The organism is Viridibacillus arenosi (assembly GCF_001955655.1).
Classification (GTDB): domain Bacteria; phylum Bacillota; class Bacilli; order Bacillales_A; family Planococcaceae; genus Viridibacillus; species Viridibacillus arenosi.
Map to the genome: position 1 here is coordinate 1 of NZ_MSPW01000008.1, position 174,715 is coordinate 174,715.

The 174,715-nt window shown below is 33.8% G+C and carries 194 protein-coding genes and 4 pseudogenes; 136 read left to right on the forward strand and 62 right to left on the reverse strand.

The window, feature by feature from the left end:
• The 3 genes from BK137_RS14375 to BK137_RS14385 form a co-directional block, all read left to right on the forward strand.
• The coding region (locus tag BK137_RS14375; protein ID WP_076066858.1) for an anti sigma factor C-terminal domain-containing protein at positions 1-984 on the forward strand (984 nt) is incomplete at its 5' end.
• A gap of 284 nt (positions 985-1,268) precedes the next feature.
• Positions 1,269-2,129 (forward strand): alpha/beta fold hydrolase, encoded by an 861-nt coding sequence (locus BK137_RS14380; protein WP_038185727.1) that lies wholly within the window; start codon positions 1,269-1,271, stop codon positions 2,127-2,129.
• A 229-nt stretch (positions 2,130-2,358) separates the two neighbouring features.
• On the forward strand, positions 2,359-2,973 hold the full coding sequence (locus tag BK137_RS14385) for a hypothetical protein (protein WP_038185724.1): 615 nt from the start codon (positions 2,359-2,361) through the stop codon (positions 2,971-2,973).
• Between the two features lie 276 nt (positions 2,974-3,249).
• Here BK137_RS14385 and BK137_RS14390 read toward each other — a convergent pair whose 3' ends face one another.
• The 3 genes from BK137_RS14390 to BK137_RS22325 all read right to left on the reverse strand — a co-directional run bounded on the left by BK137_RS14390 (position 3,250) and on the right by BK137_RS22325 (position 4,014).
• On the reverse strand, positions 3,250-3,516 hold the full coding sequence (locus BK137_RS14390; protein ID WP_179078277.1) for a hypothetical protein: 267 nt from the start codon (positions 3,514-3,516) through the stop codon (positions 3,250-3,252).
• Between the two features lie 77 nt (positions 3,517-3,593).
• Positions 3,594-3,725: a hypothetical protein gene (locus BK137_RS22825; RefSeq protein WP_268746466.1), complete on the reverse strand. Its 132-nt coding sequence runs from the start codon at positions 3,723-3,725 to the stop codon at positions 3,594-3,596.
• A gap of 34 nt (positions 3,726-3,759) precedes the next feature.
• Positions 3,760-4,014: a hypothetical protein gene (locus tag BK137_RS22325; protein WP_179078278.1), complete on the reverse strand. Its 255-nt coding sequence runs from the start codon at positions 4,012-4,014 to the stop codon at positions 3,760-3,762.
• Positions 4,015-4,307: 293 nt separating this feature from the next.
• Between BK137_RS22325 and BK137_RS14395 the strand changes: the two genes are divergently transcribed.
• Both BK137_RS14395 and BK137_RS14400 read left to right on the forward strand, forming a co-directional pair.
• Positions 4,308-5,012 carry an ABC transporter ATP-binding protein gene (locus tag BK137_RS14395; protein ID WP_038185721.1) on the forward strand — a complete coding sequence of 235 codons (705 nt, stop codon included), beginning with the start codon at positions 4,308-4,310 and terminating at the stop codon, positions 5,010-5,012.
• On the forward strand, positions 4,981-7,422 hold the full coding sequence (locus tag BK137_RS14400) for an ABC transporter permease family protein (RefSeq protein ID WP_038185719.1): 2,442 nt from the start codon (positions 4,981-4,983) through the stop codon (positions 7,420-7,422). The genes BK137_RS14395 and BK137_RS14400 overlap by 32 nt, the downstream gene beginning before the upstream one ends.
• Before the next feature lie 350 nt (positions 7,423-7,772).
• Here BK137_RS14400 and BK137_RS14405 read toward each other — a convergent pair whose 3' ends face one another.
• Positions 7,773-8,174, reverse strand: coding sequence for a hypothetical protein (locus tag BK137_RS14405; RefSeq protein ID WP_038185716.1), 402 nt, complete (start codon positions 8,172-8,174; stop codon positions 7,773-7,775).
• 908 nt (positions 8,175-9,082) lie between these two features.
• On the opposite strand from BK137_RS14405, the gene BK137_RS14410 reads away from it, so the two are divergent.
• Positions 9,083-9,706 (forward strand): hypothetical protein, encoded by a 624-nt coding sequence (locus BK137_RS14410; RefSeq protein ID WP_051448732.1) that lies wholly within the window; start codon positions 9,083-9,085, stop codon positions 9,704-9,706.
• 254 nt (positions 9,707-9,960) lie between these two features.
• Positions 9,961-10,848 carry a hypothetical protein gene (locus tag BK137_RS14415; protein WP_038185714.1) on the forward strand — a complete coding sequence of 296 codons (888 nt, stop codon included), beginning with the start codon at positions 9,961-9,963 and terminating at the stop codon, positions 10,846-10,848.
• Positions 10,849-11,305: 457 nt separating this feature from the next.
• On the opposite strand, the gene BK137_RS14420 is transcribed toward BK137_RS14415, so the two are convergent.
• Complete coding sequence (locus tag BK137_RS14420) at positions 11,306-12,766, reverse strand: serine hydrolase domain-containing protein (protein WP_038185711.1); 1,461 nt, start codon at positions 12,764-12,766, stop codon at positions 11,306-11,308.
• 456 nt (positions 12,767-13,222) lie between these two features.
• Here BK137_RS14420 and BK137_RS14425 point away from each other — a divergent pair, with 456 nt between their 5' ends.
• A complete protein-coding gene (locus tag BK137_RS14425; RefSeq protein WP_038185708.1) occupies positions 13,223-14,200 on the forward strand; it encodes an ABC transporter substrate-binding protein in 978 nt (325 codons plus the stop codon).
• A 114-nt stretch (positions 14,201-14,314) separates the two neighbouring features.
• A complete protein-coding gene (locus tag BK137_RS14430) occupies positions 14,315-15,922 on the forward strand; it encodes an AraC family transcriptional regulator (RefSeq protein WP_162148715.1) in 1,608 nt (535 codons plus the stop codon).
• An 832-nt stretch (positions 15,923-16,754) separates the two neighbouring features.
• Here BK137_RS14430 and BK137_RS14435 read toward each other — a convergent pair.
• Entirely contained in the window at positions 16,755-17,513 is a 759-nt protein-coding gene (locus BK137_RS14435; RefSeq protein WP_002014092.1) for an NAD-dependent epimerase/dehydratase family protein, read from the reverse strand.
• Positions 17,514-17,655: 142 nt separating this feature from the next.
• Between BK137_RS14435 and BK137_RS14440 the strand changes: the two genes are divergently transcribed.
• Entirely contained in the window at positions 17,656-18,543 is an 888-nt protein-coding gene (locus BK137_RS14440) for a LysR family transcriptional regulator (protein WP_038185693.1), read from the forward strand.
• 185 nt (positions 18,544-18,728) lie between these two features.
• A complete protein-coding gene (locus BK137_RS14445) occupies positions 18,729-19,628 on the forward strand; it encodes a LysR family transcriptional regulator (protein ID WP_038185818.1) in 900 nt (299 codons plus the stop codon).
• A 121-nt stretch (positions 19,629-19,749) separates the two neighbouring features.
• On the opposite strand, the gene BK137_RS14450 is transcribed toward BK137_RS14445, so the two are convergent.
• Positions 19,750-20,739 (reverse strand): aldo/keto reductase family protein, encoded by a 990-nt coding sequence (locus BK137_RS14450; protein WP_038185691.1) that lies wholly within the window; start codon positions 20,737-20,739, stop codon positions 19,750-19,752.
• A gap of 505 nt (positions 20,740-21,244) precedes the next feature.
• Between BK137_RS14450 and BK137_RS14455 the strand changes: the two genes are divergently transcribed.
• Entirely contained in the window at positions 21,245-22,249 is a 1,005-nt protein-coding gene (locus tag BK137_RS14455) for a phosphotransferase enzyme family protein (RefSeq protein ID WP_038185688.1), read from the forward strand.
• 311 nt (positions 22,250-22,560) lie between these two features.
• Here BK137_RS14455 and BK137_RS14460 read toward each other — a convergent pair.
• A pseudogene (locus BK137_RS14460) lies at positions 22,561-22,806 on the reverse strand (MBL fold metallo-hydrolase); the annotation flags it as partial.
• Positions 22,807-23,156: 350 nt separating this feature from the next.
• Between BK137_RS14460 and BK137_RS14465 the strand changes: the two are divergent.
• Together BK137_RS14465 and BK137_RS14470 are read left to right on the forward strand one after the other, a co-directional pair.
• Entirely contained in the window at positions 23,157-23,645 is a 489-nt protein-coding gene (locus BK137_RS14465; protein WP_038185684.1) for a VOC family protein, read from the forward strand.
• A 490-nt stretch (positions 23,646-24,135) separates the two neighbouring features.
• A complete protein-coding gene (locus BK137_RS14470) occupies positions 24,136-24,690 on the forward strand; it encodes a hypothetical protein (protein WP_038185680.1) in 555 nt (184 codons plus the stop codon).
• A gap of 166 nt (positions 24,691-24,856) precedes the next feature.
• On the opposite strand, the gene BK137_RS14475 is transcribed toward BK137_RS14470, so the two are convergent.
• Complete coding sequence (locus tag BK137_RS14475) at positions 24,857-25,285, reverse strand: hypothetical protein (protein WP_038185677.1); 429 nt, start codon at positions 25,283-25,285, stop codon at positions 24,857-24,859.
• Positions 25,286-26,230: 945 nt separating this feature from the next.
• On the opposite strand from BK137_RS14475, the gene BK137_RS14480 reads away from it, so the two are divergent.
• The 8 genes from BK137_RS14480 to BK137_RS14515 all read left to right on the forward strand — a co-directional run bounded on the left by BK137_RS14480 (position 26,231) and on the right by BK137_RS14515 (position 33,796).
• Positions 26,231-27,544, forward strand: a complete 1,314-nt coding sequence (locus BK137_RS14480) for a hemolysin family protein (RefSeq protein WP_038185670.1) — start codon at positions 26,231-26,233, stop codon at positions 27,542-27,544.
• A gap of 419 nt (positions 27,545-27,963) precedes the next feature.
• The gene (locus BK137_RS14485; protein WP_038185666.1) at positions 27,964-28,542 is read left to right on the forward strand and encodes a YitT family protein; all 579 of its coding nucleotides are present in this window, start codon (positions 27,964-27,966) and stop codon (positions 28,540-28,542) included.
• Positions 28,543-28,848: 306 nt separating this feature from the next.
• Positions 28,849-29,550, forward strand: coding sequence for a response regulator transcription factor (locus tag BK137_RS14490; RefSeq protein WP_038185651.1), 702 nt, complete (start codon positions 28,849-28,851; stop codon positions 29,548-29,550).
• Complete coding sequence (locus BK137_RS14495) at positions 29,547-31,028, forward strand: HAMP domain-containing sensor histidine kinase (RefSeq protein ID WP_038185650.1); 1,482 nt, start codon at positions 29,547-29,549, stop codon at positions 31,026-31,028. The genes BK137_RS14490 and BK137_RS14495 overlap by 4 nt, the downstream gene beginning before the upstream one ends.
• Complete coding sequence (locus tag BK137_RS14500) at positions 31,003-32,076, forward strand: LolA family protein (RefSeq protein ID WP_038185647.1); 1,074 nt, start codon at positions 31,003-31,005, stop codon at positions 32,074-32,076. Before BK137_RS14495 ends, BK137_RS14500 begins: the two co-directional genes overlap by 26 nt.
• Positions 32,077-32,135: 59 nt before the next feature.
• The gene (locus BK137_RS14505) at positions 32,136-32,426 is read left to right on the forward strand and encodes a hypothetical protein (protein WP_051448730.1); all 291 of its coding nucleotides are present in this window, start codon (positions 32,136-32,138) and stop codon (positions 32,424-32,426) included.
• Between the two features lie 591 nt (positions 32,427-33,017).
• The gene (locus BK137_RS22520; protein ID WP_200866439.1) at positions 33,018-33,263 is read left to right on the forward strand and encodes an RNHCP domain-containing protein; all 246 of its coding nucleotides are present in this window, start codon (positions 33,018-33,020) and stop codon (positions 33,261-33,263) included.
• Between the two features lie 110 nt (positions 33,264-33,373).
• Positions 33,374-33,796: an NUDIX hydrolase gene (locus tag BK137_RS14515; RefSeq protein WP_038185644.1), complete on the forward strand. Its 423-nt coding sequence runs from the start codon at positions 33,374-33,376 to the stop codon at positions 33,794-33,796.
• 26 nt (positions 33,797-33,822) lie between these two features.
• Here BK137_RS14515 and BK137_RS14520 read toward each other — a convergent pair whose 3' ends face one another.
• Both BK137_RS14520 and BK137_RS14525 read right to left on the reverse strand, forming a co-directional pair.
• Complete coding sequence (locus BK137_RS14520) at positions 33,823-34,182, reverse strand: MATE family efflux transporter (RefSeq protein ID WP_038185641.1); 360 nt, start codon at positions 34,180-34,182, stop codon at positions 33,823-33,825.
• Positions 34,183-34,400: 218 nt separating this feature from the next.
• A complete protein-coding gene (locus BK137_RS14525; protein WP_051448729.1) occupies positions 34,401-34,784 on the reverse strand; it encodes a MarR family winged helix-turn-helix transcriptional regulator in 384 nt (127 codons plus the stop codon).
• 614 nt (positions 34,785-35,398) lie between these two features.
• Here BK137_RS14525 and BK137_RS14530 point away from each other — a divergent pair.
• Positions 35,399-35,863: an SMI1/KNR4 family protein gene (locus tag BK137_RS14530; protein ID WP_038185623.1), complete on the forward strand. Its 465-nt coding sequence runs from the start codon at positions 35,399-35,401 to the stop codon at positions 35,861-35,863.
• A 146-nt stretch (positions 35,864-36,009) separates the two neighbouring features.
• Here the strand turns inward: BK137_RS14530 and BK137_RS14535 are convergent, their stop codons facing one another.
• Entirely contained in the window at positions 36,010-37,032 is a 1,023-nt protein-coding gene (locus BK137_RS14535) for a DUF2332 domain-containing protein (protein WP_038185621.1), read from the reverse strand.
• A 125-nt stretch (positions 37,033-37,157) separates the two neighbouring features.
• Between BK137_RS14535 and BK137_RS14540 the strand changes: the two genes are divergently transcribed.
• The 6 genes from BK137_RS14540 to BK137_RS14565 all read left to right on the forward strand — a co-directional run bounded on the left by BK137_RS14540 (position 37,158) and on the right by BK137_RS14565 (position 40,635).
• Positions 37,158-37,955, forward strand: coding sequence for a GNAT family N-acetyltransferase (locus BK137_RS14540; protein WP_038185619.1), 798 nt, complete (start codon positions 37,158-37,160; stop codon positions 37,953-37,955).
• A 23-nt stretch (positions 37,956-37,978) separates the two neighbouring features.
• Positions 37,979-38,194 carry a hypothetical protein gene (locus BK137_RS14545; protein ID WP_038185617.1) on the forward strand — a complete coding sequence of 72 codons (216 nt, stop codon included), beginning with the start codon at positions 37,979-37,981 and terminating at the stop codon, positions 38,192-38,194.
• Between the two features lie 53 nt (positions 38,195-38,247).
• Positions 38,248-38,910, forward strand: a complete 663-nt coding sequence (locus BK137_RS14550) for an HAD family hydrolase (protein ID WP_038185615.1) — start codon at positions 38,248-38,250, stop codon at positions 38,908-38,910.
• 39 nt (positions 38,911-38,949) lie between these two features.
• Positions 38,950-39,480 carry a membrane protein gene (locus BK137_RS14555; RefSeq protein ID WP_038185614.1) on the forward strand — a complete coding sequence of 177 codons (531 nt, stop codon included), beginning with the start codon at positions 38,950-38,952 and terminating at the stop codon, positions 39,478-39,480.
• 44 nt (positions 39,481-39,524) lie between these two features.
• Positions 39,525-39,989 carry an NUDIX hydrolase gene (locus tag BK137_RS14560; RefSeq protein WP_038185611.1) on the forward strand — a complete coding sequence of 155 codons (465 nt, stop codon included), beginning with the start codon at positions 39,525-39,527 and terminating at the stop codon, positions 39,987-39,989.
• A gap of 103 nt (positions 39,990-40,092) precedes the next feature.
• Complete coding sequence (locus BK137_RS14565) at positions 40,093-40,635, forward strand: ribonuclease FAU-1 family protein (RefSeq protein WP_038185608.1); 543 nt, start codon at positions 40,093-40,095, stop codon at positions 40,633-40,635.
• A gap of 212 nt (positions 40,636-40,847) precedes the next feature.
• Here BK137_RS14565 and BK137_RS14570 read toward each other — a convergent pair whose 3' ends face one another.
• The 3 genes from BK137_RS14570 to BK137_RS14580 are packed head-to-tail and all read right to left on the reverse strand — an operon-like array spanning position 40,848 to position 44,117.
• Positions 40,848-42,134 (reverse strand): ABC-2 family transporter permease, encoded by a 1,287-nt coding sequence (locus BK137_RS14570; RefSeq protein ID WP_038185605.1) that lies wholly within the window; start codon positions 42,132-42,134, stop codon positions 40,848-40,850.
• Between the two features lies 1 nt (position 42,135).
• The gene (locus BK137_RS14575) at positions 42,136-43,239 is read right to left on the reverse strand and encodes an ABC transporter permease subunit (RefSeq protein WP_143691061.1); all 1,104 of its coding nucleotides are present in this window, start codon (positions 43,237-43,239) and stop codon (positions 42,136-42,138) included.
• A 5-nt stretch (positions 43,240-43,244) separates the two neighbouring features.
• On the reverse strand, positions 43,245-44,117 hold the full coding sequence (locus BK137_RS14580; RefSeq protein WP_038185600.1) for an ABC transporter ATP-binding protein: 873 nt from the start codon (positions 44,115-44,117) through the stop codon (positions 43,245-43,247).
• A 405-nt stretch (positions 44,118-44,522) separates the two neighbouring features.
• On the opposite strand from BK137_RS14580, the gene BK137_RS14585 reads away from it, so the two are divergent.
• From BK137_RS14585 to BK137_RS22330, 5 genes are all read left to right on the forward strand, one after another.
• Positions 44,523-45,053 carry a GNAT family N-acetyltransferase gene (locus tag BK137_RS14585; protein WP_038185598.1) on the forward strand — a complete coding sequence of 177 codons (531 nt, stop codon included), beginning with the start codon at positions 44,523-44,525 and terminating at the stop codon, positions 45,051-45,053.
• Positions 45,054-45,293: 240 nt separating this feature from the next.
• Positions 45,294-46,010 (forward strand): DoxX-like family protein, encoded by a 717-nt coding sequence (locus BK137_RS14590; RefSeq protein ID WP_235175739.1) that lies wholly within the window; start codon positions 45,294-45,296, stop codon positions 46,008-46,010.
• Between the two features lies 1 nt (position 46,011).
• Positions 46,012-46,623, forward strand: a complete 612-nt coding sequence (locus BK137_RS14595) for a DUF4166 domain-containing protein (RefSeq protein ID WP_038185596.1) — start codon at positions 46,012-46,014, stop codon at positions 46,621-46,623.
• Entirely contained in the window at positions 46,598-48,148 is a 1,551-nt protein-coding gene (locus BK137_RS14600) for a YndJ family protein (RefSeq protein ID WP_038185594.1), read from the forward strand. The genes BK137_RS14595 and BK137_RS14600 overlap by 26 nt, the downstream gene beginning before the upstream one ends.
• A 373-nt stretch (positions 48,149-48,521) precedes the next feature.
• Positions 48,522-48,659: a hypothetical protein gene (locus tag BK137_RS22330; protein ID WP_164491932.1), complete on the forward strand. Its 138-nt coding sequence runs from the start codon at positions 48,522-48,524 to the stop codon at positions 48,657-48,659.
• 253 nt (positions 48,660-48,912) lie between these two features.
• Here BK137_RS22330 and BK137_RS14605 read toward each other — a convergent pair whose 3' ends face one another.
• Together BK137_RS14605 and BK137_RS14610 are read right to left on the reverse strand one after the other, a co-directional pair.
• Positions 48,913-50,145 carry an MFS transporter gene (locus BK137_RS14605; RefSeq protein WP_162148714.1) on the reverse strand — a complete coding sequence of 411 codons (1,233 nt, stop codon included), beginning with the start codon at positions 50,143-50,145 and terminating at the stop codon, positions 48,913-48,915.
• Positions 50,146-50,419: 274 nt separating this feature from the next.
• Complete coding sequence (locus BK137_RS14610; protein ID WP_038185590.1) at positions 50,420-51,040, reverse strand: YdcF family protein; 621 nt, start codon at positions 51,038-51,040, stop codon at positions 50,420-50,422.
• Positions 51,041-51,574: 534 nt separating this feature from the next.
• Here BK137_RS14610 and BK137_RS14615 point away from each other — a divergent pair.
• Both BK137_RS14615 and BK137_RS14620 read left to right on the forward strand, forming a co-directional pair.
• Positions 51,575-52,060, forward strand: coding sequence for a GNAT family N-acetyltransferase (locus BK137_RS14615; RefSeq protein WP_038185587.1), 486 nt, complete (start codon positions 51,575-51,577; stop codon positions 52,058-52,060).
• Positions 52,061-52,243: 183 nt separating this feature from the next.
• On the forward strand, positions 52,244-52,882 hold the full coding sequence (locus BK137_RS14620; RefSeq protein ID WP_038185586.1) for a LysE family transporter: 639 nt from the start codon (positions 52,244-52,246) through the stop codon (positions 52,880-52,882).
• Between the two features lie 101 nt (positions 52,883-52,983).
• Here the strand turns inward: BK137_RS14620 and BK137_RS14625 are convergent, their stop codons facing one another.
• From BK137_RS14625 to BK137_RS14635, 3 genes are all read right to left on the reverse strand, one after another.
• Positions 52,984-53,418, reverse strand: a complete 435-nt coding sequence (locus tag BK137_RS14625; RefSeq protein WP_038185583.1) for a hypothetical protein — start codon at positions 53,416-53,418, stop codon at positions 52,984-52,986.
• Positions 53,419-54,070: 652 nt separating this feature from the next.
• Positions 54,071-54,271, reverse strand: a complete 201-nt coding sequence (locus tag BK137_RS14630; protein ID WP_038185580.1) for a hypothetical protein — start codon at positions 54,269-54,271, stop codon at positions 54,071-54,073.
• Positions 54,272-54,276: 5 nt separating this feature from the next.
• A complete protein-coding gene (locus BK137_RS14635) occupies positions 54,277-55,458 on the reverse strand; it encodes a DUF418 domain-containing protein (protein ID WP_038185578.1) in 1,182 nt (393 codons plus the stop codon).
• Positions 55,459-55,565: 107 nt separating this feature from the next.
• On the opposite strand from BK137_RS14635, the gene BK137_RS14640 reads away from it, so the two are divergent.
• Both BK137_RS14640 and BK137_RS14645 read left to right on the forward strand, forming a co-directional pair.
• The gene (locus BK137_RS14640) at positions 55,566-56,264 is read left to right on the forward strand and encodes a response regulator transcription factor (protein ID WP_038185576.1); all 699 of its coding nucleotides are present in this window, start codon (positions 55,566-55,568) and stop codon (positions 56,262-56,264) included.
• A 3-nt stretch (positions 56,265-56,267) separates the two neighbouring features.
• Positions 56,268-57,929: an ATP-binding response regulator gene (locus BK137_RS14645; protein WP_038185565.1), complete on the forward strand. Its 1,662-nt coding sequence runs from the start codon at positions 56,268-56,270 to the stop codon at positions 57,927-57,929.
• Between the two features lie 204 nt (positions 57,930-58,133).
• On the opposite strand, the gene BK137_RS14650 is transcribed toward BK137_RS14645, so the two are convergent.
• Complete coding sequence (locus BK137_RS14650) at positions 58,134-58,328, reverse strand: hypothetical protein (protein WP_076034619.1); 195 nt, start codon at positions 58,326-58,328, stop codon at positions 58,134-58,136.
• Between the two features lie 76 nt (positions 58,329-58,404).
• Entirely contained in the window at positions 58,405-59,547 is a 1,143-nt protein-coding gene (locus tag BK137_RS14655; protein ID WP_038185564.1) for an IscS subfamily cysteine desulfurase, read from the reverse strand.
• Between the two features lie 118 nt (positions 59,548-59,665).
• On the opposite strand from BK137_RS14655, the gene nadB reads away from it, so the two are divergent.
• The 6 genes from nadB (at position 59,666) to BK137_RS14685 (ending at position 65,971) form a co-directional block, all read left to right on the forward strand.
• The gene (gene nadB, locus BK137_RS14660) at positions 59,666-61,252 is read left to right on the forward strand and encodes an L-aspartate oxidase (protein ID WP_081730097.1); all 1,587 of its coding nucleotides are present in this window, start codon (positions 59,666-59,668) and stop codon (positions 61,250-61,252) included.
• Positions 61,221-62,063, forward strand: a complete 843-nt coding sequence (nadC, locus tag BK137_RS14665) for a carboxylating nicotinate-nucleotide diphosphorylase (protein ID WP_038185559.1) — start codon at positions 61,221-61,223, stop codon at positions 62,061-62,063. The genes nadB and nadC overlap by 32 nt, the downstream gene beginning before the upstream one ends.
• Positions 62,064-62,076: 13 nt before the next feature.
• Complete coding sequence (nadA, locus tag BK137_RS14670; protein ID WP_038185557.1) at positions 62,077-63,186, forward strand: quinolinate synthase NadA; 1,110 nt, start codon at positions 62,077-62,079, stop codon at positions 63,184-63,186.
• 169 nt (positions 63,187-63,355) lie between these two features.
• Positions 63,356-63,889 (forward strand): PadR family transcriptional regulator, encoded by a 534-nt coding sequence (locus BK137_RS14675; RefSeq protein WP_038185554.1) that lies wholly within the window; start codon positions 63,356-63,358, stop codon positions 63,887-63,889.
• 112 nt (positions 63,890-64,001) lie between these two features.
• Complete coding sequence (locus tag BK137_RS14680; RefSeq protein ID WP_038185551.1) at positions 64,002-64,751, forward strand: hypothetical protein; 750 nt, start codon at positions 64,002-64,004, stop codon at positions 64,749-64,751.
• Positions 64,752-65,047: 296 nt separating this feature from the next.
• A complete protein-coding gene (locus BK137_RS14685; protein ID WP_038185548.1) occupies positions 65,048-65,971 on the forward strand; it encodes a DUF4030 domain-containing protein in 924 nt (307 codons plus the stop codon).
• 68 nt (positions 65,972-66,039) lie between these two features.
• On the opposite strand, the gene BK137_RS22335 is transcribed toward BK137_RS14685, so the two are convergent.
• The 3 genes from BK137_RS22335 to BK137_RS14695 all read right to left on the reverse strand — a co-directional run bounded on the left by BK137_RS22335 (position 66,040) and on the right by BK137_RS14695 (position 68,396).
• Positions 66,040-66,216, reverse strand: a complete 177-nt coding sequence (locus BK137_RS22335) for a hypothetical protein (RefSeq protein ID WP_155981191.1) — start codon at positions 66,214-66,216, stop codon at positions 66,040-66,042.
• Positions 66,200-67,621, reverse strand: coding sequence for a recombinase family protein (locus tag BK137_RS14690; RefSeq protein WP_038185545.1), 1,422 nt, complete (start codon positions 67,619-67,621; stop codon positions 66,200-66,202). The genes BK137_RS22335 and BK137_RS14690 overlap by 17 nt, the downstream gene beginning before the upstream one ends.
• Positions 67,622-67,706: 85 nt before the next feature.
• Positions 67,707-68,396, reverse strand: a complete 690-nt coding sequence (locus BK137_RS14695; protein WP_038185542.1) for a LexA family protein — start codon at positions 68,394-68,396, stop codon at positions 67,707-67,709.
• A gap of 146 nt (positions 68,397-68,542) precedes the next feature.
• On the opposite strand from BK137_RS14695, the gene BK137_RS14700 reads away from it, so the two are divergent.
• The 25 genes and pseudogenes from BK137_RS14700 to BK137_RS14805 all read left to right on the forward strand — a co-directional run bounded on the left by BK137_RS14700 (position 68,543) and on the right by BK137_RS14805 (position 81,615).
• Positions 68,543-68,764, forward strand: coding sequence for a helix-turn-helix transcriptional regulator (locus BK137_RS14700; RefSeq protein WP_038185539.1), 222 nt, complete (start codon positions 68,543-68,545; stop codon positions 68,762-68,764).
• Positions 68,765-68,841: 77 nt separating this feature from the next.
• A complete protein-coding gene (locus BK137_RS14705) occupies positions 68,842-69,030 on the forward strand; it encodes a hypothetical protein (RefSeq protein WP_038185537.1) in 189 nt (62 codons plus the stop codon).
• Between the two features lie 36 nt (positions 69,031-69,066).
• The gene (locus BK137_RS14710) at positions 69,067-69,966 is read left to right on the forward strand and encodes a hypothetical protein (RefSeq protein WP_051448727.1); all 900 of its coding nucleotides are present in this window, start codon (positions 69,067-69,069) and stop codon (positions 69,964-69,966) included.
• Positions 69,935-70,162: a hypothetical protein gene (locus BK137_RS21940; protein ID WP_155981190.1), complete on the forward strand. Its 228-nt coding sequence runs from the start codon at positions 69,935-69,937 to the stop codon at positions 70,160-70,162. Before BK137_RS14710 ends, BK137_RS21940 begins: the two co-directional genes overlap by 32 nt.
• Positions 70,163-70,270: 108 nt before the next feature.
• Positions 70,271-70,615 carry a hypothetical protein gene (locus BK137_RS14715; protein ID WP_038185534.1) on the forward strand — a complete coding sequence of 115 codons (345 nt, stop codon included), beginning with the start codon at positions 70,271-70,273 and terminating at the stop codon, positions 70,613-70,615.
• A pseudogene (locus BK137_RS22670) lies at positions 70,612-70,761 on the forward strand (AbrB/MazE/SpoVT family DNA-binding domain-containing protein); the annotation flags it as partial. The gene BK137_RS14715 and the pseudogene BK137_RS22670, both read left to right, overlap by 4 nt.
• Before the next feature lie 119 nt (positions 70,762-70,880).
• On the forward strand, positions 70,881-71,234 hold the full coding sequence (locus tag BK137_RS14725; RefSeq protein WP_038185518.1) for a hypothetical protein: 354 nt from the start codon (positions 70,881-70,883) through the stop codon (positions 71,232-71,234).
• Between the two features lies 1 nt (position 71,235).
• Positions 71,236-71,391: a DUF6906 family protein gene (locus BK137_RS22340; RefSeq protein WP_164491931.1), complete on the forward strand. Its 156-nt coding sequence runs from the start codon at positions 71,236-71,238 to the stop codon at positions 71,389-71,391.
• Between the two features lie 13 nt (positions 71,392-71,404).
• Complete coding sequence (locus BK137_RS14730; RefSeq protein ID WP_038185516.1) at positions 71,405-71,668, forward strand: hypothetical protein; 264 nt, start codon at positions 71,405-71,407, stop codon at positions 71,666-71,668.
• 60 nt (positions 71,669-71,728) lie between these two features.
• The gene (locus tag BK137_RS14735) at positions 71,729-72,205 is read left to right on the forward strand and encodes a siphovirus Gp157 family protein (RefSeq protein WP_038185512.1); all 477 of its coding nucleotides are present in this window, start codon (positions 71,729-71,731) and stop codon (positions 72,203-72,205) included.
• Positions 72,206-72,216: 11 nt separating this feature from the next.
• Complete coding sequence (locus BK137_RS14740) at positions 72,217-72,405, forward strand: hypothetical protein (protein ID WP_038185511.1); 189 nt, start codon at positions 72,217-72,219, stop codon at positions 72,403-72,405.
• A 12-nt stretch (positions 72,406-72,417) separates the two neighbouring features.
• Positions 72,418-73,140 carry an AAA family ATPase gene (locus tag BK137_RS14745; protein ID WP_038185509.1) on the forward strand — a complete coding sequence of 241 codons (723 nt, stop codon included), beginning with the start codon at positions 72,418-72,420 and terminating at the stop codon, positions 73,138-73,140.
• Positions 73,140-73,595 carry a DUF669 domain-containing protein gene (locus tag BK137_RS14750; RefSeq protein ID WP_038185507.1) on the forward strand — a complete coding sequence of 152 codons (456 nt, stop codon included), beginning with the start codon at positions 73,140-73,142 and terminating at the stop codon, positions 73,593-73,595. Before BK137_RS14745 ends, BK137_RS14750 begins: the two co-directional genes overlap by 1 nt.
• A gap of 269 nt (positions 73,596-73,864) precedes the next feature.
• A complete protein-coding gene (locus BK137_RS14755; protein ID WP_038185504.1) occupies positions 73,865-76,201 on the forward strand; it encodes a phage/plasmid primase, P4 family in 2,337 nt (778 codons plus the stop codon).
• 276 nt (positions 76,202-76,477) lie between these two features.
• The gene (locus BK137_RS14760; RefSeq protein ID WP_038185502.1) at positions 76,478-76,900 is read left to right on the forward strand and encodes a hypothetical protein; all 423 of its coding nucleotides are present in this window, start codon (positions 76,478-76,480) and stop codon (positions 76,898-76,900) included.
• A 4-nt stretch (positions 76,901-76,904) separates the two neighbouring features.
• On the forward strand, positions 76,905-77,444 hold the full coding sequence (locus tag BK137_RS14765; RefSeq protein ID WP_038185500.1) for an ERCC4 domain-containing protein: 540 nt from the start codon (positions 76,905-76,907) through the stop codon (positions 77,442-77,444).
• 1 nt (position 77,445) lies between these two features.
• The gene (locus BK137_RS14770) at positions 77,446-78,021 is read left to right on the forward strand and encodes a hypothetical protein (protein WP_051448726.1); all 576 of its coding nucleotides are present in this window, start codon (positions 77,446-77,448) and stop codon (positions 78,019-78,021) included.
• A 27-nt stretch (positions 78,022-78,048) separates the two neighbouring features.
• On the forward strand, positions 78,049-78,222 hold the full coding sequence (locus BK137_RS22345; RefSeq protein WP_155981189.1) for a hypothetical protein: 174 nt from the start codon (positions 78,049-78,051) through the stop codon (positions 78,220-78,222).
• Positions 78,219-78,455, forward strand: coding sequence for a hypothetical protein (locus tag BK137_RS14775; protein ID WP_038185496.1), 237 nt, complete (start codon positions 78,219-78,221; stop codon positions 78,453-78,455). The genes BK137_RS22345 and BK137_RS14775 overlap by 4 nt, the downstream gene beginning before the upstream one ends.
• The gene (locus tag BK137_RS14780) at positions 78,455-78,709 is read left to right on the forward strand and encodes a hypothetical protein (RefSeq protein WP_038185493.1); all 255 of its coding nucleotides are present in this window, start codon (positions 78,455-78,457) and stop codon (positions 78,707-78,709) included. The genes BK137_RS14775 and BK137_RS14780 overlap by 1 nt, the downstream gene beginning before the upstream one ends.
• A complete protein-coding gene (locus BK137_RS14785) occupies positions 78,706-79,080 on the forward strand; it encodes a hypothetical protein (RefSeq protein WP_051448725.1) in 375 nt (124 codons plus the stop codon). The genes BK137_RS14780 and BK137_RS14785 overlap by 4 nt, the downstream gene beginning before the upstream one ends.
• Positions 79,067-79,636, forward strand: a complete 570-nt coding sequence (locus BK137_RS14790; protein WP_038185491.1) for a dUTP diphosphatase — start codon at positions 79,067-79,069, stop codon at positions 79,634-79,636. Before BK137_RS14785 ends, BK137_RS14790 begins: the two co-directional genes overlap by 14 nt.
• Positions 79,637-79,820: 184 nt before the next feature.
• The gene (locus BK137_RS14795) at positions 79,821-80,261 is read left to right on the forward strand and encodes a sigma factor-like helix-turn-helix DNA-binding protein (RefSeq protein WP_051448724.1); all 441 of its coding nucleotides are present in this window, start codon (positions 79,821-79,823) and stop codon (positions 80,259-80,261) included.
• A gap of 170 nt (positions 80,262-80,431) precedes the next feature.
• Positions 80,432-81,298 (forward strand): DUF5677 domain-containing protein, encoded by an 867-nt coding sequence (locus tag BK137_RS14800; RefSeq protein WP_051448723.1) that lies wholly within the window; start codon positions 80,432-80,434, stop codon positions 81,296-81,298.
• Between the two features lie 110 nt (positions 81,299-81,408).
• Positions 81,409-81,615 carry a hypothetical protein gene (locus BK137_RS14805; protein ID WP_155981188.1) on the forward strand — a complete coding sequence of 69 codons (207 nt, stop codon included), beginning with the start codon at positions 81,409-81,411 and terminating at the stop codon, positions 81,613-81,615.
• Between the two features lie 167 nt (positions 81,616-81,782).
• On the opposite strand, the gene BK137_RS14810 is transcribed toward BK137_RS14805, so the two are convergent.
• Entirely contained in the window at positions 81,783-82,166 is a 384-nt protein-coding gene (locus BK137_RS14810; RefSeq protein ID WP_038185486.1) for a membrane lipoprotein lipid attachment site-containing protein, read from the reverse strand.
• A 255-nt stretch (positions 82,167-82,421) separates the two neighbouring features.
• On the opposite strand from BK137_RS14810, the gene BK137_RS14815 reads away from it, so the two are divergent.
• The 20 genes from BK137_RS14815 to BK137_RS14915 all read left to right on the forward strand — a co-directional run bounded on the left by BK137_RS14815 (position 82,422) and on the right by BK137_RS14915 (position 100,288).
• Positions 82,422-83,159, forward strand: coding sequence for a hypothetical protein (locus BK137_RS14815; protein WP_038185484.1), 738 nt, complete (start codon positions 82,422-82,424; stop codon positions 83,157-83,159).
• 170 nt (positions 83,160-83,329) lie between these two features.
• Positions 83,330-83,713 (forward strand): hypothetical protein, encoded by a 384-nt coding sequence (locus BK137_RS14820; protein WP_038185472.1) that lies wholly within the window; start codon positions 83,330-83,332, stop codon positions 83,711-83,713.
• Between the two features lie 193 nt (positions 83,714-83,906).
• Positions 83,907-84,068 carry an HNH endonuclease signature motif containing protein gene (locus tag BK137_RS22675; RefSeq protein WP_235175742.1) on the forward strand — a complete coding sequence of 54 codons (162 nt, stop codon included), beginning with the start codon at positions 83,907-83,909 and terminating at the stop codon, positions 84,066-84,068.
• Between the two features lie 171 nt (positions 84,069-84,239).
• On the forward strand, positions 84,240-84,761 hold the full coding sequence (locus tag BK137_RS14830) for a phage terminase small subunit P27 family (RefSeq protein WP_038185466.1): 522 nt from the start codon (positions 84,240-84,242) through the stop codon (positions 84,759-84,761).
• Positions 84,758-86,443 carry a terminase large subunit gene (locus tag BK137_RS14835; protein WP_038185463.1) on the forward strand — a complete coding sequence of 562 codons (1,686 nt, stop codon included), beginning with the start codon at positions 84,758-84,760 and terminating at the stop codon, positions 86,441-86,443. Before BK137_RS14830 ends, BK137_RS14835 begins: the two co-directional genes overlap by 4 nt.
• Before the next feature lie 56 nt (positions 86,444-86,499).
• On the forward strand, positions 86,500-86,733 hold the full coding sequence (locus BK137_RS14840; protein WP_051448735.1) for an Acb2/Tad1 domain-containing protein: 234 nt from the start codon (positions 86,500-86,502) through the stop codon (positions 86,731-86,733).
• A 219-nt stretch (positions 86,734-86,952) separates the two neighbouring features.
• Complete coding sequence (locus BK137_RS14845; RefSeq protein WP_038185461.1) at positions 86,953-88,182, forward strand: phage portal protein; 1,230 nt, start codon at positions 86,953-86,955, stop codon at positions 88,180-88,182.
• Positions 88,160-88,900, forward strand: a complete 741-nt coding sequence (locus BK137_RS14850) for a head maturation protease, ClpP-related (RefSeq protein WP_038185460.1) — start codon at positions 88,160-88,162, stop codon at positions 88,898-88,900. Before BK137_RS14845 ends, BK137_RS14850 begins: the two co-directional genes overlap by 23 nt.
• Positions 88,901-88,919: 19 nt before the next feature.
• A complete protein-coding gene (locus tag BK137_RS14855) occupies positions 88,920-90,122 on the forward strand; it encodes a phage major capsid protein (protein WP_051448722.1) in 1,203 nt (400 codons plus the stop codon).
• A 68-nt stretch (positions 90,123-90,190) separates the two neighbouring features.
• Positions 90,191-90,436 (forward strand): hypothetical protein, encoded by a 246-nt coding sequence (locus BK137_RS22350; RefSeq protein WP_038185774.1) that lies wholly within the window; start codon positions 90,191-90,193, stop codon positions 90,434-90,436.
• A gap of 16 nt (positions 90,437-90,452) precedes the next feature.
• Positions 90,453-90,770 (forward strand): head-tail connector protein, encoded by a 318-nt coding sequence (locus BK137_RS14865; protein ID WP_051448721.1) that lies wholly within the window; start codon positions 90,453-90,455, stop codon positions 90,768-90,770.
• Positions 90,767-91,126: a phage head closure protein gene (locus BK137_RS14870; protein WP_038185458.1), complete on the forward strand. Its 360-nt coding sequence runs from the start codon at positions 90,767-90,769 to the stop codon at positions 91,124-91,126. The genes BK137_RS14865 and BK137_RS14870 overlap by 4 nt, the downstream gene beginning before the upstream one ends.
• A complete protein-coding gene (locus BK137_RS14875; RefSeq protein WP_038185455.1) occupies positions 91,116-91,496 on the forward strand; it encodes an HK97-gp10 family putative phage morphogenesis protein in 381 nt (126 codons plus the stop codon). Before BK137_RS14870 ends, BK137_RS14875 begins: the two co-directional genes overlap by 11 nt.
• Positions 91,493-91,834: a hypothetical protein gene (locus BK137_RS14880; RefSeq protein WP_038185452.1), complete on the forward strand. Its 342-nt coding sequence runs from the start codon at positions 91,493-91,495 to the stop codon at positions 91,832-91,834. The genes BK137_RS14875 and BK137_RS14880 overlap by 4 nt, the downstream gene beginning before the upstream one ends.
• Positions 91,835-91,851: 17 nt before the next feature.
• Positions 91,852-92,442, forward strand: coding sequence for a major tail protein (locus BK137_RS14885; protein ID WP_038185449.1), 591 nt, complete (start codon positions 91,852-91,854; stop codon positions 92,440-92,442).
• 121 nt (positions 92,443-92,563) lie between these two features.
• The gene (locus tag BK137_RS14890; protein ID WP_051448720.1) at positions 92,564-92,941 is read left to right on the forward strand and encodes a hypothetical protein; all 378 of its coding nucleotides are present in this window, start codon (positions 92,564-92,566) and stop codon (positions 92,939-92,941) included.
• A gap of 271 nt (positions 92,942-93,212) precedes the next feature.
• Positions 93,213-97,571, forward strand: a complete 4,359-nt coding sequence (locus tag BK137_RS14900) for a phage tail tape measure protein (protein ID WP_162148713.1) — start codon at positions 93,213-93,215, stop codon at positions 97,569-97,571.
• Positions 97,572-98,432 carry a phage tail family protein gene (locus BK137_RS14905; RefSeq protein WP_038185443.1) on the forward strand — a complete coding sequence of 287 codons (861 nt, stop codon included), beginning with the start codon at positions 97,572-97,574 and terminating at the stop codon, positions 98,430-98,432.
• A 12-nt stretch (positions 98,433-98,444) separates the two neighbouring features.
• A complete protein-coding gene (locus BK137_RS22680; RefSeq protein WP_051448718.1) occupies positions 98,445-100,061 on the forward strand; it encodes a pyocin knob domain-containing protein in 1,617 nt (538 codons plus the stop codon).
• Positions 100,058-100,288 carry a hypothetical protein gene (locus BK137_RS14915; protein ID WP_038185430.1) on the forward strand — a complete coding sequence of 77 codons (231 nt, stop codon included), beginning with the start codon at positions 100,058-100,060 and terminating at the stop codon, positions 100,286-100,288. Before BK137_RS22680 ends, BK137_RS14915 begins: the two co-directional genes overlap by 4 nt.
• A 62-nt stretch (positions 100,289-100,350) precedes the next feature.
• Here BK137_RS14915 and BK137_RS14920 read toward each other — a convergent pair whose 3' ends face one another.
• The gene (locus tag BK137_RS14920; RefSeq protein WP_038185427.1) at positions 100,351-100,983 is read right to left on the reverse strand and encodes a DUF1643 domain-containing protein; all 633 of its coding nucleotides are present in this window, start codon (positions 100,981-100,983) and stop codon (positions 100,351-100,353) included.
• A 97-nt stretch (positions 100,984-101,080) separates the two neighbouring features.
• Here BK137_RS14920 and BK137_RS14925 point away from each other — a divergent pair, with 97 nt between their 5' ends.
• The 7 genes from BK137_RS14925 (at position 101,081) to BK137_RS14955 (ending at position 105,582) form a co-directional block, all read left to right on the forward strand.
• Positions 101,081-102,262 (forward strand): siphovirus ReqiPepy6 Gp37-like family protein, encoded by a 1,182-nt coding sequence (locus BK137_RS14925; RefSeq protein WP_038185424.1) that lies wholly within the window; start codon positions 101,081-101,083, stop codon positions 102,260-102,262.
• 470 nt (positions 102,263-102,732) lie between these two features.
• Entirely contained in the window at positions 102,733-102,981 is a 249-nt protein-coding gene (locus BK137_RS14930; protein ID WP_038185421.1) for a hypothetical protein, read from the forward strand.
• 100 nt (positions 102,982-103,081) lie between these two features.
• Positions 103,082-103,348 (forward strand): hemolysin XhlA family protein, encoded by a 267-nt coding sequence (locus BK137_RS14935; RefSeq protein WP_038185419.1) that lies wholly within the window; start codon positions 103,082-103,084, stop codon positions 103,346-103,348.
• A gap of 12 nt (positions 103,349-103,360) precedes the next feature.
• Positions 103,361-103,612, forward strand: a complete 252-nt coding sequence (locus tag BK137_RS14940; protein WP_038185414.1) for a phage holin — start codon at positions 103,361-103,363, stop codon at positions 103,610-103,612.
• 1 nt (position 103,613) lies between these two features.
• Positions 103,614-104,429 carry an N-acetylmuramoyl-L-alanine amidase gene (locus tag BK137_RS14945; RefSeq protein WP_051448717.1) on the forward strand — a complete coding sequence of 272 codons (816 nt, stop codon included), beginning with the start codon at positions 103,614-103,616 and terminating at the stop codon, positions 104,427-104,429.
• 354 nt (positions 104,430-104,783) lie between these two features.
• A complete protein-coding gene (locus BK137_RS14950) occupies positions 104,784-104,963 on the forward strand; it encodes a hypothetical protein (protein ID WP_038185412.1) in 180 nt (59 codons plus the stop codon).
• 7 nt (positions 104,964-104,970) lie between these two features.
• Positions 104,971-105,582: a hypothetical protein gene (locus BK137_RS14955; RefSeq protein WP_038185408.1), complete on the forward strand. Its 612-nt coding sequence runs from the start codon at positions 104,971-104,973 to the stop codon at positions 105,580-105,582.
• A 75-nt stretch (positions 105,583-105,657) separates the two neighbouring features.
• Here BK137_RS14955 and BK137_RS14960 read toward each other — a convergent pair whose 3' ends face one another.
• On the reverse strand, positions 105,658-105,891 hold the full coding sequence (locus BK137_RS14960; protein ID WP_051448716.1) for a helix-turn-helix domain-containing protein: 234 nt from the start codon (positions 105,889-105,891) through the stop codon (positions 105,658-105,660).
• 175 nt (positions 105,892-106,066) lie between these two features.
• Positions 106,067-106,204: a hypothetical protein gene (locus BK137_RS22355; protein WP_164491930.1), complete on the reverse strand. Its 138-nt coding sequence runs from the start codon at positions 106,202-106,204 to the stop codon at positions 106,067-106,069.
• Positions 106,205-106,360: 156 nt separating this feature from the next.
• On the opposite strand from BK137_RS22355, the gene BK137_RS14965 reads away from it, so the two are divergent.
• Together BK137_RS14965 and BK137_RS14970 are read left to right on the forward strand one after the other, a co-directional pair.
• The gene (locus BK137_RS14965; RefSeq protein ID WP_038185405.1) at positions 106,361-106,549 is read left to right on the forward strand and encodes a hypothetical protein; all 189 of its coding nucleotides are present in this window, start codon (positions 106,361-106,363) and stop codon (positions 106,547-106,549) included.
• Between the two features lie 56 nt (positions 106,550-106,605).
• On the forward strand, positions 106,606-106,941 hold the full coding sequence (locus BK137_RS14970) for a hypothetical protein (RefSeq protein ID WP_038185404.1): 336 nt from the start codon (positions 106,606-106,608) through the stop codon (positions 106,939-106,941).
• A gap of 156 nt (positions 106,942-107,097) precedes the next feature.
• Here BK137_RS14970 and BK137_RS14975 read toward each other — a convergent pair whose 3' ends face one another.
• Positions 107,098-107,583 (reverse strand): hypothetical protein, encoded by a 486-nt coding sequence (locus tag BK137_RS14975; protein WP_038185403.1) that lies wholly within the window; start codon positions 107,581-107,583, stop codon positions 107,098-107,100.
• A gap of 469 nt (positions 107,584-108,052) precedes the next feature.
• Between BK137_RS14975 and BK137_RS14980 the strand changes: the two genes are divergently transcribed.
• Together BK137_RS14980 and BK137_RS14985 are read left to right on the forward strand one after the other, a co-directional pair.
• A complete protein-coding gene (locus BK137_RS14980) occupies positions 108,053-108,274 on the forward strand; it encodes a transcriptional regulator (protein ID WP_038185395.1) in 222 nt (73 codons plus the stop codon).
• Positions 108,271-108,672, forward strand: coding sequence for a YolD-like family protein (locus BK137_RS14985; RefSeq protein WP_038185388.1), 402 nt, complete (start codon positions 108,271-108,273; stop codon positions 108,670-108,672). Before BK137_RS14980 ends, BK137_RS14985 begins: the two co-directional genes overlap by 4 nt.
• 106 nt (positions 108,673-108,778) lie before the next feature.
• On the opposite strand, the gene BK137_RS14990 is transcribed toward BK137_RS14985, so the two are convergent.
• From BK137_RS14990 to BK137_RS15015, 5 genes and pseudogenes are all read right to left on the reverse strand, one after another.
• Entirely contained in the window at positions 108,779-109,492 is a 714-nt protein-coding gene (locus tag BK137_RS14990; RefSeq protein WP_038185385.1) for a hypothetical protein, read from the reverse strand.
• Positions 109,493-110,015: 523 nt separating this feature from the next.
• On the reverse strand, positions 110,016-110,585 hold the full coding sequence (locus BK137_RS15000) for a DUF5067 domain-containing protein (protein WP_235175737.1): 570 nt from the start codon (positions 110,583-110,585) through the stop codon (positions 110,016-110,018).
• Between the two features lie 219 nt (positions 110,586-110,804).
• Entirely contained in the window at positions 110,805-111,803 is a 999-nt protein-coding gene (locus BK137_RS15005) for a DUF2971 domain-containing protein (RefSeq protein ID WP_038185368.1), read from the reverse strand.
• A 138-nt stretch (positions 111,804-111,941) separates the two neighbouring features.
• Positions 111,942-112,799, reverse strand: a pseudogene (locus BK137_RS15010) (hypothetical protein); the annotation flags it as partial.
• Positions 112,800-112,845: 46 nt separating this feature from the next.
• A complete protein-coding gene (locus BK137_RS15015; protein ID WP_038185366.1) occupies positions 112,846-114,294 on the reverse strand; it encodes a recombinase family protein in 1,449 nt (482 codons plus the stop codon).
• 167 nt (positions 114,295-114,461) lie between these two features.
• On the opposite strand from BK137_RS15015, the gene BK137_RS22360 reads away from it, so the two are divergent.
• Entirely contained in the window at positions 114,462-114,614 is a 153-nt protein-coding gene (locus BK137_RS22360; protein WP_155981187.1) for a hypothetical protein, read from the forward strand.
• 431 nt (positions 114,615-115,045) lie between these two features.
• Here the strand turns inward: BK137_RS22360 and BK137_RS15020 are convergent, their stop codons facing one another.
• The 5 genes from BK137_RS15020 to BK137_RS15045 form a co-directional block, all read right to left on the reverse strand.
• Entirely contained in the window at positions 115,046-115,303 is a 258-nt protein-coding gene (locus BK137_RS15020) for a DUF4183 domain-containing protein (protein WP_081730092.1), read from the reverse strand.
• Positions 115,304-115,347: 44 nt separating this feature from the next.
• On the reverse strand, positions 115,348-115,758 hold the full coding sequence (locus BK137_RS15025) for a DUF4183 domain-containing protein (RefSeq protein WP_038185360.1): 411 nt from the start codon (positions 115,756-115,758) through the stop codon (positions 115,348-115,350).
• 1,021 nt (positions 115,759-116,779) lie between these two features.
• Positions 116,780-117,325 (reverse strand): BclA C-terminal domain-containing protein, encoded by a 546-nt coding sequence (locus BK137_RS15035; protein ID WP_038185359.1) that lies wholly within the window; start codon positions 117,323-117,325, stop codon positions 116,780-116,782.
• Between the two features lie 811 nt (positions 117,326-118,136).
• A complete protein-coding gene (locus BK137_RS15040; RefSeq protein WP_038185358.1) occupies positions 118,137-118,739 on the reverse strand; it encodes an exosporium glycoprotein BclB-related protein in 603 nt (200 codons plus the stop codon).
• Positions 118,740-118,821: 82 nt separating this feature from the next.
• Entirely contained in the window at positions 118,822-119,985 is a 1,164-nt protein-coding gene (locus BK137_RS15045; protein WP_076066861.1) for a hypothetical protein, read from the reverse strand.
• Between the two features lie 244 nt (positions 119,986-120,229).
• Between BK137_RS15045 and BK137_RS15050 the strand changes: the two genes are divergently transcribed.
• The 4 genes from BK137_RS15050 (at position 120,230) to BK137_RS15065 (ending at position 122,699) form a co-directional block, all read left to right on the forward strand.
• Entirely contained in the window at positions 120,230-120,874 is a 645-nt protein-coding gene (locus BK137_RS15050; RefSeq protein WP_038185346.1) for a BMQ_0737 family morphogenetic spore coat protein, read from the forward strand.
• 142 nt (positions 120,875-121,016) lie between these two features.
• A complete protein-coding gene (locus tag BK137_RS15055; protein ID WP_038185336.1) occupies positions 121,017-121,592 on the forward strand; it encodes a hypothetical protein in 576 nt (191 codons plus the stop codon).
• Positions 121,585-121,881 (forward strand): hypothetical protein, encoded by a 297-nt coding sequence (locus tag BK137_RS15060; protein ID WP_038185334.1) that lies wholly within the window; start codon positions 121,585-121,587, stop codon positions 121,879-121,881. The genes BK137_RS15055 and BK137_RS15060 overlap by 8 nt, the downstream gene beginning before the upstream one ends.
• A gap of 14 nt (positions 121,882-121,895) precedes the next feature.
• Positions 121,896-122,699, forward strand: coding sequence for a hypothetical protein (locus BK137_RS15065; protein ID WP_038185331.1), 804 nt, complete (start codon positions 121,896-121,898; stop codon positions 122,697-122,699).
• A 581-nt stretch (positions 122,700-123,280) separates the two neighbouring features.
• On the opposite strand, the gene BK137_RS15070 is transcribed toward BK137_RS15065, so the two are convergent.
• Both BK137_RS15070 and BK137_RS15075 read right to left on the reverse strand, forming a co-directional pair.
• Positions 123,281-124,051, reverse strand: a complete 771-nt coding sequence (locus BK137_RS15070; protein ID WP_412104689.1) for a beta-propeller fold lactonase family protein — start codon at positions 124,049-124,051, stop codon at positions 123,281-123,283.
• 367 nt (positions 124,052-124,418) lie between these two features.
• Positions 124,419-124,922: pseudogene (locus tag BK137_RS15075) on the reverse strand (hypothetical protein); the annotation flags it as partial.
• Between the two features lie 464 nt (positions 124,923-125,386).
• On the opposite strand from BK137_RS15075, the gene BK137_RS15080 reads away from it, so the two are divergent.
• Entirely contained in the window at positions 125,387-125,959 is a 573-nt protein-coding gene (locus tag BK137_RS15080; protein WP_235175736.1) for a protein kinase family protein, read from the forward strand.
• A gap of 63 nt (positions 125,960-126,022) precedes the next feature.
• Here the strand turns inward: BK137_RS15080 and BK137_RS15085 are convergent, their stop codons facing one another.
• The 4 genes from BK137_RS15085 to BK137_RS15100 all read right to left on the reverse strand — a co-directional run bounded on the left by BK137_RS15085 (position 126,023) and on the right by BK137_RS15100 (position 130,325).
• Positions 126,023-126,496, reverse strand: a complete 474-nt coding sequence (locus tag BK137_RS15085; protein ID WP_038185318.1) for a hypothetical protein — start codon at positions 126,494-126,496, stop codon at positions 126,023-126,025.
• Positions 126,497-126,601: 105 nt separating this feature from the next.
• Positions 126,602-127,384 (reverse strand): class I SAM-dependent methyltransferase, encoded by a 783-nt coding sequence (locus BK137_RS15090; RefSeq protein WP_038185316.1) that lies wholly within the window; start codon positions 127,382-127,384, stop codon positions 126,602-126,604.
• Between the two features lie 316 nt (positions 127,385-127,700).
• Positions 127,701-128,606, reverse strand: a complete 906-nt coding sequence (locus BK137_RS15095; protein ID WP_038185314.1) for a cation diffusion facilitator family transporter — start codon at positions 128,604-128,606, stop codon at positions 127,701-127,703.
• A 360-nt stretch (positions 128,607-128,966) separates the two neighbouring features.
• A complete protein-coding gene (locus BK137_RS15100; protein ID WP_038185312.1) occupies positions 128,967-130,325 on the reverse strand; it encodes a D-serine ammonia-lyase in 1,359 nt (452 codons plus the stop codon).
• A 150-nt stretch (positions 130,326-130,475) separates the two neighbouring features.
• Between BK137_RS15100 and BK137_RS15105 the strand changes: the two genes are divergently transcribed.
• Positions 130,476-131,021 (forward strand): helix-turn-helix domain-containing protein, encoded by a 546-nt coding sequence (locus BK137_RS15105; protein ID WP_038185309.1) that lies wholly within the window; start codon positions 130,476-130,478, stop codon positions 131,019-131,021.
• A 284-nt stretch (positions 131,022-131,305) separates the two neighbouring features.
• On the opposite strand, the gene rsiV is transcribed toward BK137_RS15105, so the two are convergent.
• From rsiV to BK137_RS22365, 3 genes are all read right to left on the reverse strand, one after another.
• On the reverse strand, positions 131,306-132,172 hold the full coding sequence (gene rsiV, locus BK137_RS15110) for an anti-sigma-V factor RsiV (RefSeq protein ID WP_038185308.1): 867 nt from the start codon (positions 132,170-132,172) through the stop codon (positions 131,306-131,308).
• A 19-nt stretch (positions 132,173-132,191) separates the two neighbouring features.
• A complete protein-coding gene (locus tag BK137_RS15115; protein ID WP_038185307.1) occupies positions 132,192-132,680 on the reverse strand; it encodes an RNA polymerase sigma factor SigV in 489 nt (162 codons plus the stop codon).
• A 783-nt stretch (positions 132,681-133,463) separates the two neighbouring features.
• Positions 133,464-133,640: a hypothetical protein gene (locus BK137_RS22365; RefSeq protein WP_164491929.1), complete on the reverse strand. Its 177-nt coding sequence runs from the start codon at positions 133,638-133,640 to the stop codon at positions 133,464-133,466.
• Positions 133,641-133,839: 199 nt separating this feature from the next.
• On the opposite strand from BK137_RS22365, the gene BK137_RS15120 reads away from it, so the two are divergent.
• From BK137_RS15120 to BK137_RS15130, 3 genes are all read left to right on the forward strand, one after another.
• Positions 133,840-134,982, forward strand: a complete 1,143-nt coding sequence (locus tag BK137_RS15120; RefSeq protein WP_051448715.1) for an oxidoreductase family protein — start codon at positions 133,840-133,842, stop codon at positions 134,980-134,982.
• 159 nt (positions 134,983-135,141) lie between these two features.
• Entirely contained in the window at positions 135,142-135,672 is a 531-nt protein-coding gene (locus BK137_RS15125) for a GrpB family protein (RefSeq protein ID WP_038185306.1), read from the forward strand.
• 4 nt (positions 135,673-135,676) lie between these two features.
• Positions 135,677-136,270: a tetratricopeptide repeat protein gene (locus BK137_RS15130; RefSeq protein WP_162148712.1), complete on the forward strand. Its 594-nt coding sequence runs from the start codon at positions 135,677-135,679 to the stop codon at positions 136,268-136,270.
• A 122-nt stretch (positions 136,271-136,392) separates the two neighbouring features.
• On the opposite strand, the gene BK137_RS15135 is transcribed toward BK137_RS15130, so the two are convergent.
• The gene (locus BK137_RS15135; RefSeq protein WP_038185300.1) at positions 136,393-136,719 is read right to left on the reverse strand and encodes a four-helix bundle copper-binding protein; all 327 of its coding nucleotides are present in this window, start codon (positions 136,717-136,719) and stop codon (positions 136,393-136,395) included.
• 242 nt (positions 136,720-136,961) lie between these two features.
• Between BK137_RS15135 and BK137_RS15140 the strand changes: the two genes are divergently transcribed.
• From BK137_RS15140 to BK137_RS15150, 3 genes are all read left to right on the forward strand, one after another.
• Positions 136,962-137,498 (forward strand): peroxiredoxin family protein, encoded by a 537-nt coding sequence (locus tag BK137_RS15140; protein ID WP_038185295.1) that lies wholly within the window; start codon positions 136,962-136,964, stop codon positions 137,496-137,498.
• Between the two features lie 88 nt (positions 137,499-137,586).
• Positions 137,587-138,165 (forward strand): GNAT family N-acetyltransferase, encoded by a 579-nt coding sequence (locus tag BK137_RS15145; protein WP_038185292.1) that lies wholly within the window; start codon positions 137,587-137,589, stop codon positions 138,163-138,165.
• 303 nt (positions 138,166-138,468) lie between these two features.
• Positions 138,469-139,755 (forward strand): histidine--tRNA ligase, encoded by a 1,287-nt coding sequence (locus BK137_RS15150; RefSeq protein ID WP_038185289.1) that lies wholly within the window; start codon positions 138,469-138,471, stop codon positions 139,753-139,755.
• Between the two features lie 121 nt (positions 139,756-139,876).
• Here BK137_RS15150 and BK137_RS15155 read toward each other — a convergent pair whose 3' ends face one another.
• Positions 139,877-140,086 carry a DUF6366 family protein gene (locus BK137_RS15155; protein WP_038185288.1) on the reverse strand — a complete coding sequence of 70 codons (210 nt, stop codon included), beginning with the start codon at positions 140,084-140,086 and terminating at the stop codon, positions 139,877-139,879.
• 242 nt (positions 140,087-140,328) lie between these two features.
• Between BK137_RS15155 and BK137_RS15160 the strand changes: the two genes are divergently transcribed.
• The 7 genes from BK137_RS15160 to BK137_RS15190 all read left to right on the forward strand — a co-directional run bounded on the left by BK137_RS15160 (position 140,329) and on the right by BK137_RS15190 (position 146,198).
• Positions 140,329-140,730: an Rrf2 family transcriptional regulator gene (locus tag BK137_RS15160; RefSeq protein ID WP_038185282.1), complete on the forward strand. Its 402-nt coding sequence runs from the start codon at positions 140,329-140,331 to the stop codon at positions 140,728-140,730.
• Positions 140,731-140,814: 84 nt separating this feature from the next.
• A complete protein-coding gene (locus BK137_RS15165; protein WP_038185279.1) occupies positions 140,815-141,720 on the forward strand; it encodes an NAD(P)/FAD-dependent oxidoreductase in 906 nt (301 codons plus the stop codon).
• 156 nt (positions 141,721-141,876) lie between these two features.
• Positions 141,877-143,343, forward strand: a complete 1,467-nt coding sequence (locus BK137_RS15170) for an amidase family protein (RefSeq protein WP_038185277.1) — start codon at positions 141,877-141,879, stop codon at positions 143,341-143,343.
• A gap of 49 nt (positions 143,344-143,392) precedes the next feature.
• A complete protein-coding gene (locus BK137_RS15175; protein WP_038185275.1) occupies positions 143,393-143,869 on the forward strand; it encodes a DinB family protein in 477 nt (158 codons plus the stop codon).
• Positions 143,870-143,916: 47 nt separating this feature from the next.
• Positions 143,917-144,792 carry a hypothetical protein gene (locus BK137_RS15180; RefSeq protein ID WP_038185274.1) on the forward strand — a complete coding sequence of 292 codons (876 nt, stop codon included), beginning with the start codon at positions 143,917-143,919 and terminating at the stop codon, positions 144,790-144,792.
• A 65-nt stretch (positions 144,793-144,857) separates the two neighbouring features.
• Positions 144,858-145,322, forward strand: coding sequence for a hypothetical protein (locus BK137_RS15185; protein ID WP_038185270.1), 465 nt, complete (start codon positions 144,858-144,860; stop codon positions 145,320-145,322).
• Between the two features lie 126 nt (positions 145,323-145,448).
• Positions 145,449-146,198, forward strand: a complete 750-nt coding sequence (locus BK137_RS15190) for an aminoglycoside phosphotransferase family protein (RefSeq protein ID WP_038185267.1) — start codon at positions 145,449-145,451, stop codon at positions 146,196-146,198.
• Positions 146,199-146,426: 228 nt separating this feature from the next.
• Here BK137_RS15190 and BK137_RS15195 read toward each other — a convergent pair whose 3' ends face one another.
• On the reverse strand, positions 146,427-147,851 hold the full coding sequence (locus tag BK137_RS15195) for a VanZ family protein (protein ID WP_038185264.1): 1,425 nt from the start codon (positions 147,849-147,851) through the stop codon (positions 146,427-146,429).
• Between the two features lie 647 nt (positions 147,852-148,498).
• Here BK137_RS15195 and BK137_RS15200 point away from each other — a divergent pair.
• The gene (locus BK137_RS15200) at positions 148,499-149,656 is read left to right on the forward strand and encodes a WD40 repeat domain-containing protein (RefSeq protein ID WP_038185253.1); all 1,158 of its coding nucleotides are present in this window, start codon (positions 148,499-148,501) and stop codon (positions 149,654-149,656) included.
• Between the two features lie 195 nt (positions 149,657-149,851).
• Here BK137_RS15200 and BK137_RS15205 read toward each other — a convergent pair whose 3' ends face one another.
• Complete coding sequence (locus BK137_RS15205) at positions 149,852-150,208, reverse strand: hypothetical protein (RefSeq protein ID WP_038185250.1); 357 nt, start codon at positions 150,206-150,208, stop codon at positions 149,852-149,854.
• Between the two features lie 416 nt (positions 150,209-150,624).
• Between BK137_RS15205 and BK137_RS15210 the strand changes: the two genes are divergently transcribed.
• The 7 genes from BK137_RS15210 to ccsB all read left to right on the forward strand — a co-directional run bounded on the left by BK137_RS15210 (position 150,625) and on the right by ccsB (position 156,841).
• Positions 150,625-151,266, forward strand: coding sequence for an NIF family HAD-type phosphatase (locus BK137_RS15210; RefSeq protein WP_038185247.1), 642 nt, complete (start codon positions 150,625-150,627; stop codon positions 151,264-151,266).
• Positions 151,267-151,629: 363 nt separating this feature from the next.
• Complete coding sequence (locus tag BK137_RS15215) at positions 151,630-152,064, forward strand: hypothetical protein (RefSeq protein WP_038185244.1); 435 nt, start codon at positions 151,630-151,632, stop codon at positions 152,062-152,064.
• A gap of 260 nt (positions 152,065-152,324) precedes the next feature.
• Positions 152,325-152,987 carry a Dph6-related ATP pyrophosphatase gene (locus BK137_RS15220; RefSeq protein ID WP_038185241.1) on the forward strand — a complete coding sequence of 221 codons (663 nt, stop codon included), beginning with the start codon at positions 152,325-152,327 and terminating at the stop codon, positions 152,985-152,987.
• A gap of 197 nt (positions 152,988-153,184) precedes the next feature.
• A complete protein-coding gene (locus BK137_RS15225) occupies positions 153,185-154,159 on the forward strand; it encodes a helix-turn-helix transcriptional regulator (protein ID WP_038185238.1) in 975 nt (324 codons plus the stop codon).
• Positions 154,160-154,229: 70 nt separating this feature from the next.
• Entirely contained in the window at positions 154,230-154,688 is a 459-nt protein-coding gene (locus BK137_RS15230) for an SRPBCC domain-containing protein (RefSeq protein ID WP_038185235.1), read from the forward strand.
• Between the two features lie 286 nt (positions 154,689-154,974).
• Entirely contained in the window at positions 154,975-155,286 is a 312-nt protein-coding gene (locus BK137_RS22370) for a hypothetical protein (RefSeq protein WP_038185233.1), read from the forward strand.
• A gap of 355 nt (positions 155,287-155,641) precedes the next feature.
• Positions 155,642-156,841 carry a c-type cytochrome biogenesis protein CcsB gene (gene ccsB / locus BK137_RS15240; protein ID WP_038185231.1) on the forward strand — a complete coding sequence of 400 codons (1,200 nt, stop codon included), beginning with the start codon at positions 155,642-155,644 and terminating at the stop codon, positions 156,839-156,841.
• Positions 156,842-157,308: 467 nt separating this feature from the next.
• Here the strand turns inward: ccsB and BK137_RS15245 are convergent, their stop codons facing one another.
• From BK137_RS15245 to BK137_RS15260, 4 genes are all read right to left on the reverse strand, one after another.
• Positions 157,309-157,749 carry a cell wall hydrolase gene (locus BK137_RS15245; protein ID WP_038185229.1) on the reverse strand — a complete coding sequence of 147 codons (441 nt, stop codon included), beginning with the start codon at positions 157,747-157,749 and terminating at the stop codon, positions 157,309-157,311.
• Positions 157,750-158,054: 305 nt separating this feature from the next.
• A complete protein-coding gene (gene nagE, locus BK137_RS15250; RefSeq protein ID WP_038185227.1) occupies positions 158,055-159,500 on the reverse strand; it encodes an N-acetylglucosamine-specific PTS transporter subunit IIBC in 1,446 nt (481 codons plus the stop codon).
• A 68-nt stretch (positions 159,501-159,568) separates the two neighbouring features.
• On the reverse strand, positions 159,569-160,387 hold the full coding sequence (locus BK137_RS15255; protein ID WP_038185225.1) for a PRD domain-containing protein: 819 nt from the start codon (positions 160,385-160,387) through the stop codon (positions 159,569-159,571).
• A 42-nt stretch (positions 160,388-160,429) separates the two neighbouring features.
• Complete coding sequence (locus tag BK137_RS15260; protein WP_038185219.1) at positions 160,430-160,912, reverse strand: PTS sugar transporter subunit IIA; 483 nt, start codon at positions 160,910-160,912, stop codon at positions 160,430-160,432.
• A 460-nt stretch (positions 160,913-161,372) separates the two neighbouring features.
• Here BK137_RS15260 and BK137_RS15265 point away from each other — a divergent pair, with 460 nt between their 5' ends.
• The 6 genes from BK137_RS15265 to BK137_RS15290 all read left to right on the forward strand — a co-directional run bounded on the left by BK137_RS15265 (position 161,373) and on the right by BK137_RS15290 (position 165,433).
• Positions 161,373-161,678 carry an ArsR/SmtB family transcription factor gene (locus BK137_RS15265; protein ID WP_038185741.1) on the forward strand — a complete coding sequence of 102 codons (306 nt, stop codon included), beginning with the start codon at positions 161,373-161,375 and terminating at the stop codon, positions 161,676-161,678.
• A gap of 2 nt (positions 161,679-161,680) precedes the next feature.
• Complete coding sequence (gene arsB / locus BK137_RS15270; RefSeq protein WP_038185208.1) at positions 161,681-162,733, forward strand: ACR3 family arsenite efflux transporter; 1,053 nt, start codon at positions 161,681-161,683, stop codon at positions 162,731-162,733.
• A 100-nt stretch (positions 162,734-162,833) separates the two neighbouring features.
• Entirely contained in the window at positions 162,834-163,637 is an 804-nt protein-coding gene (locus BK137_RS15275) for an arsenite methyltransferase (RefSeq protein ID WP_038185195.1), read from the forward strand.
• Positions 163,638-163,954: 317 nt separating this feature from the next.
• Entirely contained in the window at positions 163,955-164,536 is a 582-nt protein-coding gene (locus BK137_RS15280; RefSeq protein ID WP_038185192.1) for an LOG family protein, read from the forward strand.
• A gap of 63 nt (positions 164,537-164,599) precedes the next feature.
• Entirely contained in the window at positions 164,600-164,818 is a 219-nt protein-coding gene (locus BK137_RS15285; protein ID WP_143691065.1) for a hypothetical protein, read from the forward strand.
• A gap of 123 nt (positions 164,819-164,941) precedes the next feature.
• Positions 164,942-165,433 (forward strand): GNAT family N-acetyltransferase, encoded by a 492-nt coding sequence (locus BK137_RS15290; RefSeq protein ID WP_143691066.1) that lies wholly within the window; start codon positions 164,942-164,944, stop codon positions 165,431-165,433.
• 161 nt (positions 165,434-165,594) lie between these two features.
• Here the strand turns inward: BK137_RS15290 and BK137_RS15295 are convergent, their stop codons facing one another.
• From BK137_RS15295 to BK137_RS15315, 5 genes are all read right to left on the reverse strand, one after another.
• Positions 165,595-166,245 carry a hypothetical protein gene (locus BK137_RS15295; RefSeq protein WP_051448714.1) on the reverse strand — a complete coding sequence of 217 codons (651 nt, stop codon included), beginning with the start codon at positions 166,243-166,245 and terminating at the stop codon, positions 165,595-165,597.
• A gap of 318 nt (positions 166,246-166,563) precedes the next feature.
• Positions 166,564-167,190 (reverse strand): response regulator transcription factor, encoded by a 627-nt coding sequence (locus BK137_RS15300; RefSeq protein ID WP_038185188.1) that lies wholly within the window; start codon positions 167,188-167,190, stop codon positions 166,564-166,566.
• Positions 167,191-167,197: 7 nt separating this feature from the next.
• Complete coding sequence (locus tag BK137_RS15305) at positions 167,198-169,348, reverse strand: sensor histidine kinase (protein ID WP_051448713.1); 2,151 nt, start codon at positions 169,346-169,348, stop codon at positions 167,198-167,200.
• Between the two features lie 120 nt (positions 169,349-169,468).
• Positions 169,469-169,633, reverse strand: a complete 165-nt coding sequence (gene comX / locus BK137_RS15310) for a competence pheromone ComX (protein ID WP_038185187.1) — start codon at positions 169,631-169,633, stop codon at positions 169,469-169,471.
• An 11-nt stretch (positions 169,634-169,644) separates the two neighbouring features.
• Complete coding sequence (locus tag BK137_RS15315; RefSeq protein ID WP_038185174.1) at positions 169,645-170,541, reverse strand: polyprenyl synthetase family protein; 897 nt, start codon at positions 170,539-170,541, stop codon at positions 169,645-169,647.
• A 578-nt stretch (positions 170,542-171,119) separates the two neighbouring features.
• On the opposite strand from BK137_RS15315, the gene BK137_RS15320 reads away from it, so the two are divergent.
• A complete protein-coding gene (locus tag BK137_RS15320; protein WP_051448712.1) occupies positions 171,120-174,131 on the forward strand; it encodes an efflux RND transporter permease subunit in 3,012 nt (1,003 codons plus the stop codon).
• Positions 174,132-174,241: 110 nt separating this feature from the next.
• Positions 174,242-174,643 (forward strand): holo-ACP synthase, encoded by a 402-nt coding sequence (locus tag BK137_RS15325; protein WP_076066864.1) that lies wholly within the window; start codon positions 174,242-174,244, stop codon positions 174,641-174,643.
• The last annotated feature ends 72 nt before the right edge of the window (positions 174,644-174,715 follow it).

Below are 174,715 nucleotides of genomic sequence, written 5' to 3' on the forward strand. Positions count from 1 at the left end.
CAGGAATTAAATGATTTTTTTGATGGAAAGTCAACAAGTACTATTTCAAAGGTTGTAAAAAAAGCAAAGAGAATAACGATTCTCCGAAATATAGGTATCTCTTTATTTGTCATAGTTTTCTTGTTAATTACTTTAAGTTTGTCTTGGCTTTTTATAATAAGGGGAAGTCAAGAAAAGGCGATGCGTGATATCGAATTATTTAGCAGAATCACTAATCCCAATATTGAGTTATTAAGAAGCCAGAACGAATCAAATGGTGTATTTGAAGGGATTTTAACGTTTAATCGATATAAAGAGATTGAAGGGATTCCAGTAGATTGGAGTAATGATGTTGTTAGGTATAGTCTGTTTGGTGGGATGAGTCGTTTCACAGGTCATTCATTAATACAGATTGAAGATAAAGAAGATGGACTTGATAGGTATTATGACAGTGAGACAAAGCAAAGAATGATGAGCTTTTATCATCCAGAGGTATTGTACAGCGAAATGCGTAATGACCTAAATACCTTAAATAAATTTACAGATGATACTTTGATCGAATTAGGGGTTTCATTTAACCAAAATTATACACCGGAAGAAGTTCGAGAACTAATTCCAGAGAATATTACACTTAAATGGTACTGGGTAGATACCTATTCACGTGAAGACATTAAATCATTAAACACACACATAACCAAGTATAAACCTGCGTTCCCTGAATTAGCTACTGAAATTTACGGGTTTAGTGAAGACCCTACCGATTCCTCTATGAGTGAGAAGCGTTTTATTGATGATGTACAAACGGGCTTAAATGAAGATGGAAAATACTTTGGGGAATTCAATCGTATATATAACAATTTAAAAGGTGATTCTGCACAACTAGCTCCTAAAAATATTGAGGTAATAGGTGCCGTGGTAACAGGAAAACCGAAAGAATTAGCTGAATTAAATGATATGGATATGATTCGGGGAACTGTACTAGGCGTTACGGTAAAACCATATTGAAAATAGATTGTTATAACCATAGTATGTGAAGAATTGTACTTAAACTAACGGGTGCTTTACTTGAAGATCATTGAGTTGCATATGCAGCTCTTTTTTTCTTTCTTGAACTAACGAAGCAGTTTAGTGGAAGAAGGTTTTCAGTGCAGCCGTATAGACGGCTTTTTTAAGCTATTAATGAGCTAGATTAAGTAAGATAGTATAATCTTCAATTCATACAATATCCATGAATGTGATAACATACAAATAGGACTTGGTAGGAAAATATGGATATAAGAGAGGTCTATATGAGTATATACAAAACACAATATGGAAGAGAAATGTCATTAAAGCTTTATGATGCTCAATTAAAAAAATTGGATTATTCATGTAAGGATGTTTACGTTCATACTAGTTTTGGAAGAACACATATCATTGAAACTGGCAATCTATCTGGTGAACCGTTGTTAGTTTTTCATGGTGGGAATAGTACGACTGCCTATAATTTACTAATGTACAGATTCCTGCTTAAAGATTTTCATATTTATGCGGTTGATATAATTGGTCATCCTGGAAAAAGTGATGAAGTTAATCTCTCTTCTAACAATTATGATTATGGAAAGTGGGCAAGTGACGTTATTTCAGGGCTTGGATTTGATAAAATAGCTTGTTTTGGGGTTTCTTATGGTGGCGGAGTTTTGGCAAAACTGATGTGTATCGCACCGGAAAAAGTAGAAAAATCCGTATTAATTGTGCCATCAGGTATTAATAATGCCTTTCCAATCAGTACTGTAAAAATGATGATACCTCTACTAAAATATAAACTAACAAAGAAAGAAAAATATATAAAAGAAACAGCTTTATTTATGGCTATTAAAGAAGAAATTCTTGATAAAGATACTTTGGATATGGTAAAAGATAGTTTTGATCATGTGAAAACAAAAGTAGGGATGCCATCTAATGTTAGTGAACAATTAATGCAACAGTGTAACGCACCGTCACTTATTATGGCAGGTGAAAAAGATTGTTTATTTCCGGCGAGAAAAGTATTACCAAGAGCAAAAAAAATCATACCAAATGGTACGGTTCATATGCTAAAAGGATGCGGACACATGCATGTGATGCCAGAGCGTGAAAAGAAAATGATCGTTGATTTCTTAAGTGTTTAGTAACTTTAAAGTTCTTAAAATAATAAAGTTATTGAACTAACGGGGTGCTTTACTTGAAAATCATTGAGTTGCATATGCAGCTCTTTTTTCATTATTGAACTAACGGGGCAGGTTAGTTGAATAATGTTGTTTAATTTTTGTTCAATAAACGTGCTAATTAATAAAGTAATTCATTGTGAACATAGGAGTAATATGAAATAATCCTGACAAATTGATTGGAGGAGTAAAAATGCAAGGCTTTAAGCGCTACTGCTCGTTTGTAATTCTTATCTTGTTGTTAACAGGGTGTGCGGGGGTGGAAAAAGATAAAACATCCTCAAATGCGAAAATAACTGTTGAGCCATATAACCTGAGTGAAAAAGAAAGTCTGCTTATTAGCAAATCGGGAGTAGGGCATATTAAATTTTTTAAACTAAATGGCACTTTAGCTGAAGATGATGATTTGGAAATCTCAGTGGAAGTATTTGAAAAAGGTAAGTTTAAAGAAGAATTGCTAAAAACCTGGGATGACCCTGAAAAAAATTATAATGATACCCTCATTTCATTTGGAATAAGTGACTTTAACGATGAAGTTCGTCCTTTAAAATTGATATCTGGCATACCTTCTGGGTATGTTACAACGAATTATTCAAATAAAATGACGTCTTCTTCTTTCAATAATTTAGTTGGCGGAAAAGTTACTTTAAAGAAAAACAAACCTGTTTATTTAGCGGCATGGCTAAGCACTACAAAAAAAGAGCTGCGGTCTGTAGAAAGCGAAAATGGCGAAATACCTGCCAGCATTGCAGAAACTGAGCTCGCATTTTTATACAAAGTTTTATGGACTTATAAGGAAAAGAATTAACATTAGCAGTGTAATCGGAATAAGGAGATACAGGACCTGGTATTATATATTGGGTAATTCAATTAACGGGTGCAATTGTTTAATAAGCGTCTCGGTTCTTATTAAACTAACGGGTGCTTTAGTAAAAGAAGAAAGGGTTCTACATATTAGTCATATCTAATATGTAGAACCATTTAATTTTTCTATTTTTTAAAAAATTAGGTCTTTATAAAATTTATCCCCCTCTTCTTTTTGTTTTACTAAATAACCTATTTCTTTAGTTGAATCTGTTTATACTTATTGAAGTTCAGAACGAATCGGTTCTTCAGGATAGTATAAATCTTTACGTAAGCAGACATTTCTATGGATGAGTGTTTCACCTTTAAAACGAATCCAAATTTCATCATCTGCCATGACTCCATGTGTTTTTCGTAAAATGCCCCAGCGAATATTAGATTGCATATCCAGTGAAGCCAGTAATTCTTTTGCGTTGACCCGAGTAGGAGGGAAGGTACGCCATTTTAGCCAATGTTCTATTTCTTCTAAGCTAATATGCCCTTCCATATTCGGTGAAAATTGTTTGTTAAAATCATCAATAGGCTAAGTCCGTTATCAAAAATCGGTGCCAACTCCCATGTTTTTTATTTTGGGTCATATAAGAATAAAATGTTATTCGTGTGCCGATCTTCATTTAGAATAAGTGCATCGAAAGCATGTTTTGTTACTTGTAATAGAATCAGTAGAGCTGAAATTTGCTTCAAATAAGCGCTCAATTGTAACTTCCTGTTTTGTACCACGAAAATCGAGTTAATAGCAGCCGTCAAATTGTTCACCGTCAGCTAATTGAATGATACATGGGTAATAGACGACAAATTTAGAGGGGGTAAGAGTTGAGCATTCAAGTACGAGTGAAGTCAATACTTCTGCTTGTCCCTCATAACCTCGCGCATTTTGTTTGACCCACTTGTTTCCGATACGCCATTTCGATTGATCGATCGCCCTTACTAGAAGTACTAATAATACGTTCAGCGTCGATAGGAATATGAATTGTTTCCATTTCATCACATCCAATTTAATATGAGTTTATTTTATTATATAGTGCATAAACGTTTACCGCACGGAAAGTTGTTCATAGTGTTGCTTCTAAAATTATTGTCTGTTCTTTAAAGTATCAAGATATGTTTTTGGAATAATAGAGGCTACCAAAAAACTGAATATTCATTTATAATTAACAATATGAAAATATTGTAAAATTATACAATATTTTATTTAAGGGTACCTATTAGAAAAATGTATTAAATACTGATTGGGATTTAATAATTTAAGAAACAAAAAGAAATTGGAGGGGAACTACCATGATAGAAATCAGAGACTTAAGCAAAACATATACCCACCTTTCGGATAAAGTGAAAATACTTAATAACATATCATTAAGTATTGATAAAGGTCAGTGGTATACGATAATTGGTCCTTCCGGCACCGGAAAATCGACATTTTTAAATTGTGTCGCGGGGCTCTTACAACCCGATGAAGGTGAAATTATTTACGAAGGAGTAAATATTTATAGTCTAAAGGATAAAGTGAAAAGTGAGTATAGGAGACTTAATATTGGGTTTATATTTCAAGATTTTAAACTATTACCACATTACTCAGTATTGGATAATGTAGCATTACCGTTAATTTATGATGAGCCAAAAAAATCCCTATACACTAAAGCAAAGAGTCAATTAGAAATGGTAGGAATTAAAGAACAAATGTTTAATAGATTACCCGAAGCCTTATCTGGAGGTGAAAAGCAAAGAATTGCGATAGCACGGGCGCTAATTGCCAATCCTAAAGTGCTCATTTGTGATGAACCAACAGGGAATTTAGATATTAATAATCGTAATATAATTCTAGACTTATTAAGTGAATTTAAAAATTCTGGAAAGACAATCATAATGGTGACGCATGATGAAGAGGTGGCAAATCGAGGAGATATAATCTACAAGTTATCTAATGGGATATTGGAAGAGAGGATGAAAAAAAATGATGCGTTTAGTTTGGAATCGAATAATTAGTAGAAAGTTGGTTTCCTTTACAATCATTTTAGCTCTTTTTGGAATTTTTCTACTGATACCAATAGGTTTTCAAAATACTAATGAAACAAAATTAGCTGTTGATAATTCAATTGCAGAACAAGGTAGAGGCACTTATGATATTTTAGTAAGACCAAATCATTCAAGAACAAAAGTAGAAAAAGAAGTTGGTATGGTAGAAGAAAATTACATAGGGGATAGCCAAGGTGGTATATCCATTCAGGAATGGGAAAAAATCAAACAGAACCCCGCCATTGAAGTTGCAGCACCTGTCGCATCAATCGGATATTTTAGTGGTAAAAAAACATCAGTCGAACTACCACAATTAGATGAATCCACTAGATTTACATGGGAATTCTATACTTCAGATGGACAAAAAGAATATTCACTTAGCGAACCTCAAAGCTTAGTATACTTCAAAGAATCGGAACCTGGGAATACTCAGTATTTAAAGGTTCTTCATAATGAAACTGCGTCTGGCGCTACGCTGGATGTTATGCTTCCACAAACTTATCATTTATTAGCAGCCATAGATATTGAAAGTGAGCAGAATCTAACGAATGTTGACTACTCAGAATTGAAAAATGAGTTTGATTCATTTTCACTTGATGTAATAATTAAAACCTTTGGAAATATTCCTGTTATTAAAGTCATTCAAAGGGAAGATATTAATATTCCAATTAAGATGAAATTAAAAGCAGATACAATCGAGCTTGATATTTCTGACTACCGTAAAAAGCTTTCATTAACAGAAGAAGATTGGCTTATGTCAGCTGAGAGAAATAAAATTAAACAGGTAATTGGAGAATTAAATAAGAAAAAAACCGCCTCTACTTCTGAACATGAAATAGATCTTACTTCTTTTCAAAAACCATTTGATGGAACTGCTGTTAAAATAAATAATCAATTTAAAGTAGATTTGGCTTCTGACTTTGCTTCAGATAGAGGAGAAACTACTGTTTATTATACGGCTGAAAAACTGGATTATAATAGTGAAAATGATATTTTAAACATAAAAATAATTGAAAATGGGCAACCTCCATCCTATAAAAAGATAGTGAAAAAAGGAGAAAGTTTATACAATGGGGTGAAACCTAAATTCCTTATTGAGCAAGTAGGGACATTTTCACCAAAAGTTGATAAAGAAAGTAAACTCTCATCAAGCCCTATGGGAATTTATGCAACTTCTGAAATAAAGACGGAGAAAGGACAAGTACTAAAACCTACTACTGTACCTGGAAGCTTCATTCCTCAACCTGCTGGTGGTTTGATTACGCTTAAATCGGCGGAGATTCTTAAAGGGTCAAAGCCTATAGACGCAATAAGAGTACGAGTCGCAGGTATTTCTAAATATAATAAACAAGCACAGCAAAAAATAGAAAAGATAGCAACTGAACTACTCCAAGATGGTTATGAAGTAGATATTGTTGCGGGCTCTTCTTTTAAAAATGCGACATTAGATGTTGAAGGAATAGGAAAGGTAGTAGCTCCGTGGACTACTTTAGGAGTTGCCCAAGAATTAGAAGAGAATTGGAATGGTTTAATACTATTAACTACAATATTATTTGTTACTTTTGTTCTTGTATGGTTTGTATCCCGTCTTCTATTTGAAAAGAATTCTTTGGAAAAAGAAGATGAATTATTAACTATAATAGGTTGGCCACGTGAAAAAATTATCCGAAGAAATTACCTTGAACAATATTTTTTACTTTTCATAGCATATATGTTAAGTGTTTCATTTATGGCAATAATAAAGTTAGAAGTAAGTGCATATTTCATTTCTTCAGGTATCTTAATTATAGCTTTTCTGCTGATAAATATTATATTTACAATTAAGAAAAACAGAATGAAACGTTTGGAAGCTTATAAACATTCACCATCTCTTTTCTATTATAGGGATATTATTATGCCTACTATGGTAATTCTATTTATTTCTACAATGTTAATAGTAGTTCAAATAGCGAGTTTTGGAAGTACAATAAATAAATCGCAAGAATCTACATTAGGGCAATTTACTGTTGATGGTATTTTTGGATTCCAACTATTAGTTTTAATTTCTGCCTTTATTCTATCTATTTTAGGATTAAGTGAATGCTTAAATACTTTATTTTATACACGAAAATCAGAATTTAACATGTATCATATTATTGGGTGGTCTGAGAGGAGAATACTACTTCATTTATCAAAAGAAACCTTAGTGTGGACGAGCTTCTCTATATGTTTAGGCTTAATCACTAGCTGTATTATCTTATTTAACACTGAGGCTACGATAGGCTGGATTGTAGTAGGGATATTATCCTCTTCAGTAATATTGATTTTTGTAATTTTCATTGTTCTAATTTCTAAAAATTTCATTATTATTCCTAAGGGTGAAAAAAATATTAACGTCTAACATATTGACGATTGCCTAAGTTTTTTGACCTTGAATAAGTATATTATTAGATATTTTTTCTTTACAATTATCGACAACTGAAGCGGAAATTTAAAATTATATTTAGACAGTGCTGTGGGCCCGAGTCCGTTTTTCCATACTCGGGCCTATTAATTTAGCTTTAATTAGTTTTTGATCTCAGTATTTATATTGTTGAATATCTTGTTAGAAATATCCCATAATTTTAAAGATGGCTAAGGAGAATCATCATTTCTTATTCTATTATCTATAACTGTAAATTACCTAAAAAAACAACAATACCCAGTCTATATAATTAATAGAGACTGGGTATTGTGTATTCTTAATTTATATTATCTAGTTAAAATGACGCTAGCAGATGCCGTAGCAGAAGAGCCATTGGTAACTCTTAGATAGTTATTCCATGTATACGTACTGTAAGGTCCTAAATCATATTGTGCTGTTGCTGAAGTACTGTAGTAGTTTGCAGTGAAACTACGTGACGTGATTCCGTCTTCATAATAAGCGTTATAATATGGAGTAGTTCCGCCCCCCCAAGATAGGTTTTTAGTAACGGATTTAGAAGAAACACCTTTAAAATTGTCGCGAAGCGGACTAATGCTTGCATCAACGGGAACAGCAAAAGGTGTAATTCCTTCAGAGCTCTCAGCTGCTTCAGCTGAAGTACTTGTGTAACCAACCCCTAATATAAAGGTACTTGCAAGTGCACTTACTAATAGTTTCTTCATTTTCATAAAATATACCTCCCTAATGTTTTTGGTAATCCAATTATTGCTAAATATAGTTATAATTACCAATTACTATTATATCCAATATATAGAAAATTGTAAACTATTAAACTATTTTGTTTGTGATTAATTAACATATATCTCTAAAATGTAATAAAAAATTACAGAAAAATCTGGAATTATAGCTTTTTCTAACGTTTCTGGAGTTGGGTATCTATTTACAAGAATGGATTATTTATATAAAAATCTGTCTTAAGGAATGGAGAAAACCTTATTTATATACGATTTCATTCCTATTATCATTGCATGTTTTTACGCTTTAGTTCCATCTTGTCCAAAACTTTTTGACTATCTGTATTTGCCATGTTGGTATAAAGAGAAGTTGTTTTAATATCATTATGGCCGAGTTGATCAACAAGAAGAATATTAACTTGATATTTTCAATTGAAGATAATGCGCTTAAACTCATGTATATCAAGGGTTTAGACGCTTTTTGTTTTTTTGTAATGACACTGAACGTGTTATTAACGAAACTACAATCACATTTACAGGGGTTGCTCTTGGCAAAATTAGATATGTAAGTAATTCACGATAAAGATTGTGAAAAAATGTACTTAAACTAACGGGGCAGTTTAGTTGAAGATACGGAATTCGTAATAATGAGAACGTGAACTCAGTTTCTAATAGAAATGCTTAGCTTTAAGTTATATAGAGTTACAAAAGAATTATAAATAAATCGCTTTAAATAATACATAATGCAATTTAATGGTGTTAGTCGTTTAAATACGTCATAATGTTCACCCTCGAATAATTGTTTGATTTCACCGTATCGAAGAAATCGACCTACTTTCTTTGTTTGCAAGTCTACAATTTGTTGTTTATACTTTACTTTAATTGGAAAAGGAGGGATGTAAATGAAATTGAAATTTTTACTTGCCTCAACAATTGTTGTTATTATCATTGCAATTTTCGGGGTTCGTGAATTCGTTGATTTCACACATGTAAGCTACGGCGATAAATCAATAAACGATAACATTACTGAAGTCGTTGGGGAAGCAAGCGAACCCGAATTTTATGACGCAGAATTTGGAGAATGGGCTTCGAAAATGAACGCAATGCTTTCCGAACCGATGGACAACCCAAAATTGAAGGAAGCCAACAACGATGAAGGATTCGAATATTACTTGAAGGCACAAGAAGTCATTAGGAAATTTCCGAAACAATTGATTAAAGAAGGCAATGAAATCGAAAAGGAACATTCGAATTTGTTCCTTCTATCAAGTTACATTTCACATATTCAATTCGTTCGCTCGGCACATATTGGACCTAATGGTGAAGCCAAGGAATCAACAGAACTTGCTGACAAATGGAAACCGACCGATGAAAACATGCGTCAAGCATTCGAATATATGAAGCAAATTGTGAATGATATTGACGTTGCGGTCAACCATAACGAAGAAGGCGAAATATATGGTGTTTCGTATCTATTGAACGGCGAAAAAGTTTCCGAAGTTGAAAAATTTATCAATGGGATGTAATAGCTAAGACGACGAAAACTATTAGTCGTCTTTTTTTAAGGCTGTTTTCGTAAAGATTGTTGCTATTCAACTAACGGGGCAGATTAGTTGAATAGCGTTGTTTAACTTTTGTTCAACAATCGGGCCAGATTATGGAGTGACTTTATTAATTGTTTCGTTAAGATTGTGAAGAAGTGTACTTATGCCAACGTGGCAGTTTAGTTGAATGAAAAATGTTATAATATTATTAAAATTCAAAAAATGGAGTTTGGAAAATGAAGAGTATTAAAAGATTGATTCAAGTCATCTTAGCAAGTACATCAATCCTAATTCTTAGTGGATGTTTCTCTAAAGATGATCTGAATCAACCAATACAAGAATATTTAGAAACAAACTATGGAATACAAGGTGAGTTTTCTGTTATTCAGACAAGTAATAATTGGTTTGAAGGGATTGACCATCAAACTTATATAGAAATGAAAAAGCCATATCGTGCTTATCCGTACCTAATGATTGATAGAGATACTTTGAAGATTTTAGAAAAAGAAAGTCGTGACGATATTTACCTTTCACAATTCAAGGGTGCATATATTGAGCAACATCCAAAGGTAGTTCAAGTAGTTGAACAGATAATAACAAAATATGGTTTAGTGAAATACCCTAATGAATATGCACCAGTAAGAAATGCCCCAGTTTCAATATTTCCCTACGACAATATTGAGATAGGTGTAGCTAATTATCAAGAGCTACTTGACGATTTTAAAACGACACAAAAGATAGATACTGCTAAACTTTTACCTACACTGATACCAAGTGACCCAAGAAATAATATTCCTGATGGTGAGCATGTCAGGTTTGCAACGGAACTAGGAGTGGTGAATTTTTATTTTGAATTTGACATAAACGAAAATAAACACCCTATTCCAAACGCCAAAGAATTAATTGAGGACTTCCAAAAAAGTGAAGTATTAGCAAAGGGAATATACAGTATCTATATGCTCGTAGATGACTCAAAACATTATGTGGGAGGGGAACATAATAGTGTAGTTTTGTTTGAAGTTGACGAAAATCGGGGATATACAATAATTGCCACTCCTAAATATGGTGATTTTTGGGACACTTACTTTTATGGTGATTACGCAGCTAAAAAAAATATAGAATAGAATTTTAGGTTGAATTACTTAATTGGAATTGACTAAAAATACACATGGTGCTACCCCTATTAGTAATATTTTGTAATTAGGATTAGCGCTTGTTTTCATTAAAGGGGAAGATTAATTTAATATAAAACTGAGTATGAAAACTGCGCTTATATTCGTTATGGAGAACTGTATGTAATTAAATGTCGAGTCTATATGGTACCAAGATTTAATATTCGTTATTCAACAATCGGGCGCGATTGTTGTACAAGCATCTCTGTTCTTATTCAACTAACGGGGTGCTTTAGCAAAAGATTATTGAGCTGTTCATACAGCTCATTTTTTCTTGTTCGACTAAACGGGCAGGTTAATGGAAGAAATAGCAAGTGGGTTTAACTAGGAGAAGTGTCGATGACATTAAAGAAGACACCGAGGTGTCTTCTGTTTTTTAAATTAAGAATATTGATAAATTGAAATTTAATTACTTAACATTATACTTATTTTCGGAGCGAGGCATCTTATCGGTGAGTATATACCAAGTAATGCTTGCTGTTAATAATGTTGACGAAATCAAAGCTGTAAGAACACTATATGTTTGCCAAATAAGTATCGTTGACCAATCGAAGGCAAAAAACATTATACACTGGGCAATCGTAGCGATTAGGAAAATAATTGTTACGATTGTTCTCTTTTTTGTCATTGGCTGCTGCTCATTCGTTTTCCTTTTTCTTAATCCTAAGAGAAGTAACAGAACGGCCAATAGGCAAAGAATAATTGTGGTAGACGACAAAATGATGTCCAAAAGCTGTGTGCTGCTTATCTCATATGACTGAGTTAGATTGCCGTTTAATATATTTTTAACTTTTAGTACCAGGTTTATATTGGTATTTGCGCCGTTGCTCAGTAAGCAGATGGCTGTTCGTTCATTTGGCAGTATGGCTACTTCGGTTCTAAAATTCGGATTACCCCCAGTGTGTTCTATAAACGTTTGTTCGGCGTTTACCGACCAACCTGCCGCATAATACATATCGTTGACAGCCGAAACAGACATATCACCCCTATGTGATTTTTCGATAACCCTGTGAAATATTTCGGGTATGTCCTGCACGATACCCATCTGTATGCCCATCCAACGCGCCATATCTTTTGTATTAGAAATGATATAGCCGGCAGGTTTATTCCCAGCATAATCAGGAGCGTTAAATGGAGTTGTTATGAAAAAGGAAGAACGGTAGCCCTGCGCTAACTGTCCAGTGGCTTGAGCATCTTCTTTATAAACATACGTCTGGTGAAGACCTAAGGGTAGAAATACCTGTTCCCTCATAAAGTCTTCATAGCTTTGTCGTGATACAATCTCAATAACCAAACCCAATACGTCATAATTAACGGTTCCATAGTTATATTGTTCACCGGGAGAGAACGCCAATTCAGCATCTACCAGCGTTTCCACAGTCTTTTGCAACATATCAGGCGTATTGCCTTGTGGAATATTTTGAGTATGTCTAATATTTGTTAGGCCGCTGGTATGGTGAAGGAAGTTATTTAGTGTAAGGCTTTGCATATCAACAGGTTTACCTTGATACTTTAACGTAAACCAAGGTAAATATTTTTGGATAGGGTCAGTCATTGATAGCAGCCCTTGCTCTTCCAATAGCAGAATCCCCATACCAGTAAAAGCTTTACTCACCGAGGCCAACTCATAGAGTGTATTTTCACTTGCAGACAACCCCTTTTCAAGATCTGCATACCCAGAAGAAAAGTAGAACACTTCATCATTAGCAAGTATTGAGATTGACATTCCAGGCACACCTGATGTACGAGAGGCATCATCTAGCAACGCTTGTATTGCCACAGATTTCGAATCTGACAACGCATAACTTTGTGTTGCGAATCCTGAGAATAATATAAGTATCGTTAATACAAAAACAATAGTCTTTTTCATAAACTCTCCTTTTTGAAGAATTATAAGAGTATAAAAAACTTATTTTTATAACTATAAACTAAATTCTAATTTATATTTATATTTCTACTTACCTATATAATATCAAGTAATTGTGAAGAGTTACACTTAAACTAACGAGTGCTTTACTTCAATAAGGAGTAGAGCCTTTTTGGTGCTTTACTTGAAGATCATTGAGTTGCATATGTAGCTCTTTTTTTCTTTATTGAACTAACGGGGCAGGTTAGTTTAATAAGAGATAATACTTAGATTTTATAATTAAATATCACTTCACAACTTATATTGAGGAGAATGTATGAAAATATTCTTGATTAGTATTTGTGCAAAATAGATTCAGATATGTGCATTGAGGCGGTTCTGTGTAAGGAATATAATGAAAAGTGATAATGATTATCATTTAGTGGCTACTAATATTAAATAAAGGAGTGAGCATTTAATATGGCGATGCGAAAAATAGGAAACATTCGTTGGTTGATCGTCCTACTGATTATTATAGTAAGTTTAACAGGCTGTAACGGTGAAAAGGAAACATTGACGAATGATGAAGACAATAAGCAAATAAGCACTAAGGAAGAGGGTAATGATACAAGGAAGGTTAAAGATGCTTTTGGCGAAGTAGAAATTCCTGTCAAGCCGAAGAGAGTAGCAGGGATTTATTTAGAGGATTATATGTTGGCGCTAGGAGTGGAACCGATTGTGCAATGGTATCATCCAAGCTGGGGTAAACAAGAGTATTTAGGACTGACAGATGTTCCATTATTCGATATAACAGGAAGTTTGGAAGCTATGCTAGAAAAAAAACCTGACTTAATAATATTGCCCGGGGCAATGGATGAATCTTATCAATTGTATTCTAAAATCGCGCCTACATATCGCGTGCCTGATGAAGTGCTTGGGGATGCAGAAGAAACTCTCAAAATAGTTGCTGATTTATTAGGTATTCCAGAAAAGGCTACTAGTGTACTAACAGATTACAAACAGAAGATTGCCGACACCAAAGTGAAGTTGGAAGAGGTTATTGGCCGCGAGACGGTTGCTGTCGTACGTCTCGATGTCGGGGACAAGCCAGAGTTGCGTTTATTCGGTCTGAATAATGCATATACGGGCATGATTTACAAAGACCTTGGTTTGGAGCCGTTCAAGTGGGTGAAAAACATTAAGGCACATGATGTTATCTCACAAGAAAAAATCCCAGAGTTTACCGCCGATCATATTATCATCTTCCCATCTAATGGTACGTGGGACTCCGAGTCCAATGAGAAGGCGGTTGCCCTGCTTGACGATCCGTTATGGAAAGGTATTCCCGCTGTCAAAAACGGACATGTTTATCAACTGGAACGATCTCATTGGCAATCAGGGGCGATTACAGCGAATTCTATGAAAATGGAAGATTTGCTAAATTTGATAGTGAAGTAATAGCTTTAGTAATAGGGTATCGAGAAACAAATGAGAAAGCTCTTTCGGTTTCATTGAAGAGCTTTCTTTTTAAGATTATAATAAAGATTATCATAATCGAAAGGGCGATGTATGATGTATAGTGGAGTGGTGCCTCCTTGTTATCCGTCAGTCTTTTATATTATGGTTGGTATCAGGTATATCAATTTGAATATGTTGAGCAGTGAAGAATTTAGCGATGCTGAAGAACACATGCTATTTGCAATAACGGACGGCGAGGCAAACATGGATATTGGATATGGTGCTCAAAGAATTGGAAGAGGGAGTCTAGCTATAGTGAAACCAAATCAAGCCGTTCACATCGATCCTTTTAAAAATAGTATTTCTTTTTATGTTATTACATTCAAAGAGATTCTAATTCCAAATTCGAATACTTCTAATCATAAGCGCAAATCTTCAATTTTCCCAGACACTGGTCTGTGGAATTGTGTTCCATTTTCAAAATGCATTGATTTGTTAGCGGATATTGAACGGCATAGTCATGAGAAAGACGAATTGATGCAATTTTACAATCATGTACGATTCGAGGAATTACTTAGTTTAGTGCTTCAGCAAAGTGTAAGTTTTGCCCCCGCACCAGATTTACGGAGTGCTGTTAAAGGCTCGATTGATTATTTAAAAGACAATTTTGCTGAGCAAGTGACAGTGGCTAAGCTTGCAGAAGAAGTGAACATGTTTCCATGGCAATACTCGCAAATATTCAAAGAGCTTACTGGACAAATCCCACTTAGTTTTGTAAATAATCTGAGAATCAATCAAGCGAAGCATTTACTACTAAAAACAGAGGATCGTATACATGAGATAGCCCATCATGTTGGTTTCAACAATGAGTTTTATTTTAATAGGCGCTTTAGTAAGGCGGTAGGTGTAGCTCCGGGACAGTATCGTAAACAAAACAGAAGTACGATTCGTGTTGTTTCTTTATTTATGGAGGATTTACTAGTAACATTAGGCATTACGCCCGTTGTTCAGTGGTTTCACCCAGCATGGGGGCAGCAAGATTATCTTGGACTAATGCATGTTCCGACATTTAATGTTTTGCAAGAAAGCTACGAATCACTTTCTAAATATGAGCCCGATTTAATTATTGCACGTGGAAGTGATTACGAGTACCGTACCAACCAATATGAGCAATGTAAGCAATTTGCAAATACCGATATTATCACACAAGATGGCGCAGACTGGCGTTTAACATTACGAACTCTAGCTGAGCGATTGGGACGGGTCGATCAGGCCGAGAAAGCCATTCAGCAATATGAAGATAAATTAACCAGTGCTAGGAATTTGTTGATCCATTCAAAGAAAAACCAAACGTATGCCTTCATAAGATTTAAGGTCGATTGCATCGTTATCGATCAACAATATACTAAGCCATTTCTTTCAGAGGATTTAGGTATTACTCTTCATCCGATGGCTCAGAAGCTAACTCTTGAGGAGAGTAGAGCAGGCGTATCATGGGAATGGTTAAAATCGCTAGATGCAGATTATATTTTCTTCGTGTTTGATAAATGGCATGAGGAAGAAATAGGGGCAGAAAGACTTCAGATTAATCATCCGTATTGGCAAGAAATCCCTGCTGTTAGAAATTGCTGTGCATTTGAAGTCGACTTTATGACATGGATGAACCATGGACATCTAGCCAGTAGTAAAAAACTAGATGATGTACTGAAAATGTTAATTTAATATTGAAATAATGCCATAGAACACTTGTAGGAAGGTCTATAGCCCCTGCAATTGATATGTTCAGAGAAGGTATTGTGTTGGACAAGATGGTTTCAAAATAATTTTATATACATCATTTTAATAAAAGACGCTATCTCTAAATATGGACTGAACACTATTTGAATAATATAAATAATACCGATGATATATTTGTTGGAACGATGATGACTAGCAATGAATCTAATCCCGAAATACAATGGTCAACTATCAAAGAGACCGTTGGTTTTTAATCTTTTTAATCCTAACTAGTTATATAGAAACTTGTTTTTTTTCAACTACTGAAGTGTTATTTTCAATAGTTCAACATAAAGGATCTCCCGTAAAAGGAAGCTTTAATGGAAGAAAGAAGCGTCCTGATCTGCAATATCGGGCCATTTTATTGAAGATCAAAAGAAATTAAAAGGATGATAATTATGAAAGAGGTTCATTCGGAAAGCCACTTTCAAGAGAGCTGTTCAGACAGCTCTTTTTTTATTGAACTAAAGGGGCAGGATAGGGCTGTCATTCGTGCAGCCTACTCTTATTGATCTAACGGGGGCTTTAGCAGAACAGGGCTTGGTTTTAACCCTTTAGATAAGATTGTCTAAAGGGGTGTTTATTATGTTGAAAAGGAAAAGAACATCTGTGGAACTAGTGGTGACAATAGAGTTGTTCCACAAATGAGACAGATGAATAGTGTGCTTTATCTGGGAAAATCAGAATATTTTTTGATTATAGAAACTGTAGCTATTGAAAATGGAACAAATAAAGGCTAAATAACAATAATATAATCTCTTTTCTAGATATGCCTTTTTCAAGAATCAAAGAACTTAATACCACTTAGTACAAAAGCATCAGAACTTGGGCTATAACCAACTAACTTTCTTGTTCCTTCAATATCAATTCTTTTAAACCTGTTGTTAGATACACCATGTAAAATTGAAAATGGAGGTAAGTTCTTTGCCGTCATCGACTTTAAGAGAAGGTCCATAAAATCTTCTGGGCTTAAGTATGCACTCATATCTCTAGCTGTTAGTGGTTTACCATATGGATTATAATCATCATATGCACCTATACGAATAGCAAGACTTTGTAACCCTTCTTCATAAGCAAAATAAGAAGCAACAGCCTCTGCAAAACACTTACTTACCCCGTACATATTTTTGGGTCTCGTGGGTGAATAAGCATGTGGTTGATAATCCAAAGGATAGCCTTCAATTGTTTGAGCACTTGAAGCAACTATCACTTTGGATACATTATTATCACTAGCAGCTCTAAAAATATTATAGGTTCCCTTTATATGATTTTCTAATAAGGAGCCATAAAAATCAGCATTTGGTGAAGGATTACCTGCCAAGTGTATAACTATATCTATACCTTTCGTAAATTCTTGACAAGCAGCTAAATCAGAAACATCTAAATATATGATTTCATGATTTGTATCTTTAAAAGTTTCTAAAGCAGATAAGTTAATATCTGCTAGCCGTAACTGGTAATTCCCTTGCTTATCTAGGAACCTTGTAACATCTTGGCCAATCTTACCTGCAGCACCTGTAACTAAAATTTTTTGCATTTCACTTCATCCTTCCATGAAAAATACATCCTTTGTCAAGGGTCATATAATAGAGCATGCACTTATTATAAGTTGGTTATGGCATTAAATAAAACGAAGAAATATAATGGAAACATGAATAAAATTCATAAGGAGGACCATAGTGACTTTAACAAAATATGAAATATTTAACAAAGTGGCAGAACTCAATAGTTTTACAAAAGCTGCAGAAGTGTTAGGTTTCACCCAATCTGCTGTAAGTCATGCAATTAGCAGTTTGGAAAAAGAGTTTTCCTTTCCTTTATTTATTCGCAATCACTCTACTTTAACATTGACCAAAAATGCAGAGGAGCTTTTAATTACCGTCCGGAAAATTTTATACTATAACAACATGCTGAAGCAGGAAGTAGCGGCTATCAATGGGTTCCAAAAAGGAATAGTAAGAGTGGGGGTTTTTTCGAGTATTTCTAAAAACTGGATTCCTGGTATTCTTAAAAAAATGGAGGAAAAGTTTCCAAATATTGAAATCGAATTACTGGAAGGAAACTATGCTGAGGTTGAGAATTGGTTACAAAACGGGAGATTAGATTGTGGGTTTATTAATAATGATACTTACTTTGAATCATTTGAAAAATCCTTTGAAATTGTACGATTGAAGAGGGATCGACTTTTGTGTGTTGTATCTAACCAATCCCCATTATGTAAGGAAAACCAAGTATCAATGCAACAAATAGAAAATGTACCTTTTATTATGCCAACATATCAGTGTTATGATGATATTCAAAAAATATTTAGGGAGAATAAAGTTAGCCCCAATATTCGATTCGAAAATATGAATGAATACTCGGTGATCTCCATGGTGGAGAATAATCTAGGAATTAGTATATTGCCAGAAATGATTATACCGAAATCAAAAATTTCTTTTACAGCCATTCCACTTGAAAGTGATAGCTATCGAACTATTGGATTAGCTATAAGAAAACCAACCTCACCCGCGACTAAGAAATTTTCTGAGATTACTAAAAGGTGGGTTTCATTTGAATCAATTTAATTTTGCCAAAATATGAGCTATTTATATTGATATGGTTCTTCTTGAACTAACGGGAACTAAAGGGGCAGGTTAGTTTAAGAAGAAAGACAATTAATCTACCTTTTTTCTTGATTTGGAAAATGGTATTTTATATTAAATCGAGTTTGTGTAATTACTTATTGGTTTTTTAGAAGGGGTGCATGAAAATAGATATTAGGAAAATTCGATATTTCATAATGGTGGCAGAAGAATTGAATTTTAGTCGTGCAGCAGAACGTCTTAGGATGGCACAACCTCCTCTAAGCCAAGAAATTCGTAAATTAGAAGAAGAATTGGGAGTTCAACTTTTTCATCGAACAAAAAGAATGGTTGAACTTACAGATGCTGGGAAGATATTTTTGGAAGGATCTCAACAAACACTGTTTCAATTAGAAAGAGCCATAAAAGAAACACAACTTGCAGCTGAAGGCAAAATAGGGAACTTAATAATCGGTTTTGTCGATTCCACAGAAATCGTTATAGAAGTTCTTAATAAATTTCGAGAACGCTTTCCTAAAATCCATCTTATATTACTTGAAATGACAACGGAGCAGCAACTAAAAGCACTCTATGAGAAACAAATTCATATTGGATTTATTCGTTCTAAACAGAACAACCAGATACTATCTTCTGAAGTTTGTTCTGAAGAATCTTTAAGATTGGTTTTACATCAAGATCACCCTTTCGCCTCATTGTCCGAAATTCCACTCCAATTGTTAATTGATGAACCATTTATTTTGTTTCCGCGTCATATGGGTTCAAATTTTTATGATTTAATTATTAGCTACTTTTGGGATCATGGTGTAAGTTTAAATGTTGTTCAAGAAGCTATTCAAATGCATACTATTGTTAATTTAGTTGCAGCAGGAATGGGAGTTTCTGTCGTTCCATCGTCGGTGGAAAGGTATAAACGTCCTGGAGTTATCTACAAAAAAATCCAAGAGTCTACACCAAAAGTAAATCTATATGTTGGATGGAGGAAAGATGAAAAATCTTCAGTAGTAGATCATTTCTTAACAGTTGTTAGAGAGGTGTATTCTATTTTACAACTTGATCATCAAGAATAAAAGCCCATCCTGATGGGATGGGTAGTAAAATATCACAAAGGAAGAATTCTAATTAACTTAAGCGTTAAAGTAAGACTACAAAGATTTTGTATATATTTATGGTTAAGTCACGTGCAAAAACTTAACCTGTTTTACTCGGATCGTACTCAACTAAACCATCTAGTACTTTGTCAATCTGCTGCATTATTTCAGGCTCTATTTTGACACCAGAAGCGAACGCATTCTCTCTTACCTGTTCCGGGCTCGAGGCCCCGATAATTGCTGAGGAAACATTCTGGTTTTGTAGTACCCAAGCTACTGCGAGTTGAGCGAGGGTAAGATCAATCTCTTGTGCGAGGGGTTTTAGCTTCTGTATAGCAGTGAGAACATTGTCGTTCATCCAACGTTGTGCAAGTTTATGAAAAAATGGTTTGCCAGCAGGAGAATTAGCACGAGATTGAGTTGGTACGGGTTTTTGGGGTAGATATTTTCCAGTGAGAACACCTTGTGCTACAGGCGACCATACTACTTGTCCGAGGCCCTCACGTTGACAGGTTGGTATCACATCGGTTTCGATAACTCTCCACAACATTGAATACTGGGGTTGGCTAGCGATGAGCGGAATATTCAATTCCCGTGAAAGTGCTGCACCACGGGTGATTTGTTCTGCTGTCCACTCACTTACACCGATATAAAGCACTTTACCTTGTCTTACAAGATCTGCGAAAGCTAACATCGTCTCTTCAAGAGGAGTAGTTGGATCAAACCTGTGTGCATAATAGACATCAATATAGTCGGTCTGTAACCTACGCAATGATGCATTACAATTTTCTAGAATATGCTTTCGTGATAAACCTTTATCGTTTTGCCCATTCCCAGTCGGGTGGCACACCTTTGTACATAGTTCAATGCTCTCCCGTCGTATACCTTGTAAAGACCGGCCGAGTATTTCTTCAGCTATAGTGTCTGAATAAACATCAGCAGTATCGAATGTTGTTATACCAACATCTAGTGCTGCTTTAACACACTCATTTGCAGTATCTTCATCTACTTTACCCCCATGATTTATCCAGTTTCCGTATGCAATCTTGCTTATTGTTAATCCACTATTGCCAAGTTTATTAAACTCCATTTTAGTTCCTCCTTTAAAAGTGATATCTTCATTATAAAGACCAGATTTTAATATGGATAATATAATATTAATAATGAATTAATATAAAATATATATAAGTCGTAGTTTATAAAAAATAACCCCTTTTGTTTGACTAACCTGCCCCTTTAGTAGAATAAGAAAATAGAGTTGTGACGTATAAAATATACATTGAAACGATGTAGGATTTATATTTAATAATTTTTAAACAACCGGTGCAAGAGTTGCTGAACAAACATGGTTTGGAAGCTTTTTATCTTATTGTAGTAAGTCTTATTGACCTATCAGGGCAGAAATTACAAAAGAGGTATTTGCGATTTTATGTATAATTAGTATATATATAGGGCTATTTAGTTTTTATAGCCGAAACTTAAGGAAGGGGTGACATATTGAAAATGATAGAATTTCAAAATAGCATGCTAATGAGAGGGATTACTTCTTAACTAAGGTTTAATCCTCTCAAAGGTAATGGGAGGAAAAATAAAAGATGATGAATTTAGGAAACATGGTAAGAGGAGTGGCTTCTGATGCAGTCGCTCAGAGTCTCGTTCAATTCTGGGAATATGACGAGGGAACTTTGGAGTTGTGGCGTGCAAGTTCAAACTTTGTGTATGCTTTTGAACGTAATCAAGTTCAATATTTTTTGAGATTTAGTTTTGAGCAGGATAAATCTATTGAACAAATAAAAGCTGAGTTAGAGTTTATACATTATTTACAATTAAATGGATTTCCATCGGTAACACCAATTCAATCAATAAGTGGAGAACTAATTGAAACACTAAAAACACCAGAAGGAACGTATAATGCCGTTGTCTTTAGTGCAGCAAACGGAATCAATTTGGATGCCGATACAATTACTGCAAAACAGATGGAGGAATGGGGTAGATCACTTGCCTCACTTCATTTTTTGTCAAAAACTTTTGAGCCAGTGTCTGAAAGAAGAAAGAGTTGGCTGGACACAGTACAATTCATGGAAAGTGTATTTAAAAAGCATCCAGGAGAACAAATAGCCCTTCAAGAGCTAAGTAGGGTGACGAATTGGCTTAAATCGTTACCTACTAACAAAGATGTGTTCGGATTGATACACTATGATTTTCAATTGGATAATATCTTTTTTGAAGAGGATAAGGACCATAGTTTCAATATAATCGACTTTGATGATACAATATATCACTGGTATGCACTTGATATTGTAACAGCACTTGGTGATTTTATTGACGATGACAATCCTCATTCAAAATTACTGATTCAATCTTTTTTGAACGGATATCGTTCCAAAATGGATTTAGAAAATGATGCAGTGGCTCAATTTCCGCAGTTTCAAAGATATGCAAACTTATATAAGTTCTCCAAAATATTAAAGTCTTTGGATTATGGTGAAATAACTGAAACGCCATCTTGGTTTGTTGGATTGAGGGGTAAATTAGTTCGTGTTGCAGATGAATTAAGACAAAGCTTTCAAAAACCATGGCAAAAGGATAACATGAAATAAATAAATAAATAAATAAATAAATAAATAAATAAATAAATAAATAAATATATAAGCCATTCCAAACTTTTGGAGTGGCTTTTACTTTTATCTTATAAATAACTGTACAGCTAGAAAAATAGGAATTGAGTCCTCTTAATAAAATGAATTATAAAGTAGAATTATTTTATTTAGATAATTATGTTAATTTTATTATAGGGATTGTGAAAAGATGTACTTAAACTAACAGGGCAGATTAGTTGAATAAGAGCTTCAACTGTCATGGTTATTTCTCCTTTTATTTATTAATAACTACATTGGTTGTTTGTTTTATTTTAAAATGTGTAAGATTCGCCGTCATCTGGCACTAAAACATTAGAACTGATTCCTTTTTCTTCAATAAAGCTTTTTAATTCTTCTCTGGATAATCCCCAATGGTTTACAGCTTCCATGTGAACAGCAATAATTTTTGCGTCTGGAGCAACCTTAACTACCTCATAGACATCATCTTTCCCCATGATGAGAGAACCGCCCTCAAAGAATTGATTATCTCCAGCATTTACCACGATGATTTCTGGTTTAATTATCAATTGTTATTAATAAGTATTAATGCTAGATTTATGAAGAAATATACTTCAACTAATGGGTGCTTTAGTAGAATATCTTGGAGCTGTAGGTTTGAAATAAAGTCGAGACGTTTGTAAAAAAGTTGCGATGTTTTTCCCCTTTGGATATGGTTATCTAAAGGGGATTTTTATAATGAAGGGAAAGAACATCTGAATTAAAAGGGGGATTAATGAATTGTTAATTGAAAATAAATTGTTCCGTTAAAGGGACAGTTTGTTGAATAAAGAGGAAAAGCTATTTAGCAATCGAGAAGAAATCTTTAGGAGACATATGTGATGAAATTAGGGAAAAGGTGGTATGAGATATGAAAATCCATAGAATAGATCATGTAGGTATAATCGTCAATGATCTTCCTGCCGCGAAAGCGTTTTTTCTTGACTTTGGCCTTGAAATGCTGGGTGAAGGAAAAGTGGAAGGCGAGTGGGTGGAGCGGATGGAGCGATTAATAGGGCTTCAAGACGTTAAAGAGGAAGTTACAACGTTGCGAACGTCAGAAGGTGACGCAAATATAGAACTAGTAGTGTTGCGAACGCCAGAAGGTGACGCAAATATAGAACTAGTAAAATTTCACACACCATCAGATGAAAATGGCATACAGCGTCCTTTAGCAAATACTCTGGGTATCCGGCATATTGCCTTTGCTGTTGAAGATATTGAAGCCCTTGTTACCAAATTGACAAAGATAGGCGCAGAACTTATTGGTGAGATACAAAACTATGAAAACGCTTATAAATTATGCTACGTTCGTGGGCCAGAAGGAATTATTTTGGAGCTGGCTGAGGAAATCAAATAAAACATCCAATCTTTTTTATCAAAACAGCAATTATACCGTTTTAAAAAAAAGTTGAATGTTTATTCAGCCGACTATTCAAACCGTTTTTTGAGGGACTTCTATGAGTTTTACTCAAACTTATTATAAAAACACAATCTGCATTTACAAATGAAGAATCCATTTTGATCAATCTTTTATCAAAATGGATTGGATTCAAGGAACATTTTTGAACAAATTTTATTTCTTCGCTACAGGAGCTGTTCAGACAGCTCTTTTTTTATTCAACTAACGGGGCAGTTTAGTTGAAGAAGGAACTTTCCATTCATTAAAGAATTTTTTCTTGCTACCGATAATGATGCGTTATGTAAACCTGACATTTATGGAATATACACCTATATTTATGACAAATCACTTCTTTCAAATGATAGGAATTTTATATCTATTATTTATAATTTACGTTATGGTACAATATGTTAATTAATTACAATGCTTTCTAAAAGGAGGATATATAATGAAAGCAACGAAACTCGTATCATTAGCAATACCTATTCTATTATTAGTAGGTTGTGCGGTAGAAAATAAAGAGTCTACTCCTAAGACTGAGCAGTTAAGCAAATCAACAATGAAAACAGTAATATCAGAGAAACAGTATCCCTATTATATTTGTGAACAATTAGTAGAGTTTCAATACATGAAGGATTTATTCATAGTAAACTCGATGAAAGCTATGGAAGACAAAGAAAAAGAAAAAGATATTTTAAAAACAGCAAACAAGATGGATAAGATTTTAGACAATATGGAATATATAAAAGTTCCTGATAAATACAAAGACATTCACAAAGACATACAAGTAGGGGTAACAGATGCAAGAAAAGCAACAAAGCTTATTAAAGACACTAGTAAAGAGGATAAACCGAATATGCAAGAAGCTGTACTAAAAAGTACTCCACATTTGTCAGGTGTAGATGGAGAAAATTGGAGAAGTGCACTTTATGAGTTAAGTAAGGAAAACAAAGATGCTTATGGTAAAGCACTTGATAAATTAATGAAAGAACATGCGGAATAATATAGTACCATACAACAATTATAAGGGAGTTATGCGTAAAATTAGTTTTTCAACTAACGGGGTGCTTTACTACAATAAGGAGTAGGACCATTAATGTGTTCCCATCCTAATGGAGAAATATGTTTCAATAATTTTTCATTAGGATGGGAATTAAATAACTATAAAACTAATCTTTTTTAACTGTATATCTAACTTGTTTAAAGGTAACTATGTCGCCATCTTCAGTATCATCTATAGTTTGCAAAAGTTGAACTTTTGGCTTGTAGTCAGTCTTATGAGCATCTTTGATACCATTAATGTCAAGTTTGTAGGATTCATCATTTTTTATTTTTTGTTCAAATACTTTTTTATTGGCAACAAAAATAAAAGTCACTTTATTTTCATCAATTCCCTCAGTCATAAATTCTAATTGATTATCTTCTGTTGTAATCGTGGGTGTTAATAATTCAATACTTCCGTTTCCAGTTTCTCGTTTAGTAGCAATTTCAATAGCGGCTCTATCACTTGAATCTAAAGAATCTTCTATTATATCTGAACATCCGGATAATATGATTCCAGCAAATAGAATAAAACTTAATCCAATTATCTTTTTCATAAGAACATCCTCCCCCAAAAAAATAGTTTTTGTCAGTCGTCAGTAAGGGAATGAATTGTCATACCCAACACGTTAACATAGATAATAAAATGTAAACTTCTAACAATTATATCATAATTAGGGGTATCTTATTTTTGCATTCTGACGGGCCCCTATATAGATAATTCTTATGATCAAATTATAAAAAAATGTACTTAAAACAAGGATGGAGAATTATATCATAAGTAAATACGATTCTTTAGTAAGATTTTCTTTTCTTCTTCAACTAGCGGGGGCTTAATTGGAAGATAGTTAAGCTGTTCAGAAGGCTCATTTTTCTTCTTCAACTAAAGAAGCAGGATAGTAAGGAGTTACGTTTATTATAAATAAAATTTAAACAATAGTAATTTGTACGTCTATTGTGCTAATAATTTTGGGGTGCATTAGTGGAATAAGGAGATATAAAATAATCAATCTTTTTTATGCTGTAGATTTATACAAAACTAAAAATGTTCATGATAATGTTACAATATTTTGAAAAATATTAAATAGTATTTTATAAAATTGAAGGCATATTAATAGTTAGACAATTCTCCAATGTGATAGAATAAATCATACTTTGAAAGAGGTGAGACTATTGGGAAGGCGATATTTAATATTATCCACGTTGCTAAACTAAAAAAACTGTCCCTGAATACGATGGATTACAACGCTCGCTTTCTTTATATTGTCTATATTCTAAGTATACATTTAAAAACATGTAAACTATTAGGTAAAAAACAATACTCTATAATATAAAGAATAAGTAATATAAAAAAAGCATAAAGTAGCCTTAATACTTGAAACGACAATTCAAAATCAGAAATGTAGTTTTACTTAGTATTGGCTATTAGTTAGTGTCCATTGTTCAAAATTATCTTAGTCATATATCATCACGGAGGTGAATCCCTTTTTAAAGGGAAATAATTGGACATAACAATCATTACGAATTTAATATTTATAACCATCTTAATCATACTAACGGCTTTCTTTGTAGCTTCAGAGTTTGCTGTTATTAAAGTACGAATGTCAAGAATTGATCAGCTAATTGAAGAAGGAAATAAAAAAGCAATCGCTGCTAAAAAAATAGTTTCAGATTTAGATTATTATTTATCGGCCTGTCAGCTTGGTATAACTGTAACAGCTTTAGGGTTAGGTACTCTCGGAGAGCCTACAGTAGAGAAACTTCTGCATCCAGTCTTTGATTACTTCGGGATACCAGCAGCTATGTCAACTGTAGCTTCTTACGCTCTTGCGCTAATGATTATGACGTTACTTCATGTTGTATTAGGGGAGCTTGCTCCAAAAACATTGGCGATTCAGTATGCTGAACGTTTGACGTTACTACTAGCGCCAGCATTAGTAGCTTTTGGTAAAATATTCTTCCCACTTATCTGGTTCATGAATGGAACATCTCGTGCGTTACTTCGCTTAGTCGGTGTTAAACCTGCAAGTCATGAACAGGCCCATTCTGAAGAAGAACTGCAGATTATTATGACGCAGAGCTTCCAGAGTGGAGAAATCAATCAAACTGAACTAACATACTTGCAGAACATTTTTGCATTTGATGAGCGCGTAGCAAAAGATATCATGATTCCTCGTACTCAGATGGTTGTTTTAGATAGTGTAATGGAAAAAGAAGAAATTCTACAAATAATTGATGAGCATCACTTTACGAGATACCCTATAACAGAAAATGGGGATAAAGATAAAATTATTGGCGTAGTAAATACAAAAGAAATGGTAACGAAATATGCACTTGGTAAGGAAACAACATTACAAGAGCATATTCATAAAATACCGTTTATTCTTGAAACCGCGCGATTACAAGATGTACTATTGAAAATGAAGAAGGATCAAATTCATATAGTAATAGTTATTGATGAGTTTGGCGGAACTTCGGGTATTATTTCAATGGAAGATATTCTAGAGGAAATCGTTGGTGAAATCCGCGATGAATTTGATGATGATGAAATTCCAGATATTATCGAAAATAGCAGAAATGAATATTTAATTAATGGCCGCGTCCTGTTGGATGAATTAGAGAATCGATTTAATATCACATTTGAAAATACGTTTAATGTTGATACAATCGGTGGATGGATACAAGCAGAAATGTTGCAAGCAGACGGTAAGCAAGTACCAATACATCGAGAAAATCAGCAATGGAAAATCGCAAAAAGCGATAATCATCAGATATTGCAAGTATCTTTAAAATTACAAAGTGAAGTTACTACTTAATGAATATAATAAACAGTAGTTGTTAAACTAGCTCTTAGAATTTTATATTGAAGAGTAGAACAATCAATACCATTAGAAAAACTGAATACAAATATTAAGAAAAAAGAATCCATTTTGGTCACTAGTTTATGCCAAAATGGATTCTTTTTATTTGTAGCCGAATATTAGAAGAAAAAAATCTAAAGATAGTCATTTTATTTAATATGAAGTTTTAAAACCAAATTTTATAATCAATTGCTGCAAAAAACACTGTTAAAAGTATAGGTAATATTATTGTAATTTTGAAAGTTTTGGTAGTGTAATGGGCCCTAACCATTGTCATAATCATATTTACAAAAAATGATCTATTCCTCTAGATTTACATTTTTAGTTAGATTTTCGCATAAAGTATTTACATGTTCAATTTTTGGGGGAATTCTATGTATTTTATAAAAAAAAGTATTGTTATAGTTGTTGGGAGTATTTTAGTATCCTTAGGAATTAATCTATTCTTAGCTCCATATGAGGTATTAGATGGTGGAATTATTGGAATAGGTTTAATATCTAATTATTTATGGGGACTACAAACTGGATTCATCATAATACTTTTAAGTATTCCAATATTTATTATTGCATGGATTTACTATAGAGATTACTTTTATAATAGTTTGCATGGTCTGCTTGTTTCCTCCTTTTTTATAGATATTTTAGAGCCCTTTGATTATCTTGTACATATTGATCCCATTTACAGTTCGATAATAGGGGGAGTTTTTATAGGTCTTGGTATTGGTCTAATGTTAAGGTATAAGACAAGTACAGGTGGTACAGATTTAATAGCTCAGTTTTTAAGTGATAAAACGGGAGTCAATGTTGGGATACTAATATTCATCATTGATTCATTCGTTATCTTAATGGGGGGCCTCTTACTATCTTATGATACTTTTTTCTTGTCTATCATCACGATACTTGTTGTTGGGATGACTACTAGTTTTTTTACAAGAACAATGGTACAAACTTGAAATGTTGTAGAAGGATATCTCTCCTCCGTACAATTGGCTTACGAGAATTACTTAACTGTTTAAATAACTTATGGTATTAGTCATAAAAAATGTTAAAAGTAAAAAATCCATGTTGACAGTTGTTATAGTCAAAATGGATTTTTTTGTTTGTTATATAATTTTCATATAATAATTTTTGATTTCTACTGTATTATGGAAGGTTTCACTTTAAAATGGAAATAGTTGTGTTTTTGTAATTATAAAGAATTTATTAAGTTTCAAAAAAAGAGATTTGGCTATGATACATTGTTTTCAGGAGGAATCATTATGAAATGGCAGTTATTACTTGTGGAAGATGACATTGAAATTGCACGTGTTGTACGTGATACATTTTTGCGAGAAGGATACGGTATTGCTTGGGCAACGACGGGGTTAGAAGGCTGGGAAGATTTTCAGAGCAACACGTATGACCTTGTATTGGTTGATCTAATGCTACCAGAAATGGATGGACTAACACTATGTCAAAATATCCGTTGGAAAAGCGATGTTCCAATCATCATTATTAGCGCTCGTAAAGAGGATGAGGATAAAGTAGAGGGCCTACATTTAGGAGCGGATGATTATTTAGCGAAACCTTTTAGTTTGGCAGAGTTAAAGGCAAGAGTTGAATCCCAACTTCGTCGTTGGCGACGCTATCAAGGAGTTCCAGAAACTAATGTTATAACAACATTTTCGAATGGTTTAACAATCGATTTAAAAAACGAGAAAATTTACCGCCATAACGAGGAAATCCATTTAACACAAAAAGAGTTCGCGTTACTCACTGTAATGGTACAAAATCCACAACGAGTTTTCTCGAAAAGTGAGTTGTATCAGCATATATGGCAACAAGTAGATGCAGATGGTTTACAAACCGTTACCGTTCACGTCAAAGGCTTGCGTGAAAAGTTAAACGATCCTGTCAAAAATCCCTATTTTATTCAAACCGTGTGGGGGAAAGGGTATCGTTTTATAGGTGAACCATTATGAAGCTGAAAACTTGGTTATTGCTGTCTTATTTTATCGTCATGATCCTCCCTTTAGCTGCAGCCTACGCACTTTTTGCATCGGTTAACGCTTATCATGAAGATCGCAACGTAGAAGAGTATTTTGAAAAGTGGACAGAGCTTCAGCAAATATCGACTGTATTAAAAGATCCGAAACTGTATGAACAACGGATTGAAAGACCACAAGTTGAGGAAATAGCGAATGCACAAACTGCTATTATTCTATACCGTAATGATGGACTTCCATTGTATAATTCAGACCCTCTTGTGAACTCAGTGAGCATGTCAGAATCTAAAGAATCACTGTATAAAAACTTATTTCAATTTGAAAATAATTATCGTAATTACTCGTATAAGGAACCTGTTTTTTCAGGAAATGAATTAGTCGGTTTTTTTGAAGTCAGTTTAGCAAGAGATGAGTGGATTGATGGTGTTAATAATCGTACTTGGACTGTCATTGCTATTTTTATCGGTATTTTCTTTATCATTTTCATAAGTGTTTCAGTCCTAGTTAATCGCAAGTTAAACAAAAGACTAACGCTATTGATGAAACAAATGACGGCATTTGCTAGTAGTGAAAAGGTTGAAGATATGCAAACCACAAACGATGAAATAGGCGAGCTAACGTCGAGCTTTTACAGTATGCGTAAGCAAATTGAAGAAGCGAGAGAGAGAATTGCTAAAGAGCAACAGGAAAAAGAATATATGATTGCGACTATTTCACACGATTTAAAAACACCTTTAACTTCCATTCGAGCGTATGCAGAATCATTGTCAGCAGAACGAAATTTAGTAGATGAAGAGCGTGAGGAATACAGGGAAATCATCATAAACAAAGCAAATTATATGCAGCAAATGTTAGATGATTTACTTATGTATACCTTATTACAATCGTCAACATATGAAATGGATCTTGTTCAAGTAGAAGGCAGTGAGTTTTTTGACATGTTGTTATCTGATTATGAACCATTATGCTATGACAAAAACATTACATTAGAAGTGCAAAGTGAAATAGAAGGCATTTTTAATGTTAATCCAAAGCAGCTTATGCGTGTAACAGATAATCTAATGAGTAATGCGATTCAACATACACCAAAAGAAGGAGCTATTTGGCTAGCAGCGGTATCTTCAGAAAACTTACCTAAGTGGGTTTTCCCTTATGTTACACAAGAGCTGAAGTTAGATGGACCACTACTAATCGTTCAAAATAGTGGTGAAGGAATTGACAAAGAAGCGCTTAATCACGTGTTTGAACCATTATTTCAAGCAGATGTAGCGAGAAGTAAAAAAGGTGTAAGTGGTACAGGACTTGGACTTAGTATCACGAAACAAATAATTGAAAAGCATGGTGGCAGAGTGCAAATGATGTCCCATAAAACAATAGGAAGTTGTGTCATATGCAAGTTCCCTACATTAGAAGGAAAAGGTGATAATAATGAAAACGATATTAAAAACGTTTAGTTTAATAGGTGTCATGACAATTGGTTTAGTTGGTTGCACTACAGAAGAAAGTCAGTATTCACCGGAGCAAGTAATTCAAAACACATTAAAGGACTCCAAACCAGTAGGTCCTTACTACGGAGAATATGACATGACAATTTCAAATGAAAAAATGCATGTTAAAGAATGGATTGGCGAAGATAGCAAACGACGCATTGAAATTAGTGATGAAAAAGGTAAACAACAATCACTTTCAGTAAATGACGGTGAAAACATGACAAGTTATGATCAAGCTCAAAATACAGCTATTGTAATGTCGATAACAGATGAATTAAAAGATATTTCTCAATCTTCACCAAAGGAACAAGCTGAACTATTGTTAAAAGCAGTCAAGGATACGCATGATATAGCACTTAAAGGAGAAGAGAAAATCTTAGATCGCAAGACATATCATTTAGTTGCTAAAGGAAAAGGAGAAAAAACGCTTTTCGGTGATATAGAAATGTGGGTTGATAAAGAAAATTGGATGGTGTTAAAAACCAACATTTCAACTGTTGGTGGAGATACACAAATGGAATACACAAAAATCGATTTTGATGCAAAAATACCTGACAGTAAATTTAAACTTGAATTGCCAAAGGATGTAAAAATACAAAAACTTGATAGTACGATGAAATCAGAACAAATAACATCTGATGAACTTCCTTCTGTATTCAAAAAAGCATATCTCTATTTTCCGGAAAAAGGTAAATTAAAGATAGCTAAAATTGAAGTAATGGATGTGGTTGATCATAAGGAGTTAGCTATTGAGTATGAAAAGGATGGAGTAGTTTACTTCTCGCTTTCAGTTTTCCCAACACAAAAAGATATGGGAGAAAAAACAGAAACAATTCCTGGAGAAAAACAAGTGAAAGTTCGTGGACAAAAAGGTTCTATCATGGAAATGAAAACTTTCCGAAGCGTTTCTTGGTCAGAAAAGGGTTTTAACTACACAATCATGCCAACGAATCCGGATTTAAAAATGAAAGAAATCTTGAAAATGGTTGAAGATATGAAATTAGTAAAATAGATAAATCTATTAAACCGTTAGCAGCTGAAGTTGCTAACGGTTTTAAAGGGGTTTTTAAGTTGAGTTATGACTTTATTTGGCTAGGCTTCTGTATTTTAATAGCTAGTTATTTAATAGGGAATGGTTTGAAAAACTTCGGCAATCCAAATGCAAAGAGTTTACTGGATATACTGAATGATGAAGAAGAAATTGAATTAGTCTCTGCAAAGGAATTACACGTATTTTTAAATGTACCAAAAGAAGCGACAAGTAATTTTATTTACGAGCATCCAGAGGTACCATTTATTGAAATGAATGGACATATCTTTTTCCAGAAAAAAAGGATATGTGAATGGTTGGAGCAGCAATAACTTTGTATGTATTGAAGAGAATTTATAGACCTTTCATGAGCAAGAGATAATAATAGATGATTCATTATCATGTAATTTACATATGAGCACCAAAGGAACCAAATTAGGTTCCTTTTTAGTTGGTTAAAGAAAATATTAGGCAAAATTTTACATCGTTCTGTTATAATTAAATTGAATACTTTGAAAATAGTGAGAGTTGGAGTGGTTTTATTAAATACATGTATAAAAGTGAGCGTGCGTTCTAGGGGACGATGCCTTTGTCAGTGATTGAAAAAGAACACCTACTAGTGGAGGGTGGCGTTGACTGTCCTACAGTGGTTGATACAAATACATAAAGTCAATCGAGGTCCGGATCTTGAGATGAAAAAAGCTCAAGTGAAGCAGGAACTAGAAGTAATCGCTTCGTAAATCGAGGCGGTGAATGGGTCCATTTTTTTCAAAAGCCTGAAGCTACAATTTGTAGTAAAAACGAACGGAACCCTTTCTCCATAGATGAAAATAACATCTTGGAGGAATGGCACGTGAGCAGAAAAACAGAAAATACAGCATTTCAATGTGAGCAATGTGGCGCGCAAATTGAACCATTAACAAATGGAAGCTTTCGCAATCAATCATTGTCCTTACTGCTTATATTCAAAGCATATGGATGAAAAGCCAGGTGACCGTGCAAGTGTATGTAGGGGGTTAATGGCCCCTATCGGTATGGAATACTCGAGTAAGAAAGGGTACCAACTGATTCATGAATGTCTACAATGTGGCAAGGTAGGTAAAAATAAAGTAGCAATAAATACGATTCAAGAAGATCAGCTTATTTCTTTTATGAAATCGGTGGTTTAATAAATCTACTGTGTTCAAAGTTTTTTTATCAGTATAAATAATACTGGGCAAATAAAAGGATATTCCGAATAGGGAATCCTTTTATTTATTTGTTAAGAAGGGTGATAAAAATGATAAACGAAAATGAAATTATTGTAGCTGTTAAAGGCATTATTTTAAATGAAGGAAAATTATTGATTGTCCAACGAGATCATAATGATGAAATCGGTGGGGGTACTTGGGAATGCGTTGGGGGAGAAGTAGAGTTCGGAGAAGATTTAGAAGCGGCATTAGTACGAGAAATTAAAGAAGAAGTAGGTATAAATGCCACTGTCTTGAATATTTTATATGCCACTACTTTTAACACCATTGCAACAAGACAAGTCGTTATTTTAGCTTACTTATGTAAAGCCATAGATAAAAAAATAGTTTTGTCCAAAGAACATATTGCATATCAGTGGTCAATAAAAGAGCAAGCGAGGTTGTTATTAGCACCCGAAATCATTAGTGATTTTGAGAAAAATAGTGTTTTTTCTTTGAATGAATGGCATTGATACATATTGTTAAATTATGCCTATCTTTAGACTGCTAGATATTTATAGGTTGCAGCTCTAACTAATTGTTCTAGAGCAAAATTCAAAATAATAAATGATGATCCAATAAGCGTGACCGTGACATAATCTTTCGTATAGTCAAATGAAAGACTACTTGCTCCGCGCCAAGTAATGATTGTGTTAACTAATGGGAAGCCCAAGATAATTACAAATATCCCTAATAATAAACAACCATAAAAAGAAAGTGAAGATACATGTTTAATTTGCTTATAATCTTTTTCCCCTAAAAGTCTTGATATATAAGTAGCTCCACCAACCCCAATTAGACTACCAAATGCCATAAGAATGGCGAAAACAGGTAACGTTAATGTTATCGCTGCAAGCATTTATGAGTTATTGAGCATGCCAATGAAATATGCGTTTTGAATGGAATACACAGCATCATAGGTACGGAGAAGTGAGCAACTGCTTTATGGATCGAAGCCTTTTCAAAATAGTAGATGTTTTCGTTGTCCATCTATAATCACCTCGTTCTAAATTAGTATATCGTTTGAATTCTAATTAATTAGATATCTAACTAATTAATTATAAAAACTGACATTAATCAGCTTTTATAATCAAGATTATTGATTACTTTATCTAACATGTTGGATAAAGCATCTTTTTCCTTATCATCAAGACCGTTTACCATAGTAGTTTCCATTTCTTTGAAAAAATCATTGAAATCTTCAACCAGATTTTTACCTTTAGGCAGTACATGAATGATTCTTCTACGTTCATCCTTCATATCTACTTTTCTTTCGATAAAACCCTTTTTTTCTAAATTGTGTACAATACTACTAATGGTTGATCCTTTTCGTTGGAAAGCACGTTCCATATCCTTTTGTGAGATACCTTCATCTTCATGCTGGAATAGATAACCGATGAAACGAGCCTGCTCTAACGTTAAATTATAAGTTTCTAGTTTTTTATCCCCAATTGTTTTCATTCTATGGCCAATTGTAATGAATTGATGTTGAAATGTTACGTCTTTAATAATTAATCACTCCAATTAATTAGAATTCTAACTAATATTATATTAGTTGATTTGCAGTGTCAAATATTGATGATTTAGATTTAAAAATCAAGGGGGAATAATGGGGAATTATAGATTTAACATTATTAAGATGGTTAGTAAAAAAGAATATGTATTTTAAATTTTAAATTATTCATTTCAAATTTAAAACTACATCCACAGGTACAGAAAGTGTGGAAATTACAATTAGTTAAATAAAGATAAATATTAATAGGTGAATTTCCAGTTTGTTTAGTTACAACTGAGAAATCGCCTATTTTTTATTGAGAATTCGGTAATTGGGTAATAAGGTTATCAAAAACTGGAGCTTATTAATTTTACATATAAATTTTAATTAGCTCCGTTTGTCTGCAGGTTATTTAAACCACTTTTAAGAAATATTAATATGAAAAAACTCTATTTATAAGTGAATTTCTATACAGTGAAAAATTTTCTTTAAAACAAGTAGTGAATATACTAAATGCTGCATAGAATATATTAAGGATAAACTTAATGTGAGATTATGAACTGGTGGGGGATGATAGAAAATGAGATTATCATCGTATGAAGCTGCTAAAGAGTTAATATTAGCTGAACAAGAAATAGCTAGTTTTGTAGGACCTCAGCCGAGCAATTTACTTGAGCAAATAGAGAAAGTCTTGGGATTAGAAATAATAGGTTCATATAGAAGTTTCTTGGAAACGTTTGGTGCGGGAATCTTTGCAGGTGTTAAAATTTTGGGTATTTCCAGTGATGATTTCGAGATTCCTTCAATGTTAAATGGTATTAATTATACATTAACATTGAGAAAAGAAGTTGGCTTGCCTAGTAATCTCTTAGTTATTTATAATCCGGGAAATGGCGAACTATTCTGTTTAGATTTCAATCAAATAAAGGCAGGGGAACCAGAGATTGTTTCTTATATGCCAGCTTTAAGCATGGGTCTAGAATACGATGCGATTGCAGATAATTTTGGTGAGTTTTTATATGAAATAGTCTGTGATGAGTTGTAAAACAAGAAATAATCGAATATTTAATACTCTCTATTAATGAGAAATTAAGTATACCATTACGCATTATTTAAGGATTAATTATAGATAAAACTAAAATTTACGGAAAAAGAGGAACTGTCTAATCACACAGTTCCTCTTTTTTGTATTTAGCCCCATACAAACCAACGTGCATGTCCATCAGGACGTTCAAATATATGTTCATCACAGATTTCTTTATAAAAATAATCACGGTGCAAATCTGCATCAAATAGATTGTTGTAGATATGATAAATCTCTCTTTCAGTACTAATTGTCTGCAAATTTTTCACCAATTGCTCTTTTTGAACTAAAGGTATTTGATTTGCAACATGGGTGTGGAACACGCATATAATAGAATCTTTATTTACTTGCTTTACAATGTCTTCTAATAATTCCACGGCATTACCGTCTATTAGTTCAATTTCTAAATTTTGAATAACATTTGTCGCTGCATTAAATAATTTACGGCGATCTGTATGTTCCGGCCAAATTAGAGCATTTAACCAGGCCACATCGTCTGCATTTTTCACGTTATTTGTGTGTAAATCGATGCCAACTCTTTTACTAATAATTGGAGGTGTTTTAATGGACTCTGGTAATGCTTTCCCCTTATTAGTAGATTCTATAAGTACGCTAGATTCGATTTTTCCGATAAGGTTACCTTCATTATATTGATAAGCATATTGGTCTAATCCAAGTTGAAGGCCTGCACTTGTACCTATTTCAATCAGTGTTAACGGTTTGTTGTGCTTAGCAAAAATTTCGGTGAAAATGGGATAAAGGTAAGCACATCGTCTGACTTCATTGGTTTGTACCAGTTTTGTTTGAAACAACGATATTAATGAATCCCAGTGTTCTAGGCAAAAAGCTTTGAAATGTGGAAAAGCCTCTTCTGGATTTTTTGCGTTCGATACAAAGCTTGGATAATAAGTGCGTAACTCTACTGAATTTGAATTATTTAGTAAATATTGTACACTAGCAAAAAGTAAATTTGGCTTCGGTTGATCTTGTGGGATATGACTAGACAATTCTAATATAGCGTCATCTTTAGCAATTTCATAAGATAAACATTCATATAAACGACTAGACCCAGCACATTCCTTTTCAGCAAATATAGTAAAATTACGACTGATTTTTTCTGAAACGATCATATTTTCACCGTCCAATCTTAATAGTTAATAGCTTATTCTGTTATAATAAATATACATAATATTCATATTTTAGTAAATTAAATCATGTGAAAGAATTATATATATAAATGAAAAGGGTGAAAATCATGAGGAAAATTTCAGACATTGTTATGCAAAGTGAAAATAATACGTTAATTTCTCGATTAAATACGTTTAAGTCCAAAAATAATAATGAATTGGGTTCTCAAATGAAACAGTTTGGCTCGACTCTTGCTTTTCAAGTACCACGTATATCTGGAACTGCATTTAATACTGTAAGAAATATAAATGAGGAAGATTATATTTACTTAAATGAAATAGTAGATTGGTATAAACAACAAAATATGGACTTTCAAATTGAGGTAGCACCGCAAAATGCGAGTAAAGAGTTGTTTCATGAGTTACGTAAACATGAATTTATTCAAACGGGTTTTCATGCATCTTTCATTGGAGATGTTAAGGAAATAGCAAATAGTTCATGTCAAATAAATTGCGAAATTCAATTCTTACAGAAAGAGGACTTTAATGATTTTGCAGATGTCTATGTAAAAGGTTATGGGTTACCTGAATTCATCGCGGATGGTGTTAAAGAAAATAATGAGAGTTTGTATGAGATTGAAGGTTGGCAATTCTTTAAAGCAGTCAAAGATGACAAAATGATTGGAATTGCAGTGCTATTTATAAAAGATGATATCGCTACATTAGCAGCTGCAACAACACTGCCAGAATATCGTGGTCAAGGAATCCAAAAAGGGCTCATAAAAGCAAGGGGGCAGTACGCCTTTAAGCAAGGGGCGCTATATATGACAAGTGAAGCAAAGTTCGAAAGTACCAGTCATGCTAATATGGTGAAAAGTAAGATGGATTTAGTGTATACAAAGGCGATTTACAATAAGTACAATTAGTATTGTTACAGGTAGGTGATTGTTTGAAAAAGTACTTCTTAATGGTTGTTTCAATAACAGTATTCCTGACATTAGTATGGCAATTTTGGTATATCTATCAGCCTAGAACTGGACCGCTTGGAGAAAAACTAATACCTGAGTTAAGTAGTCCGGTCTTTTGGTCTGGAATCTTCTGTAGCTTTTTAGTGTCTGCTTATGCATTTTCACATGCTATCGATTTATTTAAACGTGGTAAGTAGAAAGGTGAGAATAGGAAAACATTTTTATCAACTACATCTTCTAGGAGGTATATATGAAAGCTATACTTTTTGATCTAGATGAGACGATACTAAATCGAGAATCATCGTTGCTTGCGTTTTTGAACGACCAATATGAAAGGTTTCACTCAGTGTGGGGTCATATAGAAAAGAGTCAATTGATTAAGAGAATTGTAGAGCTAGATGCTAGAGGATATGTTTGGAAAGATAAAGTATACGCTCAGTTAATTGAAGAATACAAGTTGGATATTTCTGTTGAAGAATTATTAAACGATTATACGGAACGATTTCAATATTTTGTAATTGGATTTCCAAAATATAAAGAAGTTTTATATGAAATAAAGAGACAGGGGTATATGCTAGGTATGATCACGAATGGTAAAGATGGCTTTCAACGAGCGAATATCAGGGGTCTCGGAATTGAGAATCTTTTTGATGTCATTGTTGTGTCTGAAGAAGTGGGGATGAAAAAGCCAGATAAGAACATTTTTGAATACGCATTAGCTAAATTACAGGTTTCTCCGAAAGAGGCGCTTTTTATTGGTGATAACCCAACAAATGATGTGGAGGCTGCAATTAATGTTGGGATGATAGGCATTTGGAAGCGAGATTATCTGATAGAGTCATATAAATCCAAGTATATTATTGATAAACTAGAGGAAGTTTTCGATTTGCTTAAGCAATTGGAAAAGAATTGATTTAATGCATTTATTTATTGTAAGGAAGTGGGTAAGGAAATGATTATTTATTTTATTATTGGAGCAGAAATTGCTTTTTGGCTATTAATTGTAGCTGGATTAGTATTACGCTACATTTTGAAATTAAAGCGTATAAGCATTTGGGTATTAGCTGCAACACCCTTAATCGATCTCGTACTGATAGTACTGACGGCGTTAGATTTAAAAAATGGAGCAACCGCAAATACTTTTCACGGACTATCAGCTATTTATATAGGTGTATCTATTGCCTATGGAAAGCAAATGATCGAGTGGGCAGATCAACAATTTAAAAGGTATATATTAAAAACTGGCGAACGACCTAAAAAATTATATGGGAAAGAAAAGGGAAAGCGTGAAGCGAAAGGGTTTGTACAGCATATTATTGCCTATGTTATAGGGTCTTTAATTTTATGGGGTATGCTGCTAATACTAGGGAAAGACGAGCAGACAATAGCACTTTATCAAGTTTGGAAATTATGGTCGGTTGTCTTAGTAATAGACGGGCTGATTAGCATCTCTTACGTGTTCTTTCCAACAAAGAAAAAGTAAACTTTAATTATCGAAGCTATATTAAATGAGAGGAAGTGGATTGTATGAGCTATGTAAGTGAAATAAGAAAACTAGTTGGAAATCATCCATTAATCTTACCAGGGTCTGTTGTACTTATAGTGAATGAAATGAATGAGCTATTATTGCAACACAGATCGGACGGTGTCTGGGAATTGCCCGGTGGTTTAATGGAGCAGGGTGAAAGTTTAGAAGAAACAGCGAAAAGAGCAGTGTTAGAGGAGACAGGTTTTATTATTGATGATTTACAATTGTTAGGTGTATTTTCTGGTGAAAGTTATGATAGTAATGTAGTAAATAGTGATGAAGTATATTCAGTAACCGCAGTTTATATAACGAGAAATATTACAGGTAAAATGAAAAAAGACCAAGAAGAAACTGGCGATTTAAAATATTTTAATATCAACCAAATACCAGATTCTTTAACTGAAGAGTATAGAGGATATATTATGCCTTTCAAGGAATCTATCTTAGGAGTAATTGAAGTATAAGGGGTGGCTGTAGTGGCTTTTATTCGGTATGCAAATGTAAAGGATTTAGCTGATATAACTGAGTTCGATTATTTAATAATAATGAGAAAAGAGTGAGCTCACTTTGTTAAAAAAACGATTTGTTACTAGAGAAGATTGGACTAGAATCTTAGAGCGTGAATTCAAACAATTATATATTTCTGATACAAGTTTTTCAGGGTATATTTCTTTATTAACTTTAAACAAAGTAAAAGAACCATTATGGACGTACCATTGTAACAAGAAAATATGTATTGTCGACAATGGTTATTCTTGGCTTCAACAGCTTCCTGAGAAAGAACACTTTGCAATTACTACAATGTTCAACGAATCGAATGAAATTATTCAATGGTATATAGATATTACAACTCATAATGGTATCGAGAATGGTGTACCTTATATGGAGGACCTATTTTTAGATTTAATTGTCTTACCTACAGGGGAAATAATAAAAAAAGATTTAGAAGAAATTGAAGAGGCTTTAGATAAAGGTTGGATTACCAAAGAACAATATAATTTAGCATTCTCTACTTTTAATACAATCTATGAAGAGTTACAGAATGATACGTTTAAATATATAAAATTAAGTAATGTACATAGAGAGCGTTTATTAAGAGGAAATCTATAATAGAGAGCTGTATCATATATTCAGCTTTAGGTTAAAAGATGTTAACATCTCATTTTTGATAAGTTATAGTTTTAATAATCCAAAACTAAATAACAAATAAGAGCCTTGCTACATGAAAAGAGTAGCAAGGCTCTTATTGTTGGGATAAAAATAATCATACTTTATGATCTCTGTTATATTATGATTAATACAATTTGTCTTTTTATGGACTTCTAGTTAGAGAGTTTACTAAACCGTATATACCCTAAGAGAATCATCAAACATCCAACCCCAAGTAATACAAATATGCCATTTTGCAAATCAATTGCTGGATTAAAGGCCAACGTTGCTGTTTCTCCATTCAATACTTTATGAATATCAACATATGTGAAAGGGTTATAAGCTGCTGGATACTTCATCCCCAAAAAAGTAATGATACCAACAAGGATTGCCGTTACAATTGGATTCCTTACAAATAGTGATAGAACATAATAAATCGAATACAAAAAAATGACCAAGACAATAGACAGTAATAACGCTTGCAATAAATAACTACTTAAGTTAATAAAATGAAACTGATCTTTTAAAGGATCTAATGTATTATACTCGCTATTAAACGGATTCGGTTCTGAACCTTCATAAATAAGTACAGGGTATTTGAAGCTGCCTAAACCTTTAGTAAATAAACTACAAAGTAAGGGAACAAGTAGCATGAATACAACAAAACCTAATGTATAAATAAAGCCACTAAGATATTTTGCAATGAATAGCTTCTTTTTATGAATAGGAAGTACAAAATAAAAGTTTAATCCTTTTTTCTTGTTACTAATATCAGATGAAACATTATTTGCAAAAATAAAACACCCTATTAAAATTAAGATAGGTATATAAAGGTGTTGGATCAATTGATATATATAAGTTAGGCCGGTTGTACCGTAACGTTTTGTTTCTTGTCCCCATTCTTCCTTGACAGTCCCGGTAAATTCATCGTAAATTGTCGGTAAGTAAGGGGTATAGATACTATTTTGAATGAAAGGTGTAACATCATTTTTATCTATTAACAATATTTCTTCCAATGTTGCACGGCCAGTAAAATTATTAATGATCTGATCATCGTATCCACGGGAGTAACTATCAAAGTTATCTATCCAATATTGCAAATCTGGTATCTGTTCCTTATAAAGCTTATGCCAATCTTCATTAATATAATTTTCTTTCTGTGATGTATATTTTGAAATGCTTTTTTGATTCCTTTTAATATCATCGGTTAAAGACTTTACTTTCTTACGACTTCCTTCTTTTTTAGCTTCTTTTTTCTCAACTTCTGCATCTTTTGTCCACTTTTGAAATGTTTCAATAATGTATTCTAAGCGTGCTCTATTCCCTTGCTGAATACTTTTAGCTAATGAATAGTTAAAAAAGTATAACCCAATGACTGCGGCAATTGTTAAAAAAAATGCAGCCCAAGTCGTTTTCTTTTTCAAGACTTTTTTACCTTCGAAAAGAAAGAGTCTCCTCATATTAAATTCCTCTCTTTCTATTACTAAGTATTGTTAAAAGGAGTAGTAAAATCATAAAACCTATAAGTACAACAGCTCCTAATGGATAATAGTCGGGCGTATTTAATACAACAAAATCGATATTTTGGTAGGAGAAAGGGTTCCAAATAGAATTAAAACCACTATTTGTCACAAGTAAGCCGCCACAAAAAAGCATCAAAATGACTAAACTATTAACAATTGAATTTCTTATGAAAAAGCTAAGGAATAGGATAGTAGCTATTGAAAATCCAATGAAACTTATACTATAAATAATGGTTTGTTTTATATAAACTCTAGAATTTATAAAGTTTTCTTCGTTAGTAAAGAGAGGGTAAGTGAAAATTTTACCGACATTTATTCCAAATAAGGTTGGAAGAGCATAAGAAACTAAAAATACTGTTGATAACCAAACCAATCCTACAATAAGTAAGCTGAAAAACTTGACTCCAATTAATTTATTTCTAGCAATAGGCAGTGAATAGACCAATTGCATATTATGATCTTCAAACTCTTTTGTAATTAAGGTAGCTAATACAAGTAAGACAATAATTATACCTGCAGTGTTGAACAGTAATGAGATAACTTTTTTCATAAATACTGTTGTTTGAATCGAGTAATCTAAATCTTCTTTTGGTAAGCTACGCTTCAGTAGTTCTTCATTTTGCTTAATTGTTTTTTGCATATCATTATCATTTAATACAAAACTACCTTCTAATTCTTTATAATGTAAGGCTGATTGATACACTTCAATTTCAGCTTTTAATTCTTTTTTCCATTTCTTATCTTCAATTGCTGTAATAAGTTTTTCCAGTTTGTCATATAATGTGCCTCCAATTTCAAGTCTAGCTTCGATTTCGGCATTTGGACCTTTTAATATTTCTTCTCTGTCGGTTTGGTATTGACTAATAACATTTGATCTATATTTAGAAAACTTTTCTATTTTCTTAGTTTGCAATACATCCTGCTGGATGACATTGCGCATAAAAAGGCCGCAAATAAATAGCACAGTTAAGAGGAGCAGTATAGGAACACCTTTCGTACGAATCATCTTTTTTAGTTCGAATAATATGAGTTTCATATTCATCTACCTCACACTTCAAAGATTTCTTCATATCGTTTTTCCGAACCGACTATCTCTTTTTGAACGTCTAAAATATCGATTTTTTCCTTTTTTAATAAGTCAAATAAATGTTGTAGTAAATGGCTTCCAAGCACTACTTTAAATCCGTGTTCAGTTTGTCCAATTTGATAATTCTCTGCAGTTAGTAGTTTAACTGCCCTTACTAAATCAGAAACAATAAAATGATAGTATGTCGTTTCGTGTTGGTTCATATCTTCTTCTATTATTTGTCCATCTTTTAAGAACAATATTTGCTTTGTCACACGATCAATCTCGGATAAGTTGTGAGAAGATAGGATGATCGTTGTACCTTGATCAGCTAGTTCAAGCAAAATTTTACGCATTAAAATAGCGCTAGTAGGGTCTAAGCCATTTAATGGTTCATCAAGTAACAACAACTTTGGTTTATTTATGATGGTCATTGCCAAAAGCAGATGCTGTTTCATACCTAATGAATAGTTTCCGACCGTTTTCTTTAGATACTTTTCCATTCCTACATATTTAGCTACTTCTTGAATACGATTTTTATTAATTTTTTGTACCTCACATATGTATTTGAGATGATCATAGCCATTCAAATAATCAAAGAGAACCGTATTATCTTGCAAGAAAGCGACTTCTTTAAAGACAGAAGTATCAGTATTTGGCTTCCCTACCAATGTTACTTTTCCTGAAGTGGCGGGAATTAGATTAGTAACTGTATTTAAAAAAGTAGTTTTTCCTGTTCCATTCGGACCCACTAAAGCCCATATACCGGGTGAGTTAATAGTAAGATTTATGTTATCTAGTACTTTTTGTTTTTTATAGCTCATGGAAAGATTGTTAATAGAAAGAATCGTCATTGAAAGCCCTCCTTTTACAAAATAATAAGGTATATATTTCCTTTTGTAAATAATATTGTAAAAAAGTGGGTTTTAATACCATGGAATCGCCTAATGAATTTGAGTGAAGTTTAAAGTATTCAGCTAACTATTTTAGTATGGTGCCAATTTGATTTTGCCCAGCCAATTGTATTACAGTAAGCCGATATTGTTATTTACCATTTACTCTGAACTAACTTCAATTGAGAAGTCAGTGGTTTGATTGAATGTCTTGATTTCCATGAACAATAGAATTTACAATTTTCTATTTGTGTTAACTAACTAATTTTTGTATAATAAAACCAGATTTTACACTGAAGGGACTGAACTATGCGCAGATATCAATAACTTTAACCCAATTACAAAAACATAATGGAGGGAAAAGTATTGATTACAGAACTACACACAAAAAGATTATTATTAAGAAAAATGAGGGTATCGGATTCTCCTAGTTTATTTAGGATTTGGTCTGACCCAGACGTTGCTAAATTCATGAATATCAGCAGTTTTACTGATGAAAACCAAGCAAAAGATATGATAGAACTATTAGATGAATTGGCTCAAGAAGACAAAGCTGTGCGTTACGCGATCATTGAGTTGGAATCTAACGAAATTATCGGTTCATGTGGTTTTAACTCCATAGATTTTGAAAATGCCAAAGTGGAAATCGGTTATGACCTCGCTAAATCATTTTGGGGTAAGGGATATGCCACTGAAGCAATCAGTGCTTTGTTAGATTATGCATTTAGGTCTTTAGAGTTAAATAGAATCGAAGCAAAAGTAGAACCTGAAAATATAAATTCCATAAAGGTTTTGCAAAAGTTAAACTTTGTATTCGAAGGAACACTAAGACAATCAGAAAAATCTAATGGAAAATTTATCGACCTCAATTTATATTCTAAATTGAAAACAGATTGAGTTGATTTTAATAGCCTATACTTTTTAAAAGTATAGGCTATTTTTTATACCTATTTAATACAGGCCTTTTTTGTTAACATTAACCTAATCACCAAAAATTGAGGTAAGTTATGGATTTTTATTTACCTATAATTATTACAATGGTATTTTTTTGTCTTCAAGCAAGGGGAATTCAAAAAGGCATTTTGTGGGCTAGTTTTTCTGTTATATGAAACGAAAATCGGGTTCGGCTTTAAGGTAGTGGGTTGGGGTAAAAGTAATGGTATACATAACAAGAATGATGGCACTAGAACCTCCTCGCTTCATTTTGGGACTGACCAGAAAATCTCACCAATTAGTGAAGGTAGAGGCTATTGGCAATATGTACAGACAGAAAAGGGACTGACATTTTTAACGCAATATGACTATAAAGTACGTTATGGAATGCTAGGACGGCTACTAGATCTATTTTTCCGTCCGGTTATGGGCTGGGCAACAGCTCTTAGTTTTGATGTTCTGAAGCGTTGGGTTGAAAAGGGAGAAGTCCCTAGAACACAATATTTACGTTTTTTTGGAAGCTCTGTTATAACTCTTTTGTTTATTTTCGTTTGGCTGTATCAAGGGTTTATACCGAAACTGGTTGCTAAGCATCCTGAGGAGGTGGCTATGTTATCGAGTTTAACGGCAATAGATGGAACAGCTGCTATAAAAGCGGTAAGCATAATCGGAATACTTGATATTTTATTTGCACTTGTCTGGCTACTATATCGTAACAAAATGCGATTATTTGCATTTCAAATTATAGTGTTCCCTATGTTAACAATTAGTGCTTTACTTGCAGATCCTGCAATCGCAACACATCCATTCAATCCGGTTACATTTAATATGAGCCTATGGGTTCTATCTATTATAGGTTTCTATATGTCAAAAGATTTGCCAACTGCGTCAAGCTGTATTCGTAAAAGAGGGAGGGGGTAGGATGACAATTTATCAAAACCTTTTGGGGGAAGAATTCCACAAACTCCATCCTAAACTACAAGCACGTTATGCACTACCAATAGATGTACCATTTTTCGCGATCGGTAAGATGTCAAAAATAGAAACGGGCGCTAGATGGTTAACTCCATTCTTAAAGTTTGCTAGTAACTGGAAATTTTTGTTCCCTGAAAACGGTCAAGACGTGCCATTTACGATTAAAAATACATGTAAATTATCCCCGAATGGTGAAGTAGAAGTATATTGGGAACGTACCTTCTATTTTGAAGAGAGGACAAGATGTTTTAATGCATTTATGTCTATTGATACTAGGCGCAAAGTTGTAAAGGATTATTTAGGAGATCCAAGTCTTTTATATTCAGATTTAAAATTTAATGTGACAAATGAAGGTCGATTACTTATTCGGTCAGGTTTTCAGCGCGTAGTTATAGGGAAGTTAGAAGTGCCAATTCCACGAGTATTAGAAGGTCGTGTCATAGTGGAAGAAGGTTATGATGAAGTACGTGAATTATTTTCGATTCATGTATTTATTCATAACCCAATTATAGGAAAGGTGATGGCTTACGCAGGTGAATTCAAGGAACACACTTTTTAGTTCAATAACGATGATAGGTTTCATTCTTTTTATCGCAAGCAGTCTGTTCACAAAGCAACAGCCTTTTTTTCTAATGTTAACAGCAGCACAGTTAATATTTGTGCCCGTAATACTTCAACTAATCATAAAAATAAAAAGGTTACATCGCTTTATTATTTTCACAGGAATGGTTTCTATATTTATTTTACATATTATTTCATCTAGCACCTGGTCAATCATACTTGCATTAATTTACGTCGCATTTACTTTATTTGTGGCATTACTAGGAGCGAAGCGATTCTTGCGACGAGGCTTTGTAAACTGGGCAGAAATTTCAATAGATATTGGCATGATGTATTTATTTGTCGGGGGACTTTGGTTCTTTTCCTATATAGCAGGAGTAAATACAGGGTTTAGTCCACTGATAACTTGGTTGACGGGCATTCATTTTCATTATTCCGCGTTTTTATTGTGTATTTCTCTTGGCCTTTTTGGCAGATTGCATGATTCAAAGTTGTATAGATGGATTGCCCCGATGATTTTGTCAGGACCTATGCTTGTTGCAATAGGTATTACATTTTGGCCAATACTCGAAGTGATCTCGGTTTTAATGTATATATTCGCTATTTATAGTCTTGTTTTACTGGCATTTCAAACCCATTTTGCAACGCGTATACAAGCTGTATGTATCCGTCTTTCTTTTAGTGCTCTAGCTGTGACGATTATATTTTCATTCCTTTATGCGTTAGGAAATGCATTTGGTGAATGGATAATTCGTATTGACTTTATGCTTGCTTTTCACGGCTTTTTTAACTGTATTATCTTCGGGCTACTCGGTGTAGTTGGATGGGCGATGTCTTCACCAAAAACAAAACAGCTTTCATGGGAATTTCCAATAAGCCAAGTTCGTGGGAAATTGATAGTAACCGGTGACTCACATCCAGGCCTTGTGGATGACTTGAGTGCTTTTGTTGATACAAAAGCATTAACAAAAACAATTATAGAGTTTTATGAGCAAACGGATCGATATCAACTAATTGCTTCTATTAAATGGGCGACTTGGTTTAAACCGTTTGCTATGTGTTATAAGTTAATTAGCAAACAAATGCAACAATTAAACTTACCGATTTCAAGTAAAGAAACTGAAATGACGGGGGAAATAAAAAAAATTGATACGGGAGTGGATGGTAGAGTTAAACCACGTGCTTGGATTCGTAAAGTGGGGGAGCAAACCGCCTTTGTGGCCATCTATTCGCAGCATAATACAGCAGGTAGAACATATATGAATATTGCATTGCCTTTACCGCATTCCTCCATGATCGGTATTTTACAACTTGAGGAAATAGACGGGCGACTAATATTAAAGAGTGAAGGTAGTGGGGATGAAGGAATTTATTTAGGAGCAGGAAAATTTCTATTCAAGCTGCCATTATCCGAACATTTTACAATTACAGAAACGCATACAGGCCATCTAACAGCACTTCATAAGATGAAGATTTTTGGTATTCCATTTTTAGAAATTGATTATAGAATTGTTGAAAGGTAAAGGGTGTAGGTTAAGTGGAATTTTATAAATCTAATAAAACACTAGGGGAAATTGTTTTCACCACCAACATCTAAATAATTTTCATAATAAGATTGCTAATTATGGCCGTTTTTACTATTGATTGATTAACCATCTTGCTAATGAAACGTTATGTAATATTGAAAAACTGCTTGAAAGAAATTAGTGAAAAAATGTACTTGGGCCTATACCTTTAGAAGAAAGCATATCCCAGCATACAATAATATAAGTAATTCAAAAAATTATAGATAAAAATTAATGAAATGGTATTATAAGTAATAAATAGATAATAAGTCCGTGGATTATTATAACAGTTATACATGAATACACATTATGATTGGTTGGGGGAATATTGATGAAGTTTGCGAATAAAAAACAAATTCAACGGCTTTATCGAGAACAAATCCGTAATAAAAAAGACCAGGATTATAATTTTCTTGAAACAATCATTTTAATCGTAATTGTAGCATTCTTCATCTATTTTAACTTATAATTCGATAGTTCTCGGACGTCCGTTGAAAATTCTTCATCGTAATAATAAATTTTTACACTTGAATAAGGTTGATTCTTATAAGCGGGTTTTTGAATGGATAGGTACGAAACTAAATAATATTTATTAACTTTTCGTGGAGTAAAAGAATAGAAAATAGAATGCTTAAAAAAGAAACGTCCACTCAGTTCATATTTGAACAAGAATGGACGTTTTTTTAATTCTTATTAAGTAATGCTATATATTTACTATTAGATTATTCAATATCGACGCTTTGATTCGTATCAACTACTAAGTGTTTTTTCTTAATCAAAAGAATCAAAAATGACAACAATAAAACAATTGAAGAAACCATATATACAGCAACGATATTATAACGTTCTCCTATGACACCCATGATCAGAGTGGAGACAGCAAAAGTAGCCATAGTTATAGAACTTTGTGCAGCATATACTTTTGCTAGAAGTTTTTCTTTGACCCTACCTTGAATGAGTGTATTAATGGCGATCATACTTAATTCGTAAAATAAACCATAGATACAACTCACTAAAAGAGCGAGTAATGGGGAACTATTGATCCCAAACAAAAGAGTCATTAAAAAGCCAACAAAGCTACATATCAATATGACAATATGGATGTTTCGGTCAATTAAAACAGACTTCTTATACCCGATCAAACCACCAAAAAATAAACCTAAAAAGAAAGCTGCATTAATATAGCCCCACCATTCAGTACCTTCATGCAGTCGTAACTCTATAAAGGGGTAAATGATTGAAGATACCCAGACAGGACCTGCAATTGAACCTAAAAACAGAGTGATTTGAAGAATACGCAACTTATTATCTACCAATATTAATTTCCATCCCTCTAAAAAGGAATGCAGATTACTTTCTTTATTAGTTGATGTTGTAGCATCTTTCTTATCTTCGACTTTAATAAATGATAATAAGAATGTGGACAATACATACAAGATAAACGTTAAAATTAACAATCCACTCGAATGCAAAAGCACTGCCAAAATGCCACCAACTGCCCATCCGGCCATATTAATGAACTGATAAACAGATGACATGAGACTATTTGCTTTTAACAAGTAAGTCTCTTCAATAAGCTCTGGAATAATCGCACTACTAGTGGGATAGGCGAAGCCATCCAAAAAATTAGTACAAAAAATAAGTAGATAAATGATCACAAACGTATCAATTGATAGGAATAGTGATACATACAGTGATAACAAAAGTAATAGACAGGTCTTCAATAATTGAGAATTTAATAAAATTGATCTTAATTTATGTCGGTCAATTAAAAGCGGTGCAACCAATCCACCCAAGAATCCACCAGATAAATTAATGACAGGAACTAAAGAAACATAAAACAAAGAATCTGTCACACTAAAAACAGTTGTAATGAGAGCCACAATGTAAAATGTATCTCCTGCATTGGCTAAAGACTCTCCTGCCAGCAATGCACGAAATGATTTATTTTTCAACACAAACAACCCCTCTTATTTAATTGTTCAAGAGAAGATTGTTGTCTACATTGGCGTCACTCCTTAACTTGTTTTAGAATTTCATGGATGAATTTGATAATCGAATCCAAATTAGCAGAGGGGTGTTTGCTATTAATGGGAATATTTATAATAAATGATAACATAAATAAATGGTGATAAGCTGCACTTTTTTTTGATATTTCTCCGAAAAATCAATCAAAAATGACTGCCTTACATAACAGTCATTACATAAACTTACTATCCAAAATCATAATCAACATTCGGATAGATCAATTAATTCATCCATAATACTCCCTTGAGTAACGTATTTAATAATTTTATTTGCTTCCATTTCTACTCTTTTTCTACCATAAGGATTTTCAAACCAGTTAGTAGCCTTAGTAGTATTGTCATCTACAGCACATATTGAATAGTGGATCCAATTAGGCATAAAGGTTTTGAGATTTAAAAGCGTTCTTCGCATGTGATATCTAGTAGTAACAACTATAATTCTCTTAATGTTATGTAGTTCAAATGCACGATCTAGTATGAGTAAGGAAGCAAGGACGTTTTCTTTCGTATGAAGTGATAGGTCTTCCGTTAAAATATCCTCTTCGGGGATTCCCAATTCAATCGCCCTTTGTTTTAATAATTGTGCCTCAGTAAAGTTTGTGCCTTCCCAAATTACTCCACCAGAAAATAATATTTTCTTTGCTCTACCTTCGTTATATAGTTGTATGGCCTTTGGTAAGCGGTATATTACAGCTTTACTACTACCCGGAACAAAAATCACATCTCCTACCTCATTATCATCTTCTAGATTTTTGAACAGAAGATCTGTGAGTTGAGAGTCTGATAGTTTATCAGGTTGCAACTGAGAAATATTTGTTTTCATAAATCACCTCGACCGTTTAGTAACCAATCCACAGCATTTATAAATCTTTAGCTATTTAGTCTGGTCCTGTACTTACTCAATTTACTTTAAGACAATGCACTTATATGAATAACTATATACAACATACTTAATATGTTGCTATAAATATAGTATAGCTAATCTGCATATAATTTCACCAACAGTAACAATTTTTGCAACTTAATATAATGTATTTGAAAAAGGAGTAGGGGAAAGTGACGAAGACTTTACAGCTATGTTACTCACTTTAAGCCTATCGCTCTTACTTATCTTCATCATCGGAATAGGTAATCTGCTCGATATAAAAATTATCATCGTTAAATAAAAGGATCATAATTAGGAGCTTTTCAAGGTCTTTTTTTATTTCGTTCTAAGTTCTTTAATTGATGAACATTAATCTTTACACAATAGTTAAGAAATCAGGCAATTTATAAAAAAACTAATAATTAATTTTAATTTTCAAGTAAGTATGGGACAATACGTATAACATTATTTCCAAAATAAGGGGTGTAATAAATGTCTAAGCAAATTACTTTAAGAGAAGCGACAAACAAAGACCTTATAGCATTACATAAAATCCAAGTAGCCGCTTTTATGCCTCTATTAATAAAATACAATGACCTTAAAACCAACCCGGCGAATGAACCAATTGAAAAGTTAGCAAATAGAATAGCTGAAACGTATTCAGATTACTATGTAATTTACTTTGGACAAAATATAGCTGGAGGGATTAGGATTGTTCCAAAAGAAAATAACCGAACAAGAATAAGTCCGGTATATATTCATCCGATTTTTCAAGGCAAAGGAATCGCTCAAGAAGTTTTTAAACAAGTAGAACAAAAATACAATAAAACACTTCAATGGGAACTTGATACGATAAAACAAGAGAAGCGGAATTGCTATTTTTATGAAAAATTAGGTTATTGTAAAACTGGAGTAGAAGTAGAAATCAATAGCGAGATGACGTTAGTTCGTTATTCGAAAAGGATGATGAAAGACTAGGGTTGTAAAAAAGAAGCTATTTAATATTTTTTGTAGAATTCTGGACAACCACTATTTTTGCAACTTCACTTGGAGTGTAGCATATTTAACTTATCCCTCTTTTAATATTCATTATATTGCATAATAATTCAATTTATATTAATATATATAAATATATAAATGCAATATGAAGGGGGTTATTAGTTGGTTACACTATTTTTAACAAATATTTTACTAGGGCTTTCCATTGCACTCCCTGTTGGAACAATTACAATAGAGATGACGAAGCAGGGGCTTAAAAACGGTTTTATGCATGGTTGGGTTGTTGGACTAGGTGGAATGACAGTAGATTTAGTACTTATTTTATTATTGTATTTTGGTTTAGCTTCAGTACTAGCTGTTCCTATAATTCAAACCTTCTTGTGGTTGCTCGGTGCATTATTCTTACTTTATGTCGGCTATGATAGTATAAAAAACGCAGGTCATGGTATTTCACTATCAGGTGAAAAATCGACAAAATCACTAAAATCATCATATTTTAATGGCTTACTTGTAGCGGTTTCACCAGGGAACTTAGTATTTTGGGTTAGTATTTTTGGACCGATTTTGATTAATTCTTTTGATGCATCAAATACGATTAACTTTCTAGTAATAGGATCTGGCATATTAATTGGGATTTTGATACATGATATTGGCTTAATGACAATAATTGCTGGTACTAGGAAGGTATTAAACACTAGATATATTCAATGGGCTTCTGTTCTTGCAGGGGTAATACTAATTGGCTTTAGTGTCTATTTCTTTATTGAATTTTATAGGAGTGTAGGAACACTAAGAGGTTAATTCAAGGCCAGTAGTTATACATAGACCGAACCTTATTACTAATATGTCTAAAAGGTAGTTGAAAGAGACTTGACTGAAGTCAAGTCTCTTTAATTATTTTTTTAAATTTCTAATAATTGTTCTATATGATCCAACTTACCGATATAAACATTAATAACTAATGGTAATAGGATTATTAGGATTATGGAAGTTATATAAAATACGATTTTTTCTTTTCTATGAAGTAGATTTACTAAATTAATTAACAATGAAGATACACTAAAAATGATTACTAACCACATAGTAAGTAATTGTTTGACATCATTTTTTATTAAGAAGATTATTAGTTCGTTTTCTTCTGAAATCTCAAAAGTATGTTTATCTTTTTCGGAAAAATTCTTTTTTATTACAGTTACTTCTTCTGAATTCTCCTTTATTGAATAACCCCCAGGATAAATATTAAAAGAGTAAGCTAGAATTCCAGCTATTAAACAGAATAAGACCATGAAAATAGAAAAAAAACTGAGTTTTTTCCTAGTTAGATTTACCTTGAACAAAAAACCCCTCCCTTTTCTAAAAGGATATATCCATTATAATACAAAATTTGGAATTAAGGGGGTTCTGTTTTTCGCAAACCTAAAGAGTTATATCTGCGCATAAGAGATGTTAAAGTGTTGCCAAAGAAAGAGAAGTCGTCATCGATTTTGACAAAAAAGAAGTATTTTCTTAATCTAAACAGTATCCACTTCATATTGAAAATATAAAGAAGAAGAGCTTTAAAGTAAGCTTAAATCTGATAGATCTTCATCATATACTTTCTTTTCATCTGGAGTGGATGCTAACTAAAAGAAAATATCTATTGCTTTAGTTCAGATAATCATTTCATTGATGGGGGACGCAATTTTTTTGATTCCATCTTTAGGATTCCGGAAGATACATTACAAAATCCAATTACCTTAAAACTACAGGCCTATCCAAATTATTAATTATTTAGAAGGTAGTGCTAAGATTAAACGCATTAAATAACTGGTTTTATTTAAAAGATGACATCATGAACTTACTCACAAAGGAAGGGACATCTCTAATTTAGAGATGCCCCTATTATTGTAAAACAAAGTATCAGCATGCGTTAAAATAATGTTTTGGTTTTATGAAATATCAAATAGGCTATATAACGATGGACTTTAAACATCTTTTACCTCCGACTTATTATTCTGATTCTCGTTCTGGACTTGCTAATTTAATCACTGTGTCTGCTAGTGATAATATGGCTATAATACGTAACAGTAAAAAGAGGTATTCTTTTTTTTCTGTTGTTGATTGAAATAGAATAGGTAATTGCTGTGTAATATTATAGATTAAAAAGAGTGCAAAAATTGTACAAATACATGCCAGTATAGCTCTTTTCATTTAACTTACATCCTTTTATTTTGTTTTATACGACCATTCCAAGAGAAATTTGTCACGATGCGTAGCAATAACTCTAATGGACCACGCTTGAATTTTTTCAAATACATTGTACTGATAAAGCATTGAACGGCAAAGATAACGACACCAAGTAAAATACTATTGAATGTACCGAAGTTACCGAATAGACCAAGTCCATAGCCGTAGAAAATAGTCGTACAAATAACAGATTGCATTATATAGTTTGTAAGGGATAGCTTTCCAACGCTCTCAAATGCTCGGAAGGGTATAGCTTGTGCATGGTTAGAAAATAGATAAGCAAAAGCAGCCATATATCCTAATGCCAGAAATGGCCCACCGCTCATTATACCAATGTTCGCCCAATCACTTTTCTCCGCTAAATGCCCTACGATTTTTAAAAATAGGCCGAGTGGAATGAAAATAATCATGTATTTAAAGTATGAATTTTGTTCTTCCTTAGGTTTTGTAAATATGTTTAATTTTGCAGCAGCCATACCAAACAAAAATAATGGAGCTATAATAAATGGAAGTATAAGTATGATGAAAAATGAATAAAATGGATCTTCATCAAACATAGCAGTCATAGGATCTATCCCGTTATTACGGTGATCTTTAATTTCTAAATAAGTCCCGTTTTTATATATGGATGTAGTCTTTTCAACATAGCTTGCAGTTATAGTTTTTTCTTTTTCAGTTTCTTCATATTTTCCGAAGCCTGTTGCAGTGATTAATAACAGCAATACAATGCCCCAAATAATAAGTGTTTTGGGTTTACGATTGATAAAGAAAAACAAAAAGAATCCAATACCACCGTAAAAAGCGAGGATATCACCTTCCCAAATATAAGTACTATGTAGTAAACCTAAAATTAAAAGCATTAAAAAACGTCTTATTAAAAACCAACGAGACTTTCTTCCCTTTTCTCTTATGGATTCGACTAATTTAATAAGTGAATAGCCAAATAAAAAAGTAAAGATGGGCATAAATGTACCTTCTACAAACACTTGGATAAATTTATAAGAGCCGAAATTGAAATCGGATAAATTATAAAATGAAATATGGTCCTTTCCAAACATGCCATATTGAAAAATAAGCAAATTGGCCAGTAAAATACCAAATAAACTAAATCCTCTTAAACTATCTACTAATCGAACACGCTGTCGTTCCAAAAAAAAATTCCTCCTTAAATACTCTCTATTTGTTAGTATAAATAGAGATTCTTATGCTGAACTGAAATAAATCTTAAAATTACCTTAAATTGGAGAGTGCATTGAAAATGAATGCTAAAATATTGGTCGTAGATGATGAACAAGCAATTGCAGACATGGTAGATATTATATTACGTAAAGAAGGTTTTTCACATGTGGATATTTGTGGAAGTGTGAATGAGGCCACTAAACAAATTGAAAAAGTTAAATACGACTTTTTCATTTTAGATATTATGTTGCCAGATGGGACTGGGCTTGAACTTGCAGAGAGAATACGTCCTACTAATAATGCCCCGATTTTCTTTTTAACGGCAAAAGTTTCAGATGCAGATATACTACGGGGGTTTATGTCTGGTGCAGATGATTATATTACAAAACCATTTAATCCGTTAGAATTAGCAGCTCGTGTGAAAGTACATAGCAAGCGGTACAATGCATTAAGAAATGTAACAATTCCTGAAGAAACATTTGACTATGGACGTTTTCAACTAAATATTTCAGCTGCAGAGTTAATAATAGACGGGGAGAAAACAATTTTATCTGGCAAGCTATTTCATTTATTACAATTATTTTGCGAGCATCCTGGACAAGTTCTGTCAAAGGAACAAATTTACGAACAAGTCTGGGGCGATGATTATTATGTTGATGATAATACCATTATGGTCCATATTCGAAAACTGCGTGAAAAAATAGAAGTTGACCCAGGTCGCCCTGCACTTATAACAACAGTAAGAGGAGTTGGCTATAAATTAGTTAAGGGGGAGTAAGAAGTGCGTTTATCTAGCAAGATGACTTTAAGATTTATTAGCTACTTTGCGGTATTTTATATTGTTTTACTCTTATCAGTTATGTCTCTTATTTTTTATGCAGTGTATGAAAATGAAAAAGCATCTAGTTATGTAAACTTAATGACAATGGATAAAATGGACGTTGAGATGGATATAGAAGAGAAGAATGGTTCTTACAAACTAACTCAGAAGTTGATTAATTCAGCTGAAAAAAGTGGTGGAGTTATCCATTTACTTGATGAGAATGGACAATTACTTGCAAGCTCAGAAAAACAAGCCGTATCCTACACAATGAAGGAATTGGTGGAAATAGAGAAGCATGAGCAAGGACATATTTGGCGAATTAAAAATGATCAATACCTTGTCTTTATACAGAATAATACAGCCAAAAATTTACTTGAGGTTATCTCAGACAAGGGTATTCAACATATATCTAGTACAACAAATCAACATCTCAGTAAATCGGATGCGATAGTAGAACAATATAGTGCAAATGGCCAACGACAGAAAATACTATTTGGTAAAGAAACAAAAGAACTTGAACCAATTAAAATTTTGATGGGGAGTGGGAATTTAACAGAGACGAAAGAGCTTGTAGCTTCAGAAATATTAAAAGATGGCTCATTACTAGTCGTCCGTATGAAAAATCCTCATTATAATCCAAGTGAACCTATTTTTATGAATGGTTTGAAAAAGGCATTAATAGTGATTGCAGTTTTCCATGTGTATCTATTAATCCTCATCGTTATTTTTTCAGCTTTTATAGGCAATCGTTTTGGAAGACCTGTTTTACATTTTTTAAAGAGAATTGAAAAATTAGCAGGACAAGATTTTGGCTTTGTAAACGATCATAAGTTAAGACGAAAAGGAAACGGACGCTTAAAGAGAAAATATCGTATTTTTGATGAAGTGGATCAATCACTAACTCAACTGTCTACTAAATTAGCGGATAATGAATGCAAAATACAGCAGAGTGAAAAGTTACGAGAAGAATGGATTACAGGTCTTTCTCATGATTTGAAAACACCACTTAGCTCTATTTATGGCTATTCTAAAATGTTATCTTCTAAGGACTATGAATGGTCACAAAATGATGTGTTGAAATTTGCGGAAACGATGCAGGAAAAAGCTGAGTATATGGATGCTTTAATTGAAGATTTAACATATACGTATCAACTAAAAAACAATGCGATTGTTATTTCTAGGGGAAAAGTGTACTTGAATGCATTTTTAAATGAGTATGTAAAAAACACCACCTCTGAAAATGTCAAGATTGAACAGATGAATAGTGAAATACATATATTAGCTGATTCAATTTTGCTAAAGCGCATACTCGATAATATTGTAGGAAACGCGGAAAAACATACATCTGAAGGAACGTCAATTTATTTGCAAATGACTGAGTTAAATAATAAGGTGCAATTGCAAATTCGAGATGAAGGACAAGGCATTCCTAAAGAAGAACTAGATAATCTGTTCAATCGTTATTATCGAGGAACAAATACGACTTCAGAGGCTTCGGGTACAGGACTTGGACTTGCGATTACAAAGCAACTTGTAGAAGCAATGGATGGGGAGATTACCGTACAGTCCAATTCAACTGGTACAGTAGTGATCGTTGTTTTTCCAAAGTTAAGGGGGTAGGGGGAGTATAGTGATTAATGTAATATTCCAAGAAACCTTCATCCTCTACATTTGGTTTTGAGCTCTCCGCACACTTCCAAATAACATTATGAAAAGTAAAATCACGAGTAATAGTGACTTCATACAAACTATAAATGATATAAATATGCTTTGCGGCATTATTTATATCATTTTTTCTATTATAAAAGGTTGTCGAATGCGTCATTAGCATTGTTTTATAATCTTATTTCTTCTCCAGTTCTTATCATCTTCACATCCAAATAGATGTACCCTTGACTTGTAGCTATAATGGGTTCTTTTTGCCTTGAGTAATGTAATATCACTGACAATCACTTGTCGAGTCACATTTGTCATTCCTCCTAGTCCTCTTCCCGTCAATGGTTCGGTGGATGAGCGCAATGTGTCAACAATAAATTGACGGCGTTCCTTGCGAGCATTTTTTTGTTTGCATTCATATTCATTCCTCCAAGTGCAGTTAGTTTACTTTAATTGGTGTCCGTGTTTTGATTGCAATTTCAATGAGTCGATCAGCTAATTTTTTAACACTATCTAAAGTTGTATCTTGTCCAAAAGAGATACGGATGAACTCTCTCGCTTGTTGTGAAGGTACTTGTAGTGCCATCATAGCTTTTGATGTATGTTGTTTACCGACTTGGCACGCGCTACCAGTTGAAATGGCAAAACCAAGACGATTTAATTCGAGCATGATTAGTTGGCCTTCAACATTTCTTACCCCAAGCCCAATAATGTTTTGAAATTGTAAATCTCTATTACATGATTGATAGATAGTAAATAGTTCATGATGCTTTTGAATTTTGTTTAGAAATGCATCTCGGAATGATTTATCTTGATGTTCTATTTTGAGTAAATGGTCAGCAGCAGTGGTAAATGCCGCGATGCCAGGGACATTAACGGTTCCACCTCTAAATCCTGATTCATGTACGAGTCCAGGGAAAACAGGAACAAGTCGATGACGAGGGTGAATATATGTAGCGCCAACACCTTTAGGGCCATACACTTTATGACTTGAAATTGTTAAGCCATCGACAATAGACCCAATCGATTTTAAATCTATCTTCCCGAACGACTGAACACAATCACTATGTAGTAGAATGGCGCGTTCTTTTAAAATTTCAGCGATTTTATTTAGCGGCTGTATCGTACCAATCTCAGGATTAACATGTTGGATACTTGCTAGAACTGTTTCGCTAGTTAATGCATTTTCGAACAATTCTAGGTTAACAATACCTTCCTTAGTAAAGGGGATTGTGGTTACGATGAATCCATCTTCTTTTAAATACTCCAAAGCAGAATCAATAGATGGGTGTTCGCCCATAGTCGTAATGATATGATTCCCTTTATGCCGATTCGCTTTCGCAAGTGAAATGATAGAAAGTAAATTACTTTCTGTACCCCCAGCAGTGAAATATACACCTGCAGAATCAACGCCAAGCATCTTTGCAAGTTCCTCACGACAGAATGACAGCATATTCTGTGCTTCAGTTCCTACTTCATGTAAGCTACTCGTATTGCCATAGCATAATTGTGAAAGTTCACCGTATACATGTGCCGCACTCGGATGTAATGGCGTTGTTGCCGCATAATCAAAATAATGCAAAGTTCTTTCCCTCCAGTTACATAATAATTTCATCTTGCCATAGTTTCTCTTTTGTGTAAAGATAGGTGACAAGACACCTATCAAGATATAAAAAGATTTGGAGAGGATACAATTGAAGATGTACAACTGCATCATTGTCGGTAGCGGAATCGCTGCCATGCAACTAGCCAATCATCTAAGCGATCAATTTCGTATACTCGTTATAACAAAATCCACAAAAAGAGCCAATAATTCTTATCGAGCACAAGGTGGCATCGCATCAGCTATAGGAGAAGGGGATAAACCAGCATTTCACTTTCAAGATACGATTAAAGCAGGTTGCGAATTTCAAAATGAAAAGGAAGTACATAATCTCGTTGAACACGGCCCTAAACTAATAGAACAGTTGAAAAAAAGTGGACTTGATTTTGATAAAGATGACAAAGGTCAATTAGCTTTAGGAATGGAAGGCGCTCATGGGCAGAAAAGGATTGTCCACTGTGGCGGTGATGCAACTGGGAAATACATAATGGAACATCTTAATTCAACACTAAGGACCGATATTGATATCGTAGAAAATCGGTTTGTTTATGAACTGATTATTCATCCTACTACGAAAAAGTGTATCGGTATTAAAGCCAAGGACGAAAATGGACATAATGAATCTTATTTTGGTCATCAAGTAATTTTAGCTATGGGGGGCATTGGCGGATTATTTTCTATTACATCAAATGATCCTTCAGTAGCTGGTGATGGAATTGCTTTAGCTTATCGAGCAGGTGCAGATATTGTAGATATGGAATTCATTCAATTTCATCCTACACTTCTCTATTTTAAAGGGAAAACAGCGGGTTTGATTTCTGAAGCAGTAAGGGGAGAGGGTGCCCGTCTAATAGAGGAATCAGGACAGTCCATAATGGCTGGTAAACATCTTATGGAAGACTTAGCCCCAAGACATATCGTCGCCAAAGAACTATTTCAACAGCGACTGGCTAAAAAAGAAGTCTATTTGGACATATCGATGATTGATCGATTCGAAGAGCAATTCCCAACAATTACAGCAATGTGTCAGTCTAATGGCGTGTCATTAAAGGAAAAAAGAATTCCGGTTGCACCGGGATGCCATTTTTTGATGGGAGGAATTGTTGTTAATTCGGTAGGGCAAACGTCGGTTGACGGGTTGTATGCAATTGGTGAAACAGCTTCTACAGGTGTTCATGGCGCCAACCGACTTGCAAGTAATTCCTTGTTGGAGGGATTGCATTATGGCAAAATGTTAGCTAATCATTTGAATGAACAATTGATTCAAAAAGAAATGGAAATCCCTTTTTATAATCCTTCGAATAGTACCACGGTTAATGTACCACTGTTACCTGACAAAGAAGAACTGCGTGCAAAAATGATGGCGTATGCAGGGATTATTCGGACTAGTTCAGAACTTAAAATACTTCATGATTGGTTAAGTAAATATGACGAATCGATATTAAATGACTTGTCATTGGATGAGTATAGTAACGAAACTTTACAACTATTGTTTATGCTGCAAGTTGCGAAATTGATAACAACTTCTGCACAGCTGAGGAAAGAAAGCAGAGGAGCTCACAATCGAGAAGATTATCCTTCTGAGGATGAACGATGGGGACAAATTCATATTGTCCAATCAAAAAAAGGAACCGAAATGAGGGAACGACAAAATGAATACCATCAAGTTGAAGTCAATGCTTGAGCAATTTTATATTGAGGATATAGGAGATTGTGATCTATCAAGTGAATTTTTATTTCCTGAAACGATGATTGGAGAACTGGATATTGTTGCAAAAACGGACGGTATTTTTTGTGGGAAAAAGGTGATTGAAGAGGGGTTACGTATTGTAAATCAAAATTCGACAGTAAATTGTTATGTAGAAGACGGTCATTCAATTGGAAAAGGAACTGTCATTGCAACGGCAAAAGGACCTATACATAGTTTGTTGAAAAGCGAACGTGTCATTTTAAATTTAATTCAGAGAATGAGTGCCATTGCGACTGAAACAAATCGGGTTGTGGAGAAAGTTAGAGGAACAGGAACGAAAATTTGTGATACGAGGAAAACGATGCCAGGATTACGTATGTTGGATAAATACGCTGTTCGTACAGGTGGTGGTTGTAATCATCGTAATGGATTATATGATGCAGTCATGTTAAAAGATAATCACATTGCCTTTGCCGGCTCAATTACGAAAGCAGTTGAAACTGTAAAAGCTTCACTAGGACATACGATTAAAATTGAAGTCGAAATTGAAACGTTCGAGCAATTACAAGAAGCGATCACCTCGAAAGTAGACATTATCATGTTTGATAATTGTAAACCTGAAACCATTGCAGAATGGAGACAAATTGTACCTAATACAATCATTACAGAAGCATCTGGGATGATTACAAATGACACAATCCGAGTGTATGCGGAATCGGGTGTAGACTATATATCATTAGGTTATTTAACACATTCTGTAAAGGCGCTAGATATTAGCGCAAACATTAAGAATAGCACTAAATAATGGAGGAATCGACATGTCCATCATGCACTATTTTGAAGAGAAAAAAAGTGGAACATTACCAGAAACTTACCGGAATTTAACGACTGAGCAAATGGAAGCACGCATTATAGCAATTAAACTAAAGCTCGGGGAGAAACTTTTCATACCAGGGCATCATTATCAAAAAGACGAAGTAATACAGTTTGCAAATGTAACGGGAGACTCCCTGCAACTAGCACAACTTTGTGCAGCTAATGAACAAGCGGAGCACATTGTTTTTTGTGGTGTGCATTTCATGGCAGAAACGGCTGATATATTAACGAATGTCTATCAGAAAGTTTACTTACCCGACATGCGTGCAGGCTGTTCAATGGCCGATATGGCGAACATTTTCCAGACGGATCGTGCATGGGACGCACTTACTGAGATACTTGGTGACACAATCGTACCACTTACATATGTCAACTCAACTGCAGCTATTAAAGCATTTGTTGGAAAAAATGGTGGTGCAACAGTGACGTCATCAAATGCTCATTCAATGGTAAAATGGGCATTTACACAAAAAGAGCGTATTTTGTTTTTACCAGACCAACATCTCGGTAGAAATACAGCGTACGATATCGGCATTCCACTTGAGCAAATGGCTGTTTGGAACCCGATAAACGATAAGCTTGAGTATGAAGGGGAAGTTGAAGACATCAAAGTGATTTTATGGAAAGGACATTGTTCCGTTCATGAAAAATTCACAGTCCAAAATATCGCCGATCTTCGTGAATGCGATCCAGAAATACGCATCATCGTTCATCCAGAATGTTCACGAGAGGTAGTCGAACTTGCGGATGATAACGGCTCTACAAAATACATCATAGACGCAATTGAGAATGCCAAGCCAGGTAGTAAATGGGCAATAGGTACGGAAATGAATCTTGTTAACCGACTTATTCAAAACCACCCAAACAAACAAATCGTTTCGCTCAATCCGAGCATGTGTCCTTGTTTGACTATGAATCGTATTGATCTACCACACTTACTTTGGAGCTTAGAGAGCATTGTCAATAGTGAAGATATCAATGTTATTCAGGTTGATGAAGATACGACGAAAGACGCAATCAAAGCGCTTGAACGGATGTTGGCAAGAGCGTAAGAGCTTCTTAGTCTAAAAAGATAATTACTGAAAAATACGACTGTTTATTGGGGAAATAATGAGCAGTCGTATTTGTATTGAATACTTTTACATTTTACTTTTATTGACATATATATGCGCTAAATGTAAAATACTCAATGTAGAGTATAAATTTTTGGGGGTGTCTATTATGACTCAATTACTAGTTTTAGGTATGTTAGATATCCGACCTATGTCTGGTTATGATATTCAAATGATGCTACAAGAAAATGATGTGGAGCGATGGTCAGGTGTACTCGTTGGATCAATTTATCATGCACTAAAAAAACTTGAAAAAGATAAATATATTGAAATAGAACGAATGGAACAAACAGGTTTGCGACAAAAAGCAATATATAAAATAACTGATAAAGGTCAATCATATCTGCAAGACTTGATTTTCAAAGCCATTAAAACATCTTCAATACCATATCCAACAGCACTATATTCTGGATTATCATTTATAGATAAATTACCTACTGAGAAATCACGGGAAGCATTAGAGCAACAATTACAAAAATTAGTTAACGAGTTAGAGTCATTAGAGATTGGTCTAGAAGTTAAGGAAAAATATTTAGATGGTGAACTACCTGCAATGATCCAATTGGTTTCTAATAATATGATTAAAATTGTCAAACAGCAAATTACATTAGTTGAAGATATCTTAAAGCTTTTTGATGAATAAATGCTCCTTCTTTTTGGAGAGGAAAAAAAATAATCATATAGTCAATGTTGAGTATTTAATTTTGAGTGTATAATTTTCTGCTTATTAATTTTCTTGAAAAGGAGAATGTTGGATGAAAATTGATCATTTAGTTATTAATATAGATAGCAAATATCAGGAAGAAGGAGAACAGGTAACTGCCATTCGTAGTATAGGTTTACCTTACAATCCAAATAAAGGGAAGGGGACGAAAGGTTTTAAAGTATCGAATATTTGGATAGGAAAAGAATATTTCGAAATGGTTAACCTATTGCGAGAAGATGGAGGAGGATGGAAAGAAGAATGGGTCAATGCCTATAACCAAGGTGAGCGAGGGCTCATTTGTTTAATGATTGATGTAGCAGATATAGATTTATTATGTGAAGACATGCAAAGTAAAGGGATATCTATTACAAATCCAGAAAGTATTAAAATAAAATTTCTTTTCAATCTATTCTCAAAAACGCTACCATGGCAAAATAGTTATTTAAACTTCTTTGAAGGAGTTCCATTGCAAATTGGTTTTCAACAAATGATAAATCAAAAAACAAGAGATTTTATGGGTAAATACATGGTGCCAAATGCGTTAGAAAATAATATTGAGGGTATCAATAGAATTAAGATTAGTGGTAACTTTTCGAACAATGATTTTGAACTGATTAAGAAGGTTTTTGACTTTGTTATGATAACAGAGGACAGTCTACAAATAAGATTACAACATTCTCAAGAAATAATTTTTGAAAAAGCCAAAGAGTATAAAGTAATGGTTAGTTTAAAAGGAAAATATAATAAGTTGAAGGTAGAAAACTGTTGGATAGAGAACACTAAGATAAGTCTTGAGTAAAGAAAATCTTTTTGAGTAGAATGATTATTTAAATTGAAACCAGTTGACTAGCTAATAGGCTAGTTTTTTTAAAGTAGTTATTGTAATTTACATTTCTATGATAAGGACAGGCACTCCTACATAAACTACTGTATATTACAAAAGCTCGTACTCAATTTTTGCTAGTATAAATAGAGCACGAAGTATCTAAGTAATTCAATACTTTATTAAAGAGGGAGGTCGTTTTTATACAAAATAAGAATGAGAATAAGTTAAAAATTGAGTTCACTACTAATGGAAAGAAAAATAGAAAGTCCATGAAATTTTACATAAGCGGAGCAGTTCTAGCCGGTGTATTGCTATTTGGTTCAGCATCTATTTCTCCAACTATAAATAATGCTTTTGCCAAGACACCTTTCTTAAATTTAATATATGAACCAACACTTTTAAATAAAGATATAGTCAAAATAATAACAGAAAGATTGCTTTCTAAAAACTATCCATTCGAAAATGTTTCGATAGTTGCGCCTAAGAAAAACATTGTTATTAATATAGATAAATCAGAACAAAATCCTTTGAAAGTGGAAAAAGCGATAGAAAAGGAAGTTAATTCACTGTTAAGCTCATTTGATCTTACAGATTATAAACTAAAAATTGTTCAAGATCTTCAGAATGTATCTCTGAATACAATGATTTATCAAGAAACCAATTTGATGGCAAAACAATTACAGAATAATATAAAGAATGACGCAAGGTTACAAGATTATAAGCTGATATCGGTATCTGTTAATAATAATGATGTTCAGAATATGATTATATTGGTTGCATCAGATAAGGAAACAAGAACTGGTGTAATGAAAAAAATAGTGCAAAGCATTGTAAAGGAAAATAATTTCGAGCCCTATTTGATTAAAACATATTCAATAGATGCTCAAGAAGAAGAAATTGCCCTTAAATGGCAAGCTATAATAAATAAAATAAACACTGAATTCATTGGTAAAGACGAAATGAAAATAAAAGATATTCGTTATTCTTTATTTGAACCACCATCATCTTTTCTCATAAATACGTCTATTAACCCTACAGATGAGGCGGCTATAGAAGAAGCTCAAAAAATTGAGAAGGCTATTAAGATGTTTATAACAACTCAAGGAGACACTAGCTCTATTAATCAAGAACCATATAATATTGTTATTTATGGTAGTGATAATAAAGAAATAAATATAGCCACTCAAAATTAATATACCAGCCATTTATATTATTTACGAGCGCTTAAATAATATGAATGGCTGGCATCCGTTCGTCAGGATTAAATCAAAAACATTGCCACAATGGTTGTGACGACTAATCCAGTAATAACAGGCACTAAATTTCTACGTGCAAGTTCGAATGGACTAACATTACAAATTGCTGCAGCGGGGATAAGTGCCCAAGGGATAAGTGTACTTCCACCGATGAAAGACAAATTATTATTTCGCTGATACAATCACGATTTCCCTAGCTTGCTTACTACTACGATATTCGTCTTTTGTATCAATAACAAGCTGTGAGAAAACAGTTGTCATTAATTCCTTACGCTCGTAATCATTGGCATGTAACCATAGCGTATCCATATTTTCTACTATGGACTTAAGTGTATCGCTACTTGTATCGATTTGTTTGATACTGTTTAATTCGCGTCGAATTTCTTTTTCCTTATCACGCAAAGTTGATGTGGAAGAAATAAGCTCATCAATATCAATAACGTCATTTTCAAACATAGTTTTCTTCTTTTGCATTAACTTTTCGACTGCTGATAATTCACTTTTGAGTGTTGCTAATCTTTCTGTAGGGTACTCGGAATCTCCATCAGCGGTCAAAAATTGTTCGGTTAACTGACTGAAATGAGCGAATACTGTTTTAACTAAATTATCCTCTAGGATGATGTGGCTAGAACATTTTTTCCCTGTTTTTTTCCCTGAACATCTATATGTCTTTTTATTTCCGGATCTATGTCCAGCTATAGAATGTCCGCAGCGGGCACATTTAAGAATAGAAGAAAAGTAATAGTTGCTTGTTTCTCGTTTCCCGCCAAATGTTCTACGTTTATCCAAAATATCTTGCAACCCCCAAAACTCTTCTCTAGATATTATTCGTTCGTGATTACCTTCATACAATTTTTGTTCTCTTGGGGGTTTTTTGTAATCTTTTTTACTTTCGTTGAATGTTAGGTAACCTGCATATACGCAATTATTTGCGATACCTCTTACAGAATCAACATGCCACTCACCACCGTAACGTGTAGGAAAACCACGAGAAGTTAATTGTTTGGCGATTGTTAAAAAACCGAGTGTTTTAGATAATTTAAATACTTCTTTTACAACTTTCGCTTCATCTTCATAAATAACTAACTTTTCATCTACTACACGGTATCCGTACGGTGGAGTGCCACCTTTCCATTCACCTAACTTTGTTTTTTTCTCCATACCCATTCTTACACGTTCTGCGGTGTTCTCGCGTTCCCATTGAGCAATAGCTGCGACTAATGTTATAAACAGTCTTCCCATTGCGTTTGTTGTGTCATAGACTTCGGTAGCAGACTTAAACTTGCAGTTGTATTGATCAAGTTCTTGTAAAATTTCGTAAAGATCAGATACCGAGCGAGTTAGTCGATCTAACCGATATACTAAAACAACGTCAATACCACCTGCTTTTACTACATTCATCATCTCTTGAAAATGGGGTCTGTTTAAATCTTTTGCTGAATAACCATCATCAATAAATGGTTCTCCCACAAGTTCCCATCCTTGTGAAACGCAATAGGCTTCTAATTTCTCTAATTGTGCAGCGATAGAATAACCGTGTTTAGCTTGCTCTTCTGTGGAAACTCTAACATAAATAACTGACTTCATTTTTTTCACCTTTCTAGGTATAAGAAAAGAGCAGCGTATTAGCTACTCTTGCTTATATAATTACAATCGTTGGAATATAAGTTAATCAAAAATTTAAAATTACTTTTTTTAATTTACCTATTATGCGAATGTCATTGTTATTCAATGGTACTGCAATTGGTGGATAATCAGAATTTGCACTTTCTAACACAAGTGTCTCATTAGAAATAGTTACTTTCTTTAGATAAGCCTCACCATTAATCAGGACAGCTATAACTTCACCATTTTCGAAACTAGATTGTTTTCTAATTAGCAGTAGATCTCCGTCATAAATTCGTAAACCTTTCATACTGTCACCATTTGCTCTTAAATAAAAATGAGTGCCTCCTTTTACCCAACTTTGTGGAGTATCTTCATATCCTTCAACGTCTTCGTAAGCTAATACACCATTTCCACAACTTATTGAACCATATATCGGTAGCTTCACCGCATAAGTGGGAACTTCGTCAATTGATTCTTTTATTTCAGATCGCTCTAATGGAATTTTATCTATGTGAATTTCATCTAGTTGAGAATTAATAGGTGGGAATAAATCGTCAATTGTAACGCCAATGGCTTTAGCTATAGCAAACAAAATATCTTGCTCAGCTTCGTTAGTTCCACTTTCGTAAGAGGAAATTGTGTTGTGTTTTACACCAACTTTTTCACCAAGTTGTTTTTGAGTAAGTTTAGCGATTTTTCTATACTTTTTAATTTGTTCACCAACATATTTTGTTACATTATTTTCTTGTTTCATGAAATCATCTCCTTCCTAATAAATAGTATATCACATTTCATGAAGTTTAGTACAATTATTTTCATAATTTATGAAGTTTTTTGTTGACTCTACCAATTATTTCATATAATATGAAGTTATCACTTAGAGAAAGTGAGGTGAAGAATATGCAATATAATTTAATCAAGTATCGCAAATTTAACTTATTAACACAGAAAGATATGGCGAACTTGATAGGAGTTGACTTGCGAACATATGCTAATAAAGAACATGGTGATTCACAATTCAAGTTAAACGAAATGTTTATTATTGCAAAAAAATTAAACATGGATATTAGTGAAATTTTTTTACCAACTAACTTCATGAATCATGAAGTTTTAGAAGCTTGAGTCTATAAAACATTTTGATTGTAAAGTAGAAATGTACAACCTTAGAACTTGCATAGGCTGTATTGAGGTGATGGGAAATGGGATTCGAAGGATTCGAAGGCTTTGAAATGACTGAAGAAAAAGTACGTAAACTGAAGCCGATTGTCGAAAAAATCCTGTCGAGAAAACATGGGCGTGACATAAAGTTATACAATTTAACAATTTGTGGAGTGCCTTTAGGTGATGAGAGTAGCAATGAAGATCAGCAAAATCGGCAACCTAATTAATTATCTGAAAAGTGAAATATCAAAGGAGGAAATCAAATGTTTACAAATGTAGAGAGCACAGAGTTAATCAGCAGTGTAGAAAATATCATGGTCGAGTTGAAGAAGCGCCTAGATCCATCTTATGTGGAAGCGCAAAAGAAGGCTGAGGTTGATGGTGATAACGTAATCCAACATAAAGGATTGAAGCTTTGTAAGGTTGAGCGTGAGGCTCGTGAGGGGGATTATGTTAGACCTAATTATCAAGGGAATTTTCACGTTCTAAGGGATGGAGAAATTTACGGTCCGGTATTTAAAGATAAAGGAGAGCGTTTAGCTGTAAGTAGTGGTTATACCGTATATGAGGATGCTCACAACCGCACCCCATCCACAGTAGAAGTATTCGAACCAATCGGTCACTGCAAACCTGTGGAATATGAACCACCTTTCCCAGAGGTACTCACACCAAATGAACAACGTGCTTTGTTGATTAAGCAGGCTAAGGAGTTTGTGGAGGAACATACGAAACCTAATGATTTTACTGGTAAAGGTGTTCTTATCGGCAGTCGCTGGTCAACTAAAATTGAGTTTGTCTTAAACAATCAAAAACGTACACTAGTTGCATTAGCGAAAGGTATTGATAGTGCAAGGGTAAGAGCCAAAGGTATAGCAAAATGCGCACCAGATGAAGTATTCAACGAACACATTGGACAAGCTATCGCATTAGCTAGAGCGCTTGAAATTGAAGTTCCAAAAGGGTTTTTGAAGGCGATACAACCGGATGAAAAGGTTGCAGGAATGGTTGTATTTGCAGAAGGAGAAAAACGACGATTAGTAATTGAATATAAAGATGTAAATATTAGCGAACATCATGGAGAAATAACCTGTCAAGTTGGTTCTGGTTATAGCAAGGAAGGAATTATTTTAGATGACACAAAAGCAGAGTACAACAATGCATAAAACAGCATTATACCGATTCCGAAAAAGCTTAAACCTTAGACCGACACAATGCGCGAATGCTTTAGGAATCTGTGAAAAATCATACCAATTGAAGGAATACAATCGCAGACAATTCACCTTAGAAGAGTCATTTAATCTATCAAAATATTTAAAGATTACGATGGAGCAACTATTCAAACTCGTCAAGGAGGGATAATTGTTGATTGTCCACAATGGGGATTGGCGCAACATGTCGGGGTGGGAGCGTTATTGGGCAATATGTCAGGCGTATCAAAGAAATCAAATTAGATGGGGAGGCTTGGAAATGGAAAAGAAAGTAGAAATTCCTTCATTAGAGTATTTAAAGGGATTAACTGAAGAAGGTGTTAAAAACTTTGAACAAACGGTATTAGAAGGTCCATTATTCAAAGAGATAATTCGAAAAATAGAAGATGCAGCACTTGATGGTCTTGCAATTTATGAAAAGAAAATTGAATCTGATGACGATGTTAGAGCATTAAAAGTAATCTGTACAGCACTTAAAGAGAATGACTTTTATTGTGAAATTGAAACTAAAGAGAAAACAGGTTTGTTGATGGGGAAATACTATCAAAAATACTTTGTTGTTAAATGGGAATCAAAAAATACGAATGGAGATGAAAAGAAATGAAATCTACAGGTATCGTTCGCAAAGTTGATGAATTAGGTCGTGTGGTTATTCCGGTTGAATTACGAAGAGGTTTAGGAATTGGAGAAAGAGATCCATTAGAAATTTATGTGGATGGTAATCAAATTGTTCTTCAGAAGTATCAACCAAATGTTGAACGTGAAGATGTAACAAAAGGTCTTGAAAAATTAAAAGAACTTGTTAGCAGCACAGATAAAGATGTATTAGAACGTGCAATCAAATTAATTAAATAATTGGAGGTTAGAATATGAAACCATATCTAGTGTTAGAAAATGGATCACATGATTTAACGACCGTAAATTATTTCGAAGGTGAAATTAATTCAGTTGGCTACTTTGTAAATGGCAATTACATCTTAATAAATGCCAAAGATTTTGAAGGGGAATTGGCAGAAAACATCGTGTGGAAGGATAACGCAATTACCAAGAAATTAGAAACTTTGCTAGAAGATGAACTCGAAACGCTAAATGACTGGTCACATGCAGGTATGCAAGAAAATAACTTGGAGCTAATGCTAAAAGCACAAGTTAAGTACAATATGCAATCAGCAAAAATTGATGGAATCGAAGCTGCACTTGAACTAGTGCAAGGTGGTGAATGACTTGAAGAACGGTAAACGTTTAACAGTTGCTAACCATAAATATCTACAATCTATGAATCTCAAAAGTGAGAATTGGTTGATTAGTAAACGGACAAGTAATTCGTGGACACTCATCCACAGAGAAACAGGGCGTGTACGTCAAATACCGGCACCTTAAAGGGGATGGATACATGAACAAATGGCGTAAACCATTTGGAGATATCACTATCAAACGTGCAAGAGAATACGAGTTAGATAATGCGATTGCAGACTTAGAACAACGTGGATTTGAACTAATTAAACGTGGTGAACAACATAAAGAAGTGAAGCAATTTAATCGTGAAGGAAACTCAATAACACATTTAAGTAGATTCAGATATTCAGACCATCGAGATATTAATACCTATTATGCGGTTATGAGAAATAAAAAACTCGCTAAAGATGGCAGTCTTTAACGAGCGCATTTGAAATTATTTTTCTAGTAACAATATAACACACTTAGGAGGAAATTATACATGCCAACTTTATATGAATTAACAAACGACTTTCAACAAGTCCAACTATTAATTGAAGAAGGTGCTGATTTAACAGATACTCTTGAATCTATTGAAATGGTTATCGAGGACAAGCTTGAAGGCTACGGTAAAGTTATTCGAAATCTTGAAGGGGATATCGCTTCTTATAAAGCTGAGGAAAAGCGACTAGCTGACCGTAGGAAAACGATTGAAAATGGTTTAAAACGTATTAAAGATTCAGCGTATGAAAATTTGAAAAACACAGGTAAAAAATCAGTGGATGCAGGGACATTTAAATTTTCAATCGCTAAAAATCCTGCAGCAGTTCAAATTGTAAATGAAAGTTTAATTCCACAGGATTACTTTGTAACGCCTAGTCCTCAAATTGATAAAACAGCTTTAAAAGAAGCTCTTAAAACTGGCGTTGAGGTTACTGGTGCTGCATTAATTCAAGGGGAATCATTAAGGATTAAATAGGAGGATATAAAATGGCTCAAGTTAGAGATTTGCAGGAAGCGATACAATCCGTACAAGAGTTCACGGATAACGCTACTGAAGGAGTAAAAGCAGCAATAAAAATACTAGAAAATATAGATTTTGATGATTCTGAAAGTATGGAACATGAAGTAGAATCTGCAATCGAAGAATTAAATGATACTTTACGTCAGATGGAATAAGGGGGTATACAAATGACAGAACAACAATTTTCATTTGAAACACACAATGCGGTCAATGTAGAAAAGCAAGGTAAAACTTATTTGTTATTTTGTCCGCCAGGAATGGGGAAATCACATACAATCGGTTTTTTACCAGGCAAGACATTGGTACTTGATATTGACCGAACAAGCCATGTGTTAAAGGGAAATCCCAACATCGATATCATCTATGTGGACAACAAAAGCACGTGGGATTATTGGGAGAAACTTTTAATCCATATTGAAAAAAATCTTAAAGGTAAGTATGACAACATTGCTATAGATAATGCATCAGAGCTTGAACGTTGCTTACTATCCAGTTTAGGTGCGAAAGGTAAAAACAATGGGGTTCCGTCACAAGGAGATTATCAATATATGCAATTCCGAATCGTGAATAGTTTCCGATGGATGAAAAACCTAGCAGATCGTGTTGTGTTTACAGCATGGGAAACAACTGATTTGTATACGTCAGCGGAAGGACAGCAATACAATCGCTCTTATCCTCAAATCAATATGAAAATACTAAACAATGTACTAGGGTTGTGTGATGTTGTTGGTCGATTGATGATTAATAGTGAGGGTAATCGAGGTTACGTGTTAAAGGGTACGAATAGCATTTATGCTAAAAATCAATTAGACGGTCGTGAAGGGTGTAAACAGGATGAAATCTTTGCTGTGCCTTCCACAAATGATGAAGAAAAAGGAGCGAATAAATAATGTCATTTTTTAAATTTAACGAAGAAGAAGCTTCAAAAGGTTTCGAATTAATCGAAGAAGGTAAATACGAGGTCACAATCATAAATGCAGTGGCTAGTAAGACACAGGTAGGTAAAGATAAATTAATGGTTGATTTCGAAATCCGTTCAGATGTACCGCAAAAATTTCAAGGTTCAAAGGTCTTGTACAATAACTTCACTTTTGAGCATGAGATAGCTGTGAAAATTGTCCAATCGCTACTTAAAGCAGCTGGTTTCTCAAATGGATATGAATTTAAATCAGCAGAAGACATGGCAAATCAATTATTAAGCAAAAACTTACAAATTACAGTAGCTCATGAAAAGAATGATAAAGGTACTTATCCTAAATCTAAATTTTATGATACTTCAAAAGTTGATGCACCTATTCAACAAGGTGGACCAATAAATGTTGGTTCAGATGATCTTCCGTTCTAAATAAAAATTTCATAGAGAAGTCCTTTTGATGGGCTTCTCTTTTCTATTACAAAATAAAAAAGCCGAACGGTCTTAAAGACCGAACAGCTTAAGCAGTAGTATAACCACCGCAGGCGATACTTTCACCTTAAAGGTAAATGTAATCTCCATAGGTTTCACCCTTTTTGAAGGGTAGGATTTAGGCCGAAGCTTAACCCCTCAACTCTACTTATAAATTAATATTAAACTATCAATTTGTGGAAATCAATAAAAAAATAAGGAGGGCCACTGTGAAAGGAAAAGAACACTTTAATTTCAATGAAATACCCGCAGAATTAAAAGCCCTTCCTCAATGGATATTATGGCGGTTTGAAGAACGTGGTGGAAAGAAGACAAAGGTACCATATCAACCAAATGGAGAAATGGCACAAGCGAATAATCGGCGTACATGGTCAACATTTGCAACAACTGTGAAATTCTACATGCAAGGTAACTATGACGGAATTGGATTTGTATTCAGTCGTCAAGATAGTTATATAGGGATTGATATTGATAAGTGTGTTGTGGTCGACAAACTGAACACATTCGCTACAGAAATCATCGATACAATAGATTCTTATACTGAATTTAGTCCATCTGGAACAGGTATTCACATCATCATTAAGGGTAGTCTTCCACAGTCTGTGATGGGGACAGGACGTAAAAATACAAAACACGGATTAGAAATTTATTCGTATGGCCGTTACTTTACTTTCACGGGTAATCGTGAAAACTCAAATGATGTTTATGATCGCACGGATGAATTAGCAGGCGTTTTTGAAAAGTATTTTGACGATAGCGATATTCAAGGTCGCGTGAATTTAGCTGAGTTTGAAAAAGATGAAATTAAACATTCAAATGAAAAACTTTGGGAAATGATGTTCCGTTCGAAAAATGGCGATGAAATAAGAAGCCTTTATAATGGCAATTTAATTAAAGATGACCATTCTGGTAGTGATTTAGCGCTATCTAACCACCTTGCATTTTGGACGGGAAAAAGTGCTCCAAGAATGGATTCAATGTTCCGTGAAACCTCCTTAATGCGTGATAAATGGGACAGAATTCATTTTAGTGATACAGGTGAAACGTATGGTGAACGTACCATCGCAGAAGCTATTTCTTCCACTACAGCAACGGTGTTGGACCATCAAAATGACAACGAATTTTCATTTAGTTTCAACAATGATGAAGTGGCAGAGGAAGTAGAAAAGCCAGCTCGCAAATTTAAATTAACCGATTTAGGAAATGCAGAGCGAATCGCATACGAATATGGGCATGTAATTCGCTATATTCCATCAGTCGGTTGGTACATCTGGAACGGCAAATATTGGGAGTATGACGAAAAAGGAAAATTACATCGCCTTGTTGCTAAAGTCGTCCGGAAACTTGGTGAATCAAATGATGAAACTGAGCAAAAATGGGCTAGACATTGCGAAAAGCATAATGTACGTGAAAGTGCCATTAAAGATTTGAAGATACTGGTACCAGGAGATCGTAGTGATTTCGATAGACATAAATATTTGTTGAATATCGAAAATGGTGTCGTAGATTTGAAAACAGGTAAATTACAGCCGCACAATCGTGAACTTAGCTTGACTAAAATGACGAATATTACATTTGATGAATCGGCGAAATGTCCTGAATGGGTAAGTTTCTTAGAGCAAATATTCTTGGGTGATAAAGAATTAATCGAATACATGCAGCGTTTAATCGGTTATAGCTTAACAGGTGAAATAAGTGAACAAATCATGGTCTTCCTGATTGGAGGGGGTAGCAATGGTAAATCAACGTTTATTAATACGATTAAGGACATCATGGGCGAGTACGGCAAACAAGCTAAATCGGACACGTTTATTAAGAAAAAGGAAACTGGGGCGAACAATGACATTGCACGATTGGTCAGTAGCCGTTTTGTGTCAGCGATTGAATCAGAAGACGGAGAACAATTGTCAGAAGCGTTCGTAAAGCAAATCACAGGTGGTGAGCCAGTGTTAGCGCGTTTCTTGCGACAAGAGTATTTCGAGTTTATACCTGAGTTTAAAGTATTCTTTACGACAAACCATAAGCCAGTAATAAAAGGTGTGGACGAAGGGATATGGCGCCGTGTGAAGCTTGTTCCATTCAATCTACAACTACCGAAAGAAAAACGTGATTTGAAGCTACCTGAAAAATTGTCACTTGAAATGTCAGGGATCTTGAATTGGGCTATCGAAGGCTGTTTGAAGTGGCAGCAGTCGGGGTTGTGTGAACCAGTAATCGTGAAGAAGGCAACCGGCGATTATAAAGAAGATATGGACATTCTCGGACCATTTCTTTACGAGTGCTGTTATGTGCCCATGATCGATGAAGTGAAAATTGAAGCGAAGGAACTTTATGAAATTTACTCCAATTGGTGCTACAAAACTGGTGAGCATGCATTAAAAAATCGAGCGTTTTATCGAATGCTCGAGACGAAAGGTTTTAAAAAGAAAAAAGGCAATCAGAATAAAACATTTATTCACGGAGTTACTTTAAAGGAGCGAAAAGGTAGCTATTTTCAACAAAAGATATCGGAAAACGGCAGTGAAACGGGTTTTAAGTTAGTTTAATAACTTTTTTGAAAAGTGACTTGAAGTCAATGGTATCTAGTGTTTGAGTAGTTTTATATTTATTAAAGTTATCTTTTGTTATTTGTTTTTGTATTAATTAAAAAAATAAAAAAAATATATAAGTACTATATAGGGCGCTAATGCACTTTTCGGGTAACATTTAGTAACGGATTTTCTGAAACCTTTGTGGCTGTAAGGTGCAAGGGGGTTATCGTTTAATAACTTTCGCTAAAAATGAATGTTTTTAGGTAACAATTCAGCAACTGAGGTGATAGATTGCAAACTTTAAAAATTTTATCTGATATTTGGAAAAGTGGCGCTGAAATGAATCTTAACCCAGATGGTCAGATTGAATTGAAAAATCATCAATTAGTGCCAACTGAAACAATGAAGGCTGCTGAAAGTATTTTTCCGGAAATTGAAAAATGGTTTAGATCTTGGCAAGGTGCAAGCTCTGTTGAAATTACGTTGCAAAAAATACTACATCAATTCTGTGGTTGGCAGCACAACGAGAAATTAAATGAATGGTTATGTTCAGAAATCGATTCTCTTTTACTTTTTGATGAATGGATGATCTCACTAACCAGAAACGGTTGGAATGATATGTACGATGATTACCGCAAATTTGAAAATAATGAATCCAAGGTAATAGCGCAAGAGGTTTATAGATTAGCTTGCGTGTATACGAAAAGGAAGTGACAAGTTGATTCATTACCATTACACAGATACAGAAATGAATAAAATCTTAAAAACTCTCACGATTATCATAGATACAAGAGAAAACGTAAACGGCCATATCTTGGATTATTTACACGCAAAGGAAATACCCATCAAAAATAAGGCACTTAAAACAGGTGATTATTCTGCAATGATCCCAGCTAATCCAGAGTTGGGTATACACAGGGATATATATTTGAATGGCTGCATTGAGCGTAAAAACTCTATCGATGAGATAACAGGCAATCTAGGTAAGGACAAGCGTACAGCATTCGAAAATGAACTGATAAGAGCTAGTCAGAATCCCTTCACCTTAATTGTGGAGGACAAGGACGGTTATGAAAAAATCTTAAAAGGTAATTACAGGTCCAAATATGACCCTAAAGCATTGCTAGGCAGCTTGAAGACTTTTGAAGCTCGTTATAATTTTTCAATTGTTTATTTAGATAAAAAGTTTAGTGGCAATTACATTTACCATCAATTTTATTACATGGCAAAAGAATTTCTAAAAAAGGGAGCGTTTTAAAATGTCATATGCAAATTTCAAAGCAACAGTTAAAAAGTTAAATATTAAACCAAAAGGTGTACAAGAAATTGTATTAGAAATAAACGGCGACCAATTAGATGGCCAACTTGAAGCGATTGCTCAGATGGTAGATCTACGAGTAGCTGTTGAACTAGATTCCGAGATTGTAAGTTTCAGAAGAAAAGTAAATGTGATTACCAATCAACCTACTGTTCAATATTCAGTTAGCGATAAAGGTATTGTTGAAGTGCAAGCGCCGGACCAATTAGAACTTGAAGGGATGCCTGAAGAGGAAATTCAAGTTGAGGATAAAGAATGCGTAATGGATCGTAAGATTGTGGACGAATTCGTATTAAGTGGACTAGCACCTACTTATGATGATTACCACAAAGACATTGTAGATATTATCAAACGCCGTGTAGAAGGTGAATCGTACCGAAAACTTGCGGAAGAAATTGGTGTAAGTACATCAGAGCTTGTTAATCAAACGAAACGTTATCGTGCGCAAGTGGCACCGTTAGCAAGTGCATGGTGGGAATGGAAACAAACTCAACCGGTTGTTGAAGGTGATGAATAACAACTCACACTAAGGGGTGGCTGGAGTATGAAATATCTAAATGTAAAAAGAATTCATGAAGGTATTGAATGTTTAAAAGCCGAGATTGAACATAATTCATATCCAAGTCCATCAAAGACGGCTGTGTCAGTCCGTGTCAGTTTATTAAATCAAATGATTGGTTATATAGAGAAGTTGGAAAGAGAGGTTGAGGGGAAATGAGTGAGAAAGTGAAGGTTAGTCGTGAGGTTGCTGAAGCATTGGATAAACTAAGTAAAGATGATGAATGGACTCAAAATTATAATTTGATTAAACATGCAAAGCAATTTTCAGGTAATGGTATTTGTATGAAAGCTAACTGGTCCGATGAATTTAAGATTTTAAATACCTTGCAGCCAATAACATATGCAAAATGTTTGATTTTAGGTTACGAAATCAAAGGAGTGAATGCGTGATGATTAAAATCAATAGCTTACAAGTTAATCTAACAATGCATACCGAAAGTTACGTAGTTGGGGAAGTACCTTGCTACATTACTCAAAGAGTAAATTACAAAGACGATTTAATGGTTTCAGAAATTAAGGATTGTTCAATGGAATACGAAGATTCAATTCACCCTTTCTATGAAATTTATGCAAACGGGCAGTTGTACAGACGTATTGAGTATTCGCCAGTAACAATTGGTTATGAAAGGGTGCTTGAGGAATGACCATTTCAGATGAAATTCTAGCTAATCCAATTTTACATGAACTACAGAACCTATTAGAAAACCAAACAGCAAAAGGAATTGCTAAATATCCTAATACCGTCAATGTGGACGACTATTCGTTAGTAGGATGGGCCAAACACGCACAAGAGGAAACATTGGATAAATTGGTATACCTAACTTGCATGAAGGTAAAAGCAACCGAAATGGAAATGAAGATTGATAAATTATTATCCATAGCACGATTTTACGCACATCCACAAACATACGCATGGATTGATGATAAATCACGTTATATACCATCTGATATTGAAGATGACAAAGGGAATAAAGCTAGAAAAGTATTGGAGGAATTGGGATATGAATCTTACTAAATTATTTGAAGCACAAGCAGTATTAGATCGTGATATTGAATTACGTCACCCGGTGGAAGATGGAGAAGACCGATTGAGTAAAAAGATTCTTGCTTTACTAGTAGAACTTGGTGAGTGCGCTAATGAATTTAGAGGATTCAAATTTTGGAGCAATGACCAGGAACCGAGGACAATTAAAAAGCATTATGCAGATGATATGGGAGCACATTTCGTTTGGAAAACAACAAATCCACTTTTAGAAGAATACGTCGATTGCCTTCATTTTATTTTGAGTATTGGGAATGACCTTGAAATATTAAATATCACAGCAATAGAGCCGTTACTTAGATTCGAATCATATCCTAATCGTACAGTTATGTTTGTCTATTCTAAATTGTATAGGGAAGTAACAATAATGCTGAATGAAGAAAAAAGTGTTGCTTGGGAGAGTTACCATTATGTGCTTCAGTGGTTCTTAGAATTAGGTTGGCTATTAGGCTTCACTTGGGAACAAATCGAACAAGCCTACTACGATAAAAATAAGATTAATTTTGAACGTCAGAAGAGTGGATATTGATGTAATTGAACAATCATATATTTTTTGCTTGTAAAAAGAACGTATGCTCGCGTATATGAGGTTTTAATGCTAGATTGGTATATTTTATCATCGAAAGTTTAAAACCTCTCAGAGCGACTGATTTGAACGAATAACGATATGTCTATAGTTCGGTAGGAATAAATAAGAAAGGTAGGTGGTGAACATGTATGAGTGGTTGAAAAATTATCATAGTCTTTATGATGAAATATCCTACCTTGAATTCAACTTAGAACAATCAGAAAGAGAATTAAAACGGTGGACAAGTGGAGATCTATGGGGAGTTAAACTTACCGAGAAATCAAATGGTGCAAAATTAGAAGATATTATACAAAGGATTTCAAACGAACTTAATCACAAACAAGCACAGATGAACGACCTTATGAATTTAGTCGATACATTTAAAGGAATGAACCAGAGGATATTAAAACTAAAGTATGTGGACGGTATGACACTTGAAGAAGTAGCTGAAGAACTAGGGTACAGCGCCAGTCATATAAAAAAGCGTCATGCAGAAATCATGCGAACTATTCAATTTGTAGATGATTTCCAGGAGGGTTCACAAAAGGTTCACTCCTCGAATGTATCGAAAGTATATACAAACTAATTTATAGTGGTAATTGTAAGTTGTTGTGAAAGACAATTTACAGGTATTTGATTTCCTCCTTTATTGGGCCACTCTTGATTGGGTGGTCTTTTGTTATGAATATCATATTTGTATTAATGACAGATAGTCTGTTTTTACGTATGATTGATAAAAAAAGAGGATGAATACAATTGGATATTTACAATCAGTGTCACAGTGCAAGTTATTTAAAGCCCTTTTTTAACGATTTCGTAGTTTCATATTTAGATAAATATTATATCGAAGGGGTACAGACTGCTAATCCTCAGAATGAGGTAGAAGAGAGAGCTTTAACTTTTTTTGTTAAAACTATTAGTAGTGTTAAATCTATAAATAATCTTTTTTTATTAGGTGATATAGTTTCTGCTAGAATTTTAATAAGAAGCTTATTTGAACTAATAGTTTTAATGAAAAAAATTAATAAAGATAAAGAGGAATTTGTTAGGTTTTCTAAAGCGTATGGAAAATTTAAGAGTATAGATGCTAGTAAGATTCAATTAGAAGAAATTAAAAATAAGGGGGAGTATTTTGAGGCTTTTTATACAGAGGCAGAGCTAACAGCTAATTTGGTTAATTTAAAAAGAGAAATTGAAGAATTAGGCTTTTTATCAACTTGGAATAAAACGGAAGGGCGTCCCAAAGTAGAAGGTTATTTTGAAATAAAACAGATGGCTATTGATGTGGACATGGAGAATTTGTATAGTACTACTTATAAAAATTTATGCTTCGATACTCATACTTCTAGTAATCATTTTTATAAGTATATTTTCCAAGATGTGAGTGGAAATAAATTATTAAATTTACATCCATATTTACACGAATTAGATTTAATGATTTATACAACTTGTAGCGTTTTGATTGGCTTTTTTGAATGCTCGGAAGATTTACTAAGAATAGATCGAAAATGTACTGCTAACATGCAATTTCAAAAGTTAATTGAGATCTCATTTATCTTGAAGGATAAGTTATTAGAACAGGGGCATTTGAAGAAAAACGGAATAATAGCACCAATACGATAGCATCTCAGTGAGATGCTTTTTCTTATGCCTCAATACAGCCACATGATGAAGTATGTGGAGTAGGTTAATGCTCTGTAAAAGATTTTAAGATTTAGAGGGAGATGATGAAAGTGAATTCATATTTGAAATTCTTAAATGATTGTATACAGGAATGTGAGTGTAATATACAAGAAGCTGAAGAGCGTTTAACTAAAGGAGTTGTGCCATTTGCTGAGATTAAAGACACAAAAGAATTTTTAGAAGAATGGCGAGAAGAATTAAATGATTTGAAACAAAGAAGAGAATATGAAACTGAATCTAACTTAACATTATATTAAGTTAAGAAGAAGCGATAGAAACTATTGCAAATCCGTATTACGATGGTAATGTCAAAAAGCGTTTTGAAATGCACGAGAAATTAAATTTTCTATTTAGGGCAGTCTTTGCTGCCCCTTTTTGTATATAGGAATAATTAAAGGATTAAACAATTAAACAATGTTATTAACTAATTCTTTAAAATGAATTCTTCTTTTTCACCATTCCATTCGATAGTGAAAATTATTTCGCTATCTTTATTGAGAAAATCACAACCACCACATGAACTAGGTGAATTGCTTTCTAAGGTTCCAGATTCTGATAATTTTTTTATTATTGGACCTTGAAGACTATTTTCACTTTGAAATGAAAATGAAATATCTTTATTTTTTAGGTTCTCTAAGTTTTCGCCTTCGTACTTTATTTTATAGCTTTTCAATTCTTGATCACCATTTTTTTGGGTAAATACTTCTGCATGCCAGTTATTACTATCACCTTTGTAATAAAAGTCATTTTTGGATTGGCAACTTGTTAAAATAAATGCAGATACTAGTATCAACAATATTTTTTTCATGTATATTCCTCCTTGTGAAATTTGTTGAATATTACGGAATTAATATTGTTATAGTATAAACTATATTGTTATAGTATAACCTATTTGGTTAAATTTCACATCTCATATCATGAATGAAAGAAAATTTATTCCTCTATCTCACAATATTGGTTAATGAATACATATTTGTATTATTTAAAACATATTTGCAATTATTGGATTGATATACTACAATTGTAATTGCAACAAGAAACTACATAAAAGGTGGAGAAAAAAATGAAAAAAGTTTTTTTAAGTTTGTTTAGTCTAGCAATTATATTTTTGTTAGGAGGAAATATTGAGGCAAACGCAATGTCCAAAGAAAAAAGTTTAGACGAATTATATGAGGATGCCAAAAATGGCATATCTGATTTATCAGAAGTAGAAATGGAGAAAATGATTGGGAAAAATAAAGTAATTATTACACCTTTACCAGAACAAAATAACTTTTCTACATTTAATATGAATAATTTAACTTCAGATGTGTCGCCAATTGTTGATACATATAGTACGGCTCAAATCGTAGAATCAGGTACTGATTCTGAAATTGCTGCAGTTACTTCATTCTATGATATTTCATTTGAAACAGATAAAAATCAAAATTTAATTAATACTTTTGGAATAGCAACTCAGCCAGGCAATGTTACAGATAGTAAAAAAGCTGTAAGAGCTTACTCAACAATATATGTTGAAAGTACAACTGCAGGTAAAAGATTAACAAAAGCTACTGGTGGATGGACAAAACTAGATACATCAGTTGCTTTATCCGATAGAAAAGTAGTTTACGGCACGGCAGGTATTCCACATTCAAATAATGGCACTTTAAAGCCTTCAAGTGATACATTCAGTATTACACCTTCTCCTGCACATACATTTGTTAATACGAGTGTGTCATATGCTATTGGAATGAATTCAACAGCTACAATTAGATACAGTAGTTCTAGTTGGAGTGTTTATCTTCTAAATAACTACTAATTCCATGTTAATAAAAATGGAGTAATTTAAGTCACATCTAACCGGTGTGGCTTTTTCTTATGCCTCAATACAGCCACATGATACACCTCAATGGGTAATCAGGACTGTTAGTATCGTGTGTCTGTGTGGATGTATAAATTCAATTATGAGTCGTAGAAAGGAGATTTCAAATGCCAGTTTTAATTAAGGATTCTCAATCTCGAAAATCAATTCTTGTTTCGTGTGATCATTGCCATTCTCCATTTGAACTTTCAAATTACAAAAAGGAATCTGTAATTCTAAATCAGAATCCATTATCTAATCCGCAATCTGTGGATGGCATCAACAAAGACATCGAGCACATTTACTTTAACTGTCCATCATGTGGTCATGCATACACATGCTATTACACTGATGAACATATCAGAGCTATGCAAGCTAACCTAAGGAAGGTGCAGCGTAAGCAGTCACACAGACCAACAGCAGCTAAGGCTAGACAAGCTAACGAACTGCACCAATCCATCAAGCAAGCCATGCAGTTGCTACGCATACAGGTGGAGACGCATGACAAGTAAACCACTGAAACCATGTAACAAACCTAACTGTGGACAGCTAACAACCACTCGCTACTGTGAAGCTCACACAACAGAGACAACGAATGATAACCGTTACTATGATAAACATCATCGAGATAAACGTTCCAACTCTTTCTATCATTCAACCGCATGGCGAAAGGCTAGACAGTTAGCAATACTTGAAAGCCATGGTATGTGTGTATCTTGCTTCAATGACAACAGGTTAGTTCCTGGTTACATTGTTGACCATATCATTCCGATAAAGGTTAATTGGTTGAAGCGCTTGGACTTAGATAACCTACAGTATCTCTGCTTAAGTTGTCACAACAAGAAGACATTCGAAGATAAAAAATAAATTAATATATTTTTATTTTATTTCTTTGGATAGTTATTTTTATATTTTTACAGGTAAAAGTGATAGCCCCCCTACTTTAATTGTGTGAAAAATAAACACAAATTAACCGCATGGGAGTTTTCATCGCAGAAAAACCCGTTTTTGAATATTTTTTTGAAGGAGGTGATAGTGATGGCTGGACGAAATAAACAACCTTTGCAAGTGATCCAAGGAAAAGGGGTATCGAAGCATTTAACAAAAGAAGAAATTAAAAAGCGTGAATCCCACGAAACCGCGATGCGTGGGGATATTGATAAGGTGAAACCACCGTCATATTTAACGGCTGCACAAAAGAAAGAGTTTAACGAAATAGCAGAAGAATTAATGAAACTTAATATTTTTAGCAACTTAGATGTGGACTCTTTAGCACGATATTTGGACTCAAAACATCAATATTTACAGCTAATTAAGGATATGAAAAAGATAAAAGCCACTGAAGTCGTTAAAACAGAGTCGGGAAAATCTGTAACGATTGCTAATGATGATTATCCAAAATTGATACGAACAAAAAATACATTGTTTACTGAATGCAGAACTGCAGCTAGTGACTTGGGCCTTACTATCACCTCGCGTCTGAAATTGATTATTCCCTCACCACCATCAACTGTGGGAGAAAAAACGGAAGCAGAGAAACGGTTTGGTAATCGCTTATGAGTGTACTTGAAAGAGTATTTGCCTACTGCGATGACATTTTAGAAGGTCGCATAAAGGCTTGCATAAAACATAAATGGGCAGTAAAACGATTCCTGAAAGATTATGAGGATTGTCAAAATGATGACAGTCCTTTTTATTTTGATGAAGAGGAAGGCGAAGATTTTTATTATTGGGCACTTGAATTTCATCATGTGGAAGGTGTGCTCGCTGAACAGCCTGTAGAGTTAACTGATTTTCAATTGTTCATCAGCGTCAACATTTTCTGTTTCAAGAAGAAATCAAATGGTGCTCGTCGATTCCGTAAGGTTTACATTCAATTGGCCCGTAAAAATGCAAAGTCACAATTCTTAGCAATCATTGCTTCTTACATCACTTTCTTAGGTGATGAGAAACAGCGAGCATATATAGCTGGTTGGCAAAAAGATCAATCCGATGAGGTGTATGAAGCTGTTCGAGATGGAATTGCATCATCAAAGTTACTTGACGGCAAATGGAAAGAGGCTTATGGAAAGATTGAGGTTTTTAATAATAGATCCGTTATCGTCCCTCTATCTCGTGAGACTAGAAAGACTGGTGATGGTAAGAATCCATCTGTAGGAATTGTGGATGAGTATCATGCTCATCAAACTTCTGAAATATACGATGTATTACAGTCTGGGATGGTTGCTCGTAAAGAACCTTTAATGGTTGTTATTACAACAGCAGGATTTGATTTAAGTCGTCCATGTTTCACTGAATACGAATATGTCAGTCGTATATTAGATCCGAATGATGACATTGAAAATGATGATTACTTTGCTATCATCTGTGAACTTGATGAAGGCGATGACATCAAAGATGAATCAAACTGGATTAAGGCCAATCCAATTGTAGCTACTTATGAAGAGGGTCTTGAATCGATTCGTTCTGATTTAAGAACAGCTTTAGACGTTCCAGAAAAAATGCGTTCTTTCATGACCAAAACCATGAACATATGGGTGGATATGAAGGAAGGTGGCTATATGTCATCCGCAAAATGGAAGGCATGTGAAGTCACTGAAATGGACACTTCAGAATTTGATGTTTATATAGGTGTGGATTTATCAAAGAAGATTGACTTAACTTCAGCAGGGTTTGTATTCCCAACAGATTACGGCTTCCATGTTGAACAACATTCATTTATGCCTGAAGAGGCACTTGCGGAAAGACGTGTTAAGGATAAGGTTCCTTATGATCATTGGATTGAAAAAGGTTGGTTAGATGTTACACCAGGAGCTGTAGTAGATTACTCATTTGTAGAAAATTGGATTGTGAATGAAATAGAAGCGAATGGTTGGAATCCGATTATGCTTTGCTATGATCCATGGGGGGCTACTCAGTTTGCACAAAACATGACTGAAAAGGGCTTTGTATGTGTCGAAATCAGACAAGGTTATGGAACATTATCAGAGCCAACTAAAGATTTTCGTGAGGCAGTCTATCAAGGCGATGTGACTCATGTTGGTGACAAAGTATTATCCTGGGCATTCGGAAATGCTATAGCTGAAATGGATGGAAACGAAAATATTAAACTGTCCAAAAAGAAATCACGTGAGCGGATAGATCCTGCAGCAGCAGTTATCAATGCATTTGTACAAGCTAAATTTGCTGAAGTGAATACAGGTGATGGGAATATCAGTTTTATTTCTATTAATGATTTATAAGAGAGGATGAATAAAAAATGAGTAATACATGTTTTAAGTGTGGTAAGTCAGAAGTCATGACAGAGTTTTGTAGTGATTGTTTGTTAGGTACAAGTAAGATAGAAAACAATTTCAAATACCATTCACCAAAAGAAGGACAACCGAAAAAATATGAGGATATTCGGGAGAAAGCGAAAGAATTAGCATATTTAATTGATGAATTATGTCCTAACAGTCGAGAAAAATCAGTAGCAATGACTGAACTTGAAACAGCAGTTATGTGGGCGAATGCATCAATCGCTCGTAATTAATATAGTCACTCAATAGAGTGGCTTTTTATTATGCCATCTGCAACATCAACTGTGGAGGAAAGTAGGTGAAACCGTGAAGCGACTAATTAACTGGGTACAAAAACTATTTAAAAAGAAACAGCCATATAACCCACTTCCACATCGAGAAGTACACTTAATCAACAACGACAGCAGCTGGTATCGTAAAACCTTCGAGCGACCGCGGAAGGTGGTGAAAAAATGAGATGGTATCAAAAGTTTAATGTAAAAGCGAAAGCAGCAATAGCAGGTTGGAAGGGTAAAACTTATGATTTTTCGGATTGGTTTGGTCGTACTTTTTGGGGTGTTGATAATTCACAGTTAGTCACGAATGAGACAATTTTCAGCGTCATCAGTCGGTTATCTAACACTTTATCTGCACTGCCTTTGAAATTGTATGATCAATATGACATAACGGTGAATCAAGCAGCTGATGTTCTAATCAATGAACCTAATTCTAATATGAGTGGGTTTGATTTAATAAACAAAATTGAAGTAAGTCGTAATGAAAAAGGAAATGGTTATGCAATCATTCAACGTGATATTCGAATGCAACCAGAAACGATTATCCCTTTAGATGCAACCTATGTGGAAGAGTTCTTAAATAACGATGATGGTGAACTATGGTACAAAATACAAGCTAATAGCGGTACAATCTACGTTCACAATATGAACATGTTACACGTAAAGCATATTAGCGGAGCGTCGCGTTGGCGAGGTATTAGCCCAATTGAGGTTCTTAAAAATACTTTGAAATATGATAAAGCAGTTCAAGAATTTTCACTTTCTGAAATGGAGAAAAAAGAATCATTTATTTTAGAGTACGGAGCTAACGTTAAAGAAGGAATACGTCAAAATATTATTGATGATTTCAAAAGATTTTATAAAGAAAATGGCGGAGTTTTGTTCCAAGAACCTGGTGTAAATCTTAAAGAGATACAGCGCAAATATGTAGCATCTGATACGTTAGCATCTGAGCGCATTACACGCTCAAGGGTTGCTAACGTATTTAATGTTCCAGTATCTTTTTTGAATGACAATGAAGGTGCGAGTTACGGATCCAATGAGCAAATGATGATTCAATTCGTAAATATGACGTTATTGCCGATTGTACGCCAATATGAACATGAATTTAATCGCAAATTGTTAACTAAAAAAGACCGCCAAGATGGATTGTATTTCAAATTCAACTTAGGTGGTCTTTTACGTGGTGACACAGCTGCCCGTACTAATTTTTATCAAGCTATGTTACGAAGTGGCGGAATGAAGCCAGATGAGGTTCGACAATTAGAGGATTTATCGCCAATCGGGGGTAAGGCTAATGAATTGTGGATATCAGGGGATTTATATCCGATGGAAATGGACCCAACTCAACGTAAAACAACATCTACGAAGGGAGGTGAACAAAATGACCAAACAGAAAAAGAGTAGTTTCTTCGATATCAAAGCATCTGCAGATGGAAAATCAGCGGATGTTTTTATTTATGGCGAAATTACTCAATGGGCTTGGGAAGAATTTGGCGAAATGTCCTCCACAATTTTTAAAGAGAAATTAGATGAAGCTGGAGACGTTAGCACAATTCATCTTTACGTAAACAGTCCTGGAGGTTCAGTTTTTGAAGGATTAGCAATTGGTAACATGTTAAAACGCCACAAAGCTTATGTTATTGCCCATGTGGATGCACTAGCAGCATCGATTGCAGGTGTACTTATAATGGCAGCTGATGAAATTCGAATGCCTTCAAATGCGATGTTGATGCTCCATAATGCTTGGACTTGGGCAAGTGGTAACGCTGAAGAGTTGCGCAAAGCAGCAGACGATTTAGAACGTATTAATCAATCAACAATGCAAATGTATTTGGATAAAGCTGGTGATAAGTTGAATGAAGATACATTGAAACAGTTACTTGATGGAGAAACGTGGTTATCGGCTGAAGAAGCATTCAATTATGGTTTGTGCGATGTGGTTGAAAGTGCTAATCAAATGGTGGCATCTATCGATGACCGATTTGCCAAGCAATTTAAAAATATCCCTCAGCAATTAAAAGAACCAGCACCACATATTATCTCAGCTGAAGAAAAAGCGTTACGTGAAAGCATTCTCGCAGATTCGAAGGCGAATCTTACTTATTTGAACACAATACTTTGATGAAAAGAGGAAAATAATTATGAAAACATATAAACCAAAAACATTTAAAGCGTTATTAACATTACCTATTCAATTTTTTGGAGGACAAACACTTTTTGAATTGAAACAGTCAATTGCAACTTTAGGTCAACAGCTACAAAAAGTTGAAGGTGAGCTTTCACAAAAAGCTATGGATCCATCTGCATCTCTTGAAGATATTCAAGCATCGCAGAAGTCAAAACAAGATTTACAGGCTCGTTTTGATATCGTGAAACAACAACATGACCAATTAGAAGCTGAGCAAAAAGCTAAACTAGCTTCAAATAAAGGTTTAGGAGCCATCGAAGATCCAGAACAAAAAGTTGTTGCTGCAAAGGCTTCTCTAATCCGTTCAGCTATGCGAGGTAAAGCATTAGACGGAGACGTTCGTGCTGCACTAGGCGATGATGCTGCATCTGGCGGTGGTAAATTCTTACCTAAAACTGTATCCCAAGACGTTATTCTTGCGCCACTTGCTAAAAACCCATTACGAGGTAATTCGGCAGTTACGCAGATCACAAACTTAGAATTACCACGTCTAGCATTTACACTAGATGACGATGATTTTATCGCTGATATGGCAACTGCAAAAGAATTAAAAGCGAAAGGTGATACTGTTGCGTTTACTCGTAACAAATTCAAAGTATTTGCAGGTGTGTCTGAAACAGTTATAAACGGATCTGATGCAAATTTAGTATCGCATGTGGAAAATGCACTTAAATCAGGTGTAGCTGCAAAAGAAAAGAAAGTAGCATTTGCTGCAACTCCTAAATCGGGTGAGGAACACATGTCGTTCTACTCAACTGAAAATGCTATTGTGAAAGTTACTGCAGATAGCAAATACAAAGCAATTAAAGATGCAATCGCAGATCTACACGAAGACTATCGTGATAACGCTAAAATCGTAATGTCATATAAAGATTACTCAGACATTATCGAAGTATTAGCTAATGGTAGTGCAACATTGTATACTGCGCAACCAGAGCAAGTGTTGGGTAAACCTGTTATCTTTGCCGACAGTGCATCGAAACCAATCGTGGGGGATTTCTCTTATTCTCACTTCAACTATGATATTGGTGAAACTTTCGAGCGTGATAAAGACATCAAAACAGGTATTGAGCAATTCGTTGTAACAGCTTACTTTGACCACCGTATCAAATTAGCTTCAGCATTCCGTATCGCTGATGTAGTCGCTAAACCCTAATAATCCCCTTGGGATAGGGGAGGCAACAATAGGTACGGATTTTATTATTAAATAAGGGGTGAAATGTAATGCCAACAAAAGATGAATTAAAAGAAATATTCAGCACTGGTAAAAAACCTACTGGCGCAGATTTTGCTGCATTAATTGATGGAGTTGAAGGTCCAGCAGGTGCAAAAGGCGCAACTGGTGCGGCGGGAGCACAAGGACCAAAAGGTGACAAGGGAGATACAGGAGCGGCAGGCAAAGATGGTTTCGGTACAAAAGCGCAGTATGATGACATTATTTCTAGGCTCGCTACACTTGAATCTACTTAAAAGATGGTGATTTGAATTGGACAAACTCTTAAATGATCTAAAAGAATATTTACGAATTGATGGAGACGATGAAAATGCGTCTCTTTCTTCATTCCTACAAGCAACCATTTTATATCTCGAAAATGCCGGTGTAACTCAGCCAACTGATTATTACTTACAAGTTGGAGAGAAGGATGTTTACGCACAGCACAGATTAGCCGTTCATTTGCTCGCCACACACTTTTACGAGAATCGTAATGTAATTAACCCTACAAGTATTAAAGTCGCTCAGATACCTATTCCTTATGGTTTGCAGTCACTTATATTGCAGTTGAAATGGGTGTATGTAGAATGAATTATCGTTCTAATAACAATCCTGGTGAATTGAAATATCGTATTACATTCTTAATTCCACCAGGAGGAGAAGATGAAGATGGTTTTCCAATTACTAAATGGACAGCGTTTAAAAAACCGATTTGGGCAGCTATTAAAACATTAAAAGGTAAAGCTTTTTATGATGCAGCTGCAGATCAGTTACAAGACATGAAAACTTTCGGAATTCGTTATAGAAAAGATGTGGATGACAATATGCGGATTCGTCATAAAGATAAGATTTATAAAATCATTTCCATGAACAATGATGATGAAAATAATCAATGGTGGACAATACACGTTCGTGAAACAAAGGACGGTGCTGTTGATGGACTTTGAATTCACTGGATTAGAAGAGTTGCGAAATAGATTAACTGGAATGGCCAACACAAAAGTAATTGAAGAAAAGGCATTGACGGAAGCAGGCGAATATTTACGTGACAAGCTTGAATCAAATGTTTATTCACATGGATTAAAGAAGCGTTCTGGTAAATCAGAGCGAAGCTTTAAAATTAGTTCAAAAGTTATTAATGGCGCCATTGAGGTTGGTTTATCCAATCAAAACAGTGACGCCTTTTATTTATTCTTTCATGAGTTTGGGACATCTAAAATGCCTGCAAGACCTGTTGTGAGGCCCACTTTCGAACAAGAGAAATCCAATGTAGAAAGGAAAATGGCTGAAGTTGTAGGAAGGGAGTTAGGATTATGAGTTTAAATAAATTAATCATTGATACTCTCAAACCAATTGGTATTCCAGTTGCTCTATTAACGTATACAGGAACAGCTACAACGTACATTACTTTCTTTCAATATAACGAAATGGGTGTAGTATTTGCGGAGGATTCTGAGCAAGAAACACGTCATTCAATTCAGATTGATGTGTGGTCCAAAGGCAATCATGTGGATGTGGTCAAACAGGTAAAGAAATTATTGAAAGAACAAGGCTTCTCGCGTGTAACTGCACATGAACTTTATGAAGATGATACGAAAATCTTCCACAAAGTTATGCAGTTTTATTATGATGATCAATCAGAAATTAACTTATAGAAAAGGAATGATTATATATGAGTGGAGTATTAATCGGTTTAAAAGATTTATTCTTTGCGCCAGAAAAAGTAGGTGCTGAAAACGGCTTTGAGAAGCCATATCGCATCGCTAAAGCAATGGAAGCTAAAGTAGCTCCCAAGACATCAAATGCAGTATTGTACGCTGATGATGGAGCAGCTGAATCAGCAAGCGCAGAAGGTGAAACAGAAATCGAGTTAGGTATCGATGCACTTTCAAATGATGTGTATGCAAAATTGCTTGGAAAACAAGTAATTAACGGTGGTGTAATTGATACAACAGCAGACGTTGCACCAAACGGAGCACTATTGTTCAGAGCTTTGAAATCGAACGGGAAGTACCGTTATTTTGTATTCTACAAAGGTAATTTCCAGTTACCAGAGGAAGAATACAAGACTAAAGGTGAATCTATTGAATACAACACACCTAAAATTAAAGGTGTATTCGTCCATTCAGATACGATTTTAGATGCAAAAGGGAATGGGATTAAACGATATATTGTGGATGAAGACGATACAGGTGCAGATGCAGCAGTAATTGCTGAATGGTTCGATGAAGTTCAATTACCAACTGCAACACCTGCGCCCTAGTACACCCCTTGCTATAGGGGATGCAGTAATTGGAACGAATTTTATTATTAAGTAAGCAAACGGAGTGAGTCGGATAATCGGCTCACTTTTTATTTTCATTAAAAATTAGGAGGAATAAATGATGGGTAAAACAACGAAAGCAGAAATTATGAAAGATGAAGGTGTAAAGGTGGTATTAGGGAACGTGAATGAACCAAAGAAAGTGAAGTTAGCAGATGGTAAAGAATATGAAATCAAATTTGATTTAAACTCCCTTTGTTCATTGCAAGAAAAATTTGGTGACGATGCATTAAAAGCTTTGAGTGGCATTGATGGTTCAGATTTCAAGCTAATTCGTACAATCTTGTTCTGTGTTTTAGAACACGAAGATTTAACAGAAAAAGAAGTGGGTTCATTAATTGATATGACTAATATATCAAGTGTAGTAGAAGCGTTGAGTCTGGCTATAGAAAATTCAGCGCCAGAATCAGAAGAAACTCAAACTGAATCGGGAAAGTAGTGAAATCGAGCGAATTACCGTTCGATTTTTTTATTTATATAGGGACTGTTCATCTAAATCGAAAAGAAGAAGAAGTGTGGAAGATGACAATGCGAAAATTGCTCTCTCTATGGGATAGACATTGTGATTTTAATGGTTGGAAAGCCAAAGGAAAAGAACAGGTACCAACAGTTTTTGCAGATCAAGTGAAATGGTAACAAGTCAAATCATGAAAAGTTGGTGAAATAAAATGGCGGATGCAGAGGTTGGTAATCTGAGGGTTAGCCTTTCAATGAATAGTGCAACGTTTGAACGCTCCCTTGCGAGCATTGACAGAAGTATTAAAACATTGGGGCAAGAAATGTCCATCGTTCGAAATAGGGGCCGTGAGTGGGGTACTACTACAGATGGATTACGTACTAAGCAAGAAACTTTAACTCGTTTATTAAGTAGCCAGGAAGTCAAAGTAAGGGCGTTACGAGCAGCTTATGAGAGCAGTAAACAAGCGACTGGTGAAAATTCAGCGGCTACAGAACGGTTAGCAGCTCAACTTAATAGAGCAGTTGCAGAGTATACCAGAACCGAAACTGAAATCAGCGATGTTACTGCAGCTTTGAGGAGGCAAGAAGAGGAATTAAGACGCTCTCAATCTAGTTGGCAACGTGCTGGTGAATCCATGCAAAAAGTTGGAGAGACGATGAAAAGGGTTGGCTCTAGCATGAAATCAATTGGACAATCTATGTCGTTGTATGTAACAGCACCAATTGTGGGATTAGGAGTTGGAGCGGCTAAGGCAGCAATAGAATTTGAATCAGCTTTTGCAGGTGTTCGAAAAACTGTTGACACTTCAGAAGAGGGTTTCAAAAAGTTAGAAAAAGGCATCCGCGAAATGGCTACAACCTTACCGACATCAGCTAAAGATATTGCAGCGGTGGCAGAAAGTGCAGGACAGTTGGGGATTGCTGAAGAAAATATTTTAAGCTTCACTAGAACTGTTGTAGATCTTGGTGAGTCCACTAACATGTCGCGCGAACAAGCAGCGACAGAGTTTGCTAAATTTGCGAATATTACAGGAATGGCACAAAAGGATTTTGATAAGCTGGGTTCAAGTGTTGTTGCAATGGGGAACAATTTTGCTACTACAGAATCTGATATCACCGCTATGGCTATGCGTTTAGCGGGGGCTGGTACACAGGTGGGCATGAGTGAGGCAGACATAATAGGACTTGCTACAGCATTAAGCTCCGTCGGCATCGAGGCAGAAATGGGCGGTTCTGCAATATCTCGCGTAATGGTAAGTATGCAAGTAGCTACTTCTACAGGTTTTACGAAAGTACAAGACTTATCAAAGCAAACTGGTTACTCTCTACGTGATTTACAAATGATGGCCTCTCATAGCGGAAAAGCATTTGGGAATTTGGCAGAAGATTTAGGAATGACCAAGAAAGAACTTACTACTCTTGTTAATGCAGGTGTGGATCTAGAAGGGTTTTCTAAAGTGGCTGGTATGACAGGAGAAGAGTTTAAGAAAGCTTTCGAAAAAGATGCCATCGGTGCCATCGGTGCTTTTATTAATGGATTGGGAAATGCAGAAGATAAAGGCGATACTGCTATTAATATGTTGCAGGAAATGGGCATAAATAGTGTTCTTTTACGTGACAGTTTACTACGAGCAGGTGGAGCAAGTGAACTTTTCGGAGATGCTGTTAAATTATCGAATGAAGCCTGGGAAGAAAATACGGCGCTAACTAAGGAAGCTGAACAGCGTTACAAAACAACTGAATCACAATTAAAAATGTTAAAAAACAAGTTTACTGAAATAGGAATCTCTATGAAAAACGTATTGATTCCACCGTTATTAAAGATTGCAGATGTATTAGGTCCAATAGCTGAGAAATTTAGTAATCTTTCGGATGGAGCAAAAACCGTCATAGTAGTAATCGCTGGAATGGTAGCCGCAATAGGACCAGTGTTAGTTGTAGTCGGAATGCTAGTAAGTTCGATTGGTAGTATTCTAACAGCGTTAGCTCCAGTAGCGCTAGCGATTGGTGAGGCAGGAGGGTTAATGACAGTTCTCGGAACAGCTATGACGGGAATTGTAGCACCAATAGGTGTTGCCATATTAGCTATCGGGAGTATGGCAGCTGTTTTTGTAGGACTATACAAAAATCATGAGGGATTTAGAAATGTCGTTGATTCAACCTGGTCAGCTATCAAAGATGCAATCTCATCAACAATGAGTGGAATTGTTTCATTTGTACAAAGTATGGGTGATCAGCTATCAACTTTTTGGTCAGAGAATCAAGAAAGTATTAAGGAAGCTGCATCTAATGTGTGGTCAGCAATTTCAACTGTAATTGACGTGGCATTAAAAGTGATATCAGGCGTTATGAGTGTCGTGTGGCCAATTATTAAAGCGTTAGTAGTTTCTACCTGGGAAGCTATAAAAAATGTAATAGAGGGCGTTACGAAAGTTATTACAGGTATTATAAAAACTTTTAGTAGTCTTCTAACTGGCGATTGGAAAGGTGTATGGGAAGGTATCAAACAGATACTTTCTGGTGCATTAGAAGCCGTTTGGGGAGCTATCAATTTATATTTTGTTGGTAAATTGCTAGGTCCATTAAAATCATTTGGTCCAGCAGCTAAAAGTTTGGTAACTAGCGCTTGGAACGGTATTAAAGGTATTATAACCGGAGTTTTAGATGTATTGAAAAGTTCAATTACAGGGTCTTTCAATCTTTATAAAACATCTATCTCAACTATTTTAAATGCAACTAAGACGGTTATCTCAAGTATTTGGAACGGAATTAAAACAATTGTAACCACTGTTATGGGTGGAATAAAAAATACCGTTACTTCCTCCTGGAATGGAATTAAGAGCAATACTTCCACTATCTTAAATGGAATTAAAAATATAATTACTAACATATTTAATATGTTTAAATCAATTGTGAGCAAAGCAATGGACGGTGTTGCAACAGCAGTAGATGTTGGGTGGGGTAAGGCTGCATCATTCCTCCACAGTATTAATTTGGTTTCTGTTGGTAAACACATCATACAAGGTCTTATTAATGGTATTGGTTCGATGATGGATGCAGTTAAAGATAAAGTAAAGTCTGTTGCTACAGGTGTTACAAGTACCATTAAGAAAGCCTTGGATATTCGTTCACCTTCGCGTGTTACCACTAAATTAGGTGAGCATACAGGCCAAGGATTTGTTAATGGAATTAGTAAAAAAGAAAAAGCGGCACAAACAGCAGCAAACAAATTAGCAGCATCAGCTAAAAAAGAATTCAACACAAAAATGTCGAACCTCTCACTTAAATTTAAAGCCGAGAAAATCGACATTACTGAGTATGTAAAATCTTTAGAAGCCATGAAAACACAGTATGCTAACGTTCCGAATGCTGTAGCTAAAATCAATGCTCAAATTGTTTCTTTAAATAAAAAACATGCAAAAGAAGTATTCGACGTTGCTAAATCTTCTATTGAAGATAAAGTGAAAATGAATGAAATGTCATTAACACAAGAATTAGCAGCATGGGAAAAATTACAGAAGAACTATAAAAAAGGTTCTGATGAACGAAAGCAAATTGATCAAAATATTTATGAGACTAAAAAACAAATACACAATCAATTAACATCGCTTAATGATGAATATGTAACTAAAGTTAATGATGCGAATGAAAGATTAGCAGCATCAGAAAAAGCTTTAAAAGATGAATATAAAAAATCTGTAGCAGAACGAACTGCATCGCTTATTAGCTTCGCAGGCATTTTCGATGAGGTTGCACAATCATCTGATATAACTGGGCAAAAGCTTCTTGAGAACTTGCAAGGTCAAGTTGCTGTATTCGAAACTTGGTCTAAAAATATTCAATTGTTGGCGAAAAAGGGAATCGACAAAGGACTACTTGAAGAATTACGTCAAATGGGTCCTAAAGCTGCACCAGAGATTGCCGCACTAACAACTCTGACTGACCAGGAATTAACTCAATACGCAAAACTGTGGAAGGATAAGAATGTACTAGCTAGAACGCAAGCTGAAAGCGAATTAGCACAGATGAATAAAGATACGAAAAAGAAAATCAAGGAATTAACTGCTGAGACTAAGAAGGAACTGGATGAGTACAAAAAGGAATGGGCTTCTAAAATCAAGGAGATTCGAACTGGTACAACGGATGAATTTGTAACAATGAAAACTTCTATGAAATCCATCGGTAAGGATACCATCAAAGGTCTAATGGCTGGTATGGAGGATATGGAGAAACCTTTACAAAAGAAAGCTCAATCAATTGCTGATTCAATTTCTAAAACGATTGCTAGTGCTTTAAAAATCAAATCACCTTCACGTGTCATGATGGGCCTTGGTAAGTGGATTCCCGCAGGACTTGCAGAAGGTATGGAGCAAAACATGAGTGCTATTACAAATGCTGCTCAAAAGATGGCAAATGCGACTATGCCTAATATTAATCCTGGTGGTTATTCTAGTGGGTTTGGAGGTAGTTCGGTAAGTAACATAGACAATACAAGAAGCTATCAACCAGTAGTTAATAATAATTTCTATGCACCAGTTGCTTCACCTTCAGAACTGGCAAGAAAAAGTATACAAGCCCAAAGACAACTAGCCATGGAATGGGGTGTGTAAATGGCTGAGAAAATTACATTTATTAATAGTCGTGGACAATCGTTGGAGCTGAAAAATTCGGCTCCTTTTATTTTATCTTCTGTGGATGGCAAAGGGGATGTTCATGCAAACATACAGCTATCAAAAGCGCCTTATCAAGACGGGAGTACTCATATCGATTCGGTATTTGATGAACGCCTGTTGTCTTTACAGATAGCAATAATGGGGAATACAAACGATTTGCTTTTAGAAAGAAGACAATATGTAGCTTCTGTATTTAATTCAAAATTGGGTGCAGGAAAACTAATCTATGAAAATGGTAATACCAAAAGGGAAATAAAAGCAGTACCCGATGGTGTACCTGTATTTCCAACTGGCACGGATAACAAGGGGATTAATTTTCAAAAGGGGTTAGTCAATCTTATATGTCCGTCACCATTTTGGTTGGATATCATGACCGAAAATATTAAACTTGAGGATTTTGTTGCACACTTCAGATTTTCTTTCCATTTCCCAGTACGCTTTGCTAGTCGTGGAGATTCGAGAATATTGATCAATAAAGGGGATGTACCCACACCGATCATCGTGGAATTTCGTGGAGCTGCTGTTAACCCAAAGATTACGAATCTTAGCACAGGTGAATTTATACGCGTTAACCGTACTATTCCAGAGGGGTATAAATTAATTTTAGAAACAACTTTCGGAAATAAGAAAGTAGAGATTGTAGCACCAGATGGAGTTAGTCAAAACGGATTTCCTTGGATTGACCCAGATTCAGATTTTTTTAGTTTGGATATGGGTGAAAATAAATTCAGTTTCATAACAGACAGCGGTCGTCCAGAGGTTTACGTTTCATACAAGAATAGATATTTAAGTGTTTAAGGAGGTATATGTATGGCAGAAAAATTCAGCTTTTTTGACCCCGTAGAAGATGAGAGTGGAGTATTTGATAGGGAGTATAATGCACAGGAATTTACGGACTATTTTGCAACGCTCGTTACCACAGGCGTTATGAAAGGTGCAGGTAATCAATTAAGCGTTAGTACAGATGGTTCAAGTATGATAACAAAATTGAATACTGGCGTGGCATTTGTAGAAGGTCGTTATTATGCGAATGACAGTCTATTAAGTCATACTCATGATACTGAAACAGTTGGTAAAAATCGTATTGATCGCATTGTAATCAGAATGGATTTGAGTACCGAAGCACGACACGTAAAATCATTTGTTAAAAAGGGTGTGGCTAGCGCATCGCCTGTTGCTCCAACGCTTACTCAAACAGCAAATGTATACGAAATATCTGTTGCGCAAGTAAAGGTTGTTGGTGGGCAGACATTTATATCAGCTAATAATGTGACTGATGAGCGGGGAACTGTTGTTATTTGTCCATGGACAGGTAGTAGAATATTGCCAAATTTCGACGATGATGCTCTCCAAGAGTTAGTAGATAATCAATTGACAGATGGATCATATGCGAAAAAATATTCAGGTAATTTAGATGAATTATTAAAAACTGGCTTCTATGCTTGCGATAGTGTGGATACTACATCCCTCCCTATCCAAAATTCTTCATCTGGTAGACCATGGATTGTTCAAGTGATTTCAGATAGTGATACTAAAGGTGCTAAACAAATAGCATCTCAAGCAATCTCTGGAGATGAAATGTACCATAGAACAAGGTCAATAACAGGAGCATGGTTTCCTTGGAAATTATTAGTTGTACCGTTAAATAATACACTAACGAGTACCAGTACAACCGAAGCCGCAACAGCAAACGCCGTGAAAACAGTAAATGATAAATTACAGTATTTTAATGCAAATGCATACACTGTATGTATAGGTAAAAATGCTACTGGTAATCTCTCTTTTGGTCCTGGAGCAAATAGTACTGGATCAGAGGGTTCTGAATTTGCAATAGGGTATGAAGCCATGGCTCAAGGGTGGGGTGCTGCAGCAATCGGAGGATTTGCTAGATCAGGAAATCAGAACCAGGGAGTGCTAGGAGTGTCTAAAAGTTCCGGGTACGGACAAAAAACCTGGATAGTACCAGGTGACTTATCAGTAAGCGGGACAAAAAACTTTGAGATACCGCATCCACACCCAGACAAAAAGTATACCCATGTTATTAGACATGGAGCGGTGGAATCACCAACAACAGGAGATACACTTTATCGTTACGAAATTGAAGCAACTGAAGATGGTCAAGTTGTAGAAGTACAATTGCCCGATTACTTTGAACAACTTAATACAAATGTAGATATCTGGGTAAACCCTCATTTACACTTTGGCAGGGCGTTCGGAATAGTGGAAGGAGATATTCTAAGGGTAACTTGTGAAAGAGTAGGAACATATAAAGCCTTAGTCATCGGGACACGTAATGATGAAAACGTACTGGATTGGTATGTTAGAGGTGTTGAACGTGAGATAGGCGAATCATGGCTTGGTGAAACATCTACTTTTGAAGTGGATGAGCTAACAGAAGTAACAGAATTCGAGGAGGTATATCAATGAATATCACATTAAAGGAATCGAAAATCCAGTTTAAAAATCCAGTTATTGGGCAACCAACAAGAGCTGTGGAAGAGCATTATTATGCTAGACGTATTGTGGCTATTGTAGATGGAGTAGCACGTCAATTCCGATTTATGGCGAACGAATTGCCATTTGTTGCTGATGAAGGAGAAATGATTGCTGCGATTGAAACCCAGCTTAATAAGGAACAAACTAACGCTGAATAGGCGTATTTTTTATGTCTATTTTGGAGGAATCGGATAGGGGAGTATCCTCCCCTTAAATCCTTCTATTTCAATATAATCGAACCATTTTTGATGAAGCATTTATGATGATTACTAGCTTTATATTTACTATTTGGGTTTGGGTGTCTTGGATACTTTCCATCGATTAATATATTTTTTGATTGAGTTGTTTCAAAGACAAAAATATCATTCTTATAAAACTTTTCAATCATTGTCAATATTTTAGCTGATTGAATATCATAGTAATTTATTTTATCAACTTTATCTCCGCTGCATTGCCCATATCCAAGAAACAAATGAGTTGTTGTGGCAAGTGACTTTTCTATCACCTTCCGATTGGCAAGCATTGCTCTGTTATATTCTAAGTGTGTTAAAGTGTGAATTAATGGATAGATTTTTGATGAATTTGGTTCATAAAAAGGATATAGGTTAAAAAACCTAATGTGATGTACTTCAGGAACATTATTATAAATGTATTCCGTAACGTAGTTAATTGTTGGATCTGAGTCATCATTATCAGCAGCACTGGGGTTCATAAGAATACAAGAAGCTATACCTCTCTTTTTTAGGGGAATTCTTAAAGAAGTTCTAATTTCAACTTTGCTGTTTAGAGGTTTAATATATGCTTTAATTTTCTCAGTGTTTACTAAATTTTGATCATAACTTCTTATAGCCAAAGTATCACCTGCTTTTTCGTTTATAAAACAATTATATTAAACAGGAGAAATAATTCAATAGTACTAAATTATTTTTCTTGAGAAATGAGGTAAACTCATGAAACCAATCCGAATTCTATCTGAATCAATCGACATTCTAGCCGAAATCGACAACTACGAATCTATGTTTTTCATCCGTAGATGGCATACAATTGGTGAAATTGAATTAAGAATGAATCGCTATAAAAAAGATGCAGATAAATTACAACGTGGAAACCTTATTTTAGTCGGAAACGATTTGAATAAGGTTTTTTTGATTAAGCATAGGGAAATTGAGCTTGACCAAAGCGGTAAAATCACAGAAAACTGGCTTATTAAAGGGTGGTCTTTGAAGTCTGTTATTGCTCAAAGGATTACTGTCCCACCTCCACATACTGGTTATGATAATAAACAAAGCAATGCTGAAACAGTAATGAAGCACTATGTTAATCAGAACACTGTAAATCCTGTGGACGGTAAACGGAGAATGCCACAATTAGTTATTGCGCCTAACTTAAATCGTGGTCCATCAGTTTCTTGGTCATCTCGCTATAAGAATTTAGCTGAAGAAGAGGCAGCTATCTCATTAGCAACAGGTTTAGGATGGGATGTTTCTTTGGACATCCACAGCAAGAAATTTGTGTTTGATGTTATGGAAGGTAGAAATTTAATAGCTGGTCAAAGTATCTTACCACCAGTTATTTTCAGTCCACAGTTTGAATCACTGAAATCATTACATTATACAGAAAGCGAACTTAACTATAAGAATATCGCTTATGTTGCAGGACAAGGTGAGGGAGTAGATAGGCGTGTAATTGAGCTTGGTTCAGATGTAGGTTTAAACCGTCATGAAGTATTTATCGATGCGAGGGACATTCCAGAAGAAGATGATGTGGAGGTCACTGACCCAGAAGGTAACAAGACCACCGAAAAAGTACCACGACCAGAATCGGAAATCATAGCTGATTTAACAGATCGTGGACAGCAACAGATGCAGGAGTTTTTGCAAGAACATTATCTTGAAGGACAGATACTAACCAACAGCTCATTTAAGTATGGAATAGATTATGATTTAGGCGATATCGTTACCAATCAGAATAAAGAATGGGAAGTGACGATGGATGCTAGGATTACTGAAGTTAAGGAAGTTTATGAGCCTGCAGGATTCCAACTTGAAGGTACGTTTGGGAATAATCGACCTACTTTGATTAAGAAGATTAAGCAGGAGTTGAGTCAAATTAGTGGAGAAGTTAGGAGGTAGACATCTCAATAATCGACTGGTAAATGAAGAGAAGAACGTAAAAAAATATTTTTTGAATTTATATAACATTTATTGTTAAATCGCGTATTATCTTACGAGCGGAAATCTAGCTCTAAAAAATTTTGCGGGAGATGAAGTAATACAAAATGAAGATTATGCGAAAAATCTATAATGGCCCTAATGGGAAAATTCAAGTAATAAGAACAATAAGAAATGGAGTTAAAACGAAATATATTTCAAGGGTAGGAAAAAAATCGACGAAATACAGACTTATGAATGTGTTATATATTAAGCAAAGGAAGTAAAGGTTGAATTTTTAGGCTGACGAGAGTTGGCCTTTTTTTAAAAGGCATCTACATACTGGGTGCGTTTTTATTATGAAGTTATTTTTATTGTTAAAAAGCACAGAAACTTATTAAAGGTAAACTATTCTTCTTTGTCGAAATTTAGTAGATAGAGAGGATGATGATATGAAAGGCATAGTAGAATTTGCAAATGCTAAAAAAGGTTTTGTTGCTGTTATGACAGAAAACCATGAATATTCTATAGTTGAAATTGTTGACTTTTATTTTCCTGAATTAGGAGTAACTTTGTATGGTGAGTTAGAAAGTTTAGGTGGAGGAAGATTGAAATGCCTAAATGATGGAGTAGAATTTGATGTGTTTATTCAAGATATCCACTCCGGTTTGAATAACGCTAAAAGAATGTTATTTTCATAAATTTAAATACTATATTCAGCACATCTAACCAGGTGTGCTTTTTCTATGCCTTCCACAATCACTGTGGAGGGTTTTATTATGCAGAAAAAGAGGTGGCTTTATGGGCGAAGAGTTAGTACGTAATATTTATGAACGGTTGGGTGGGATTGAAGCAAAGTTAGACGGCATTAATCAAATTAGAAATATAGCCAATCGAGCTGATGAAAAGGCTGACAAAGCTGATGATAAAGCTGAGGAGGCATTACAAAGCACTAAGAGTGCTCACAAGCGTCTAGATAAAATAGATAAGATTGTATGGTGGGTAGGCACTACAGTAATTGGTGCAGTGATAGTGGCTTTAGTAGCTTTGGTAATTAAAACACAATAGGAGGTCATCTACATGACAACAGAAAAATTAAAACAATACATCGCACTATTCGGAGGACTGCTATCAGCGGTCCTTTTATTTTTGGGCTCTTTAGGAGTGGATTTATGGTGGTTTAACGACAACACAATAGACACTTTTATTAATGTATTGATAACAGCAGTGCCCTTTATTTTGGTTGTTTACGGTGTCTACAAAAACAGCTATATCGTAACGAAACAGGCGAAAGAACAAGAAGAATTATTGAAACAGAAAGGGTTGAAATAATATGGCGAAAAAATATGTTATTTCAAGTGGTCATTCCTTAAAAGTTCGAGGTGCTGCAGATATTCTTGACGAGGTTAATGAAGCTCGTAAGGTGGTCAATCGAGTTCATGCTATCTTAACAACGACATACAATGGTGAAGGTTCGCTATTCAATGACAACACATCTACTACTCAACAACAGAATTTGAACACCATTGTTAATCAACATAATTGCAAAGAGCGTGATTTAGATATTAGTGTTCATTTCAATGCTGCATCTAAAACGAATGATCCGCGCGGTGTAGAATGCCTGTATTACGATGCAAAAGCATTATCTACCAAAGTAAGTGCTGCTATTAGTGAAGCATCTGGATTAAAGGACAGAGGAGCAAAAGAAAGAAAAGAGTTATATTTTTTAAACGCAACTAATAAACCGGCCATTCTAATAGAAGTTTGCTTCGTAGATTCTAAAGCAGATGCGAAAATCTATAATGATAACGATAAGTTTGAAGAAATCTGCCAGGCTATCGCTTCAGTAATTGCAAACGAACTTGGGTACAAAAAGAAAGAGATAACAACCATTTCAAAACCTTCTAAACCAGCAAGTATAACATTAACTGCAAAAACATATTACAAGTCAGGAACTGGATTATATCGCATTAAGAAACCGTGTTACCTTTATAAGACTGTGAAGTTTGATAAAGATCAACGAGATAAACCAATCAGTGTAGGTGTGGCAGTAACGGCAAAAGATATTGTGAAGTACGGAAATGCTTACAGATTAAAAACTCCAAACGGATATGTCACAGCAGATAAAGAATTTGTTGAAAAAGTATAGTTAGTGAGCAGATTCCAGTTGGAATTTACCTCACCTGTAAAACTTGATCTCGGATGCTCTCAAGCAATGTTTCCTTTATTTAATAAATTCAAACTTTACCGATGAAATAATTAGAGTGTTGGTGAAAATTTGATGTTTTTCATATAAAAACATCATGATTTATTATTAATTAGCACATAATGAACTAAAACCCTTGCAAAAGGGGGGTGAAAGTTGTTTAATTGTGGTATAGAGTTATAAGTTCGAAATCAGACTGCTAGATTATATAGACATTAATTCGATTTGTCAAATGAAATGTATTTAATGTGTATATTTTGTCTGTGTGAGCATAAAATAAAACTAGGGGTGATGGTAATGGCGACGAAAAGCTTTCTTACCGATTTTAAATTCACAGCTAAATCAGGCAAAAAAATCATTAATGCAATTGAAAATTCGAGAACGAGTGAACACGTTATCTCTCAAAGAGTAGATTTAGTAAGAAATACAAATAAAATAAATAACATGATGGATTCGTTTTTCGGAGCTCGTCGGTGAATAATTCTTGTCTTTAGAAATTCTACAGTTGCAAGACGTTTTGAAAGTAGGTAGAAGTGAGGGGGAGGTTCGACAACTCCTCCTCTCTTTTTGTTCACGCCCATGTAAAGACCCGGAAGTGGTTCATGATGTTCAAGATTTCTTGCATAACAAATCCATTAATTTTGAACAGATGGATATTGCTCGTACATATTTAGTTTTTTCTACATATAAAAGTGTACCCGTATTAGTTGGGTACTATTCTCTTTCGAATAAGCCATTAGTAATTAGTAAAAAGAATTTTTCAAAATTCAGTCAATCACTAAAAAGGAAACTAATGGGTATCGGTCATAAAACAGAGAGCGACAATTATGAGATAAAAGGTTATCTATTAGGACAACTAGGTAAAAACTATTCTGAAGAAGCTCTTGCTACTAAAGCGTTATGTGGTGCTGATTTATTGAAAATGTCTACAGATTCAATGACGGTAGCTTATAAGGCAACTGGCGGAAGGATATTCTATTTAGAGTGTGAAGATGAGCCTAAATTGAAAAAATTTTATCAAGAACACGGATTTCGCGAAATAGAAGAATATAAATCTGAAAACGATCTATGTATCTTTATTCGTAGAATTGATTAAGCACCTACTTTGGTGCTTTTTTATTTGAATAAAAAAGGAGGGCAAGTGAGCCCTCAAAATTAAAACTCTAAAATGTTATTTTAAAGGTTCAGGACCATACCACTTCTCCATAGCTGTGGTTGAAATTATCCATTCTCCACGTTTAGCATCAGGAAGTTTAAAATACTTAATTAAACCTTTTTCTTTCATTTGTTCTAATTCGTTAGTCATTTTATTAGTACGACTTTTAAGTCGTTCTTGCATTGTAGATGTAGGGATTCCCCACCGAAAGGCAGCTTCAGTAGGGGACATATAATTGTTAATATCCATCACTTTTCCTCTTTCTGTTTTTGTAATTCATCCCGTTCTTGGATTAGTTTCTTTTTTTGATTGTCATAGTACCGACCTCTTAATTTAAAAATCAGTATTGCAATCCAAATAATGACTAATAACGTAATTAAAATTTTCATATCCATTGTGGTATACTTAGAAACGAGCGAGGGGTTTAACCCCCTCTTCTCATTTTTCTTATTTCTAGCTCTAGCTTTACTTTTTCTAACTTCTTAATCTCGGAGTCCAACCAAGCCTTTCGAAGTTTGATGATTGTAAATGCTAGGGCTATAATTGCTGCTAAGTATTCCACTTGTTCACCTCCTTTCTATATATTAATTATAACATGTTATAACGTGTTGTTCAATACTTTTTTGCATATAAATTACTATATTTCCAATTATTTTTAATTTCAACAAAGGTAATAGTTAACCATTGTGGAATTAAATCTAAAAGGAGAGGTGATAAAATGTTTACGCCAGTAGATAAAAGGTATAAAGTATTGGTGATATACCTATATGGTCGTGAAATAGAATTTGAAACGGATATGGATGTAATTCAAGTACAAGAGCAGGGGAATGAGTACATAGAATTAGAAGGCGGAAGACATATTGATTTAACAAATATAGAACGAATTATAGTTGCAACCGACGGTTAATTACAGAAGAAAATTACTCGCAGCCTTAATATAATAAAGTAAACGAGGGAAAAAGTATGGAACGATGCTCTCTATGTAAAATAGAAAAACTTGAAGATGATTTTTATATGTATGCTATTTACAATATGACTGATGGTAGAGTTCAAAAAAGTTATAAATGTAAAAATTGTAGTGATATCTCATACGGTGATAAATGGTATCCAATCGTAGGTTATGATCAAAAATGTGAAATTAGTAATAGTGGCTTTGTTAGAGAGTTAAGAGAAAATAGATTTTTTGATATTACATACGTACAGAACGCTAGTACACGTTATGTATATTTAACTAAAGATGGTAAGAACATGAGGAAAAATATTGGTTCGTTAATGAAAAGGTTTTGTACGGAAAGATGAAAAATACGAAACTATTGATTTAAGGAAGAAGTTCGAAATGTCCATGGTGGTTGGAATTATCTATTCACCACGCTTTTCTATCGAATTATAACAGCAATAGAATAATACATAGACAAAAGAGCAACGGTCATAATAGACTATTGCTCTTTTTATCATTTATTTATCTTGCCAACTTTTAATAACGAATGTATTTACTTTTTCTTTCAAAGTCGTCAAGGGCTCTTTAACTTCATCAATTACAAAAGAGAGTAGTGAAGCCCAGCCAACATCAGTGTCAAAATCTCTTCTTATATAATCAATTATTTTCTTTAGTTCTAAAATCTGATAATCATTTAAATTATCTTCTAAATATTTTTTTATGTATGTATCAACGAATGTAACATCGTGTAAAGCTTCAAAAGTTAATAATGCTGCAACACGTGCTGGTCTAACATCTAAGCCATATGCAATTGTGTTAATAGCTGTAAAAGTTTGTTCTGTCACTCTTGTCTTTATTCTACTGTAGCTTAAACCCGTAGGGGAATGCCCAACATGGTTATCTTTGTGTCCAACATACAATACATTATCTATTCGAACATCACGTACAAAATGAGGTGCCAATCCATTTAATATTCGTTTACTTCTTAAGGCGTAAATAATCATTTCTTCCACCAAATTCTTGATAGGTGTATTAGTTATAAAAGCCAAACGGTAAATTGATTCTTTTAACTCTCCGTGGACTGTTATTTTTACGTCACGTTTCTTGTCTGACCTAACACTTCTTTCGCCTATTTTATCCTCTCTCCCTTTACTAAAAGTGATTTTAAGGTTGGGACTACGCCTCGATGCCCCAGGTCCTTTATGCAATTTATGAAATACAAATGTATAGTATGCAGTGTAATGGGCAATTCTGTTTTTGAAGGTTGGTGTATTTAATGACTAAAAAAACTAAAGACCAAATTGCAAAAGAGATCATTGAACATGGTAAAAAGTATGGGTTTGTAACTGAAAAGAAAAAGCCAAAACCGAACAATAAAAAATAAGCCAGGTAACCGATTATTCGGCACCTGGTTATTTTTTACTTGTAATAAGAACAAGCGTTCTGTATGGTATTCAAAAAGGAGTGAACATCATGAAGGAACAACTGTTAAAAGCTATGCAACGCAATCAGGTCATCGATTTAATGTATATGTCGAAAGGTGGAGAGATAACTAAAAGGCGTGTGAAAATCATTAAGATGACATCAGATGCATTTCAAGCTTACTGTTTTGTTAAACAAGCAAAGCGTACTTTTATCATAGATAGTGTTCTTGCGGCTGTTCCGGTTATTCAAAGGGAGCGTGAAGTTATATGATGAGTAAAGAGGAATTTGCAGAGCGACGGTATCAAGTCTTTGAATCAGCAAAATTAAAAGATAGAGCTAATAAATGGGCTATGGCAATGATGATGACCGAACATGTTGACCTAATAAAAAAAGAAATAGAGCAACAAAAGTTTATCGAAAAACCTATGCTAGAGGTCTGGGAATTACAAGGTATTCAAGAGGATTTGGAAACATCGATACAAACAAAATGCGATGCTGATATTAAGATTTGGAAAGATGGCCAATTTGAAGTGTACCGTGGGGGTATAAATAAAATAAATGAAAATACAAGGCAGATTTATTATAGTGATCCATTCGGTAAATCCTGCGGACCAATTAATTTAGATAGTATCGTGGATATAGAGCCAGTTGAATATATAGAATTTTAAAGAGCGATAGCCGATTATTGGCCATCACTCTTTTTTTGTTCTGGAACATATTCGATTAAGTCTGATAACGAGCAGATAAGTTCACTAATAAAAGGTTGTATGATTTTTAGAAATGGTATTTTTGAGTAAATGAATCATTAAATTTCGTACCGATTGCTTGTCCTTTAATATTTACACCAACCAAAAAGTACCCTTGGATTTTGATTTCTACGCCTTTCTTACTATCATAAAAATTGTGGGTTGGTTTAGTGCTCTCTACCCATGTGCTAAAAGAAATACCGTTACTATTAGAAACTATTTGCTTAATTTTATCGAATTTCTTTGAAGAACCAGAACCAGTGTATGTGTATGTAAAGTCAATTAGCATTTCAGGAGGCAGAATTTGGTTTTTTATTGGATTCCAAGAACCTACCATCCATTTACTTGTAGATGACCCATTCTTAGTAGTGGCAGCTGCTCTAGCTACTCTGCTCGCAAATAAATCAGGTACCATTATATCTTCTATATTATCCACATCTATAGATTCTTCTCTATATTTTTCAAAAGCAGCAACAACGTTTTTAAATTCTTCAACAGAATTAAAATTAATTGTAGGTGTACCTTCTGGTAATTCAGCTGCATCAATTATTTCTACAGAATTTGTTTGATCTGTCACTAATTTAAGTTCTTCTTCGATATTGATTTTTGGTGATTTAGTGTCATTTGTATCTACATTTTCTATTGCAGTACCGCTTACTTCATCTTCTGCTGATGATTCTAAATTGAATAAAGAAAATAATAGAGCAAAAGATAATGTTGATAATATTAACTTTTTAATCATAATTTACACCTCTTGATATATTTTTACTATTTTAGTATAATAATATTATATTATACTAAAATATACCTTTTCTAAAAAAATAATTAAAGAGGGTAATCATGAAATTGAAAGAGACAAAAATATTGCTTTTACTTAGTTTTATAACAACTTGTATTATTTCTATAATACCTAGCATAGGTATTAGATACGAGGGGGATTATCGCTTTTATGGTTTTCCTGCTGATATTTTTGGACTGTATGGCAATGGATCATATAGTCTTGCAATACTAGGCCTCATTTTTGATTTAATATTTTTTTATGTAATTTTTCTATTGTTAAGTAAGCTATTTAGTAAACTATCAAGTCAACTTAAAAACCATAAATAATTTATTAAAAACTCTAAGGGCATTTTTAGTTATATTTATTTCTTAGCACTTGATTAAAATTCGATAGGTAGTCTATATACAAGATTTAGGAATATGAGGTATTTATCAATTATAATAAAAATAGCCACTCGTAATGAGTGGCCAAGGTTCAATCTTTATTATTTTACTTTATATTCTTGTCGTCCTAATTCTTCGCCGCCTATACCTTGATTTGCTACTAATGTGACAGGTGTTTTTAAATCATCAAGCTCGTATGCAATGGCATTTTCTACAGTACCGTTCTTTTTAATTGTTTCTAACTGCGTATCTAAAAATCTATCGTCTGGAAGGCTTCCTACCTCTATTTTATTAATAGAGTTTGGATTATTGTCTTGAATCGCGGTAAACACAACTGACCACGCTGTTGTCGGGTCAATATCTTTATCACTTAAGTTTGTTGTATTGTACCAGATTGCTATTACTGGCTTATCTCCATATTCGTTACCTTTTTCACCTACTGGGATTACCTTAGTTTTAGTAATATTTATTTTTAAATCCACTAATTTAGCTTCGTTATCTTTAAAATAAACATCATCATTATTTTTTTTAGCTTTTTCTGTATCTGTTTTATCCGAAGATACAGCTGTTTGAGCATTTTCTTTTGTAGCTTCTTCCTTTGTGCTATCTTCTCCACACGCAGCCAACAATATCATAGTAGCCATTGGAGCTAGTAACCATTTCTTTTTCAATTAAAAAACCCTCATTTCTATAAATGTGTATATTTAACTATACAGGAAAATGTAACTATTGTGGAGGGCGAATTAAAAGACCGCCCATTATAGAGTGGTCTTTTAATATGTCTTTTATATGTGGAGGTGTCATTTCTCCGATGAATATCTTCTTTGATTATTTTGAAAAATACTCTATTAATATATATTGTTGATATGCATGTCTAAGCTATATAGATTTTATAAGGGATTATAGAGTACTTTTTCCTCAAGGTTGAATTTACTTGGATCTAAAATCTTTTGATAGACTGGAGTGTGTATTTGTTTAGCAATTTGAATAATTTTTTCTTTATTCTCTTCACTAGCTCGCGCTCCTATATACAATTTCTTAGGTGTAGGCATAGATAGAGAGCGCCTTTCTTTATCTTTTAGAGAAATACCTGGTCCCCAGGGGAAAATTAATCTCCACTCTTGTTCGTATTGCCATTGCTTAGACTTAGAAATAGTCGGATATATGCCGAATAAATTATTGTGATTTTTTATATCAGCTAAGGTTTCTAAATAATATATAGTAGCATCAAATAAATCATCTACATAAATTACAGGCTCGAGCATCCTACATCTAACATGTTTAGGACCAAGTAATTTAAAATCATATTCGATACAAAAACCTGTATGATTTTCTGCATAATGGCTCCATAATAGAATATTATTGTTAACTTCACTAAAACATATAATTAAATTACCTGTATTAGCACTAGTCCTTAACTTATCTATCATTCTTTCGTATTCACTTTCTATACTTTTATCAATTATGCTAGCTAATTCTTTAGCTGTATAAGGCTGATTTTGTATATCAGGATGATGGGCTAGTCCAATTTCAAAAAATTTTAAAGAAGGATTAACATTAGAGAGTATCTCCATTTTTTCTTCTTGTGTAAAAGTAATGCTTAACTTGCTAAATGAAGTTAAATATGTTTCAAAATTTCTTTTGAACTGTTCTGATTTGAAAGTATCAATAGATATAGTCAACCTTGCATCATATGGATCATTAAACTCGCTAGGGTATGATTGCCATTCAACCTCATTAATTAAATTTTCAATATTATTATCATTAAAAGCTCTATATCTAAAAAAAGAAGAAGGCATATTTTTATATTTATAGAGTTGAGCCTCTTCAATTTTTAAATCAGAAGCTTTAATCGGAAAAGCAAGTTTTACATATTCATCTTTCCACATAGGCAAATCTCCTTCATTTATTAAACAATTAAATTAATTAATTTCTTTATATTTACTATATAGTAAAATGCAGGTTTTTGTACATAGTAAAAACCGACAACAACAATTAATTGTCGGTTACATTTATTCTAGAAAAAATCACATGTCTTTTATATGTGTTAGTGTTCCGCCACCGATCCAGATTGCTGTAATCTGTCCGAGCGCAGTTAAAGTATCGGCGCCACTTCCAATTGCATTGCCAAACAAGCTTCCGACGGAACCTGCTAATGAAATACCTGAGAATCCTGAACCATCTAATCCAGTAATTGCGCCAACGACTGATAAAGTAACGGCTGCAATTTCCTTCGTTAAAGGAACTACGGAAGCTAATCCAACACCTAAATCATTAACAATACCGTGAGAGGCATTCGGTAAAAAGTCACCGATGATTTTTGTGAAACCCGAATCACCTAGATAGAAGAAGGCAGCAATAGGAATAACAGGTCCAAATACTTTAAAACCAAATTGGAAGCCATGTATTAGATAGCTTGTAGTCTTTTCAAGTCCTTGTTTTTTGTGGGCTACAACGGATAGAATGAGTAAAATAAAGACGGCAGTACCGCCGATTAATGCTGTCGCATCCCCACCTTGCAACTTTAAAATGGACATTGCTACGACATCTGCTAAGAAAGCAATTGGAATGATAATTGCAAAGAACTGCTTTTGTCTAAGAGTGAGCAATTTTTCATCTTTTTCCTGTTCTTCATTTGAATCGTTTGTTCCAGTTAATTCGATTGTACCGCGCTTCATATCACGTTTTAATAATATAAACGCAGTAATAGTCGTAACAAGACCCATTACAATGACGAGTGGAATACTTGCGGAAATGACATCTCCGACTGGTAACCCAGCTGCATCAGCAGTAAGCTTAGGAGCACCTTGAATGACAAAATCACTTGATAAAGCAATACCATGACCAAATAAGTTCATCGCCATCGCTACACCTAGTGTGACTAAAAGAACCTTTTAAATGAAATGTAATATTTAAGAGGTTCTTTATGTATCATCGTAATTTAACTTCTTTAATATCCACGGAAGGAGAATTTCCTCTGCCACGTCTATAATCACTTGGAACATCCACTACTATTTCCTCAAAAAGTATATTGATAAAGTTCTTTTTATCGTTATCACTAGCTCTATCCCACATTGCAGAAATGTTTTTTGCTTGTTCGATTATTTGCGATGTATCTTTTACATTTTTTTTAGACGAAAGATTTTTCACTTGTTCTATTAATAGGTTTTCTTCTTTAAGTACTTGTGACATCATCTCAGAATAGTCTTTATGGGTCATTATCCCATCGCCAAGAGCTAGCATCCAATTTTTCTTTCTTTTTTTGATTATATTGAGTTGTTTTTCAATTTCAGCAATTATTAAATCATTATTTTGTACTGAGACTGATTCTTCCAGATTAGGTACTATTGAATTAATGAAACTTTCTGGATTATCAGTAGATAATCCTTTAAGAAATTCACTAATAAGTGCTTTTTCGGTGAATATTGGCAAATCACATGTTCCCTTATTTTTTTTCCCGATACAAATGTAGTGTTTTGTACCTCTTTCTTTTTTAAATTGTCCAGACAAAGCTGAACCACATCTAGCACATCGTAAAACACCACTAAATGGGTAAGGTGAGGTTGCTTTTTTTCCTTCTTTTGTATTAGCTATTCTTCGGTTTTGTGCTTCATCATAGGTTTCTTCCCTTATAATCGCTGGTATGTGTTCACTTTTAATAATAATTGTTTCGATTCTATTCGAATTATGTCCCCATCTTACTTTTCCACAATATACGGGGTTTTCAAGCATTCTAGAAATCGTTCGAATATCCTTATCAATATTAAGTTGTTGTAAATATTTTGCGATTGAGCGTAAGCCTTTACCATCATTATAAAGTCGGAATATTTCTTTTACTAAAATGGCTTCTTCCTCGTGTATTTCCAATTTTGAATTTATACTCTTATACCCAAAAGGAGCTTTTGCACCATTTCTTTCTCCAACTTCCGCTTTTTTCCCCATATTTAATAATACACGTTCAGATATTGTTTCGCGTTCCCATTCAGCCATTGCAGCCACAAGAGTCAAAAAGAATCTTCCTAACGCCGAAGTGGTATCAAATACTTCAGTAACACTCTTTATCATAACTCCATTTTCTTCAAATGTTTTGAGAAGTGTATGAAGACTACTAACTGATCTAACTAGGCGATCGAGTTTATAGAAGACTACTACATCAAATTTCCCCATTTTAGCATCTTCGATTAATTTTTGCATAGCAGGACGATTTAAATCTTTGGCACTATATCCATCATCGATATATGTGTCAACTAAATCCCAGTTTCCTTGGGATTCTATAAATTTTCTTATTTTTTCTTGCTGAGAGGTTAAACTGTATCCTTCTACCGCTTGTTCATCAGTAGAAACTCGTTCATATTCTACTGTTCTTAAATTATTTTCCATTAAAAAATTCACCTCAGAAAAAAATTATAAAAGGTATTCGAATAGCCGGAACTTGAAGCTATTATTTTTCAAATCCAGTTTTGGTTAACAATCACAACATCAGGGACCTTTTAACAATCCATTACATAAAATAAAATGGTACATTTCGAAAAGTGGGGGGGAGAAAAATGGAGATAGTAGTTCCAGCAGAAAAGCTTGCTGCTGCGGTGAATAAATACCTCTTACCAGCAACAATTAGATATTTAGCACAAGAACAAGAAGAATCCGAAGAAGTTACAATATCTAAGAAAACCGAGTTTACACAAATACAAGAGTGTTAAAATCAGAATGTTTTATAATACGATTATATAATGATTAAAATGCATGCTCTTTTGGATTATTATCAGAGTTTAATATAACAAAATCGTGGCACGGTAATAAAAGTAAAAGTGATGTGAAATGATGTATGAAATCCAATTAAATACAATTAAACAGACTTGATTTGAAGTGATCAAAGTCTGTTTTTTTATGTATCTTTTTATTAGGGTGAAAAGCTAAATTATTATTATTGAAATTTAAATAACTAGCGTAATATAGATGAAATGTTTACATATAATCCCTGGAAAATCTTCATTTAGTAGGAGTATAATAAACTGCTCAAATAGGCTTGGAGGGTCACTTGGGTAAAAGTGACCTTAAGCATTAAAAATAGAAGAAAGGCTAGAAAGCTTACACAATTAAAACTTATGATTTGGTTGTTAATTATTAATCACTAAGTTTGTGTAACTAATTCTACAGCTTTTACTACCAATGGAGTTCCTGCTGTAATTGTGCCAGTAACACCGTTAAAAGTTAACTCTGTAGTAGAAACAGTATACGAATCGCCTACCTGTAGTACACCATTTATATAAAAATTATAGTAACCATTTGTTACTACCGGAAAAGCAGTAGCTGCATTCTCGCTATCATCTAGAAAGGCAGTTGCAAGAACTGTAGTACCGTCAGCAACTGTTAAATTTGCTGCTAACACATTAAAAAATCTTGTGGAAGACCATTAGTTTAGAAGATTTTATATCACATTTGTTGGAATCCCAATGATTCTATAATGATGGGAGTTCCAGCAAAAATTGTTCCATTAAATGGGTTAATGATAAGTGGATCTGGGGTTACTTTATACGCACCGCCCTCTTGCATCACAGCATTGATGTAAAGATTGACATATCCATTGGGATTAAAAAGTTTGAATTCTGTTAATGGATTGTTATTATCATCTGTAAATAAATTTGCAGGAATGGTTGCTCCGTTTGTTAAATCAATATCTTCTGTAACAATAAAGAAATATCTATTTATTATTGGAATAATAGTTCCTTCAGGGATAACAACTGGAGGAGGTTGAATAGAACCTATATCAATGGCTTTAATACGGGGCCAAAGAACTTGGTTATTTTCACAGCAACTGTCACAAATCAATTTTTCTGGATCCATTTTTTTGTCACCTTCATTCCGTAATATTTTAGTTTTCCGTAAGTTATAGGCGTTTGTTACTTATAAATTAAGAAAGCTGTTCATTCACTAATATTCTATGAATTAATGTCGGAAGGTGATTGGGAGTACAGAGGAGATAGTGCTGAACATTTTGAGAAAAAAAGACATTAAAAAGCCACTCTATCGGAAGTGACCAATTATATAATTTATATTTTGAGTTGTAAAAAGTTTGTATAGTTCATATCCTTTGGAAATGAAAAAAGAGCAATTAAAACATCGCTCTAAAAAACTCATAAAATCTCATGTTCATTGGAATAACCCAGATAATGAATCCTAAAAGTACAACAGGTATCAAAAGAATTTTAAATATTTTAGGTGAAAAAGAGTCTTTATGAATTTTAAAACGTAGATTCTTACACATATTACAATAAAAACTATTAATAAATTCATCAAAGGTAAAAAATAAAACAAACTTGTTCCATTTAATAACCATGAAAATATGTCCATAACAATACCTCGAAATTTTATTAATGGAACAGTTAAAAATCCCCAGCATTATACTGGAGAACGGTTTGTCAGTTTTAAAAAATATTATTTTTCTGGATAGTCCACATGCATTGGCGGTGGAACTAACAAACCTTTAGTTTTACTAAGACGTAACAATTTTGTTTTTGCTCATTTTATTTAAAGATAAGAATTTGAAGAAATGTACTTAACCTAACGGGTGCTTTAGTATGAAGATCATTGAGCTGTTCAGACAGCACTTTTTTCTTATTCAACTAAATGGGCAGTTTAGTTGAATAAGTGGAAGGTTATTTTAAACAGGACCAAAGTTGAATTTTAAATTTCATCAATATATTGAATGAATATCTGAAAGACTTTGTTCAGGGAGGGTGAATAAATCTGAAAAGAAAAGAGGAGAGGAGTAATTCCTGCGCTTAAGGATTATCACTCCTAACTAATGGAGAATCTATTCTTTTGAAGTTTTGAAATGAAGAAAATCATACCGAGTATTTTATCTCTAGATAATTGGACTTAACAATTTAAGTACAATAGAAGCATTTACGTTTATTTGTGTGCCTCCTGCCAAAGTCTGCAGAGTAACTGCTGCAGCAGAAGAATGATTTCTAAGTGTAAGACTACTGCCGGATGCTAAAGAAATTATTGCCTGACCAGTGTTTTGTTGAGTGCCAGCCCCTGAACCATAGGTTGTTCCCGTAACCGGTGCGCCATTTAAAAATAGTGTGAATTGGTTAGGCTCAACACCTGATACGACGTAATTAATCTCGTAGATTCCCGGTGTGGTAACAATAATTTGAGAGGTTCCTGGAACGTGGGTAATTCCAGGTGTAACTATGCCTGTTGAATCAAAAATAATATCAGCATCTATAGCTACAACCTCAGCACCTAGATTATATATATATCCGTATTCACATAAACCACTACATGTTGTTGTTATTGGTATAGGAGACACGCCAGGAATTCCACAGAGTTCAACAGCTCTGAAAGGGCCTATTTGTCTTCCACATAAGCAGGATTGTTTATTGCAGTTATTACAGTTATCCATTTTTTCACCCCCATTTGTAATATATTATTCATTCAAAAAATGGAGAGAAGGGCAATTGGCTAACAATCTTACTATTAATTAAATCGTTCATTTTTGATGTTATATTTATAAAGATAGGGGGTTACATGATTAAACATTTAAATAAATGTAAAGTTACTGCACACTTTGAGGAAACTAATAAATAAGGTAATCTATTACTACTTATTATGAATAACCAAGAATTTGTGAAGAATCATACTTAAACTAACGGGTGCTTTAGTGAAATAAGGAGAACAAAAATAATCAAACTTTATTATAAAAATCTCATACTAACTTAAAAAGGATAAACTCCATTTTTATCAATCATTTTTCAAAATGGAGTTTGTTTAAATTAGCTATTAAATAAAATACATTTTTTAATCAATCCTTATTCTAAAGCTATATCGATAGATTGGAATAAGGATCGATAACTACTTTATCATCTTATTTCAAATCAAGCATTATTCAATAATAGAAAGGCTTAGGAGATATTCCTAAGCCTTTGTTGGGGGCAATGAAAGAAATGTTATAAAACTAGCATTGGTTTTCTATGTATTCAAAAAGATTCCTTTCTGTAGCCCTATATACTTGGCACGGAAAGCATCATCTCGCTCATATTCAAATTGCTTTGGCGAAATTATAACTATTTATTTTAGAGAGAAAAGCAGGCGATTTCCCGATTTTGGGGAAATCGCCTACTTTACTTATTACTTTTGTTTGCAAGTAATTATCGTATTTTACAAAGATAATAATCCTGTATGGTAGGTTTAATCTAACTTACGAACATCATCTTTTATTCAACATTAATTCCTGCACTTGCATTACCAAGAATAGTAGTAGCAAACCCTGAGGTAGTAACCGAGAACACCATTAATAAACGATCACCAGCAGCTACTGGCACTGGTGCAACGTTTGCGGTACCAGATGTAATAGTGCCTATTGCGATTGTTGTGAGTGGTGTTAAATTGACAAATGCTGGTGTAGGGTTGAAAACATTAGTTCCAGCAACCGCGCGGTAAATTTGTGCTCTGACTTGTGCTGTTCCTGTAACGGTTGCAGTAGCTGTTGCAGACAAGGATGCAGATATAGCTGTAATACTACCATCAAGTGGAACTGAAAAGGCTTCCGTTCCAGTAACAGCTGTTAAGTCTATATTAGTCCCAGCAAGAGATATTGCTGAAATAGCCGAGCCAAATCCTACCATACTTGTTGTACTGACTAAGCCACTAGCAAGTGATACTAAAGAAACAGGAACACCCCCTGAGGAAAATGGGTACATAGTGCCTTTTCTTGGTGCTGGTGTAGTAATACATGCAGCGTCAACAGCTATAAAAGGACCAAGTGAAGTACAATTATTATTATTTGCGTTGCCGCACATTGAATTATTCATACACATTTTTACACCCCCTTTCTCCTTTATTCTATTCCGTTAAGATTAGGGGGAAAGGGCAGTTTCCTAAATGGTCCACAATTTTAAACTAACTCCATTTTCGAAAGAAATTGAAAAACAAAGAGTTCTTTTCTTTTTTTTGTCTTTCTTCAGTTGATTCTTCTTTTACCTCAGGTTGCTTGTTTAACTCTTTAATTTGTATATGGGTTTCAAATTTATTCTTTGGCGTAACTTCAAAGACTTCAAATTCGTCACTTTTTAAAGTAGGGGATGTATTTGTGTTGTCTTGCTCATGAACCACTTTAGAATCATCAAGAATGGCAGGCTCATGAACCACTTTAGAATCTTCAAGAATGGCAGGCTCATGAACCACTTTAGAATCATCAAGAATGGCAGGCTCATTTGTTATTACAGAGCTCGTTTTATCTATAGTGATGACAGTGTTATTAATTTTCTCGGGTTCTCCGTAATTAACTAAATCTTCCGTTTTAAGTTCATTATCAATGGAATTATGGATTTCAGCATGCGGTAAAATATTAGATTCATAAACTCTGATTGGTGTTTCCTGTGGGTTCATAGCATTTTTAAAATGAAAGGTGGATTCGGTGGTGGTATTTCTATATAAACCATTATATATTTGGCTTGGATGAGTATTTGTTGATTGAAAGTATTGTTGATTAAAATGGCGTTCTTCGGGTACATTTCTTTGATTTTCATTGCGAGCGAAGGGTATACCATTGTTTGTATCTAATTGCCCATTTGTAGCTTTACCTGCCAGACTTTGTAACATTTTATAAGATGGCTGTTTAGATGTAATCACCGATTGGCTTGTTGTCTGTGTAATTATCGGATCTCTCTGTGCACCGTTAGAAACAAATTTAGATGTGTTTTCAGTTTTAGCTGTAGTGGTTGGAGTTTCAGTCTTTTCAATCGTGAGTAATTTGTTTAGAGCACTTAGTATTTCTTGGTTCATTTTCTCATTCATTTGATTCAGAGACTCAATTTGTGTAGATAGAAGTTTTATCTGTTCCTCATGGCCACTGATTTGAGAATTCTGCTTATCTTCTATTGTTTCAGTTAGCCCTTCTATAAGTGCCATTTGCGTTTTAATCCCATTAAAATCCTTTTTTATAAAAAGATAATCATCATTTAAAGTCCCCATTTTTAATGAAGTTAACGTTTCCTTATAGGCATCTATTTTATTCTTCCAATTTTCAATGTCTTGAGTGGAGTACAATTTTGAATCTTCCATTATATTTCACTCCTTTCAGTCCATTAATATTTTATTAAAAATATTTACTTTCTGTTACAAATATACCGGTCCTTTCAAATATTTTAGTTTTTCCATAAGAAGAGGAGATGTAAGTAAAAACGATACATACTGATACTTAAGCATTTTAATAAAAATCAGAACGAATTTTTTATTAGCCCATGCACTTATAGGTATAAAACATATGATACAACGAAAGCTAAAATTTTTTGGAGGTGTCAAAAGGATGCAAGAGAATATGCCATCCCAGGCGCAGGAGCCGGAATTAATTTGTATTAACGTTGATAAGGTATTTGACTGGGTTGTAAAAGAAATGTCATTTGATATTTCCCCTACAGGAGCAGTTGCTTTTACAGGAGTAACACCAACTACTAGCTTAACGGGTGCAGTAGTAACAGGCAAAGTAGTTCCAGCAACAAATAATCCTATAGTAATTTTAAACCGTGAGAATCGCCAATACTCAATTGATGGTTCAACGGTATGTCTTCAACATCTAACTATTCAAAAGAATTTTATTCTTACGATAGTTGTTACTTTACCGAATGGAACTATGTTCACAAGCAATAATATTCCAGTTTCGCGTAGTGAACAAGTTACATTATGTGCGCCTAAAGGAACAGATGTAGAGATTTTATTCACAGATTTAGATTCTTTCGTTAGTACAACAGGAACATTAACAGCTGGAGACGGCACAATTACGTTTTCTGCACTAACAATTAATGTATCAGTATGCCAAAGTATTCAATCTACATTCCCAGTCACTGTGGAATTCTTAGCAACATTCTGCGAACCAAGAGCAGATTTACCATACACATGTCCGGGTGTAGTTCGTCCTCAGCCGTGTTCCGCTATTTTCCCAACTCTTGGCTAGGGGTACTAACACATAGAAGAAAATCATATCGTAAAGAGAGGTTAATCCTCTCTTTTTTTTTATGAAAGAATTCAAATATAGCTATCTCCAAAAAATGTGAATTCTTTAGTTAATTTAATACTATTGGTAAGGGGGACTAATTATGACTGCTCGTATTGTTCATGTGGAAGAAAAGATAAATGAACTAAAAAAACAAACGGATTTTTATGTTCATGAAATTAAACAATTGGTTGGTAAACTAATTATCCCGGATAGTGTCAACGTCATTAGTTATTTCACATCCACGTTCAATATTGCTTATAATCCGGATGAGGAGAGCTTATGCTTGGGCTCTTATCATATTCGCAATATAGGTAATCAGCCAATAACAAACCCGTATCTATGTATAAAACTGCCTGAAGACTCTCCATTCTCTTTCTCAGGAAGGTATGTCTATGAACATTTTGCACCGAAATTAAAAGGAAACAGTAGCTGGGAGCGAATCAATGATCAATCAAGCAAGGAGGAGTTCTGGCTTAGACCTATAGGAAAAACAACGTTAGAGCCAAACGAAACACTATCATTTCCTAATTTTCAGATCAAATGGGGTCATAACTTATCTTATTCAGGAAGTATCATAGGGTTTACATATTGTGATCAGCTAAAAGATGGTGTCGTCGTCTTAAATCCTATTAATCTCAATGGAATTAGTTATACACAGGGGGATGAAAATGAGTGAGTATGAAAATATGAATCAAAAAATAGATAGTGTTATCCATCAACTTATGAAGGAACAGCTTACGAATTTACCTAGCTATAGTAATAAAGAAAATAATAGCTTTGCTTATCTCGAAAAAGACACATTGAATCTACTTATTAATTATTTAATATCAGGAGAAAAGATAAAAGCTGAAGAAATGGGCGATGAAGAATTAGAAATTAATCTTATTAAACAGCTTGACGAGATGTTAGAGGAAAGTAAGAAGCAATTTGAAGAAGTGATTGGTTTACTTGAAAAATTGTCGTGATAGGAGGATCAAGTGTGGATAATGATATTGTTGAAAATAATGATCCTGTTCAGCTTCAGCAAATGATCATATTATTAAGAGCTGAATTAGAGAAATATAAAAATGAAGTTAAAAGGCTCAGAGATAGTGATTATTATTCACTAGTACTGAGAGTAGAGAGAGAAAATGTTCAATTAACAAAACAGAAAAAGGAGCTTTCGATGGAGCTTTTAAAGCAGAAGAGAGACCATGAAAAAAAAATAAAAACTTACTATGATGATATACAAGCAAGAGAAATCCAGCAGAAAAAACAACTTTCTTCGATAGAGGGTTTATTAAAAGTAGTAGAAGAACTGCGTGCAGAAAATGAGCTAATAAAGGAAACGTTAAAATCCACTAAAGATGAATTTCTTACTGTGAGTTCAGATGCTAATTATAGGACTTTAGTGGATGGCCTTGAAAATAAGTTGAATGTTTTTACAAGGGATATAAGCCAACAAATGAAGACTATAATTGAAGCCGTTGAAAGATCTCGTGTAGAACAAACTAATTCAGACAATCTTAATGAGCATTTAGCCATAGAAATAGAGGGGAAAAGCACTGAGATAGAAAAATTATCGAAAGAATTAGCGGATGTAAAAAAACATAGCTTTTCTCTAAGTGGAAAAATGATGATGAATCCAGAGGTCCTTACACAATTAGATTCTCAAGTAAATAAGGTATTGGCTCAATCAATGGATTTTGAAAAGCAGTTGAATCATAAATTACGCTTGCTTGATGACTTGGACCATAAATTGAACGAGCTTACTATAGAAATAACTACTGATAAAACTGTATAAAAGTATGTTGAAGAAGGCTGTTTCAAAAGAAAGACAAGACACATTTTTGAAGCAACAATTTTTATGTTTTTAGGATTCTACTTGTTGTTTCGTTTTTCGCCAATCAGGTTTTTACGGGCAGTTAATGCGAAATAAACATATGAGATTTCGGCTGATATGTAACATTAAGGACAAGTAATGGAATATTTCAACTATACTTGTTTAATATGTTACACAAAAAGAGACTGTTACAAATTTAGAGGCTCGATAAGCTGGTACAGATTTAGCTAATGAAAAACAGTGGGCTTGCTATCAGCACTACAAGATAATTATGACTTTTGACGCCTTTTTAAGTTTGAATTTAGTAGAAAGTATGAGTAGATTTACACTCTAACACCTAAATTCGTCTGTATAAGTAATCGCTTTCTCATTAACTGCTTTTACATTCGGAGTATATTTGAGCTGTTTTTGTTCATTTTTCGTAAAATCGCTACCATTATACCGAATCTGGGGGAGTGTCTGTTTTATTATTCATTTGAAACCCTTGAGCTCTTAGGACTCTGGATTATGAAATTAACTCGTTTGTATAAAAAGTTTATCTTCTATTGGCAGATTGTTCCGGTTTTTATACCAGTAGGACCGTTAAACCCTGAAATTGTATCGATTACAAAATTTGTTGCTATATCTATGACAGACACAGTATTGTCAAGTTGATTTGTGACATAAGCAAGTGTTCCATCCGGCAAGATGGTTACTTGGTCAGGAGATAGTCCTACAGGGATTGTAGCAATCACCGTATTTGTTGCAGTATTTATGACGGATACATTATTTGAGTTTTCATTTGCTACGTAAGCAAACGCACCATTCGGAGTAAAAGCTATACCTTGAGGTTGGAGCCCTACTGGAATTGTAGCAGTTACGGTATTTGTTGCTGTATTTATGACAGATACAGTGTTATCTCCATGATTTGCTACATAAGCAAGTGTTCCATTCGGTGAAATTGCTACACCAAGAGGATTAACTCCTACCAGAATAGTAGCGATTGGCGTGTTTGTTGCAGTATTAAAAACCGTTACATTATTCGATAAGAAAGCTGGAACATAACCAAGTGTTCCATTTGGTGAAATCGCTACTTCTAGTGGACCAGTTCCTACTGGAATAGTAGCGATTATAGTATTTGTCCCTGTATCAATCACTGATACTCTATTATCAGGAGTAGCTAGCTGACCAGCGTCTGTAACATATACGAGAAAGTTACAATTTGGTGGTACAGGTATAAATGGTGGGTTACAACTACAAGGGCAACAAAAGCCACAACAATGACAACGACAACTTGGATTTGATTTAAACTTGAACTTTTTAAAATTTTCCACATTGCACCTCCTTACTCTCATATATTGATACTATATGCAAACAGAATTATGTTTCTTGTACGATTACCTAGACCAAATACTTCTGGAAAGTATCGTGGAAGTGTTATTTAATAATAGAGATCTCAAAATAAATAAAGAATCGTAGCAAATGTCTCAGCCTTCACAACAAATGAATCAATGCTTCCAAAATATAGCCATTAACTCTTCAACAGGTAATTCATCAAAATAATAGTGATGAAATTTATTCATTAGAATATACTCATAGCAATTGATTTTACATGTTTTGGTATTTACTCAAAGGCTTAATTTAGACAGTAGATTATTTTAATGGCTAAGTTATCAATTTTCGATATATTTTCAGTTCAAGAATCAGAAAAAAAATAGATAATGAACACCTGTTTAAAAAGATTCCTTTGTTTGCGTTCGCTACACCGAGAGCAGGCAACCCAGCTCGTAACGCGGCTGGAAGTAGAACTGCACCAAGTAATGCAACCGCTGGAGATGGCCAGAAGAACCATGAAATGATCATCATTAAAATTCCAATAATCCAGAAGGCAAGAGTCGGGTTTTTGAAGAATTTAGTAAAAGGTGCAATCATGACATCATTAATGCCGGACTTAGATAACACAGAGCTCATAGCGACAATAATAGAAATGATTAATATGGTCGACATTAATTCGGTAATTGCATAGATAAAACTATTAAAAACGCCACTTATGGAGGCAGTTAAACTCCCTGTTGCAAAAATTGCTAACATGAAAATGCCAATAATACAAATGAGGGTAGTATCTCGACGCTTCACCATAAACCCAATAATCAATACAATGAAAACAACATAAATCCAATGGAGAGCTGTAAATTCTATTCCCATACTTTTCCCCCTCTAATAGGTCTGATTATAGAATATGAAGGGTTATAAATATGTTGCCTACTGCCCAGAACTAAATTTTTTGTATGGGCTAAATGGATGGAATGTATATTTTTTATAAATAAATTTGAGAAATACTTTAGTGTAAAGTCACATAAAGTGCATTAATTGACGTTTGGCTAACGAACATCTATAATGAAAATAATAAGAAAATTGAATATAATAATCCTCCGTTTAAGGGGAGTAGCTATACAATAAAATCGTCAATACAGGATGAATATCCTCGGTTTTATTGGCAACTTTTGATAGTTGTTTGCGAGACCTTACCGATTTTTTGGTAAGGTCTTTTTTAAGAAAAGGCGTTATAACCAACAAATCGGTTATAACGCCTTTTCTTATTGCTAAAATAATGAATACTACAGAACGGAGTTGCTATTATTCTTATATTCCACGAGCTTGCTGCAAGTGTGAAAATTGAATCTGATAATCAACATACGCTACTTGACTATGATAAATCATTAACATTAATTGGTCAGGGGAGAAGTGCCTATGTATTTAGAATTAAACAAACAGGAAAAGCGATGAAAGTATTTTTTCCGGAATATATGTATATTGCTGAGGAAGAAGCAGAAATCTATAAAGTAGTTCAGGAAATCACTTATTATCCAACTCTTTATGATGCAGGGTCAAATTATTTAGTTATTGATTATATAGAAGGAACTACGCTTTTTGACTGTCTAACAAATGGTATTCCAATCTCACAAGAAGTCGTTCGAGATATTGATATCGCTTTACAATTAGCAAAGCAAGAAGGATTAAATCCATCTGACGTTCATTTAAGAAACATCTTAATTACATCAGATTTGCAAGTAAAGATTATAGACGTGGCTAGATTTAGACAAACGAAGGACTGTAACCAATGGCTCGACTTGAAAAAGGCATTTTACTGTTATTATGAAAAACGCTATTTTCCAAAGAAGATTCCAGAATTCATGTTAAATGGTATTGCTATGCTCTATAAAAAGAATCTTCTTAAATAAGAGTCAAATAATTGACAACAAAGAGTAAAGGGCTATCCAATAACTGATAGCCCTATCCCATATCTATTTTACTGACGAAAACCAACTGTTCCACTTATCCTGTGTGGTTTCGTAAACACCATCTTGTTTTGTTTTAAGATAATAAGTTGTTCCTATTTCCGCTTTGGATAAATCTTTGTAGGCAACAATTTTTTTGTATTCTATTCTCTTCCCAATATAAGCTTGTACTGTTGATGGTAAGCCAATTGTTTGGGAGACCTTGAAAGCTGAGCCAAATTCATCAACTTTAAACGCAACAAGTTTTGTTGTTGTTTTAACTTTCCCATTTATTTTCGTTTTCACCGTGACGATTTTGTACACTTTGGCTTGACCTTCTGCTGTGTAATAGTCATAAGTCGTAATAGGTGGCTTAGGTGATAGCGGAATGATTGATGTCTCTGCATGTACTATATCAATTTCGCTATTAGGTGCTGAAACGCCTGTTAGAACAATACCACTTGCTAATAATCCAGTAACGAGTGTTTTGACAACTTTCATTTCAATACCAACTCCTTGTGTGAGTATGACTTTTTAAGTGAATACTTTGAATTCAAAAATATTATACCCAAAAAAGTTTTTAATAACCTAAGTGGCAGACACTTATTAATCTTTTATAGCTTTCCAAATAGTCCATCTATCTTTTTCGGTAATGATCTTGTTATCATTTGAAGCCAGCTGTTCTTTAATATACGATACGAGTTCTTCAAGTTGCTTGTCACTCAAGTCATGTAGAATGGATCTTCCAGTTCTATTTAATAAATCTGTTTCTAGATCAGTTAGCACTTTATATGTCTTTCTTGTTTCCCAAAACGAAAAACCTTGTGGATCTTTGAATCCTTCTACTAGTAATGTTTGAATGACTTTTTCACTTGAATGTCTTCTTACAGTTTCTTTACTCACTAAGGATGGATATTTGGAGAAAAAATAACCTCTTATGTGAGTAGAACTTCCTTCAAGTATGCAATCTTCAGGTGTTCTATCTTGAATAATGAAAATACCGCCTGGTTTTAACAATTGATAAGCTTCTTTAAAACAACTGTCCAAATCATTAATATGATGGATGATTGCTCTTTCTAAAATAATGTCATATTGTTCTTTTTTTAGTTGAGAATTTAAGGCATTACCTAAATGGAAATTGATGTTGGTATAACTTTTGCAGTTCTCTTTGGCTGAAGACAATATTTGCTCGGAAAAATCTAATCCCGTAACAAAAGAAGCGCCCATTTCTGCAAATGCTTTTGTGTAAATACCTCCACCACATCCAATATCTAAAACGTTTTTACCTTCAATCACACAAATTGACTGGATCATATTCACCCAAGTATCATCTGCTTGTCGCTTGGCATAAGTAGAACGGTTATCCTGACTATGAAAATCAATCGCCATAAAATGACCTCCTTTTCTTAATAACGTTAAGATAATTGTGAATCTAAATTAGAAATAAGTAAATGTTATTAATATTATAATAATCGATCAATATTTCTTATATGTAAGTTTCAAGCATTTATGATTAAACCCCATAAAAAAATGCTCACTCTAAATGAGTGAGCGAAACTAAAAATAAGGGCTATAAAAGGAAGATTTCTCCTTAACTATATACTTAATTAACAGAAAAGTCTATCATTTAACATCGATTTTTTAAAAAATGTTTCGTAAGGCAAAATAAATGTGAATAGAACATTCAAATAAGTAAGTAAAGGCTTTAAGCTTTGTCAATTTCGTACCAAGGATTTAGGTGAATAAGAACTTCATCGACATCAGGTTGATTTTCCATTATAGTTTTTTTGATTTTGCGAATAATATCATGACCTTCTTGAATTGTTAATTCACCTTGCACACCTACTCTAAGATCCACCAATACATAATGTCCATGTTCTCTAGCTCGTAGACGATCTATTCGTTTCACTTCTGGAATAGTAAGTATTAAAGTCATAAAGTTATCCAATCTTTCCTTGCTAACACTTTTTTCCATAAGAGTATCTATCGCTTCTATTATCATGCCATATGCAAGTTTAAAAACTAAAATGGTTACAATGATACCCGCAATTGGATCTCCGTAAGTAAGGATTTGAATATGATAAATCTCTCCAACTAGTGCAAGGCCAATTCCCAATACGGCTGCTAATGAAGCATACACATCTGCTAGATGATCATAGGCAGTTGCAATTAAGCCTTTACTATTCGTTCTTTTACCAATTCTAATCGTATATACGTATAAAACTTGCTTCCATACGAGTGAAATAATTGCAGTAATAAAAGCTATTACACTTGCTTTCTCAGGTTCATGAAAGAATGCTGAAAAAGATTCAAAGGCAATATAAATTGCTGCTAGTAATAAAATTATACCAACAATGGCAGAGCTGATTACTTCAGCTTTACCGTGGCCATAAGGATGGTCTTCATCTGCAGGACGTTTTGAAATACGCATTGAAGTTAAAGCAGCACCACTTGCAATAACATCACCAGCGTTATGATAACCATCTGCAAGAAGAACAGGGCTATTGAAGAGAGTACCTACAACAATTTTAAGAATTGTTAAAATAATATTGCTTATTAAACTAATCCACCCAGCAAGTATTGAACCATTTGAATTTGTGACTTGATTCATAAATTTGCACCCCCAATAAAAATCTTTCCCAAGAGCAACAAAAACCCTCGACTGGTTTTAGTCGAGGGTTTTTGTTGTTGAAATATATAGTTTTCGTGAATTTGTAGTTTGAATCATATTTATCACTCACTATTTTTAGGCATTTTATAATTTTACCATGAAATTTTTGGAGGAGCAATATGAATTATTTTTATTTCTTCCACTGTTCATGCATATTGCTAGTAAAGTAATTTCGGAAATTAAAGCAAAGCCACTAATGGATTATCTAACCGGTTTAAGGCAATAGCTGAACTTCAGAAGTTCTAGCAGGGGAGGGAGTCTATAAACTAACGAGAGCTTTTCTTAATAAGAAAAAGAAAATCATTTATTTTCTAACGATAATTTTAAACCTGTTTGATAGTATTGCGTCATCATTTCTTCAGGAACCATGCTTCCACCAGTTCCCCAAATAATATGTGTACCTTTACTCATCTTTTCCTTTAAATTATGGTTCTGTAAATAATCGATGCCCTCTTTGCATAATTTACTTGGTCCTATCATGCCTGCTAATGCAGAAGGTTCTAAATGAATGCCCTCAGTATCGACTAGTTCTTTTAGTAACATATACAACTGTTCATCGCTAACCGTATAATTACCACTTAAAAAAGGCTCCATAGTTTTACCGACAAACCCAGATGGCTTTCCTACAGCAAGCCCATCTGCATCTGTAACATTATCTATACCAAAATCTTGTACAGAAACTTGATCATGAAGTCCAGTCATTAAACCAAGTAACATACAAGGTGAGTGGGTAGGTTCTGCAAAGAAACAGTGAACATGATCTTGATACAATAATTTTAAACCAAAAGCTACGCCTCCAGGACCACCACCTACTCCACATGGAAGGTAAACAAATAAAGGATGATTTTCGTCTATTGTTACCTCTAGCTCTTCCAATTGTTTCTTCAATCGACTTGCAGCCACTGCATAGCCTAAAAATAGGTCGTGAGAATTTTCATCATCTACAAAATAACATGTTGGGTCACTATCAGCTTGAATTCGACCTTCCTCCACTGCTTTACTATAATCAGCTTCATATTCAATAACTTTGACATTTTTACTTCTAAGCAAGTCTTTTTTCCACTGTTTTGCATCAGCTGACATATGAACAGTAACATTAAACCCTAATTTTGCACTGATGATGCCAATACTAAGTCCTAAATTTCCAGTCGAGCCTACAGCGATTGAATATTGTGAAAAGAACTTTCGAAATCTATCACTATCTAAAATCGAATAATCATCTTGAATTGTTAACAAATTATGCTGAAAAGCTAAGTCTTCTGCATGTTTGAGAATTTCATAAATACCACCTCGTGCTTTAATAGATCCTGAGATAGGAAGGTGACTATCACATTTAAGTAATAATTCACCTAATATAGGTTGTTGATATCCCTGTTCTAATGAACGTTTCATGTCAGGAATTCTGACTAAAGGAGACTCTATGATCCCATTCGTTTCTTTTGTTTCAGGGAAAACATTGGCGATATATGGAGCGAAACGTTTTAATCTTTCCTCTGCATCTCTTACATCTTCTTTAGTAAGAGGGGATTTATTAATTCCTGTTTGAAAATTTTTAACATTTGGATTCATCCAAAATACTTCTTCCAAAGAAATGAGTTTGTTTAGTAAAGGATATTGTTCTTTCAATTTTTGTATTTCTTTGCTTTCAATTTCTTTCATATGTTTGATCCTCCTAATTTTCTTGTAGCAAGTCGTTTTATAAATTATAATTAAATAAATTTAAATACAGTTTAACATACAATTACTGTGATATTAATTTAAATTTAATTATTTTTAATTAAATTTAACGTATTTTAAGGAGTATCGATAATGGAGAATATAGACATTGGTAAGAAAGTAGAAAAATTTAGAAAAGCTAAAGGATTAAGTAGTAGAGAATTAGCAAAATTAGCTGAAATTACACCTTCAATGTTAAGCCAGATTGAACGAGGTTTAGCTAATCCGTCAATTCAAACACTAAAAGTCTTAGCTAAAACTCTAAATGTTCCAACTTTTAGTTTTCTACTTGAAGAAATAGTTACGGAGGATTTAATCGTTAGGTCCAACAATCGTAAGAAAATAATCATTGATAATTTAACCTATGAGTTATTGTCACCTGATTTTACAGGGAATTTGGCAACAGCATTAATGAAAGTACCTTCGAATTCTTCCTCATCAGAAAATCCTTTAGAACATAGAGGAGAGGAAGTGGCATATATTTTGGAAGGAAAAATTAAGTTATATTTGGATGAAGATGAATATGTATTAGAAGCTGGTGATAGTGTGAAGATACCAGCAAATTTGAAACATAAATGGGAAAATAATTTTGTTGAAAATGCAGTTGTTTTATTTTCAGTTACCCCACCTGCGTTTTAATATAGATAAATGTAATCTGTTCTTTAAGAATGGGATGTAATTGTTGAGAATCTTTTTAAATAATGATATTTTTGTTTGTTTTGAGAAAAATGAATCTTGGATGGAGAAAAAAACACACATAACACTGTTCCATTTCTGAAAGGTGCTATGTGTGTATAGTTTATTAAAATTAAACAACTTTATTGGCATGAGAAAATCTTCTATTATCTTGCTAAAAGTTTTTTGATAAATGATTGTTAAAAAATTTATATGTTATCAACAGCAATCAAATGTTGAAAAAATAGCTATTTTATATATTCATTACTCACTAATTCATTTTGGATGACTTCAGTTGGAATTATAAACTCAACTAAACCCATATAACCAGGAGAAACTTCATATTTATCAAATGAAATTACTAATTTACCTTTGTTATTTATATAGAAATTTTGATCTTTAACTATCTTTTCAAATGGATCAAATACTAACTCTTTACCGGTTCCACTTACCCAATAAGTCAATTCCGCATCCTCTTTCATTTGTGTTCTCATTTGCTCTTGTATATTTTCACTAATAGCTTTTATATAATTTTCATTCTTAAATAAGCTTGGCAGTGTTATATAAATTTCCTTTTCTTTGTCAATTGTATCAAATTTTATTGTCGTTGATGAAGAACCAACAGTATTTACATAATATCTTCCGATTGAAAGAAGTTGTTTGGTGTCTGTTTTAATTTCATAACCACTATTTTCACCTAAATGTCCGCCTCCATTTTTCTTCAGCTCTTTCTTATCGGCTAAAAATTCTTGATATAATTGTTCATTCTCTTTTAAATATTTTTCGTTTAGACTGCTTTCTAATTCTTTGTTGTCTAAGTTAGTTATTGCTGGAACTTTATAGTCTGCTTTGTAAGTACCTTCATCAACTTTAAACTCTCTAAACGTAATTAATTTCACAACTTTATCTAAAATCGGAATATCGGAAAAAGCATAAGCAATCGTTGAACTTGTATTGACACTCGTCATAAACAAAGCTGCTGCAACTGCAATACCAAAATACAATTTTTTTAGCTTTCTTTTCCTTGGAAATAATGAGTGCTTAACTACTGATTCTATTTCTTCTGGTATTTCAATTTCTTTATATTCTTTTATCAGTTGTTTCATTCTCTTCATTCTTTTGAACCTCCTGGATTCACTCTTCTAATTCTATTTTCAATAACTTTAATGCTTTATATAATCTTGTTTTAATAGTATTAACATTTTCTTCTAATACATTGGCTATTTCATCAATTTTCATATCTTCAAAAAAGCGAAGCATAATAATGGCGCGATATGAATTGGGTAGCGATTCAATTGCTTTTTTCAAATCCATATTGGTATATTCATCAGTTACACCAGCTAAATGATATTCAATGTCATCTGTTTCCATCATAATTACTTTTTTTAGCTTTCTTATGCCATCAATTGAAGTATTGATTACTATTCGGTACATCCAACTTTTCATTACTGACTCATCTTCAAGCGTATGAAGCGAACTTAATCCTTTTCGAATAGATTCCTGGACAACATCTAAAGCATCTTGTTGATTTTTCATATAACTATAAGAAAAGCGATATAGGTTTGTATGATTTTCAGTTACAAACTTTATGTAAGCCTTCTCTAATTTTCTTCTTTTGAACATAAAATTACTCCCTTGATACGTATCAAATTTGTATACGGTGCTAAGACGTAGGACTAATGTAAAAAGTTTTATGTAATTTAAACCTTTTTTCAGTACTATTTTTGCTCTAGTGAAGTAACAATCAAGTTGAGGGAGATATATCTTGTGTAATTGAATAAATAAAATAAGAAAGATCATTTCTTGTAGAATCAATTCACCCACAATGAATTCTATAAAAAGTCTTTCCTATGAAACAAGTTACAACAGATATTTTTCAATACCCAGTAACGTGGATATTGTGAAGATATTTCGTAATTAGCTAGTATTAATCGTAAACAAGCACTAAAAGTAAGAACTTACAGCTTTTTAGACTAATGAAAGTACAATCACATGGTCTTTAGCTTCCATAACTCTAGAAATGTACATATTCACGGATCCAGTATTTATTTCAATAACTAGACGTGTGGAAGATACAGAGGGGGAGGATGAGGATCTTATAACAGAAGAAGGTTATCTTAAAGTAATTGGATAAAGCAAATATAAACTATTGTCTAAACATCTAATTAAAGGGAATAATGTTATTTCGAAAACGATTCAATTACCAACTATGAAATTGAATCGAGAATCTCGGATTGAAGATAAGGGTCCTCAAAAATATATAAGTATACAGCAAATATTTTATAGTTTATGTACTGCTAATCTAAATAGAAGAAGTGATCCTAATAGATTTTGAACTGAAACCCGAGTAGTAGACACTGAAAAAAGTGGCCCTATTCGGAGTTCAGTTTAATCATTCATGTTTAACTATTTTTTACTTTTATTTGATTTTTTACTTTTATTATTTGATTTAGCATCAAATTCAGCAGCAAATTCTTCGTTGTTGTTGGGGTCATTGTTGTTACTGTTGTAGCTACTATTACTGTTGTCGATATTCTTGTTATGATTTCTTTCGTTTTTTGTTTTGTTATTGTTCTTAGACATGGATCTTCACCTCCTAGAGTGTAAGGTGCACAGTAATAGAATGTTTTATTCTTAATTAAAATTTCTTCATATAAAACTTAACAGGGAGATTGGATACTAATTAAATCACCCTGAATTTTGTCACTTTTATCTGGAAATAAATGATAGTATCAATAATATGAGCATAGTTAATATTGCTTTAAATAACGAGGTGACTAATATGAACCAATTATTATTAAGTAAACGTGTAGACTTGGGAATATTACATCAATGTGTTTCAAAGATATTAAACGAACGAGTTAATTGTGTGAAAAGCTGGGAATTTGATTCGATCGTTTGTAAATCCCTTAATTTTACGACAGAAGGTGTTTACCGTATTCATGGGATTGCAGATATCATGGGAAAGGAAGTACCATGGGCTGTTGTGGTAAAGGTCATAAAGCCTGGACAAGTAGAAATGAATGATCCATGGTATCACAACTATTGGAGGCGTGAAGCATTGGTCAACCAGTCAGATATATTGGTTAAACTTCCTGATGTGATTAATACCTCACAATGTTTTAACGTTGAGGAAAAAACAGATGGTTCAGTGTGGATATGGATGGAAGAAATAATAGAAGATAGTATTAAGATTTGGTCTGAAAATGATTATGCATTTGTGGCTCGTCAATTGGGAATTTTCAATGGAGCTTATGTAACAGGTCATACACTTCCAGAACACAACTGGATTTGTCGTAATTGGCTTGAGTCATGGATTAGTGGATGTAAGAAATATGCAAGTGACCCAAACATTTATTATCCTCAAATACAGTTTGGGCTTAATATCGAAAATATTTGGGATTCTTATACCTGTTTAAATAATAATATTAATAATCTTCTTCAAGCCTTAAGTAAACTACCGCGTGTTCTTGCTCATCAAGATTTAAGCCGGCAAAACATGTTCATAAATACATATCAAGGTGCAGTGAAAGTGTGGACATTAATTGATTGGCAGTTTTTAAGTATCTCGGGGTTAGGAGAAGATTTAGGTAAATTATATGGTGTTGCGATGAGTCAAGGAAATATTGAAAGTGATCAAGGTGACTACTATCAAAATTTATTATTTAAAAACTATATTGAAGGACTTAAAGATGCTGGATGGAATGGGGACATAACATTACCAAGATACGGATTTTGCGCTTCTGTCGCTTTAAGAAGTGCTTGGGAAGTACCCAAATTAATCAAGTTAGCGGCAAGTTCACAAATCGATTTGAATGTAATTGAAAATCTCACTCGAATTGTAAGTATCCAAATGGATTTGGGTGTAGAAGCGGATAGTTTAATGAGGGATGTTAATTTGTCGGAGCAAGAATTTATTAATTAAATATGGAAAGTTTAGGGATTTAAATGAATGTTTGAATGAATATTAAGCAGTGAACTATGCTTATTTGCTACATCTATTATAACAAAAATTCACATATAATATTAGCCTGTTTTTGGGAAGTAATATACGGTAGCCTTAAATAATAAGGGAGGGATGGAAATGTCTGGATTACAAAAAGGCGAAGTATATTTAGTGGAACCTGATGATAACTGGGTGCAATCTTTCATAAATGAGAAGGATATTTTGCAAAGAGTTTTAGGGGATTTAATAATAGATATTCAGCATATAGGCAGCACAGCTATTCCAGGAATTAAAGCTAAGCCATTAGTAGATATAATTATTGGTTTAAGAAAAATAGAAGATTTTAAAATGTTTGATTTTCAGGAGCTCAAAGAGAACAGTTATTATCATTTAGCGAAAGTTAACATTGAAGGCAAGGAAGTTATTGCAAAGTTTGAAAGTTTGGAGCCTCTATTCAAAACGCATGTTGCTCACGTTGTAGAGTATGGAGGAGAATGGTGGCAAAAGCATATACTATTCCGTGATCGCTTAACAGCACAACCTGAATTGGCAAAGGAATATGAACAGTTAAAAATAAAGCTGTCTAAAGAACATCCAAACAATGAAAATGCTTATGCTAATGCGAAGTTGGAGTTTGTGGATAGAGTCATTAAGATGAATGAAGATTAGCTTTTTGGAGGTATTATCTAATGGATATTCTATCCTAAAATCAAGTTTAGTAATGCTTAATGAATTCATATACTTTGATGAAAACCAATATTTACGTGAAAAATGCAACAATTATGAAGCAATAAATGAACTGACATCTCAATTTGAAGAGGCTATAAAATCTTTAGAGCAATATTCTAAAATTGAGCAGATTTTTCTATTTGGAAATCTTGGTAATCTATATCGTATTGCAGGAGATAGTAAGCAAGCCGTAAATATATTAGAAAAAAGTTTTAAGCTTGCTGAAGAAAGTGGTCTAAAAAAATTAAAGATTGCTAATCTGATTCGTTTAGGCGAAGCATATAAATATGCTGGACAATATGAAGAAGCATTAAGGTTGTTTGACTTAGCTATTCGAGCATTAACACCTACAGATGATTGTGATTTAGTGGATTTTGCTCTACAGCATAAAGGGAAGTGTCTAATGGAATTGGATGAATGGAAAATAGCACTATCTCATTTTAACGAAGCATTATCTATTCGAAAAAGAAAAAAAGAGCAATCTTTAATTCATTCAACAGAATTGGCAATACAATTTGTAAAAGAAAATAGAAACTAATAAAATCTCTTTAGAATGTGATGAATCATTCGGAGACAATCAGTAAATCATTTATCTTGCTAAAACAAACTAAGGCTACTCCAAAACTCATTTTGAAGTAGCCTTTTCTAAATTAATTATTATTAAGCGCTCATGTTACGGCAAGCATCTGCACATTTCTGGCAAGTCCGAGCACACTGTTGGCAATGTTCATGATTGTGTTTCGCGCATTCTTCAGCACAGCGTTCGCAAATGTCAGCGCAAAGATTACAAATCTCATCAATAAATGGAGAGTTTGAAACCATCGCTTGAATCGCAAACATACAAGCATCAGCACAAGCACGATCATATCGAATACATTTGGTCATCATTTTGACATCATCTTCTTTTAAACATGAATCAAAGCATGTGTTACACGCCTCCAAATATTCCATACAAATTTTAATACATTCTTCATATTGTCTATTCATGTAAACACTCCTTTAAAATAACATTAATCTTTTATGTACCCTGATGGATTGAAAATAAACAAATAGAACAATTCTTTTACTATTTATAAAAAATTTTCACAAGTTTTTGTTCTACATAACAATAGTATTAATCAAAATATAAATGGAAAATAAAATATTTTAATGTAAAATAAGTAAAGTATTAGTATTGGCATTTCTTATTAAAATCTGATTTGAGAAATGATATTTTGGAGGAGATATTAATGAACTTTAGAGCTTTGGCAAAGATTATTTCAGTTTTTATAGTTATCTTTATGATTATATTAATGATTAAAACAAATTTTATAGATAAAGATGAATCTGCTGAATCAGGACTTAAAATAAACGATGTTGCACCTGATTTTCAATTGAAAAATTTAGCCGGTGAACAAGTGAAATTATCAGATTATAGAGGACAAAAAGTACTACTCAATTTTTGGGCTTCATGGTGTCCACCTTGTAAAGAAGAAATTCCATATATGCAAAAGTACTATGAAGAGTATGGAGAAAAATCTGATATGGTAATTCTTGCAGTAAATATGACTAGGGTAGAAAAAGGCGGTAAAGAAAAAATAGAGGAATTTGTTGAGAAATATGAAATGACATTTCCAGTTCTAGTAGATGATAATGATGGTAAAGTTATGAAATTATATGATGTACGATCTTTTCCAACAACATATATCATAAATAGTGAGGGGGTAATTACTCAAAAAGTTAGAATGTCTTTAGACGATAAGAAAATCAAAGAAATTATTAATTAGAGTAATTAAATCTGTTAAAATAAACAGATTTTTTATAGATGTTATTTTCAAGCGATATTAGATTGTATTTGAATTGGAGGCATTTATAATGCAAATAGAAAACAGGACTTTTCCAATACTAGAAACTGATAGATTAATATTAAGAAAAGTTACAGAAGTTGATGCACGTAGTGTTTTAAAATATATGTCTGATAATGAAGTAGTAAAGCATATTGGATTAGAACCTTTTAACACAGTTGTGGATGCAATGGATGAGATCACTTGGTATCAAACAATATTTGAACAGGGTACAGGAATTAGATGGGGAATTACTTTAAAAGAAAATAATGAAGTAATTGGTAGCTGTGGTTTTCTTAACAGGGTCCCTAAGCATTTTCGTACAGAAATCGGTACTGAATTAAGCAAAGAATACTGGGGAAAAGGTATTGCTAGCGAGGCTTTTGAAGCTGTAATTAGATACGGGTTTGAAAACTTTAAACTTCAAAGGATTGAAGCGTTAATCGAACCTGAAAATATTGCATCACAAAAATTAGCTGAAAAACAAGGCTTTATAAAAGAAGGATTACTAAGAAATTATGAGTTTACTTGTGGTAAATTTGACGACTTATATATGTATTCACTGTTAAAGCAAGATTTTGATTTAAATGAATCACAAAGTAACGAATAAAAATCAAGCATATTGATTTCATTTTATTCAATTCACCAAAAGTCTCAATTTAATTTGCGCAACAAAAATCATTGAAATATTCTAATTATTATGTTAAGTTAATTATCAAATATGAGGTGAATTATATGTTACGAACAAAAATTTTAAGTAACACTTCACAATTCCATCATCACATGTAGTCTTGCTATCCGATTTTATAAAATCGCGCATAGGAAGACTATTTATATTGAACTGCATCGATAAAGGAAATCACTTTTATCAGGTGCAGTTTTTTTATTTTCAAAAAATTAGGGGGAATATCAAATGAGAAAAATGGATTATCAAAATGTTAAAGGTACACAAGATTATTTACCTGAAGCTGAAGTGATTAGAAGGAAAATTAGAAGAACGCTTGAAGACACATTTATACAATACGGTTGTAAACCACTTGAAACGCCAATATTGAATTATACGGAGCTGATGGCTTCAAAGTACGGTGGTGGTGCAGAAATATTAGAGGAAATGTACACATTAACTGATCGGGGAGAGAGAGATTTAGCACTTCGTTATGATTTAACGATACCTTTTGCAAAAGTTGTGGCGATGAATCCCGCCATTAGAATGCCTTTTAAGCGATATGAAATTGGTAAAGTTTTTAGAGATGGGCCAATAAAGACAGGACGATTCCGTGAATTTACACAATGTGATGTAGATATCGTAGGAGTAGAATCTCAAATTGCAGAAGCAGAGCTGATGGAAATGGCACTTTCCGCCTTTACCAAGTTAGATTTGAAAATCGCCATTCAATATAACAACCGAAAATTATTATCCGGAATGTTAGAAATGTTTGAAGTACCTACTGATCAAATGAGTGCAGTAATATTAGTGTTGGATAAATTAGAGAAAGTGGGTGTTTCAACGGTAAAGAAGGAACTAAGCGAATTAGGTTTACCACAAACAATAGTAGATTCCATCGAGCGGTTTTTAACTGATGAGAAGAATAAGACGATCGATTATTTTGAGTCATATACTAAATTGAATAACAATATTGAGCAAGGAGTAAATGAATTAAAAGCATTAGAATCATTCTTAGCATATTTAAATATTTCTGAGCAATGTATTTTCAACCCATTTTTAGCAAGAGGTTTGGAAATATATACAGGTACGATTTATGAACTCTTTTTAGTCGACCAGACAATTAAATCGAGCATTGGGAGTGGTGGGAGATACGATAATGTGATTGCAGGCTTACTTGGTACGAATCAGTCTTTTTCAACTGTCGGTATATCTTTTGGATTAGATGTCATTTATACGGCTATTTCCTTGAAAGATTCAGCTGTAATAGAGGCTTCATTACTCGATTATTACATCATACCAATGAATACATTAATGGAATCCTTATTAGTTGCAACACGATTAAGACAGAAGGGATACAAGGTAGAATTAGATATGAGTAACAAGAAAATTTGCAAAGCGTTAGACCGTGCGAATAGTGAAGGCATACGCAATGTAATAATAATTGGTGAGAATGAAGTAGAGCTTAATCAACTAACGGTGAAAAATATGGAGACAGGTGAAACGAGAGTAGAGCCATTTCAATTTTCAAGCTAAGAAGACTTGCTACAAAAGACTCTGTTTTACTTGATTTTTGCTTTTCATCAGAAAAATAAGCATATTCGATATTAAGTCGAATATGCTTATTTTTCGTAGGGTGAACAATCCAATATAGTCCTTAGAATATAAGGTTGTATAAAATGAAACCAAAAATTAATACTAAAATTAATATGCCTGTACCTTTCCACCCCATACCTCCTGTTAAATCAGTTAAATTCCCACTACTTCCTCTATTCAATGCATCGTGTATAGAACCAGAGGGATTATTTTTCAATTCACTTTGTCTTAAGCGTTCTCTTTTTTCTTCTGGTGTTTCTTTTAGACTCATATTCCCCTCACATTTCTGCCCCTTTCTTAACAGTGGCTATTTTTATAAATGCATTATAGATTAATATTCTACAAGTTTTCCGATAAGCCTTGTTATACAATCATTTCTTTTATTGTCATGGTAGCATTTTTTCTAAAGCGACAGGAGAATTGCTAGTAGCAAAAAGACATCTAACTTGACTAAAAAACAGAAAATAGATATGGTAGATAAATGATATCTATGATTAGGAGTGAATTATTAAGGTGAAATATTCAAAAGCAACGAATTACGCTCTTCATACCATGTTATATTTAGTCAATGTTACTCCTGAAAAGCATGTAGGTGTTCAGCAACTTGCAACACATCAAGATGTTTCAACTACGTATTTGTCAAAAATACTGACTAAACTTGCTAAGGCGGGGATGGTTGAATCAGTTTCTGGTGCCAATGGTGGATATAAATTAAAACCTAATTGGGAAGACATATCTTTTTTAGATATTATTCAAGCTATTGAAGGTCCTACATCCTTATTTGACTATTGTTTACATCATGATCCAAATTGCTTGATTCAAAAAGTTATTGTTTCAGCAGAAGAAAAGATGCTAGATGAATTAAGAAATCAAAAAATTGTAGACATAGCTAAACAAATGACAGAGGCTCATTAAGCCCTGTTTTTTTACACTAATCATAGCTATTAAAGAGTATTAATATCTGTAATTAAAAATACCAAAAAGAACAGGGTGAAGAAAATGACTATTTTTGATTGTATTATTATTGGAGCAGGTCCTGCAGGATTAAGTGCCAGTTTAACATTAGGAAGAGCTAGAAGGAACATAGCAATATTTGATAACGGTACAAATAGAAACAGAGTGACACAGGAGTCACATGGATTCATCACTCGAGATGGGATCAAGCCACAAGAGTTTAAAGAAATAGGGTTAAATGAATTGAAAAATTATCCATCCATATCTTATTTCCAAAAAACAGTTACTCAAATTATCAAAGATTCTAGTAATGACCGATTTATCGCAAAAACAGAAGATGGCCTGGAATTTGTTGCAGAAAAAGTGATTTTAGCAGCTGGGATTCAAGAAGTATTTTCATTCCAGAGTATACGCGAGTATTATGGGAAGAGCCTCTTTAGTTGTCCATACTGCGATGGATGGGAGCTACGCGATAAGCCATTAGTTGTCATGGCAGATAGTGAGGCACATATAATGCATTTGGCTAAACTAGTATATAACTGGACGAAGGATTTAGTTGTCTTAACTAATGGAGTAGAACTATCTAAAGATGGGGCTAGTGAATTACAAAAGCGCAATATTAAGGTGAAAACGGAGCGAATTAAAAAATTAATAGGCGATGATGGTATTCTTCAAGAAATTGAATTTGTATCAGGAGAAACGATATTAAGATCAGGTGGGTTTGTTGTACCGTCTTTTTATCGACCAAATCAATTTGTTGAGCAATTAGGATGTAAAGTACAAGAAAATGGAGTAGTAGAGACAGATGGTTCAGGTCGCACATCTCAAAAAAATGTGTATATTGCTGGTGAAACCGAAAAATCAGGACCCTCTTCTTTAATGTTTGCTGCTGCAGATGGCAGTAAAGCCGCATTTTCTGTAAATATAGATCTTACTACGGAACGTTTTTAATTAAATTTACAGTAAAAATATTAAACCTCAATCTTTCAAAGAAAGAATAAGTTAATCTTATTTTCTTCTTTTTAAGATTGGGGTTTTATTATTAGGTCGTTATTAACAAATATAGTAAAATTAAATTAAGTTTGAAAAAAATGGAGGAATGTATAGGTGAGTATTAGGTTCAAAGATTTCTACCGAGATGAATTAACAATAGTCGATATACAAGATGCAATGGTAAATGGGGAAGTAACTTCAAAAGAGTTAACGATGTACTATCTTGATCGAATAGCAAAATATGATCAAGGTGGACCCAAGATTAATTCGATGCTGGAAATAAATCCTGAAGCGATTTTCATAGCAGAAGCATTAGATCATGAAAGAACGATTAATGGGGCGAGAGGACCTTTGCACGGAATTCCAGTTGTCTTAAAAGACAATATTGAAACGAATGATTATATGCATACGAGTGCAGGGACACTAGCACTCGAAAATTACTGTAGTTCATCAGATGCTTTTCTAGTAGATAAATTGCGACAAGCTGGAGCTGTTATTTTAGGCAAGGCGAATATGACAGAACTAGCAAATGCAATGTCGACGACAATGTGGGCTGGCTATAGTGCTAGAGGAGGGCAAGTATTGAATCCTTACGGTGACCCCAATCTATTTGTAGGTGGTTCAAGCTCAGGATCGGCAGTAGCTGTAGCAGCAAACTTTTCGGTTTTAGCAGTAGGTACAGAAACAGATGCATCTATTCTTAGTCCAGCAACCCTGAATTCAGTCGTAGGTATTAAACCAACTGTTGGTCTAATCAGTCGAAAAGGAATTATTCCCTTTACCTATTCGCAGGATACAGCAGGCCCCTTTGCAAGAACTGTAGGAGATGCAGCGATTTTGCTTGGAGCAATGGTCGGTGTCGACGAGCAAGATCCAGCTACACATAAATTGAAAGAAAGAGAAATCGAGGATTATACGAGTTATTTACATATCGATGGACTAAAAGATGCTAGAATAGGAGTCTTTACACATGGTTCTGACGAGTTTTATAACTCAGATGAATATGACGGTGAGTTATTTGAAAATGCAGTTCAAACATTACATGATCAAGGTGCAACAGTAGTGAAAGATATTGAAATTCCAGCGTTTCATAGAGAACGTAATGGTGCCGTTCTTTTATATGAACTAAAGCACAGCCTCGACAACTATTTATCGAAACTTCCACCACAACAACCTGTACATTCCTTTAGTGAACTAATTCAGTTCAATAAAGACCATGCAGATCGAGCGTTAAAAAATGGGCAAGACAGATTAGAACTGCGTGAACATCTACCAAATACGTTAAGTAATCCAGAATATTTAACTGCGCGCTTAGAGGATATCTATTTTTCTGAACAACAAGGAATTGGCTTTGCATTAAAAAAATACAATTTAGATGCTATTCTATTTCCATCATATTTAGGCTCTACTGTTTCAGCAAAAGCAGGTTATCCAACAATCGCAGTACCAGCGGGTTATATGGAATCAGGAAGACCATTCGGCATCACTTTTGCAAGCACATCATTTAACGAAGGAACATTAATCAAACTGGCCTATGCTTTTGAACAAGCTACTAAACATAGAAAAGTACCGAATATTTAGTTGGGTATCAAAAATAAAATCATTTAGTTTATAGATGGGAGAGATTTCAATGCAATTATTATTTCATTATAACTGGTTAATAAGAGATGAATGGTACAGCTGGTGTGAAGACTTAACAGAAGAAGAACTTTTAAAGAATCGAACTGGAGGGGTAGGCAGTATATTACAAACACTCTTTCATATAGTTGATGTGGAGTGGAGCTGGATACGTCTAATACAAGGTAAAGAGGATTTTCAAGAGAATTTTGATGATTATAAGAGTATAAGCAAGGTTCGAGAATTAGACGCTAGATTTCATAAGGAAGTAGAGGAGTTTGTAAACAACTGGGATGAAAACATGGAAAGTAATAAATTTTACGATTTACAATCAGATGGCAGTCATTTAACAGACACTTGGGGTGAAGTGATGCGACATATCATTGCTCATGAAATTCATCACATCGGCCAATTGTCCGTTTGGGCTAGGGAAATTGGGAAGAAGCCCATATCAGCAAACTTTATCGGTAGAGGGCTCGGCACTCATTAAAATCATTACTCCGATACTTATTATGAAAATAAAGGAGTCTGCCACTTATGGATAAGGAAAGCGCTAAACTAGAAAAAGTATCGCACAATAGTGATAGCAGAACGACTAGAATGGAGACTAAACCTGAGTTTACAAATAATAAGGATAAATTAGATTTTAAGACAGATGCAGATGGTTGTTTTAAAGGGTCGTATATCTTAAATCATCAAACTCAAACAGGTGATAAAATCGTTTTCTATATATTAGTGGAAAATATAGACTCCCCAGTCAGCTTCATTGTAAATGGGGAAGAGAGTGAATATCACATAATACATGTTCCGAAATTAGGAGAAGTTACATTCGATTTTGAACTTTCCAATTTACCAATAGGTAAGCATATTATTCACTTAATTAATGAGCCATGTTTCGAATATGTTGAGCAAGTGCAAGAATGTAACCCAAGTATTAAGTATATTTACACTCGAATTTATTTTTCTCTTGAAGTAACAAATGGAAAGATGCCATTAGAGCATAAAAAATATGAAATCATGCATGAACAGAGAGAATCAGATTTCAAAAACAGAATATCTTTAAAACTATTTGAAGATAAGAAACTTTCTATAGTGGCTGAACAAATTAAAGATGGCAGTTATTATCTGGCAATTAACAACGATAAAGATTATGAGATAAAAGGTCAATTGTGTTTAATGTCAGACTACCGTTTAGAGAGCACACAGAAATTAATAGTGCCTGAAAAGACGAAAGTTATAGTTCCTGTAAAGTTTCATAGAGAAACATTAAAAAAGAGTATCCGCTTTATATTTCTTATGACTCCAACAAAAATAGAGGCAGAAGCAGGCGTTCCTATTAGAGGCGTTTTTATGAGTGAGCGCTTATTACTACAAGATGAAGTGTTGAAAAAACAGAGCCATAATAATTACTGATTGTTACATGAATCTATTGCATAAAATGTATCTCAATCCTCTAAAAAGGAAGAAGGAGATACAAAATGAAAGGTAATAGATGTTTAATATTTACTATATTCTTATTCTTTGCCCTACTTAGTACTTCAACTGTTCATGCACAAATCTTGACTTACCCATTTGTAGTATGGGATGGAAAAGTATATGAAGTGTCCGAAGTAGTTTTGCTAGATGAAAAAATCGGCAATGTCATAGGGAAAGTAAATACAAAACCAAATGACTCATCAGGAGACTATTATGGTAATGCATCAAATACGTTTGCAATTGGCACAAAATATTATGAGATAAGCGGAGTTTCAATGGCAGATGCTATTGCAGTAGAAAATGAAAGAGGGCAATTCATACAAGCTGATTATGTACAAAAAGCAACAGAGCAACCAATGAGTGTGTTGCAAAAAGGAATAGTAAATGCATCAATCTTCGCTATACTTATTATTATCCTTGGTGTTAGGTATGGGCTGAAGAGATCTAAAACAAGGGAAATAAATTAGCCTATAAAAAATTCATTTCAGTTTAGATATGAAAAATAAAGCGCATAGTGGGATTTTTCGGTTTTATCATATGCGGCATCTTTTACTTACACTTTTTTTTTAGATAATATTTAAGGAGTGAAAAAAATGGATTTAGGACATCCGACAGCATCAGGAAACACAGCAAAAATCTATCTTTACAAAAACAAAATCGTTAAAGTATTTAATGAATATTTGCCGGATACGGAATCATCATATGAAGCAAATAAGCAAAAATATGCCTTTTTGCATGGACTTTCTGTTCCTAAAGTTTTGGATGTCACTAAAATAGATGGGAAACAAGCTATAATAATGGAGTATATTAAGGGAAGGACATTAGGAGAGCTTTTATCTGAAAATATGGATCAAGCAGAATATTACATGAATATTTCCATTGATATACAACAAAAAATCCATACGATTATTACGAATTCACTAGAACCAATGTCTGAAAAACTAAGGCGCCAAATTGAAGCAGCACACAAGTTGGATAAAAGACATAAGGCAGATTTAATACGAAAATTGGATTCGATGACATTTGAGAATAGGTTATGTCATGGAGATTATCATCTATATAATTTAATCATGTCCGATAATAAAGTTACAATTATAGATTGGGTTGATGCCAGTTCAGGTGATATACGTGCCGACATATATCGGACTTTTCTTTTGTATTCACAATTTTCAGCGGAATTAGCTGATATGTATTTGCGACTTTATTGTGAGAAAAGTGGATTATCAAAAGAAAGTATTTTTCAATGGGCTCCAATCATTGCAGGAGCAAGGTTATCTGAAAATGTATCATCGGAAAAAACTGAACGTCTTTTGGAGATAATAAATCATTACTGTCCTAGATAGCAATAATTTGAGTAGGGAATTGTGTAAAGGATAGTGATATGTTAGAAGATCAAAAGCAAGCAATTACGATATGCAAACAGCTACTTTACATAGAATAATGCCAATAAAATCAAAACTAATAATGCACAAAAGAAACTGGACCCTTTCTAACATCAAAGCCCAGGTTCTCTATTAATTTTGAGTCTGGGCTTTCATCATATTTGGAACGTGAGCTACCGAATGGTACGACTACTTTCTTGCTTGAATCAAGGTGAACCAACTTTTTCCATTAAATGTTCCGGAAACTCTGTATACTGGCTGATAGAAATCTTTCGTGTCATACATATACGTAAGCTCAATTAATTCTAAATCAAGTTGGTCACCTTTTTTTATAATAAGTTCTTCTTCCTGTACCAGTGCATTATATTTTATTTGGGGGAATTCTCCATTCTTAATTCGCTCATACACTTCTGCAAATGACAAGATGTTCACTTCCCGTATAAATTGGTTTTTATGAAGATTATACGATAATGAATAAACACTGCCATCGGGTTTAAGCCCAAGACTTAAATCACCATACCAATAATCTTTGTTTAAATCAGTACGATCTGGAAGTTCCCATTCAAAATCTCCATTCTCTAATACAGTAAATTCTGCATCTTGGGGTAGTATAGAAAGTTCGTCCATCATTGCCAATGCCTTGTCAACCATTGGCTCTTGCTCTGCTAATGAAGTTTGCTCTGGTGTATAAAGATCCTCTGAAAATGACCAACTTCCCTCTGAACTTATAAATAACGTAGATGGGACCCCTGCTTTATCTTCCAATAGAATCTCACGATCACCACCATTATCCTGTGCACTCAACTCTGATAATCCTAATTTCCCTTGTAACAGGGCTTCAACTCCAACATTATTAATCATTTTCTTATATACTGGGGCAACTGCGGGTAATGAGCTTAATTCTAATGAAGTTGATAAATCAACCCCTGACATATTCGATTTTGTATACGCGTTTATTGCTAGATGACCAAACTCCTTTTGGGCGTAGATAATATTCATCCCAAGAAAAATCAAACCCATCAAGAGAGGTATAGCAAGATTTCTGACCAGACTTTTTATTTTTACTTTTTTGTGATGAGCAATGGAAGCCCCTAGCATGTATAACTGGTATCCAATAATCCCACCAAGTGAATTGTTAATTAAATCATCAAGCTCAAAAATCCCTGCTCCTGAAAGTGTTTGATACGTTTCAATAGACAGTGTGGTACTTACAACTACAAAAAGAAGCCACTTAAACTCTTTAGTTTTAACGATAATTAAAGGCAAAAAAATTCCTAATGGAACAAACATTAATATATTAAAAATACAATTTTGTAGATCACGCAAAGAGTATTTCTTCCACGCATCAATGTAACCACTGAACGGATTAAGGTTCATCTGCAAGTAGTGTGAAGTGCCACGGCCAATAATAGTTAATTCACACACAAAAACAATATATCCGATGAAAAGTGCGCCAAGAATAAGTTTCTTTATTTGAATTTTTTTTCTGTCTGTTTGTTGTTTTCTATAATAAAAGAAGTAATATAGTGCAATAAGTAAGAACTCAACTACAATAATAATGATTACTGGCAACATTAAATACCGAATATTATTAATAATTTCTGTAACTCCCAAGATAAGACGCTCCTAACTAAATTATTCTGATGATTCTCAAACACTACACTTAATGAGAGACCAACCAATGTTTTTATATTCATTTCACTTTTATTGTAACTGGAAATTATTAATAATTAATGAGAAATTTTATGAAGATTTCTTAAGAATTTGAATTAGTTAAACAAGAATCATTGGTTAAAATATAAACATTTTAAAATTACTGATGCTGTTTTCCTTCTATTACTCTTTCTTTTTTCCACTCCTTATTTATTATACTTATATACATTTTTGATATAGAGAGTATATCAATAATTTTTTCCATATTTATCGAGAAAGAAGAAAATAAAAAAATATCTAAAAATTAAAAAAACCATGAGTCTCTTATCTTAAGAAGGCGTAAAAAGACCACTCCATGATGGGTGGACTTGAAGTTCAATCCTGTATTTTATATTTATTCAATGTAGCTCCTAGAATTGTAGCTGCTTTTTATTATAGTAAAAGAAAAACACCTTCAGCTGCATGATAGGCTGGGAGTGTTTTTTCTTTTCTGAAAATTTCTGTGCATTAGTTATATATAAGTCTAAAGTTTCTGATTATTAAAACCCTCAATATGTTATAATTATTAACGAAAATTTTTACACTAAAAAAATAAAGGAGAGGTGTAAATGAAAAAAATTATCCGTTACTTGGTTTTGGTTGTATTGTTATTCTCTTTGGTAACTCCAGTTGCTGATGCAGCAAGTAAGATTACGCTTTCTGCAAAACTTAGTAAAAGTACGCTTAAGTACAACGGTTCTGCAAAAGTTAACTATAGTGTTAAGAAAAATGGGAAGATCGTAAAGAAACCGAAAGTGTCTTTTAGTTCCTCTAATAAGAAAATTGTGACTGTTTCTAGTAAAGGTGTAGTGAAATCTAAAAACGTCGGAAAAGCATATGTGTACGTAAAAGCATATGGTAAAAAAGTTAAATTGCCTGTCACTGTTTCTAGGAAAGTATGGAGCGTTGAGGGGAAATATAAAGGAAGAAAAGTAGATACATCCTTTGACAATAAATACGTTTCAGCTGGCTCATCTTTATATGATTTAAAAAACGGTAATCTAGTAAAATCTTTTGCTAAGAATAATAGTAAGAAGAATTCTATTTTCTTTTGGAAAGACGGTTTAGTTCATTATGACGGTAGTATTTTTGATTACTTCAATTGCAAATTTACTTCATATAATAAATTCAAATTGTTTAACCCTAACAATGATTACTTCTTCGATGTAAAAAATGGGGTATCGTATGCTAGTCAGAATAAGAGTAAAGGGAAAGTTGTAAATTCAGACTTAGATGTGGTGGAAATAGATGATGTTGAAACAGGAAGAAACGCAGCAGCACTTTCTGTAGATGGTTCAATTTTAGCTACAGCCTATGATGACACGCGTGTTGTATTAAATGATACAAAAACAGGAAATGTTATAAAAGAATTTAAAATCGATAATAAAGAAGTAAGAGGTATTACGTTTACAAAAGACAATAATAAATTATTATTAAGCGTTACAAACGTTGACGAAGAAGATTTTATGGTTTACGTGTATGATACAGATTCAAATGTAGTTCTAAAAAAATTCGGAGGACCATATGGCGTTATTGGTGAGGTTAAAATCAGTCCAGATGGAAAAAGAATTGCTCTTCTAGACATGCGAGGAGTTAAAATGTATGACAGTTCTTATAAATTATTATATGAACTTAAAATGATTGATAAAACTAGTATGAACTTCACTAAGGACAGCAAATATCTAATCGTTGCTGGCGGAGATGTTACAAAGTATTACGTTAAATAGTGATTACTATTAATCATAAGCCTAGAGAGAAAGTTTAGATTTATATATTTACTCAAGGACAGTAGAATAGACGTATTTTCGCAACTTAATAGCTGACTCCAGTGTTTTACTGGGGTCTTTTTTAATTGTACTTCTTTTATTAAGTAACCAAAGCCTAATCTCCCGGTGTATTATGCGAGAAATTAGGCTTTTTTATTATATTTTCAAAGTTTCTTCCTGGTTTTTAATTTCTTTAATGAAATAATCATAAAAAGCATTTTCCATTAGTAGCCCCTTATTATAAAGGTCTACCATACAGTTTTCCAAATCTCGAGATTCAACGTCTCCATTTTGAGAGTGTACTGCACTACTAAGTGACCTTGCTAGTCTTTTCGCAGATTCCGCCATACCAGATTGATCAATAGGTTTAATAGCGTCTTCAGGAATGTCGAAAAGCAACATATCCCCATCTTCAAAAGGCTTAATGGAGTAAGTATTCTTTCTAACACTGTAGTCCCAAATAATAGCTTTTTGTCCTTCATGTATTACTCGTTGATTTAACTCAAACTTCATTCTTAAACCACCTCCATACATATATAATAACCTTTTAAACCAATATATTACAAATTAGATAACTGATAGTATGTGATTATTATCGTAGAATTGTGGAATTAGGGATATTGTCTAGGGAATAGATTAATTAATACATACTAATGGTGTAGGTTTTTATATTCATTAATTGTATTATTTTTAAAATATTAGGATGAGTAAATTCTGTATTTAATAATAATATAATACTTTAATAGAAGGAGATTTCTTTCGATGAGCAAAGTTAAACATGTAAGGATTCAAATGATTGAAGAGCTACTTAAAGGTACAAAAGAGAAAGAATGCTAAAATATATGAACAACAACGTGATGAATTCTTGTACTATTGAAGATGACAGTAGAATTGTGAATTTGTAATTAAGAATGAGAGGTGGCTTATTAATGAAACAAGCAATTATTTTTGATATGGATGGTACATTGTTTCAAACAAATTTGATCTTAGAACCTGCTTTGGCAGCAACATTTGATATCTTAAGAGCCAATGGATCATGGAATGAGGATACGCCAATCAATAAGTACTTGGAGATAATGGGAGTGCCTTTACCGGTTGTCTGGGAAACGTTATGCCCACAACATTCACCAGAGATGCGTGAAAGGAATAATGAGATTTTTCATGAAAAGACGATTAATCTGATTAAAGATAAACAAGGTGCCTTATATCCTCATGCAGAACTTGTCCTTGAAACACTTAGTTTGAGGTATGATTTATACATAGCGAGTAATGGCCAAGCTTCTTATTTACAAGCGATTGTTGATACTTACGAGCTACATAGATTTTTCAAGAAAGTATACAGCATTCAGACCATACCTTCTGGACATAAATCGGATTTGGTAAAGAAGATTTTACTGGAAAATAGAATTGAAAATGGGGTAGTTGTAGGGGATCGTTTATCAGATATTCTTGCTGCAAAAGATAATGAGTTAACTTCTATAGGTGTCAATTTCGATTTCGCACAGGCTACAGAACTAGAAAAAGCAGATAAAGTCATTAATGATTTAAAGGAATTAATTACGATATTATAAACTGTACCCCTTAGGGTTGACGATTTACAGTCTATCATAAGGGGTGTTTTTTTTATTTATTAAGGAACCTGAATTAATAAGTAATAAACACTAGCGTTTTTATTAGATTAAGATATAGCCATTATGAAAAAACGAGAGTAGAGTCATATGTATTCAAAATTTACGATTTTTGAATACAATAATTCAGCTTCACCAGTTTTTAGACAACTAATTCATTATTGGTAATATAAATCACAAAATCTTGTATTAATTTATATAGCATATTAATAAAAAATAATATAAAATATAAAGTGTAATAATACACTATTCATAGCGTTATTTCTCTTTTTGAATCTTATTTGTTAATTTAGTTAGGAGAATATGATGAGATTTAAAAACTTAGTATTACTTAATGTAGTACCTGTATTATGCATTCATTCATTAGTGGTGTTGCTTAAAAATATAGGAAATACAAGAGAGTTGTCGACATTACAGGCAGAAATTATATTATTTACGCCGATAGTTTTATTGGCAATCAACTATAAAATAGAATCTGAAAAAAGAGGGGGATCATTTTTAAATAACTTTCTTTTCATTATTATAAGCTGTGGGGTTGGACTGGCTATTTACTTTTTGGACCTTGGATTTACATTTCGAGATTGGGGTCCATACTATCCAAAAGACTTTATACTAGAGGGGATAGGTGCACTTTTATATATGAGCAGTATAGTTCAGTGTCTAGTTGGTGGTTTTGTATGTTCAACTATATTGTTTATTAAAAATATGAGAGCCAAAAGAAAAGAGTTAATAAAAGGGTAATAAAGAACTTAGATTGGGTGAATATCCTAACTGATGGTACTAGAGATATTATTCGAAGGATCTAATAATACATATTTGCTGTCAATGTAGTAAAATATGGAGATATAAAACTTGTAAATTCGTATAATGAGTACCGTTTAAGATAGCTATTTGTGATGGAGTTCTAAGTTTTAATTTCAGCAAAAGGATTAATTATGTACCTGTGTTAGAATCTATTAATAATTGATTCTAACACAGGCAATAAAAGGAGTGATTCTACTATGAAAAACGTACATTTCGTTGCTTCCTGGAGTGGTGGGAAAGATTCAGCGCTGGCATATTATCGAGCACTGCAATTAGGGATGGTTCCGAAGAAAATTTTAACGATGTTTGAGGATGATGGGGAGATTTCTAAGTCACATGCAGTTCCTTTAGAAGTTGTACAAGCACAAGTAGATAAATTAGGGATACCCCTGTTAACTAAACCTGCAAGTTGGAGCTCATATGAGGAACAATTTATAGATGCGATGGATGCATGTCGAGCTGAAGGGATTACACACGGCGTGTTCGGAGATATTGATCTGGAAGGTCATTTAGATTGGGTCCAAACAACATGTACGAAATCGGATATTATAGCAGTCCATCCACTATGGAAAATGTCGCGGCGATCAGTGGTAGAGGAACTGTTAGAAGCTGATTTTGAGTCGTGGATTATTGTAGTGAATACAACTATGATGCCTGCTTCTTATGTTGGGAAAAGATTGACAAAAGAATTAGTGGAGGAACTAGAAGCAGCAGGCATCGATGCGTGTGGCGAGAACGGTGAATTTCACACTATTGTAGTTGATGGACCTATTTTCTCTGAGCGCGTTCCAATCTCCATTTCTGCTCCTATAGAAAAAGGAAATTATGTTTTCTCTCCAGTTTCGTTAGACGAAAAATGAAAAAGGAACCGTAAGTAAGGAGTGCAGTCCCTTTAACTCCGATTCTTCAACATAACCTTTGATCCTGTGGATTTAAAATAAAGTCACGATGTTTATAAAAAAGATGCGATGTTTTGAAGAAAGTCGCAATGTTTGAAAAAAGTTATGATGCTTTACCCCTTTTGAATATAGTTACTTGGAGAAAGGAATTCCTATGTATGTCTAAAATGGTTAATATGCTTTCTATATTATGGCTCCTCAAAACGAGGAAACAATTGACTGCTAAGGAGCTAGCAGAGGAATTAGAAATCAGTATCCGTACGGTGTACCGCTATATTGATGCTCTTTGTGCAAGTGGAGTACCAATCATTTCAGATGCAGGACATAATGGTGGGTACAGTTTACTGAATGAGTTTACAAAGGCACCTTTGTTTTTTAACCTGGATGAGCAGAAAGCGCTTGTTCATGCTGCAAAATTTGCAATAGATGCAGGGTATCCCTTTAGTGAAGCGTTAGATGAAGCAATTTCTAAATTGAAAATGTATACAAACGCGGAGCAATTGAAGCATATCAATCGTCATTTAAGAGGGTTTGAAGTCATCCATCCTACAGTCGAACCGTCTTTGAAATCTATTCTACAAGATTTAGAAATTGCTGTTGCCGAAAATTATAAGTTATTTATTATTTATCATAAAGATAGGGAAATCGAACCGCAATCACGCCATATTGATCCTTATGGTCTTGTTTATTGGAAAGGTAAGTGGTACACAGTTGCATATTGCCATCTGCGTAAAGAAATTCGGAGTTTTAGAATCGATCGTATTCAATCATTATCCAAAACAGATAAAAAATTTGACAGACCCTCGGGATTTTCAGCACGTTCTTTCTTCCTAAAAGACCTTTTACCTGATTCAAACCAACTTGAAAAACTCATTTCTGTCCGTATCAAAGGCAAGACACATGCGCTTGATGATTTATGTCAGCATTGGTTATTTAGTCATGCTTTAATAGAACGAAAAAACGACCAAGCTCTTTTTAAGGTTGATAAAGAGTCTATTCATACCTTTGTACCTTACTTTCTTCTTCCCTATGGTAAATCTATTACCATTTTGGAACCAACTTTATTACAAGAAAAATTGGCAACTATCAGCTTTGAGTTATTCAATCATTATAAAAAAACTTCACTTCACTGACCGTACTTGGCAGTGAAGTTTTTTTATAATGTACATGTACAGAACAAAATTTTTAGGAGGCATATAAATCATGAAGGATTTGAAGTATCAATTTTATATTGCAGGTACACCAGAGGAAGTTTGGAAGGCATTAATCTCTCCTGAGGGTACAAAACAAATTTATTATGGGTCCGTCATAAGATCTACATTTCAAGTGGGCGATCTCTTGGAGTATGTAGGTCCTGGAGTAGATGGAGATGAAACGGTGCATGTATACGGTAACGTATTGGAGTATGAACCGAATCAGTTAATTCGATTTACTCACTATACTGGAAAGTCTTATATGAAAGATGATCATGCATTTGAATCGAGAATTTCTTATCTTCTAGAGCCTATTGGCTCATGCACGAAATTGACACTCATTCATGACCAGTGGGAAGAAGATGATCCCTATTTTGAGAACAGCGACAATGCCTGGTGGATGATTTTAAATAATACAAAGACTTTAGTAGAAACAGGAAGTACTCTAGATTTTGGTGAAGGTTCATAGGTCCGTCACAAATGATTTAACAAAAAGGGAGTAGTGGAGCACAACTCCTTAACTAATTTGTATTTTAAGATTTATGTTGTTTAGTCTATCTCACTGATTGTGGAGTAAACAACTTAAATGTGTAAAAAACTTAACCATGACCTAGAATTTTTCTATATAACTGATCTCTTTGAGAGAACATATATATTTGTTCAATCAACGGGCACGATTTTGGAAGATCAAAGGTAGAAAATGATTAAACTTTTTAATAAAACCATAACTTAAAACTACTAGAGAATAATCCATTTTGATTAATCTTTTTTCAAAATGGACTATTCTTATTTACCGAAAAATACAGGTTTATTGTGTTTTTAATCAAACTTTATTTCTAAGCTGCAACTTTTATCCTAAAAGACTTAAAGAATCTACAATTAAATCAATTATTATGACCTCTTTGTCTAAAGGTACTCTTAAGGGTACTGCTAAAAATGGATATAAAACCTATACATATAAGTTAAATAAACATGGAAATAAAAATATGAAGGTTGTTGTTAATAAAGATGGTGTAATTGTAACTGCTTATCCAACTTCAGGAACATCAGTAAAAGTTAAAAAATGATAGGAGCTTTAATGACATGAAGATAGCATTTAATGTAGAAGAATACGAAGATATGATAAATTCCCCTTTTTCTGCGGAAATGATGCAGAAATAATTGAAAATACTTGTGGGAAATTGGTGATTTTTTTCATAATGTGAAGTCAAATTTGATCTTATTTCAAATACTTCATCTAGTATAAATTGAATTATCGTATTTAATTAATGCGCAATGAATTGTTATATTCTGTCATGAAGTTGTCATTGTTTTTTCCGTTTATAGCATTAGTACCTCTAGTTAATAGGGTAATATTGTAATTAGTTATATAAATCACCATGTTTTAGGTGCTCACTATTCAATATCAGCAGGAGGTATTCAATGACAACGGAATCTTTAATTGATTTAAGCAGTACAGCTATGTATATTTCTTTTCTATTATATTTAATCGCAATTGTGCCTTTAGGTTTAGCTGTTTCTTCAGAAAAAAAGCTATTTTCTACTATCGGCATAACGATCACTTGGATAGGATTTATCCTTCAAATTATTTACTTTGTGACTAGATGGAATGCAATTGGTCATGCGCCTGTTAGTAATATGTATGAATTTATGACATTCTTCGGCATTATGCTCGTGGCTGGTTTTTTAATCATGTATTATATTTATCACCAATCGGTTATTGGTCTTTTTGCATTACCGATTTCCTTATTAATCCTAGGTTATGCTAATGCATTTTCAAAGGAGGTAAAGCCACTAATTCCAGCACTTCAAAGTGAGTGGCTAACAATTCACGTTATTACCGTTGCTTTCTCAAGCGCTGTCTTATCAATTTCCTTTGTAACAAGTGTAATCTATTTATTAAAAGTGATTAATACAGAAGAAAAGAATAAAAGAACGTTCTTTTTAGAGTTAGTCATGTATTTACTTGTAGTAGTCTGTGGATTTATAGGAGCATCGACAACTTTTACTATCACAGGCTATGAAAAGGAACTTCAATTTCTAAACCAAGATAAAAAACTAGAAATATATAAATACAAGTTACCAGCCATTACGGCACCAGTAAAATCTGTAGTAGTTGAAGTTAATTCAGATAATCAATATACAGAAACGAATCAAAAAAACGGTTATTTAGAAGTTTCAAGCTTTTTAAACGCGATGAAATTAAATACACTTATTTGGTCGTTTTTAGTAGGTACTGTACTTTATCTACTCATCCGGTTGATTACAAGGCGTAAAATTATTACATTGTTAAAACCACTAACAAATCGTGTTAATGCTACAACAATGGATGAAATCTCTTACCGATCAATTGTTATCGGTTTCCCATTGTTTACACTAGGCGGACTTATTTTTGCTATGATTTGGGCGCAATATGCATGGAGCCGATTCTGGGGCTGGGACCCGAAAGAAGTATGGGCTTTAATTACTTTCTTATTTTATGCAGCTTTCCTTCATTTACGTTTAAGTAAAGGATGGGAAGGAGAAAAAACAGCTTGGTTATCCATTATCGGTTTCGGAACAATCATTTTCAACCAAGTGTTTGTTAATCTCGTTATTGCGGGACTTCATTCGTATGCTTAAATAATTACTAAGAAACTTTATTGGATGAGTCTGTGCGCGTCTTTGATATAATTGCTCCCCTTAGAGTAAAAGGCGGAATATCGAAAGTAAGAAAAAATTCAACGCAAATATCAAACGCCTGAACTAAAGCATCCCTTTAGTTTAGTACAATATTTCATAATCTTACTTCCTTGGATAATTACTATTGCTAAATGTTTGATATATAAAAAGGGAACACCTGTTAACCAGGAAGTTCCCTTTTTATTTCGTGAGATAAGAGTACACCATAACAACGTTTGAGAAAAGTAGACTACGGTTAGGGTTTGAAGCATTTTTAAACGGATAACTTTTACATTACCTACATGAGTTGCATTGAATGAATATTATTGGCCACCAAGCATTACCAACTACTAAAAATGTTGTATACGTATTATTAAAAAGGAGAGTTTTCAATTAAACTCCAGTATTAATAATAACTCCTAGATAATCTAACCGATATAAACACTTTCACATGTTCCAGCTGCTGGTTCATAAAAACAATGATTTTTAAATTGCCCTGTAAAAGGTTGACCGTACCATGTTGGAGGACAAGGAGCATATGGATTAAAATACCAAAGGGCGAATTTCGCTGGATGTTGTCTCCAATAATCCAAATTCTGTTTTGCTAATCTTTTTTCAGAAGATCTCGCTCTTTGATAAAATAAATTTCCTTTTTGAACAGCTTCAAAAGAAAAATTTCCACCTTGAACCTGATAAATGACATCTTCAATGGTTCTTACATCATTAAAGTCTAAACAATTTGATACAGCTCGATTAACAATTACATTGCCAACATATAACATCCCTTGGTTTCCTTCAGCCTCAGCTTCAGCGCGCATCATCCTTGCCATTAAAGCAACGTCTGCATCTCGGTATTTAATTCTTGGCATTTTTCCACCCCTATAATATAGTATGAAAAAAAACCTAAATTGATGTCATTTTTTATACCTTTATTCAACTATCATGCACCTTTAGATTAAGTACAATTCTTCACAAGTGCAACATTGATTTTAACATAAATACCCAATGGGGAAATCACCTTAAAGAATAACTAAAGAGATGATTTGTATCAAACTTTATTACAGAGCAACAAATTCTCTTCAAATTGTTGTATTAGCTGTGAAAGCAAATAGACTTTTGATATCTTATAGAAAAAAAGACTGAGCATCTTACAACTCAGTCTAGTAAATTACTATTATTTTCGTATTTTTTCAATTTCATCAGCAACAAACTGGACGTTTGTTCCTACGATTACTTGAATACTTTGCGGTCCTACTACATTAATACCAGGAACACCAGTAGCCTTAATTTTCTTTTGATCAACAGCATCCATGTTTTTCACTTCTACACGTAGGCGAGTTGCACAGTGGTCTACAGAAGTTACATTTAGGTCTCCGCCTAATCCATTATAGATTTTAGCGGCCATATCTGAGAATTTATTACCTGATGTAGTTTCTCCAGCATCATCTATTTCTACATCTTCATCGTCTTCTCTACCTGGTGTTTTTAAGTTGAATTTCACGATAAAGAAACGGAATAAGAAATAGTAAATGACTGCAAATACTAAACCCTGGACGATTAACATTAAAGGTTGGTTAGCAAGTGGCAATCTTGAACTTAAGAAGAAATCGACAAAACCGGCACTAAAACCAAAACCTGCTGTCCAGTGGAATGTTGCAGCGATAAATAAAGAAATACCTGTTAAAGCAGCGTGAACTACATAAAGAGCTGGAGCTAAGAACATAAATGCAAATTCAAGTGGTTCAGTAACCCCTGTGAAGAATGCAGCGAAACCTGCAGCTAACATTAAAGATGCAGCTTGTTTTTTTCTTTTTGTTTTAGCAGTATGATACATTGCTAGAGCAGCAGCTGGTAATCCAAACATCATGATTGGGAAGAAACCTGCTTGATACATTCCGGTAACACCTTTTGTGCCAGTTCCTTTCAAGAAGTTACCTATATCATTTATGCCAGCAACGTCAAACCAAAATACTGAGTTCAATGCATGGTGTAATCCAGTTGGGATCAATAGGCGGTTAAAGAATCCGTATAACCCTGCACCAGTAGCACCTAATTCACTAATAGCTTCACCAAAACTAACTAATGCAGAATATACAACTGGCCAGATAAAGAACAATGCTGCGGAAACGACTAGCATAGAAGCAGCTGTCATTATGGGAACTAATCGTTTTCCACTAAAGAACGCTAAGAAATCTGGTAATTGTACATGGCTAAAGCGATTGTACATGATAGAAGCAATTATGCCTGATATAATACCGATAAATTGGTTTTCAATTTTGCCAAATGCGGGATTTACATTGGCGACATCTGTACTTAGTAGCATAGAGACAGTTCCTGTAGAAAGTAATGTCGTTACTACTAAGAAAGCAACTAGCCCACTTAAAGCAGCAGAGCCATCTTTATTTTTGGACATCCCCAACGCTACCCCAACTGCAAATAGAAACGACATGTTATCTATAATTGAAGATCCAGCTTTGATTAAGAAAGCAGCTAATACATTTCCAGAACCCCAGCCATCAGGGTCAATCCAATAGCCGATACCCATCAAAATAGCCGCAGCAGGTAAAACAGCTACTGGTAACATTAAAGAACGACCTAGCCGTTGTAAATATTTCTTCATATAATAATTCACTCCAATACAGAATATTTAGATAATTTTCTTAAAAAAATAAAATAATTTCGAATTTTTTATTGCTTTTGCAATCTTTCAATATGGACTGCGATGTAACCTAACTCATGATCTGGTAGGTCAATACCATGCAATTTCTTTAACTCTTTGGTCACTTCGACGGCGCAATTGTACGAATAAGGAAATTTCTTTTTAATCATGACAAGCATTTCTTCATCCATTGTATGGAGCTCATAATGATTCATCCTTGTTAAAGCAAAGCGTAAATGAGTGATAAGACGATGATAGGAAATGTCGTTTTCCTCGAGATGTATGTTTAATTTTTTTTGAATAATTTGAACCATATCCCGAATAATCGACGTTTGCTTTAACGTTTGATGTAAATCGCCTCCTTGTAATTTCATCGTATGGATATGAAGAGCGAGGTAAGCAGCTTCATCTTCCGGCATTTCAACTTGGCATCTTTCTTTTATATGTTGTATTGCCCAAAGACCAATCTCAAATTCTCTCCTATATAAGATTTTTATCTCAGGTAAAAGCTTGTTATTGAGTTGAATACCATCTTTTAATCTTTCAATAGCGAATGATACATGGTCAGTCAGTACAATATGAATACGTTCGTCTAACTTTCCACCAATATATTCCTCAGCGTACGAAATAATTTCTTCAGAGATTGTAAAATGTTCTTCAGGAATTCGACTTAACAATTGTTGAAGTTTGTCATTTTCCCTCATAACAAATATCTTTTCTATTCTGTCTAAATTAACGATGTCGTTTCGTTTCTTATTAAAAGCAACTCCGGATCCCACAGCAATCTTCTCACGCTCGTTATCTAGAACAACTACGGCATTATTATTAAGTATCTTCGTGATTTTCATCGAAAGCGATCTCTCCTTTACTTACGATAATTTAAGGATTCACTACTTAGCAGATATGGTCATTAAGATGGTTTTATCTTGGATGCATGATTTTGAATAATGGCATTGAATGTCTTTGTCAGCACTATTAGTAACAATGATTGGTGTAACTATGTTTTTTGCGTTTTCTCGAATATATTCCCAGTCCACTTCGATAAGAACTTGCCCTGTAGAAACTTTATCACCTGCACTTACAAGTACTGTAAATCCTTTCCCACCTAAAGAGACCGTTTCCAAACCAATGTGAATGAGAATCTCTGAACCATCAGTAGTGCGTATTCCAATAGCATGCTTCGTATCTGAAATGAGAACTATTTCTCCTTCTACAGGGGCATGAACACTCCCATTAGTAGGAATAATAGCGACACCTTCTCCCATCATTTTTTGGCTGAAGACGGGATCTGGAACTTCACCTAATGGAATAATCTCTCCATTTATAGGTGCCAAAACTTCTAAACTACGTTTTTTAAATAAATTTGATAGCATGAAAAAACTCCTTTGTTGAATAATGTAATAATGCTGCCGTAATAGAAAAGCGTAAAAAAGGCATGGAGGCAACAAAGCAGTTTTTTACAACTTCTTTGTTTACCACCATGCCTGATCGTATCAGTAACATGTGATTCGTTATTAAACTAATATTCAGATAATAGCATTAAATATTTTACTATTCAATAGAAATATGAAAAAAAGTTAAAAATTTGTAACAATTGTAATGAATTATATGAAGGGGATATAGTTTTAAGTACAAGTTTCAGAAAAAATAAAGCGATTTTGATCAAGCTATTTCAAGTGAAAGACAAGAAAAGAGCATACATCTTGTTTTTTAGATTTTTTTAATGAAAGATTAAGCGGAATTTCTATACTTGCATACTTTACAATATAAGAGTACTCTTATATAAGTGAACGATTATATAAAAGAGGTGGGATAGTGGATTCTTTAACAATAATGGAAAAACAGTTAAAGGCCGTAAGTGATGCTAACCGTTTAAAGTTGTTAGCCTGTTTAAAGCAAGGCGAGGTCTGTGTATGTGATTTAGTTGATGTCCTGAAGGTTTCACAGCCAGCAGTTAGCCAACAATTACGTAAATTAAAAGAGGCTGACATTATCTTAGAAAGAAAAAAAGGGACTTGGAAGCATTATCGATTACATGAAGAACAATCTCCATACATCCAAGCAATTATTGAAGAATTAGAACCTATCTCATATAAGCATTGTGGACCAACTTGTTCTTCCCAAGAAGGGGATGATTGAAGGTGGAGAAACCGTTAACAAAACAGCTATCTTTTTTAGATCGGTATTTAACGCTGTGGATTTTCATTGCAATGGGGTTAGGTGTTCTTATAAGCGTCATTGCACCAAATTTTAAAGATACATTAGATACTTTAGCGGTAGGTACTACGTCTATTCCAATTGCTATCGGATTAATTGTTATGCTCTATGCACCGCTTGCTAAAGTGAAATATGAAGAGATGTGGCGTGTATTTAAAGATTGGAAAGTTCTATTGCTCTCACTCGTACAAAACTGGCTATTAGGTCCATTTTTAATGTTTTTCCTAGCCATCATCTTCCTACATGATTATCCGGAGTATATGGCGGGGCTGATTATGATTGGCCTAGCACGATGTATTGCAATGGTCATTGTTTGGAATGATTTGGCGCGAGGTGACAACGAGTATGTGGCAGGGCTAGTTGCCTTTAACTCTGTATTCCAAATCTTATTCTATTCTGTATTTGCCTATTTCTTTTTAAATATCATGCCGGGATGGTTTGGATTAGAAAATCTAAATATATCTATTTCAATGTGGGAAATTACAAAGAGTGTGCTGATTTACTTAGGTATCCCATTTGTTGCAGGTATTTTAACGCGCATTATTGGTATTAAAGTGAAGGGGATCGAGTGGTATGAAAATCAATTCATTCCTAAGATTTCTCCATTAACATTGATTGCTTTATTGTTCACTATTGTCATGATGTTTTCTTTAAAAGGGGATAAAATTATTGAATTACCAGTAGATGTAATTCGTATAGCCATTCCTCTATTAATCTATTTCTTGATTATGTTTGTCGTGTCGTTCTTTGCTTCAAGAAAGGCAGGAGCAAATTATCCAGTTACAGCAGCACTTTCGTTTACTGCTGCCAGCAATAACTTTGAATTAGCGATAGCAGTAGCTGTTGGTGTGTTTGGTATCCATAGTGGTGCTGCGTTTGCCGCTGTTATTGGCCCGCTTGTTGAAGTACCGGTGTTAATAGCTCTAGTGGGAGTAGCACTTAGATGGAAAAGGAAATATTTCGAAGTTAAATTGTAAGTATTGAATCACACGATTTACGCCTAGCATTGTCTAGGTCTTATTTTAAGTCATTATATAAGTGATCGCTTATGTATTAATGTAGACGGAGGGTATAAAAATGACAGAAATGAAAAACGATCAAATACGCCAAGGTGTGCGTGATAATTATAAACAAGTAGCATTAAAAAATATTGATACAAATAGCTGCTGTGCTCCTAGCTGTTGCACACCAGATGAAAATCAAAATATCTCTGTAAAAGAGATTTCGCAAAAAATGGGTTACACAACTGAAGAACTTACAAGCATTCCGAACGGTGCCAATATGGGATTAGGATGTGGGAATCCACAAGCAATTGCGGCTTTAAAAGAAGGTGAAACTGTATTAGATTTAGGCTCTGGTGGTGGATTCGACTGCTTTTTAGCTGCGCCTAAAGTGGGCTTAAATGGGAAAGTCATTGGTGTAGATATGACACCAGAAATGATTTCAAAAGCTCGGAAAAACGCAGAAAAACTCCAATTTAAACATGTAGAATTTCGTCTTGGTGAGATTGAAAATTTACCAGTCGCAAATCAATCTGTCGATGTCATCATGTCAAACTGTGTAATCAATTTATCACCAAATAAATTACGCGTTTTTGAAGAAGCATACCGTGTTCTAAAAGATGGCGGTCGTTTAGCCATTTCAGATGTAATTTTAACAACAACTTTACCAACTGATATGAAACAAAATATGGCGCTCTATTCAGGTTGCATCACAGGCGCCTCAACAATCGAAGAATTGACGGCTTACTTGCAAGAAGCAGGGTTTAAAAATATTCAAATCACTCCAAAAGATGAATCGAAAGAATTTATCAAGGAATGGGCACCAGAACATCAAGTGGAAGAATATATCGTATCGGCTATTATTCAAGCTGTGAAATAGAATGATGTACAGCTATAGATATGAAATGAAGAAATCAAAATAATTGAGTAAAAAATGACTTCGCTAAAGTAGCGGAGTCATTTTTTTATTCCATACACTTCTATCAAAAAGCTTTGAGATAATAAAAAACTGGAAACAGCGCCAATAAAAAATGAATTGGAAAATCACATTTAATAAAAGCGCATATAAAACTTAATTTTAAATTAAAAATACTTAAAAGTGAAATAATGGTTTTGGTTAATCAGTATTGATGTAAATGCAATTTCAAAGTAATGTATGATATGAAAGCAAGATTACATAATGGGACGTGATAAATATTGAAAACTCTAGCTGTATTTTGTGGATCAAGTAATGGAGCTTCGGATATCTATGTAGAAGTGGCAAAAAAATTGGGTAAAGAGTTGGCCAAACGTGATATTACACTTATATACGGTGGGGCAAGTGTAGGCGTCATGGGTGCACTTGCAGATGCTGTATTAGAAACAGGCGGAAAAGTTATTGGAGTAATGCCAATTTTTCTAGAAAAAAGAGAAATCTCTCATAAGAATCTTACTGAACTGATTGTAGTAGACTCTATGCATGATAGAAAAGAAAAAATGGCAGAACTTGCAGATGGATTTATGGTATTGCCGGGTGGCCCAGGAACATTAGAAGAATTTTTTGAGGTTTTCACTTGGGCTCAGCTAGGATTACATCAAAAACCTTGTGGGCTCTTAAATATTAATCATTATTTTGATCCACTTATTGCTTTATTTAATCATATGTCTGATGAACAGTTCTTACATGAAAAGTACCGTACTATGGCGCTAGTAGATGCAGAACCAAGTGGACTACTCGACCAATTTAATGTATATGAAGCACCAACTGTAAAATCTTATATTACTGAAAAACAAATTTGATAGTTGAAAAAACAGGCTATGGTTTTTATAGACCATGGCCAGGTATTTACGTGGCTTGATATCGTGGCCATCGCCATGAATAATGAGAAAGTTGAACAGGGAACTTGCGAACTGACGAGAAAATATAGTCGTCGAGGTGGCGGAGATACAAGAAGTACAGTGAACGGAATGAATCTACCTTATAATAAAACCCGTTACTACAATGATGTGTATGAGTGCCGAGTTGAATATTTGCCATTTACAAAAACAGTGAAAGATCTTCAATTGTATGACGAAAAGTGAGTTTAAGATAGCAAAGCTCTGATCTATAGTTACTGGACATACAATTTGAGAATAACTACAACTTATATTATATAAAATAGTAATTGATAAACAGATTCACCAAAGGAAAAGGAGCTGAACATATTGTTACTTATAAGAAATCTTGAAGAAAATGAGCATGAGTTTTTATTGGATATGTTATATGAGTCAATCCATATTCCAGAGAATAAACCGACTAGAGAAGAGTTACTAAACTTCCCACACATTAGAAAATATCATGAAGGTTGGGGAAGAGCGGGGGATAGATCACTAATTGCTATCGATGAAGAAAATCAAAAAGTAGGAGCGGTCTGGTACAGATTATTTGAAGAAAATAATCAAGGCTATGGATATGTCGATCACAACACGCCAGAATTAGGAATTGCTATTGTAGAGAATGGTAGAGGAAAGGGAATTGGAACTTTACTTATGAAGAAAATCTTGCAGCTTGCTATGGCAGAAGGGTATAAGTCAATTTCCCTAAGTGTAGATCCAGATAATAGTGACGCAGTACATATATATAATAAACTCGGGTTTCAAGAATACGGAATATCAGGAACATCTATCACAATGGTATATAGGGATGCTGAGCATTAAATACGTCAAATTAATGCTGGAAATAATATAAAGCATGTTTTGAATGATTGATCAAAACATGCTCTAATGCTCTTTTTTTATTGATAAGAAATCTGTTTATTATAATTTGGATCATGATCTATCAATTGTTAAGCACTCATATACATGCATATCTAACTATCTCAAAATTTATTAGTAGATGTGTTGACAGTAGAATAAGGTTTCTCTTCATTTATTATCCCCGAAATACCCTCTTTTTCAAGTAAATCGACAATTTTTTCAATGCTTGCATGATCTTTTACTACAATGAAATTAGGTGAAAAAGGCTTGTATTTTATGTTTAAAATAAATTTATAACCATTATTTACTTTAGGGTCAAGACCATAGAGCTCATGCCAACGACTTATTTTTTCTACTTCATAACCTTTTATATTACTGAAAGAATAGAACTTGCTATCAAAGATTATGCCATTTGCTAATATGAACAAATTACCACGATGTTTAATGGCGGAAATAATCACGAAAAATAAAGAAACAATACTAAATGAAGAAGTTCCTAATACGTCAGTTAAAAGAACAATTACTAACAAAATGACTAATAGTAAAATTGCAACTACGGTTCCCCATTTAACATATTGGTATGACTTCGTATTTTTACTAAGATACTCCATTTCCCGCCACTCGTGTGGAATGAGGATGCTATTAAATTCTTCTTCCTTAATAGGGTAGAAAGCATCCTTAGAGAGCTGAACAGCTTTTCTCAATTTAATTCGATATCGAATTAAATAGTAAATACCAAATATAAAAATAATAGTGAATATAGTATTTAACATCTTTTATAGCTCCTTTCTCGATAAATAAGGATTTAAAACAATTGTGGCTTACTAATTTATTCCTATTGTTCTATATAAAAATTATACTACAAAATGGATTATTTGAGTTTATATGTTTATTTTTAGGGTTAAAGTAAGGATTTCAAAAAGCAAAGCCAACTTGAAATTAATTCGATTAATGTCTAAAATAGTGCGACATTTGTATATAAAAACTCATTTTTTTAAAAATATATGCAAATACCCTATAAAGTAAAGTAGACTTTTATAAGTGTCACTTAACTTTATAGGGTGCAATTTTTTTGGTGCAAGTGGATTTATTTAATCAATTAATTTTAATTCTTTTGCCATTAGAGCAGCTTCTGTTCGTGTTGTAACATTCAGTAAGTGATAAATTTGTGATAAATTTCGTTCAACAGTTCGTGGAGTAAGATCAATTTCGAGAGCAATAGCACTATTAGTATAGCCCTGTACGACGAATTGTAAAATTTTCTTCTCACGTTCATTTAAAAGTAGTGGTTGCTTCGAAATTTGAGGTTGATCTAATTTCTGAACGAAATCGATGAAGCTCCAAGGTAAGATAATCTCGCCATCCATTGTTAAACGAATTGTCCGAAGTATGCGCTCTTTAGTGACGGTTTTCGAAAGAAGCCCATGTATTTTTTTTTCCACGATAAGTGAGTAGTAATCTTCGATCTGATCGCCTGTATACAAAATAATCTTTGCGTCAGGTTGGAGAGAGCAAATGGTAGCTCCGACGTCAATACCACTTGTACCTGGCATATTAATGTCAATTAAATAAACATCATATGGTGTTTTTTGTACGATTTCTGGAATATTTGTCGGATTTTTTTCTGTATCCGCTCGCATATCATCGATATTATTAAATAGATTTTTACTACCTTCTAATACAATTGGATGGTCGTCGATGATTAAAATATTTATCATGGATAGTTTAGTCTCCTTTATTGACCGTAATATCAAACTGCATACCTTCATTAGGGTAAGAGTCAATAACCATAGTCCCTTTGTATGCGGCAACACGTTCCTTCATGCCAATTATCCCCATCGTCCCAGATAAATACAAATCTTCTAAGTGACAGCCAATCCCGTTATCCATATAAAATAAATGAAAACCTTGTGATAAAGCACGAAGTTCAATTTTTACATATGTTGCTTTAGAATGCGTTAATGCATTGTTTAACATTTCTTGGATTAAACGATAAATGAGTAACGACATCTCATTGTCATCTATTAGTAACGGTTCAATAGAATGCATTAAAGTAAAGTGAGCTCGTTGTTCGGTCTGATTAAATAATTTCGTCAGTGCGGCCTCCAAACCAAGTGTTTGAAGAAGCGGAGGCTTAAGTTGCTCGCAGTATAGTCGCAACTGGACATTTATTGTTATTAGTTGCTGATGAATTTGTAAAATTTTTTGTTGTACGAGATCGCGATCACGTACATAAAGTAAGTTGTCCAATTCGCGAATTAAAAAAATTTGCTCTTGTAAAATAGTATCATGGAGCTCTTGTCCAAGTTGACTTTTTACTTCTTCAAGCTGTAACCAGCAGAGCTTATGTAGCCAAGCAGGATAGTTTTGTCCTTCCTTTGCTTGCTTTAACTCAAACATTAAATCCTCTACAAGCTGTGTGTTTTCAACAAAATTATCAATGTAATGAAGCAGTAATTCTAACCAAAGAAGTTCTTCCTTCTTTAAATGAATTTTGGAGTTGGTTCTTAAAATCAAAAAGTATTTTGTTTTTATATTTCGATGTAAGCAAGCGACGTAAAACGTTTGAAATTTCTTTATTGATCCAACTTGTAGTTGATCTAAATCCTTTGGCGTTAATTGGAGTTGGTGCCTATTCTCTTCAGACTGAGCATTAGCAAGAGAAATCTGTTCAGTTTCCATATCATATTGTATGACATAAACCGTATTCATTTCTAATTGCTTCATAAGTTGATCGGAAAGTGTGTTAAATAAATCCTCCATTTTTATTTCTTTTCCGACTTTATCAATAATCGAATACAAAAAATGAATATTATTGCCGTTCGTAGAAAATAATACTTTTCTATACACATAATCAATTTTTTCTTTAACACATAACAGCACAAAAATAGAAATGAAAATAAAAAGTGCTATACCTATATTAGTACGTATTGAAATCGATAAAAACGAGTCAATTCCTATCATTAGCCAAACTGTCATACCACCAGCAAACAGCACATAGTAACGTATACGAGAAACATAATAGTCAACATCAAATAATCGTTCCGTTACTTGCATAAAGGTGAATGTAAAGGGAATGCATAGTAACGATATAGCGCAAGTCGATGGACTTAAAATTGCTTGTTGAAATAATAATTCAGGGAGTACATAAAAAATGACAAAAGGTAAAAATGGTAGAACGATAAACCAAAAAAGTATTTGGAGCTGAATGCTTCGATCACGAGTATACGAAGTTGCAAGAATGATTAAAATATAAAAAATCAGAGCCACAAATAGCAGCAATATAATGATCGTATTCAAAGTGAAAAATGCTGAATTGAAAATTTCTATCATAGACACTAGGAAAACACACACAGTAATGAGATATAAGATCCAAATCTTTTTATTAAATCTCCATGGTATACGCAAAAAAGCAAAATACTTTTGTAAAAAGTGAATGAGTAGTACAAGGCATAGGATTAAACATGTACTATTAACAATACTACCTACGGGATGTAGTTGGGTGGATGCACCAACACTACAATAGGCAAGCGATACCGTTAGCAAAAAATAAATTAAAATATTCAGTGAAGCGACATTGCCACTTTTTTGCTTATATAAATAAATTGCTAATGACAACATAAGTAAAAAGTAAATTACTGGTAAAATGAAAAAATGTGAAAATGCCTTAGGCAATTCATGATACAAAACATCAATTTCTTTAATGTTTCCTGTAGCGTCCATTACAGTTAGTGTTTTAGCAGATCGAACAATCCCGTCTGGTGCAACGTGCTCCATTTTATAAGGAGAGAAGTCATCGATTGCAATCAATATATCACCTTTACTTATTTCATGGAGTTCTGCCCAATCAGGATATTCGAAATGCTCAATTACCAATCGATTCGTCTTGTTTTACAACCTCTATCCCAATAATAGGAGAACTATAGCTGATATAAAGTACATAACTCCCAACAGCGATATAAAGTGTTAACAAGGTGATGAACGAACGGAGAGGGATTAAAGTGGTCGCCAACCTAGGCTGCCTAAGCATACATCATTATCATATGCTTCCACAATTGCTTTTTGTTGTAGTGAAGTTACACCTACTAAAGAAAGCTTATTATCCTTTAAAAGTTGTATGAACGCTGGGTTTTCTTGTAAGTATTGAATGAATTTCATCATTTGACATTACCTCATTTCATTAATTTTTCTACATATAAAAGGTCTACTTCGTGCATTTTAATCTGCTTTAAAAATACTAAAGCTTCTAGCTTTAATAAGTTTTTAATCGCCAGTGCATATTGAATCGCACCACTATCAATTAATGCTTTTTGAAGTAAGGGAACATTTACTGAATGCGTATTACCTGCGTAGTAATCATTTAGATGTACCGCAACTGATGATGGCTGTGAAAATAAAAAAAGAATTGACAACGAATATTTTTTATAGATAATATCATTTTTTCCATTCCAATATTTTAAGTCTGTAATATCATTTTTGATTTGCTGAATCATGCCAATATGTTCAGCATAACGTGCAACCGTTGAATTTATTTGGCCAGTAGCTAAGACAACACCAAGCTGACAACTTAGAGCAGTTAATGAACCAGATTTTTGGCGAATCATATTGAGATATGCTTCTTCAGTCCGTGCTGTATTAAGTAAATCTTGTTGTTGACCATTAATACAATCAAGTCCATATTCTTCTAGCAAACAAGCAACTTCCCATTTGTATCGACTTGAAGTTTTTAATACAATTTGTTTCGCAATAAACAGAAGCGCAATAGCTCCATTTAACCCGATTGCGGTATCCTGAGACCAGATTGTATCGACATCACCATCTTGTAAATCATCAATTATATCAAAGCTTAAAATAAGTAACTCAAGTGCTGCTGCAATCGACACCGCATCATCATCTAGTTCACAGCCAAATGCCTCATAATGGAAAAGGCAAAGATGAGCAAACATGAAAGAAGCGTTTGTTTTGACATTGATATATTGAATAAGTTGGTCCTGAAAAGCGAGATGTAAATGTTGATTCGTTGTAATTAGTTCTTTCATTTTAATAATTAAGACCTCATTATGTCGCATTATACAAACCACCTTTTGTTGTAACAATTACATTCAGTATACATTCATTATGAATCATATATCGACTAAATGGAATAGTAAAATGGTAAATAACGTAAAAAATGTGTGTTATATTACTGTTTTATATAGAATGTAAACTCTATCTATATAGAGTTACCTCTATATTTTTAGAGCGCTTTTAACAAATAATTACAAAATGTGTCGGGAAACCGAAATAGTAATGTCGTATTCCTTACCTTGAAATGACGGATTATATTATATTAATCTGAATATAGAAAATATAGATAAATTAAGAAGTTAGTAATACACTACTCAGACAAATTATGAAATCAAATTTGGATAACTTTTTTATTTCTTTTTTTTATTAATACTTACGATCTATTGCTATAAATACGATTTATTGTAAATTAAGCAGAATTAACAATATATATTAGTTGTTTATACCAAATAGATTTGATTTGGTATTTACCTAGTTTCCAATTGCGCCGAATATCATATCAATTCCAATAGAATGGCACACAATTAATCTAATGGTTCAGAAATAATGTTAAATAAATATTTATAGAGGCAGGTATAAGATGAAATCAATAATTCAGTTTAGTATGAAAAGTGCTTTAGCTCTGTGTTTAGTGGTACTTCTTATTGTTGCAGGAGGAATTTATTCTTTAAAAGAGTTACATATTGAGAAGTATCCAAACGTAGACATTCCATATTTGACAGTTTTTATTCCTTATCCAGGTGCTTCACCGGAACAATCAATGAATGATATTGGGGAGCAAATGGAAAGAGAATTTATAAAGATTGAAGGCGGAAAGAATGTATATACAGGTGGCGTTGCTAATGCAGCATATTCAACGATAGAATTTGATATGTCAATTGATATGAAGCAAGCTGAACAGTTAGTAAGGGCAAGTGTTGACAAGATTCAACTTCCAGAATTGGCAGAAGAACCGAAGTTTGAATTATCTAGTCCTGATGATAATCCAATTGTTTTTTCAATGGGGATTTATGCCGATGAAAATTATGAAGAAGTTCAAAATTTTATGAAGAAACGTATTATTCCACTTATTGAAGTAATCGATGGTGTAAGTGAAATCGAGGTTGGCGGGGTTGCAGATCGGTTAGTGCTTGTTCGACTAATACCTAAACAATTAGAGGCAAGTGGAATTACTATTAATGATGTAAAAACAGCTATTTCAGCAAATAATCTTTCGATGCCGACCGGTGATATTTCTGTATCTAACGAAGTATTACCGGTGCGAATAAATAAAGAATTAAAATCAGTTGAAGATGTTAAAAAAATAAAGATTTTCACACAAGGGACAAATTCACAAACCACTAAGACTTTACCTGGAACGATTACTTTAGGTGAAATTGCTGAAGTTACATATGAAAGTGAATACACAAATAATATTACACGAATAAACGGAGAACAAGGAGTAAGTTTGGGTATTATGGCTGAAGGTGGAGCTAATGTAGTAGCTATTGTTGAACAAGTTAAGGAAGAAATGAAAAATTTGGATCTTCCTGAAGGATATAAAGTAGAAACACTGCGTGATCAATCTATTGAAATTAAGAAATCAGTCTATTCTATGCTCAAGGAGGCATTTTTAGGTGCATTAATGGCCGTTGTCGTAACCTTGTTATTTTTAAGAAATATTCGTTCGACCATTATTGCTGTTATATCCATTCCAGTATCCATATTTGCATCTTTTCTTCTGATGAAAACGATAGGATATACATTAAATATTATGACACTTGCAGGAATTGCAGTAGCTTGCGGACGGGTAGTGGATGACTCAATTGTAGTAATTGAAAATGTTTTTAGAAGGGTAAGGGCTTCAAAAGAAAGAAATGATAAGCTCATAGAACAAGCTACAAGAGAAGTCGCATCTGCTATAACCACTTCCACAATCACAACTGTAGCGGTTTTCTTGCCATTGGCTTTTGTACCAGGGATTGTAGGGGGATTTTTCAAACCACTTGCATGGACAATAGTTATTTCATTATTGATTTCATTAATTGTTGCAATAACTCTTGTTCCACTCTTATCGAGAATTTTTCTTTTAAAAACTACACTGAAGGAACCACAAGAAAATGCACTTCAAATTTGGTATCGAAAAAAATTGACTTGGGTGTTAAAACATCGATTTGTAACTTTAACTACAGCATTATTGATTCTGGTTGGTTCTGTTGCCCTAATAACACCTAGACTCGGCACAACCTTCCTTCCGCAAGAGAAAGTGAATGATTTTGATGTCGAAATTAAAATGGAAAAAGGAACTGCTCCAAAGAAAACAATTGAAGCAGCTAGTAAAGTGGAGAAAATCTTAATTGATCAAGAGGATATAACTCTGGTAAATACAAATATTGACGGAGCATCTGAAAGTGCAACAATTTCATTTGTTGTAAAAGATTCTGTAGTAAATATTAATGGATTTGTAAAGGATTTGAGATCCCAATTTACAACCATTACAGAGCCAGAGAAAATTACAGTATCTGGGGTAGGTGGAATTATTGGTGGTGCAGAAGGTAGGTATACTCTTGTTGTAAATGGGTCTAATTCTGAGGATTTAAAAAAGGCAAGCGAGCAAATCAAAACTAGTTTAAAAGAAGTAGAAGGAATGACAGATGTTACAACATCTTTAGAAGGTGAAGAGCCTGAAATAGTCATTGATTTGGACGAAGTTAAGCTTGCTGAAAAAGGACTAATGCCAGCCGTGGTAGCACAAAGTCTTCGAACACTAATTAGCGGTGATATAGTAACAACGATGAGAATGGAAGGCGAAATACGAGAAGTGAAACTTGGATTGAAGATGGACGAAATAACATCCATCGAAAAACTAGGGAATCAAAAAATTAACAATGTAATGGGTATGCCGGTTTCTCTTAAAGAGATAGGTGAATTGAAAAGAGTCGATAATATTACCGCTGTTTCTCATTTGAATGGAAATGAATATATCATGGTAAATGGTACAATCACAGATGAAAAAGTAGGGGATGTGATAGCGAAAGCAGATGAAATTATCAATGATTTAGAGTTACCAGAAAATATTAGCTACTACAAGGAAGGCGCATCTGCATCGATGTCAGATGGCTTCAAAGATCTATCCATTGCCATCGTAATCAGTATTTTCTTAGTATATTTAGTCATGGTAATTGCATTTAGAGAAGGAAAGGCTCCATTTGTTATTCTGTTTGCAATACCATTTTCTATCATTGGAGCGCTAATTGGACTTTATATAGTAAATGAACCAATTGGTATGCCTGTAATGATTGGTTTACTCATGTTGAATGGGATTGTAGTAACGAATGCTATCGTTCTAGTAGATAAGGTGAAGCAAAATGAAAGAAGTGGAATGATCAAACAAGAAGCTATAATTGAAGCCGGCGTCATACGTATTCGACCAATTTTGATGACTGCTATTGCAACAATCGGTGCTTTAATTCCGATGGCTATCTCAAATGAATCAGGAATGGTGTCAAAATCACTCTCTGTAGTCGTCATTGGAGGGCTATCAACATCTACTTTATTAACGCTGTTTATTGTACCAATACTATACAGTTTGTTTAACTTGAAAAAAAAGTAAATAATGAATCCTAATGTAGCTAAGTATTTAATAAAAAAATACTCAATATTAGTCAATTATTAAAATAAATAAGATTTAAAATTAATTATATGAAAGAGTGATACATTGTAGTGTTAGTTGGAATCGGAGTAGATATGATTGAACTAGCCAGTTTAGATAAAATGCTTAAAAGAAATGAAATTTGGATCATTGAAAAGGTTCTCTCCAAAAAAGAGAGAGACTATTGTATGGGATTAAAAGATAGTGAGCTTAGATTAGTATGGATAGCTAAATGTTTCGTTATTAAAGAAGCAGCATATAAAGCCATTAATCATCTTGTTTATGAAAAATTTAATTTTTTAAATATTGAATTTTTCATCGATGATAATGGAGAGACAAATATTTATACTTCAAAAATCAATTTAAAAGAAGAAGGAATTATTTTACATCACTCGATTAGTTATACATCAAAAAATGTCATTGCATTTGTTACTGCAGAGAAATTAAAGGAGGTGAAAACAAATGAAAATTAAAGCGAAACCAATGCAAATTAAGAATCTTAAAAATGTAGCACGTTACGGCGGTGCATGCGGTAAATGCTAAAT

Bases quoted from the DNA above. Each gene is read 5' to 3' on its own strand.
- BK137_RS14380 (WP_038185727.1), top strand. From the start codon at position 1,269: ATGAGTATATACAAAACACAATATGGAAGAGAAATGTCATTAAAGCTT.
- BK137_RS14385 (WP_038185724.1), top strand. From the start codon at position 2,359: ATGCAAGGCTTTAAGCGCTACTGCTCGTTTGTAATTCTTATCTTGTTG.
- BK137_RS14390 (WP_179078277.1), bottom strand. From the start codon at position 3,516: ATGGAAGGGCATATTAGCTTAGAAGAAATAGAACATTGGCTAAAATGG.
- BK137_RS22325 (WP_179078278.1), bottom strand. From the start codon at position 4,014: ATGAAATGGAAACAATTCATATTCCTATCGACGCTGAACGTATTATTA.
- BK137_RS14395 (WP_038185721.1), top strand. From the start codon at position 4,308: ATGATAGAAATCAGAGACTTAAGCAAAACATATACCCACCTTTCGGAT.
- BK137_RS14400 (WP_038185719.1), top strand. From the start codon at position 4,981: ATGATGCGTTTAGTTTGGAATCGAATAATTAGTAGAAAGTTGGTTTCC.
- BK137_RS14405 (WP_038185716.1), bottom strand. From the start codon at position 8,174: ATGAAAATGAAGAAACTATTAGTAAGTGCACTTGCAAGTACCTTTATA.
- BK137_RS14410 (WP_051448732.1), top strand. From the start codon at position 9,083: ATGAAATTGAAATTTTTACTTGCCTCAACAATTGTTGTTATTATCATT.
- BK137_RS14415 (WP_038185714.1), top strand. From the start codon at position 9,961: ATGAAGAGTATTAAAAGATTGATTCAAGTCATCTTAGCAAGTACATCA.
- BK137_RS14420 (WP_038185711.1), bottom strand. From the start codon at position 12,766: ATGAAAAAGACTATTGTTTTTGTATTAACGATACTTATATTATTCTCA.
- BK137_RS14425 (WP_038185708.1), top strand. From the start codon at position 13,223: ATGGCGATGCGAAAAATAGGAAACATTCGTTGGTTGATCGTCCTACTG.
- BK137_RS14430 (WP_162148715.1), top strand. From the start codon at position 14,315: ATGTATAGTGGAGTGGTGCCTCCTTGTTATCCGTCAGTCTTTTATATT.
- BK137_RS14435 (WP_002014092.1), bottom strand. From the start codon at position 17,513: ATGCAAAAAATTTTAGTTACAGGTGCTGCAGGTAAGATTGGCCAAGAT.
- BK137_RS14450 (WP_038185691.1), bottom strand. From the start codon at position 20,739: ATGGAGTTTAATAAACTTGGCAATAGTGGATTAACAATAAGCAAGATT.
- BK137_RS14455 (WP_038185688.1), top strand. From the start codon at position 21,245: ATGATGAATTTAGGAAACATGGTAAGAGGAGTGGCTTCTGATGCAGTC.
- BK137_RS14465 (WP_038185684.1), top strand. From the start codon at position 23,157: ATGAAAATCCATAGAATAGATCATGTAGGTATAATCGTCAATGATCTT.
- BK137_RS14470 (WP_038185680.1), top strand. From the start codon at position 24,136: ATGAAAGCAACGAAACTCGTATCATTAGCAATACCTATTCTATTATTA.
- BK137_RS14475 (WP_038185677.1), bottom strand. From the start codon at position 25,285: ATGAAAAAGATAATTGGATTAAGTTTTATTCTATTTGCTGGAATCATA.
- BK137_RS14485 (WP_038185666.1), top strand. From the start codon at position 27,964: ATGTATTTTATAAAAAAAAGTATTGTTATAGTTGTTGGGAGTATTTTA.
- BK137_RS14490 (WP_038185651.1), top strand. From the start codon at position 28,849: ATGAAATGGCAGTTATTACTTGTGGAAGATGACATTGAAATTGCACGT.
- BK137_RS14495 (WP_038185650.1), top strand. From the start codon at position 29,547: ATGAAGCTGAAAACTTGGTTATTGCTGTCTTATTTTATCGTCATGATC.
- BK137_RS14500 (WP_038185647.1), top strand. From the start codon at position 31,003: ATGAAAACGATATTAAAAACGTTTAGTTTAATAGGTGTCATGACAATT.
- BK137_RS22520 (WP_200866439.1), top strand. From the start codon at position 33,018: ATGGAAGCTTTCGCAATCAATCATTGTCCTTACTGCTTATATTCAAAG.
- BK137_RS14515 (WP_038185644.1), top strand. From the start codon at position 33,374: ATGATAAACGAAAATGAAATTATTGTAGCTGTTAAAGGCATTATTTTA.
- BK137_RS14520 (WP_038185641.1), bottom strand. From the start codon at position 34,182: ATGCTTGCAGCGATAACATTAACGTTACCTGTTTTCGCCATTCTTATG.
- BK137_RS14525 (WP_051448729.1), bottom strand. From the start codon at position 34,784: ATGAAAACAATTGGGGATAAAAAACTAGAAACTTATAATTTAACGTTA.
- BK137_RS14530 (WP_038185623.1), top strand. From the start codon at position 35,399: ATGAGATTATCATCGTATGAAGCTGCTAAAGAGTTAATATTAGCTGAA.
- BK137_RS14535 (WP_038185621.1), bottom strand. From the start codon at position 37,032: ATGATCGTTTCAGAAAAAATCAGTCGTAATTTTACTATATTTGCTGAA.
- BK137_RS14540 (WP_038185619.1), top strand. From the start codon at position 37,158: ATGAGGAAAATTTCAGACATTGTTATGCAAAGTGAAAATAATACGTTA.
- BK137_RS14550 (WP_038185615.1), top strand. From the start codon at position 38,248: ATGAAAGCTATACTTTTTGATCTAGATGAGACGATACTAAATCGAGAA.
- BK137_RS14555 (WP_038185614.1), top strand. From the start codon at position 38,950: ATGATTATTTATTTTATTATTGGAGCAGAAATTGCTTTTTGGCTATTA.
- BK137_RS14560 (WP_038185611.1), top strand. From the start codon at position 39,525: ATGAGCTATGTAAGTGAAATAAGAAAACTAGTTGGAAATCATCCATTA.
- BK137_RS14570 (WP_038185605.1), bottom strand. From the start codon at position 42,134: ATGAGGAGACTCTTTCTTTTCGAAGGTAAAAAAGTCTTGAAAAAGAAA.
- BK137_RS14575 (WP_143691061.1), bottom strand. From the start codon at position 43,239: ATGAATATGAAACTCATATTATTCGAACTAAAAAAGATGATTCGTACG.
- BK137_RS14580 (WP_038185600.1), bottom strand. From the start codon at position 44,117: ATGACGATTCTTTCTATTAACAATCTTTCCATGAGCTATAAAAAACAA.
- BK137_RS14595 (WP_038185596.1), top strand. From the start codon at position 46,012: ATGACAATTTATCAAAACCTTTTGGGGGAAGAATTCCACAAACTCCAT.
- BK137_RS22330 (WP_164491932.1), top strand. From the start codon at position 48,522: ATGAAGTTTGCGAATAAAAAACAAATTCAACGGCTTTATCGAGAACAA.
- BK137_RS14610 (WP_038185590.1), bottom strand. From the start codon at position 51,040: ATGAAAACAAATATTTCTCAGTTGCAACCTGATAAACTATCAGACTCT.
- BK137_RS14615 (WP_038185587.1), top strand. From the start codon at position 51,575: ATGTCTAAGCAAATTACTTTAAGAGAAGCGACAAACAAAGACCTTATA.
- BK137_RS14630 (WP_038185580.1), bottom strand. From the start codon at position 54,271: ATGAAAAGAGCTATACTGGCATGTATTTGTACAATTTTTGCACTCTTT.
- BK137_RS14640 (WP_038185576.1), top strand. From the start codon at position 55,566: ATGAATGCTAAAATATTGGTCGTAGATGATGAACAAGCAATTGCAGAC.
- nadB (WP_081730097.1), top strand. From the start codon at position 59,666: ATGTACAACTGCATCATTGTCGGTAGCGGAATCGCTGCCATGCAACTA.
- nadC (WP_038185559.1), top strand. From the start codon at position 61,221: ATGAATACCATCAAGTTGAAGTCAATGCTTGAGCAATTTTATATTGAG.
- nadA (WP_038185557.1), top strand. From the start codon at position 62,077: ATGTCCATCATGCACTATTTTGAAGAGAAAAAAAGTGGAACATTACCA.
- BK137_RS14675 (WP_038185554.1), top strand. From the start codon at position 63,356: ATGACTCAATTACTAGTTTTAGGTATGTTAGATATCCGACCTATGTCT.
- BK137_RS14680 (WP_038185551.1), top strand. From the start codon at position 64,002: ATGAAAATTGATCATTTAGTTATTAATATAGATAGCAAATATCAGGAA.
- BK137_RS14685 (WP_038185548.1), top strand. From the start codon at position 65,048: ATGAAATTTTACATAAGCGGAGCAGTTCTAGCCGGTGTATTGCTATTT.
- BK137_RS14690 (WP_038185545.1), bottom strand. From the start codon at position 67,621: ATGAAGTCAGTTATTTATGTTAGAGTTTCCACAGAAGAGCAAGCTAAA.
- BK137_RS14695 (WP_038185542.1), bottom strand. From the start codon at position 68,396: ATGAAACAAGAAAATAATGTAACAAAATATGTTGGTGAACAAATTAAA.
- BK137_RS14700 (WP_038185539.1), top strand. From the start codon at position 68,543: ATGCAATATAATTTAATCAAGTATCGCAAATTTAACTTATTAACACAG.
- BK137_RS14705 (WP_038185537.1), top strand. From the start codon at position 68,842: ATGGGATTCGAAGGATTCGAAGGCTTTGAAATGACTGAAGAAAAAGTA.
- BK137_RS14710 (WP_051448727.1), top strand. From the start codon at position 69,067: ATGTTTACAAATGTAGAGAGCACAGAGTTAATCAGCAGTGTAGAAAAT.
- BK137_RS21940 (WP_155981190.1), top strand. From the start codon at position 69,935: ATGACACAAAAGCAGAGTACAACAATGCATAAAACAGCATTATACCGA.
- BK137_RS14715 (WP_038185534.1), top strand. From the start codon at position 70,271: ATGGAAAAGAAAGTAGAAATTCCTTCATTAGAGTATTTAAAGGGATTA.
- BK137_RS14725 (WP_038185518.1), top strand. From the start codon at position 70,881: ATGAAACCATATCTAGTGTTAGAAAATGGATCACATGATTTAACGACC.
- BK137_RS14730 (WP_038185516.1), top strand. From the start codon at position 71,405: ATGAACAAATGGCGTAAACCATTTGGAGATATCACTATCAAACGTGCA.
- BK137_RS14735 (WP_038185512.1), top strand. From the start codon at position 71,729: ATGCCAACTTTATATGAATTAACAAACGACTTTCAACAAGTCCAACTA.
- BK137_RS14740 (WP_038185511.1), top strand. From the start codon at position 72,217: ATGGCTCAAGTTAGAGATTTGCAGGAAGCGATACAATCCGTACAAGAG.
- BK137_RS14745 (WP_038185509.1), top strand. From the start codon at position 72,418: ATGACAGAACAACAATTTTCATTTGAAACACACAATGCGGTCAATGTA.
- BK137_RS14750 (WP_038185507.1), top strand. From the start codon at position 73,140: ATGTCATTTTTTAAATTTAACGAAGAAGAAGCTTCAAAAGGTTTCGAA.
- BK137_RS14770 (WP_051448726.1), top strand. From the start codon at position 77,446: ATGTCATATGCAAATTTCAAAGCAACAGTTAAAAAGTTAAATATTAAA.
- BK137_RS22345 (WP_155981189.1), top strand. From the start codon at position 78,049: ATGAAATATCTAAATGTAAAAAGAATTCATGAAGGTATTGAATGTTTA.
- BK137_RS14775 (WP_038185496.1), top strand. From the start codon at position 78,219: ATGAGTGAGAAAGTGAAGGTTAGTCGTGAGGTTGCTGAAGCATTGGAT.
- BK137_RS14780 (WP_038185493.1), top strand. From the start codon at position 78,455: ATGATTAAAATCAATAGCTTACAAGTTAATCTAACAATGCATACCGAA.
- BK137_RS14785 (WP_051448725.1), top strand. From the start codon at position 78,706: ATGACCATTTCAGATGAAATTCTAGCTAATCCAATTTTACATGAACTA.
- BK137_RS14790 (WP_038185491.1), top strand. From the start codon at position 79,067: ATGAATCTTACTAAATTATTTGAAGCACAAGCAGTATTAGATCGTGAT.
- BK137_RS14795 (WP_051448724.1), top strand. From the start codon at position 79,821: ATGTATGAGTGGTTGAAAAATTATCATAGTCTTTATGATGAAATATCC.
- BK137_RS14810 (WP_038185486.1), bottom strand. From the start codon at position 82,166: ATGAAAAAAATATTGTTGATACTAGTATCTGCATTTATTTTAACAAGT.
- BK137_RS14815 (WP_038185484.1), top strand. From the start codon at position 82,422: ATGAAAAAAGTTTTTTTAAGTTTGTTTAGTCTAGCAATTATATTTTTG.
- BK137_RS14820 (WP_038185472.1), top strand. From the start codon at position 83,330: ATGCCAGTTTTAATTAAGGATTCTCAATCTCGAAAATCAATTCTTGTT.
- BK137_RS22675 (WP_235175742.1), top strand. From the start codon at position 83,907: ATGTGTGTATCTTGCTTCAATGACAACAGGTTAGTTCCTGGTTACATT.
- BK137_RS14830 (WP_038185466.1), top strand. From the start codon at position 84,240: ATGGCTGGACGAAATAAACAACCTTTGCAAGTGATCCAAGGAAAAGGG.
- BK137_RS14835 (WP_038185463.1), top strand. From the start codon at position 84,758: ATGAGTGTACTTGAAAGAGTATTTGCCTACTGCGATGACATTTTAGAA.
- BK137_RS14840 (WP_051448735.1), top strand. From the start codon at position 86,500: ATGACAGAGTTTTGTAGTGATTGTTTGTTAGGTACAAGTAAGATAGAA.
- BK137_RS14845 (WP_038185461.1), top strand. From the start codon at position 86,953: ATGAGATGGTATCAAAAGTTTAATGTAAAAGCGAAAGCAGCAATAGCA.
- BK137_RS14850 (WP_038185460.1), top strand. From the start codon at position 88,160: ATGACCAAACAGAAAAAGAGTAGTTTCTTCGATATCAAAGCATCTGCA.
- BK137_RS14855 (WP_051448722.1), top strand. From the start codon at position 88,920: ATGAAAACATATAAACCAAAAACATTTAAAGCGTTATTAACATTACCT.
- BK137_RS22350 (WP_038185774.1), top strand. From the start codon at position 90,191: ATGCCAACAAAAGATGAATTAAAAGAAATATTCAGCACTGGTAAAAAA.
- BK137_RS14870 (WP_038185458.1), top strand. From the start codon at position 90,767: ATGAATTATCGTTCTAATAACAATCCTGGTGAATTGAAATATCGTATT.
- BK137_RS14875 (WP_038185455.1), top strand. From the start codon at position 91,116: ATGGACTTTGAATTCACTGGATTAGAAGAGTTGCGAAATAGATTAACT.
- BK137_RS14880 (WP_038185452.1), top strand. From the start codon at position 91,493: ATGAGTTTAAATAAATTAATCATTGATACTCTCAAACCAATTGGTATT.
- BK137_RS14885 (WP_038185449.1), top strand. From the start codon at position 91,852: ATGAGTGGAGTATTAATCGGTTTAAAAGATTTATTCTTTGCGCCAGAA.
- BK137_RS14890 (WP_051448720.1), top strand. From the start codon at position 92,564: ATGGGTAAAACAACGAAAGCAGAAATTATGAAAGATGAAGGTGTAAAG.
- BK137_RS14900 (WP_162148713.1), top strand. From the start codon at position 93,213: ATGAATAGTGCAACGTTTGAACGCTCCCTTGCGAGCATTGACAGAAGT.
- BK137_RS14905 (WP_038185443.1), top strand. From the start codon at position 97,572: ATGGCTGAGAAAATTACATTTATTAATAGTCGTGGACAATCGTTGGAG.
- BK137_RS22680 (WP_051448718.1), top strand. From the start codon at position 98,445: ATGGCAGAAAAATTCAGCTTTTTTGACCCCGTAGAAGATGAGAGTGGA.
- BK137_RS14915 (WP_038185430.1), top strand. From the start codon at position 100,058: ATGAATATCACATTAAAGGAATCGAAAATCCAGTTTAAAAATCCAGTT.
- BK137_RS14925 (WP_038185424.1), top strand. From the start codon at position 101,081: ATGAAACCAATCCGAATTCTATCTGAATCAATCGACATTCTAGCCGAA.
- BK137_RS14930 (WP_038185421.1), top strand. From the start codon at position 102,733: ATGAAAGGCATAGTAGAATTTGCAAATGCTAAAAAAGGTTTTGTTGCT.
- BK137_RS14935 (WP_038185419.1), top strand. From the start codon at position 103,082: ATGGGCGAAGAGTTAGTACGTAATATTTATGAACGGTTGGGTGGGATT.
- BK137_RS14940 (WP_038185414.1), top strand. From the start codon at position 103,361: ATGACAACAGAAAAATTAAAACAATACATCGCACTATTCGGAGGACTG.
- BK137_RS14945 (WP_051448717.1), top strand. From the start codon at position 103,614: ATGGCGAAAAAATATGTTATTTCAAGTGGTCATTCCTTAAAAGTTCGA.
- BK137_RS14950 (WP_038185412.1), top strand. From the start codon at position 104,784: ATGGCGACGAAAAGCTTTCTTACCGATTTTAAATTCACAGCTAAATCA.
- BK137_RS14960 (WP_051448716.1), bottom strand. From the start codon at position 105,891: ATGGATATTAACAATTATATGTCCCCTACTGAAGCTGCCTTTCGGTGG.
- BK137_RS14965 (WP_038185405.1), top strand. From the start codon at position 106,361: ATGTTTACGCCAGTAGATAAAAGGTATAAAGTATTGGTGATATACCTA.
- BK137_RS14970 (WP_038185404.1), top strand. From the start codon at position 106,606: ATGGAACGATGCTCTCTATGTAAAATAGAAAAACTTGAAGATGATTTT.
- BK137_RS14975 (WP_038185403.1), bottom strand. From the start codon at position 107,583: ATGATTATTTACGCCTTAAGAAGTAAACGAATATTAAATGGATTGGCA.
- BK137_RS14980 (WP_038185395.1), top strand. From the start codon at position 108,053: ATGAAGGAACAACTGTTAAAAGCTATGCAACGCAATCAGGTCATCGAT.
- BK137_RS14985 (WP_038185388.1), top strand. From the start codon at position 108,271: ATGATGAGTAAAGAGGAATTTGCAGAGCGACGGTATCAAGTCTTTGAA.
- BK137_RS14990 (WP_038185385.1), bottom strand. From the start codon at position 109,492: ATGATTAAAAAGTTAATATTATCAACATTATCTTTTGCTCTATTATTT.
- BK137_RS15005 (WP_038185368.1), bottom strand. From the start codon at position 111,803: ATGTGGAAAGATGAATATGTAAAACTTGCTTTTCCGATTAAAGCTTCT.
- BK137_RS15015 (WP_038185366.1), bottom strand. From the start codon at position 114,294: ATGGAAAATAATTTAAGAACAGTAGAATATGAACGAGTTTCTACTGAT.
- BK137_RS22360 (WP_155981187.1), top strand. From the start codon at position 114,462: ATGGAGATAGTAGTTCCAGCAGAAAAGCTTGCTGCTGCGGTGAATAAA.
- BK137_RS15025 (WP_038185360.1), bottom strand. From the start codon at position 115,758: ATGGATCCAGAAAAATTGATTTGTGACAGTTGCTGTGAAAATAACCAA.
- BK137_RS15035 (WP_038185359.1), bottom strand. From the start codon at position 117,325: ATGGATAACTGTAATAACTGCAATAAACAATCCTGCTTATGTGGAAGA.
- BK137_RS15040 (WP_038185358.1), bottom strand. From the start codon at position 118,739: ATGTGTATGAATAATTCAATGTGCGGCAACGCAAATAATAATAATTGT.
- BK137_RS15045 (WP_076066861.1), bottom strand. From the start codon at position 119,985: ATGGAAGATTCAAAATTGTACTCCACTCAAGACATTGAAAATTGGAAG.
- BK137_RS15050 (WP_038185346.1), top strand. From the start codon at position 120,230: ATGCAAGAGAATATGCCATCCCAGGCGCAGGAGCCGGAATTAATTTGT.
- BK137_RS15055 (WP_038185336.1), top strand. From the start codon at position 121,017: ATGACTGCTCGTATTGTTCATGTGGAAGAAAAGATAAATGAACTAAAA.
- BK137_RS15060 (WP_038185334.1), top strand. From the start codon at position 121,585: ATGAGTGAGTATGAAAATATGAATCAAAAAATAGATAGTGTTATCCAT.
- BK137_RS15085 (WP_038185318.1), bottom strand. From the start codon at position 126,496: ATGAAAGTTGTCAAAACACTCGTTACTGGATTATTAGCAAGTGGTATT.
- BK137_RS15090 (WP_038185316.1), bottom strand. From the start codon at position 127,384: ATGGCGATTGATTTTCATAGTCAGGATAACCGTTCTACTTATGCCAAG.
- BK137_RS15095 (WP_038185314.1), bottom strand. From the start codon at position 128,606: ATGAATCAAGTCACAAATTCAAATGGTTCAATACTTGCTGGGTGGATT.
- BK137_RS15100 (WP_038185312.1), bottom strand. From the start codon at position 130,325: ATGAAAGAAATTGAAAGCAAAGAAATACAAAAATTGAAAGAACAATAT.
- BK137_RS15105 (WP_038185309.1), top strand. From the start codon at position 130,476: ATGGAGAATATAGACATTGGTAAGAAAGTAGAAAAATTTAGAAAAGCT.
- rsiV (WP_038185308.1), bottom strand. From the start codon at position 132,172: ATGAAGAGAATGAAACAACTGATAAAAGAATATAAAGAAATTGAAATA.
- BK137_RS15115 (WP_038185307.1), bottom strand. From the start codon at position 132,680: ATGTTCAAAAGAAGAAAATTAGAGAAGGCTTACATAAAGTTTGTAACT.
- BK137_RS22365 (WP_164491929.1), bottom strand. From the start codon at position 133,640: ATGTCTAAGAACAATAACAAAACAAAAAACGAAAGAAATCATAACAAG.
- BK137_RS15120 (WP_051448715.1), top strand. From the start codon at position 133,840: ATGAACCAATTATTATTAAGTAAACGTGTAGACTTGGGAATATTACAT.
- BK137_RS15125 (WP_038185306.1), top strand. From the start codon at position 135,142: ATGTCTGGATTACAAAAAGGCGAAGTATATTTAGTGGAACCTGATGAT.
- BK137_RS15135 (WP_038185300.1), bottom strand. From the start codon at position 136,719: ATGAATAGACAATATGAAGAATGTATTAAAATTTGTATGGAATATTTG.
- BK137_RS15140 (WP_038185295.1), top strand. From the start codon at position 136,962: ATGAACTTTAGAGCTTTGGCAAAGATTATTTCAGTTTTTATAGTTATC.
- BK137_RS15145 (WP_038185292.1), top strand. From the start codon at position 137,587: ATGCAAATAGAAAACAGGACTTTTCCAATACTAGAAACTGATAGATTA.
- BK137_RS15150 (WP_038185289.1), top strand. From the start codon at position 138,469: ATGAGAAAAATGGATTATCAAAATGTTAAAGGTACACAAGATTATTTA.
- BK137_RS15155 (WP_038185288.1), bottom strand. From the start codon at position 140,086: ATGAGTCTAAAAGAAACACCAGAAGAAAAAAGAGAACGCTTAAGACAA.
- BK137_RS15165 (WP_038185279.1), top strand. From the start codon at position 140,815: ATGACTATTTTTGATTGTATTATTATTGGAGCAGGTCCTGCAGGATTA.
- BK137_RS15175 (WP_038185275.1), top strand. From the start codon at position 143,393: ATGCAATTATTATTTCATTATAACTGGTTAATAAGAGATGAATGGTAC.
- BK137_RS15180 (WP_038185274.1), top strand. From the start codon at position 143,917: ATGGATAAGGAAAGCGCTAAACTAGAAAAAGTATCGCACAATAGTGAT.
- BK137_RS15185 (WP_038185270.1), top strand. From the start codon at position 144,858: ATGAAAGGTAATAGATGTTTAATATTTACTATATTCTTATTCTTTGCC.
- BK137_RS15190 (WP_038185267.1), top strand. From the start codon at position 145,449: ATGGATTTAGGACATCCGACAGCATCAGGAAACACAGCAAAAATCTAT.
- BK137_RS15200 (WP_038185253.1), top strand. From the start codon at position 148,499: ATGAAAAAAATTATCCGTTACTTGGTTTTGGTTGTATTGTTATTCTCT.
- BK137_RS15205 (WP_038185250.1), bottom strand. From the start codon at position 150,208: ATGAAGTTTGAGTTAAATCAACGAGTAATACATGAAGGACAAAAAGCT.
- BK137_RS15210 (WP_038185247.1), top strand. From the start codon at position 150,625: ATGAAACAAGCAATTATTTTTGATATGGATGGTACATTGTTTCAAACA.
- BK137_RS15215 (WP_038185244.1), top strand. From the start codon at position 151,630: ATGAGATTTAAAAACTTAGTATTACTTAATGTAGTACCTGTATTATGC.
- BK137_RS15220 (WP_038185241.1), top strand. From the start codon at position 152,325: ATGAAAAACGTACATTTCGTTGCTTCCTGGAGTGGTGGGAAAGATTCA.
- BK137_RS15225 (WP_038185238.1), top strand. From the start codon at position 153,185: ATGTCTAAAATGGTTAATATGCTTTCTATATTATGGCTCCTCAAAACG.
- BK137_RS15230 (WP_038185235.1), top strand. From the start codon at position 154,230: ATGAAGGATTTGAAGTATCAATTTTATATTGCAGGTACACCAGAGGAA.
- ccsB (WP_038185231.1), top strand. From the start codon at position 155,642: ATGACAACGGAATCTTTAATTGATTTAAGCAGTACAGCTATGTATATT.
- BK137_RS15245 (WP_038185229.1), bottom strand. From the start codon at position 157,749: ATGCCAAGAATTAAATACCGAGATGCAGACGTTGCTTTAATGGCAAGG.
- nagE (WP_038185227.1), bottom strand. From the start codon at position 159,500: ATGAAGAAATATTTACAACGGCTAGGTCGTTCTTTAATGTTACCAGTA.
- BK137_RS15255 (WP_038185225.1), bottom strand. From the start codon at position 160,387: ATGAAAATCACGAAGATACTTAATAATAATGCCGTAGTTGTTCTAGAT.
- BK137_RS15260 (WP_038185219.1), bottom strand. From the start codon at position 160,912: ATGCTATCAAATTTATTTAAAAAACGTAGTTTAGAAGTTTTGGCACCT.
- BK137_RS15265 (WP_038185741.1), top strand. From the start codon at position 161,373: ATGGAAAAACAGTTAAAGGCCGTAAGTGATGCTAACCGTTTAAAGTTG.
- BK137_RS15275 (WP_038185195.1), top strand. From the start codon at position 162,834: ATGACAGAAATGAAAAACGATCAAATACGCCAAGGTGTGCGTGATAAT.
- BK137_RS15295 (WP_051448714.1), bottom strand. From the start codon at position 166,245: ATGTTAAATACTATATTCACTATTATTTTTATATTTGGTATTTACTAT.
- BK137_RS15300 (WP_038185188.1), bottom strand. From the start codon at position 167,190: ATGATAAATATTTTAATCATCGACGACCATCCAATTGTATTAGAAGGT.
- comX (WP_038185187.1), bottom strand. From the start codon at position 169,633: ATGATGAAATTCATTCAATACTTACAAGAAAACCCAGCGTTCATACAA.
- BK137_RS15315 (WP_038185174.1), bottom strand. From the start codon at position 170,541: ATGCGACATAATGAGGTCTTAATTATTAAAATGAAAGAACTAATTACA.
- BK137_RS15320 (WP_051448712.1), top strand. From the start codon at position 171,120: ATGAAATCAATAATTCAGTTTAGTATGAAAAGTGCTTTAGCTCTGTGT.